Origin of the sequence: Mycolicibacterium tokaiense, assembly GCF_010725885.1 — a bacterium.
GTDB lineage: Bacteria > Actinomycetota > Actinomycetes > Mycobacteriales > Mycobacteriaceae > Mycobacterium > Mycobacterium tokaiense.
The window spans coordinates 4,263,600-4,489,294 of sequence record NZ_AP022600.1; the positions used below are offsets into that span (position 1 = coordinate 4,263,600).

Sequence of the window (225,695 nt, forward strand, 5' to 3'; positions counted from 1 at the left end):
GTAGGCGGTGGTGGACGGCACCACGATGTCGGCGTGCTTGGCCATCGCGGTCCAGTACGGGTCGTGCACCACCACGGTGTCCACCCGGGCCAGAGCGCGCCGCAGCCGGGGCAGGTTCTGATGGTGGTGGAACGGGTTGCCGCCGGCCCAGTACACGCAGCGAATGTCGGGGTAGGTCAGCGTCAACCCGTTGAACTCGAACCGCTCGCCGGGATGCAGCAGCATGTCGCTGACGGCGGCGACCGGAATGAACGTCTGCACCGGGTTGACGCCCTGGGGCAGCACCGGCAGGCGGCAGCGGATGGGCGGTAGGCCCGGTTCGTTCATGGAGCCGTAGCCGTGGCCGAAACCGGCTCCGGTGAGCCCGATCTGGCCGAGCATCGCGGCCAGCGTGAGCCCCATCCAGGGTGCCTGCTCGCCGTGCTCGGTGCGCTGCAGTGACCAGCTGACCGTCACGATGGTGCGCCCGGCGGCCATCTGCCGGGCCAGCGTGCGCAGCGTGTCCGCGGGCAGACCGCAGATCGGGGCCGCCCACTCCGGTGACTTGGGCACCCCGTCGTCGAGGCCCAGCAGGTAGCGCTCGAATCGGGGGTACCCGACGCAGTAGGTTGCCAGGAAATCCCGGTCGGCCAGGTTCTCCTGCGCCAGGACATGGCCCAGCGCGAGCATGATGGCCACGTCGGTGCCCGGTACCGAGGGCAGCCAGGTGCAATCGCCGTCGACGTCGTCACGCAGCGGGGAGAACGAGACGATGCGCCCGCCGCGCGCCCGCAGCCGGTTCAGGGCGTCCCGCGCCGGATGTGCAGTGGTACCACCGTGATTGACGGCGGTGTTCTTCATCGCGATGCCGCCGAAGCACACCATCAGGTCGGTGTGCTCGGCGATGACGTCCCAACTGGTGGACCGCTTGAACAGGTCGTCGTGCGTGCCGACCACCCGCGGCATGATCACCCCGGTGGCGCCCAGGCTGTAGGAGTGCCGCGACGACGTGTAGCCGCCGAGCAGTTTGAGGAACCGGTGCACCTGGCTCTGGGCGTGGTGGAACCGCCCGGCGCTGGCCCAGCCGTAGGAGCCGCCGTAGATGGCCTCGTTGCCGTGGGTGTCGACGACCCGGCGCAGTTCGTCGGCCAGCAGGTCGGTCAGTTCGGCCCAGGAGACCGCGACGAAGTCGTCGGCCCCCCGCCGGTCGGTGGGCCCGGGGCCGTCGTCGAGCCAGCCCCGGCGCACCGCGGGACCGGCGATCCGGGCACGGTGACGCAGTGACCCCGGCAGATTGCCGAGTAGCGGGGAGGGGTCCACGTCGCCCGCCGGGGCCTGTACGGCGGTGATGTCACCATCGGCGACCTGTGCGTGGAAAGCGCCCCAGTGGGTGAGGCCGGAGCCGGACATGCGGGGAGTTTACGAGGTGGGAGCCGACCGCATTTGCCGACCAACCACCCGGTTGGTATATCGTCAGTGGCAAGACGTATTGTCGAAATCCCCGGAGGTCTCATCATGGGTAGTGCCGTCAAGTACCAGCGCACGCTGTTCGAGCCGGAGCACGAACTGTTCCGCGAGTCCTACCGTTCCTTCCTGGAGCGCCACGTCGCCCCGCACCACGAGAAGTGGGAGAAGGACAAGATCGTCGACCGCAACGTGTGGCTGGAGGCCGGCAAGCAAGGCTTCCTGGGCATGGCCGTGCCCGAGGAGTACGGCGGCGGCGGCAACGACGACTTCCGCTACAACTGCATCCTGACCGAGGAGACCACGGCGGGGCGCTACAGCGGGATCGGTTTCGGGCTGCACAACGACGTGGTGGCGCCCTACCTGCTGCGCCTGGCCACCGAGGAGCAGCGTCAGCGCTGGCTGCCGGGTTTCTGCAGCGGCGAGCTGATCACCGCGATCGCCATGACCGAACCCGGCACGGGCAGCGACCTGCAGGGCATCAAGACCCGCGCGGTCAAGCAGGACGACGGCAGCTGGGTGCTCAACGGCTCGAAGACGTTCATCACCAACGGTATTCACTCCGACCTGGTGATCGTCGTCGCGCAGACCGACCCCGACAAGGGTGCGCAGGGCTTCTCGCTGCTGGTTGTCGAGCGGGGGATGGAAGGCTTCGAGCGCGGGCGTCACCTCGACAAGATCGGCCTGGATGCCCAGGACACCGCGGAACTGTCGTTCACCGATGTGAAAGTGCCCGCGGAGAATCTCCTCGGCGACGAGGGCATGGGTTTCATCTATTTGATGCAGAACCTGCCGCAGGAGCGGCTCAACATCGCCGTCATGGCAGCCGCAGCGATGGAGGCGGTGCTCGACGAGACCATTCAATACACCAAGGAGCGCAAGGCTTTCGGCAAACCGATCGGCAGCTTCCAGAACAGCCGGTTCACCCTGGCCGAGCTGGCCACCGAGGCCACCGCGGTGCGGATCATGGTCGACGAGTTCATCCGGCTCCACCTCGATGAGAAGTTGACCGCCGAACAGGCCGCCATGGCCAAGTGGTGGACCACCGAAGCGCAGGTGCGTCTGGTCGACCGGTGCCTGCAATTGCACGGCGGTTACGGCTACATGCGTGAATACACCGTCGCGCGCGCATTTCTCGATGCACGCGTGCAGACCATCTACGGCGGGACCACCGAGATCATGAAAGAGATCGTGGGTCGCAGTCTCGGGGTCTGAGCCCCCCAATAGCACAACATCATGCGCGCAAAACGCATCCGGCCTGCACGTGAATTCGGTATGAGGTGGGTATTGTCGTCGAAATGACGGCGATATGGCCATATTGTGCTCGGCTATTGTCCGTGAGTTGACGGAATTGGCTTTTCGGGCACCGGCCGGTAAACGCGGGGAGTGGGCATGAGAACGCAGCGGAACCCATTGCGATGGGCCTTCGGAGTTCTGGCGGTGATGTGTACCGCAGTTGCCTTCGTGGTGCCGTCGGCTCCGGTCGCGCACGCCGACCCTCAAGGAGATGCTGTCGCCGCCATCGATGCGGCCTGGGTGGCCGCCGGCGGCGACACCTCACCGCTGGGTCCCAAGGTGGGCGGGGTGTACCCGGCGGGTGCGGGCTTCGGACAGGACTTCGCCAGCGGCGCGATCTTCTTCTCGCCGGGCACCGGGGCCCGGTCCATGTTCGGCGCCATCCTGGACAAGTACCGCGCCGTCGGGGGGCCCGCCGACAGCGGCCTGGGCTTCCCCAACATCGACGAGGGTCCCGGCCGCGCGCCGGAGAGCCGCAACGTCACGTTCGACTCGCCCGAGGGTGCGGTGATCTTCTGGACCCCCGCGACGGGGGCATGGGTGGTGCGCGGGATCATCAACGCGGCCTGGGACCGCCTGGGCGGCTCGTCCGGGCCCCTCGGTGTCCCGACCGGCGATGAAACGTACAGCGGCGAAACGATTTCCCAGACCTTCGCCGGCGGACAGATCAGTTACGACACCGCCGCCAAGACGTTCACCACCACACCGCCCGAACTCGCCGGACAGCTCGCGGATCTGCCGCTGCCCGACGACGCCACCAGCGCGATCAACGTGGCCTGGCGGGTGGCCGGTGGCCCCACCGGGCAGTTGGGCGCCAAGACCGGCGACCAGTACGCAGTGGGCGACGGCGGGGCCGGCCAGGACTTCAACGGCGGCAAGATCTTCTACTCGCCCGACACCGGCGCGCACATCGTCAGCGGCACCATCCTGGAGAAGTACGAAGAGGCGGGCGGGCCCACCGGGGAGCTCGGTTTTCCCGTCACCAACGAAGCCGACGGTGACATCCCGGGCAGCCGCGTCAGCACGTTCGGCGCCGAGGGCGAACCGGCCATCGTATGGACACCTGAACACGGTGCGGTGATCGTCCGGGGCCCGATGAAAGCAGCGTGGGACGAACTCGGTGGCAGCGGCGGTGATCTGGGTGTACCGATCGCCGATCAGACCGGCGACGACACCATCACGCAGAACTTCAGCGGTGGCCAGGTCACCTACAACAGCTCGAACAACACGTTCAGCACCCAGCCCCCGGAGCTGGCCGAGCGGCTCTCGGGTCTCGAGTTGGCGCAGCAGCCCGCGCCCAGCGCCACCTCGGCGCAGCCGTCGGCGCAGGACGAATCCGACGCCGAGTCCGGCGGGCAGAACTGGTACCCGTGGGCGATTCTCGGGGTGGCGGTGGTGTTGGTGCTGGCGCTGGCCGGCTTCCTGGTGGCGCGACGCCGCGGCGCCGGTGGCCCCGCGGTTGATCAGACGGGTGGCTACGGTCCGATGCCCGGTGATGACCGGAGCGAGTTCGAGCCGACTGAGTTCGAGCGGAGCGAGTTCGAGCGGGGTGGCCTCGCCGATTCGGGGGACACGCGCGACGACGCGGACCGGGGCCTGTGGGCCACGGCACCATCGGCGCAGACCAGCGGTCCGTCGACTCCCGCGGACCACGATTCCGACGACACCGCGTATCTCGCCGCGCAGCCGCCCTGGGCCAAACGCGAGCCCGGTGCGACGCCCTGGTCCGGCGCTGACGTCCCGTCGGAATCCGGCGCTGAACCGGTGAGCGGGCCGGCGCTGTTCACCCATCACGGCGCCCACGAAGGTGACGACCTCGACGCCGAGGTGGACGAGCAGGATCCCGACGATGTGGATACCGCGCCCACCCGGGTGCAGTCCGATCCCGACGCACCCTCCGGCCGGCACGCCGCCGTGCCCGCCGAGGACTCCCGGCCGCCGTGGTTGACCGACGCGGATTACGAACCGCCGGCGTCGAACTCGTTGTTCGCACCGGTGTACGGCGCCCCGCCACCGCCTGCCGACGGGCCCCTGGCCGAGCACGATCCGCGGGCCTATGGCGGAGACCATGAGCAGAGCGAGCACCAGCAGTACGACCATGGGCAGACCGATTACCCGGATTACCCGGAGTCCGACTACACCGAGCCCGTCGAGGAGACCCCGCAGCCGGAGCACTACGGCCATCCGGGGTACGACCATTCGGAATCGGACCACGGCGCCGAATCCGCCTACGACCCTCAGGATTACGCGCAGCCCGAGGAACTGGGCGCAGGTGCGGCCTCCCCCACGGGCTTCTCGTCGGCACCCCCGGCCATCCATCTTCCGCTGGAGGATCCCGACGAGGCGCCCGAGGGCTATCCCGTCAAAGGCAGCATGCGCACCGGTACTTATCACCCACCAGGCTCGGACTCCTACGAGGTGACGGTGGCCGAGATATGGTTCGCCAGCGAGGAATTGGCCGAGGCCAACGGGTTCACCAAAGCGGAGTGATCGGCCGCAAGATCTGACCCGGCCGAGGCCGGGTCAGATCTTGCGGATGACCGTGACGACTTTGCCCAGGATCGCGGCATCGTTGCCCGGAATCGGGTCGAACGCGGGGTTGTGGGGCATCAGCCACACCTGACCGCTGGTGCGTTTGAAGGTCTTCACCGTGGCTTCACCGTCGATCATCGCTGCGACGATATCGCCGTTGTCGGCCACGTTCTGTTGTCGGACCACCACCCAGTCACCGTCGCAGATGGCAGCGTCCACCATCGACTCGCCGACGACCTTGAGCAAAAACAGCGAGCCCTCACCCACGAGTTCGCGGGGGAGCGGGAAGACGTCCTCCACGGCCTGTTCGGCCAGGATGGGACCACCTGCGGCGATGCGGCCGAGCACCGGGACGAACGTGGGCTCCGGCAGCGCATCCGAACCCGCCACATCGGTGACGACCGCCGCCGCCGCATCGTCGGCTCCCCGGACGTCGACGGCGCGGGGCCGGTTGGGGTCGCGCCGCAGGTAGCCCTTGCGCTCCAGGGTGCGCAGCTGATGCGCCACCGAGGAGGTGGACGTCAGACCGACCGCATCGCCGATCTCGCGGATGCTGGGGGGATAACCCCTGGTGGTCACCGAGGTGCGGATGACCTCGAGGATGGTGCGTTGCCGTTCGGTCAACGACGGGTCTGGAGAAGTGCCGCGCCAGCCGTCCTGCGCGTCTGAGCCTGTGTCCGTGCTGTCACCCATGGCACCGAATGTAATCGCCAGAGCCACCAGAATCAAACATGTGTTCGAGGCGTGTCGCCGATCGCTGCCGTGCATCCCGGCGTGACTGCTGAGGCGGATGAGGCGAACTTTTTTGTCGGTGGGCCGGTTTATCGTTCGGCAACAGATCGATCACATGTTCGGATTCAGGCTTTTCCTTCGAACGTGTGATCGAGTAAATTCGAACACAGGAGCGAACATGGACCAGCTCGACCGCCCTCGTCACACCCGTCCCGGCCGCTCACGTCATCACGTCCCACATTCGAAAGGATCCGCCATGACCATCACCTCGACCCTGCCCCCGCGTCTGCCCCAGCCCGCTCCCGTCGGTGATCCCACCACGCTGCGGTACCGCCCCGCCGGTGAGCAGGCCCGTCGGCGCCCTGCCGAGATCCGCCCGTCCGGTGCTGCGCTGCGGCAGCGCGGCACCGGGGTGCGCGTCTCGCGGGCGCCACACCGCCGCGCCCGCGCCATCACGCCGGTCACCACGGTCGGTCTGGCTCTGCTGGCCGCCATGATCACGGTGTGGCTAGGTGCGGTGGCGGAGTTCGGCCAGGCCATCCAGGGTGGCTCGGCACCGGCGCCGGCCAAGTTGGCCGTCGTGCAGGTGCAGTCCGGGGAGACATTGCAGACTGTGGCCGCCCGCATCGCGCCGGAGGCCCCCATCGGTGAGACGGTGCAGCAGATCCGTGAGCTCAACCGCCTCGAGGGCGCAGCGGTGAACGCCGGGCAGACGCTGATCGCCCCCGTCGGCTGAGACCATGGGTCTGATGGCTGCGGCCACTGCCATGGCGGTGGCTGGCGCGTGCGCGGCGCAGGTACTCTCTGAGGCGGGGGTAACACGTGTCGAATACGGCGAAGGAGCGGTAATGCACTGTCCTTTCTGCCGGCATCCGGATTCGCGTGTGGTGGATTCCCGCGAAACCGATGAGGGTCAAGCCATTCGGAGGCGCCGCTCGTGCCCGGAGTGCGGACGCCGGTTCACCACCGTCGAGACGGCGGTGCTGGCGGTGGTCAAGCGCAGCGGTGTCACCGAGCCCTTCTCCCGCGAGAAGGTGATGCGCGGAGTGCGCCGGGCGTGCCAGGGCCGTCAGGTCGACGACGACGCCCTGAATCTGTTGGCGCAGCAGGTCGAGGACACCATCAGGGCGGCGGGGTCGCCCGAGGTTCCCAGCAACGAGGTCGGTCTGGCCATCCTCGGCCCACTGCGGGACCTCGATGAGGTTGCTTACCTACGATTCGCGTCGGTGTACCGCTCGTTCTCGTCGGCGGATGATTTCGAGCAGGAGATCCGCGCTCTGCGCGAGCACCGCCGGGTGTCCGCGTCCGGCTGACCGGTCAGGGCAGGTGCACCGTGCGAGGGCCATCGTCGACCACGCGTCCTGCGACCTGCACCCAGCCGGTGGGGGACCAGCGGGTTCGGATCTGAGATCCCTTGCCCTGCGTGATGTCCAGGTCGCGGCTCAGATGTTCGGTGATCCGCACCGCGGCAGCGCCGGTGGCCTCGTCCTCGGCGATTCCCAAGTTGTTGGCGAACATTCGCGACCTCAACGCCCCGGCATCTTCGTCGATCCATGTCCACAGATAGTGCTCCACGTCATCGGAGTAGTCCGCGGGGTCGGCGTCGGCCAACGCCTCGACTGACGCGAGCTGGTGGATGAGGAACTCAGGTGCCCATTCGGCGCGAGCGCTGATTCCGGTCAGCCCGTCGTCAGTGTCGACACCGTAGGTCACCTGCACCACCCCGGCCGGCACCTGCAGGGTGTGCACCGCGGTGCCCTGCTCGCGCAGCCACCACGCCGCGCCCACGGTCGGGTGGCCGGCAAAGGGCAGTTCGGTGACCGGCGTGTAGATCCGGACGTGGGCGGAACTGCTGTCCGCCTTCGGCGGATCGACGAATATTGTTTCGCTGTAACCCAATTCGTTGGCCAGCTGCTGGCGTTGCCCCGGGGGTACGGCATCGGCGAGCGCTACTCCCAGGGGGTTTCCGTAATTGCCCGCAGCGTCGGTGAACACCCGCAGCACAGTCACGTCGATACCCATGTACCGACTCTACGTGGCGCAGGCGGGGGTGTTTTCAGCGAGTCCGCCGACGGTGTCAGGTGGCGCTGCGCTCGTCGTGCCCCATCGCGTCCAGTACGGCCACCCTGGTATCGACGGTGCCGGAGATGGAGCGCTCGCGCACCCCGTCGCGCAGCAGCTGGCGTAGCGCAGCCTGGTCGTATTCGGCGGGTTCGGTGGTGTCGATGAAGCGCTGCACCACCTCGACGAAACGATCGGGGTCGTCGTGGAACGGAAAGTGGCCTGACCCGGCAAAGATCTCCAACTCAGAGCCGGGCATCGCGGCGTGTGCCATCCGTGCGTGACTGACCGGGATCACCACATCGCGGTCGCCCCAGATCAGTTGCACCGGAACACTTTCGGTGAGGTAACACCGGTCCAGCATGGTCACCACCTGGCCACGCCAGTCGACCACGGCGCGCAAGGTCCGGGTGAACGCCGATGAGGCGGTCGGTTCGGGCAGGTCCCGCAGGATGCGCAGCACATGGGGCAGCTCACGGCCCAGGGAGGTGTTCCCGAGCAGGCTGCCGGCCACCTTGCCCGCCACCTGCACAGCGGGCAGCACCAGAGGCAACCGCAGCAGCGCCAGCGCTTCCCCGCCCAACGGCAGGGACGCCGCCCGCAGGGCAATGTTGACGTCGTGGGTGACACCGCCTGCCCCCACCAGAATCAGGCGTTCCACCAATTGCGGGAACTGGTAGGCGAACTGCATGGCCACGCCGCCACCGAGGGAGTGCCCCACGACGGTCACCCTCTCGATGTCCAGCACACCCAGCAGGTCGCGCATCCCGTTGGCGTAGGCGGCCACCGAATAGTCGGCGCGCGGTTTGTCTGACTGCCCGTGACCCAGCAGGTCCGGGGCGATCACGGTGAACCGCTGCGCCAGCTTGGCCTGCACGCTGGCCCAGGTGGTCGAGTTGTCGCCGATACCGTGGATCAGCAGCAGCGCCGGGCCGGAACCGGCGATGCGGAACGCCCGCCGGTAGCCGTGGATGGTGCGGAAGTCGAGCGTCGGGGTGACCTCGCGGACGGACCGCAGGTTGGGTTTGCGCTCGCTCATACGGTCACCGAATCACGGCCCGGGCACCGAACTGGAGAGTGGGTCATGTACGCCAACTTCGTCGTCGGGCCCCGTGGCGGCGGTACCGAGGCGGATACCGTCAGCTGACCCGCACCGGCGACTCAGCTGTTCTCGTCGTCTCCAAACGGGTCCGCAGACGGGTCACCGGCCTGTTGGGCCAGGAAACGCTCGAACTCCGCTCCGAGTTCATCGCCGCTGGGGAGGTCCTCGTCCCTGGCGAGCAGAGAGCGGTTCTCCTGTGCGTCGACGAATGCATCGTACTGTCGCTCGAGCGCGGTCACCACCTGGGCGACCTCGCTGCTGCCCTCGACCTGCTCGTCGATCTTGATGCGGATCTCCGCGGCGGCTTCGGTCAGGCGTTCGGTGGGAAGCTGCAGCGAGCTGGACTTCGCCACCTGCTCGACCAGCGCCTTCGCGGCTTCGGGGTAGGCGGTCTGCGCCAGGTAGTGCGGCACGTGCACGGTGAATCCCATGACCTCGTGGCCGTGCTGGGCCAGCCGGTACTCCAGCAGATTGGAGACGCTGCCCGGAACCTGCACCTCGCCCACCCACGGCGTGTGATCGGCGATGAGTTCCTTGTTGTTGGCGTGCGCGGTCATCGTGACCGGGCGGGTGTGGGGCACCGCCATGGGGATGGCGCCCAACCCGATGGTCCGGCGCACCCCGAGACGCTCGGCCAGCAACCGCACCGCGGTGATGAACCGCTCCCACTTCAGGTCGGGCTCCAGGCCGGCGAGCAGCAGGAACGGGGTGCCCACGCTGTCGTGCAGGGCGTAGAGGTTCAGCTCGGGGGTCTCGTAGTGGGTGAAGTGGTCGGTCTTGAACGTCATCAGAGGTCGCCGTGACCGGTAGTCCAGCAACTCGTCGATGGCGAAAGACGCCACCAGTTCGGTGTCCAGCGACTCACGCAGGTGGTCGGCGGCCAGTTTGATGGCGTGCCCGGCATCGGAGAAGCCTTCGAGGGCGTGCACCAGCACCGGTCCGCGGCCGTCGGCAGACGACAGTTGAGGAGCCGGGAATTCCAGCTCGTACATTCCGCTCTCCTCCGGCCGGTAGGCGCGGTCCGAGTCCTGTCCGGGATCGTCGGTGTGAGCCATCTGTTCTCGCCTCCTCGTGCTGCGCAGGACACGCGGTGTACGTCGTGTCCCGCCCATTTTCTCTCAGCCCCGCGTCTGCGTGGCGGCAGCCCCGCCGTCACATCGAACGTCGGGTGGGGCGGCCGGCATTCCTGCGCGTACACAGGAGTACCCAGGCCGGGCCGCAGCAGACAGGTGTCAGCGCCGGAATTCGTGCAGGGCCCGCAGCTTGTTCATCACATCCAGCGCCGCGACCTTGTAGGCCTCCGAGAACGTCGGATAGTTGAAGACCGCGTCGACGAGGTACTCGACGGTGCCGCCGCAGCCCATCACGGCCTGGCCGATGTGCACCATCTCGGTGGCGTTGGTGCCGAAGATGTGGACACCCAGCAGCGTGAGGTCCTCGGTGGAGACCAGCAGTTTCAGCATGCCGTAGGAGTCGCCGGCGATCTGGCCGCGGGCCAGTTCGCGATAACGGGAGACACCGACCTCGTACGGAATGGCGTCCTTGGTCAGGTCCACCTCGGTGGCGCCGACGTAGGAGACCTCGGGAATGGAGTAGATCCCGATGGGCTGGAGCTCGGTCATGGCGTGGGCGGGTTCGTCGAACGCGTGGTAGGCAGCCAGCCGGCCCTGGTCCATCGAGGTGGCCGCCAGAGCCGGGAAACCGATGACATCGCCGACGGCGTAGATGTGGTCGACCTTGGTCTGATAGTTGTCGTCGACGAAAATCCGGCCGCGGTTGTCGGCCTCCAGGCCGGCGTTGTCGAGGTCCAGATGGTCGGTCTGGCCCTGGCGGCCCGCGGAGTACATCACCGTCTCGGCGGGGATCTGCTTGCCGCTGGCCAGCGTGGTGACCGTGCCGGAGGCGCCGACGTCCACCGCTGTCACCTCCTCGCCGAATCGGAAGGTGACAGCCAGGTCGCGTAAGTGGAATTTCAGCGCTTCGATGATCTCGGGGTCGCAGAACTCCAGCATGTTGGCGCGCTTTTCGACCACGGTGACCTTGGTGCCCAGGGCCGCGAACATCGACGCGTACTCGATGCCGATGACACCGGCACCCACCACCACCATCGACGTCGGAATGAACTTCAGATCCAGGATGCCGTCGGAGTCGAGCACCCGTTGCTCGTCGAACTCCACACCGGCCGGCCGGGCCGGCTTCGTGCCCGTGGCGATGACGACGTGGTGGCCGCTGACCGTGACGCGTTCAGCTCGAGAGGGATCCTCGACGCTGATGGTGTGCGGGTCGACGAAGCGGGCGTGCCCGGTGTACAGCTCGATCCGGTTGCGCATCAACTGGTTGCGCACCACATCGATCTCCTTGCCGATCACGTGCTGGGTGCGGGCCAGCAGATCGGCGGGGGTGATCTTCTCCTTGACCCGGTAACTGGCGCCGTACAGTTCGCGCTGGCTCATGCCGGTGAGGTAGACGACGGCCTCGCGCAGCGTCTTCGACGGGATGGTGCCGGTGTTGACGCACACGCCGCCGAGCATGCGGCCCCGTTCGACCACCGCCACCGACTTGCCGAGTTTCGCCGCGGCGATCGCGGCCTTCTGCCCGCCGGGACCCGAACCGATGACCACCAGGTCGTACTCCTGCATCGAACCCATGGCTAGCTGTTTACGCCGGTCACCCATCGTGTGTATGCCGAGCGTGTCAATACCGCGTGAACAATGACTGCAGAGCAGTCATCCACAATCGGTACTTCATCCACAGGCGGGCCCGCGACGGTCGCTGCGACGCACACGGCTGACGGTGCCGCTTGCCAGCGTCGGGGCATGACATCAGCGCACCCGGAACCGCACCCACCGTTCGACCGCTCGCACCTCGACGGCGCTGGCGACCTCACCCTGAACCGGCCTGGAGCTCTGATCGCCGCGTTGCCCGCCCTGCTCGGGTTCGTCCCGGCCGATTCACTGATCCTGGTGTCACTGGACCGGGGGCAGATCGGCGCCGTGCTGCGAGTGGATCTGGAGCCGGAGCCGGCCGAGCGACTCGACGAACTGGTGTCCGTGGCTGCCGCCGCCCAGCCGGACGCCGTGATTGCCGTGATCGTCGACCGCTCCGGGGCGTTGTGTCCCTGCTGCGGCGACCGCCACCGCCGGCTGTGTGCAGCGCTGGCCGACGAACTCGACCACCACGACATCCCCCTGTGGGCCGCTCACGTGGTGGACGTCGTGGCGGTCGGCGGGCGCTGGCACTGTGCCGACGGTTGTGGTGCTCGCGGTCTGGTCGATGATCCGGACACCTCTCCGGTGACCGTGGCGGCGGTGCTGGACGGACGCAGGCTCTACAGCAGCCGGGCCGAGTTGGAGAACCTGATCGCCGCCGACGACAGCGACCGCAGCCGCAGCGTCGCAGCCGCTGTCAGCGCGCTGGAGGCCGGGCAGCGCCACCACGCAGATGACGCACAGAATCGTGACGAGCGGGCCCGCCGCGCCGTAGAGGACACCCTGGCCGCGGCCGGCCGCGTGGCCGCAGGCGAAACGTTGACCGACGCGGAGATCGCGGTGACCGCTCTGGGGTTGACGGAGGTGCGGGCACGGGACACTCTTTACGGCCTGGCGGTGGGGGAGTGTGCGGCGGCGGCCGAGACGTTGTGGTCCACCCTGGCGCGGCTGCTGCCGCGGCACCTGCGGGTGGAGGCCCTGGTGCAGTTGGCCTACTGCGCGTATGCCCGCAGTGACGGACCGCTGGCCGGCCTGTCGCTGGAGGCGGCGTTGCGGATCGACCCCGGCCACCGGATGGCGGCTCTGCTGGACGAAGCTCTGCGCAACGGCATGACGCCGCTGCAGATCCGGGCACTGGCAACCACGGCATACCGGTTGGCCGACAGTCTCGGCGTGGTCCTGCCGACCCGCCTCGAGCGCGGTCGGCAGGCCGGGTGAGCGCCCGTGTCCGGGTGGCTCAGACCTTCTCGACCTTCACGGCGTGGGCCATCTCGTGCGGCAACTCGACCTGCTCGTGGCCGGGAATCACGATGGTGACGCCACCGTGCGGGTTGGTCTCGACCGTCACGCGGGCATTCGGCACCACGCCGGCCTCCTTGAGGCGGCCGATCAGTCCGACATCGCCCTGGACGTGCTCGGTCAATTGCCGCACCACGACGGCCACCGGCGAGCCCGCAGGCAGTTCGGTCAGCCGCACCAGGTTCTGCTCCTCGGCTTCCAGCTCGCCGCCGATACCGAGCTCGGCCAGTCCGGGGATGGGGTTGCCGAACGGGGAGACGGTGGGGTTGTCCAGCACCGCCACCAGCCGGCGCTCGACGTCCTCGCTCATCACGTGTTCCCAGCGGCAGGCCTCGGCGTGCACTTCTTCCCAGGGCAGGCCGATCACGTCGACCAGCAGCCGCTCGGCCAGCCGGTGCTTGCGCATCACGGCGATGGCCAGGGCACGGCCGGTCTCGGTGAGCTCCAGGTGCCGGTCACCGGCGACGTGCAGCAAGCCGTCGCGTTCCATCCGGGACACGGTCTGGCTGACGGTGGGGCCGCTCTGCTCGAGGCGCTCGGCAATGCGTGCGCGCAGCGGGACCACACCCTCCTCCTCGAGGTCGTAGATGGTCCGCAAGTACATCTCAGTGGTGTCGACCAGGTCGTTCATGTGGTACCTCCGTCGGCGACGAGTCTACTTGGCCAGCTGCGGCGATGGGACGCTCTGGCGCGGCGCGGCGAGCAGGCGCAATGGTAGTCGGCAGCAGTGACCGGACAGCAGTGTGCCCGCCGGGCGGGGACGCGGCGGGCACACTCTCGCACCGGCGGACCGGGCCGCCGGAATCCAGGGTCAGCTGGCGTAGGAACGCAGCCGGTCGGCGCGCTCCCCGTGGCGCAGCTTGGCCATCACCTCACGCTCGATCTGACGCACGCGTTCGCGCGACAACCCGAACAACTTGCCGATCTGATCCAGGGTGCGCGGCTGACCGTCGTCGAGACCGAACCGCAACCGGATCACCTGATGCTCGCGCTCGTCGAGCGTGGAGAGCACGCTGCGGATGTCGGTGTGCAGCAGTTCGGCGATGACGGCGTTCTCCGCCGACAGCGCCTCGGAGTCCTCGATGAAATCGCCCAGCGGCGCTTCCTCGTCGGTGCCCACCGGCATGTCCAGCGACACTGGGTCACGGCTGTGCTCCAGCAGATCGTTGATCTTCTCGACGGGGATACCGCTCTCTTCGGCCAGTTCTTCGTCGGTGGCCTCGCGACCCAGGTTCTGGTGCATCTCACGCTTGATGCGGGCCAGCTTGTTCACCTGCTCGACGAGGTGGACGGGCAGCCGTATGGTGCGGCTCTGGTCCGCCATGCCGCGGGTGATGGCCTGCCGGATCCACCACGTGGCGTAGGTGGAGAACTTGAAACCCTTGGTGTAGTCGAACTTTTCCATCGCCCGAATCAGCCCGAGGTTGCCCTCCTGGATCAGGTCCAGCAGCGGCATCCCGCGGCCGGTGTACCGCTTGGCCAGCGACACGACCAGGCGCAGGTTGGCCTCCAGCAGATGGCTGCGGGCCGCTTGACCATCGCGGGCCACTGCCGCCAGATCGCGTCTGCGGTTCTCGCCGAGGCGCTTCCGGGTTTCCAGCAGATGCTGCGCGTAGAGGCCGGCCTCGATGCGCTTGGCCAGCTCCACCTCGTCGGCGGCGTTGAGCAAGGCCGTCTTCCCGATGCCGTTGAGGTACACCCGCACGAGGTCTGCGGCAGGGCTCTGGGCGTCGAGATCGCCGTCGATGCGGGTCGCGGTGGCATGTGCCATATCGGCCTCCTAGTGGCTCGAACTTCTTGATGGTTCAACGCCTGATTGGAGAGAAGAGTTCCCACGGGTGTACGGGTTCACACCGGCTGACGTGCGCAAATGCGCGCCCGACCTGAGAATGCTCTGAGAAACGAACTAGAAGTCCCTCATGTGGGCGTTCTCGGCGTCTCGTGGCGGGTTGGCGCCGGGATCCGCTGGGGCCGTTCCCGGTTCGAGGGCGGGCCGCTCGGCGGTGGGGAACAACGGAATCCGACGCTGATCGCGGTCGAAGCGGCGCGGTTCCTCCCGGCGTCGCGGCGGCCGGTCATTGGCGATCAGGACTGCGATCCACGGCAGCGGAATCGACACCGCGACGATAAGCAGTGAGAGCCAACCGTTTTCCCAGATTCCGTACGCGGCCGCGGCCAGCAGTAGGGCCGGAATGCGAAATGACATGATCGTCAAATATTTTCGGACGCGCTGGCGGTGTTCCTCCTCGTAGGGAGGAGCAGCGTGGGTGATGAGTACCGGGCGACCTTCGTCGTCGAAACCCAGCTGCTGGCTGTGCTTCATACCTCTACTGTGGCACAGCTGGGGCCGCCCGGCGCCATGGGTTTGTCGACCGTCATTTTCTCGGCAGAATGGTGCCCATGCAGACCGACACCCTCGAACGCACCGACGCCGACGAACGGACCGATGACGGTACCGACGACGATCGGCCCAAGTTCTTCCATTACGTCAAGAAAGAAAAGATCGCCGAGAGCGCAGTGATGGGCACCCACGTCGTCGCGCTGTGCGGCGAGGTGTTCCCGGTCACCCGGTCGGCCAAACCCGGCTCCCCGGTGTGCCCGGATTGCAAGCGCATCTACGAGCAACTCAAGAAGTGACGATCGACCCGCCGACGGGCGGGTCAGGCGGGTAGATCCATCGAACCCTCGGTGCTCGCGTTCGGCGCGCTCGCGGCGGGGGCGGGCTCGGCCCGCCGTTGCTTCCACCAGAACCGCACCCGGTTGGCGTGCGTGTCGGGGGCGGGCCACTCCTCCTGGATCGCGGCGTTGAGTTCGGCGCCGATCATGATCGCGAAGCCGAGAAAGAACGCGAACAGCAGGAATGCGATCGGGGTGGCCAGCGCCCCGTAGGTGTAACCGGTCTTGGTGATCGAGCTCAGGTAGATCCGCAGCCCACCGGTGGCGACCAGGAAGAAAGCTGTCGCCAGGGCAGCCCCGATCATCAGCCGATGGGTGGGCAGCGGTTCGGGCAGCGACAGCCGGTACAACACCGTGACCAGGATCAAGAGGCTGATGATCAACACGGGGTAGTAGCCGTACTGCAGGACGTTGTCCCAGCTGTCGGGGATGTACTCGGCCACCTTGCGCGGCCCCAGCGCCAGGAACGGCGCGGAAACGATCACCAGCACCAGACCCGCGACATACAGGCCCAGCGCGTAGAAGCGCTGGCGCACCGGATGGCGTAGCGGTGTCTGATCGTGCGCCTCGACCACCGAATCCACCCACGCCGAGATGGCCGACGACCCCGCCCACAGCGAGATCACGAAGCCCAGAGAGACCACCTCGCCGCGCGCACCCTGCACGATGTCGCGGATGGTGGGTTCGATGATCTCTTCGACGATGTTGGCCGAGAAGAAACTGTTGGCGGTCGAGATCAGCTGACCCTCGATGGTCGCCAAGGTGTCCGGCCCGAACAGTGGGGCGATGTAGGCCAGACTTCCCAGCATCCCCAGCAGCAGCGGTGGCAGAGACAGCACCGACCAGAACCCCGCCTGAGCGGACTCCGAGAAGATCGAGTCGTCCCACGCCTTGGAGAGCGTGCGCTTGGTGATGTGCCAGACGTGATGGCGGGAAGGCTTGGGGCGCTGGTCACTCATGTCGATGTCCAGCATCCCTGACCGCGGTGGGGAATGCCCAACCGCGGCCCGGCGCGCCGCGGGTTACAGCTCGGCGGAGCTGACCTCGATCACTGCGGCCAGCTCGACCAGCTTGGCCTCGTGCTCGTTCGCGTGGTGCTGGCAGAAGAGCAGCACGGCCCCCGACGGCAACTTCGCGCGGACCCGTGCGGCAGCGCCGCAGCGGTCGCAACGATCAGCCCGGGTCAACTCGGGACTGGTCAGAGTTGCGTTCATGGCTCCTCCGTTCTCGCGTGGTTTCTACTGTCTCAGACGTTTTCGGTTCCGGCCTTGTTCCCGAGGTGTTCACCGGTGTGTCGTGTCTCACCCGGGAATCGTTTCCTGCGGCAGGCTTGAGCAATGACGACCAGTTCTGGCGAACTCGTACATCTGCTCGGCGCCGACGATTGGGCGGCGGCCTCCTCAGGTGCCGAATACCGGCCCCCGTCACTGGCCGAGGTTGGTTTCGTTCATCTTTCGACCCCTGAGCAGGTATACCTGCCCGCCAATCGGCTGTTCGGCGGGCGGACCGATCTGGTACTGCTGTACCTGTCCGAAGATCGATTGGCGGCCCCGCTGCGGTGGGAGCCCGGCGTCGCCGACGATCCGGACGGCATGTTGTTCCCACATCTGTACGGACCCATACCCATCGCGGCTGTGAGAAGTATCACCGCTTACCGGCCAGGTCAGGACGGGTTGTTCAGGCCTGCGGGCCCGTCGTCGACGTAGGCGTCGGCCTCGATTTCGATCAGCAACTCCGGGGCGATCAGAGCGCTCACCTCCACCATGGTGGCCGCCGGCGCGACACCGGCGAAGAACTCCGCGTGCACCGGGGCCACCTCCGGCCAGCGGGAGATGTCGGTGACGTACATGCGGGTGCGCACCACGTCGGCGCGCTGGGCGCCGCACTGCTGCAGCGCCACCTCGATGCGGCGCAGCGCATCGAGGGCCTGAGCGGCGATGTCAGGGCCCGTTCCGGTGGTTCCTGACACCGCGACGAAGGGACCTGTGCGCACCGCGCGGGAATACCCCACCACGGCCTCCCACTCGGCGCCGGACGAGACGGTCTGACGCATGGCTCCTCCACGTGTATCGGGCGACAGCGGGGTTACACAGCGACAGCGGCGGCGATTCGTCGAATCACCGCCGCTGTCAATGGTTTCCGACGTCTAGTCCAGGTAGTCGCGCAGCACCTGCGAACGGCTGGGGTGGCGCAGCTTGCTCATGGTCTTGGACTCGATCTGGCGGATCCGCTCACGGGTCACCCCGTAGACCTGGCCGATCTCGTCGAGCGTGCGGGGCTGACCGTCGGTCAGGCCGAAGCGCAACCGAACCACCCCGGCCTCGCGCTCGGACAGCGTCTCGAGTACCGACTGCAACTGGTCCTGCAGCAAGGTGAAGCTCACCGCGTCCACGGCCACCACGGCCTCGGAGTCCTCGATGAAGTCACCGAGCTGGCTGTCGCCCTCGTCGCCGATGGTCTGGTCCAGCGAGATGGGCTCACGCGCATACTGCTGGATCTCCAGCACCTTCTCCGGCGTGATGTCCATTTCCTTGGCCAGCTCTTCGGGCGTGGGCTCACGGCCCAGATCCTGCAGCAGCTCACGCTGGATGCGGCCCAGCTTGTTGATCACCTCGACCATGTGCACCGGGATTCGGATGGTGCGGGCCTGATCGGCCATGGCGCGGGTGATGGCCTGGCGGATCCACCACGTGGCGTAGGTGGAGAACTTGTAGCCCTTGGTGTAGTCGAACTTCTCGACCGCGCGGATCAGGCCCAGGTTGCCCTCCTGGATGAGGTCCAGGAAGGCCATGCCGCGACCGGTGTAGCGCTTGGCCAGCGACACCACCAGACGCAGGTTGGCTTCGAGCAGGTGGTTCTTGGCCCGGTCGCCGTCGCGGCAGATCCACATCATGTCGCGGCGCTGTGCGGCGGGCAGCTTCTCGCCCTTGTCCGACAGCTCGGCCATGAGCTGGGTGGCGTACAGCCCAGCCTCGATGCGCTTGGCGAGTTCCACCTCTTCCTCGGCGTTGAGCAGCGCGACCTTGCCGATCTGCTTGAGGTAGGCGCGCACCGAGTCCGCCGATGCGGTGAGCTCGGCGTCCTTGCGGGCCTGGCGCAGCGCCTCGGACTCTTCTTCGTCCCAGACGAAGTCGCCGGAAGCCTTGTCCTTCTCCGACGGCTCGGCGATATCCTCGTCACCGGCGGCGGGCTTCTTGGTGTCGGTGGTTCCTTCGGCTTCGGCCTCTTCGGGGTCCGCCTCGTCTTCGGCCTCGTCCTCGATGTCGTCGATTTCGACGTCCTCGAGATCCTCGCCCGGCTCGGCTTCGAGGTCGTCGTCGAGTGCCTCGATGTCCTCGCCGTCCGTGGCCTCGGCGTCGGCCGCACCGGGGGCGGCTTTCTTGGGGCGACCCCGCGCCGGCGCGCCGTCAGCCTTCTTGGCTGCGCGCTTGGCCGGTGCTTTGGCCGCCTTGGTGACCCGCTTGGCAGGTGCCTTCTTGGCGGGAGCTTCGGTGGTGGCCACCGCTTCTTCGGTTGCCGGGCTTGCTTTGATCGCTGCCACGTACACCCTTTCGGTCTTGCTGACTTCCGGTGGCTCTGGGCAAGCGCCACCGAGAGCATGGGCTATCGGAGTCATTCGGCGTCAGTCTCGGGACGAGTTTCGCCGCTATCCGGGTGGCGGCCGCCTCCACCATTGTAACTACTGGAGTGGGCTGCTCCGCGCCGAGCAGCCAAAATTTGTTCTAGTGGGTGACGTCCCGATTGGCCGCCATCGCGGCGCCCACTATGCCGGCGGTGTTCTGCAGCGCCGCCGCAACCACCGGCGTGCGATTGGTCAGCAGCGGGATCCACTTGTCGGCCTTGCGGCTGATCCCGCCGCCGGCGATGAACAGATCCGGCCAGATGGCGTTCTCGATCGCGACGAGCACCTTGGTGACCTCTTTGGTCCAGCGCTCGTAGCTCCAGTCCTTGCGCTCCTTGACCGAGGACGCCGCCCGGTGCTCGGCTTCCTTGCCTCCGACCTCGAGGTGGCCGAACTCGGTGTTGGGCAGCAGGATCCCGTTGTGGATCACCGCCGAACCGATACCGGTGCCGAAGGTGAGCAACACGATGACACCGGTGTTGTCCTTGCCCGCGCCGAAGCGTTCCTCGGCGACTCCGGCGGCGTCGGCGTCGTTGAGGACGGTGACCTGCTGGCCGTCGAGGGCGCGGGTGAACACCTCGTTGACGTTCGTGCCGATCCAGGCCTTGTCCACGTTCGCCGCGGTGCGCACCACACCGCCCTGGACCACCCCCGGGTAGGTGACGCCGAGCGGGCCCTCCCAGCCGAACTCCCTGGTGACCGCGGCCACGGTTTCGGCGACGGCCTCCGGCGTGGCCGGCTGCGGCGTGGCCAGCTTGAAGCGTTCTCCGATCAGCGCGCCGGTGTCGAGGTCGACGATGCCGCCCTTGACCCCGCTACCGCCGACATCGATGCCGAAGCCGCGGCGCTGCCCTGAGGAATCCGATCCCGTCATGTGCTGTGCTCCCTAACTCGGCTGGCGGCGGGCGCTCCACACCTTAGTGTGTCGACACCCACTTGGTGGGAGTGTCACCGGCAGTGCATCGTGTGTTGCGATAGTCGGGTGACGTCTTCTCCCGCCCCCGAACCCGCGCCGGCGCTGCCGGCCGACGATGTGCGCCTGCACCTGCGTGACGTGGCGCGCCAGATCGCCACCGAGGCCGCGGAGTTCGTCCGGCGCCGCCGCGCAGAGGTGTTCGGCGACTTCACCGATGCGGCGCCGTCGGAGGCGATGGTGGCCGATTCCGTGCGCACCAAGAGCACCCCGACCGATCCGGTGACGGTCGTCGACACCGAGACCGAGCGGCTGCTGCGTGACCGGCTGGCTCAGTTGCGTCCCGGCGACCCCGTGCTGGGCGAGGAGGGGGGCGGACCGGCCGCCGGTGTGCCTGCGGGCGCAGTCACCTGGGTGCTGGATCCCATCGACGGCACCGTGAACTTCGTCTACGGCATCCCGGCCTACGGCGTGTCGGTGGCCGCGCAGGTCGACGGCGTCTCGGTCGCGGGCGCAGTGGCCGACGTGGTGTCCGGCGAGGTGTATTCGGCGGCGCTCGGCCACGGCGCACAGGTCCAGGGCCCGGCGGGCGCCAGGTCGCTGCGCTGCAATCCTGTCGCGGACCTGTCGATGGCCCTGCTGGGTACGGGCTTCGGCTACGCGCCCAGCCGCCGAGCGGCGCAGGGGGTGCTGCTGTCGAAGGTGATGCCCTCGGTGCGTGACATCCGCCGGATCGGTTCGGCGGCGCTGGACCTGTGCATGGTCGCGGCGGGCCGGCTGGATCTGTACTACGAACACCGGCTCAATCTGTGGGACTGGGCGGCCGGCGCCCTGGTGGCGCAGGAGGCCGGCGCGCACCTGCTGTTCCCCAGCGACCCGGCCCAGCTGCTGGTGGCTGCCGCGCCGGGCGTGGCAGCCGATTTCCACGCGGTGCTGGACCGCAACGGAGCACTGGGCCCCATCCCGGAGTAGCGGTCAGCAGCTGGCCGAATGGATCTTGCTCAGCAGGGCGGCGTCCGCCGGTTCGGTGGCCTCGGGCTGCAGCCCGGCCAGCACGGCGTCGATGTCGTCGCTGTGGGTGAGTTCGGTGAATTCGGTGCCGAGCACCAGGTCCACGGTGTCGGTCTCGCGCTCGTCGCGGAACAGTTCGGTGCAGGGCGCCACCAGCCATACCGCGGCGGCCGCGGCCTCGCCGGACGGCCCGAAGCGGATCTGGCCCTGACACGTCAGCCGGGTGTTGGCATAGATCGGGTCGTTCTCGGCCGTGGGCTGGGCGAACCCGAGATCGCGCAGTTCACCGGCCACTTCGCTTGCTTGGCCGCCCTGGCCGCTGGCGTTGAGCACGGTGATCTTGGTGTCGACCAGCCGGGCCGGTTCGGTGTCGGCGAAGTCGGCGGCGGCCACCTTGTCCCCGAGCTGGGGCGTGGCGGGGTCGGTGGGCGGTGGGGGCGGGTTGCAGGCGACGGCCTGCACCACCTCGGCCGGGCGGGTCAAGGCGATGGTCCACACCAACCCGGTGATGACGGCCAGCACCGCCGCCGCGATGATCCCGGGCCAGATGTTGCGGCGACGGAACGGCAATCCCCGCTTGTCGAAGGCTGTGCCCTCGGTGATGTGCGCGACCACGACTGCACTCTAGAGGGCCACTGCAAATCGGCAGCGGGCCCGGATGGCGCGACTGTGATGTAAATCACAGTTCATGGGAGGTGGTACCGGGCACGAATCGTTTGGCGCAAGCGTTCGGCACTGGTACAAAGCTCAGCTGGCAGAGGATGCGAGCGGGGAACCAAGAGGGGATCAAGATTCATGGCTACCGACTACGACGCTCCGCGTCGCAACGAGACCGACGAGGTTTCCGAAGACTCGCTGGAAGAGCTGAAGGCACGCCGAAACGAAGCGCAGTCGGCTGTGGTCGACGTGGACGAGGCCGAGGCCGGCGAGTCCTTCGAGTTGCCCGGCGCCGACCTGTCCGGCGAAGAGCTGTCCGTGCGCGTCGTCCCCAAGCAGGCCGACGAATTCACCTGCTCCAGCTGCTTTTTGGTGCATCACCGCAGCCGCTTGGCCAGCGAGAAGAACGGCATGATGCTCTGCAGCGATTGCGCCGCCTGAGTCCGAGGCTGCGTAGGGGGGTTCCCCCAGCGAAGCGAGGGGGCGCACGAGCAGGCGAAGGAGCTCGGGCGAATGTCAGCCGCCTGAGTCCTGCGCTCAGCTGCGCAGGGCCGAGAGCAGCCGGTCCGGGTGGCGGCAGCTGACCAGCCAGTACGGGGTGGGATCGTCGGGGTCGTCGAGCACCACCAAGGCCATCGGTCCCACCCACGCCTTGTGCAGGACGTACGCGGCGGGATCGAGCTGACGGCCCAGGGCGGCCGACTTCGCCGAACGGGGGATCTCGGCGGAGCGGGAGATCACCGACGCCGGCAGATGGGCCGGTCCGGCCCACAGCTCCACGGTGTCGCCGTGGCTGACCACCGACACCTCGGCGCGACTCATCCACAGCAGCGCCGCGGCGGCCACCGCGAACAGCACCGCGAACGGCACCCAGTCCGCCAGGCTCTGCACGCCCTGGTTGACCTCCAGTGCGATCAGCGCGGCCAGGCCGAAGCCGGGCAGGCTCCACCACCACGGCACCCACAACCGCTCGCGGTAGCGCACCGTCTGCGAGGTCTCGCGCGTTCCCACCACCTGGCCAAGAGTAGTCTCATCCCTCGTGTCGACCCGCCTGGCGGTGGTCCGCCTGGACCCCGGACTTCCCCTGCCCACCCGCGCCCACGCCGGTGACGCGGGCGTGGACCTCTACAGCGCCCAGGACGTCACCCTGGCGCCGGGGCAGCGCGCCCTGGTGGCCACCGGTCTGGCGGTGGCGATTCCGCACGGCATGGTCGGCCTGGTGCATCCGCGATCCGGTTTGGCTGCGCGCGTTGGCCTTTCGATCGTGAACAGCCCTGGCACCATCGATGCCGGCTATCGAGGCGAGATCAAGTTGTCCTTGATCAACCTGGATCCGTCGGTGCCCATCACCATCAACCGCGGCGACCGGATCGCCCAACTGCTGGTCCAGCGCGTCGAACTGCCCGATCTGGTCGAGGTCACTTCTTTCGACGAGGCGGGTCTGGGGGACACCACCCGTGGCGACGGCGGCCACGGCTCATCGGGAGGACATGCGAGCCTATGACTGACAACAACGCCCACGACGACGACCTCGACGGCCCCTTCGACATCGAGGATTTCGACGATCCCGAGGTGGCCAAGGTGGGTCGCCTGGACCTCGGCTCGGTGCTGATCCCGATGCCGGCGGCGGGCCAGGTGCAGGTGGAACTCACCCAGACCGGTGTGCCCAGCGCGGTCTGGGTGGTCACCCCCAACGGTCGCTTCACCGTCGCGGCCTACGCCGCGCCCAAGAGCGCCGGACTGTGGCGCGATGTCGCCGGTGAACTCGCGGAGTCGCTGCGCAAGGACAACGCCCAGGTCAGCATCGAGACCGGACCCTGGGGCCGGGAAGTGGTGGGCACGGCCTCCGGTGCGGTGCGCTTCATCGGCGTCGACGGCTACCGGTGGATGATCCGCTGCGTGGTCAACGCCGGTCACGAAACGATCGGCGCGCTGACGCTGGAAGCGCGGAAGGCGCTGGCGGACACCGTGGTTCGACGCGACAGCACCCCGCTGCCGGTGCGCACCCCGCTGCCCGTGCAGTTGCCGGAGCCGATGGCCGCGCAGCTGCGCGCCGCCGCCGAACAGCAGGCCGCTGCCCAGCAGCAACAGGCCGGTCAGCAGCAGCCCGGTCAACAACCGCCGGCGAACCCGGCCGCGCGGCGCGGGGCCCAGGGCTCGGCGATGCAGCAGCTGCGCAGCACCATCACCGGCGGCTAGAGGTCGGCCAGCGCGGCCAGGCAGGCCGTGCCCAGTACGGACGGATCGTGACCCAGCTCGGCGAGCGTCACGGTGTGCAGCGCCGCACGCGGAGCCGCGGCCACCCACTCCACACCGACCTCGAGGGGATGCACCGGGTCATCGGTGGCCGCCGCCACCGCCAGGGGAGCCGCGAGCGTCGCCAGCTGCGGGCCGGTGGGCGCCACATAACCCGAGGCGGCCTCCATGGCCGTCGGCAGGTCAGGCCACTGACCCACCCAGGAGCGGGTCAGCTCGTCGGCCAGCCAGGCCGGGCTCGACGCCTGCATCCGCGCCGTGGCCGCCACCAACCCGTCGCGGCGCAGCTCGGCAGCCGAGTGCAGCGCCGCCGCCGCAGCCGGCGCATGGTGCGGCGCGCCGGTCCAGGCGGGCAGCGCCGCGAGCACCGCGACGACGCGGTGCGGGTGTGTGATTGCCCACGCCGCCGCCACCGCGGCGCCCAGCGAGATGCCCGCCGCAATGATCGGGGTGTCGCGCGAAGCCTGCTCCAGCGCGTCCACATAGCCGTCCACCAGCCGGGCCGGTTGGGGCGCATGCGGCAGCGGCACCGCCCCTGCGCTGCGCAGAGCCGGACCGAAGGCGCGGTAGGCGTAGTCGTCGTCGGACCCGGTGCCCGGCAGCAGCACCGCCGACACGCCGTGGAGTTCAACAGCCATGGCGTTGATCGTGCCTGGTGCGCCCGCAAATAGGGAGTTTGGGAGACCGGCGACGTGGAAATAGGGAACCAACGGGTCTAGCGTGTCGTTGAGCTTTGTTAGGCACTGTGATTTGGCTGAATTTTGGGAGTGGTGGCCATGGCTGCGGCCGAAGGTTATCTGCGGCGGCTCACCCGTCGGTTGACGGAGGATCCTGCTCAGCGCGACGCCGAGGAGTTGACCGGCGAAGCCGACGTCACCGGCGCCCAGCGGGCCATCGACTGTCAACGCGGGCAGGAAGTCACCATGGTCGGCACCCTGCGTAGCGTCGAGGCCAACGCCAAGGGCTGCGCCGGTGGGGTGAAAGCCGAACTCTTCGACGGCACCGACACCGTCACCCTGGTCTGGCTGGGGCAGCGCCGCATCCCCGGTATCGACTCCGGGCGCACGCTGCGGGTACACGGCCGCGTCGGCAAGCTCGACAACGGGAGCAAGGCAATCTACAACCCGCACTACGAGATCCAGCGGTGAGCTCACCGGGCATCGGTCCCGAACCCGCCCCCGACGCCACCCCGGAACGCACCGGCGCCCAGGCGATCATGGACCAGGTGGGCGGCGTCAGCGGGCTCATCTACTCGTCGCTGCCGGTGGTTGCCTTCGTCCCGGTCTCTTCGGCGTTGGGCCTGATGCCTGCCGTCCTCTCCGCCCTCGGGGTGGCCGCACTGATCCTGGTGTGGCGGCTCTATCGCAAGGAGACCGTCCAGCCCGCCATCTCGGGCTTCATCGGGGTCGGGTTCTGCGCGCTGATCGCCTATCTGATGGGCGAGGCCAAGGGCTACTTCCTCTACGGCATCTGGATGTCGCTGCTGTGGGCGGCGGTGTTCGCCATCTCGGTGGTGATCCGGCGCCCGGTGGTCGGCTACATCTGGGGCTGGGTCGGCGGGCACGGCCAGGGCTGGCGTTCGGTCAAGCGTGCCGTGCGGATCTTCGATCTCGCCACGCTGGCGTGGGTGCTGGTGTTCGCGTCCCGCTTCGTGGTGCAGAACCACCTGTACGACGCCGACCAGACAGGCTGGTTGGGCGTGGCCAGGATCGCGATGGGCTGGCCCCTGACGGCGGTGGCCGCGCTGATCACCTATCTGGCGATCAAGGCCGCCCAGAAAGCCATCGCCGAGGCTGCGCCCGAGCCCGACACCGACGCGCCCCAGCCCGACCTCGAACCCGGCACCGCCCGCCAGAGCGACTGAGGGTGGCCGGGCCGCAACCCCAGCAGGACAGCTCGGGTCGCGTGCTGATCGCCGTCACCGTGCTGGCGTCGTTCGTGGCGTTCCTGGACGGTTCGGTGGTCAACCTCGCACTCCCGGCGATCTCGGCTGATCTCGGTGGCGGCCTGACCCTGCAGCAGTGGGTGGTCGACGGGTACCTGCTGACGCTGGGGGCGCTGATCCTGGTGGCGGGCGCCATCTCCGACGCGTTGGGCCGGCTGACCGTGCTGCGTGCCGGGCTGGTGATTTTCGCGGTGGCCTCGTTGTTGTGCGCGCTGGCCCCCGACGGGGCGCTGCTGGTCGTGGCGCGGTGCATCCAGGGCGTCGGCGCGGCGTTCCTGGTGCCCAGTTCGTTGGCGATGATCAACGAACGGTTCAGCGGCGCCGAGCAGTCCCGCGCCGTGGGCACCTGGACGGCGTGGACCGGCACCGCCTTCGTGGTCGGCCCGCTGTTCGGAGGCGTGCTGGTGGACACGCTGGACTGGCGGTGGATCTTCGCCATCAACCTGCCGCCGCTGCTGGTGACGCTGTACCTGACCACCCGGCTGCCGGCACCCGCAGGTCGCCCCGCCGGGCGCGGACTGCGCGACGTCGATGTGGTGGGCGCCGCGCTGACTGCTGTGGGGCTGACCGGGGTGGTGGTCGCCCTGATCGAACAGCAGCGGCTGGGGACCTGGCATCCGCTGGTGGTGGGGGCCTTCGTGGGCGGTGCCGCCGCGTTGGTTGCGTTCCCGTTCTGGGAGCGCCGGGCCGCCGCGCCGATGATGCCGCCGGCGATCTTCGCCTCCCGCAACTTCTCGGTGGCCAACGCCGCCACGGTGTTCCTGTACGCCGGGGTGTCACTCGGCATGCTGGCGGTGACGCTGTTCCTGATGGAGGGGGTGGGCCTGTCGGCCACCCAGGCCGGCCTGGCCACCCTGCCCATCCCGGTGCTGTCGTTCTTCCTCGCCGGGCGCTTCGGGGCGCTGGCCGGCCGGCACGGCCCCCGCTGGTACATGGCGGCCGGACCGCTGCTGGCCGCGGCGGGGTTCCTGCTGATCGCCGGGATCCGGGTGGAGTTCGATTTCTGGACTCAGATGCTGCCCGGCCTGGTGTTGTTCGGCGTGGGGCTGTCGATGACGGTGTCCCCATTGACGGCCACCGTGCTGGCCGCCGTCGACCCGGCCCGCAGCGGGATCTCCTCGGCGGTCAACAACGCGGTGTCCCGGGTGGCCGGACTGCTGGCCATCGCGAACCTGGGGGTGATCGTCGGCGGCACCATGGACGTGACCGGGTTCCGGCGTGTTGCGGTGATCACCGCGGCCCTGTTCGCCGCCGCCGGTGTCATCAGTGCCCTGGGCATCGTCAACAAGCGCGTCGCCACGCCGGCGTCGGTGGATGCCGCACGCTGCCTGGACCGGGGTCGGTGACCCTCAACGACCCGCCGGGGCCGGCGGCAGCAGCAGGGCGCGCAGCTCGCCCTCGACCTCGGGGGAGGCCACCAGGAGCAGTTCGTCGCCGCCCTCGAGCGGTTCATCGGACTGCGGCACGATCACCCGGTTGCCGCGCAGGATGGTCACCAGCGCCGCGTCGCGCGGCAGGTCCAGCTTGCGGACCGGTTTGCCGCCCCAGGGGGTGTCGTCGGGCAGGGTGATCTCCACCAGGTTCGCCTCACCCTTGCGGAACTCCATGATGTGCACCAGATCGCCCACGGCCACCGCTTCCTCGACCAGCGAGGCCAGCATGCGCGGAGTGGACACCGCCACGTCCACTCCCCACGCTTCGTCGAACAGCCATTCGTTGCGAGGATCGTTGACCCGGGCCACCACTCGCGACACCGCGAACTCGGTCTTGGCCAACAGGGAGAGCACCACATTGGCCTTGTCGTCGCCGGTGGCAGCGATCACCACGTCGAAATCCTCGGCGCGCACCGACTCCAGCAGGGAGAGCTCGCAGGCGTCGCCCAGCTGCCAGTGCGCTGCCGGGATGGCGTCTTCCTCGATGTGCTCGGGGTTGCGTTCGATCAGGGTGACGTCGTGCCCGTTCTCCAGCAGTTCACGGGCAATGGACCGGCCCACCGCGCCGGCGCCGGCGATCGCGACCCTCACTGGTCCGCATCCTCACCGGGAGGCAGCGCGGCGATGGCCATCGCCTCGGCGGAATGTCCGGAGACCGCGGCGATGTACACCTGGTCGCTGGCCTGGATCACGGTCTTGGGCTCCGGCAGGATTCCGGTGCCGAAGCGGATCAGGAACGCCACTCGCGCACCGGTGGCGTTCTCCAGGTCGGTGACCTTGCGACCCACCCACTGTTCGTGCAGCACCACCTCGGCCACCGCGACGGTGCCGGTGGGGTCACGCCAGCGCGCGGTCTCGGTGTCGCCGGTCAGGGCATTGAGCAGCCGGTCGGTGGTCCACGGCACGGTGGCCACCGTCGGGATGCCCAGGCGTTCGTAGACAGCGGCGCGCTTGGCGTCGTAGATGCGGGCCACCACCTTGCGCACCCCGAAGGTCTCGCGGGCCACCCGCGCCGAGATGATGTTCGAGTTGTCGCCGGAGGACACCGCCGCGAACGCGCCTGCCTCCTCGATCCCCGCGCGCAGCAGCACCTCGCGGTCGAAGCCCATGCCGGTGATGCGGTCGCCCGGAAAATCCGGTGAGAGCCGCTGGAAGGCCATGTTGTCCCGGTCGATGATGGCCACCTCGTGACCGATGCGGGCCAAGCCGTCGGCCAGGGCTGCCCCCACGCGGCCGCATCCCATCACCACTACCCGCACCTGGCGTCCTTTCGGATCAGCGACTCAGTAGCTCTGACCGTACGCGGAACGCTACCGCCATTTGTGCTTGGGCATACTCTTGGACCTCGTGTCCAAGCTTTCGACCGCCGCACGCCGGTTGGTTCTGGGTCGGCCGTTCCGCAGCGACAGCATGGGACACACCCTGCTGCCGAAGCGGATCGCGCTGCCGGTGTTCGCCTCCGATGCCATGTCGTCGGTGGCCTACGCACCCGAAGAGATCTTCCTGGTGCTGTCGGTGGCGGGCCTGACCGCGTATTCGATGACGCCGTGGATCGGTCTGGCCGTGGCCTTCGTGATGTTGGTGGTGGTGGCCAGCTACCGGCAGAACGTGCACGCCTACCCCTCCGGTGGCGGCGATTACGAGGTGGTGACCACCAACCTGGGGCCGACGGCGGGGTTGACAGTGGCCAGCGCCCTGCTGGTGGATTACGTGCTGACCGTGGCGGTCTCGATGGCCTCGGCGATGTCGAACATCGGCTCCGCGGTGCCGTTCATCGCCCAGCACAAGGTGCTGTTCGCGGTGACGGCGATCCTGCTGCTGATGGCGATGAACCTGCGCGGCATCCGGGAATCGGGTACCGCGTTCGCCATCCCCACCTACGCCTTCATCCTCGGGATGTTCGCGATGCTGGGCTGGGGAGTGTTCCGGATCTATGTGCTCGGCGATCCACTGCAGGCGGAGTCGGCGTCGTTCGAGATGCACGCCGAGACCGATGACGTGCTGGGGCTGGCGATGGTGTTCCTGGTGGCGCGGGCGTTCTCCTCGGGCTGCGCGGCCCTGACCGGCGTGGAGGCCATCAGCAACGGGGTGCCGGCCTTCCGGAAGCCCAAGTCCCGCAACGCCGCGACCACCTTGCTGCTGCTCGGCGGCATCGCGGTCACGTTGTTGATGGGGATCATCCTGCTGGCGGAGAAGATCGGCGTGCAGATCGTCGACGATCCCGCCACCCAGCTGGAAGGCGCGCCGGAAGGTTACCGGCAGAAGACACTGGTGGCGCAGCTGGCCGAGACCGTCTTCGGCAGCTTCCATCTGGGCTTCGTGCTGATCACCATCGTCACGGCGCTGATCCTGGTGCTGGCGGCCAACACCGCGTTCAACGGCTTCCCGGTGCTGGGGTCCATCCTGGCCCAGGACCGGTATCTGCCGCGGCAGTTGCACACCCGAGGTGACCGGCTGGCCTTCTCGAACGGAATCCTGTTCCTGGCGCTGGCGGCCATTGCCTTCATCGTGGCGTTCCGGGCCGAGGTGACCGCGCTGATCCAGCTCTACATCGTCGGGGTGTTCGTGTCGTTCACGCTGAGCCAGATCGGCATGGTGCGGCACTGGACCCGGCTGTTGCGCACCGAGACCGACGAGCAGGTACGCGCCCGGATGACCCGTTCGCGGGTGGTCAACACCGTCGGATTCGTGTGCACCGGTTCGGTTCTCATCGTTGTGTTGGTTACCAAGTTCGTGGCGGGGGCGTGGATCGCGATCGTGGCGATGACGGCGTTGTTCGTGATGATGAAGCTGATCCACCGGCACTACGACACGGTGGCGCGTGAGCTGGCCGAGCAGGAGGCCGAGAACGACGGCGGCGTGGTGCTGCCCAGCCGTAACCATGCGGTGGTCCTGGTCTCCAAGCTGCATCTGCCGACCATGCGCGCGCTGGCCTACGCACGCGCCACCCGGCCGGACATGCTCGAGGCCATCACCGTCAGCGTCGACGACGCCGAGACCCGTGAGCTGGTGCACAAGTGGGAGGAAAGCGACATCTCGGTCCCGCTGAAGGTGATCGCCTCGCCGTACCGCGAGATCACCCGGCCGGTGCTGGATTACGTCAAGCGCATCGGCAAGGAATCCCCGCGTACGGTGGTGACGGTGTTCATCCCCGAGTACGTGGTGGGGCACTGGTGGGAACAGGTGCTGCACAACCAGAGCGCGCTGCGACTCAAGGGGCGTCTGCTGTTCGAGCCCAATGTCATGGTGACTTCCGTTCCCTGGCAACTGAATTCGTCTGAGCGGCTGAAGAAGCTGGCGCCCCAGTCGGCGCCCGGCGACGCGCGGAGAGGCTTCCTGGAATGACCACGCCGGCCGGCGATGAACTGACACTGACCACGGGCGATGCCGCCAACGGCGGCAGCTGCGTGGCCCGCCACGACGGGCGGGTGGTGTTCGTACGCCATGCACTGCCCGGGGAAACGGTGCGGGTGCGGGTCACCGACCAACGCGGATCCTATTGGCACGCAGACACGATCGAGGTCATCGAAGCCTCCGCCGACCGGGTGGCGTCGCTGTGTCCGATCGCCGGCGTGGACGGCGCCGGGTGCTGCGATCAGGCCTTCGTCGAGCCCGCGGCGCTGCGCGCCATCAAGGGCGCGGTGGTGGCCAACCAGCTGCAGCGCCTGGGCGGGTTCGCGTGGTCCGGCGTGGCCCAACCGGTCGGTGACAGTGCGGCCACCGGCTGGCGCACCCGGGTGCGGCTGGCGGCCGGCGACGACGGGCGGCCCGGGCTGCACCGCTACCACAGCAGTGAGCTGGTGACCGACCTGCGCTGCGGGCAGTTGCCGCCGCACATGCTGGCAGACCTCCCCGAGGACGCCATCCGGCCCGGCGATCAGGTGCACGTGGTGATCGACGACGACGGCACCCGCCACGTGGTCTGCGGCGGCCCGCAGCGACGCACCCGGGCTGTCGAGGGCGACTACGAGACTGTCCAACGGGTGGGTGGGCGCCGCTGGCTGCTGCCGGCCACCGCGTTCTGGCAGGCCCACCGCCACGCCGCCACGCACTACAGCGCCCTGGTGGCGGAGTGGGCGGCCGCGGAGCCGGGCATGACGGCCTGGGACCTCTACGGCGGCGCAGGCGTCTTCGCCTCGGCGCTGGCCGACGCGGTGGGGGACACCGGCACGGTGCTCAGCGTCGACACCTCCCGATCGGGATCGCGGGCCGGTCGTACCGCGCTGTCCGACCTGCCGCAGGTGCACTTCGTCACCGACTCCGTACGCCGGGCGCTGGGCAAGCAGAAGTCGGCGGACGTGGCGGTGCTCGATCCGCCGCGCACCGGTGCCGGCCGCGAGATCGTCGACACCATCGCCGCGGCGGGAGTGCCGCGGGTGGTTCACATCGGCTGCGAGGCAGCCGCCTTCGCCCGCGACGTCGGTCTCTACCGCAAGCACGGGTACGAGGTGCGGGAGCTGACGGTGTTCGACGCCTTTCCGCTGACCCATCACGTCGAGTGCGTAGCGCTGTTGACCCGTTGACATGAGCCGGAGCTCCTTCGCCTGCTCGTGCCTCGCAGCCTCGGACTCCGGCTGTAGTGCATGAGCCGGAGCTCCTTCGCCTGCTCGTGCCTCGCAGCCTCGGACTCCGGCTGTAGTGCATGAGCCGGAGCTCCTTCGCCTGCTCGTGCCTCGCAGCCTCGGACTCCGGCTGTAGTGCATGAGCCGGAGCTCCTTCGCCTGCTCGTGCCTCGCAGCCTCGGACTCCGGCTGTAGTGCATGAGCCGGAGCTCCTTCGCCTGCTCGTCCCTCGCAGCCTCGGACTCCGGCTGTAGTGCATGAGCCGGAGCTCCTTCGCCTGCTCGTCCCTCGCAGCCTCGGACTCCGGCTGTAGTGCATGAGCCGGAGCTCCTTCGCCTGCTCGTCCCTCGCAGCCTCGGACTCCGGCTGTAGTGTTGCTCCCGGTGTGCCGGGAAGTCTGGTCGGCGAGTCATGTGTGGTGCCTGAACGAGGAGTGTTGTGGCCAGACTGTTCACCCGCGGCTCGTGGCCCGAGGCCAAGCGCGTCGCCTCGGTGCTGCGCCAGGAAACCGCCGGCGGCATGCTGCTGCTCATCGCGGCCGCCGCGGCACTGATCTGGGCCAACTCGCCGTGGTCGGGGCTCTACGACGACATCTCGGAGTTCCGGATCGGCCCGGCGGCGCTGCACCTGGACCTGTCCATCGCGGCCTGGGCTGCCGACGGACTGCTCGCCATCTTCTTCTTCGTCGTCGGTGTGGAACTGAAGCGGGAGTTCGTCGCCGGGGACCTGCGTGACCCGGCGCGCGCGGCGCTGCCGATCCTGGCTGCCGTCGGCGGCATGGTCGCCCCTGCCGTCATCTATGTCCTGGTGAACCTGCGGGCACCGGACGGCCTGGCCGGGTGGGCGGTGCCGACTGCCACCGACATCGCGTTCGCGCTGGCCATCCTCGCCGTCATCTCGACGCATCTGCCCAGTGCATTGCGGACGTTCCTGTTGACCCTGGCCGTGGTGGACGACCTGCTGGCCATCACCGTCATCGCCGTGTTCTACACCGACCACCTGGCGCCGGTGCCCCTGCTGCTGGCGCTGCTGTGCATCGCGGTGTTCGGTGTCGTGGTCCAGCGTGGTCTCGGCAAGTGGTGGGTGCTGATCCCGATCGGGGTGACGGCCTGGGCGCTGATGCACGCCAGCGGGGTGCACGCCACGGTGGCAGGGGTGCTGCTCGGGTTCACCGTCCCGGTGGTGGGCCGCTACGCCTCGGCCGTGCGGTTCGAACACCTGCTGCGGCCGCTGTCCGCCGGGTTCGCCGTCCCGGTGTTCGCCTTCTTCGCCGCCGGGGTCACCGTGGGCGGGCTGTCCGGTCTGGGGCATTCCCTGGGTGATGCGGTGACTCTGGGCGTGATCGCAGGTCTGGTTCTGGGCAAACCGATCGGCATTCTGGGCACCACCTATCTGCTGGCCCGGTTCACCCGGGCCAACCTCGATGACAACCTGGCCTGGCGGGACGTGCTGGGGGTCTCGCTGCTCGGTGGCATCGGGTTCACCGTGTCGCTGCTCATCGGGGAGTTGGCCTTCGAGGGCAACGCCACGGCGGGGGCCGACGTCAAGATCGGGGTGCTGATGGGTTCGGTTCTCGCAGGTCTGTTGGCTGCGGTGGTGCTGTCCAGCCGCAACCGCGTCTACCGCCGCATCCAGGCCGAGGAGACCCGCGACGCCGATAATGACGGCATTCCTGACGTCTACCAGCCTCGTCGCGACTAGTACCAGGATCGGTGGGTAGACTGCCCGAATGCTTGAACAGATCCGCGGTCCCGCTGATCTCCAGCACCTTTCGCAGTCTCAGCTCAGTGACCTGGCTCACGAGATCCGCGAGTTCCTGGTTCACAAGGTCGCTGCCACGGGCGGACATCTGGGCCCGAACCTGGGCGTCGTCGAGCTGACCCTGGCGCTGCACCGGGTGTTCGACTCCCCGCACGACCCGATCATCTTCGACACCGGTCACCAGGCCTACGTGCACAAGATGCTGACGGGCCGGTGCGCGGACTTCGACTCGCTGCGCAAGAAGGACGGGTTGTCGGGTTACCCCTGCCGCGACGAGAGCGAGCACGACTGGGTGGAATCCAGCCATGCCAGTTCTGCGCTGTCCTACGCCGACGGGCTGGCCAAGGCCTTCGAGCTCACCGGCCACCGCAACCGGCATGTCGTCGCCGTGGTGGGCGACGGCGCGCTGACCGGTGGCATGTGCTGGGAAGCGCTGAACAACATCGCCGCCTCCCAGCGTCCGGTGGTGATCGTCGTCAATGACAACGGCCGCAGCTACGCGCCGACCATCGGCGGTCTGGCCGACCACCTGGCCCACCTGCGTCTGCAGCCCGGCTACGAGAAGCTGTTGGAACGCAGCCGTGGCGCCGTGCGCGGGGTGCCGCTGATCGGTGAGTTCTGCTACCAGTGCATGCACAGCGTCAAGGCGGGTATCAAGGACGCCCTGTCGCCGCAGCCGATGTTCACCGACCTGGGCCTGAAGTACGTCGGACCCATCGACGGGCACGACGAGCACGCGGTCGAGGCCGCGCTGCGCAGCGCCCGGGGCTTCAATGCCCCGGTGATCGTGCACGTGGCCACCCGCAAGGGCATGGGTTACGGACCTGCGGAGAACGACGAGGCCGAGCAGATGCATGCCACCGGCATCATCGACCCGCTGACGGGGCTGGCCACCACGGTGTCGGCGCCGGGCTGGACGGCCGCGTTCTCCGACGAGCTGATCAAGATCGCCCGCAAGCGTCGTGATGTCGTGGCGATCACCGCCGCGATGCCCGGCCCCACCGGGCTCAGCGCGTTCGGTCAGCGTTTCCCCGACCGGCTCTTCGATGTCGGCATCGCCGAACAGCACGCCATGACCTCGGCCGCCGGGCTGGCCATGGGTGGGTTGCACCCGGTGGTGGCCATCTACTCGACGTTCCTGAACCGGGCGTTCGACCAGGTGATGATGGATGTCGCGCTGCACAAGCTGCCGGTCACCATGGTGCTGGACCGGGCCGGGATCACCGGGCCCGACGGTGCCAGCCACAACGGCACCTGGGACCTGTCCATCCTGGGCATCGTGCCCGGGATGAAGGTGGCCGCCCCCCGCGACGCGGCCACCCTGCGTGAGGAGTTGCGCGAAGCGCTGGCCGTCAAGGACGGGCCCACCGCGCTGCGGTTCCCCAAGGGCGATGTGGGCAAGAAGATCCCGGCGCTGCATCGCCGCGACGGGGTCGATGTGCTGGCGGAGCCGGCCGAGGGGTTGTCCGAGGACGTCCTGATCGTGGCCGTGGGACCGTTCGCCGCCATGGCGCTGGCGGTGGCCGAGCGGCTGCGCGATCAGGGCATCGGTGTCACGGTGGTGGATCCGCGCTGGGTGCTCCCGGTGCCCGAGGTGCTGGCGGAGTTCGCGGTCGCCCACAAGCTGGTGGTGACCCTCGAGGACAACGGTGTCAGCGGCGGCGTCGGCTCGGCGGTGTCGTCGGCGTTGCGCCGCAAGGAGATCGACGTGCCGTGCCGCGACGTCGGAGTGCCGCAGGAGTTCCAGGACCACGCCTCGCGCGGTGAGATCCTGGCCCGGGTGGGCCTGACCGATCAACATGTCGCCCGCCAGATCACCGGCTGGGTGGCCGCCCTCAACACCAGCTCCGACCCGCTCGCCGACACCGACGTCTCGGCGAAGAGGGCCGAATAGAAACCGGCGAGGTGTCGGTCTCGGCGGGCGATCATGGACGCTGAACTGCAGGACTGGCTCGACGGCGGCCAGTTCTTCGATTACCTGGGTTTCAAGGTGTTCCACCGGGTGCAGGGAACGGGTCCGCCGCTGCTGCTGATCCACGGTTATCCCTTCAACAGCTGGGACTGGGCGACGATCTGGGCGACGCTGACGCAGCGTTTCACGGTCATCGCGCCGGACATGATGGGGATGGGGTTCTCCGACAAGCCGGTGGCGTACGGCTACTCGGTGTCCGATCACGCCGACATGCACGAGGCGCTGCTGGCCCACCTGGGTGTGCACCGCGCGCACATCCTGGCGCACGACCTGGGTGACTCCGTGGGCCAGGAGTTGCTGGCGCGCAACGTGTTCGGCGAGCAGGCCTACGGCACCTTGGACATCGCCACCATCACCTGGCTCAACGGCGGGCTGTTCAACGAGGCATACACGCCGCGGCTGGTGCAGAAACTGATGTCACAGACGCCGCTGGGGGAGCTCGGCAGCCGGCTGACCGGCAGCCCGCTGTCGCGGCGCATCGTGGTGCGCACCATCAACGAGATGTTCGGACCGGACACCCAGCCCACCGCGCGGATGCACGACTTGTTCGGCCAGATCCTCGACCACAACGACGGCCGCCGGGTCAACCACCTCGTCGGCCGCTTCATCAACGACCGGTACGTGCACCGCAACCGCTGGGTCCGGGCCATGCGGGAGACGGCGGTGCCGATGCGCCTGATCGACGGTCCGGCGGACCCGAACTCGGGACGGCACATGGCGAACCGCTATCTGGAGGTGATCCCGAACCCGGATGTGGTGATGCTCGGCGAGCGCATCGGCCACTGGCCGCAGATCGAGGCGCCGCACGAGGTGCTCACCCATTTCCTGGCGCACGTCGACCGCCACGGGTAATCGCGCGTCAGTCGCCGGTGGCCTCGTCATCGGCGGTGACGTCGCGCCGCCGCTCCCGCAGCACGAACGCGGCCACGGCCAGTACCAGCACCAGTGCGCCCAACACACCCGTCTGCACGATGGTCCGCGCGAACTCCGGTCCCTGTCCCACCAGCTTCGCCGCCTCCACCGACTGCACCACGATTTCCTTGATACAGGCCAGGATTCCCACGATCAGGAACGGCTCGGCGACGATCTCGTGGGAGCGCAGGCTGGTCCGCACCGCATAGAGCAGCTCGACGAAGATGAAGATCAGCAACACCCCGTCGAGCAGCTCCAGCATGACGTTGCTGGTGGGGGTGTCCAGCAGGGTGAACATGGTGCGCACCTGCGCCACCAGCAGCGCCACCGAACCCGCCACCAGGATCACCGCGATGGCCCAATACACCGCGTCCTCGGCGACGCTCAACACCCGGTCGGCGAAGCGCTGCCGGTCCTTCTCGTCGTGGGTCTCTTCCTTCTCCGCCACCCTGTCGCCCTTCAGCTCGCAGGTTCGCTCGGCGAAGCATCGCTGCCCGCAAGGGCGGACGTCAACACCGGCACCGTCAGCTCGCGCTGCCACTGCCGGGCAGCACCGGCCTGCAGGAACTCCTCGATGGTGGCGGCCGGGTCGGGCGTCGGCGCCCAGTCCCAACACAGCCGGCGCACCAGCTCCGGCGACAGCAGGTTCTCGGTGGGCACGTTCACCTTCTCCGACAGTGCACCCAACCCCGCCCGGGCGGCTTCCAGCCGGGCCGCAGCCTCGGGCTTGCGTTTGCTCCACCGCACGGGCGGCGGCGGGCCGTTGGTGGGCTCGCTCGACGTCGGCGGTTCGGGGTTCTCGCGCGCGGCGCGCAGCGCGTCCAGCCACACCTTCGCGTGTCTGCGCTGCTTGGGGCCACCGAACACCGGAAGGGCGGTGAGCTCTGCGGCGGTCTTCGGATCCGCCTGCGCCGCAGCGACAATCGCCGCGTCGGGCAACACCCGCCCGGGGGCGATGTCGCGGCGCCGGGCGATGTCGTCGCGCACCGTCCACAGCTCGCGCACCGCCGCCAGTGCCCGCGGATTGCGGACCTTGTGGATGCCGGAGGTGCGCCGCCAGCGGTCGCGCCGGGTGGGCGATGCCTCGAAGGTGCGCAGGTGGTCGAATTCCTGTGCGGCCCAGTCGGTCTTGCCCTGTTCCTCCAGCACCGCGGCGACCGCCAGGCGCAGTTCGATCAGCACCTCGACATCCAGTGCGGCGTAGTTGAGCCAGTCGTCCGGCAGGGGTCGTTTGGACCAGTCGGCGGCACCGTGGCCCTTGGCCAGGCCCAGCCCGAGCAACCGGGCCACCATGGCAGCCAGGTTCACCCGGTCGAATCCCGCCAGGCGGCCGGCCAGTTCGGTGTCGTAGAGCGCGGGGGGACGCATCCCCACCTCGGCCAGGCACGGCAGGTCCTGATCGGCGGCGTGCAGTATCCATTCGTCGGTGTGCAGGACGTCGGCCACCGGCGCCAGCACCTGCAGCGAGTCGCCGCCGTGGCTCACCGGGTCGATGAGCACGGTTCCGGCGCCGGCGCGCCGGATCTGGATCAGGTAGGCGCGGTTGGAGTACTTGAAGCCCGACGCCCGTTCGGCGTCCACCGCGAACGGACCGGTGCCGCCGTCGAGTAGTTCGGCGGCCGCGGCGATGTCGTACTTGGTCACCGCGACCTCGGGCACGCCGTCGGCGGGCCGGGTCAGCGGTTCGGGTGCCGCGTCCTCGGGATCGGGGTGTTCGGGGGTGGGGTCCGGGTCCGTCATCTCAGGCGCGGGACCGGGTGCCCAGGTCGGTGACCCCCACCGGTGGCAGGCCCGCCGCATGCTCGAGCACCTCGCAGAACGCCTGCACATGGGTGCCGAGGTCGGGGGAGGTGGCCGTCCACGACGCCCGCAGTTCCAACTGGTGGGCCCTCGGCGGGCCGGAGATGTCGCCGTAGCGCACCGATGTCGTGGCGGTGACCGTGCCGCCGAGCGCGGTGACGTGCTCGGAGCGCGATTCCAGCGCGTCCACCAGCCAACTCCAGGCCACCTCGGGCAGCAGGGGGTCGATGGCCTCACTGGAATCCAGGTCGGCCTGGATGTAGGCCACCAACCGCATCGTGCCGTCCCAGGCCTCGGAGCCGTCCGGGTCGTGCAGCAGGATCAACCGGCCGAAGGCGTCGCCGTCGGAGGTCTCCGGCACCGCCGCGGCCTCGGGATGCTTCACCTCGGCGCCCACCGCGTAGCTGTACGGCGCCAGCCGCTGCGGCGGGCGGATGGGTCCGAGCTCGATCTCCGGCCGCACGGTCGCGACACTCATCGCCTCCACCGCCGCCCGGAATTCGGCAGGCTCACCCACAGTCACACGTCGACGCTAGACCGCCGGATCCGGCTGCGCGCGCAGGCGCGCCGTCTCGGCAAACCCACTTTGGGCAACAGCGGGAAGCAGTGGCAGCATGGAGCTCGATGAATACCCGCCGTGAGCTGCCCTCCTCGCCCTATCTGGCCGCCGCTGCCGGCCGCACGCCGAACCGGGTGCCGGTGTGGTTCATGCGCCAGGCGGGACGGTCGCTGCCGGAATACCGGCAGCTGCGCGCCACCCACAAGATGCTCGACGCCTGCTTCGACGCCGAGCTGGTCACCGAGATCACGCTGCAGCCGGTGCGCCGCCACCAGGTGGACGCCGCCATCTTGTTCTCCGACATCGTGGTGCCGCTGCGCGGTGCGGGCATCGATCTGGACATCGTGCCGGACGTCGGGCCGGTGATCGCCCACCCGATCCGCACCGACGCCGACGTGGCCGCCATCAAACCGCTTGACCCGCAACAGGTCGCGCCGGTCTCCGACGCAGTGTCCCTGCTGGTGGCGGCCCTGGGCGAGGTGCCGCTGATCGGGTTCGCCGGGGCGCCGTTCACGCTGGCCTCCTACCTGGTGGAGGGCGGCCCCAGCAAGAATCACGAGCGGACCAAGGCGATGATGTTCGGTGCCCCGCAGACCTGGCACGCGCTGATGACCGCGCTGACCGACATCACCATCGGCTTCCTGCAGGTGCAGCTGGCCGCCGGGGTCGACGCCATCCAGGTGTTCGACTCGTGGGCCGGCACCTTGTCGCTGCGCGACTACCGCACCCATGTGCTGCCCCATTCGTCGCGGGTGTTCGCCACCCTGGCCGACGCCGGGGTGCCGATGACGCACTTCGGGGTCGGAACCGCCGAACTGCTGGGCGCCATGAGCGAGGCGGGCGCGGGGGTCGTGGGCGTGGACTGGCGCACCGCGCTGGCCGACGCCGCCACCCGGGTCCGCCCGGGCACCGCCCTGCAGGGCAACCTCGACCCGGTGGTGCTCTTGGCCGGCTGGGAGGTCGCCCAGCAGCACACCCGTGCGGTGATCGAGGACGGCCGGCGCGCGGTGGCCGCCGGCGCGGCCGCCCACATCTTCAACCTCGGCTACGGCGTACTGCCGCCCACCGACCCCGGCATCATCACCGACCTGGTGGCTCTGGTGAAATCGTTGTGAGTGGTACCTATTGTGTTGTGGGCGGCGGTATTTCGGGTTTGACCGCCGCCTACCGGTTGCGCCGGGCGGTGGGGTCCGACGCCCGGATAACCCTCTTCGACCCGGCGGACCGCCTGGGCGGGATCCTGCGCACCGAACGGGTGGCCGGCCAGCCGGTGGACGTCGGCGCCGAGGCGTTCGTGGTGCGTCGGCCGGAGGTGCCGGCGCTGCTCGACGAGCTGGGGCTGGCCAACCGTCAGATCGGCACCACCGGTGCGCGCCCGTTGATCTACGCACAGCGCCGCCTGCACGCCATGCCGGCCGACACCGTCAACGGCGTGCCGAGTTCGGCGGCCTCGGTGACCGGTCTGGTCGACGACGCGACGGTCAGCCGGATGACCGTCGAACCCACCACACCGCTGGACTGGCGCCCCGGCGCCGACCCCACCGTCGCCGCGCTGGTCGGGGACCGTTTCGGCGCGCAGGTGGTGGCCCGCTCGGTGGATCCGATGCTGGCGGGGGTGTACGCGGGATCGGCGGCGACCATTGGGCTGCGCGCCGCCGTTCCCACGGTGGCTGCCGCGCTGGACCGCGGCGCCCGCAGCCTCACCGAGGCAGTGCGCTCGGCGCTGCCGCCCAGCACCGGGGCGCCGGTGTTCGGCGCGATCGACGGCGGCTACGAGGTGCTGCTGCGGGAACTGGCCACCCGCGGCGGGGCGCACTGGGTGGGTACCGCCGTCGTGGACCTGCACCGCGACGGCGGGCAGTGGGTACTGCGTGACGACGAGGGCGCACTGTGGCGTGCCGACGGTGTGGTCCTGGCGCTGCCTGTGCCCCGCTTCGCCCGGCTGACGGCGTCCATCGCACCCCGCTCGGCGGCCGCGGCGGCGCGCATCGAAGTGGCCTCCTCGGCGGTGGTGGCGTTGGCGGTGCCCGGTGGTACCCCGCTGCCGCAGCGCTCCGGGGTGCTGGTGGCCAGCGGAGAACGGTTGCACGCCAAGGCGATCACGTTGTCCACCCGGAAGTGGGGCAGGCGCGGGAATTGCGAGATGTTGCGGTTGTCGTTCGGGCGCTTCGGTGACACCATCGCCCGCGACACCAGCGACGAGGACCTGCTGGCGTGGTCGCTGGCCGACCTGGCCGACCTCTTCGAGGTCACCGTGCACCCGGAGGACGCCCTGGTGCACCGGTGGCTGGAGGCCATGCCGCAGTACGGACCCGGCCACGCCGCGGTGGTTGCCGAGATCCGGGCCGGGCTGCCGCCGGGAGTGGCGGTGGCGGGCAACTTCCTCGACGGCATCGGTGTTCCGGCCTGCGTGGCTGCCGCGGGCCGGGCGGTGGTGGAGCTCACGAGCTGAGGCCATCCTGATGGTGGCACCATAGGGGCATGTCACGCCTGGATTTCGATGCGCTCAACTCCACCATCCGCTACCTGATGTTCTCGGTGTTCGCGGTGAACCAGGGAGAGCTCGGTGAGGACAGGGCGTCGGTGGTCGACGAGACCGCCACGTTCCTCAAGCAGCAGGAAGACAAGGGCGTGGTGGTGCGCGGCGTGTACGACGTCGCGGGTCTGCGCGCGGACGCGGACTACATGTTCTGGACCCATGCCGAGCGCGTCGAGGACCTGCAGGCCACCTATTCCGATTTCCGGCGCACCACCGCCCTCGGTCGCGCCAGTACACCGGTCTGGAGCAGTGTTGCGCTGCACCGGCCGGCGGAGTTCAACAAGAGCCACATCCCGGCGTTCCTGGCGGGGGAGGAACCCGGCAACTACGTCTGCGTGTACCCGTTCGTCCGGTCGCTGGACTGGTACCTGCTGCCCGACGAGGAGCGCCGCAAGATGCTTGCCGACCATGGGATGGCGGCTCGCGGATACAAGGACGTCCGGGCCAACACCGTGCCGGCGTTCGCGCTCGGCGACTACGAGTGGATCCTGGCCTTCGAAGCACCCGAGCTCTACCGCATCGTCGACCTGATGCGGGACCTGCGGGCCACGGAGGCACGCAGGCACGTGCGGGAGGAGATCCCGTTCTTCACCGGCCCCCGGGTGGCTGTCGAGCAGTTGGTCGAGCGCCTGCCCTGACGCGATCGTCGTCTGCGTGAGTTTGCTCCCATGATCCGGTGCGATCGCAGCAACGGAGCTCGGTGGTTTGCTAGCCTGAACCGCACCGCGTGTGCTGAGGGGGGAACCGACTGAACGTGCCGACCACGCAGCGAGGCCCGTCGAACCTCACCCGCGCACCCCATATGGTCGCCCTGGCCGGGGTGACCATCGCGACGGCCGTGGCGGTGGTCTGCGCGGTGGTGGTCGGCGGGCACGGTGCGTTCTGGACCACCCTCAACCTCGGACTGGTGCTGGCCTCGGCCACCGCCGCCTGGTGCGCCGTTGCCGCCGCCCAGGCCTCCGACGACCGTCGGCGCTGGGTCTGGGCCGCAATCGCGGTGGGGCTGGTTGCCTGGTCGGTGGGCTCAGCGGTTTTTGCCGCGAGCTCCCCGGGTGAGTACGACGTTCCGGTCGCCGGGGACATCGCCCATGTCGTGTTCTGGGTGGCGGCCTACTCGGTGCTGGTGATGATCCCGGCGAGCACCTGGGACATCTCGTGGCTGCGCACCGTGCTGGATGCGGTGGTGGTCGCCACGGCGCTGTTCATCGTGGCCTGGTTGGTGGTCCGGGCCATCGGCGACCTCGACTACGGCCGCCAGGACCCTGCCGCCCTGGTGACCGTCACGTATCTGGCCTGCACGGTCGCCGTGCTCACCATGGCGGTGCTGGTGGTGACCCGCGCGCGAGGCCCACACCGCAGGATCCTGGTGCTGCTGGCGGGCGGGATCGCGATGATGGCGCTGGCGCGTGCTGCGTTCGTCTTCCTGGCCTCGCGCGGCGAGATCGAGGCGGCCATGCCTGCGGCGGTGGTGTGGGGCGCCGGCATCGTGGCGATCGGCGCCGCCGCGGCCGTACGCGCGACCGCGGGCAGCGAGACTCTGGCCTCGACACTGCCGCCCACCACGTCGTTGTGGCTGCCCTATCTGCCCATCGTCGTGGCGTGCGCGGCGTGCACCGTGGAGCTGTTCTCGGTGGCGGGCCTGCCGCCGGTGCTGTTCGCCTTGGTGGTGATGGTCAGCGGCATGGTCATCCGGCAGTACCTGGTGATGCGCGACAACCGGCGGATGGTGGCGGCAGCCACCGAAGAGGCGTTGCGGGACCCGCTCACCGGGGTGGGCAACCGGGCGCTGCTGCTGGACCGGCTGACGCACGCCCTGCACCTGCGCCAACGCGAACGCACTGACGTGACCGTCCTGGTCCTGGATCTGGACCACTTCAAGCTCGTGAACGTCTCCCTGGGGCATCCGGCCGGCGACACGTTGTTGACCGCGGTGTCCGAAAGGCTGATGGCGTGTCTGCGCACCGGCGACACGGTGGCCCGGCTGCGAGGTGACGAGTTCGCCGTGCTGATGGAGGGCAGCGTGGACAGCGCCCGGACGGTGGCGCACCGGGTGTTGTCGGCCTTCGACACCCCGTTCACCCTCGGCGGCCACGAGGTTCCCATCCGGCCGAGTATCGGTCTGGCGGTGGCGGCGGCCCAGGAGGCCGACATCTCGGCGCAGGTACTGCTGCAGCGCGCGGAGGCGGCCATGAACGCGGCCAAGGCGGGCGGTAGCGGCGGATTGCGGATGTACACCGCCGATCTCGATCTGCCAGCCCGCGCCGGCGACGACACCCCGCCGGCGGCGCAGCTGCTCGGTGAGCTGCGCCGGGCCATCGAGGGTGGGGCGCTCTCGGTGGTGTACCAGCCGCAGATCGATCTGCGCAGCGGTGCCCTCGCCGGGTTGGAGGCCCTGGTTCGCTGGCCGCACGCGCAGCGTGGCGTCATCGCCCCGGACCGGTTCCTGCCGCTGGTACGCCAGTACGGGTTGATGCCAGCGCTGACCGACCTGGTGACGGGCAGAGCGCTCGACGATCTGGCCGGCTGGTACCGAAGTGGCTGCGCGGTCCCGGTGGCCGTCAACATCTTCGCCCCGTCACTGGCCGATGCCCAGTTGCCGCTGTCGGTGGCCGCGGCGATGGCTGAGCGCGGGCTACCGGCGGAGTTGCTGACCATCGAGATCACCGAGGACCTGGTGCTCGAGGACTTCCGCCGCACGGCGGCGGTACTGGGCGACCTACGGGCGCGCGGGTTCCGGATCTCGGTCGACGACTTCGGCAGCGGCTACTCCGCACTGTCTTACATGCGTGAGCTCCCGGTCGACGAGATGAAGATCTGTCGGCAGATGATCGAGCCGGTGACCGTCGATCCCCGGGCCGAGGCCGTGGTGCGGGCAGTGATCGACCTGGCGCACATCCTCGGCGCCCGGGTGGTGGCCGAGGGCATCGAGGATGAGGCCACCCATCTGCGGCTGCGTGAGCTCGGGTGTGACATCGGGCAGGGCTATCATTACTTCCGGCCGCTGGACCTCGACGCCACCACCGCGCTGTTGTCCTCGCCCGCGAATCCGAGGTTCAAGAACGCGGTTTCTGGGTAAGCGGTCACGAGGTGCGATCGATGTGCACCTGGCAAGCGGGTCAAAGAGCGGCCGGCCACACCCTGCGCCGCTTTCGTCAAGAGGGTGGCGCGTTGGCTGAGAGGAGCCGCGCGTGCATGTGGCAATTGTTCTGGCGGAAGCCGATTCCGGTCGCGCGTCGACCATCGAGCTGAGCAATGCGCTGACGGCCGCGGGTCATGAGGTGGAGGTGTTCGGCGCCGACGCCGCCACGCGGGGCACAGCGCAGGATGATCTGGCGGCCTACACCGCAGGCCTGCGTGAGGCGTGGGGGTTGCGTACTCCCGATGTGGTGCATGCCCAGTCGTGGTTGTCGGGTATGGCGGCACTGTCCGCTGCGCACGGGCCTGGCATCCCCGTCGTCCAATCCTTCGGCGCGGGAACCGATCCGCGCAACGCCGAGGTGCGCAAGCTCGTTCCGGTACTGGCGCGGCGGGCGGGCTGGATGGCCGCCAGCAACACCGCACAACTCCTGGAACTGCTGAACATGGGCTGCGCCCGGTCCCGACTGTCGGTGATCCCGGCCGGGGTGGACCGGACGCTGTTCACCCCGCCGGGACCGGTGGCGCCAGGCGGTGCGGCCCGCCACCGCGTGGTGTCGATGTGGTCGCCGTCCACTCCGGTGGACCAGGCGATGATGGTCACCACCCTGACCGCGATTCCGGACACCGAGTGGGTGGTGGCTGTCGATCCTGTGGACGCCGAGGCCGCCGGGTCGACCGTGCGGACCATGGCCGAGGCCGCCGGTGTCGGTGACCGGCTGACGGTGCAGCAGGTCGATGACGGCCACCAGTTGGCGGCCCTGCTGCGGTCGGCCGACGCGTACGGCTGCCCGGTCACCGCCGATCCCACCGGGTTCGCCACCCTGCGGGCGATGAGCTGCGGGATCCCGGTTGTCGGCACCGCGGTGGGAGCGTTGGTGGACATCGTGGTCGACGACGTCACCGGGTGGCTGGTGCCGGCGGGCGAGACACTGAAGTTCGTCGACGCGATGCGCCGACTGCTGCACGAACCCTTTGCCGGCCGCGGGATGGGCGGTGCCGGACGGGACCGGGCCTGCTCCCGTTACTCGTGGGAACGGGTGGCCACCGACGCCCTGCGTGCCTACACCGGGGCGCTGGACCAGGTGCGTGCGGTGACCGCCTGAGCGCTCAGGCTGTCGGCACCAGCTTCAGCGAGATCGAGTTGATGCAGTAACGCTGGTCAGTCGGGGTGGGGTAGCCCTCACCGCTGAAGACGTGGCCGAGGTGGCTGTGGCAGTAGGCGCACAGCACCTCGACCCGCTGCATGCCGTGTGAGCCGTCAGGACGCAGGATCACCGCATCGGAGTGCGACGGGTCGAAGAACGACGGCCACCCGCAGTGGGAATCGAATTTCTCTGTGCTGCGGAACAATTCGGCGCCGCAGGCCCGACACTGGTAGACCCCTTCGGTCTTGGTGTCGGTGTACTCGCCGGTGAAGGCCGGTTCGGTGCCCGCCTGGCGGAGCACAGCGAACTCCTGCGGGTCGAGCTTGGCGCGCCATTCGTCGTCGGTCAGCGCAACCTTGGGACTGGGCAGCTCTGACAAATTGGAACTCATGCGTCCACGCTATCGCGCTGTCGGCGGGGCGTCACCCACGGCGGATCGATGCCCTCATCGAGGCGGCCGTCGGCCTTGGCGTCGAGGTACCGGAAGGACAGCACGGCGGCCACCACGATCAGCATCAGCGACCACCCGTAGGTGATCTTCATGTACTCCAGGAACCGGCCGGTCGTGGGCCAGTGCCACAACAGGAAGCGGTCCATGGTGAAGAAACCGTAGATCGCCAACCACGCGGGCCAGTTACGGATCACCGAGTTCTGCAGCACCACGGTCAGGACAAACGGGAACAGCATCATCGAGTAGTAGCCCTGGCCCAGCGACATCACCAGGTAGGACGCCGTGAGCAGCACCCCGGACGACGTCACCATCCAGAACAGCGGGTCGCGGGTGCGGTAGTAGCGGTACAGCAGCACCATGCTGAGCACCGCCAGCGCCAGGAACAGGATCCGCAGCAGCACGATCAACCACATGGGCAGGCCGTAGTAGACGCCGTTGCCCAGGATGGCGGAGTTGAAGTAGTCCCGCGTTGCCATCAGGTAGGGCACCGTGCGCTGGATCCAGCTCATCGGGTCGCTGGTCAGCGGCCACGCGGCCAGGTTGAACACCAGCGGCACCCCGAACGCGCCGACCAGCGCCCGCCACTGCCGGTTGAGCACCGGCAACAGCAGCAACGGTGCCAGGGACGGCTTGACCACCAGCGTCATCCCGATCGCGGCCCCGGCCAACCATTCGCGGCTGCGCCGGCCGTCGAGCAGCCACAGCAGGAACAGCACCTCGCCGAACAGGATCCAGCCGTTGATGTTGGTGTAGACCAGGGTGTTGGTGACCGACTCGGTGAGGAACATGCCCAGGATCAGCGCGGGCAGCGCAAACGACGTCAGCGAGAGCTTGAAGATCTTCAGCATCACCACCGCCGACAGCAGGATCGCCACGGTGCTCAGAGCGATGAACCAGTAGCGCGACGCATCGACCGGCAGGTAACCGAACGGGGCCAGCAGCAGGGTGCCGCCGGGCGGGTAGAGATAGTGCGGGTCGACGTGGTTGAAGTTCTCGTTGTAGATGTCCCAGCCCATTTTGAAGTTCACGACGGCGCGGTACACCGGCCCGAAATCGTCGGTGATGTAGCCGTTGGTGGCCAGCACGTAGCTGCGGTGGAACACCGACATGACAGCCAGGGGCCACAGGATCGACCGCAGCACCGTGGCCACGCCGGGAGGCGTGCGGTGGGGGCGGAATGCATTCAACAAGCGGGTGCGTGCCGCGTCTACTGCCGTCACGTGCGCACCGTACACCGGGCCCGGGTGGGCATGGGTCAGGCGGGGCAGTAGGTGTCTGTGGGCGCAGTCTTGCCGCTGGTGAGGTATTCCAGCAACGGTGCCATGGCGCACGCCGAGTACACCGACGCACCGTGGCCGATGCCCTGCCACATCACCCGCCTGTTGGCGGCGCCGGCATTGATGATGGTCGCGGCGGTGGCGGCCACCCCGTCGCCGCCGACGATCGGGTCGTTCTGCACACCCAGCAACAACACCTCGGTGCGCAGGTTCTGCGGGTCCTCCGGCGCCTTGCCGCTGGGCCAGTTCAGGCACTTCACCAGGTTGAGTGCGGCCACCTCACCGAACTGCGGGTAGGTCTTGCCCCAGGCCACCACCAGTTCCCGTACCCGGTCGGGGGTGGGCCGGTTCAGCGCGTCGCTGCACCGGTTGATGAACTGCCCGTCGGATTCGCGCAGCGACTCGGCCTGGTTCATCAGGCTGGTCAGCTGATTGTCGTCGCCGGTGCGGGCTGCGGCCAGCGCGTCGGCCAGTTTGGTGGTGCTGGTCACCCGGTCACCGTCGGGGAAGGCCAGCGCCGTGGTGATGGCGGTGACCAGCTGCGACACCGCGGCTCCGCCGGGACCACGGCCCTGGGCGGCGTCGGCCAGCAGGGCGTCCACCGCCGCCTTCGGGTCGGGGCCCAGCGCGCAGTTGACGGCCACGCACTGGGTGGCGAACGCGTCGAGAGCGGCCTGCTGGCCGCGGACCTGCTGTTCGGCGGCTGCTTCGGCCGACACGGCCAACGGCAGCGGCGAGTCGAGCACCAGTCGCGACACCTTGTCCGGATGTGCGCCTGCGTAGGCCAGCGCCACCTGGGCACCGTTACCGATGCCCATCAGCGCCAGCGACGGCACGTCCCACATGCTGCGCAGCCGCTCCAGGTCCTCGGCGGCGTGGGCGTTGTCGTAGGCACTGTCACCGGGGGCGATGGTGTCGGTGCAGCTGGTGGTGGCGGTCATGGTGATGGCGCCCAGGTTGGCCACCGGGTCGTCCCCGGGTTCGAACTGCGCCTGGTCACGCATCTCCTGGCGGTCGAACAGATCGCGGCAGTCCACCGGGCTGGACATCCCCATGCCGCGCCGATCGACGGCGACGATCGGGTGACTGTCCAGGATGTCGGCGCCGGCCCGCGACAGCCACACCGGAAGTTGTTGCGAGGTGGGCAGATCCGAGCCAGTGGTGAACACCAGCGGACCCGCGTCGGCGGGGGTGCGCACCGAGCGTGCGCGGACCACCCCGATGGTCACCGTGCCGGTGGCCCCGGCGATGGGATCGAGATCGGCCTCGTAGCTGGCGCATTCCAGGGTGACGGCGGGCGGCACGGGCAGGGCGGCGTCGGCGAACACCTCGGAGGTGCACTGCCGCCACGGCAGGTCGCTGGCCGGTGCCGCGATGGGCGGCGGACCGTCCGGTGCCTGCGAGGTGGGTGCCGTGCTGCCCCCGTCGCCGGGGGAGACGTCGGTGGCGTAGCGCGGGTTGGCGGCCAGGCCCGGTGCACATCCGGCCAGCAGTGCGGACGCCACGATGAGCCCCGTGAGGTGAACAGGCCGTCTCATGCCGCCCACAGTAGCGATTCGGCGGCGGTGTTCACGCGTGCCGGACGTAGCGGCTGTACAGGTAACCCGCGTCGTCGGCCAGCACGTGCACACGTTGCATCGACGTCTGCCGTCCGGCGCCGTGGGCGATGCGCCCCGCGTCGCCACCGACGACGGCGGGGGCGAGGGTGAGGCAGAGCTCGTCGAGCAGGTCCTCGGCGATGAACGTGCCCAGCAGGCTGGGGCCGCCCTCGGTGAGCACCCGGGTCAGCCCGCGGGCGGCCAGCGCGGCAAGCAGCACCACCGCATCCACCGCATCACGGTCGGCGCCGGAGCAGTCAATCACCTCGGCGGCGTCCCCCAACAGGGCGCGGGTGCCGGAGGCGGCCGCCTGTGACGTCAGCACCAGCGGGGGCACCTCGCTGTGGGTGAAGACTTTCATGTCACGCTCCAGCCGACCGCTGTTGCTGACGATCGCGATGGGCGGCACCTCGGCCTGGCCGCGCGTCTGGCGCTGTTGGCGCTGCGCCACCGTCAGCGTCGCACCGCCGTAGTTCTCGGTGCGGACGGTGCCCGCGCCCACCACGATCACGTCGGCCAGCTCCCGCATCACCGCGAACAGGGCGCGGTCACCGGGCCCACCCAGACTGCCCGAGTTGCCGTCGACCGCCGAGGCGCCGTCGAGGCTACTGATGAAATTGGCGCGCACCCAGCACTTTCGAAGGTCACCGGGGTAGGCATAGAGCTCCGGCAGTGCGACATCGTCGACCATGCCGGTACTCGTCATCAATGTGAGCTGGGTCCCAGCGTCGGGTTGCGCCATGAGGTCGATTGCAGCACGTCGCTACAGTGCCTGCATGAACGCCCCCACCCCTGCGGTTTCGGAGGCCCCGGACGTGGCGCACCTCGTCGACCGCCATCCCACGGTGTCGCCGGAGCGACTGGTGGCCCAGCTGGTGCCCCCGCCGACGTTCACCGACGTCAGCTTCGCGACCTACCGTCCTGATCCGGCCGAGCCGTCGCAGGCCGCGGCGGTGGACAAGTGCCGGGAGTTCGCCGAGCAGGCCGTGGCGCGGCGGGCAGGCAAGAAGAAGATGTTCGGCAAGCGTGAGGTGCTGCCCGGTGTCGGGGTGTACCTCGACGGCGGGTTCGGCGTCGGCAAGACCCACCTGCTGGCCTCGACGTACTTCACGGTGTCGCAGGAATCGCCGGCACCGACGGCGTTCGCGACGTTCGGTGAGCTCACCCAGCTGGCCGGGGTGTTCGGCTTCGTGGAGTGCATCGAGCTGCTCGGCGAGTACGCCGTGGTGTGCATCGACGAATTCGAACTCGACGACCCGGGCAACACCACGCTGGTGTCGCGGATGCTCAGCCAGCTGGTGGAGCGCGGGGTGTCCATCGCCGCGACGTCGAACACACTGCCCGAGCAGCTGGGGGAGGGGCGGTTCGCCGCGCAGGACTTCCTGCGTGAGATCGCGGCGCTGTCGCAGATCTTCACCACGGTGCGCATCGAGGGCCCGGACTACCGCCACCGCGGTCTGCCGCCGGCCCCCGAGCCGCTGTCCGATGCCGAGGTGGCCCAGCGCGCGGGCCGGGTTTCCGGTGCGACGCTGGACGACTTCGACGGGCTGTGCAAGCACCTGGCGACCATGCATCCGTCGCGGTACCTGACCCTGATCGAGGACGTGCAGGCGGTGTTCCTGACCGGGGTGCACGCACTGGACGACCAGAACGTGGCGCTGCGGCTGGTGTCGCTGACCGACCGGCTCTACGACGCCGGGGTGCCGGTGGTGGCCTCCGGGGAGAAGCTGGACACGGTGTTCAGCGAGGAGATGCTGGCCGGCGGTTACCGCAAGAAGTACCTGCGTGCGACGTCGCGCCTGCTGGCGTTGACCGCGGCCGGGATGGATCTTTAGCTCGGTCGCCGAAGGGGGCGGGTCAGCACGTAGTCGTGCTCGACGCCCGCGCCCAGGTGAAAGCTCTTGGTGCCGGTGACGGTGAATCCCTGCTTGCTGTAAAAGCGTTGCGCGCGTTGGTTTTCCTGATTGACGCCCAGCCACACGCTCGCGGCGCCTGCCGCGCAGGCGTAGTCCAGCACCGCGGCCATCAACGCCGCGGACGCCGCACCGCCGTGGCTGTTGGGCAGCACGTAGATCTTGGACAGCTCCACGGTGGGCAGCACGGGCACCGCGCGACGGACATCCGGGTCGTCGGGCAGTCCGCGGATCGCCATGGCGTACCCCACCGCATCACCGCCGTCGCGGGCCAGGAACACCGCGCGGTCGGCGTCGGACAGGTAGGCGGTGAACTTCGGCGCGGAGAGGTTCTCGGCGATGAAGGCTGCGATGTTGTCGGGCGTGGCCGACGGCGGGCAGGCCAGCGGGAAGGTGCGGGCGGCGACGTCGGCGAGGTCGGTGATGTCGGTGTCGGTGGCTCGGGAAACGTGCAGAGTGCTCACATGTTCCATTGAGCCAGACGCACTCCGGTCTTCTTGTCGATCAGCACCACGTTGGTCACCAGGTCGCGGTAGCAGTCCCAGTACACCCAGCCGGTCACCGTCGATCCGGCCGGGGCGTTGAGCAGTCCATGCTGCAGGGCGTCGGGGGCGTCGCTGTTGCGTGGCTCGTAGGCATCGCCGGTGGGGGTGACGCCCCGGAACCAGAACGACACACCCATGGCATACGGAACCGGCATCTGCTTGGCCTGCACCACCACCTGTGACTTCCACACCTGCTGGCGCGGTGAGCGCGGCGGATAGCCGAAACCGGGCGGGATCTCCGAGGGCACCGGCGGCAGCACGGTCACGTCGGCGACGATGCCCAGGAACTCTACCCGCAGGGTGTCGCCCATGCGGCCGATGACCGTGTCGGCGGCTCCCGCCGCGGGCGCGGTGACGGTGCCGAAACCCAGGACGGCTGCCGCGAGGAGCAGGATCGAAAACCATCGGCGCATGCGTCGCATGATGACACACCTGGACAGGTGTCCACAGCAGGTTGGTGACCTCTACTGGGCCCAGGGGCCCAGACCGCCGACCTTGTCCACGGTGATGCGGGTCAGGAAGCCGTCGGGGGCGTCGTCGGGCGGGAAGCCCGATCCGGGGGTCAGTGCGTCGGACAACTGGCGCAAGAGCGCGGGGGCGCCGCCCTCGACAATCCGTGCGTTTCCGCTCACCCAGAGGTACTGCCGCAGCGTCGGTCCGTGCGGGTCGGCCACCACCGTCAGTGCCACCCGGGGGTCGCGGCGGACGTTGCGCACCTTGCGGTAACTGTCGCTCAGGTGTGCGACCACCAGCTCGTCGTCGTGCTCGCCGGGCTGCAGCGCCACCCACACGACGCTGACCTGGGGGCTGCCGTCGGCATTGAGGGTGACCAGGGTGGCGTTGGCGCCCCGGCCGATCAGCGCGCGGGCGGACTCATCGAGTTTCATGACCTGTCCTACGGCGCAGCCGGGGGTTTCATTCCCCGGCCTTCGAACTCCAACAGCAGAAGCTTGGCGGCCGCGCCACCGGCGTAGCGACCGGCGGATCCGTCGGAACGCACCACGCGGTGACACGGGATCACCACGGGCAGCGGATTGCGCGCACAGGCGGTGCCGACCGCCCGGACGGCACCGGGGCTGCCCACGGCGCTGGCCACCTCGGCGTAGCTGCGGCGTTCGCCGTAGCCGATGCCGCGCAGCTGCTGCACGACAGTGCGCCGGAACCCCTGTGCCAGGCGCAGATCGACGGGGACATCGACGTCGCGGCGGGAGCCGTCGAAATATTCGTCGAGCTGTCCCGCGATAGCGTCCAGCCGGGCGGGGCAGTGCGCGAGACGCGGACCGACCCGTTGGGCCAGCGTGGCCAGCACGGCGTCGTGGTCTTCGGCCGCGAAGGCCACCCGCACCAGGCCCGCTTCGGTGGCGGCCAGCAGCAGGGCACCCACCGGGCTGTCGACGGTGCGGTGGGCGACGTCGATGTTCATGACCCGTCAGCTCTTGGACAGCGATTCCAGCACGGTGACGAGGTCGGTCTCCACCCGGCCCTTGTCGATGCCGGCGCGGTGCAGGGGACCGGCGGCGTCCTCGGATTCCAGCAGGGCCAACAGCAGGTGTTCGGTGCCGATGTAGTTGTGCCCCAGTCGCAGTGCTTCGCGGAAGGTCAACTCCAGGGCCTTGCGGGCGGCGGCATCGAAGGGGACCAGTTCCAGCGTCTCACCGGTGCCGTCCGGCAGGGTGACCTGTGCGCGTACTGCGTCGGGGTGGACGTGCTGGGCCAGCAGCAGCCGGGTGGCCAGCGCGTCGGTGTCGGTCAGCAGGCCGAGAATCAGGTGCTCGGGTGTGATGTGCGGGTTGCCGGCTGCGCGGGCGAGATCCTGGGCGGCCTCCACCACGGCCTTGGCGCGCGGGGTGAACCTGGTGAATCCCTCGTTCGGATCGATGGTGTCGCCGCGGGGGACGAACCGTTTCTGCGCGGCCTGCTTGGTGACGCCCATGCTGGCGCCGATCTCGGTCCAGGAGGCCCCGGAGCGGCGGGCCTGATCGACGAAGTGCCCGATCAGATGATCGGCCACGTCGCCCAGGTGCTCGGCGGCCAGCACTGCGTCGGTGAGTTGGTCGAGGGCGTCGGTGTGCACGGTCGTGATGGTTCGGATCAGCGTGTCGAGGCTGACGACGTTCTGCGCGGGCGAAGTAGCCATGCGTCAACTGTAAGTTGACGGCATGGTTTGGTCAACCTCGAGTTGACGTCGGCGTGTCACACAAGTCACACGAGTAACTTCTGTCACACTCAAAGGCATCCAGCAGGGTTTACGCAGAGCGGAGACACATCCATGCGTCCCATCGTCCTCGGACTCGCAGCACTCGGATTGTTCCTGGGCAGCCTCGTGATGGCGCCCCTTTCCTCAGAAGTGGCCGGGTCGCAGTGGCCGGCCGGCCACGCCGTCGCGGCAGATCTGACGACGTAGGGCTGCTGAGCCGCCCGGCGTTGCTGAGCGGCCTGCCGCCATCTACTGCGCAACCGGCCCCCGGCGCCGTCGCCGCGCTGCCACCACCGATTCTGCCGCGCCTGCGGCGCTGGGGCGACCATCGGTGGGGCGAGCGCAGGTGTGCTCGACGGGCGGGGTGTGTGCCGTTTGCCGGGTCGGGACGTGCATTTTCGGTGGTGGCGTCAGCACCCGCAGTTCGCCGAAGGTCGTCGACGGTCCTGGTGATGCCTTAAGCTAAGTGCGGCTAACAGCACGCAGACAGACTTTGGGAGTGGTAATGGCACGTCGCAGGCGACGGAGTGCAACCGTTTTGCTGATGGGTGCGGCGTTGTCTGCTGCCCCGCTGGGCCTGGCGACCATCGTCACCCCGGCGATCAGCCATGCCGAATGCGGCGTCGACGGAGGTGGCGGCTACGCCCACCCGACCGGCGGCGGTATCGGCGGTGGCACGGTGTCGTGCGAGGCCGAGCCTGCGCCCGCGCCCGCTGACAACGAGCCCAAGAACGAGTGGGGCTTCAACCCGAATCTCACCCCGGCCGAGAACCTGGCCCGGATGCCAGCGCCCGCGCTGCAGGAACCGCTGGTCCAGACCTCACTGATCGATGACGTCCCGGTCCAGATCTCGCCGGAGCTGGGGCTGCCCGGCATCGGCGTCGGGGTCAACCTGTGGCCGGATCTCACCCCCATCGTCAACGGAGTGGTGGGTGCCGGCACCGGCGCGGCCGTCGCCGGATTGCCCGCGCCCAACCTCGATGGAGTCGGCGCTGCCCTGCAGCAGCTGCCGCCGCCTCAGCTGCCGGACCTGACCAAGATCCCGCCGCCCAAGCGCATCATCCCGTTGCAGTGCGGACCGCAGATCACCCCGTTCTTCAAGCCCTGCATCTGAGTCAGCCGCGGGGGTAACCCCGTCGCACCGTGCGGTCCAGGATGCCGAGCGTCGCGCGCAGCGCAAGTTCGGAGATCACCGGGAAGATGCCTGCGTCGCGCCAGGATTGCTCGATCGTGGACCAGTCGTAGAACGACGTGACCACAGTGGCGTTGTCCGGTTCCACGTCGTCGGGTTCCAGCCGGTAGCCGTAGACGTGTCCGATCTGCGGCCGGACCCTGCCCAGGATGGTCCAGGCGATCAGGGCATCCTGCTCGAACTCGGTGATCTGTACGGTCACGTCATAGCGGCCCAATTCTGGGAAGTCGTTGAGCGACTCTCGATCCATGTGGACCACGAACTCATCGCCCACCTGCTGGGCCCGCTCACCCGAGGCGCCCTGCAGCATGCCGGATGAGTCGATGGCGACATGGCCCTGCGGATCACACAGCAGGGCGAAGATCTCGGCGGCCGGAGCGGCTATCCGCCGCTGCACCTCGATCCGATCGGTCATCGGGCCAGCGCGTAGTGCTCGGCGGTGTCGAAAGGCTCACGGATGGTCCTGGTCAGCAGGGCGATTGCGCCCATCTGGACCGCTCCCACCAGCACCACCGGCCACAGCACACCCGCAGCCAGGCTCGCGCATGCGGGATGGGCAGCAGGCTGGCGCGAATCACGCCACCGTGCGGCCAACGCAAAAGTGATGGCCGCGGTGATCAGCGCGCCGACGAGGTACAACAGGCCCAAAGTCTGCGTCACTGCAAAGCCTCCCGAGTAGAACGACGGAGTTCGAATTTCCCTGAATCGCCCGCCTTCAAACCCGCATTGGCATCACGGTGCTTTCATCCCTGGCCACCCAGCAGCTCGGTAGCCAGACTGAAGACCGCCGGAATGCGCCGCGCCCATGCCGGTGTTGCCCGGAAGACGCGAACGAAGGGGAGAACCCACCGTGCTCAACCTCGCTGTGGCCTTGGACGGTGCGGGCTGGCACCCGGCCGCCTGGCGTCGACCCGAAGCGCGCCCGGCGGAACTGTTCACCGCCCGCTACTGGGCAGACCTGGTGGCCGAAGCAGAACGCGGACTGCTGGACTTCGCCACCATCGAGGACGGTCTGACGCTGCAGACCGAAGGCCCGGTGCCCACCGACCGGGTGCGCGGTCGCCTCGATGCCGTACTGATCGCCGCCCGGGTGGCGCCGCTGACCCGCCACATCGGCCTGGTCCCCACCGTGATCGCCACCCACACCGAGCCATTCCACGCCTCCAAGGCCATCGGCACCCTGGACTACGTGAGCACCGGGCGGGCCGGAGTGCGGGTGCAGGTGGCGCCCAGCGCGGCCGCCGCCGCGCACTTCGGCCGCAGGGAGGTTCAACGCGAGTTGCTGCTGGAGGAGGCCGGCGACTACATCGAGGTGCTGCGCCGGCTCTGGGACAGCTGGGAGGACGACGCCGAGATCCGCGACGTCAGCACCGGGCGGTTCATCGATCGGGACAAGCTGCACTACATCGATTTCGACGGCCGGTGGTTCTCGGTCAAGGGACCGTCCATCACCCCGCGGCCACTTCAGGGCCAGCCGATCGTGGCGGCCCTGGCGCACGCCGAACCGGCCTTCCGGCTGGCGGCAACCGGGGCCGACGTCGCCTTCATCACTCCCCACGATGCCGGCGAGCTGGCCGCCACGGCCGCCCGCCTGGCCCAGCTGCGGCCCCCGGATCTCGACCCGGTCCGGGTGTTCGCCGATCTGGTGGTGTTCCTGGGCGACACCGCCGAAGCCGCAATTGCACGCCGCCGTGCCCTCGAGGATGTGGTGGGCGCCGAGTATGTCAGCGACGCCGAGGTTTTCGTGGGCACGCCGGGGGAGCTTGCCGACCTGGTGGCGGCCTGGCACGCCGCGGGCGCGCACGGTTTCCGGCTGCGCCCGGCGACGCTGCCGCACGACCTGGTGCAGATCACCGGCGAGCTGGTGCCGCAGCTGCAGCGGCGCGGGTTGTTCCGCGACAGCTATCCCGGTGCGACTCTGCGGGATTCGCTGGGATTGGGCCGGCCCGCCAACCGATACGCCGCGTCGCAGGAGCCCCGATGAGCAAGCCGCTCAAGCAGATTCACCTGGCCGCCCACTTCCCGGGGGTGAACAACACCACGGTGTGGAGTGATCCGTCCTCCGGCAGTCACATCGACTTCCGGTCCTTCGTGCAGTTCGCCCGCAGCGCCGAGCGCGGCAAGTTCGACTTCATGTTCCTGGCCGAGGGGTTGCGGCTGCGCGAGCAGGGCGGCCAGATCTACGATCTGGACGTGGTGGGCCGGCCCGACACCTTCACGGTGCTGGCTGCCCTGGCCGCGGTGACCGAACACCTCGGGCTGACCGGCACCATCAACTCGACGTTCAACGAACCGTATGAAGTGGCACGGCAATTCGCGTCGCTGGATCACCTGTCCGGGGGGCGGGCAGCGTGGAACGTGGTGACCTCCTGGGACGCGTTCACCGGCGAGAACTTCCGCCGCGGCGGCTACCTGCCGGAGAACCAGCGCTACGAGCGGGCCGAGAGCTTTCTGGCGGCCGCGCACACCCTGTTCGACTCCTGGCGCGGGGACGAGGTGGTGGCCGACAAGGAGCGGGGAGTGTTCCTGGCCGACGCCGATGCGGGGTCGTTTGCCTACGCCGACGCGCACTTCGACATCAGCGGTCGTTTCAACGTGCCGCGCAGCCCGCAGGGTCGCCCGGTGATCTTCCAGGCCGGTGATTCCGACCGCGGTCGCGAATTCGCCGCGGCCGCAGCCGATGCCATCTTCTCCCGGTACGGCACCTTGCAGGAGGGCCAGCAGTTCTATGCCGACGTCAAGGGTCGCCTGGCCGCGTACGGTCGCCGCCACGACCAGCTGTTGATCCTGCCGGCAGCGACGTTCGTGTTGGGTGACACCGACGCCGAGGCCGCCGAGCTGGCCCAGCAGGTCCGGCTGGCGCAGGTCTCGCCGGCCACGGCCATCAAGTTCCTCGAGCAGCTGTGGAACCGTGATCTGTCCGACCATGATCCGGACGGCCCGCTGCCCACGGTCGATCCCATCCCCGGGGAGAACACCATCTCCCGGGGCCGGGCCAGTGTGCGGATGTACCGCGATCCCGTCGCCACGGCCCACGAGTGGCGCGCCAAGGCGCAGGCCCAGAACCTGACCACCCGTGAGTTGATCGTCGAGGTGACCGGGCGGCAGAACTTCATCGGGTCGCCGGCGACGGTGGCCGAGTCCATCAACGAGTTGGTGCAGGCCGACGCCAGTGACGGGTTCATCCTGGTGCCGCACGTGACGCCCGGCGGGTTGGATCCGTTTGTCGACTCCGTGGTGCCGCTGCTGCAGGAGCGTGGCGTCTTCCGGACCGAGTACACCGGGACGACACTGCGTGATCACCTGGGGCTGGGGTACCCGGGCGGTCATGACCAACTCGCCGGAGTCGCATTCTGATCAGGACCGGACTCCGCTGCTGGACGCCGTGGCCGACTACCACCGACGCCGGCGCTACGGGTTCACCCCGCCCGGGCATCGACAGGGCCGGGGAGTCGACCCGCGGGTGATCGACGTGCTGGGCCGCGACGCGTTCCGCAATGACCTGCTGGCCGGCAGCGGTGTGGACGACCGCCGGTCCAGCAACGGATTCCTCGCACGCGCAGAACACTTGATGGCCGCCGCGGTGGGCGCCGACGCGGCGTTCTTCTCCACCTGCGGCAGCTCGCTGTCGGTGAAGGCGGCGATGATGGCGGTGGCCGGCCACGACGGCGGCCTGCTGCTGAGCCGCGACAGCCACAAGTCCGTGGTGGCGGGACTCATCTTCTCCGGTCTGCAGCCGCACTGGGTGAATCCGCAGTGGGATGCCCGCCACCACATCTCCCATCCGCCGTCCCCGGAACAGGTGGACGAGGCCTGGCAGCGGCACCCGGACGCGGCGGGGGCACTGATCGTCAGCCCCAGCCCCTACGGCACCTGCGCGGACATCGCCGGCATCGCCGAGGTGTGTCACCGGCGCGGCAAGCCGCTGATCATCGACGAGGCCTGGGGCGCTCACCTGCCGTTCCACGAGGACCTGCCGACCTGGGCGATGGATGCCGGGGCCGACGTCTGCGTGGTGAGCGTGCACAAGATGGGCGCAGGCTTCGAGCAGGGTTCGGTGTTCCACGTCCAGGGTGACCTGGTGCACCGCGACCGGCTCTCTGCCTGCGCCGACCTGCTGATGACCACCAGTCCCAACGTGCTGGTGTACTCCGCCCTCGACGGTTGGCGCCGTCAGATGGTGCAGCACGGCCACGATCTGCTGGGCTCTGCGCTCGGGTTGGCCAGGCAGGTGCGCGGCGCGATCGACGAGATCGAGGGCGCCACCGTGCTTGAGGAGCAGCTGCTGGGGGCGCAGGCGTCCCATGACCTCGACCGGCTGCAGGTGTTGATCGACGTGTCGGAGACCGGCACCTCGGGCTATCAGGCCGGCGATTGGCTGCGCGCCCAGCGTGGACTGGATGTCGGGATGTCCGATCACGGCCGCATCCTGGCCACCGTGTCGTTCGCCGACGACGAGGAGACCGCCGAGCGGCTGGTGACGGCGCTGCACGATTGGGCCACCGTGTCGCAGAGTTTCGAGAAACCGCCGCAGATCCGGCTGTTGGCACCGCAGGAGATCGAACTGGAGTCGGTAGCGCTGCCGCGGGATGCGTTCTTCGGCGCCACCGAGAATGTCGCGGCGGACTCGGCGGCCGGGCGGATCGCCGCCGAGCAGATCACGCCCTACCCGCCCGGAATCCCGGTGGTGGTGCCGGGGGAGCGGCTCACCCAGCCGGTGATCGACTATCTGCGGTCGGGGCTGGCGGCGGGCATGGTGGTGCCGGATCCGGCGGACACGACGCTGGAGACGTTCCGCGTGGTGGCCTGATCAGCCCGTGACGGCCCTCCCGGCCATGTAGTCGGCCGCCCAGCCGGGGTGGATGTACTCCAGTGCCTCCAGCAACACCAGTCGCGGACGGTGGGAGTAGGCGGGGTGGCGCTCCATGGCGGCCAGGTGTCGGATCTGGGCGTCGGTCAGACGGTTGGACAGGGAACGCCAGCTGTCGGGCACATTGCCGGTCTCCGCGAGTGAACTGAGAGGCATGTCGGGGTCCTTCCGTAGTTACCTTCTGTCACTCTGGCACCAGGCACCGACAAAAGGCTGAGGGGAGGCTGGGCAAGCGCTTTGACCTTGCCGTCGGTTTGCGTGAGCCGTCGCTACAGGGACGCCGGGGCGGCGAGGTCGGCCCGCAGAGAGCCCTGCGACATCGGTCACCATTTGATAGTGGCGGCTGACGGCCGAGATGGTGGGATGTCTCACGTGATGTACATCACCGCGGTGGTACCGAGACACGTGGGCAGAAAGAAACGAAACGTGGTGCGCGATACTGGGATTGAACCAGTTTCAGCGTAGGGCCTGCCGTGTGGTGTCTGAACCGCAGAGAAAGCCTCTGAACAGGCGACACGGACGACAGTAACCGGACCCAAGTTGAATCAAGTAGGCGCTGCGGTACCTTCCTATTGCGCGTTTATTGCGCGGACGGGAGATGACACTGACTCAAGCCGGGCGTGGCCAAGAAGTGGGACCGTCGCAAGTTTGGCCGGATCCGGCGGTTCAAGTCGGGGCGGTGGCAGGCCAGCTACACCGGGCCAGACGCCAATGTCTACATCGAGCCAAAGACGTTTGACGCGAAGGTCGGCGCCGAGGCGTGGCTGACCGATCGCCGCCGCGAGATCGATCGCGAGTTCTGGTCGCCGGACAGCGGGCAGGAGGATCGACCAGGCGCGCCGTTCGGTGAGTACGCCGAGGGATGGCTGAAACAGCGCGGGATCAAGGACCGCACGCGCGAGCACTACCGCAAGCTGCTCGACAACCACATCCTCGCTACCTTCGCTGACAGCGAACTCCGCGACATCACCCCTGCCGCGGTACGGCGCTGGTACTCGACGACGGCAGTCGGCCCGCCCACGATGCGTGCGCATGCGTACTCGCTGCTGCGCGCGATCATGCAGATCGCACTCGCCGACGACCTGATTGACTCGATCCTTGTCGGATCACAGGTGCGTCGACGGCGCGGCGCGTCCACAAGATCAGACCGGCGACACTCGACGAGCTCCAGGTGATCACCACCGCGATGCCCGGGCCGTATCAGGCGTTCATCTTGATGGCAGCATGGCTCGCTCTGCGGTTCGGCGAGCTGACCGAGCTGCGCCGCAAGGATGTCGACCTTGCCGATGAGGTCGTGCGGGTTCGGCGGGCCGTGGTACGCGCTGGCAGGCCGAGTACGCGCATAGCGGTGATCCGCGCTGGCGCTATGCCCACGACGACGGCGAGGGCGAGACTTGCCGCGGCGGTCCCGACTGCACACACGGTGACCCGCCGCCTGACCCCAAGCGCCGACAGACGCTGACCGCGCTGGAGGCCGGTGAGCCCGTCGTGGTGTCGGCTTGGGTCGCTCGTGGCCACAGATGGGTTGGCGGCGGCTGGTCGGATGAGCAGTTCGAGCTGCCCTGGGATTCGAAGACCGTGACGCACGTCAGGATCTCCGTCGACGATCGCGTGGTACCCGGATGAGTGGCGTCGCCGAACTCCTGGACCCTGCGGCCGGGACATTTCGGCGTCGTGATCAATCTGCGTCGGAACGGCAATCATGACCAACCGCGCCCATTTGCATCCGTCGCAGATCGACGCCAGTACGGTGTGCAAGATGCGGGACAGGGATGTGCGATCGGCGCTCCATGCGCAGTTGCTTGAGGAGCACGCCGACGAGCTCGATTCCACTCGGTTCGTCGACGAGCTGAGCTTATGCGGTGAGGTTCGCGTCGATGTCGCTGTCGTCAACGCCGCGCTGTCAGGGTTCGAATTGAAAAGCGCGTCGGATACCTTGCGGCGCCTCCCCGCTCAGATCGACGTGTATTCACGGGTGCTCGACTACTGCACCTTGGTCGTCGCCGAGAACCACCACGATCACGCGGCGCGGGCTATTCCCTCGTGGTGGGGGTGCACGGTCGCGGCATGGGACGGCACGAAGGCGACCTTGAGCGAGGTGACGCCCGCTCGACTCAACCCGACGATCGACGGCTACTCACTGGCGCAACTGCTGTGGCGTGATGAGACGTTGGCCGCTCTCGAGCGTGTCGGCGCCGCGCGCGGCGTCCGCAGCAAGCCTCGAACGGTGCTGTGGCAGCGTCTCGCCGACGCGGTAGAAATCGATGAGCTACGAGTGCTGGTGCGCGAGGTCCTGAAGTATCGGCAGGCGTGGCGTCCGGAAGCTACATCGATCCGATCTGGACGAGCACTCGCAGAAGGTGGTGGGCAGTGCCTACCTTGACCCAGGTTTGAGGGTTGCCGGTAGGGCCGGTGCCGGCGGCGGCAAGAAGCCAGTCTTCGCCGGTGCAGTGGGGCATCGCGAAATCCGGGTGCGCGGAGATGGCGGAGGCCACCGGCCGGATGGAATCACCGCCGCCGCCGCGGCCGCCCGTTCCCTTGAACAAGCCGCCTCTGCCGAGCAACCATTTGTCGTCGCAGGTGTACTTGAATTTCGCGCTGATCTGCATGAACCGCGGGTCGACGTCGTCGAATGGATCCGGGTACGCGATCGCGTAATCGCCGAAGGTCGGCTGACGCTCGCCGAAACTGCCGCCGGCCACGATCGCGCGGTAGTTGAGCCACTCTTGACGGGGAATCTCGTGGATGCCGTGGCCGGCCGGCGGGGTTTGCGGCATTGCGGTCGCCGCGATGGTCAGCGTCTTCCATTCGGTGGGTGACTGGAGCGTCTGCAAGGTGCTGCTGAGCGCGATCCGGGATGACGGGCCGGCGTCGCCGCGCAGGTCGAGCACCAGATGGGTGTCAGCCCTCGCAGCGCCAAGATCTGTGAGAAGGTCGTCGATCTGTTCGAATGCGCCCCAGTGCTCAATGCCTAGGCGGAGACACACGTCAGTAGAGGTGCCAGACACGAGCAGATTACGTGCGGCACCCCGGGCTTCGACGGAACGATCGGGGGCTATGACCGGGACGAGCTGGAGACCACGCTCTGTCGCTGCGGTGACCATCCACTCAAGGGGGTGGCGCCCATCGGCCATCGTCTCGTCTTCGACGTGCAAAGTGTCGACGAAAGCTGGCTGCTCCCAGACTTTCACGAGGTTGTCGGGGATTTTGGCGAGGTGGTCGTCGATGGTCTTCTTTGGCTGATTGAGGTCGAAGTCCCAGTCGATGGGGTGCACGACCCATAGCGGCGTGAACGCGTCCTTCTGGTGCTCGTCTATGACGCCGAGCGCGTCGCGTTCCCCGGCCTTCGTGAACATCACTGGAATGTAGTGATCGGAACCGAACGACTCCATGTTTCCCCCTGGTAGATGAATCCCCGCACAACGTTCTACAGCAGATCAGGCACCGGGCTGAGGGGTTTCGGCGCAAATCCGACCGCACAGCAACGTTGGCCGTCCGTTCCGTGCCACGTCCGCGTGGTTGTCGGTGGCATGTGCAAGTCTGGTTCCAGTTCGTGCTGTCCACGGTCAACCGTCAGGAGTTACCGCGATGAGTCGAGATCCTCAAGAAGGTGCAGAAGCGCCACCCCTCCTCCTCCTCCTCCTCCTCCTCCTCCCGAGAAGCCGCCTTGGGTACCGACCCTCGAAACCGAGGGCATCCGGGGAAGCGGCGCGCCCCACGATCCACGCGGCCGCGAACGGCGGTGACTGGTCCGGCGGCCGGACCCGCCGATGATCATGGCGTGCCGCCCGGCGCCCTGGTGTATCAGGCTCTGGTCAGGGACGCACTGGCTGCGGAGTATGAGCGGCGCAAGGGGCTTGAGAACCGCGGCGCCGTGCTCCTCACGTCCAGCGGGACCATGGTCACCATCATCTTCGGGCTGACCGTGTTCATCACGGGCAAGGACTTCGTGTTCGTGAATCGCTCCGCTGTGGAACTGGTGTGTCAGAGCTTGATTCCCTTCGTGCTTTCCGCGGTGCTCGCAATCTTCGTGCAGGCGTTCCTCCCCAAATACGAGGTGATCAAGAGCGAAGACCTCGTCAAGCTCGTGAGAGACGACAAGTACTGGACCAGCTCTGCAGAAGACGCGACGCGGGAAAGCGTCGATCTGCAGGTGAAAACGACATGCTCGCTGCGCAAGGGCAACGGCTTCAAGGCGTTTTGTGTGCTCACCAGCTTCGGGTTGCAACTGGTCGCAATCGCCATGGTGTCGGGCGCGGTCGCTATGGAGTTAATGTGTCGCCTGCAGGTTCAATGAGTTTCGGTCCTGCTACATGACGGCTTGGATGATCGGCGTCCTGTCAGTCGTCGGCGGCGGCATCGCCGGCAGCATGCTGTCTTTCGCGTTGACCTTGCGGCGCGAACAACGCCGGACTCGCGACGCCTACAGGTCACCGCAGCGAGCTGCGATCGCGAGCATCGTTGCAGCTGTCAACGACTTGGTATTGAGGGCCAACGACTTCCAGACCTTCATTGACAATTCGGCGAACCAGGCGGAGGCAAGGAGGGGAAGCCGGAAGACCGAAGTTCGCAGCCCATATACCGATGCCGAAGCCGATCTGATCAGCGGGCAAGTGAACCGAGCAATTATCGGCATCGACGAAGCGTTCGCGATCGGAAAGCTGACCGTCGTCGACGGGCTGTGCTACGAGGCCATGGTAGTGGCGTACAAAGAGTTCGCGAAGGTGCAAGAGGCATTCATCGACATTGACACTGTCCCGCGAACACCGGACAGCCTACGCACGGTGATCAAGCCGTTCGTCGACAAGGCTGTTCAGCTCAGGACGAATGTTCGGCGGCTCATCGACGTCGGCCATAGGCAACTTGCACCGACGCAATCTCTCACGCAAGAAAGAGAACTCGCGGCAGTCAAGGCCAGACTGAAATCGAAGTATCCCGACCTCAAGTAGTGCCGTACTGGGCGGCACCTCCGCGGCGCGCGTCTCCCGCTGCGCGGCTTCGGCGAGATCAGGCGTTCGACTGGTTCGAGGCGCGATCCGACGACTCAGTCGCTCCAGTGGGCTGATTCTTTGCGGCGGTGCTCGGATTCTTGCCTGACACAACCATTTTCGATCGTTTCGAGAACAAACCTCGCGTTGGGCGTAGTCGATCTTCTGCGAGGTCGACGAGTTCGGCGATCAGGTCGTCCATCTGATTCGACGTCGTGGTCAACAACCGAAGGAACTCGCCGAAGCCTTGCCGATTCGCTGTGAGGACCTTGTTCGCGTAGGTCCTCAGGTTCGAGAACACAAGGTATGTCTCGAGCATCTTCTCCCGGCATGGCGTGTCGACGATGGTCAGGCGGCCGATCGAGAATTTCTCGTCCATGCTCAGCAACGCCGCGACGAAATTGTTAATGCTCTGAGCAGCGGCGTCGTCGGATGTCTGGCGCCCGGTTAGGCCCAGGTGTTCCATTGCGTCTGTGAGGCAAACCTTGAGCGTGTTCGACGCCGCGATGATCTCTCCGATCGCCGCCCGCTGTGGCGTCCGATAGCCGTCGCGGTTCCGCCGGTACTCGCGAGCGAACGTGAACAGCTGTGTTACGCCAGCACCAACGAGGCCGCCGATGATGACCGGCCACAATGATGTGTCGCTGCCTTGAGTGGTCGTCTCTGCAGCCTGCGCCGCGAGCTCGAAGATCACTTACGAGGCCAGTCCGGAGATGGCTCCTGCTCAGGTCCCCACCACGGCGGACGGATGAGCCCGACCTCGACGTCGTCGTCGAAATTCAACACCCTTTCGGCATCGACGCCATGAAACGCGACAGTCATGACCTCGAACGAGACGACTCGTGATGGACCGTCTTCCGTTTCGGCCGGCAGCTCTTCCTGCCAAAACTTCTCAGACCTGGTGGCAACGTTGCGCCATGGGCTCGACGGAGCCTGTGACTCGCGAAGCATGTAGGTCTGGCCCTGGATGCTGTCGAGGTCCCTGACCTTGCACCATCGGATCCAGTCAGGCTCGGTGGGTGCTGACTCCTCCTCAGTCATGGCTGTCGGACCTCCATCCAGTCGTTCGGGTTGAACGGCGCTGGGACCAGTCGGCATACGTGACGGTCGTGATCTCGGGCATGAACCTTCCGCCAACATCCGTGTTGTTGGGCTGCAGTGTCGTTTTCGGGGCCGCGGTGACAAGACGCCAATCGTCTTCGGCGTTGTCAACGCTTCGGAGCAGGTTGCCACCCGAAGTTTCCAACTGGTACAGCTCGCCAGCGTGCACGCGGATCACGTCAGATGCCACCGAACGTTCCTCTCGGGTCGCCGTTGGCGACTTGCGCGTTCTGGACGTCGGCCCGGGCCCGCGTCTCGTCGATGCGTCGCCGCTCCGCGATCACGCCGTCGACCGTCGCTCGCCAACCGTCACGAGCGAACCACGTCACGCCGACCAACGCGTCAGACGTTGAGTCGTCATATTTGCCCCTCTCCCCGCAGACATTGTGGCGTGCACTGGGTCGCTGCGGGGCAGATTCCCCCGCAGCGACCCAGTACGACGTCGGTTCCTAGAGCAGCCCGAGCCGCCGGCGGCTGGTGGGCGTCATCGACGATGTCGAGGGCACTCGCGGGACACCGGCGCTCGGAGGCCGCAGAAGTTCGATGGCCTTCTCGACGTCGTCCTCGGTTGCCCGCCATTGACGGCCCGCCTTGTTCCCGGGCAGGTGGGGTTTCGCCTCACCGCGGAGCCGCTTGGTAAGCCACTGGATTTTGTGGTCCTTGACAGAGTCCGCAGTGCCGTCGGGCCCGGGTCCGAGTAGCGCAGCGGCGTACTCCTTGAGGCTGATCGTTTGAACTGTCATGACTGGCCATCCTGACGGTCGACCCCTCTTCCTGCTGCATACCGCATCACTCGACCAGCCCGTAGTCGCGATGTTCGGCGTAATCGCGATGTCGCGGGTCGGCGGAGTCGCGAAGGATTGCGTGGACGGTGGCGCATCCGCACAGGGAGCAGTCGAGCGTGCCTGTCATTCTCCAGTACCGACCGGGCTGTCGGTCGTCCGTCTCCGAGTGGCCGCAGGGTCGTCGTAGCGGAAGGTGCGCTTGTAGGAGATAGTTCTGAGGTGGCCGCAAATGCAGCACAGGGCCCGATTCTCGGTCTTGTAGCGCGGGTTGTACGCCTTCATGCGGGCTTCGTGGTATCGCTCGCTCCTACGGCGGCTCCGGACTGCTCTGCATGGTTCGCCGGCTGTCGCGGTGCAGGTAGGGCAGGGTACGGCCACTTGAACTCTGGTGTTGCGCTGGTTTTGCGCATAAAAGTACGCTCCTCGTGATTTGAGAGGGTCCCCGCTGGTTACGGGGGCGAGAGTTCTTCCAGAGGGCGGTTCCCCGGCAAGGGAGCCGCCTTCGTCATTCGAGGGCTAGCGGCAACCGCCCTCGAACGCGCAGACGAGAGAAGCCATCGGAGACATCCCGGTGGCTTCGTTTGTGCGCTGTTGGTCCGCGTGGGTGGCTCGAATCCGCCTTCTGCGTCATTTGGTGGTGTCACTCCCTTTGGTGAGCACCCGCAGCCCTATTGCGCGTTTATTGCGCGGAGACAAGAAAGGCCCGGTAAAAACCGGGCCTGACCTGCGTCGAAAGGTGGTGCGCGATACTGGGATTGAACCAGTGACCTCTTCCGTGTCAGGGAAGCGCTCTCCCGCTGAGCTAATCGCGCCGGGTGACTCTGGTGGAGGTGGAGACGGGAATCGAACCCGTGTGCACGGCTTTGCAGGCCGTTGCCTCACCACTCGGCCACTCCACCATGGGGTTGATGCCTCTACACCCTCGAGCGGATGACGGGATTCGAACCCGCGACCCTCACCTTGGCAAGGTGATGCGCTACCAACTGCGCTACATCCGCGTGCTACGAGCGAGATCGTCGCTCGTTGCGAGGCATGACACTAATGCACCTACCTCAGCAGACACAAATCCCTTGCTCGATAGGGGTGTCGGGCCGACGAACAGCCTCAGAACAGCTCGTATGCCTGCCGCGAAATCGTGAACCCGCCGCCGGTCCGGGTGTCGCGACAGGTGACGCCGGTCTCCTGGCTGGTGCACTGCATCGGGCCGGCCGCGACGCTCCGGCCGAAGGCCAGCGGCGCACCGGCGTGCAGCGCGGTGTCACCGGCGCACACGAACGCCGGCGGATCGCCGTCACCGAAGGCGATGCCCTGGCCGTAGTCGAACTCGCAGCCGGCCGGCCGCGGTGGCGGTGCCCAGTCGCGTTCGGCGATATCGCAACGCACATAGTCCTCGGCGACGTAGCAGCCGATATTGCCGCTCGGTGAGCTGAACCCGATCAGAGGTTCGGCCTGGGCGGGGGCGGCCAGCACCGCAGCCGCCACCGCACCCACGCACAGGTACGGGATCATCAGCTCAGACCGTCAGCACCATGCGGTAGCGCGCCCGGCCCTCATCCATGGCCGCATACGCCTCGGCAGCCTGCGCCAGGGGCAGCTCCTGCACCCGGGCCCGGACCCCGGACTGGACCGCGAACTGCATTGTCTCCTCGACGTCGCGGGCGGTGCCCGACGGGTGCCCGGTGACGCTGAGGCCGGGGGTGATGAGCTGCATCGGGCTGATCGGCAGGGGGTCAGGGGTCACTCCCACCACGATCAGCTCACCGCGGGGCAGCAGGCCACCCACGGTATCGGCCATGGCCTGGGAGTTGGCTGCCGTGGCCAGCACCACCGACACTCCGCCGAGGGCCTGCAGCGCCTCGGCGACATCGCCCGCGGTGGAGTCGACGTAGTGGTGGGCGCCGAGGTCCCGCGCGTCGGCGGCCTTGTCGGCGCCGCGTGCCACGGCGACGGTCTCGAAGCCCATGGCGCGGGCGAACTGCACACCCAGATGCCCGAGCCCACCGACGCCGAGCACCGCCACCCGGTCACCCGGGTGGGCCCTGGTCTCGCGCAGCCCGTGGAACACCGTCACGCCGGCACAGCTCATCGGGGCGGCTTCGACGAACGACAGTCCGTCGGGGATCCGCGCCAGCGCATTGGCCGGGGCGGTGACGGATTCGGCGTAGCCGCCGGGGTAGTGCCAACTGGGCACCTGACCGTTGGCGCAGTGGATGAAATCGCCTTTGTGGCACGACACGCAGCGCCCGCAGTGCCCGCCGAACCACCCGACGGCCACCCGGTCGCCCACCGCGAAATCCTGCACCCCGTCGCCGACCTCGGCGACGGTGCCGGCAATCTCATGGCCGGGAGTCAGCGGCCAGGTCAGGCCGGGAAAGGCGCCGTTGACGAAAGCGTGGTCGGTGCCGCAGACACCGCAGGCCGACACCGCGATGCGCACGTGGTCACGCGGTGGCGGGCTGGTGTCGACCTCGGCCAGCTCCAGCGCTGCGCCGGCTGATGCGACGTGTACCGCCTTGTGACGTGCCATTCTGTGCCTCCCTGTCGAACCCGGTGCTGATATGCACTTCCATGTCTACTCGTGCATATGGGTCTCGCGCGGTGAGTAGCGTGGCATTCGACAGGGCATTGTCAGCGGGAGGTGCGTGATGACCACAGCTATCGTCATCGGACTGGTCGCCTTCGTGGGCGTGGCCCTGGTGGTCAGTCAGCTGGTCCGGATGAAGGACTGGCTGAAGAAGTCGCCGCCGCTGCCCCCGCCCATCGAGTTCCCGGACGACGAGAAGTGACGCCAAAAAGCCTGTGACTCAGCGTTGTTGGCGCCGCTTGCGATGGCGTCGGCGCAACCAGGTGACCACGACGAAAATGCCGGTGAAGAGCCAGATCATGGTCGGTCCACCCGCTTCGGTGGAGTAATCGTCGTCTGCGACGACCTCCGCGGACGACCCGTCGGGGCCGGGCTGGGTACTGGTGTCGGGCTCGTCGGTGGTCACAGAAGTGTCGATGCTCATGGTCCTGTCGAAACGTTCAGGGCCATCCGGGTGACGGCCGCAACGGCCGCCGGTGAACAGTGTCGGGCAGACCGCGTGTTACCGCCGAGTATAGAGGCCCGTCGAACCGGCTGACCGGGCCGCGGACACGAGCGCTGAGCTGCGGATTCAGGGACGACGCGGGGCGCATGCTAATGTTCCTGCTCGTCTCACGGTCTCGTAGCTCAGTGGGAGAGCGTCCGCCTCACACGCGGAAGGTCGCTGGTTCGAACCCAGCCGGGACCACCACGATCTCCACCATCTGGTCCGGCGATCACGTTTCGTGTTCGCGCGCAAGGTCTCAGCAGAGTGACGTTCGGCCGAATCCGTCTGAAGTACGTATCGACTGGGTAGATGAGTTGCATGACGCCGCCGCCGCATTCCACCGACGAATTGGTGCGCGCTGGTCCCGCCGATGCGCGTACCGCGTCGGTTCTGCGAGATGATCTGCAGACTTGGCTCAGCCAGGCGGTCCGCGTCACCCCCATCCTGCTGAGCGATATCGTCACCAGCGTGTACGAGGCGTTGGCCAACTGCGTGGACCACGCCTACGCCCGTCGGGTCGAGGACGGAACGATGTCCATGCACGCGGTCTACGATCCTGGCGGCCAACGGATCTGCGTCTCGATCAGCGACGGTGGCACGTGGCGTGAGCCGCCGCCGTCCGATCCCCTGGACACCCGTGGCCGCGGCCTGGCCCTGATGCGGGCGTTGGCCAACCGGTGCACGATCGTGGGGCGGCCCACCGGTACCACGGTGGAACTGCTTTTCGAGATGGCTATGTCCCGGGTGTGAGTCAGGTGTTGGTCACCGTATTGTCACCACGTCGCGCTGGCGCGACTGGGAAGATCTTTCCGTCAGGCTGCGCCCACCGGGCCTGTGTCGACTGATTCGAGGGTGCGTGATGTCGGAGGAGCCCACGTCGAGCGGTATCGCCGACGACGCGCGGCAGCGCGCCGTTGACCGCTACCGCGTCCTCGACGTTCCACCGGAGCGGGTCTTCGACCGGATCGCCGCACTGGCGGCCCGGGCCTATGACGCGCCGATGGCCAAGGTTTCGATGGTGGACCGCGATCGCATCTGGTTCATGGGCATGCACGGTTTGGACCCGCAGGCCAGGCAGGTGCCGCTGCGGGACGGCCTGTGCGCCGCGGTCATCACCGACACGATTCCGCACGTCATGGGCGACGCGCGCACCGACCCGGCGACAGCGGACAATTCGTTCGTCGTTGCACACGACGTGCGCTTCTACGCGTGTGTGCCCATCACCACGACAGACGGACACCGCCTCGGCACGGTCACGGTGCTGGATTCGCGCCCTCGTGACGCCGATGGCCTGGACCTCGCGGTGCTCCACGACCTGTCCGCGATCGTGATGGAGCAGCTGGAGTGGCGGCTGCTCTCACTGGACGCGGTACTCGACGAACGCAAGCTGCGCGACACGGCCCAGTCCGACCGCGACGAAGCGGTCCGCGACCGCAATATCGCCGAGCGCGAACGCGACATCATCCAGGAGTTCGCCACCGCTCTCCAGCAGACTCTGCTGCCGCCGATGCTGCCCGAGATCGCCGGACTGGAATTGGCCTGCCACTATCACCCGGCCTCCGCGCGTCAGGTGGGCGGCGATTTTTACGACGTCTTCGCGCTCGGAGGAAACCGCTGGGCATTCTTCATCGGTGACGTCGAAGGTCACGGTGTCGGTGCCGCGGTGGCCACGTCGTTGATCCGGTACACGCTGCGCGCATCTGCCCTGCACAATGACGACCCCACCACAACGCTGGCCGAACTGAACCGGGTTCTGCTGCGGGAGAACCAGCCGCGACGGTTCTGTACGGTGCTGTTCGGCACCCTGCAGCCACACCCTGACGGCGACGGGTTCCTGGTCACCATCGCCACGGGTGGACACCCCCCGGCGCTGTTGGTCGACGCGCGCCATGGGGGAGTGCAGCCGGTGCGGTCGCGCGGCGGGATGCTGGTGGGTGCCCTGGCGTCGGCGACGTTCGACGTGTGCACCGCGCACTTACGGCCCGGTCAGACGCTGCTGTTCTACACCGACGGCATCATCGAAGCCCGGCGCGGCGAGAACCCGTTCGACGAGAGCAGTCTGGCGACCTATCTGGGCGAACGCGCAGACCTCGGCGCCGGCGGGCTGGTGGCCGACCTGGCCACGCTGATCCCCAAGCTGGAGCCGGAAGACGATGTGGCGCTGCTGGCCTTCGGCATCCGAAAGTCGCCCGTGTAGGTTTCGAACAGGTGTGCGACGGGCATCCCGGTGCCATGGCTACCGAAGAGAACCAGGCACCCAACGAGACCGCAGAGAAGGACCCGCAGAACTGGGTCACCGGTGACGAGCCCATGACCGGCCCGCAACGTAGTTATCTGAACACCCTGGCCCAGGAAGCCGGGCGCGAGGTCCCTGACGACATGACCAAGGCCCAGGCCTCCGAATTGATCGACACCCTCCAGAACGAGACCGGTAGGGGCGCGTCGTGATCCGCCGCTGCGCGTGACCCATCCGTGAACCCCAGCCGGTCGGACGGTTGACCCGACCGGTTGTGGGTAGCCGAGGTGGAGTCTCGTCCGTGACGGGGCGACCAATCTGGCGATCGGGTGGAGGATCGAGCGTGACGACACGACAGGGGCGGACGACCGACCAGTGCTGTGCGGGGTTGACGGACCGGTTCTGGCCCCCGACGGCTGTGAGCAGGTTTGTGGCCGTGGGCCCCGGAATGTAGGCGTGCGGGCGCCGCTAGACGTTCTGGAGGACTCCCATCAACAGTCGCGATGTCGAGAAGCGTTGGCATGATCCGGAGGCATTCCGGCATGCCGTGATCTACGTCGCGGTGGTGATCGTTCTGGCCACTGTGGCGTTCGCCGTCTACACCATCGGCGATCGGAATTCGTTGCCGAAAGCCGTTGCCACCCCGGCGGTTCTGTTCGTCGGAGCCGTGGTGGCGCTGATCAAGACCTACCGCGACTGGCGGGCTGAACGCACATGGCCCATCTGGCAGGGCGCCGGCTGGTTCCTGCTGGCGCTGAGCCTCCTGACTCTCGGCGTCCCCGCCATGGGGATGCTGGGTTGATGTACGACACCACCGTGAAGGAGATGCGATATGGCCAACTATCGGGTGCTTGATCCCACCGGGGACATCGTCGCCACCAAGGAGATCAGCGGCGCCGAGGACGCGCATGCCTGGTTCGTCGACCAGAAGGCCGACAATTCGGAGTTGGGTTGGCGGATGGAGGTCGAGCACGACGGGCAGTGGTCGTTCTTCGATGACACCGAGGGCAGCTCGAGCTGAGCCCCCTCGCACGAGAGCGCCGACATCGCGAGGATGTCGGCGCTCTCGTGTCTGTACTGGGTCAGCTGCGCGACAGTGCGTCGCGGGCCCGGTCGATCAGCGACGCGAACGGCCCCGCGGCGAAGTTGGCGACCGCCGATTCCACCCCCGGGTGTGGATGAGTGGGTGCGATCCGTTCGGCGGCCTGCACGGCAAGCGTCATCTGGGCACGCTCGTCGGCATCGAGTTCGTCCTGGAGCCGGATGAATTCCTCGGTCTCCTCCTTTTCAGCGTGTGCCAGCACGTCCTGCTGCAGACGGATCAGCGCTTTGCTGAACTCGGCGGTTCCGAATTCGAGTTTCTCGATTTCCGCGAGCGCGATTTTCGAGTCATGTTCTTCATGCAGACGCTCGTCGACAATGGCCGAACCGCCGTCGACCTTCCGGCGGACCCGCGGGTGCACCATCATCTCCTCGGCCGTCTCGTGCACTGCCAGCAGCGCGCGCAGCTGGTTGAACGCTTTCTCCTGGGAGTCGGCGTCGGGGGCGTCAAGGGTGTCGGTGAACAACTGCCTGAGGGTCTGATGCTGGGCCTTCAGGTAGTCGACGACGTCACTGCTGTTCGAGATCGTCGGCGTAGACGGGGTAGACGCTGCGGACACGGAGTACCTCCACACATTGCACGGGTATGCCGATCGACGCGAGGGCTGTGCGCCGTCGCGAACGGCCTACCCGGGAGGTGGAGGGGCGAAACTCGATGGAAGGCAGGCGTCAGCTGAGAGGTTCGATGCCGTCGTCGTCGAGGAAGGCCATGGTGCCGTCATCAAGGGCCACCGCCCAGCGCCGCGATTTGGCTGTCTGCTGCGCATCCACGACCACCTCGACGCCGGCGAGGTCACCGAAGTCCTCGACAATGCGACCGGTGAGGTGCGCGTCATCAGTGGTGCGCACTGCGGTGCCGACTTCGAACTTGCCCGGACTCATGGATGTAATTAAATACCCCATTTGCCTCCAACGGGTAATTACGCGATTTGTGGTTGCCGACGGCGGGGCGCCGCCTCCCGCATCTCTCGGCACAGCGACCACAGCGAAGAGAACAGGCCGCGTCACGAGACCCCGGTGCCGGCCGGTGGTGACGGAGCGTCGGTACCGGTGCAGACATCGATACGGCGAAGGGGCCCGGTGAGCGTCACCGAGATGGTGTTCCCTCCGGGGCTGGCGCTCGACGACATGCAGCGGTCGACGACGTGCAGCACCAGATGTACCAGGCGGGGGAGGCCATATACACCGACGACGTTTTTGCGGTGGTGGGTCGTTCGGCGAGGAGTCCGCACTCGATCACGGCCCACGCACGTTGTGTGCGGTGACGCCTACCCAGGCGAAGGTCATCGACATTCCACGGCAGGTGTTGCGGTCCTGGCCGGCCGCGGATCCGGGAAACCTGCTCGGCCTGGCCCGTATTCAGACCGACGGCTCGTCGATGAGCTCATTGCCGGGGTTTGGGGCAGACCCTGCTGCTTGTGGACCGGGGCGGACGCACCCGGTTGTCAGTCAGTGCGATCGAGTAGCGGTGACAGTGGTTGTCGCACTGCAGAGTCCATCACCCGTCGCACGCAACGACTGGGTGTCACCGACAGCGCGACCTCCGCGGCGACGCAGCGCTCGGCGAGGATGCACAATGCGGAATAGCCGGCACTGGAGAAGAATTCAACATCTGAAAGGTCCAGCTCCAGGCTGTGGCACAGCAGCACCTTCATCAACACGCCGTCGAGGAAGGCATCGGCATTGGCGGCGTCGATGTCACCCAGAACGGTCATCACGGCGTGAGTCGGCGTCACCCATTCCGTGGTGCAACGCAACTGGTGGACGGTGGCTGGCTGACCCGGATGTGCTGCGCGTTTCATGGTCAGCGTCCGCGCTCGGGCGCTTCCTGATGTATTACTCACCACGTCCTCATTCATGTATTCAATCCGTTGTGCGCCAACACATGTCAACGGTCACGACTGCGTCCCGGATACTGACGACTCTACCGGCCGTCAGCGCCTGCCGCACCCTGCAGTGCCGCTTGTAGTCCATCGAGATTCAGCCCGGTCGGTGTCCACCGCGGCTCGCTTGCTGGTCCACGAGTGGCCGGGGGTTCCCTCGATGTTGCTGTGCTCAGGGCAGTTTCGACGTCAGTGGTTGGCTGGCAACGGGATTGGCCGGTATATCGCCGTGCACGCCCGTGGAAGCGGCTGTGCGCGCCCGAGGGCGCAGCGCTGGCTCGTGGTTTCGTGTCGATGTGGCTGATGGGGTGGGGGTGCACGCAGAGCCCCCGGGACACGCCGTCACGTTGCCTCCGGCCGCGTCTCGCCCGAGCGGGCGATCCGCTCGTGGATGGTCAACAGCACGTGGTCGGCTTTCTCCCGCCGGCCGGAGTCGACCCCCAGCAGCGAACTGAAGTCGAGCACCACCCGCTCGGCCAGGTCCCGCAGTTTGGTGTTGGTCTCCTGCGACCGCCAGGACAAGATGTCGAAAGCATGTGCGGCAGAAATCTGATGGCCGTTCGGTGCGCGGCGAAATCCGTCACCGCCTCCCGGAGGCTGCCGCCGTCGTCGGCGTCGGTGATGTCCACGTAGAAGCCGCAGGCGCCGATCTCCGCGCCGTCGCTGCCGGCGAGGCGGTCTCCGACCACCAGCACCAGGTGTTCGCAGCCTGCGGCGCGGCGATGATGCGGTGCCTGCTGCTGAACGGGCCACTGGCGCCTGCCATCCGCGCCACGAGTTCGGCCACGGTCGGGGCGTCCTCGGGATGCAGATGTGCGAGCACCAGCTCGGTGGTGGGCTGCACCTGCCCAGGCAGGTAACCGTGCATGGCCGCCACCGCCTCCGACCATTCCCAGCGCTGATCCGCGGTGAGGTAGCGGAACGCTCCCACGCGCGGCGTCACCGGGGTGTCCGCAGCGGTCGACGGTTGCTCCGCAGCTTTAACCACGCCGCCCCCTCGGCTGCTGAGTTCGCCCCCGGGGATGGCCCACAACGGACAAAGGCCTTGGCGGTACCCCGTGTGCGCGCCAACCCTCTGACGATCCGTGCACGTCGGCGTCTTGGCTCGACACACGACGTGGCGTGGGACACACGCTCCATCCAGGATCGGCCGCAGCGCAATACGTAGGCATGTGCGTTTCGCTGCGCAGTCCCGAACTCTGACGCACGCGTTGATTTATCCGATTCCCAACGGGTAATCCCGTCGGGACGTCAACGCCGACGTCTGGTGCCCCAACGCGCCACAGCTGAGCCTTGCGGGGCCTGGACACAGAGCAGGACATCGTGGCGAAACCGACTGCAGACGAGCGCGACCTGGAACCCCACTTCGAGGACGTCCAGGCGCATTACGATCTGTCCGACGACTTCTTCGAACTCTTTCTCGATCCCACCCGTACCTACAGCTGCGCGTACTTCGCCCGTGACGACATGTCGCTGCAGGAAGCGCAGCTGGCCAAGATCGACCTCTCGCTGTCCAAACTCAACCTGCGCCCGGGTATGACGCTGCTCGATGTCGGCTGCGGATGGGGTGCCACCATGCTGCGGGCGGTGGAGAAATACGACGTCAACGTGGTGGGGCTGACCCTGAGCCGCAACCAGGCAGCCACCGTGGAGCGTCGCTTCGCTGAAGTGGACAGCTCCCGGTCGCGGCGGGTGATCCTCGGGGGCTGGGAACAGTTCGACGAGCCGGTGGACCGGATCGTGTCGATCGGGGCTTTCGAGCACTTCGGCCGCGACCGCTACGACGACTTCTTCCGGTTCGCCTACGACGCCCTGCCCGACGACGGGGTGATGATGCTGCACACCATCTGTGTGTGCTCCGAAGAAGAGATGAAGAACATCACGGTCACCATGACCCTGCTGAAGTTCATCAAGTTCATCATGGACGAAATCTTTCCCGGCGGTCGCCTGCCGTCGGTGGTGGACGTCGAAAACTATTCGGCCGCAGCCGGTTTCCGTTGCGACAGGGTACATTCACTGCGGCCGCACTACGCCAAGACCCTCGACATCTGGGCCCGCGAGCTGCAAGCGCACCGCGACCGGGCGGTGCAGATCCAGTCCCAGGAGGTCTACGACCGCTACATGCGGTATTTGACCGGCTGCGCGGACCTGTTCCGCAACGGCAACACCGACGTCTGCCAGTTCACCCTCGTGAAAGGCGCGGGACTACAAGGCGTGTAGATAACGCTGCGTCACCAGCTTCTGCACTGCGGTCAATGCGGGGCTGCCCAGGCGCGCCCACCAGGTTCGCGGGCGCGAGAATGCCGCCACCTCCGCATACACCGATTCGCTGGCAGGGTCGAAGCGCACCGAGAACCGTTCCTCACCGGCCACCGGATGCCCGGGCAGGGTCCCGTAGGCGAAACCGCGCCGGTTCGGCTCGTCGAGCACGTAGACCACCCGGCACGGCGCGGCAAACGGTCCGAGCCGGCCCAGCACCACAGTGCCCACCTCGGCGGAGTCCGTGCTGGCCGCCACCCGAACCCCGGCCCCGCGCAGCATGCCGTACCGCAGCACGGCGTCGGCGACTGCCTCGAAACGCTCACGTCCGCTGCCGACGCGACGGGCTGCGGCGACGTGGTGGAAGCCGGCCGGCATGCGGTCGGCGTGGACGGTGGCGCCCACCTCGGTGTAGGTCAGGGGCGCGTCGGTGAGATCGGTCAGCTTCACAGCACTCACCATCGCATTGTCGGGCGTACGTTTGCGGCGTGACAACCTTCACCCTCGGCGGGGACCTCACCGTGAATCGACTGGGCTTCGGCGCCATGCGCCTGACCGGCAAGGGCGTCTGGGGTCCGCCCGCCGACCGCGACGAATGCATCCGGGTGCTGCGCCGGGCGGTGGAGTTGGGCGTCACCTTCATCGACACCGCAGACTCCTACGGTCCGTACATCTCCGAAGAGCTGATCCACGAGGCCCTGCACCCGTACCCCGACGATCTGGTGATCGCCACCAAGGCCGGCCTGCTGCGCACCGGACCGGACGTGTGGGTGCCGCTGGCCAAACCGGCCTATCTGCGGCAGGAGGTGGAGATGAGCCTGCGCCGCCTGGAGGTCGAGACCATCGACCTGTTCCAGTTGCACCGCGTCGATCCCGACTACGCGATCGCTGAGCAGGTGGGGGAGTTGGCCGCCCTGCAGCGCGAAGGCAAGATCCGCCACATCGGGCTCTCCGAGGTCGACATCGACACTCTGCGTGCCGCACAGCAGGAGGCCACGATCGTCTCCGTGCAGAACATGTACAACCTGACGGTGCGGCAGTCCGAGCCGCTGCTGGACGTGGCCACCGACGAGGGCATCGGCTTCATCCCGTGGTTCCCGCTGGCCGCGGGCCCGCTCGCGGCGCAGGACGGGCCGTTGCAGACCATCGCTGCCGAGCACGGCGCCACGGCGTCCCAGCTGGCGTTGGCGTGGCTGCTCAAGCGCTCGCCGGCCATGCTGCCGATCCCCGGCACCTCCCGGGTCGCCCACCTCGAAGAAAACGTGGCGGCGGCGGACATCACCTTGACCGACGCCGAGTTCGAGACCCTCTCCGCTGCCGGTGCCGCAGAGAACTGAGACCGACGGATAAGTTGTGTCCGTGGCCAACATGCACGCCGGGGGCGGGTTCAACCCGCCGAAGCCGACCACCAAGGGGGGACCGGACTACGGCCGGTTCGTCGCGGCGGTGCGCACGATGCAAGACCATGCCCGCGCGGCCGACGCGCCCGATCACGTGATCGCCGAAGCGGCGGACCTACTGGAGAAGGCGTCCGCGCTGCTGGCTCCCTACGACGCCGACGAATGGTCCTCACCATCGGGGCGCCGGCTGGATCTGCCCAACCGCGGCAACATTCTCTCGGTGCCCATGGAACTGGCCAAGGGCGAGGACGGCGCCGTGCACGGGTGGCTGCGGTTCTCCCGGTACCACCTGGGGCGCAACGGGGCGGCCCACGGCGGCGCGCTGGGGCTGGCCTTCGACTCGATACTCGGCTACACCGCGGCAGTCCTCACCGGCGGCCTGCACCAGCGCACCGCGTTCCTGCATGTCGACTACCGCAGGATCGTGCCCGTCGAGACCACCCTGCAGGTCGACGCGCAGCTCACCGAGGATGCCGGCCGCAAGATCCACGTGGCGGCCACCCTGCGCGACGGCGATGATGTGCTGACCGAGGCGCACGCCCTGTTCGTCCGTCTCAAACCCGGGCAGCCCTAGGTGAAAGAGGCACTCAAGGAGTTTCCGCGTAAGTGGGCCCGGTGGCGTGACGGGTTCCGCCACCGCCGCACCGTCGACCTGACCTACCGGATCGTCGTCGGCGTGGTCGGGACCCTGGTCCTGGCCGTCGGCATCGTCGCCATCCCGTACCCGGGGCCGGGCTGGGCCATCGTGTTCCTCGGCCTGGGCATCCTGGCCACCGAATTCGAGTTCGCCCAGCGCGCACTGAAGTGGGCGCGGCGTCGCTATGACGCCGTGATGGACTGGTTCGGCCGCCAGGGCCTGTGGGTCAAGGCGCTGGGCGTCATCTTCACCTGTGCCGTGGTGGTGGCGACGCTCTGGCTGTTCGGCGCGCTCAGCCTGGTCGGGGGATGGGTGGGTCTCGACTGGCCCTGGCTGAAGAGCCCGCTGGGCATGGGGTCCTGAGGGTCCGGCCCATCTTCGTCCCCCGATAGCATGATCGCGACCCGAACACCGCCGCCACTTTGGAGAACAGCCGATGAGCGCCCCCGCACAGCCCGCACCCGCCGCCGTGATCCGGGTTCCGGCCGGGACCACCGCCGCCGCGGCCGTGCGTGCCGCGGAACTACCGTCCCGGGGTGAGCCCGACGCCATCGTGGTGGTGGCCGACGCCGACGGCACGCTGCGTGACCTGTCCTGGGTGCCCGACACCGACGCCGACGTGACCCCCGTGGCCGCCAACACCGAGGCCGGCCGCAGCGTCATCCGCCATTCCTGCGCGCACGTGCTGGCCCAGGCCGTCCAGGAGCTGTTCCCGGAGGCCAAGCTGGGCATCGGGCCGCCGATCACCGACGGCTTCTACTACGACTTCGACGTCGCGCAGCCGTTCACCCCGGAGGATCTGGCGGCGTTGGAGAAGCGCATGCAGAAGATCATCAAGGACGGTCAGCTGTTCGCGCGGCGGGTGTACGCGTCCAAAGACGAGGCCCGCGAGGAACTGGCCAACGAGCCCTTCAAGCTCGAGCTCGTCGACGACAAGTCCGGCGATCCCGACGTGATGGAGGTGGGTGGGGACGAGCTGACCGCGTACGACAACCTCAATCCCCGGACCAAGGAACGGGTCTGGGGTGACCTGTGCCGCGGCCCGCACATCCCCACCACCCGCTTCATCCCGGCGTTCAAACTCACCCGCAGCTCGGCGGCCTACTGGCGCGGTGATCAGCGCAATGCCAGCCTGCAGCGCATCTACGGCACCGCATGGGAGTCCCAGGAAGCGCTGGACCGCCACCTCGAGCTCATCGAGGAGGCCCTCAAGCGGGATCACCGCAAGCTCGGCACCGAGCTGGATCTGTTCAGCTTCCCCGACGAGATCGGTTCGGGGCTGGTGGTTTTCCACCCCAAGGGCGGCATCGTGCGCAACGAGATGGAGGAGTACTCGCGCAAACAGCACATCGCCGCGGACTACGAATTCGTCAACACCCCGCACTTGACCAAGGGGCAGCTGTTCCACACCTCGGGCCACCTGGACTGGTACGCCGACGGCATGTTCCCCCCGATGCAGATCGATGCCGAACTCAACCCCGACGGCACCGTGCGCAAACCCGGCCAGGACTACTACCTGAAGCCGATGAACTGCCCCATGCACTGCCTGATCTTCCGGGCCCGCGGCCGGTCTTACCGCGAACTGCCGCTGCGGCTCTTCGAATTCGGCACCGTGTACCGCTACGAGAAGTCCGGCGTGGTGCACGGACTGACCCGCGCCCGCGGCTTCACCCAGGACGATGCGCACATCTACGTCACCCGTGAACAGATGCGTGACGAACTGGCCTCGCTGCTGCAGTTCGTGCTCGACCTGCTCAAGGATTACGGGCTCGACGACTTCTTCCTCGAGCTGTCCACCAAGGACGAGGAGAAGTTCGTCGGCTCCGACGAGATCTGGGAGGAGAGCACCCGGGTGCTGGCCGAGGTGGCGCAGGCCTCCGGGCTGGAACTGGTGCCCGACCCGGGCGGCGCGGCGTTCTACGGCCCCAAGATCTCCGTGCAGGTCCGCGATGCGCTGGGCCGCAGCTGGCAGATGTCGACCATCCAGCTGGACTTCAACTTCCCGGAGCGCTTCGAGCTCGAGTACACCGCCGCCGACGGCAGCAGGCAGCGCCCGGTGATGATCCACCGCGCCCTCTTCGGGTCCATCGAACGGTTCTTCGCCGTGCTGCTCGAGCACTACGCCGGGGCGTTCCCGGCGTGGCTGGCGCCGGTGCAGGTGGTGGGCATCCCGGTCGCCGACGCCCATGTCGACTATCTGAAAGATGTTGCTGCTGAACTGAAGTCGCGCGGGGTGCGGGTGGATGTGGACGCCAGCGACGACCGGATGGCGAAGAAGATCGTCAACCAGACCAACCAGAAGGTGCCGTTCCTGCTGCTGGCGGGGGACAAAGACATCGAAGCCGGCGCGGTGTCCTTCCGGTTCCCGGACCGCACCCAGGTCAACGGTGTCCCCAAAGACCAAGCCGTTGCCGCGATCCTGCGCTGGATCGGAGAGCGGCGCAACGACGCACCCACGGCGGAAAACCTGGGCGCGCTCCTGGAAGCAGGCGCCGGCACGTGAGCGAGGAGCGCAGGCTCGTCGACGTCGGCACCGGGGAGCCCGACCACCTGCAGCGGCTGTGGACGCCGCACCGGATGAGCTACATCGCCGAAGCTCCCATGAAAAAGGGGCCGGGTTCGGCGGGCTCGGAGCAGCCGTTCACCGACATCCCGCAGATGAGCGACGAGGACGGGCTGATCGTGGCCCGCGGCGACCTGGTCTACGCGGTGCTCAACCTCTACCCGTACAACCCCGGACACCTCATGGTGGTGCCCTACCGCAGGGTCTCCGAATTGGAGGAGCTGACACCGCAGGAGAGCGCCGAGCTGATGGCGTTCGCGCAGAAGGCCATCCGGGTGATGAAGCGTGTGTCACGGCCGCACGGCTTCAACGTGGGGCTCAACCTCGGATCGTCGGCGGGGGGATCGCTGGCCGAGCACCTGCACATGCATGTGGTGCCGCGGTGGGGTGGCGACGCCAACTTCATCACCATCATCGGCGACACCAAGGTGATCCCCCAGCTGCTGCGCGACACCCGGGCGTTGCTCGCCGGGGCCTGGGACGCCGATGGCTGACTTCTACCTGACCTCCCGCGCGGCCTACGCCAAGCTGTCCAAGCCGGTGGCGAAGGTGGCGCTGCGGGCCGGGTTCACCCCCGACAGCATCACCATCATCGGCACCGCCGGCAGTGTCATCGCCGCGCTCACGCTCTTCCCGATCGGGCAGCTGTGGTGGGGCGCGTTCGCCGTGTTCGTCTTCGTGTTGGCGGACATGCTCGACGGAGCGATGGCCCGGGAGCGGGGCTACGGGTCCCGCTTCGGTGCGGTGCTCGACGCCGCCTGCGACCGGATTGCCGACGGGGCGGTGTTCTGCGGGCTGGTGTGGTGGGCCGCGTTCGGAATGGGCAGCACCTCGCTGGTGGTGGCCACCCTGATCTGTCTGGTCACCTCGCAGGTGATCTCGTACATCAAGGCCAGGGCCGAGGCCAGCGGACTCGACGGCGGCGGCGGGTTGATCGAGCGGCCGGAACGGTTGATCATCGTGCTCAACGGCGCGGGGCTCTCCGGCCTGTTCGGGTTGCCGATCCTTCTGCACGTGGCCATGTGGATGCTGGCGGTGGCCAGCCTGGTCACCGTCGCGCAGCGCATCCATCGGGTGCGCTGCTCACCGGGGGCGATGGACCCGCTGCCACCGGCGGCGCCCCAGCCGCCCGAAGCAGGGGAGTCGTGATGGTGGGTCTGCCTGGTAGCGAACAGCTTTCCGACTGGGGGTACGCGGCGGGCTGGCGGGTGGTGCGCGCCCTGCCCGAGCCCGTGGCCCGCGGCACTTTCGACGCCGGGGCCCGGTACGCCGCGCGCGGCGGCGGACCCGAGCAGCTGCGCAAGAACCTGGCCAGAGTGCTCGGGGTGGCGCCCGAGCGGGTGCCCGCGTCCCTGATGCGGGCGTCGCTGTCGTCGTACGCACGGTACTGGCGCGAGGCGTTCCGGCTGCCGTCGATGGACCTGCCCGAAGTGGCCGCGCAGGTGGACCGGCGGTTCATCGGCGCCGACAAGCTGGAGGCCGCGCACGCAGCCGGCCGGGGCGGGGTGCTGGCCCTGCCGCACAGCGGTAACTGGGACATGGCCGGGGTGTGGCTGGCGCAGAAGTTCGGCACCTTCGCCACGGTGGCCGAGCGGCTGAAACCCGAGACCCTGTTCAACCGGTTCGTCGCATACCGCGAGAGTCTGGGCTTCGAGGTGTTCCCGCTCTCCGGCGGGCAGCGGCCGCCGTTCGAGCTGCTCTCGGAACGGTTGCACCAGAACATCTTCGTGTGTCTGATGGCCGAGCGTGACCTGACCCGCAGCGGCGTCGAGGTGAAGTTCTTCGGCGAGCTCACCCGGATGCCCGCCGGCTCGGCCAAACTGGCCATCGCCACCGGGGCGCCGCTGTTCCCGGCCCACGTGTACTACGACGGTGACGACTGCGTGGTCGAGATCCACGATGCCCTCGACACCAGCTCCGGGGACGTCGGCGTCGTCACCCAAGCTCTTGCGGACCGCTTCGCGGCCAACATCGCCGAGCACCCGCAGGACTGGCACATGCTGCAGCCACAGTGGCTGGCGGATCTGTCCGAGGCGCGGCGAGCACGATTGGAATCGTGAGATGCGCATCGGGATGGTGTGTCCGTACTCGTTCGACGTGCCCGGCGGGGTGCAGGCGCACGTGCTCCAACTCGCGGAGGTGATGCGCGCACTCGGGCATGTGGTCAGTGTGCTGGCCCCCTCGTCGGCGGACGTCGAGCTGCCGGACTACGTGGTCTCCGGAGGCAAGGCGACCCCCATCCCGTACAACGGGTCGGTGGCCCGGTTGCGGTTCGGGCCGGCCGCCCACCGCACGGTCAAGAAGTGGCTCGCCCAGGGTGACTTCGACGTCCTGCATCTGCACGAACCCAACGCCCCCAGCCTGTCGATGCTGGCATTGCAGGCCGCCGAAGGCCCGATCGTCGCGACCTTTCACACGTCGACCACCAAGTCGTTGTGGCTCAGCGCATTCCAGGGCGTGCTTCGGCCGTACCACGAAAAGATCGTCGGCCGGATCGCGGTGTCGGACCTGGCGCGCCGGTGGCAGATGGAGGCGTTGGGCTCCGATGCGGTGGAGATTCCCAACGGCGTGGACGTCGATTCCTTCGCCACTGCCATTCCGCTGGACGGGTATCCGCGCCCCGGCAAGTCGGTGCTGTTCCTGGGCCGCTACGACGAACCCCGCAAGGGCATGGCGGTGCTGCTGGGCGCGTTGCCCACGCTGGCGGCACGGTTCCCTGACATCGAGATCCTGATCGTCGGCCGCGGTGACGAGGACGAGCTGCGCCGCGAGGCCGGGGCCTGCGCACGGCATCTGCGCTTCCTGGGCCAGACCAGCGACGCCGAGAAGGCCTCGGCGCTGCGCAGCGCCGACGTGTACTGCGCCCCGCACACCGGCGGCGAGAGTTTCGGGATCGTGCTCGTGGAGGCCATGGCTGCCCACACCGCGGTGGTGGCCAGCGACCTCGATGCCTTCCGCCGGGTGCTTGACGACGGGGCGTCGGGAAGGCTGGTGCCGGTGGGGGATTCGGCGGCGCTGGGTGATGCGCTGATCGACATGCTGTCCGACGACGCGGCGCGGCAGCGCTATGTGGACACCGCCTCGACCGCGGTACGACGCTATGACTGGTCGGTGGTGGCCGAGCAGATCATGCGGGTCTACGAGACGGTGGCCGGAGCCGGCATCAAGGTGCAAGTGGCGGGTACGGCGGGCAGGAGCGATGGGGGTACCGCCCGGCCGGAGGCCAGGGGGACGACTCGGGGAGATCTTTGATGCAACTGCTGATCGCCCTCGGCGTGCTGCTGCTGGTGGTGCTGGTGCTGGCAGCCCTGTGGGCGTATCAGACCGCCAACCGGTTGGACCGGCTGCACGTCCGCTACGACCTGTCCTGGCAGGCACTCGACGGGGCCTTGGCCCGGCGGGCGGTGGTGGCGCGCGCGGTGGCCGCCGACGTGGCAGCGGGCCGGCATCTGAGCGCGTTGGCCGACCTCGCTGAGCGGGCCGACCGGGCCGAACGGGAGACCGCCGAGAACGAACTGTCCGCGGCGCTGTCCCGGGTCGACATCGCCGCGCTGCCCGCCGCCCTGGTGGCCGAGCTGGCCGACGCCGAGGCCCGGGTGCTGCTGGCGCGGCGCTTCCACAACGACGCGGTCCGCGACACCCTGGCGTTGCGGGAGCGGCCGCTGGTGCGCTGGCTGCATCTGGGTGGGCGTGCGCCATTGCCGACGTACTTCGAGATCACCGAGCGCACCATGGCCGACACCCCGGGGGCGCCGCGCACGTCGGCGCGGGTGGTGCTGCTCGACGAGGACGGCCGGGTGCTGCTGTTCTGCGGGTCCGACCCCGCGATCACCGACGGGTCGGCGCGCATCTGGTGGTTCACCGTCGGGGGCGAAGCAATGCAGGGTGAGCGGCTGCCCGACGCCGCGGCCCGCGAGCTGGCCGAGGAGACCGGCCTGGAGGTCGACGCCGGTGCGCTGATCGGCCCGCTGTGGCGCCGCGACGCGGTGATCGACTTCAACGGCTCGGTGATGCGCAGCCAGGAGTTCTTCTTCGTGCACCGCACCGGCTGCTTCGAGCCGTCCGCCCACGGTCGCACCGAGTTGGAGAACCGCTACATCCACGGCCACCGCTGGTGTGATGCCGCCGACATCGCGGCGCTGGTCGCCGCTGGTCAGACCGTGTATCCGGTACAGCTCGCCGAGCTGCTGGCCACCGCGAACCAGGTGGCCGACGCCGCCGGAGTGCAGTCCAGTTCGGCGGTACTGGCCATTCACTGACCGCTGCGGTAAAACCCGCTCCGCGGCAGCACTAGACTGGGCGTTTACCCGAACAAGGAGAGATAGCAGTGTCCGCTGAAGCTAATGGGGCCGCACACACCAATGGCTCAGCCGGCGGCGGCCAGACCGGGACTGCCCGGGTCAAGCGCGGCATGGCAGAAATGCTCAAGGGTGGCGTCATCATGGATGTCGTCACCCCCGAACAGGCCCGCATCGCCGAGGGTGCCGGAGCTGTCGCGGTGATGGCGCTGGAGCGCGTCCCCGCTGACATCCGCGCCCAGGGTGGGGTGTCGCGGATGAGCGATCCGGACATGATCGAGGGCATCATCTCCGCGGTCACCATCCCGGTGATGGCCAAGGCCCGCATCGGCCACTTCGTCGAGGCGCAGATCCTGCAGAGCCTGGGTGTGGATTACGTCGACGAGTCCGAGGTGTTGACCCCGGCCGACTACGCCAACCACATCGACAAGTGGGCGTTCACCGTGCCCTTCGTCTGTGGTGCCACCAATCTGGGGGAGGCGCTGCGGCGGATCACCGAGGGTGCGGCGATGATCCGGTCCAAGGGTGAGGCCGGCACGGGCGATGTCTCCAATGCCACCACCCACATGCGCAAGATCGGCGGGGAGATCCGCCGGCTGACGTCGCTGTCGACCGATGAGCTGTACGTGGCGGCCAAGGAATTGCAGGCGCCCTATGACCTGGTGGTCGAGGTGGCCCGCGCCGGCAAGCTGCCGGTGACGTTGTTCACCGCCGGCGGGATCGCCACCCCGGCGGATGCGGCGATGATGATGCAGCTCGGCGCCGAGGGTGTGTTCGTGGGGTCGGGCATCTTCAAGTCCGGCAATCCGGCCGAGCGTGCGGCGGCGATCGTGAAGGCCACCACGTTCTACGACGATCCGGATGTGTTGGCCAAGGTGTCGCGCGGGCTGGGGGAGGCGATGGTCGGCATCAACGTCGACGACATCCCGGTGCCGCACCGTTTGGCCGAACGCGGCTGGTAAACCTTGGCGATCGAGGAGATCCTCGACCTCGAGCAGATCGAGGTCAACATCTACCGCGGTGGTGTCTTCAGCCCCGAATCCGGTTTCCTGCAGCGCACTTTCGGCGGCCACGTCGCCGGCCAGTCGCTGGTTTCGGCGGTGCGTACCGTGGACCCGAAGTTCCAGGTGCATTCGCTGCACGGGTACTTCCTGCGGGCCGGGGACGCGCGGTCGCCGTCGGTGTACGCGGTGGAGCGCATTCGCGATGGCGGGTCCTTCTGCACGCGGCGGGTCAGCGCCATCCAGCACGGTGAGACCATCTTCACCATGTCGGCGTCGTTCCAGACCGACCAGAGCGGAATCGAGCACCAGGACGCGCCCCCGGTCACCCTGCCGCCGGACGACATCCCCGACTTCAAGTCGGCCAGCAAGGTGTTCGACGACGCCAGCTTCCGCCAGTTCGACGAATGGGATGTCCGGATCATTCCGCGGGACTCGCTGAACCTGGTGCCGGGCAAGGCTTCTCAGCAGCAGGTCTGGTTCCGGCATCGCGATCCGCTGCCTGATGATCCCGTGCTGCACATCTGCGCGCTGGCCTACATGAGCGATCTGACCTTGCTGGGCTCGGCGCAGGTGACCCACCCCGAGGAGCGTGAGCACCTGATGGTGGCCTCGCTGGATCACGCCATGTGGTTCATGCGGCCGTTCCGGGCCGATGAGTGGTTGCTGTATGACCAGTCGTCGCCGTCGGCCTGCGGGGGCCGGTCACTGACCCAGGGCAAGATCTTCAACCGCTACGGCGAGATGGTGGCCGCGGTGATGCAGGAGGGTCTGACCCGATACCAGCGCGGCTACCGAGAGTGAACGCGCCGCGGATCGGGGTGCTCGCCCTGCAGGGTGACACCCGTGAGCACCTGGCTGCGCTGCGTGAGGCGGGCGCGGAGGCGTACACGGTGCGCCGCCGCTCGGAGTTGGACAGCGCCGACGGGCTGGTGATCCCGGGCGGCGAATCCACCGCGATGACCCATCTGCTGCGCTCGTTCGAGCTGCTGGAGCCGCTGCGGTCGCGGTTGGCCGAGGGTATGCCGGCCTACGGTTCGTGTGCCGGGATGATCCTGCTGGCCTCGGAGATCCTCGACGCGGGGGTGGCCGGCCGTGAGGCGCTGCCGCTGGCGGGTATCGACATGACCGTGCGCCGCAACGCCTTCGGCCGTCAGGTGGATTCGTTCGAAGAGCAGGTGGAGTTCACCGGCGTCGACTCTCCGGTGCACGCGGTGTTCATCCGCGCGCCGTGGGTCGAGCGGGTGGGCGACGACGTCGAGGTGCTCGCCCGCGCCGGGGAACACATCGTCGCCGTGCGCCAGGGCAAGTCGTTGGCCACGTCCTTCCACCCGGAGATGACCGGCGATCGCCGCGTGCACAAACTGTTCGTCGAGGGGATTTCGGCGCGCCGGTAACCGCTGAGCGGTTACGAGCGCGCCGAAATCACTGGCAGGAGAAGGCGCGAGGACGAGAACACGGTGTTGATGCTGCTGGTGCCGACGCTGGCGTGCCGGAAATTCATGATGGCCGGCACGGCCGGGTCCTGGTCGTCACTGGCCAGGGTGATCCGGATGCGGTGCCCCGGCTGGAAGCGACGGGCGTTGGCCACCAACGGGATTCGGTAGCGCACGGGCTCGCCGACGGGCACGGCGACGGCCTGGGTGCACGGCAGCGCCGGTGCTCCGGGCGCGCTGGCCTGCTCGTCGACCGTGCGCAGGCTCGCCCGCAGCCATCCGGCCGTCACCTCGGTCACCGACCCGTCCGGGTCGACGTCGGCCAGTGTCACCATCCAGGCGGTGTCCAGGGCGGTCGCCGAGGCCACCAACGCCAGCTCGATGGGTCCCACCACATTCAGGTTGTCCGCCAGCGGGGCCGAGGTCCATGTCAGCGTCGACGGCGGGTCGGTGGGACCGGCCTTGGCGCGGTTGAGTCCGGCACCCAGCGTGAGGTACTCCCGCGTACCGGGCTCACCCTTGTCGACGGCCAGCGAGCCGTCCGCCCGCAACGCGAACGCGCGGTGATCCGCCGGAGGCGGCCAGGTCCCGGATTCACGCCAGCCTTCGGCGCCGGGCAGCATGTACCGCACGGGCGGCCCGTCCATGATGCCGGTGTCGATTCCCTTGAGCCAATGGTCATACCAGGCCAGCGCCTCGTGGTGCAGGCTCTCCCACGGCCAGGTCAAGCCGAACTTCCCGAGCATCGCCATCCGTACATTCGGGTTGTGCGCCAATGCCTTCCAGGCCGTGAACGTCGACGGCAGATGCAGGGGCACGTTCTCCCAGTCGCAACCCAGGTACACCGGGATGTCCACGTTCGCCAGGAGTGGCAGCAGATTGCGGTCCTCCCACCACGGGTCGCGCAGCGGATGCCGGACCATGGCGTCGAGCCACAGGTCGTCCCACGGGTGCGGGCTGTGGGGAAGCTTGAGCAGCCCGCGCATCATGGTGACAGCGGCTTCGCCGTTCATGGTGGCGAACTTCTGGTGGATCCGGGGAATGTTGAGGATCGTGCGGGCGGCGGTGATCGCCGGATTGCGGCGCCAGAACGCGTCGCTGCGGTCGGACGTCAACCCCATCATCGAGAGGAACGGGGTGATGAACGCCGAACTGGCCAACCCGTGATGGGAGGCGGCCTCGTACAGGTCGGCCGTCACCGCGACCGGGAAGATCGCCTTCAGATGCGGGGGCCGCTGCACGGCGGCCTCCAATTGGGTCATGGCGAAGTAGCTGATGCCGATCATGCCGACGTTGCCGTCGCACCACGGCTGCGCGGCGGCCCACTCCACCAGGTCGTACATGTCGCGGCGTTCCTGGGAGTCGAAGAACCCGAACTCGCCGCCCGATCCGCCCGTTCCGCGCAGGTTGGCGATCACGTGCACGTAGCCGCGGGACACCCAGAAGTCCGTCGCGCCGGCCTCGATGAAACCCGCGGGCGCGCCGAGATCCTGCATCTGCCGGGGGTAGGGCGAGGCGGCGATCAGCGCGGGGTACCTGCCCGCCGCATCCGGGTGGTGCACATCGGCCAGCAGGTCGACCCCGTCCCGCATCGGCACCGGTTGGTTGATGGTGTGGCTGATTCCGAACCGGGGCCGGCTGAGGTTGCGGTAGTCCCGCCCCGAGGTCTGGGGGCCGTTGAGCCGGCGCTGTCCGTGCGACATGAAATTCACGGTAGGTTGAAACTAGTCTCAACGCAAGATGAAACTCTGGGCTGCGCTGCCAGGTGAATGGTTGCGACCAAGTAGACTGGCTGGTCGAACTTCGCAGTCATGCAGAGAGGTAGTTCGCCGATGAGCGGCCATTCCAAGTGGGCGACCACGAAGCACAAGAAGGCGATCATCGATGCCCGCCGCGGCAAGAACTTCGCCAAGCTGATCAAGAACATCGAGGTGGCAGCCCGAACCGGCGGCGGTGACCCCGGCGGCAACCCCACCCTGTACGACGCCATCCAGAAGGCGAAGAAGAGTTCGGTGCCCAACGACAACATCGAGCGCGCGCGCAAGCGCGGCGCCGGTGAAGAGGCCGGCGGCGCCGACTGGCAGACCATCACCTACGAGGGGTACGGCCCCAACGGCGTTGCCATCCTGGTCGAGTGCCTGACCGACAACAAGAACCGCGCCGCGGGCGAGGTCAGGGTCGCGATGACCCGCAACGGCGGCAACATGGCCGATCCGGGTTCGGTGTCCTACCTGTTCTCCCGCAAGGGCGTGGTGACGCTGGAGAAGAACGGGCTGACCGAGGACGACGTGCTGGCCGCGGTTCTGGAGGCCGGCGCCGAGGAGATCAACGATCAGGGCGAGATGTTCGAGATCATCTCCGAGCCCACCGATCTGGTGGCGGTGCGCACGGCGTTGCAGGACGCGGGTATCGACTACGACTCCGCCGAGGCCAGCTTCCAGCCGTCGGTCTCCGTGCCGGTGGATCTCGAGGGCGCCCGCAAGGTGTTCAAGCTGGTCGACGCGCTCGAGGACAGCGACGACGTGCAGGACGTCTGGACCAACGTCGACATCCCGGACGACGTGGCGGCTCAGCTCGACGAAGACTGATCGAGGAAGCTCGTGATCGCCGCGGCGGTCTGCTGCGGCTGATCCAGCATCACCAGCACGCCTGCGTCGTCGATCCACTCCAGCCGGGCCCCGGTGAGCTGCGCCAGCCGGTGGGCGTGACGCTCGGGCATCACCGGGTTGCGTGTCCACAACACCAGTACGTCGCCGGCGAAAGCGGCCAGCGACTCGGTGGCGCGCACCAGGTCGGCCTTGTCGAAGCGGGTGCGGCAGTACTTCACCAGATCGCGGCGGATCCGCACGTCGGCGATCCCCGCTGTCAACCAGGCGTCGGCAACAGGTTGCGGCACAGGCTTTCTCGACATCAGCCCGAGCATGAACCACCGCCGGCGCAGCCAGCCGATGCGCATCTGCGTCATGGCCAACCGCACCGTGCCCGGTGTCCGGCTGGCCAGCCAGGCCAGCTTTCCGGGCAGCCCGGGCGGGAAGTTCTCGAACGCTTCTGACGGGCAGATCACCAGCTTGCCGACCCGCTTGTCGCGGCCGATGTCGGTCAGGAACAGCGCGCCGCCCCAGTCGCTGACCACCAGCGTCACGTCCCGCAACTCCAGCGCGTCGAGGAAGTCGGCGACGACGGCCACCATGGCCGGCATGGTCAGATCTGCGTCCGGGCGCATGGGCACGCGGTGTCCACCCAGCGGCAATGTCGGCAGCAGGTAGCGAAAGCCGTTGGGTAGCAGAGGCAGTGCGAGGTCCCACTGGGCGTCGTTCATCAGCAGCCCGTGCAGGAGCACCACCGGCGGCCCGGCCGGATCGCCCGCCTCGCGGAACTGCACCGGACCCGCGGCGGCATCCACCGTGTCCATCGGGACTCCTTGGCTAGAACGACTATTCTAGAACGTATGCTCTAGTGTGTACCCAGGAGGAGTCCATGGCAAGGTCCACCCGCGAGGCGATCCTGACCGCCGCGGCCGAACTGATGCGTCGCAAGGGCTACGGCGCTGTCGGCATGAAGGACATCGTGACCGCCAGCGGTGCGCCCGTCGGCTCCCTGTATCACCACTTCCCGGGCGGGAAGCTGCAGATCGCGCGGGAGGCGCTGATCAATGCCGGGCGGGCCTACGGGCTGTTGATCCCCACTCTGATGGGTCCGCACACCGATCTCGGCGCGGCCATCGAGGATGCCTTCGCCCAAGCCGCGGCCGACATGGCCGGCACCGGCTTCGCCAACATGTGCCCGGTGGCCGGCGTCGCCGCCGAGACTGCCGACACCGAGGAGGAACTGCGCGAGGCCGCTGCGGCGGTGTTCACCGGCTGGCTGGACGGCGGAAGTGCGTATTTTGTTGCGCGGGGTCTGGATTCGGACACCGCCCGCGAGGTCACCGTCGCCCTGGTGGCGGCGCTGGAGGGTGCGTTCATCCTGGCGCGCACGATGCGCAGCACCGAACCGCTGATCCTGGCCGGCCACGCGTTGGCGCCGCGGTACCGCGGGGTGGCGATGTCGGCGTTTGCCCCGGCGTCGACGGGCGGTTGACCCTATCCTGATCCGGTGCCTGAATTCCGTGACGCCGACGGCGTGAAGTGGCGCGTGCGTCGCCGCTGGTGGTCGCTGTGGTCGCTGCTGGACACCATCGACATCTCCGGCAACGGCACCTTCGGCGCCATCGTCTTCGTGCTGGCACTGCCGGTGCTGGCCATGTGGCCGCTATGGTTGCTGGCGAAGTTCTGCGGCATCCCGTGGCAGGTGGTGACCGAACGCGACGGCGACGAGGTGAGCTCGGAAAAGGTCAGGGGCTGGCGGGCTTCCGGGCGGCGGATCGCCGAGATCACCGCCGGACTGCGCGAGCTCAAGGACGACCAGATGCCGGCGCCGACGGCGACCGAACTCAATGAGAGCGCCGGCACCGAGGCCCGCTGACGCAGCGCAGGTGTGTCCCTACAGTCAGTTGTCCCCTCTACCCGCTACGCTCTCGAACAGCTGTTCGTACCGGAAGGGGTAATCGTTGTTGCGCGTCATGGGCGTCGACCCGGGGCTGACCCGCTGCGGTCTCTCGATGATCGAGGGCGGAACCGGGCGTCAGGTCACTGCCCTGGACGTCGACGTGGTGCGCACGCCCTCCGATGCGCCGCTGCACCGCCGGCTGCTCACCATCAGCGACACGGTCGAATACTGGATGGACACCCACAAGCCTGACGTGGTGGCCGTCGAGCGGGTGTTCTCCCAGCAGAACGTCTCCACGGTGATGGGCACCGCCCAGGCCGGCGGGGTGGTGGCCCTGGCTGCTGCCAAGCGGGACATCGACGTGCACTTCCACACTCCCAGTGAGGTCAAGGCCGCCGTCACCGGGAACGGCCGGGCGGACAAGGCCCAGGTCACCGAGATGGTCACCCGAATTCTGGCTCTACAGCAGAAGCCGACCCCGGCGGACGCCGCCGACGCTCTGGCGCTGGCGATCTGTCACTGCTGGCGCGCGCCGATGATCGCTCGGATGGCCCAGGCCGAGGCCATGGCGGCCGAGCAGAAGAAGCGTTACCAGGCCAAGCTGAAGGCGGCCCGGTGATCGCCTCGGTGCGGGGTGAGGTGGTCGACATCGCCCTGGACCACGCCGTCGTCGACTGTGCCGGGGTCGGCTACAAGGTGATGTGCACGCCGTCGACGTTGGCCGGGCTGCGCCGCGGTGCCGAGACGCGGCTGATCGTGGCGATGATCGTCCGCGAGGACTCCATGACGCTCTACGGGTTCGCCGACGCTGACGCGCGCGACCTGTTCACCACCCTGCTCGGGGTTTCCGGTGTGGGGCCCAAGATCGCGCTGGCCACCCTGGCCGTTTATGACGCCCAGGCGTTGCGGCAGGCGCTGGCCGACGGCGATGTCACCGCCCTGACCCGGGTGCCGGGCATCGGCAAGCGCAGCGCCGAGCGGCTGGTGCTGGAACTGCGCGACAAGATCGGTGCGGTGGCCGGATCTGCGGGTCCGACGGCGGCAAGTGGGCACGCGGTGCGCACGCCCGTGGTGGAAGCGCTTGTCGGCCTGGGCTTTCCGCAGAAGCAGTCCGAAGAAGCCACCGAAAAGGTGCTGGCGGCAGAACCTGATGCCAGCACGTCGGCGGTGTTGCGGTCGGCGTTGAACCTGTTGGGCAAGAAGACATGAGCCGCTTCGAGGACGACCCGGACGTCGAACGGGAGGTGTCGGGTGCGCTGACCGTCGGCGAGGGCGACATCGATGCCAGCCTGCGGCCCAAGTCGCTGGAGGAGTTCATCGGCCAACCCCGGGTCCGCGAGCAGCTGCAGCTGGTGATCGAAGGCGCCAAGAACCGCGGGGGCACACCGGATCACATCCTGCTCTCCGGCCCGCCGGGGCTGGGCAAGACCTCGCTGGCGATGATCATCGCGGCCGAACTGGGTTCCTCACTGCGCCTCACCTCCGGTCCCGCCCTGGAGCGGGCCGGGGACCTGGCCGCCATGCTCAGCAACCTCGTCGAAGGCGACGTGCTGTTCATCGACGAGATCCACCGCATCGCCCGGCCCGCCGAGGAGATGCTCTACCTCGCCATGGAGGACTTCCGGGTCGACGTGGTGGTCGGCAAAGGCCCCGGCGCGACGTCGATTCCGCTGGAGGTGGCGCCGTTCACCCTGGTGGGGGCCACCACCCGCTCCGGCGCACTGACCGGTCCGCTGCGCGACCGGTTCGGGTTCACCGCCCATATGGACTTCTACGAACCCGCTGAACTCGAACGGGTGCTGGCGCGCTCTGCGCGCATCTTGGGCATCGAGCTCGGCGCCGATGCCGGCACCGAGGTGGCCCGCCGCTCCCGCGGCACCCCCCGCATCGCCAACCGGCTGTTGCGCCGGGTCCGCGACTTCGCCGAGGTGCGGGCCGACGGTGTGCTAACCCGTGACGTGGCCAAGGCCGCGCTGGCGGTCTACGACGTCGACGAACTGGGGCTCGACCGCCTGGACCGCGCCGTGCTGACGGCACTGACCAAGAGCTTCGGCGGCGGCCCCGTCGGGGTGTCCACCTTGGCCGTTGCGGTCGGGGAGGAGTCGACCACCGTCGAGGAGGTCTGCGAACCGTTCCTGGTGCGCGCGGGCATGCTCGCCCGAACCCCGCGGGGCCGGGTGGCCACCGCCCTGGCCTGGACGCACCTGGGGATGAAGCCCCCCGCCGGTGCCGCCGGTTCCGGGCAGGCCGTGCTGTTCGACTGACCGCTGGTTTAGGGTCGAGCGATCATGACTACCGCAGCTTTGATCTTCGCGGCGCTGGCCGCGCTCCTGCATGTCTACATCTGGGTGATGGAAGCGTTCACCTGGACCACCCCGCGCACCCGGGCCGCTTTCGGTACCACCGCCGAGGAAGCCGAGACCACGCGGCTGATGGCATTGAACCAGGGCTTCTACAACCTGTTCCTGGCGGTGGTCACCGCGGTGGGCATCGTGGCAATCGCCTTGGGACACAGCGCCGTCGGGGCAGCGCTGGTGTACGCGGGTGCGGGGTCCATGCTGGCCGCGGCCGTGGTGCTGGTGGCCTCGGCGCCCGACAAGGTGCGCGCTGCGGTCATGCAGGGCACCTTGCCGGCGATCGCCGTGGTGTTACTGGCCGTGTCTTAGAGCAGCCCGAGCAACTGCAGGTCCGTCACGTACTTGACGATGACGGGCGCCGACAGGTGCGGGATGTCCTTGTCATGGCCGATCTTGGCGTCCTGCACCGCCGCCCGGAACCGGTCGACCGGTGCCATGGACCCGTGCATGGGGTACTCCGGCGTGGCGTAGTTGTGCAGCAACGGCAGCAGTGACGCCTGCCGCTGCTTGTCCGGCAGGCCACGCAGCGCGGTCTCGAACCGGGCCAGCCACGTGTTGTAGTCCGACACCCGGTGCAGCGGGTAACCGGCCTCGATGAGCCAGTCGACGAAGGTGTCCATGCTGATGCCGTCGTCGTAGGGGTTCATCACGTGGTAGGTCTCGAACCCGTCGGTCACGGCGACACCGAGGGTGGAGATGGCTTCGGCGATGAACTCCACCGGCAACCCGTCGTAGTGCGCCCGGGCCCGGCCGCCGTCATCGGCGGGTTGGTAGAACGACTCCGGTGCGATGCCGGAAGCCATCAGGCTCAACATCATCCGGGTGAACATGTCGGGCAGGTTCAGCTGACCGGCATAGGTCACGTCGGCCAGGATCATGTCGCAGCGGAACACCGAGACGGGCAACCCGCACAGATCGTGTGCTTCCCGCAGCAGGACCTCGCCGGCCCACTTGCTGTTGCCGTATCCGTTGGCGTAGCTGTCGTCGACCGACCGGGTGGGGCTGATCTCCCGGATGTCGGCGTCCTCGACAAACAGTCCGGGCTCGATGCCCGCACCCACACCGATGGTGGAGACGTAGACGAAGGGCTTGATCTTCGTGGTCAGCGCGATCCGGATCAGCTCGGCGGTGCCCAGTGCGTTCGGCGCGAACAGCTGGCTGTAGGGCAGCACATGGTTGACCAGGGCGGCCGGGTCCACGATCAGGTCCACGGTGTCGGCCAGGCGCTGCCAGGTGGCACCGTCCAGACCGAGGTCCGCCTCGCCCTTGTCGCCGGCGAGCACTTCCAGGTGATCGGCGGCCAAATCGCGGTAATGGCGCAGCAGCTCGGGATCACCGCTGTCGAAGGTGGCGTCCAGACGGGCGCGGGCCTCCCCGTCGGACTTGGCGCGCACCAGACAGATCAGCGTTCCGCCCACCAGGCTCAGTCGTTCCAGCCATTCCAGGGCCAGGTAGCGGCCCAGGAATCCGGTGGCGCCGGTGAGCAATACGGTGCGCACCTGTCCACCGGGTGCCGGGAGCTCGGGTGCCGCGGCCAGGGTGGCGGCGTCGATGAACTTGTCCAGCGTCAGATCGCGGGCGTGCACCTGCGTCGCTGCCTGTCCGTGCACCCCGGCATAGGTGGGCCGCTTGCTGCCGCCGCTGCGCTCGGTCTCGATGAAGGCCGCGATGGCCGCCAGATCCGTTGCTGGGCTGACGATCACGCCCACCGGTACGTCGATGTCGAAGATCTCCTGCAGCAGGTTGGCAAAGGTCAACGCCGACAACGAATCTCCACCCAGATCGGTGAAGTGGGCGTCGGGCTGCAGGTCGGCTGCGCCCGCACCGAGCAGCGCACCGGCGGCGCGGCTGACGGTCTCGAGCACCGGTGCCTGGGCGCCGCGCTGGCGCAGCTCGCGCAGCTCGGAGGCCTGACCGTCGGCCAGTTCGGCGTAGAGCTCCTCGAGGCGAGGGCCGTAGTGCGTCTTGAGGTTCGGCCGGGCGAGCTTGCGGATTCCGGTGAGCAGACCGTTCTCGAGCGTGAACGGCGTGGTCTCGATCAGGAAGTCCCGCGGGATCTCATAGGACTGCAGACCGGCGGTACGAGCGGTGCGTTGCAGTGATTCCGCGACGGCAGCCTTGACGTCGCCCTGGGCCAGCGCCTCTTCGGTGGGCACCACGACGGCCAGCAGGTAAGACCGTGCGCTGTTGCCGTAGAGGTAGATCTGGCGCACCAGCGGTGCGCTGTCGAACACCGCCTCCAGCTTGGACACGGTGACGAACTCACCCTGGGCCAGTTTCAGGACGTTGTTACGACGGTCGAGGTATTCCAGATGGTCCGGGCCCAACTCGGCCACGATGTCGCCGGTGCGGTAGAAGCCGTCCTCGTCGAACATCGCGGCGGTGACGTCGGGCCGCTTGTAGTAGCCGGGGAACAGCTGCTCGCTCTTGACCAGCAGTTCGCCGCGGGGATGCGGACGGTCGGTGTGGAAGTAGCCCAGCTCGGGCACGTCCACCAGCTTGTAGTCGATCACCGGCGGGCGGCGGACCTGGCCGTCGACGAACACCGCACCGGCCTCGGTGGAGCCGTAGCCCTCCACCAGGTGCATGTCCAGCAGTTCCTCCACCCAGCCGTGCAGCTCGGGGGAGATCGGCGCGGAACCGCTCATCGCGGTCACGAACCGTCCGCCGAGCACGGTCTCACGCAGTTCGGTGAGCGCGTCGGAGCGCTCGCCCGACGCCCGGTCGAGCCGGCTCTGATACTCGTTGTACAGCATCTCCCAGATGCGGGGGACGAAGGTGAGCTGGGTGGGGCGGGTCAGTGCCAGGTCGTCGAGGAAGGTCGAAAGATCGCTGCGCGCAGCGAAATACACGGTGCCACCGGTCGCGAGCGCGCCGTAGAGGCTGCCGCGACCCATCACATGGCTCATCGGCATGAAGCTGAGCGCGATCGCGGGCAGCACTTCCTGGTCGGAGTGCCAGGCGGCGCGCGTGGAGGCCCGCCACATGCTGGCGACCTTGCTCTCCGGATACATCGCGCCCTTGGGGGCGCCCGTGCTGCCGGAGGTGTAGATCAGCAGTGCAAGCGGGTCGGCCTCGTCGCGGACCGGACGCGGCGCACCGGGCAGGCCGCGGCCGCGGTCCAGGACATCGGTCAGGGCCTCGAGGGTGACATCGGTACCCGAGAGCTGTTCGCGCGCGGCGTCGAACGCCTCGCGCTGGTCGTCGACGGCGGGCAGGTAGTCGAACACCACCAGCCGCCGGGGGCGGTGCGCGGTCAGCGCCAGTTCGACAGCGTCGGAAAGGAAGTCGACGCTGGAGGCAATGACCACGGGTTCGGTCTCCTCGACGATGGGCCGCAGCTGGGTCAGTGGAGCGCTGGTCTGTAGCGGCACCGACACCGCGCCCAGGCCGATCAGGGCCATGTCGACCCGCGTGTAGTCCACGCTGGTGAAGCCCAGGATGGCGACGCGATCGCCGGGGCTGACGCCATCCTGGTGCCAGGCGTTCGTGAGCGCATGCACACCGTCGGCGAGTTCGGCGTAGGTGATGGTGTCGAACCGGGGGAGCAGAGTGGCTGTGGTGCGCCCGGTCTCGGGGTCGGGGCCGACGTCGACGGCTCGTGAGGCCAGCGCGGGCCGGTCGCTGTAGCCGGTCAGCACGGTGTCGACGATGTGTGCGAGATCCACGCTCGGGTCATCGACGGCCTTGCTGATGGCCTCGCTGGGACGAGCATCGGCGAACTGGGGGTCGGTGGCGTACAGGTGGGCGATGCGGTGGACCAGGCGGGTGTCGCGGGTTTCGGTGGTGTCATCAGCGGTCATCGCGGACTCCCTCGGTAATAGCGGATTGGTGATCAGATCGGTGCGGAGCAATACGCGCCACATGATGAAACTACGTTAGTAAAACTAACTTTAATCCCGATCGGGCTGACAGTTCGCTGTGAAGTTGGAACGGTGTGGTCAGGGTCACACGAAAGTAGCTGCATGCAGGTGATCCGTGTCACACATCCCCGGCGTGACCATCTCGCCTCAGTTTGCTGAACCATGCTGGACGCCCGCTGGTCGGCACATGTGAAAACCCTCAGAGAGATGTGTCCTGCGGCGTCGTTAGTGCGGCGAACTCCGTGGGTACCCAGCCCGCACCACTAGGAGGCCCCTATGAAGACAGCTCGCGCGGTACATCCGACGGATCCCACGACAGGCGCCGTCGACGTGTCCCACCTCAAAGGCGGCCGGATGACGATCGCCCGCAGCCGCGGAGCGGCCAGCGGATTCCTGCTGATCCTGCTCGGCATCTGGGGAGCGCTGATCCCTTTCGTCGGTCCCTATTTCGATTTCGCGTACTCACCCGATCAGCCCTGGGTGTGGACCGACGCCCGCGGCTGGCTCGAAGTCCTGCCCGGCGCGGTGACGGTGCTGGGCGGCTTCCTGCTGCTGAGTTCACGCAACCGGGCCAGCGCCACCCTGGGTGGCTGGCTGGCCGTGGTGGCCGGGGCCTGGTTCGTGGCCGGACGGGCTTTCGCGTCGATGCTGGCCATCGGTGAAGCCGGGGTGCCCGCCGCGACCACCCCGGCGAAAACCGTCGCCTTGGAACTGGCCTACTTCTCCGGGCTGGGTGCCCTGATCGTGTTCCTCGGCGCGCTGGCGGTGGGTCGGCTCTCGGTCCGCAGCGTGCGCGACGTCGCACACGCCCAGCGGCTGGCCGAGCCGGCGGCCCGGGATACTGTCGTCGAGCCCGCGTCCGCCACCGGACCGGTGCCGGTGGCAGATCAGCGCACCGAGGTCATCGGGCCCACCGCCCAGTCGCGGCCACGGCGCAGCTGGCGGGACCGGCTGCGCGGCAACCGCGGTGACCGCGACCTCGTGCACCACTGATTTCGTTTTGACCGGACTCGGCTCCCGACTGCCCCGCGCAGCCGGGAGCCGAGTGCGTCAGAGGTCTGCCAGCAGCAGGGCCAGCACGTCGAGTCCCTCGATCAGCAGCTCGTCGCTGATGCTCAGCGGCGGCAGGAACCGCAGGATGTTGCCGTACGTCCCGCAGGTCAGCACGATCACCCCGGCTGCGTGCGCGGCCGCGGTCAACTTCTTGGTCAACTCCGGATCCGGCTCGGCGGTGCCGGATTTCACCAGCTCCACCGCGATCATGGCACCGCGGCCGCGAACGTCGCCGATGCGGTCGTCCTCGGCCTGCAGGCGGTGCAGACGATCCTTCATCAGCGTCTCGATCGCCGCCGCCCGCGACACCAGACCGTCGAGTTCGATGGTCTCGATGGTGGCCAGCGCCGCGGCGCACGAGATGGGATTGCCGCCATAGGTGCCGCCGAGGCCGGACACGTGCGGGGCATCCATGATCTCGGCCCGACCCGTCACCGCGGACAACGGCAGACCGTCGGCGATGCCCTTGGCGGTGACGATCAGATCGGGTTCGATGCCTTCGTGCTCGCAGGCGAACATCGCTCCGGTCCGTGCGAAGCCGGTCTGCACCTCGTCGGCGATGAAGACCACGCCGTTGTCGGCGCACCAGGTCCGCAGGGCGGGCAGAAACCCGGGCGCGGGCACGATGAAGCCGCCTTCACCCTGGATGGGCTCGATGATCACCGCGGCCAGGTTGGCCGCGCCGATCTGTTTGTCGATGACAGAGATGGCGCGCTCGGCGGCCAGCGCTCCGTCGTTGCCCAGATCCTTGTTCAGCAGGCCGTCGCGGTACGGGTACGACATCGGGGCCCGGTAGATCTCCGGCGCAAACGGCCCGAAGCCGCTCTTGTACGGCATCGACTTGGCAGTCAGCGCCATGGTCAGGTTGGTCCGTCCGTGGTACGCGTGATCGAACGCCACCACGGACTGCCTCTTGGTGTACGAGCGCGCGATCTTGATGGCGTTCTCGACTGCCTCGGAGCCGGAGTTGAACAGAGCTGTGCGCTTCTCGTAGGACCCTGGTGTCAGGCGGTTGAGGTGCTCGCAGACCGATACGTAACCGTCGTAGGGCGTGACCATGAAGCAGGTGTGGGTGAAATCGGCGACCTGCGCAGCCACTGCCTCCACCACGCGGGGCGACGCATTGCCCACGGTGGTGACGGCGATACCGGAACCGAGATCGATCAGCCGGTTGCCGTCGACGTCTTCGACGATGCCCCCGGAGGCACGCCGGGCGTAGACCGGCATCGTGGTTCCGACGGCGCGGGACACCGCGGCGTTCTTGCGGCCGGCGAGTTCCACGGATTTCGGCCCGGGGATCTCGGTGGCGAGCAGGCGGCTCTGTTCGAGGGTGGACACGGCAACGCTCCTGTCGACAACGGGGTTCCTCGTCTGAGGAGCCTAGCCGTGCAGTGCGGATGCGCCTAGCGGATAACGTGGCCATCTCAGGTGCAGACAAGGGAATACGCACCTGCCGCGCCGAGATGCGAACGTAATCGGTTGCAGTTACCGTCGATGCAGTCCCCCGGTGGCGTTCCCACCGGGGGGCGGTCCATCTTCTTTCCGCAGCGGCCGCATGTGACTGCAGGTCATCATCCGTGCGATCATCGTCGCGGCCGGTCGGGCGTCATCAGCGCCAATGGCACACTGGTCACTCACAGGCACCGGCGACCTGCCGTCCCCCGCGCCGTGCCACTGCACAGACCGCAACTGAAGAAGCCACGAAAGAGTAGATGTCATGGACTTGGTCGTATTCCTGCCCCTGTTGATCATTCTGGGCGCATTCATGTTCTTTGCCTCGCGCAAGCAGAAAAAGGCCATGCAGGCCACGATCGACCTGCACAACTCGCTGAGCATCGGTGATCGCATCCACACCACGTCGGGCCTGCAGGGCACCATCAAGGGCGTCGACGACGACTACATCCAGCTGGAGATCGCTCCCGGGGTGGTCACCACGTGGATGAAGCTGGCCGTGCGCGACAAGATCGAGGACACCGTCGAGACCGACGATGAACTGGACTCGGGTAGCGAGATCACAGACACGCCCTCGGACCCCGACCGCCTGACCAAGGACTGATCGCCAGGGTCACCACGTACCCTTTCCGGGTGCGGGCGAACGATCGCCCACGAAGCCGCGGCCCGGAACCGGGCCTGAGCATGGATTTCTGCATGCATGACCTCCGAGGAGACACAAGAACGTGGCATCGTCTACGGCGCCGGTGCATCCGTACCGCTACCTGACGCTGTTCCTGGTACTGCTGATCGGCGCCTTCGCGGCGGTGTTCTTCACCGGTGACAAGCATCCCGAGCCGAAACTCGGCATCGACCTGCAGGGCGGGACCAGGGTGACGCTGACCGCGCGCACCCCCGACGGCACCGCCCCCACCCGGGAAGCCCTCAACCAGGCGCAGCAGATCATCACCAGCCGTGTCGACGGCCTCGGTGTCTCCGGGTCGGAGGTGGTGATCGACGGCGACAACCTGGTGATCACCGTTCCCGGCAACGACGGCAACGAAGCACGCAACCTGGGCCAGACGGCCCGGCTCTACATCCGCCCGGTGAAATATGCCGTTCCGGTCGACCAGCTGGCCGCCGCCACCGGCCAAGGCCAGGGCCAGCCGGCCCCCGCCGGTGCGCCGCCGGTGCCCGCCGCCCCCATTCCCGGCGCCCCGGTTCCCGGCGAACCCATTCCCGGCGCCCCGGCTCCCGGCGAACCCGTTCCCGGCGCCCCGGTGGAGCCGCCCGCTGCCGGTGTGCCCGCGCCCGCCACCGACGCGCCGGCGGCCCAGCCCCGCCCGTACCCGCTCGAACCCGCACCGACACCGCCGCCCACCCCGGCTCCGGCCACCCCGGCTCCGGCCACCCCGGCTCCGGGCGCCCCGGCGGCCCCGGCCACCGGCGCCCCGGCGGCCCCGGCCACCGGCGCCCCCGCAGCACCGGGAGCGCAGCCCGCGCCCGACGACCGAGCGGCGCTGGCCGAGCGGATCGCATTCGAGAAGCAGCTGCGCCAGAGCGACAACGAGAGCGTGCAGGTGCTGGCCCTGCAGTACCAGGCCGGCCGCTGCGGTGAGGAAGACGTGCTCGCCGGCAACGACGACCCGAACCTCCCGCTGGTCACCTGCTCGCAGGACAAGGCCACGGTGTATCTGCTGGATCCGTCGATCCTCAGCGGCGAGCAGATCGCCAACGCTTCGTCCGGCTTCGATCAGCAGCAGGCCCGCTACATCGTCGATCTCGAGTTCAAGCCCGAAGGCTCTGACATCTGGGCCGACTTCACCGCCCAGAACATCGGCACCCAGACCGCGTTCACCCTGGACTCCCAGGTGGTCAGCGCCCCCGAGATCCAGGAGGCGATCCCGGGTGGGCGCACCCAGATCACCGGCCAGTTCACCCAGCAGTCCGCGGCCGAGTTGGCCAACGTGCTCAAGTACGGCTCGCTGCCGCTGTCCTTCGAATCCTCGGAGGCCGAGACCGTCTCGGCCACGCTGGGTCTGCAGTCGCTGCGGGCCGGCCTGATCGCCGGGGCCGTCGGCCTGGCCGCCGTGCTGCTGTACTCGCTGCTCTACTACCGGGTGCTCGGATTGCTCATCACGGTGTCGCTGGTGGCCGCAGGCGCCATGGTCTACGCGCTGCTGGTGCTCCTGGGCCGCTACATCGGCTACACGCTGGATCTCGCCGGCATCGCCGGTCTGATCATCGGCATCGGTACCACCGCCGACTCCTTCGTGGTGTTCTTCGAACGCATCAAGGACGAGATCCGCGAAGGCCGGTCGTTCCGGTCGGCGGTGCCACGAGGCTGGGCGCGTGCCCGCAAGACCATCGTCTCCGGCAACGCCGTCACCTTCCTGGCGGCACTGGTGCTCTATGTCCTCGCGGTCGGCCAGGTGAAGGGCTTCGCCTTCACCCTGGGCCTGACCACCATCCTCGACGTCCTGGTGGTGTTCCTGGTGACCTGGCCGGTGATCTTCCTGGCTTCCAAGTCGACGATGTTGGCGAAACCGGCCTTCAACGGGCTGGGAGCGGTGCAACAGATCGCCCGGGAACGCCGGGCCGCGGCTTCGGCGGGACGGGGATAGCGTCATGGCAGACAACAACGACGTCGACACCCTCGGCACGACCGAGACCGGCCAACCGCCGAAACACGGCTTCTTCGTCCGGCTCTACACCGGCACCGGTGCCTTCGAGGTCATCGGCAAGCGCAAGATGTGGTACCTGATCAGCGGTGCCATCATGCTGATAGCCATCGGCGCAATCGTGTTGCGCGGCTTCACCTTCGGCATCGACTTCGAGGGCGGCACCAAGGTCTCGATGCCGCGCGGCGATGCGGACACCACGGCGGTGGAGACGGTCTTCAGCGACACCCTCGGCGAAGCTCCGGAATCGGTGGTGATCGTCGGCAACGGGCCGTCGGCGACTGTGCAGATCCGCTCGGAGACCCTGGACAACGATCAGACCAACGCGCTGCGCCAGGCGTTGTTCGACCGGTTCCAGCCCGTCGGCGAGGACGGCCAGCCCAGCCCGCAGGCCATCAGCGACTCCGCGGTGTCCGAGACCTGGGGCGGCCAGATCACCGAGAAGGCAATCATCGCGCTGGTCGTATTCCTGGCGCTTGTCGCGGTGTACATCACCGTGCGCTACGAGCGCTACATGGCGATGGCGGCACTGGCCACCCTGGTGTTCGACCTCGTGGTCACCGCAGGTGTCTACGCCCTGGTGGGCTTCGAGGTGACGCCGGCGACGGTGATCGGCTGGCTGACCATCCTGGGCTTCTCCCTCTACGACACGGTGATCGTGTTCGACAAGGTCGAGGAGAACACCCACGGCTTCGAGCACACCACCCGACGCACCTTCGCCGAGCAGGCCAACCTGGCCATCAACCAGACCTTCATGCGGTCGCTGAACACCGCGTTGATCTCGGTGCTGCCGATCATCGCGCTGATGGTGATCGCCGTGTGGCTGCTGGGTGTGGGCACGCTGCAGGACCTGGCGCTGGTGCAGCTGGTCGGCGTGGTGGTCGGTACGTACTCCTCGATCTACTTCGCCACCCCGCTGCTGGTCACCCTGCGCGAGCGCACGGAGAAGGTGCGCGTCCACACCCGCCGGGTGATGAACCGGCGCGCCCGCTCGTCGGCGTCGTCGGACGCCGCTGATGTGAGCGACGCCGAGGTCACCGACACCGAGGTGGGCGACGCCGGAGTTTCCGACGCCGAGCCCGCGGCCGTGGCGGCACCGTCGCGGCCCGCGCGGCCTGCCCGCTCGACGGGTCGCCCGACGGGCAAGCGCAGCCCTCGACGGAACTGACCCGATGGGGCTGAAACGCCGGCGCCTCGCAGCAGTGGTGGTGTCGACCGTCGCCGCACTGGGATTGGTGGGCTGCGGTGGCGGCACCGCCGACGAGATCGACTATGCCGTGGACGGTGCGCTGGTCACCTACAACACCAACAGCGTGGCCGGTGCGGCGTCCGGCGGCGCCCAGGCGTTCGCCCGGGTGCTGTCCGGCTTCGGCTATCACGGTCCGGACGGCCAGGTGGTCGCCGACCACGATTTCGGTTCCATCGCCGTGGTGGGCCGTGCCCCGCTGGTGCTGGACTACACCATCGCCGACAACGCGGTGTACTCCGACGGCAAACCCATCACGTGCGACGACATGGTGCTGACCTGGGCGGCGCAGTCGGGGCGGTTCCCACAGTTCGACGCCGCCAGCCGCGCCGGGTACATCGACATCGCGACCATCGACTGCCAGCCCGGCCAGAAGAAGGCAAGGGTGTCGTTCGCGATCGACCGCCCGTTTGCCGATTACGGCCAGCTGTTCACGGCCACAGCGCTGATGCCGTCGCACGTGATCGCCGACGAGCTCGGTCTGGGCGAAGGCGGGGTCACCCGGGCGCTGCAGGCCTCCGATCTACCTGCGATCGACCGCATCGCGGCAGTGTGGAACACCGGCTGGAACCTCGAACCCGGTGTCGACGTCGCCCGCTTCCCGTCCTCGGGGCCCTACAAGATCGACTCGGTGCGCGACGACGGCGCGGTGGTGCTGGTGGCCAACGACCGGTGGTGGGGAACGCCGGCGATCACCCCCCGGATCACGGTGTTCCAGCGCGGTCTCTACGTCCAGGATCGGGTCAACGACGGCACGTTCGACGTGGTGGACGTCGCGACTGGCTCCTCGGGCACCCTGACCACCCCGGACAACTACGAGCGCACCGACTCGCCGTCGACGGGGATCGAGCAGATGATCTTCGCGCCGCAGGGGGCGTTGTCGCAGACGCCCGAGCGCCGCGCCCTGGCGCTGTGCACCCCGCGTGACGTCATCGCCCGCAACGCCGAGGTGCCGGTGTCCAACGCGCGGCTGAATCCGGTGAACGAGGACACGCTGGCGCTGACCGAGAACGTCCCCGCTGCGGGGGAGTTCATGACCTCGAACCCCGTTGCGGCCCGGGAGGCGCTCGCCGGCCGACCGCTGACCGTGCGGATCGGCTACCAGACCCCCAACGCGCGGCTGGCCGCGACCGTCGGTGCCGTCGCCAAGGCCTGTGAGCCGGCCGGCATCACCGTCACCGACGCCTCCTCGGATGTGGCGGGCCCGCAGGCATTGCGCGACGGCCAGATCGATGTGCTGATCGCCAGCACCGGCGGCGCCACCGGCAGCGGCTCGTCCGGCTCGTCGGTGGTGGACGCGTACACGTTGTTCGCCGGCAACGGCGACAACCTGTCCCGGTATGCCAACGGTCAGATCGACGGCATCATCAGCGCGCTGGCGGTCACCTCGGATCCCAAGGAGCAGGCGCGGCTCTACGGCGAGGGCGCCCCGATCCTGTGGGCTGATATGCCGACCCTGCCGCTGTACCGTCAGCAGCGCACGCTGATGGTCTCGACGAACGTCGAGGCGGTCAGCAGCAACCCGACCCGCTGGGGCGCGGGCTGGAACATGGACCGCTGGCAGAAGAATTCGTGAAGGTGGCGTGAGCGTGAGCGACGTATCCAAGGTCATCGCGTCGTTGACGCGCGAGGTACCCGACTTCCCCGAGCCGGGGATCCAGTTCAAGGACCTGACGCCGGTGCTGGCCGACGGTGACGGGCTGGCCGCGGTGACCGACGCGCTGGCCGAGATCGCCGAGGGTGCTGACCTGGTGGCCGGCATCGACGCGCGGGGGTTCCTGCTCGGGGCCGCGGTGGCGACCAAACTGCGCACCGGCGTCCTGGCGATCCGCAAGGGTGGCAAGCTGCCGCCGCCGGTACACCGCGAGGAGTACACGCTGGAGTACGGCAGCGCGGTGCTGGAGATCCCCGCCGACGGCATCGACCTGGCCGGCCGCACGGTGGTGCTGCTCGACGACGTGCTCGCGACCGGCGGCACCATGGTGGCGGCGCACCGTCTGCTGGTGCAGAGCGGGGCGGTGGTGCCGAGGGCGGCGGTGGTGCTGGAGCTCGAGGCACTGGGCGGTCGCGACAAGGTGTCGCCGCTGCCGGTGACCAGCCTGCACGTGGTCTGACGTGACCGTCCACCGGGGGCGTCCGCGGGGGGATATTCTCGGTGGCGGACACTTGTTCACCGCAGCGACAGGAGGTGGCGTGCGTGGCCGATGATCCGGCAACGGTGGCAACACCGGCCGCCACGGTGCCTGACACCGAGCCCAGGGCGGAAACCCCCAAGACCACCAGCAGCGCGTCGCGCCGGGTGCGGGCCCGGCTGGCCCGCCGGATGACCGCGCAGCGCAGTGCCGTCAACCCGGTGCTCGAACCGCTGGTGGCGGTGCACCGCGAGATCTACCCCAAAGCGGACCTGACGCTCCTGCAGCGGGCCTACGCCGTGGCCGAGGAACGTCACGCCACCCAACTGCGCCGCTCCGGTGACCCATACATCACCCACCCGTTGGCCGTGGCCAACATCCTGGCCGAGCTGGGCATGGACACCACCACCCTGGTGGCGGCCCTGCTACACGACACGGTGGAGGACACCGGCTACACCCTGGAGGCGCTCACCGCCGAATTCGGGGACGAGGTGGGGCACCTGGTCGACGGCGTCACCAAGCTGGACCGCGTGGTGCTCGGCACCGCGGCCGAGGGCGAGACCATCCGCAAGATGATCATCGCGATGGCCCGCGATCCCCGGGTGCTGGTGATCAAGGTCGCCGACCGGCTGCACAACATGCGGACCATGCGCTTCCTGCCGCCGGAGAAGCAGGCCCGCAAGGCCCGCGAAACACTGGAAGTGATTGCGCCGCTGGCACATCGACTCGGCATGGCCACTGTGAAGTGGGAGCTCGAAGACCTGTCGTTTGCGATCCTGCACCCCAAGAAGTACGAGGAGATCGTCCGCCTGGTGGCCGACCGGGCCCCGTCCCGGGACACCTACCTGGCCAAGGTGCGTGCGGAAATCGTTGCGACGCTGAATGCTTCGCGCATCAACGCCACCGTCGAAGGGCGGCCCAAACACTACTGGTCGATCTATCAGAAGATGATCGTCAAGGGCCGCGACTTCGACGACATCCACGACCTGGTGGGCGTACGCATCCTGTGCGACGAGATCCGGGACTGTTATGCCGCCGTCGGTACGGTGCACTCGCTGTGGCAACCGATGGCCGGCCGGTTCAAGGACTACATCGCCCAGCCCCGGTTCGGGGTCTACCAGTCGCTGCACACCACGGTGATCGGCCCGGAGGGCAAGCCGCTGGAGGTGCAGATCCGCACGCGGGACATGCACCGCACCGCCGAGTACGGGATCGCCGCGCATTGGCGATACAAGGAGAGCAAGGGCCGGGTGCCGGCCAACCTGGCGGCCACCGAGATCGACGACATGGCCTGGATGCGGCAGCTGCTGGACTGGCAGCGGGAGGCCGCGGACCCGGGTGAGTTCCTGGAGTCGCTGCGCTACGACCTCGCGGTGCAGGAGATCTTCGTGTTCACCCCCAAGGGCGATGTGATCACGTTGCCGGCCGGCTCCACCCCCGTCGATTTCGCCTACGCCGTGCACACCGAGGTGGGACACCGCTGCATCGGGGCGCGCGTCAACGGCCGGCTGGTGGCGCTGGAACGCAAGCTGGAGAACGGCGAGGTGGTGGAGGTCTTCACCTCCAAGGCGCCCACCGCAGGCCCGTCCCGCGACTGGCAGACGTTCGTGGTGTCGCCGCGGGCCAAGGCCAAGATCCGGCAGTGGTTCGCCAAGGAACGCCGGGAGGAGGCACTGGAGTCCGGCAAGGACGCCATTGCCCGCGAGGTGCGCCGCGGCGGACTTCCTCTGCAGCGCTTGATGAATGCCGACTCCATGGGGTCGCTGGCCAGGGAGCTGCGGTACACCGACGTCTCGGCGCTGTACACCGCGGTGGGGGAGGGCCACACGTCGGCCCACCACGTGGTGCAGCGCCTGATCGCCACCCTGGGCGGTGCAGAGGATGCCGAGGACGAGATCGCCGAGCGGTCCACGCCCTCGAATGTGCCGATGCGCCAGCGCAGCAGCGACGACGTCGGCATTGCGGTACCCGGTGCCCCGGGGATCCTGAGCAAGCTCGCCAAGTGCTGCACCCCGGTGCCGGGCGACGCCATCATGGGCTTCGTCACCCGCGGCGGTGGAGTCAGTGTGCACCGCACGGACTGCACCAATGCCGAGTCGCTGCAGGCGCAGTCCGAGCGCATCATCGATGTCGAATGGGCACCGGGTCCCAGTTCGGTGTTCCTGGTGGCCATCCAGGTGGAAGCGCTGGACCGGCACCGGTTGCTGTCCGACGTCACGCGGGTGCTGGCCGACGAGAAGGTCAACATCCTGTCGGCATCGGTCACCACCTCCGATGACCGGGTGGCCATCAGCCGTTTCACCTTCGAGATGGGCGACCCCAAACACCTCGGGCACGTGCTCAACGTGGTGCGCAATGTGGAGGGTGTGTACGACGTCTACCGGGTGACGTCAGCCGCGTAACGGGCGATGCCCTGGTGTCCCACCGGCGTCAGCGCATACGTCCCACGGGCGACGCGTTCGAACCAGCCGTAGTAGTCCTTCTGCACGATCGCCGCGGCGTGGGGAACATCGGCGGCTGCGCGCATCTGGGCCAGCGTCATCGGACCCGGCGCCAGCAGCTCGGCGCACCGCAGCGCCTCCTGGCGGTAGGACGTCATCATCGGGACCCGGGTCGAGGATCCGCCGAGGTTGGGATCACCCACACGCCGGGCATGTTCGCCGAGCAGCCGGCCCACCTTGCGTGTGTTCTTGCGGGGGGCGTAGGGCGCCGGATCCAGCAGCACCTCGGCGCGTTGGCCGGTCACCACGATCAGGCCCAGGCCCAGCCGTCGGCACAGCGTGCGGATCTCCTTGCTCTGCTTGGGAATCCGGCCGATCGCCAGGTACACCGAATCGGTGAGGGCCAGCCGGTCCACCCCCTGCAGTAGCAGCCCGAGGTTGAAGGCGCGTTTGAGTTCGACGATCACCGGCGGCCCGTCGTCCCGCACCCCGACGACATCGCAGTGCGCCACTTCACCTTTGACCACGTAACCCTGGCTCTCCAGCAGAGCCTTGACCGGCGGATAGAGGTCGCTCTCGAGCGGCATGCCGTGCAGGCTAACGCACCGCCGGGCCCGGATGTGGGAGGCAGGCGCGCGGTCAGGACCCCAGGATGGCGATGGTGACCTGCGCCAGCACCCGCCTGCCGTGGGTGTCGATGGCGTCGACATCCACCACGTCCCGGTCGTGGCGCCGATAGCTGGCACCCAGCAGGCCGGCGGCGCGGCGCGCAGCGGTCGCGGGGGTGTAGGTGATGGAGCCGTCGCGGCTGACCCGGGCGCGGCCCTTGTCGGTGTGGACGAACTGCGGGGGAAACAGCAGGGGCCGGGAGCCGGTCAGGATCCCGGAGACGGTGCCGCTGTGGCGGTCGAGCGCCAGTCGGGTGACGGTGATTGGAACCCGCTCAATGGACACCCGCGTCGGTGTCATCATTAGCTGCGGATCGCCTGGCGGGCACGGCAGCGCAGCATTGTCATCGCCGGCGGCGGAACCGGCGGTCGGGGATCGGTGCACGTGGTGTGGGCGCAGCACGGTGTCCGACCCCGCCACAGCGGTGTGATCAGCCATCCGTCCCCCCCTCGTGGGTCGCGATGCGGCATCCCCCGTCAAACACCAGTGTGTTGAGGGTAAGGGGTCAAGGGTTAATCAGCAAGGATGGTTTGGGTCACCACCGGTTTGCTGGAACGTGAATATCCCGCTGCGGCCGAATGTGGCGCCTCAATCCAGACGGATCGATTCGACTGTGACCGGGCGCGCCGGCCTGCCGTCGAGGTTGCCGCCCGCGACGCCGCGTTCGGCGATCTCGTCCACCGTCGCGAGCCCGGTCTCGTCGACGGAGCCGAACACCGTGTAGCTGGGCGGCAGTCGGGAGTCCTGGTAGACGATGAAGAACTGGCTGCCGTTGGTGTCGGGTCCGGCGTTGGCCATCGCAAGTGTTCCGCGCGGGTACAACACCGCCCTGGACAGGTCGGGGTCATCCGGCGGGTACTGACTGGTGGGGTACTCGTTGGCGAATTCGTAACCCGGACCGCCTGTTCCGGTGCCGCTGGGGTCACCGCACTGCAGTACCGAGAGGGAGTTGTTGGCCGTCAACCGGTGGCACGGGGTGTCGTCGAAGTAGCCCTGCTGGGCCAGGCTGACGAAGCTGTTCACCGTGCACGGTGCGCGGCCGTTGTCCAGCTCCAGGCCGACCGCGCCGTCCGAGGTGGTCATGGTGGCCGTCACCGTGGCCGGCGCGGTGGGCACCGCTCCGCTGCGCGGGGGCTCGGCCGGTTTCGCGGCGGGCGCCGCGGTGGCGGGATAACTGCACGCGTTGCCCAGATCGGCGGGCGGGTCGAAGGCGGGCAGCGCTGCGGGCGGCGGGAGCGGGGTCAGCGGCGGGGGCGCGGCGCGGTCGTAGCGGTCCAGCTCGCTGTTGACCCACGTGAAGAACGACGACACCGCGACCACGGCCACCACCATGGTGACGATCAGCGAGTAGCCGATGATCAGCCCCGCGATCGCCAGGTTGCGCCCTTCCTGCGGGTTGGTGGCCGCGGAGCGTTTGATCTGCCACAGCGACAGGTGCCCGAACACCACCCCCAGCGGCGCGAACAGCACGGCGGAGATGATCGACGCGACGGCCAGCCCGTTGGTGGGACGGGCCGGCTCCGGCGCGGGTTGCGGTGGCCACGGCTGCGCCGGCCACTGCGGGGTGGGCGGCCCGTAGGGCGGCGGGACCGTCATGTGGTGATCAGTCCAGCGCGAGCGTCTTGATCATGACCTCCTGCGCAGGCGCGCCGTCCTGGCCGCCGCCCTGCACGCCTGCCTCGGCGATCTTGTCCAGCGTGGCCAGCCCGGTCTCGTCGATGGTGCCGAACACCGTGTACTGCGGCGGCAGCTGAGAGTCGGCGTAGACCAGGAAGAACTGGCTGCCGTTGGTACCCGGGCCGGCATTGGCCATGGCCAGCGTGCCGCGCGGATACAGGACCGGCTGCTGCAGCCCGGGGTCATTCTGCGGGTACTGGTCGGTGGGGTACTCGTTGGCGAACTCGTATCCCGGACCACCCATGCCGGTACCGGCGGGGTCGCCGCACTGCAGCACAGACAGCGACTCGGCGGTGGTGAGCCGGTGGCAGGTGGTGTCGTTGAAGTAGCCCTGCTGGGCCAGGCTGGCGAAGCTGTTGACGGTGCACGGCGACTTCGCGTTGTCGAGCTGCAGCCCGATGTTGCCCTGCGACGTGGTCATGCTGGCGCTGATCTGCGCCGGGTCGGTGGGCACCCGGCCCGCGCGCGGCGGGGTGTTCTGCTTGCTGGCAGCCTGCGCCGCCGGGTACTGGCAGTTGGCCCCGGTGCTGGCCAGCGGGGTGAACGGCGGCAGCTGGCCGTTGGCGGGCGGACTGACGGTGGGGCCCTCGTCGGACGCGGGCGCGCCCGGTTCGGTGGTGGCGGCCGACGCGGTGGTGCTGGAGCCGCCGGAATCCCGCTGCACGATCATGACGGTGGCCACCACCGCGGCGATGACGGCCACCGCGGCCACGGACCCGCCGATGATGCTCATGGTCCGGCGCTTCTTCGCCTGTTCTGCTTGCTGGCGCAGTTGTTCCTCCAGCTTGCGCTTGGCAACTTCTCGTCGTTGTTCGTTCGTCGGCACCGCCGATGTCCTCCGCTGAGTCGATGACACGTTGGCACCGAGTGTGCCAGCCCGCGCTGGGACAGGGGGCTGCGACCCGCATGAGAAACTGGTCGGCGTGCTGATCACGGGCTTCGCCACCGGTCCGGACTCCGTCAACTGCTACCTGGTGGCCGCGGCCCCGGGAGCGGCCGCGCTGGTGATCGACCCGGGCGACGAGGCAGTGCCGACGCTGGAGTACTACTTCGCGGTCAACGGCCTCACCCCGGCGGCGGTGCTGCTGACCCACGGCCACCCGGGCCATGCCGCGTCCGCCTTCGATCTGGGCGCCGCGTGGGGCATCCCCACCTATCTGCACCCGGGGGACCGGGCGCTGCTCGCCGAACTGGGCGCCGAAGCGCCGGAGCCCCTGCTGGAGGTCCACGGCGGCGACGAGCTGACGGTGGCCGATATCCTGGTCGGCGTCGAGCACACACCGGGACACACCCCCGGATCGGTGTCGTACCGGGTGACTGCGGACACCGACGACGGTCTGGTCCCCGTGGTGTTCACCGGAGACGCCCCGATCACCGGCAAGCTGCTGGCCCTGGACGACCACGCCGTGGTGTTCCCTGGCCACGGCTCGTCCACCACCATCGGCGCGGCGCGCCGCTACACCATGATGGAGAACTGACGGTCACGTGAGCGAGTTCAAGGCGCCCAAGGGCATTCCCGACTACCTGCCACCGGATTCGGCGCAGTTCGTCGCCGTGCGCGACGGCCTGCTCACGGCCGCGCGCCGCGCCGGGTACGGCGACATCGAGCTGCCGATCTTCGAGGAGACCGCGCTGTTCGCGCGAGGGGTGGGCGAGTCCACCGACGTGGTGTCCAAGGAGATGTACACCTTCGCCGACCGCGGTGAGCGGTCGGTGACGCTGCGGCCCGAGGGCACCGCCGGGGTGATGCGGGCGGTGATCGAACACGGCCTGGACCGAGGGGCATTGCCGGTGAAGGTCTGTTACGCGGGCCCCTTCTTCCGCTACGAACGCCCTCAGGCCGGGCGTTACCGTCAGCTGCAGCAGGTCGGGGTGGAGGCCATCGGCATCGACGACCCGGCGCTGGACGCCGAGGTGATCGCCGTGGCCGACGCCGGCTTCCGAGCGCTGGGGCTGACCGGTTTCCGCCTGGAGATCACCTCCCTCGGCGACGACACCTGCCGCCCGGCGTACCGGGAGCTGCTGCAGCAGTTCCTGTTCGCCCTGGATCTCGACGAGGCCACCCGGGCCCGCGCGCAGCTCAACCCGCTGCGGGTGCTCGACGACAAACGTCCCGAGGTGCGGGCCATGACCGCCGACGCCCCGGTGATGCTCGACCACCTCTCCGATGCGGCCAAGGCGCACTTCGAGACGGTGCTGGCGCACCTCGACCGGCTGGGGGTGCCGTACGTGGTGAATCCGCGGATGGTGCGCGGGCTGGACTACTACACCAAGACGACGTTCGAATTCGTGCACGACGGCCTGGGGGCCCAGTCCGGGATCGGCGGCGGCGGCCGCTACGACGGCCTGATGAGTCAGCTGGGCGGCCAGGATCTGTCCGGCATCGGCTTCGGCCTCGGTGTGGACCGGACCCTGCTGGCGCTGCGGGCCGAGGGCAAGACGGTGGGTGCGGCCAACCGCGTCGACGTGTTCTGCGTGCCGGTGGGCGAGCAGGCCAAGTTGGAGCTCGCTGTGCTGGCGGCGACGTTGCGCGGCGCCGGTGTCCGGGTGGACATGGCCTACGGCGACCGCAGCCTGAAAGCGGCGATGAAGGGCGCCGACCGCTCCGGTGCCACGCTGGCCCTGGTGGCCGGCGACCGCGACATCGAGGCGGGCACCGTCGGCGTCAAGAACCTGGGCACCGGTGAACAGGTGGATGTCGCGGCGGATGCCGTTGTCGCCGAGGTGCTGTCGCGCCTGTCCCGTTAGCCGCCGACGACGGCGTTGAGCACCTCGTCGGCATTGCTGATGCTGCCGATGAAGGGGTTGCCGCGCTTGAGCACATGCACGCCGCCGGGAGTGACGGCGACCAGCTTGGGCGAACTCGAGCCGAACTGCAGGCGCTTCTCGAAACGGATGCGGTCCAGCGGCAACAACGCACCGCCGGCGACGGTGAACAGGTTGAGCTTGCGGTCGAGCACGGCCACCGAGCGGCAGTTGCTCAGCGGCGCGGTGCGCCGGTTTCTGATCTTGCGGACCACGTAGTACGCCGGCCCGGCAACCGCCAGACCGACGATCAGGAAGAGCCCACCGAGCAGTCGCGACGGGGAGCCGGTGACCAGTGCCACGACTCCGAAACCGGCCACACACACCGCGATGACGCCGAGCACGAACGCGGCCGTGGCCAACCCCCCGGTGGCGCGGTCGATCACGTTGACCCGGCGGCCGTCGTCGGTCACCACCAGGCCGCCGGCGTCGAGCAGGACGCGTGGGGTGGCAGGCGCGGTCATGAGGTGCAGCCTGCCACCGCCGAGGACCGGCGCGGGTCGGATCGCCCACATGCCCGTGGCGGCGCGATGGGCTCCGGCCAGGTGTGACGTGTATGGCGCGTCGGTGATGTCGCCTGCGGGAACACCGTGGGCGTGGATGTCGAGGTCGTACTGGTGGTGGTGGGTGCTCTCGGGTGCGTGGTGGCGGTGCTGTCGGACAAGATGCGTAGTCTGCCCATTTCCGAGCCGTTGTTGGGGTTGGTGGCAGGAATCGTGGTCGGGCCCCATGTCCTGGGCGTGTTGTCGATGTCGACGATCGTCGACGGGCAGCCCACGTTGCACGAAGCAAGCAGAATCCTGCTCGCGATCTCGGTCATGGCGGTGGCTTTGCGGTACCCCTTCGACCAGGTCCGGCGCCACGGGCGGGCGCTGCTGATTCTTCTCGGAGGCGTGTTGCCGTTGATGGCGTTGGTGTCTGGCGGTCTGGGGTGGGCGGTGGTCGGCATGCCGCTGGCGGCCGCCGCACTGTTCGGCGCCGCGATCAGTCCCACCGACCCGGTGCTCGCGTCCAGCGTGGTGACCGGAAAGGCCGCCGAGCGCGACCTCCCGGCCCGCAGCCGCCAGCTGTTGTCTCTGGAATCAGGTTCCAACGACGGGTTGGCCTTGCCTCTGGTCTTGCTGGCGATGGTGTTGGCGGGTTCGCTGGGTGTGGGGGAGGCGCTGCTGGAGTCGGCGTGGCAGGTCGGTGGCGCCATCACGGTGGGAATCGTGGCCGGTTACCTGGGCGGCAGGGCGTTACGCCTGGGCGCCAGGCACGGGTCGACTTCGGGCGCGCCGGCGCTGTTCTTCACGGTGGTGCTCGCACTGGGGATTCTCGGCGCCGGTGGTCTGCTGGACGTGGACGGCATCCTGGCGGTGTTCGTCGGCGGCCTGGTGTTCAACATCGTCGGGACCGGGCGGGAACGCACCTCCGAGTTGTCGATCGACGAGGCAGTCAATCGCTTTGCGGTGCTACCGCTGTTCGTGCTTTTGGGGGCGGCGCTGCCGTGGGAGCAGTGGGCCGAATTGGGCTGGCGGGGAGCAGTATTGCTGGTCGCAGTGCTGCTCCTGCGGCGGCTCCCGATCGTCGTCGCGGCAAAGGGATTGCTGCAGTTGCGAACCCGGGACGCCATGTATTTGGGGTGGTTCGGCCCGGTGGGTGTCTCCGCGCTGTTCTATCTGACCCTGGAGGCCCAACGGCTGGGGGCCGACGCGCAGGTGCTCGCCGCCGGGTCCCTGGTACTCGCCGGCAGCACGGTTGCTTTCGGGATCACCGGTGTCTACGGCCGAGCGCTGTACCGACGGGCGGCAGAAGCCCAGTGACTGGCCACGCCGGCCACCGCTAGATGGCCATGGCGGCGCGGACGTCGTCCTCGGAGGCGGAGCCGCCGGTGCCGCTGGAGGTGACGCGGCCCGCCTCCAGGATGTAGTACGTCTGTGCGGATTCCAGCGCGAAGCCGATGTGCTGCTCCACCAGCAGCACGCCCAGGTTGCCCCGCTGCGTCAGCGCGGTGATGGTCTCCTCGATCTCGTGCACCACCGACGGTTGGATGCCCTCGGTGGGCTCGTCGAGGATGAGCGTCTTCGGTTCGGTGATCAGCGCCCGCGCGATGGCCAGCTGCTGGCGCTGACCGCCGGAGAGCAGTCCGGCCCGGCGGGTCAGCAGCTCCTTGAGGGCGGGGAACAGGTCCAGTTGCTCGTCGATCAGTTGCTTGCCGCGCGGGCGACCGTCGGCGACCACCTGCAGGTTCTCCATGGTCGTCAACTGCCCGAAGGATTGCTGGCCCTGCGGGACGTACGCCAGGCCGCGGGCCACCCGCGCCGAGGGCCGCAGTTTGGTGATGTCTTCGCCGTCGAACATGACCTTGCCGGCAGTGCACCTGAGCAGTCCTACCGCCGCGCGCAGCAGGGTGGTCTTGCCGGCCCCGTTGTGGCCCATCACTGCGGCCACGCCGTCCGAGGGCACCTCGACACTGGCGCCGTGGATGACTTCGGACCGGCCGTACCCGGTGCGCACATCGACCAGTTGCAGCGTCACGACGCCTCCGTCTCTTCGAGGCCGTCCGCGCCGGCGGCGGCCGTACCCAGGTAGACCTCCTGTAGACCTCCTGGACCTTGGGGTTGGCCTGGACCTCGGCCACCGTGCCTTCGGCGATCACCTGACCTCGGGCCAGCACCGTCACCGAGGTGGCGAACGCCCGCATGAAGTCCATGTCGTGTTCCACCACCACCACAGTGCGTTCGGCGCCGATGCGCCGCAACAGGTTTCCGGTTTCCTCACGTTCCTCGGCGCTCATGCCTGCCACCGGTTCGTCGAGCAGGAGCACGTCGGCGTTCTGCACCAACAGCATGCCGATCTCCAGCCATTGCTTCTGGCCGTGGGCCAGCACGCCTGCCGGCTTGTCCGCCAGATCGGCCAGCCCGGTGATCTCGAGGGCCTCCTCGATGGACGGCAACACCCCGGGCCGGCGCCTCAGCAGTGTCCACCACGAGCGGTCGGCGCCGGCGGCGATGTCGAGATTCTGCAGCACCGTGAGCTTTTCGAAGACGCTCGCGGTCTGGAACGTGCGTCCCACACCGCGCTTGGCGATCTGGTGCACCTTCTTGCCCAGCAGTTCGGTGCCGGACTTGCTCACCGACCCGGTGGCCGACACCAGGCCGGTGATGGCATCGATGACGGTGGTCTTGCCGGCACCGTTGGGGCCGATCAGGAATCGCAGATCGCCCTGCAGCAGCGTCAGGTCCACGTTCTGCACCGCTTTGAAGCCGTCGAAATCCACGGTCAGGCCGCGTACCTCGAGGTATTGGGTGCCCATGCCGACGTTGCCGCCGGCCTTCGGTTCGGGCAGTGCGGTGGTCATGACGGCGCTCCCACCTTCTCGTTCTCGGGCAGGGGATCCGGGTCGGGGTTCTGCTCGGCGGCCTTCTTGCGCCGCTTGAGAAACACCGCCAGTCCGGCGAAGCCGGCCGGGAAGAAGCCGACCACCAGGATGAACAGCGCGCCCTGTCCATAGGTCCACGCCGACGGGAACTGTTCGGAGAACAGGGTTTGTGCCCAGGCCACCCCGATGGCACCCAGCACCGGGCCCAGCAGGGTGGTCCGCCCGCCGATCGCCACGCCGATCAGGAACGCAATGGACGGCAGGATGCCCACCTGCGACGGGGCGATGAACCCGACGATCGGCGCGAACAGCGCACCGGCGATGCTGGCGAACAGGGCCGCGACCGTGTAGGCCACCACCTTGATATTGGCCGGGTCGTAGCCCAGGAAGCGGACCCGCTCCTCACCGTCACGCACGGCCACCAGCAGTTCGCCGTAGCGGCTCTGCATCAGTTGGCGGGCCACGGCGACCACCACCAGCAGCACGCCGGCGGCGATGAAGTAGAGCATCTGCCGGTTCAGCGGATCGTTGAGGTTGAATCCGAAGAACGTGCGGAACCGGTTGAGCCCGTTGGAGCCGCCGAGCCCGGTCTGCCCGATCAGCAGGATGGCCAGTGCTGCCGCCAGCGCCTGCGACAGGATGGCGAAGTACGCGCCCTTCACCCGGCGCTTGAACACACCGAAGCCGAGCGCCGCCGCGATACCCGCGGGGACGATGAGAATGGCCAACAATGTCACCAGGGGAGAGGCGAACGGCGCCCAGTAGCCGGGCAATTCCCGGGTGCCCTGGATCTGCATGAAGTCGGGCACGTCGTCGCCGAGCAGTTGGGCGTCGGCGATCTTGAGGTGCATGGCCATCATGTAGCCGCCGAGGCCGAAGAACACCCCCTGGCCCAGCACCAGCATGCCGCCGCGGCCCCACGCCAGCCCGATGCCCACGGCGACGATGGCGAAGCACAGGAACCGTCCCAGCAGACTGAGCCGGAAATCGGACAGGACCGCGGGCATCACTCCGAACAGCAGTACCGCCGCCACGCCGAAACCGGCCCAGGTCTGCCACCTACCGAGGACGCGCGTCATACGAGACTCCTTGTCCGAACGGTGAACAGGCCCTGCGGACGGACCTGCAGGAAGATCACGATGACCACGAACAGGATCACCTTGGCCAGCGAGGCAGTGGTGTTGTACTCGATGAACGAGTTCAGGAAACCGATGCCGAAGGCGGCGATGACGGTGCCCTTGATCTGGCCCAGCCCACCCACCACGACCACCAGGAAGGCGTCGATCAGGTAGCTCTGCCCGATGGTGGGGCTGGTGGATCCGATCATCGTCAGCGCCACCCCGGCCACCCCGGCCAGGCCGGAGCCGATGAAGAACGTGGTGATGTCGGTTTTGCGCGAGGAGATGCCGCTGGTCTCCGCCAGGTCGCGGTTCTGTACCACCGCCCGGATGCGTCGACCCATCGGGCTGACCTTCAAGACGACGGCCAGCACGGTCACGCACACCACGGCCAGCACCAGGATGAACAGGCGGGTCTTGGGCACCACCGCGCCCATGATGTCGAAGCCACCCGAAAGCCACTGCGGTGCAATGACGTTGACCGCCGGTGCGCCGAAGATGTCCCGCGCCACCTGCTGCAGGATCAGGCCGACGCCGAAGGTCACCAACAGGGTGTCCAACGGCCGGTCGTACATCCGCTGTATCAGTGTCACCTCCAGCAGCACGCCGAGTGCCCCGCCGATGACAAAGCCCACGATCAACGAGATGAACAGGGAGACACCGGCGTTGGAGACGATCTGCTGCACCACGAACGCGGTGTAGCAGCCTGCCATGATGAACTCACCGTGCGCCATGTTGATGACGCCCATCTGGCCGAAGGTCAACGACAATCCGAGAGCAGCCAGCAACAGGATCGAGCCGAGGCTCAATCCTGTTGCCAGCTGTCCGATCAGGACATCCATACTCTGTTGATTCCCCGTCGCTTCGCTGCCCGCGTACCTAGCCGGACAGCCCGGCGGCCCACGGGTAGGACTTCAGGAACGGATCCGGCTCGATGGGGCCGGGTGACTCCCAGACGGTGTAGATCAGGCCGTCGGGCCGGATCTCGCCGATGCGGGCGGTCTTGGTGATGTGGTGGTTCTCGCCGTCGATGGTGACCAGACCCTCGGGGGCGTCGAAAGTCACTCCGTCGGCGTTGTCCTGGATGGACTTGGTGTCGAAGGCGCCGGCCTTCTCGACGGTGTTCTTCCAGAGGTAGACCGAGGTGTAGGCCGCCTCCATGGGATCGGAGGTGGGCTTGTTGGCACCGTAGGCCGCCTTGTACGCGTCGACGAACGCCTTGTTCACCGGGGTGTCGATGGTCTGGTAGTAGTTCCAGGCGGTCAGCTGACCGGTGATGTTCTCCACCCCGATGCCGCCGACCTCTTCCTCGGCGATGGACACCGAGACCACCGGCATCTCCTGCGGGGTCAGGCCCACGTTCTTGTACTCGCGGAAGAACGCCACGTTCGAGTCGCCGTTGAGGGTGTTGAAGACCGCGTCGGCGTCGGCGGTACGGACCTTGTTGACGATGGTCGAGAAGTCCGTCGAGCCCAGCGGGGTGTAGTCCTCGCCCTTGATCTCGATGCCGTTGGCCTCGGCGTACGCCTTGATGATGCGGTTGGCGGTCTGCGGGAACACGTAGTCACTGCCCACCAGGTACAGGGACGTCACGCCCTGCTCCTTCAGGTAGTCCAACGCGGGCACGATCTGCTGGTTGGTGGTGGCACCGGTGTAGAAGATGTTGGGTGAGGACTCCAGGCCCTCGTACTGCACGGGGTAGTACAGCAGCGAGTTGGCGCTCTCGAACACCGGCAGCATGGCCTTGCGGCTGGAGGAGGTCCATCCGCCGAAGACCGCGGCCACACAGTCGCTGCTGATCAGCTTCTCGGCCTTCTCGGCGAACACCGTGGGCTCGGAGGCGCCGTCTTCCCCGATGAGTTCGATCTGCTTGTCCAGCACACCGCCGTCGGCGTTGATCTCGTCGACGGCGAGCTTGATCGCGTCACGCACGGTGACCTCGGAGATGGCCATGGTGCCCGACAGCGAGTTCAGCGATCCGACCTTGATGGTCGGGCTCTCGGTGTCGACGCACGAGGCCGCCTCGGCGGCAGTTCCGGTGTCACTGGCTTTGCTGCCGCAGCCGACCAGTACCAGGCTGGTGGCGAACAGGACGCCGCCGGCTGCCACAGCCGACCGTTTCAGCGATGAGCGCTGGGGACGCACAGATCTGCGCATCGAGAGCCTTTCATGAAGAGTGAACACGGCTCGCAACCAGAAAAATCCTCGTGAAAAGGCCTGTCGCGGTCCGCCTGACACCCCCCGCGGGTGCCGAAAAGGAAACTAGGGCCGTTATGTTTCTGGGAAATATCTGTGTGTCACGAACGCATTAACCTGGTGGCCACGTGGTGTTGACCTGATGTTCGACAGCATGGCTATCGGCTTAGCTGGTTGCTGGGTCGGCGCCGCACCGAGGCGGTGTAACGATCGGGTAGCGTCGGCAGATATGACCAACATGCGAAAAGGGACAGTCACAGTTGGTGCGGCAGTGGTTCTCGCTGCCGCGGGTATCGCCGGTGCCGGGTTTGCGGGCGCCGAGCCTGAGTCGGCCGGACAGCAGGTGCGCTACACGCTGGTCTCGGCCGCCCCCTACGAGTTCGACCTGTTCTATCTGACCTCGCAGCCGCCCAGCATGGCGGCCTTCAATGCCGACGCCTATGCCTATGCCAAGCGCGAGACGGTGAACCTGGCCCCGGGCGTGCCGTGGGTGTTCGAGACCACGATGGCGGATCCGCAGTGGGCCATCCTCCAGGTCGGCAGCACCACCCACGGTGGCCGCGCGGCTCCGAATGTGCACTGCGACATCGCCGTTGACGGCGTGGTCCAGACCGCCCACGACGATCCCTACAACGTGCGGTGCCAGCTCTCGCAGTGGTGATCAGCCGCAGGCGTTGACACCTGGGTCGAACGTATGTTCGCATTGGCCGATGCGATGGTCGGCCCAGGGTGTCAACGTCGATGACGGTGCGTTGCCCGGTCTGCAGCGCATCGGCTTCGTCCGCAGCGTGCGGACACCGCAGTTCGACGGCATCACCTTCCACGAGGTGCTCTGCAAGTCGGCGCTGAACAAGGTCCCCGCCGAATCTCAGCTGCCCTTCACCTACACCGTCAACGGCTACCGCGGCTGCTCGCATGCCTGCCGCTACTGCTTCGCCCGGCCCACCCACGAGTATCTGGATCTGGACTGCGGCGACGATTTCGATTCGCAGGTGGTCGTCAAGACCAACGTCGTCGACGTGCTACGTCGCGAACTCAGTCGGCCGAGCTGGCGCCGCGAGGCGGTGGCCCTGGGTACCAACACCGATCCCTATCAGCGGGCCGAGGGGCGCTACGCGCTGATGCCCGGCATCATCGGCGCACTCACCGACTTCGGCACGCCGTTTTCCATCCTGACCAAGGGCACCCTGCTGCGCCGCGATCTGCCGCTGATCACCGAGGCTGCCACCCGGGTGCCGGTGTCGGTGTCGGTGTCCCTGGCAATCGGCGACCCCGAACTGCACCGGCAGGTGGAGCCGGGCACGCCCACGCCGCAGGCGCGTCTGCAGCTGATCTCTGCGATCCGCGAGGCGGGGCTGGACTGCCACGTGATGGTGGCCCCGGTGCTCCCGCATCTCACGGATTCCGTCGACCATCTCGACATCCTGCTCGGTCAGATCGCCGAGGCGGGTGCCACCGGGGTGACGGTGTTCGGGCTGCATCTGCGCGGCTCGACGCGGGGCTGGTTCATGTCGTGGCTGGCCGACCACCACCCCGAACTGGTGGCGCCGTACCGCAGGCTCTACCGCCAGGGGGCCTACCTGCCCGAGGAGTACCGCGACAGGCTGCGCCGACGGGCGGCACCGCTGGTGGCCAAGTACGGACTCACCGGCCGGGGCAACCAGTTTTCGCGGGTGCCGCGGCCACCGGCGGCGCCGGTGGCCGAACCGGTGCAGGCCACCCTGTTCTGAGGTGGGTTGTCAGCGGCGCGGGTGGTGCACAATCGCTCCGGAGAACTCCGCGATGGAACCGCCCGCGGCGATCTTCTCGCGCGCGGGGACCTCGGCCTGCTCCTTGCCCCGCAGCAGCGCGCCCAAACCCACGGCCTCCTCGGGCAGCAGGAACGCCACACCGTCGGAGTCGCCGAACACCAGGTCGCCCGGTCGCACCACGGCGCCGCCGATGCTGACCGGAACGTTGATGGCGCCTTCGATCGCCCCGATCCGCGTGGTCAGCGGGCTGTACCCACGGGAGAACACCGGGAAGTCGTAGGCCTGGGTCTCGTCGTGATCGTTGATGGAGCCGTCGATCACCGCACCGGCCGCCCCGCGGGCCTTGGCGGTGAACGACACCAGTCCGCCGAAGCAGGAACGGCTGTGATCGCCGGACTGGTCGACCACCAACACATCTCCGGGCCGCAGGTGATCGACCGCCAGATGCACCGCGGTGGAGTCCAGGTGCGGAATCCGCACGGTGACAGCGGTTCCCAACACCTTGACGGGGCGGCGGTTGGGGGACAGGCCGATGGCGAACCCGTGGTCGCGCAGATGCCCGAGGGTGGAGACGCATACGTCGCGCAGTTCGTCGAGCAGTGCGGGATCGACCTGCTCGGGCATGTCATTCATGGTGAACACGGGTGTTGTGCCTTTCTGGTTACTGTGCGCCCGACATCGAGGGCAGGAACGTGACGATGGAGGGGAAAGCGATGAGCAGCGCGACGACCACCAGGTCGGCGACGATGAACGGAGCGATGCCGCGGAACACCCGCCCCAAACCGGCTTCGCGGACGGCGCCGGAGTAGACGAACGCGTTCATGCCGACGGGCGGGGTGACCAGGGCCATCTCGGCGACCTTCACGATGAGCACACCGAGCCAGATCCCGTCGAAGCCGTAACCGATCAGAATCGGATGCAACAGCGGCGCGGCGATCAGGATCATTGAGATGCCGTCGAGGAACATCCCGAGTGGTAGCAGGGCTGCCAGGCACAGCACCAACACCAGGTACGGCGGCAGGTCCGCCCCCGTCACCGCGCTCACCAGGGACGTGCTCGCCCCGCTGAGCGCCAGCACGTAGGTGAACACCCCGGCACCCACCATCAACAGGAAGGTCATGGCGGTCAGCCCGACTGCCTCCTGCAGTGACCCGCCGATCTCCCGCAGCCACGCCGGAGGCCGGTTGCGCAGCAGCAGCGCCAGCAGCGCCGCCAGTGCCCCGAAGGAGGCGGCTTCTGTCGGGGTGGCGATACCGAAGTAGATGGTGCCGATGGACACCGCGAAAATCACTACGAGATAGAGAAACCCGATGATGTCGAGGCGTGGCGGGTGCTCCGGGGTCGCCGGTTGATCGACGGCCGCGGAGATGTCGGCCGACGGCGTGCGACGACGCTGCCAGATCACCAACAACACGATGGTGAGTGCGTAGAGGGCGATGGTGAGCAGTCCCGGCCCGATCCCTGCGATCAGCAGTTGCCCGATGCTCTCCTCGGTGACCACGCCGTAGAGCACGAGCACGATCGACGGAGGGATCAGCACTCCTAGCGTGCCGCCCGCGCACACCACACCGGCAGCCAGTCGGATGCCGTACCCGGCACGCACGATCGCGTCGGTGGACACCCGGGCCATGGTGGCAACGGTGGCCACACTCGAACCGGTCACCGCAGCGAACAAGCCGGACCCGGCCAGGGAGGCCAGCGCCGGACCGCCGGGCATGCGTCGCATCGCCGCCGAGGCGAGGTCGAAGCCGGCCTGGGCCAGCCCGGCGCGCACGGCGAACACGCCCATCACGATGAACAGCGGAATGATCGTCAGCGAGTAGTCGGCAGCCGTCGAAAACGGTTGATTGGCAACGGTACTGAGGCCGGCACCGGTGCCACGCAGCATCAGCACGCCGACGAAGGCGGCAGCCATCAGCGACAACGCGACGTGCAGGCGGATGGCCAGTAGCGCGAAGAACAGCAGCAGCACGATGATGAGCACAACGGCGGTGGTGGCGGTCATCGCTGAGCTCCGTTCGCCTCGGACCGCAGTGCCCTGAACGTCAGCAACTCTTTCCACACCGCGACCACGAAGAACGCGACGAAGGACAGGAAGAGCACCACCTTGGCGGGCCAGGTGGGCAACCGCAGGATGTCGTTGGTGGTCTCGCCGCGCTCCAGGGCGCTCACCAGGACTTCGCCGAGCCCCCAGATGATCAGCACTCCGAGTGCGACCAGCAACGCCGCGCGCAGCACGGACAGGACGAGCCTCGCCGTGGGCCCGAAGCGGGTCTCGACGAGCTCGACGGTGACATGGTTGCCGTTGACCTCGGCCGCCGCCAGTCCCAGAAAGGCGATGGCCACCAGCAGCATGGTGGAGATGTCCACCGTGCCGACGATCGAGCGTCCGCCGGCGTTGCGGCCCACCACGTCGGCGATGGTCAACGCGATGAGGGCGAGCAGCAGCAGGCCGGCCACCACGCTGAGGGCGTGCACCGCCAGCGTCAGCGGTCTCGGCAGCTCGACCTCGGAGGCGGGGGAATCCGGAAGCGCCATCAGATCTTTCCTTCTAGACAGGCGATGAACGGATCGGCGTAGTCGGAGGTCGACGACTCCTCGGCGATGATGCGCCGGTAGTCGTCGAGCACACCCTGCGCGTCGTAGCCGCGTTCGGCGTAGCGGTCCACCCAACCCTGGGCGATGTCGGCGCGTTCCTTCCACGCCTCGACATCCGGCGCGGGCATGGTGGACAGCTGCGCGTTGGTCTCCCTGAGCTCGGTGCAGGCCGTCTGCGCTGCCGCGCCCATCTCCTCCAGTCCGTAGCCGATGCCGTTGGCCGATGCCTCGGCGATGGCGTCCTGGTACTCCTGGGGCATGGACGCCAACAGCTCGGCGTTGATCACCACGATCGACGACGAGTACGTGCCGATGCCGGGATCGATCAGGTACGGCGTGGTGGTCGACAACCCGAAGGTGGGCAGGTTCGCGATCGCCAGGGCGGTATAACCGTCGACGACTCCGCGCTCCATGGACTCGTAGATGTCGGTGGCGGTCATCGCCACCGGGTTGGCGCCCACGGCCAGCAGAGCCTCGGAGGTGAGTCCACCCGAACGGATGCTGAGCCCGGCCAGATCCTGCGGCCGCGCAGCCGGCTGCTTCAACCCGACGAGATTGATCCCGAGCGGCAGCGGGAACAGCAGGCGCACCCCCTGGCGATCGAAATCGTCACGGTAGGTGTCGTTCTCGTTGTACAGCCGCTCGATGGCCGTCATCTGCACTTCGGGGTTGTTGGTCTCGAAGGGCAGCTCGATGACGGTGAACATCGACAGATCGGAGGCGGCGTAGATGGAGCCGACCTGCGCCAGGTCTGCGCGTCCGTCCAAGGTGGCCTGCACCGACTCGTCGGCTCCCACCAGGCTCTGGGAGTAGTGGAACTGCACCCGGACCCCACCGTCGGTGAGTTCTTCGACCTCCTGCGCCCACCGCTGCGCGGTCAGGGACTGATCCGAGGTCTGTGAGGAATAGGTGGTGTAGTGCAGCACGTACTCGCCGTCCTGGGCCACCGCGCAGGCGGTCAAGGCGCTTGCGGACAGGGCCACCATCGCGGCGGCGGCTCCTCGGTGAAGGCGCCCGGCCATGTCAGGCCCCGGGCGTGACGCGGTAACGGCGCAGCGTCAGCGCCGGGTTGACAGCGCGGACCGCCGCGAGTCGTTCACGCTCGAGGCGGGCGATGCCGATGCCCTGGGCCTCTCCCAGCGCTGCCAGCGGAATGCCCATCGGGTCGAGAATGACGCTGTTGCCCGAACCGGCCGGGGCGATCTGGTCGGCGGCCAGCACATAGACGGTGTTCTCGATGGCACGGGCCCGCAACAGCGTGTTCCAGTGGTATTCCTTCAGCGGGCCGGGCACCCACTCCGCCGGCAGGGCGATGACGTCCGCGCCCGCATCGACCAGGGTGCGCGACGTCTCGGGGAAGCGGAGGTCGTAGCAGGTCTGCATGCCGATGGTGAAACCGTTGAGCTGCAACAGTTCCGGTGTGGACGGGTCTGCGGCGATCACCCGGTCCGACTCTTTGTACCCGAAGGCGTCGTAGAGGTGGACCTTGCGGTAGACGGCGGCGATCGTGCCGTCCTGGATACCGACCAGCGTGTTGTGGATCCGGCCGTCGGCGGCGGACTCGTTGACGCCCGCGATGACCGTCACCTTCGACTCGGTGGCCGCGTCGACGAGGCGGGTGACCGACGGGCCGTTCAGGGGTTCGGCGGTCTCGACGAAGCGGTCATCCATGCTGGGCACGGTGAAGACCGAGTATTCGGGAAGGACCACGAGTTCGGCACCGCGTTCTGCGGCATCCCGTATGAGACCGACCATGACATCGAGGTTGGCGGCCTTGTCCTCGGTGGGGGCGAACTGTGCGATCGCGGCAGTCAGGGTCATCGGGTGCTCCTCACATCGTTCTGGATTTCGCGAAGGTTCTGCATGGTCGAGGTGAAGCCCGCCAGCATCGCGCCGTACTGCATGGACGCGACGATGGTGTGCGCGCCCTCTTCGAGGGCCAGGCGCTGCTCGGCCGCGCTCCAGGCGGGTAGCACCCACGGCTTGCCGGCGGCGTTGGCGACCCGGGCGAGCGCACGGATGTCGGCCAGGTCCGCCTCGGTGACGGCGTAGGCGCCACGGTCGCGCCGCAGCGAAAGGTCGCTGGGGCCGATGAAGATGCCGTCCACCACCGGGAGGTCCACGATGGCGGAGATCTCGTCGTAGGCGGAGGCGTCTTCGATCATGGCGTAGCAGTGGGTGTTCCGGTCCTGGGCGGCCACCCAGTCGTCGGTGAAGCCGCGGTAGTCCGAGGTGCGGCCGCCGGCGAAGGAGCGGTCACCCAGCGGGGGGAACTTGGCGAACCCGCAGATCTCGCGGGCGTGCGCGGCCGAGGTGATGTGCGGGATCGCCACGGCATCGGCACCGAAATCGAGGGCCTGCTGAATGGGCCCGCGCTCGGGTCCCAGCACCTTGGCGATCACCCGCATGCCCTTGGCGCGGATGAACGGGATCAGCCAGTCCAGCGTGCGCAGGTCGAAGAGCCCGTGCTCGATGTCGAGGACCACGGCGTCGTAACCGGCCAACTTCCCCATTTCGACGGCGGCGATCGACGGTTCGGTGAGCCAGATCGACAGGGCGGGCTCGCGTACATCAGGTGTCTGTGGTGCTGCCAACGGGGGACCTTTCGTCGTGGCCGAAAACACACTGTGCGGACTTCATGTATACACGGAGTGTCCGTTGAGTGTAAATGGTTGAATGAGAGTGTGCCGAGTTTGGAATCCACCTCCGACGCCACCTTGCGGGGCTCCGCGGGCAAGCGGGCCTACGAATGGATCCGCGATGCCATCCTCGCGGGGGAGTTCGCCGAGGGCGAGTTCGTCGACGAGGTGGTGCTCGCGGCCCGGGTCGGCACCTCCCGCACGCCGGTGCGCGAGGCGCTGCAGCGCCTGCAGGTCGAGCGGTATGTGGACCTCGTCCCGCGACGCGGAGCCCAAGTGCGTGTGGTCACGGCCGTGGAGATGCGTGAGATCTACCAGGCGCGGTTTGTGCTGGAGTCCGACGCGTTGCGGACCATCTGCACCCGCCGCGCGGGAGTTCCCGACGCGGCCCGGGAGTTGGTCTTACAGATGGAGCAGGCCGGCAGCGCGCGCGACTGGAACCGATTCGCCCAACTCGACCAGCTGTTCCACTCCGAGATCGTCCGGCATCAGCGCAACGCGGTGATCGCTGATCTGTACGACTCGCTGCAACCGCGGCAGGTTCGGCTGGGCACCCGTACCCTCACCGAGGCGCCGGCCCGGCTGCTCACCATCGAGTCCGAGCATCGAGACCTGTTGGCGGCCATCGACAACCACGATGCCGAGGGCAGTGTCGACGTGCTCCGGCGGCACCTGCGCGAAATCCCGGAGCTGGTGAACGCGTTCTCGCGCTAATCCTGCTGCGCGGTCTCGAATTTCATGACATCCATGTTCCAGTACCCGCGCATGTTGGCGATCTTTCCTGCGCCGTCGACGCGGTAGGTGAACACTCCGCGCACCTCGCTGGTCAAACCGCCCTCGAACTCACTGCGCAGCACCAGGATGTGGGCGATCTCGTCGGGCGAACTCGACGGAAACGTCTCCTCGCAGGTGATCCGCAGGTTGTTCTGGGCGATGTTGGTGTCGTAGAAGGCCGAGACGGCCTCCTTGCCCCGTACGCCGGTGCCGTCGGGGTTGGTGATGGCCTGCCCGATCGGGTCCTCGATCACCACGTCCTCGGCCATCAACGCCAGCCAGGCATGCTTGTCGTGGGCCTGAACGGCCTTCCACGAACTCTGCGATGCGGCCAGGGCGGGTGCGACGTCGGTGGTGGGCTGGCTCATCGGTTCACATTAACGCCTGCCCGTACTCCGCGGACGGACTATCGAGATCGCATACCGACGGCACCAAGTCCGAACATTCCTCTCCGCGGAGCATCCGTGTGAGCAGGCGACTGTCCCAATAATCCCGCCAGCTCACGATCAGGCCACCGCGGACCTGGAACACGCCCATCACCGGCAGATGGTGTTCCCCGCCGTCGGCGGCGGTCAGGATGTCCACCCGTTCGGTCAGCACGGTGTCTCCTGCCTCGAAACAGTGCACCAGTCGGTATTGGTACCGGCCGGGGAAGCTGTCGAACTGTGCGGCGAGGGCGGATCTGATGGCCGCATGACCCACCGATGCCCGGGTCCCGACGTTGTGATAACTGGCGTCCGGACTGAAATGTCGCAGCAGCGTGTCGAGGTCGCGGGTGGCGGTGTCGGTGCAGAACACACGAACCCTGTCCCCCGGAGTCATCGAGCTCCGATTAGTGACTTGGCGATAGTGTTCTTCAGTATTTCGCTCGACCCGCCGGCGATCTCGTAGGTTTTGGCGTCTCTGAGATACCTCCCGAACGGCGAGGACGTGCGGGTGCCGTGGGCACCGCACACCTGCACGGCCATCTCTGCCACCTCCGTTGCCACCGAAGAGGCAAAAAGCTTTGCTTCCGAACTGCTGCGGGCGATGTCGCGTCCTGCGTCCAGGTCACACGCGGCCTGGTGGGTCAGCAGTCTGGCTGCGTCGATCCGTGCTGCTGCCTCGGCGAAGTACCACTGGATGCCTTGAAAATCTATGACCCTGGACGAGAAGGCCGAACGACCGATCGCGTACTGAAGTGCGGCGTCGAATGCAGCACGCGCGATACCGAGAGAAATACCCGCTGCCAGCACCCGCGAGTTCGCCAGGGTGACCATTGCCTGCTTGAGGCCGCGCCCTTCCTCGCCGATCAGGGCGTCCGGCGGCAGCAGACAGTCCAGGTGCAGATCGACGTGTGGTCCGTTACGCAGGCCGAAGGTCTGGGCTTCGGCCGTCTCCTCGGTATGCAGGCCGGTGGTCTCTCGCGGCACCGCAAAAACCGACACCCCTGCATCGGTCTCCGCGAGCACCACGAACAGGTCAGCGGCCGATCCAGAGGTGATGAATGCCTTCTGGCCCCGGACGTGCCAGCTCCCGTTCGCCTGTCGAGCGGCTTTGGTATCCAGGGAACGAATGTCACTGCCGTGGGCACGCTCGGTCAGCGCATAGGCCGCACGCATGCCGTCCCGGTAGCGCGGGAGCAACCTCTGGCGCAGTGACGCCGAACCGAAAGCATCAATCAGTTTCTGGCTCTGAAAAATGGTGATCAGGGAGATGCCCACGATCGCGCTGCCCACCGACAGCTCCTCGAAGACGGTCAGCAGACGGGACATCGAGCTCGCACCCCCGCCCACGTCGTGTGGCAGGGTGAGGGAATTCCACCCGCGGGCGGCCGTCATCGCGATGATCTCGTCGGGGTAGCGGTCGTCGCGGTCCAGTTCCTCGGCGCGCGGGTCCACCTCCGCTGCCACGAACTGCCGCAGCTGGTCGGTCAGGTTGGCGTCCTCGAGACTGCGCCAGCGTCGTGTATCGATGTGCATCGAAGCTCCTGTCATTGCTGTCATTCCGCACTTCTCAGATCGACGTCGCGGGTCTCCGGACCCCAGGCGGCACCGACCAGTGTCAGCAGCCCGGCGAGAATGAGAAAGACCACCGGGTGAACTCGTAGGGCATCACATTGTCGAGGTAGAGCATGTGAAAGGCGTACAACGACGGAATGACTCCGGCCAACGCATAACCGGTGCCGTAACCGGCGGCACGAACCCCGACGGCAAACCGTTCGATGATGTAGGTGCTGGCAATACCAAAGGGCGACATCGCAATGACCAGTGCGACCGTGTAGTAGGTCATGATGAGCCACAGCGACTCGCCGCTCTGAACGGCGCGGACCATCAGGTAGAAGGCCGGTACCGCGATCACAAGGTCCAGCACGCCTGCAATCATCAGCGCGCGTCTGCGCCCGATCCGTTGCCCGGTGATGCCGTAGACCATGTAACCGGCGGCCAGGGCGATGTTTGCCACGAGTAGCCCGTAAATGACCTGCTGACTCGGCAATTCGAAGAAAGTCTGCAGAAGCGGGGGTGTGGCCGAGACCAGGGCGGCCGAACCCCACCACATGCCCATCGTCACCACGATGACCTGGGCGAGTTTGCGTCCGTTCACGCCCCGGAACAGGGTCCGCAGGCTGCCCTCCCGGGTGGACTGCGCGTTCTCGCGCTTGGCTTTGAGCCATGCTTCCGACTCGGGGACCCTGGCGAATTGGAAGAACAGGATTATCCCCAGCACACCGCCCAGGATGAACGGTACTCGCCAACCCCACTGCAGATACGCCTCGTCACCGACAGAAGTGAGCATCAGCAGGGTGGCCACCGAAATGGCGATGAACCCCCACGGGTAGGCGGAGCCGATCAGGGCGCCCACGAAGCCACGGCGTGCCGGCGGTGCCTGTTCCATGGCAAGCGGATTCGCGCCGGCGTACTCGCCGCCCATGAACACCCCTCCGATGAACCGCAGGAGGATCAGCAGTCCGATCGCCCAGTATCCGAGGACGTCGTAGCCAGGTAATGCCGCCATCGCCAGCGTGCATACGGTGAACCCCGCGACGGCAATCAACGTGCTCTTTCGCCTGCCCATGGAGTCCGCCAGTCCGCCGAACATGATGGAGCCCAGCGGTCTACCCAGCAGGGTGGCGATCAGGGTCAGGTAGAACAGCGTGGTCTTGGTGGCCGGGGGCAGGTCGGCTGGCTGGAAGTAGAGGATGGCCGGAGCCAGTGCCACTACGGGTAGGTAGATGTCGTAGTAATCGACAAAAAACCCGAAAAATGCTGCTCGGGTTGTCTTTCGAGAAGTTGCCTTGTCGACTGTCCCGGGTGCTTTGTCATCCCCGGGCTGGCCGGCGTCAACGGTGGCGCCTTGGGTCATGTCCTGGATCCTTCCTTGCTGCCGACGGTCGGGGCTGTGGTGTACAGGGAGCGGAGCTCGATCCCGGCGGTGCGCCGGTCCCAGGCGCCGGCGGTACCGGATTCTCGCAGGGCGGCTTTGATCACCTTCTTGGTAATCGTGCGGGGAAGCTGCTCGAGCAACTCGATGTAGCGCGGAACCATGTGATGGGGAAGCGAATCGGCGCAGTGTCGGATGACGTCCACCGGATCGACCTGGGCTCCCGGTGCCGCAACGATGCAGACCTTGATGTCGTCATCGCCGTCGAAGTCCGACGCGACGGCCACAGCCGCACATTCGGCGACCGCCTCTATCTCGTAGATGGCGCTCTCGATGTCGTAGGTCGAGATGTTCTCGGCGCGTCGCCGGATACGGTCTCCGACCCGGTCGGTGAAGTAGACATAACCGTCGCAGTCCATCCAGCCAAGATCTCCGGTGTGGAAGAAGAAGTTCCGCCACGCGGTCAAGGTTTTCTCGGGTTGTCCCTCATACCCCTGCATCATGGTGAACGGCAGCAGTGGTCGGACCTGGAGTTCACCCACCTCACCCGCAGGGACGGGTTCATCGGTGTCGGGATCGGCAATACGCAGGTCGAAGTACTCTGTCAGTACCTTGCCACAAGAACCTGGACGAAGTGGCTCATCCAAAGGGCGCCAGGTCGGCAGGCACACCTCGGTCATGCCCCACAATTCCACGGCTTTGAGATCAAAACGCCGTTCGAAGTCCAGGGCGATCTTCTTCGGCATCGGGGCAGCCATGATTCGGCTGACGGGATTGTCCGCGTCATCGGATCGTTCCGGAGTGTTGTGGATCATCTCCAACATCGGGCCGTGCCCGAACCCGATGGTGGCGTTGTGCCTGCGGATGTTGTCCAGCCACTGGACCGGGTCGAACTGCCGCTCGAGCACAACATGTGCGCCGACTGTCATGGCCGCAAACACGACCATGAACTTGCCTGCCGTGTGGTGCATCGGGTGGATGCAGTAAAAGATGTCGGCATCTGTCATCCGCACTCCGTGCGCGGACGTGTCGGCGATCAACCGGAGCTGGCGGTGTGGCATCAGCACGCCCTTGGCTGGACCGGTTGTGCCGGAGGTGAATACGATCGAGCCAGTGGATCGATGGTCGTAGGAGTCCGGCAACACTACGGTGTCGGCACCGCTGCGGTCATCGAATCTGGCGATCCGGTGGACGGCCTCGACGTCGCCGGGTGGCTGCTGGCCGATCAGGAGGACAGTGATGACCTCGGTACCGTGGATGCCTTGAGCAATTACCTCGTTCCACTGATCGGTGACCAGCACGCGGGCCTTACTGACCGCGACGGCATGCTGCAGTGGCCTGCCGCGCAATGCCGGGTTGATCCACACCTCGGTCGCACCCAGTAGATTGGCCCCGAACCAGGCGTGAATTGCCTCCAGCGAGTTCGCGGCCATGATCAGAACGCGGTCCCCGGCTTTCACGCCTTGGTGCGCCATATCTGCTGCTGCGCAACAGGAATGGTGATAAACCTCGGCGAACGTCTCGACGCCGCCGTCGGACATCGACAGGTAGGGCTTGTCCCCGTGAGTGACGCTACGCAGGCGGAGGGTTTCGGGGAGGGTCAGACCGTGCATGGCTGCTCCTGTCGGTCGGAGAGTGGCGAACCGAGGAATGAACGCTCACAACATGTCTCAGTAAACATAGAAACCCTGCCCGCTCTTGCGCCCCAGATGGCCGGACGCCACCATGTCGTCCAACAGAGCGGGTGGCCTGGGTGTACCGACCGGGTCGGCCCGGTGCAGCACGCCGGCGATGTTGCGTAGAGTGTCGATCCCCATGAAGTCGGCGAGCTGCAGAGGTCCGAGCGGATTTCCGACAGCGCCCCGGATCAAAATGTCGATCTCCGATGCCGAGGCGCCGGTCTCCTGGTGCAGGCGCACCGCGGCCACTACATACGGTATTACCAACGCGTTGACGATGAACCCCGGCCGATCCGGGGCCGCCACGGTGGTCTTGCCCAACGGACCCTCGATCAGTGCCGCAACGCTGCGTACCACCGCGTCGGCGGTGTCTGCGGAGGGGATCAGCTCCACAACGGGCATTGCTGGGACGGGATAGAAAACGTGCATCCCGAGGAAACGGTCCGGTCGATCCGTAGCGGCGGCAAGATCCGCGATGGGCAGGGCCGACGTGGTAGTGGCGATGATGGTGGCGTCGTCGCATCCGGCAATGCCGCCCAGCACCGCGATCTTGGTGTCGCGGTCCTCGGGGGTGGCCTCGACGATCAGGTCGGCTGCCCCCGCTTGGGCGAGGGTGGCCACGCAGCTGACCTCCCGGTCAATGGCTTTGGAGTGAAGCCAGCCCTGAATTCGTTCGCGAGCGCGGGCACGGGCGTAGCCGTCCGGGTCGACCACGACCACCTCGACACCGCCTCGTGCGCAGGCTTGAGCCAGGCCGGAGCCGATCTGGCCGGCTCCGATGACGATGACCCGGCGAATTTCGGCTTCGGTGCCGGGATTGAGTGCGCTCATCGAGCTGCAGTGCCTTCTGCCGCCGGATCGGCGACGAAGGACAGATCGAGTCGTTGTAATCCGCGGACACCATAGAGCGGAACATGGTCGTTGCGGAAGCGATCAGCCAGTCGCAGGTTCGGCAAGCGGCGAAGCAGGGTCTCGAAGGCGAGTTGGGACTCCAAACGCGCCAACGATTGTCCTACGCAGGCGTGAATACCGCGGCCGAAAGCCAGATGAGGGTTCTCGGTGAGATTGCGGTCGAGGTCGAAGCTGTTGTCGTAGCGTGATTCATCGCGGTTGGCAGATCCGAACATGACCATCAGCCGGGCACCCTCTGGAATGATCTGCCCTTCCAACTCGATTTCGCGGGTGGCGGTCCGGTAGAGCCCCTGCAGCGGGCTTTCCAAACGGATGGCCTCTTCGATAAAAGCGGCAATGCGTGTGGTGTCCGTCGCCAGCGTGGTATGCAGTCCGGGCTCGGTAAGGATCAGGTGCAGGGCACTGCCCAGGAAGTTCCTGGTGCTCTCGTTTCCGCCCACTAATGTCTGAGTCAGCAGACTGAGTAGTTCGCCGTTGGACAGTCCCACCCCGTCGTCGTCGGTCCAGGACACCAGACGCCCGAGGAAGTCGGTCTGGCCGAGGCTTCGGCGGTCGTGGATTTTGGCCAGGAAGTAAGCCTCGAACTCCAGCACACTGTGCGACGCCTCAACCAGTGCGTCGTCGTCCACATTGGCGGCCTGGGCGGCAAGGAAACTGTCAGACCAGCGTTTCAACATGCGTAGTTCGGTGTGCGGGACGTCCAGGAACAACGCGATGACCCGCATCGGCAACGGGTAGGCGAATTGCTCGACGAATTCGACTTCGCCGACCCCGATGAAATCGTCGATGAGTTCATCGACGATTTCCTGAATTTGTGGGCGCAGCGTGGGTAGCGCCGACCGCAGAGCCAAGCTGGACACCAGCGCCTTGCGGTGGCGGCGGTGCTCCGGGGGGTCGGTCACCACCAACGTTCGCGTGCGGGGGTAGATCTTGGAGGTGCGCAGCACTGCCAGCGCCGCAGGGCAGCCTCGGTAGGGGTTGGTGCGGGAGACCGAGTCGCGCGAACTGAAGTCCGCGGGATTCATCAAGACCTGTTCGCAGGTGTCATAACGGCTCACCAACCACAGTCCGAGATCTTCGGCATAGCTCACGGGTTGGTCGCGCCGAAGGCGCTCATATGCCGGGAACGGGTTGTCGAGCGCGTCGGGCGCGAGCAGATCCACCGCGGTCGAATGGTGCGGGCACCTACTGGTCTCGGTGCTGTCGCTGACGTGGTGGTCTAGGTGCTGTGGCATGAAGTCCTTTCCAAAACCGACCGGCTAGCCGGTCACAAATATGATCTGAACCACAGGCAAATGTCAACCATACGGGTATCAGTGCAGTAAGAAGGTTGATATAGTTCTCGCCGTTAGTTCGATCAGACCGGCCAGTCGGTCGGTTTTAGGGAGGTAGCAAATCGTGCGAATCGAGATCGACGACGAGCTGTGTGAGTTGCACGGTCAATGCGCAGCCGTAGCGCCTCAGGTGTTCGAACTGACCGACGACACGGTCGAGTACCCGCGCGAAGTCCCCCCCGACCACGAGGGGCCGGTACGAACAGCGGTGAAGGTCTGTCCGCAGTTGGCCATCAGCCTGGCGGAGGGCTGAGTCGTGGAGCATGTCGTTATTGCCGGGGCCTCCGTTGCGGGTTTGCGAGCCGCCGAGGCGCTGCGGACCTCGGGGTGGGCCGGCCGGTTGATCATCGTCGGCGCCGAACCGTATCCGCCCTACAGCCGGCCGCAGGTGTCCAAGCAGCTCCTCACGGGGCAGCGCACGGTCGCCGAGACACGCTTACCGGCTGGCGCACTCGACGCCGAGTGGATCCTGGGCGTGCAGGTAACCACGTGCGACCTCGGGGCCGGCACGGTCACTTTGTCCGACCATCGCAGGCTGGCGTTCGACGGGTTGGTCGCCGCCACCGGGGTTCGGCCGCGGCGCCTGCCGCTGCCGGGTCATGAGCTAAGCGGTGTCGAATACCTGCGCAGCGCAGACGATGCGGCAAGATTGCGGGCCCGACTGCAGGCGGGAGGTCGCCTGGCGGTGATCGGAGCAGGGTTCATCGGGGCGGAGGTGGCGTCTGCGGCGCGCAAGCTGGGCTGTGCGGTGACGGTGATTGACCCCGCGCCTGCACCGATGTCCGCAGTGCTGGGGGACGTTGCCGCCGGGGAACTGGCGGCGCTGCACGGCGCACACGACGTCGACCTACGGATGGGGCGCTGCGCCGTTGCCGTGCACGGGACGGCGGCCGCCGAGGCAGTCGAACTCGACGACGGTGCTGTCATACCCGTCGACGCGGTACTGATCGCGGTCGGCAGCGTACCCAACATCGAGTGGCTGGACGCGTCCGATCTGGATTTATCCGATGGAATTCTGTGTGACAGCAGGTGTTTTGTAGTGGGTTCCGATGATCGAATCGTTGCGGCTGGTGACGTCGCGCGGTGGCCTGTCGTGGGCAGCGGGGGGGCGGCGGCGCGCGTGGAGCACTGGTCTATCGCCGGCGAACAGGGCGCCGCGGCAGGAACAGCGCTGGCGGTGGGCCGGGCCCTGAGCGTGCCCTTCGAGTCGCTGCTGCGTGTTACCTCACGTCAGCACGGTGCCTCTTTGGCGATCCTAGGTCGCCCCGCGGCCGCACATCAGGTGGACACCACGATCAGTTCAAGGCCGGGTAAGCCGCGGTTCGTGGCTCGCTACCTCGACAGCTCGGGCCGGCTCGTGGGTGCCGCCACACTGAACGCGAATGCTGAACTGGCGGCCCTGGCTTGTGAGCTACGCGGTGCCGGGGACTCGATGGCGGGTGCCGCATGAGTGAGCGCACAGTGCCGGACATCGCCTGGGAAGTGGATGATTTCGGGGTTGGTGTGCTCACACTGGGCCGTCCCGAGCGTCGAGGTGCCTTCACCTTGGAACTCATCGACCGGTGGGCCGAGTTGCTGCGCTCGGCGGCCACCGATCCGCAGGTGCGGGTGGTGGTCCTCACCGGAGCGCCCGGTTCGTTCTGCAGTGGAATCGATCTGTCGGCGTTGCGCTCTATCGGCCATGACCCGCAGGCGTACAAGCAGATGCTCGTCGGTCGCATTCACCAGGTGGCGCACGCGTGTGAATGGCTCGACAAGCCCTACCTCGCGGCAATCAGCGGTGACGCATTGGGTGCGGGGCTGGACATGGCGCTGATGTGCGATCTGCGGTTCGCTGCGGTCTCCGCCAGGTTCAGCGAGGCATACATCAAGCTCGGCCTGGTACCCGGGGATGGCGGTGCGCACTTGTTGCCGCCCATCGTCGGTCGTTCCCGCGCTCTGCACCTGCTCTGGACCGGTGAACTGCTCACGGCTTCGCAGGCTGCAGAGATCGGTCTGGTCGACCAGGTTTTCACCGACTCAGCCCTGATGCCGGGGACCCTCGACTACGCCCGCGCGCTGGCGGCGAAACCGCCCATGGCAGTTGCGATGATCAAGCGCGCGGTGTATCAGGCGGCACGGCTGGATCTACGCACCAGCCTCGACCTGATCTCCTCGCACATGGCAGTGTTGTCCACCAGCCCGGAACACGTCAGCAGCCTCGGCGGCGCTCGGCGGGGCAGCGGTACCACAAGTGGCAGCGATCGGAGTTGAGCCATGTCGATGATGATTGGACGCGATGAGGCACGCCGCCCAACTGCGGATGACCTGACCGACCTGCGCCCAGCGCATCGCAAGATACTGTTGGCTGCGGCCAGTCTCTTCCGGGAACGTGGCGTCGCTGCAGTCACCATGCAGGACATCGGGGAGGCTGTCGGACTCTCTAAAGCTGGTGTTTACCATCACGCGCCCAGCAAGGAAAAGCTGCTCGAGGAAATTGTCTATTACGGCCATGTGGTGCTGCTGCGGTCTTTCGAACGGGCTCGGTGGTCCAGCGAATCCCCGGCGGAATGCCTGCGGGTGTTCATCGAAGAGCGGATGGAGGTCATCCGGGAGCATCAGGATCTGACCTCGGTGATCTGGCAGGAAAGGCCGTTGATCGCCGGAGCCGCATTTGAGACCAGTCGCAGGATGGCCGAAGAGTACCGAGCCGGTATGCGTTTGCTCATCAAAAAGGCCCAGGACATCGGAGAGATACGGCCGGATTTAGATCCGCACCTGCTCACGCTGGCGATCGACGGTATGACCGGCTTCGCCTGCTTCTGGTTCCAGCAAGGCGGCAGTTACACCGCGCGGGAAATCGGCGAGAAGTTCTGGAAATTTCTCGCGGAAAGCTGGTTCGTGGAGCGCAGCTGAAGTCAGAGCTGGTCCGTTAACGCTGATTCCAGTACCTGCAGCGGCAACCCGCCCAGATCCAGCGCCCGGCGGTGGAACTCACGCAGTGGCAGCCCCGCCGCGGTGCTCTGCGCCCGCAGACGCTGCCAGATGCGCTGGCCCACCGCATACGACGGGGCCTGTCCGGGCCAGCCCAGATAGCGGTCCAACTCGAAACGCAGGTTGTCCTCGGCCATCGCACTGTGGGTGGTCAGAAAATCCCAGGCCCGGGCGGCGTCCCAGGTGCCGCCGTCGGGTGCGGTCAGGCCGCAGTGCACGCCGATGTCGATCACCACCCGGGCCGCCCGGAAGCGTTGTGCGTCCAGCATTCCCATTCGCACCCCGGGATCGTCGAGCCATCCCAGCTCGGCCATCAGCCGCTCGGCGTACAGCGCCCAGCCCTCGCCGTGCCCGGACACCCAGCACCCCAGCCGCCGCCACCGGTTCAACTGGTCGGCGAGCACCACCGCGCGGCCGATCTGCAGGTGATGGCCCGGCACCCCTTCGTGGAACACCGTGGTGGTTTCCTGCCAGGTGTGGAACTGCTCCACCGCAGGCGGTACCGACCACCACATCCTTCCCGGCCGCGTCAGGTCCTCCGACGGGCCGGTGTAGTAGATGCCGCCGTTCTGGGTGGGCGCGATGCGGCACTCCAGCGTGCGCAGCGGGTCCGCGATGTCGAAGTGGGTGTCGGCCAGCGCGTCCACCGCGCGGTCCGACAGGTCCTGCATCCAGCGCTGTAGCGCATCGGTGCCGGTGATGAGATAACGCGGGTCGGCGTCCAGGCGGGCCAGGGCGCCGGCCACCGATTCTCCGGGGTAGAGCTGCCCGGCGATCGTGTTCTGTTCGGCGACAATGCTGTTCAGCTGCTCCAGGCCCCAGGCGTAGGTCTCCTCGAGGTCGATTTCCGCGCCCAGGAACGACCGCGAGTGCAGCCGGTAGGCGTCGCGACCGCAGGCGTCGACCTCCCCGGCCCGCGGTGCGATGTCGGTGCGCAGGCCTTCGGCAAGCTCCCCGAAAGCCTGCGCGGCAGCGCCGGCGTGACGTTCGAGGTCGGCGCCCAGGAGCGGGCTCTTGACCGGCGCCCCGGCAACCATGGCGACCAGCAGCCCCTGGGTGCGCTGCGCCTGGGTGATGCCGCGCTGTACCTGGCGGGCGGCGGGGGCGGCCGAGCGTGCGCGCAGGGATTCCAGGTATCCGGACACCCGCTCGGGCATCAGCGCCAGGCGCCGGTCGATCACCGCCCAATCGCTGTCGGTGTCGGTGGCCATCAGGTCGAACACGTTGCGCAGCGTCTGGAGCGGGGACGCGATGACGTTCAGTTCACCGAGATCGAGTCCCGCATCGTGCAGCTCGACGGTGATGCCCAGGCGTTCCCGCATGGCCGCGACGGTCACCCGGTCGACGTCGTCCACCGGGACCAGGGCGTCCAGTTCGGCCAGGGTGGACCGGGCGGCCTCCGCGCGGGCGGCAACGCCGTCGGGGGAGTAGTCGGTCAGTTCGTCATCGTGGCCCAGAATGCCGACTTCGGTTGCAGCGCAGGGGTCCAGGGCGGCAAGAGTATCGAGGTGGCGTTCGGCGACCGCATCGACGGCGGTGGTGCCCCTAGCCAAGGTCGCCGGCCGAGAAGGTGTCGCAGGCACCCGGCTGCCCGGTGCGGTAACCCTCGGTGAACCATTTCTGCCGCTGCTCGGCGGAGCCGTGGGTCCACGCTTCGGGATTCACCCGGCCGGTCGACGCTTGCTGGATGCGGTCGTCACCCACCGACGCCGCCGCCGACAGCGCGTCGTTGATGTCGGTGCCGGTCAGCGGTTGCAGGAAGGTCACATCGGTGCCGGGCTGCTTGGTGATGGCGGCGTAGTGCGCCCACACCCCGGCGTAGCAGTCGGCCTGCAACTCGGTGCGCACACCGTTGCCTTCCGCACCCTGGGCGCCCTGCTGGGCGCGACCCAGGTCGCCGGTCAGGTTCTGCACGTGGTGGCCGTACTCGTGGGCCACCACATATTCCTGCGCCAAAGGGCCACCACTGGAACCGAATTGGGTCTTCAAGACGTCGAAGAAGTCGGTGTCGAAGTACGCCGTCTGGTCGCCGGGGCAGTAGAACGGCCCGACATCGCTGGTGGCGGGGCCGCAGGCGGTGTCCACCGAGCCGGTGAACAGGCGCATCTGCGGGCGGGTGTAGTCAGGCATCAGTTGCGCCCACACCGCGTCCACCGAATTGCCCGTCGCGATCACCCGGCAGTCGACGTTCGTGTTGGCGTCCACGCCGGTGCGGCACGCGCTGATGTCGACGCCGGGCGCCTCGACACCCTGGGTGTCCAAGGGCTGCTGGCTCATGATCTCGCCGGGGTCGACACCGAGGAACACCGCCAACACCACGATCAGCAGGCCGCCGACGCCGCCGCCGATGGCCATCCCGCGGCCGGGGCCCCGGCCCCCACTCGACGACGTGGTGCTGGTGTCGATGCGCATTCCCTCGTTGAAGGTCATCCGGGAAACCCTTCTCGCAGAAATGGTCACAACGTGCGCACATAGCTTTGCACACTACGATTCTGGCGTGACCCACCTCGTGGAACTGAACACCGTCGCGCACACCCGCGACGGTGTGCTGCGCGGCACCACCGAGGGCGGGGTGGCGGTGTGGCGGGGTGTTCCGTACGCCGAGCAGCCGGTGGAGCAGCGGCGTTTCCGGGCGCCTGAGCCTGTGGCACCCTGGGCCGGCGTGCGCGAGGCCGTCGAGCACGGGCCGCTGCCACCGCAGGGCCGCTCGTTCGTCGGCGGCGGCCGCGACGACCCGAAGATCCGCGACGAGGCGTGCCTGACGGTGACGGTCTGGTCGCCCGACACCGCGGGATCGCTGCCGGTGATGGTGTGGATTCCGGGCGGGGCGTTCGTCTACGGGGCCGGCCAGCTGCAGCTCTACAACGGCTCCCGGCTGGCGGCCAACGGCGTCGTCGTCGTCAACGTCACCTACCGGATCGGAGTTTTCGGCGGCTTCGAACTCGGATCCCTCGGCGACGGTTTCGACGACAACCTGTGTCTGCGAGATCAGCTGGCCGCGCTGCGCTGGGTGCGGGAGAACATCGCGGCCTTCGGCGGTGATCCGGAACGGGTGACGGTGTTCGGCGAATCCGCCGGCGCCACCTCGGTGCTGGCGCTGCTGGCCTGCCCGGCCGCCGAGGACCTGTTTGCGCGGGCCATCGCCCAGAGTCCGGCTCTTCCGCTGATCGCCCCCCGCGACATGCGCGCGGAGCAGGCGGACCGCTTCCTGGCCGAGGTGGATGCCCCGCCGGAACAACTGTGGCAGCTGCCGCAGCGGCGGTTGCGCCGCGCCGCCGGGGTGGTGCAGCTGCACAGCGCGTCGACCTCGCCCACGCTGGCCTACGGACTGACCCACGGCACCGAACTGTTGCCCGAGCACCCCATCGAGGCCGCCCGCGCGGATGCGGTGAACCGGGTACCGCTGATCATCGGTACCAACTCACATGAGGCGTCGATGTTCGCCTGGACCAAACCGCCGATGCTGCCGACGACGGCGGCGGGCATCGACGCCTACTTCGCCCGGGTTGCTCCGGGCGCCCGCGAGCAGGTGCTGGCCGGCTACCCCGATTTCCCGCGTCGCCGGGCGCTGATCTCGTTCGGCTCCGATGCGATGTTCGGTGCTCCGGTGTGGAGCTTCACCGATGCCTACAGCGCGCACGCAGCCACCTACGTCTACCGCTTCGAGCACACCACCTGGACCTTGCGGGCACTCGGTCTGGGCGCCACTCACGGCAGCGAGATCGTGCACATCCAGCACAGCTACGGCTCGTACCTGGGCCGCAAACTGCACCCGCTGGGCCGGCGGGTGCAACCGGCGGTGGGTCGGCGGATGCAGCGGACCTGGCTGAACTTCGCCACGCACGGGTGGGAGCCGGATCGGGTGTGGGACCCGCAGTGGCCCCGCTACGACGCGCAGGCTCGGAACACGCGCGTCATCCAGACCGCTCGCGACATCACCGTCGCCGATCCGGACAAGGAGCGCCGGCAGGCCTGGTCAGGTCTGCACTGAGGTCAGGTCATACCGATGCTGACCCGACGGTGGTGTACCGGCGCAGGTTGTGCAGGTAGCGCTGGAACAGCCAGCTCATCACGGGCCGCCCGATCGTCATCCCGACACCGGCGGCCAGGCCCCGGGGCTTCATCGCCATCACCCAGGTGAGGTGGCAGCCCTGCGCGGTCTCGCGCACGCGGTAGTCCTCGGCGAACGCCGCGATGGCGTCGGTGCTTGCCGTGTTGAAGCGAAAGGCCATGTGCGTGAAGGGTTCCCACGCCAGGAACTCTTCGTGGCCGGTGATGAAGCCGCGCATGCGCACGGTGCGGGTGGTCCCGACGCCGAACGGCGGGGGGCTCGTCCATTCCACCTTGGTGATCACGCCGGCCCACTGTGGCCACGACTGCGCGTCGGAGAGCACGTCGAACAGCTGCTCAGGGGTGATGGTCAGGTCGATGGTGCTGACGAAGCGGTAGGGCGCGGTGTCGATGAAGTCGAGGTCGACGCGGTCGCACTCGTGGAGCTTGGGCATGACTTCCTCCCGGGGTAGACAGCTCACGATAACTGTCTACTGCGCAGACGCGGGAGGCCGTGGTGGCGACCTCTAGACTGTTCACCGTTCTCTCGACCCCCTGAGGAGTATTTGTGCTGCGCAGTCATACCGCCGGTTCGTTGCGGGCCTCCGACGCAGGCCAGACGGTGACCCTGGCCGGGTGGGTGGCGCGGCGGCGCGACCACGGCGGCGTCATCTTCATCGACCTGCGGGACGCCTCCGGGGTGTCGCAGGTGGTGTTCCGGGACACCGGAGTGCTCGAGGCGGCGCACCGGCTGCGTGCGGAGTTCTGTGTGCTGGTCGAAGGTGTGGTCGAAGTGCGGCCCGAGGGCAACACCAACACCGAGATCGCCACCGGCGAGATCGAGGTCAACGCCACCACGCTGACCGTGCTCGGCGAAAGCGCGCCGCTGCCCTTCCAGCTCGACGAGACCCCCGGCGAAGAGGCGCGGCTGAAGTACCGCTACCTCGACCTGCGCCGTGAGGGCCCGGGGCACGCGCTGCGACTGCGTTCGAAGGTCAACGCCGCAGCCCGCGCGGTGCTCGCCGACCACGAGTTCGTGGAGATCGAGACGCCGACGCTGACCCGCTCCACGCCGGAGGGGGCGCGCGACTTCCTGGTGCCGGCGCGGCTGCAGCCCGGCTCCTTCTATGCGTTGCCGCAGAGCCCGCAGCTGTTCAAGCAGCTGCTGATGGTGGCGGGCATGGAGCGCTACTACCAGATCGCGCGCTGTTACCGCGACGAGGATTTCCGCGCCGACCGCCAGCCGGAGTTCACCCAGCTGGACATGGAGATGAGCTTCGTCGACGCCGACGATGTGATGGCGGTCTCCGAACAGATCCTCAAGGCGTTGTGGGCGCTGGTCGGCTACGACCTGCCGCTGCCGCTGCCGCGGATCAGCTACGCCGAGGCGATGAGCCGCTACGGCTCCGACAAGCCGGACCTGCGCTTCGACGTCGAGCTCGTGGAGTGCACCGAGTACTTCGCCGAAACCCCGTTCCGGGTGTTCCAGGCGCCCTACGTCGGCGCCGTCGTCATGCCCGGCGGGGCGTCGCAGCCGCGGCGCACCCTGGACGGCTGGCAGGAGTTCGCCAAGCAGCGCGGGCACAAGGGCCTGGCCTACGTGCTGATCGGCGAGGACGGCACCCTGGGCGGCCCCGTCGCCAAGAACCTCTCCGACGCCGAGCGCGACGGCCTGGCCGCGCACGTCGGCGCCGCGCCGGGGGACTGCGTGTTCTTCGCCGCCGGCACCGCGAAGTCCGCGCGGGCGCTGCTGGGTGCCACCCGCATCGAGATCGCCAAGCGCCTCGACCTGATCGATCCCAACGCCTGGGCCTTCACCTGGGTGGTCGACTTCCCGATGTTCGAGTCCGCCGACGAGGCCACCGCGTCCGGCGATGTCGCAGTGGGTTCGGGAGCCTGGACAGCCATGCACCACGCCTTCACCTCACCCACGCCTGAGTCCGAGGCCACGTTCGACACCGACCCCGGTGCGGCGCTGTCGAATGCCTACGACATCGTGTGCAACGGCAACGAGATCGGCGGCGGATCCATCCGTATCCACCGCCGCGAGGTGCAGGAGCGGGTGTTCGCGATGATGGGCATCGACCACGACGAGGCCCAGGACAAGTTCGGATTCCTGTTGGACGCCTTCGCTTTCGGCGCGCCCCCGCACGGCGGGATCGCCTTCGGCTGGGACCGCATCGTGGCCCTGCTGGCCGGTGTGGACTCCATCCGCGAGGTGATCGCCTTCCCCAAGTCCGGCGGCGGGGTGGATCCGCTGACCGATGCCCCCGCCCCGATCACCGCGCTGCAGCGCAAGGAGTCCGGGATCGACGCCAAACCGAAAGCCGCGGATGGATAAAGACAAGCTGGTGACCGACACCGCCGCGTTGGACGAATTCAACCGCGCGATCGTCGACGAATTCCGCTCCAACGGCGGAGTGGTCGGCGGCGCGTTCGCCGGCAGCACGCTGTTGTTGCTGCACACCCAGGGGGCCAAGTCCGGCCAGTCGCGGCTTTCGCCCTTGGCGTACCTGACGGTCGACGGCCGGATGCTGATCGTGGGCTCCTACGCCGGCGCACCCAAACACCCGGCCTGGGTGCACAACCTGCGGGCCCGCCCCAAGGCCTACATCGAAGTCGGCACCGACGCCTACGACGTCGACGTCCGCGAACTGCCCGACGACGAGCGCACGGTGACCTACGCCAAGATCGTCGAACTGGCGCCCGTGTTCGCCGAGTACCAGGCCAAGACCTCGCGCCCGATCCCGCTTTTCGAGCTCACCCGCGCCTGAGGGATTTGTGGAGTGCAGGCGGTGCGCAGCGCCGCTCAGACTCCACGAATCACGAAGCGAAGACCTGGCCGTCGTCGGCGAAAGCCTTGAACTCCAGGGCATTTCCGGCCGGGTCGTAGAGGAACATGGTCCACTGCTCGCCGGGCCGGCCCTCGAAGCGCACGTAGGGTTCGATGACGAACTGCTGGCCGGCGCCGCGCAGCCGGTTCGCGAGCTCGTGGAATCGCTCGATGGTCAGGATCAGCCCGAAGTGGGGGACCGGAACGTCGTGGCCGTCGACGGGATTGTGCGCCCGGCGCGGTGGTTGGGCCACTTTGTGCGTCACCATCTGGTGGCCGTAGAAGTTCCAGTCCACCCAGCTCTCGTCGCTGCGGCCCTGGGCGAACCCGAGAATCTCGCCGTAGAACGTCCGGGCGGCGTCCAGGTCGTCGACCGGGATCGCCAGATGGAAACGGGGGATGGGGGAGTCCAGTACTGCGCTCATGCCTTTCGATGGTAGCCAGCCGAGGTGATCAGAGCCGTTCGATGATGGTGGCGTTGGCCATGCCGCCGCCCTCACACATCGTCTGCAGGCCGTAGCGGCCGCCCTGGTGGTGCAGCGCGTTGACCAGCGTGGTCATGATGCGTGCGCCGCTGGCGCCCAGCGGGTGACCGATGGCGATGGCGCCGCCGTTGACGTTGGTCTTGGTCAGATCAGCGCCGGTCGAGGCGGCCCACGCCAGCACCACGGGGGCGAAGGCCTCATTGACTTCGAACAGGTCGATGTCCGCGAGGCGCAGCCCCGCCCGCGCCAGCACCTTCTCGGTGGCCGGGATGACACCGGTGAGCATGTACAGCGGATCCGAGCCCACCACCGTGGTGGTGTGGATGCGCGCGAGCGGAGTCAGCCCGAGCCGGCGCGCGGTGGCCCCGCTGGTGATCATCACCGCGGCGCTGCCGTCTGACAGTGGGGAGGAGTTGCCGGGCGTGATGTGCCAACCGATCTGGGGAAAGCGCCTGCTGTATTCCTCGTTGTAGAACGCGGGCCGCAGGCCGGCCAGCGTCTCGACCGTGGTGCCGGGACGGATGATCTCATCGGTGCTCAGCCCGGCGATGGGCACGAGCTCGTTGTCGAAGCGGCCCTCCTTGGTGGCGCGGGCGGCCTTCTCGTGGCTGGCTGCGGAGAACTCGTCGAGTTCGGTGCGCGACAGGTTCCACTTGGCGGCGATGAGCTCGGCGCTGATGCCCTGAGGGACAAGCCCTTCGGGGTAGCGCGCAGCCATATCGGCTCCGAAGGGGGAGCTGCCGGGCAGCACTGACGTGCCCATGGGGACACGGCTCATCGACTCCACTCCGGCGGCGATCACGATGTCGTAGGCCCCGGCCAGCACGCCCTGGGCGGCGAAGCTGATGGCCTGCTGGCTGCTGCCGCACTGGCGATCGACCGTGGTGCCCGGGACGGTGTCCGGGAAGCCAGCGCCCAGCAGCGCGTTGCGAGCGATGTTGAGGGCCTGGTCGCCCACCTGCGTGACCGCGCCGGCGATCACGTCATCCACCTCCGCGGGATCCACGCCGGTGCGGCTGACCAGTTCGCGCAGGCTGTGTGCCAGCAGATCAGCGGGGAGCACGTCGTGCAGCGCTCCGTTGGCCTTGCCCTTAGCGATCGGGGTGCGCACCGCGCCCACGATCACCGCATCCCGATCTGAGAATCCGGACATTGCTCCTCCTGACCTGCTGAGTACTGTTGTGTATATCCAGATCTATTACCTGGGTATAGTCATAACAACTCAGAGGGGGAAAGGATTCCGATGCTGCAAGGCGTGCTGGCAGATCGCGACGCGTGGTCGCCGGTCGGGGAGTGTCCCATCGAGAAGACCATGAGTGCCGTCGGCGCCAAGTCGTCGATGCTGATCATGCGGGAGGCCTACTACGGCACCACCCGCTTCGACGATTTCGCCAAGCGGGTGGGGATCACCAAGGCGGCAACCTCGGCCCGGTTGTCCGAACTCGTCAACGTGGGACTGCTGACCAAGCGGCGGTACCAGGAGCCTGGACAGCGGGCTCGCGACGAGTATGTGCTCACCGACGTCGGCGTGGATTTCATGCCGGTGGTGTTCGCGATGTTCCAGTGGGGCCGCGAGCACCTGCCCAACAATCGCAAGCTCGAGCTCACACATCTGGACTGCGGCGCCGACGCGCGCGTCGAGGTGCTGTGTGACAACGGCCATCGGGTGCCGTTGGACGAGCTGGGCATGAAGCTGGTGCGCCGGTCGCGCGCTCGTTGAGACTGCACTCAGCGCGAGAAAATGCGAGTGGGGCTCGCGCTGGGTGCAGTCTCGATGACGTGTGAAACCCCATGTGCCACACAGTCATCTGACGTCTCACCGCGCTGATTCTTGTCGGTGGGTAGCACTAGTGTTCGAGTCATGGGAACGTCAGCTGTCGCCGATCGCGAGGCGATGCTGGCTGCCCTGACCCAGATCGAAGAACTGACCGCCCGGATGAATCGGCTGTCGATCGACGCCTTCTCCGATGCCGAGTTGTTGGCGCTGCAGCAGCGCCGTGAAGCCATCACCCGCGCGCAGCCGGTGTTCGATCATCGGGTGTATCAACGGATCACGTCTCAGAGTTCACCGGTGGCCTTGGGCGCGAAGAGTTACGCGGCAGTGCTGTCGCAGCGGTTGCGGATCTCCAGCTCGGAGGCGCGCCGCCGGTTGGATGAGGCGGCGGTGTTGGGGCCGCGGACCTCGCTGACCGGTGAACCGCTGTCACCCTCGATGCCGGGGTTTGCGCGCGGTCAGGCGCAGGGGTTGATCGGCGCCGAGCACATCAAGCATGTGCGGTGGTTTTTCCGTGAGCTGCCCGGCTTCGTGGACTTTCAGACCCGGGAGAACGCCGAGGCCCAGTTGGCCCAGCATGCCTGCGAACTCGGCCCCGAAGCGTTCCGGACAGCCGCCGCGCACATGCTGTACCTGCTGAACCAGGACGGGGAGCTCCGATGAAGACCGTCAAGCCCTGGCCTATATCCGGGTGGGTAAGCAGCGCCCCGACGGGATGCGCCCGTTCGAAGGGTTGTTGACGCCGGAGGCGTGGGCGACTCTGGAGCCATTGCTGGAGCGCAACGCCGCCCCGGGGATGTGCAACCCGGCTGACGAGCACCCCTGCCTCGACGGCGAACCCACCGAAGAGCAGATACGCAACGACACCCGCACCACCGGCAAACGGAACCACGATGCGCTGCTGGCCCTGTGCCAACGCTTGCTCACCACGCAGCCGACCGGCACCATCAACGGCCTGCCCGCGAACGTGGTCATCACCGTGAGCCTGACCGATCTGGAGAAGGGCACCGGCCACGGGCTGACTGCCGGCGGCACGCTGCTGCCGATCGCCGATGTGCTGAAGTTCGCCGCCCACTCCCGGCCGTGGCTGGCGCTGTTCGACGGCAAAGGGCTACCGCTGCATCTGGGCCGGGCCCGCCGCACCGCCACCCTGGCCCAGCGGTTGATGCTGTTGGCCAAACACCGCGGCTGCACCATGCCCGGCTGCACCGCCAGCGCCTACCGCTGCCAGGTGCATCACGCCAACCAAGACTGGAAAGACGGCGGGCGCACCGACATCGATGACCTGACGTTGGCGTGCGGGCCGAACAATCGGATGGTGGAGACCACCGGCTGGACCACAAGAAATCGCCCAGACGACGGTGTGACGGAGTGGATCCCGCCGCCACACCTCGACTGCGGGCAATCCCGCACCAACAACCTGCACCACCCGGAACGGATCATCGACCCCGGCGACGACCCGTAGCTCGACCGGGCGCTACTGCCCCTGAGTCACCTGCCCGTTACGGCGCGGAAAACGGTTCGGTGACGCGCCTTTGGGCTCGTCGAGGCAGATCACGTCCACGCCTTCGCTGCGGGCGCACACCAGGGCGGGGTGGTCGACGGCACCGTCGGTGACGATGGTGTCCACCTGCGCCAGCGCAGCGATGCCGACGAAGTTCACCCGGCCCAGCTTGCTGCGGTCGGCGGCGACGATCACCCGGTCGGCGCGGCTCAGGGCCACCCGCTTCATCCGCGCCTCCGCCAGCAGGTAGTCGGAGAAGCCGCGCTCGGCGTCGATGCCCGCCACGCCCATGACGTAGGTATCGCAGTTGTAGCGCGTGAGCATCTCCTCCGCACCGGAGCCCACCAAACTCAGCTCACCAGTGCGCAATTCGCCACCGGTCATCACCACGTTGGTGTCAGGCTCGTCGACCAGCGCCACGGCGATCGGCACACTCGGCGTCACCACGGTGAGCCCGAGAGCTCTGCCGCGCAGGGAACGGGCCACCGCCAGCGACGTGCTGCCCGCGTCCAGGATCAGAGTCTCCTTCGGGCCGATCAGCTCGGCCACGGCATCGGCGATGTGATGTTTCTCCGACGCCGCATCAGCGACCCGGGTGGAGAACGCCGGTTCGATGTCCTTTCCGAGTACCGCGACTGCGCCGCCGACCACCCGCCGGACCGCGCCGCGCGCCTCCAACGCCTCGATATCGCGACGAATTGTCATCTCGGACACATCGAACTGCGCTGCCAGCGCCGCGTAGCTGACCTCACGGTCCGCCCGGGCGCGCTGGAGGATCAGGTCTCGCCGGGTCTTCGCGTCGATCGTCATCGGCGAAACCGCCGAGTACCCATCACTGCCACACCTCGTTCGCCGTTGCGATATAGGTGACCCACCCGACGGGAAAAACCTATATCACTCGTGGTTGAGTGCCCAACCAGTTCCCCAAGAGTCGATCCTCCAAACTGTCAGGCGGTTACCGTGCGGATGTGATGCATCTTCGAGTCGTCGCGCCCGAGCACCTGCGCGAGCCGGTGCTGCAGGTGCTGCGCCGCCAGGTGGGCGTCGCCAACCTCTCGGTTTTCCCAGGCGTCGCCCTCGAACCGGCCGGGGATGAGATCACCGCCGACCTCGCCCGCGAGTGCGCGAACGAGGTCATCAAGGAACTCAAGCTCCTCGACGTCCAGCACCTGGGCGCCATCACACTGCACCACCTCGACACCGTGCTCTCCACCCGGGCCCACCAGGCCGAGGACGCCGCCGAGGGCGATCCGGCCGATGCTCTCGTGTGGGACGAGCTGATCGGCCGGACCCGGGAAGAGTCCTCACTGAGTGTCACCTTTCTGCTCTTCCTGACGCTGGCCTGCCTGCTGACGGCCATCGGGGTGGTGACCGACTCCACCGTCACCGTGGTGGGTGCCATGGTGCTCGGCCCGGAGTTCGGTCCGCTGGCGGCGCTGTCGGTGGCGCTGGTGCGTCGGCGCGGCGACCTCACCCGCCGCGCCGCGCTGGCGCTGCTGATCGGATTTCCGATCGCCGTGGGCATCACCGCGCTGGCCACCATGGCAAGCCGGGCGCTGGGCTGGCTGAGCGTCGACAGCGTGCACAACCTGCAGGAAGTCGACTTCATCTTCCAGGTCGGGCCGGTGTCGTTCGTGGTGGCGCTGCTGGCGGGTGCGGCAGGCATGCTCTCCCTGGTCTCGGCCAAGGCCACCGGCCTGGTCGGGGTGTTCATCTCCGTCTACACCGTCACCGCGGCGGGATTCGCGGCCGTGGCCGCCACCTTGGGCGACTGGGAACTGGCAGCCAAGTCCGCACTGCAGTTGCTGGTCAACCTGGTGGGCATCGTGCTGGCCGGCGTGCTGGTGCTGGTGCTGCGGCCGCGCGGTGTGCCGCTGCCGCACTCGGCGCACAGCTGAACGTGCGCGATGCGCCGGATCACCCGGTGTGATGGGATTCTGCGCTATGGGAATCAAAGTGGCGCTGGAGCATCGCACCACCTACACCTTCGATCGGCTGGTCGAGGTCCACCCGCACGTCGTGCGGCTGCGCCCCGCCCCGCATTCGCGCACTCCCATCGAGGCGTATTCGCTGGAGGTGACGCCCGCCGACCACTTCATCAACTGGCAGCAGGACGCGTTCGGCAATTTCCTGGCCCGCCTGGTCTTTCCCAACCGCACCCGGCAGTTGAGCATCAACGTCGGACTGATCGCCGACCTCAAGGTGATCAACCCGTTCGACTTCTTCATCGAGGACTGGGCCGAAACCGTCCCGTTCGCCTATCCCGCGGCGCTGCTGGAAGACCTCAAGCCTTACCTGCGTCCGGTGGACGACACCGATGAGCTCTCGGGAAGCGACGCAGCGCCCGGCGGTCTGGTGGCCGAGTGGGTACGCAACTTCGACATCAAGCCCGGGATCCGCACCATCGACTTCCTCGTCGCGCTCAACCGCGCAGTGAACGCCGACGTCGGCTACAGCGTCCGGATGGAACCCGGCGTCCAGACCCCGGAACACACGCTGCGCACCGGCATCGGCTCCTGCCGCGACTCGGCCTGGCTGCTGGTGTCCATCCTGCGCCGGCTCGGCCTGGCCGCCCGCTTCGTCTCCGGCTACCTGGTGCAGCTGACGTCGGACATCGAAGCACTCGACGGGCCGTCGGGCCCGGCGGCGGACTTCACCGACCTGCACGCCTGGACCGAGGTGTACATTCCCGGCGCGGGCTGGATCGGTCTGGACCCGACGTCGGGCCTGTTCGCCGGGGAAGGCCACATCCCGCTCTCGGCCACCCCGCACCCGTCGTCGTCGGCGCCCATCACCGGAGCCACCGGAATCGCCGAGACGGTCCTGGACTTCTCCAACACCGTCACCCGCGTGCACGAAGACCCCCGCGTGACACTGCCGTACACCGATGCGGCCTGGGCCTCCATCGTTGATCTCGGGGCACGGCTGGATCAGCGATTGGCCGACGGAGACGTGCGGCTGACCGTCGGCGGCGAACCGACGTTCGTGTCCATCGACAACCAGACCGACCCCGAGTGGACCACCGAGGCCGACGGCCCGCACAAGCGCGAACGGGCGTCGGCGCTGGCGGCGCGGTGCAAGAGCGTCTGGGCCCCACACGGTCTGGTGCAACGCAGCCAGGGCAAGTGGTACCCCGGGGAACCGTTGCCGCGCTGGCAGATCGGATTGTTCTGGCGCACCGACGGTGAGCCGCTGTGGAACGACGACACGCTGCTGGCGGATCCGTGGGCCACCACCGCGCCCGCGCCGTCGCCGGACCCGGACGCTGGCGCGCAGCTGCTGGGCGCCGTGGCGGCGGGGCTGGGGCTGCCGGCCGGCCAGGTGCGACCCGCCTACGAGGATGCATTGAGCAGGCTGGCCGCCGAGGTCCGGTTGCCGGTGGGGCAGCCGGTGGCCGGCGAGGACGACCTGGCCGACGACAGCGCCGAGCGGCGCGCACAGCTGATCAGCCGGCTGGAGCAGACGGTCACCGAGCCTGCGGCCCACGTGCTGCCGTTGCACCGTCGGGAGGACGAGCAGGGCTGGGCCAGCGCGGACTGGCGGTTGCGGCGCGGCCGCATCGTGCTGCTCGACGGCGACTCCCCGGCCGGGCTGCGGCTGCCGCTCGACTCGATCAACTGGAAGCCCCCGCGCCCCAGCCACGCCGAGGACCCGTTGCTCCCGCGCGGCCCGCTGGCTTCAGATGCCGGGAGCGGGCCGGCGGAGGTGGACGACAGCGACGACGCCCCCACCACCGCGATGGTGACGCAGATCCGCGACGACCTGCTCCACGTCTTCCTGCCGCCCACAGAGGCCTTGGAAGACTTTGTCGACCTGGTGACGCGCGTCGAGGCCGCGGCCGCCGCCATCAACACCCCGGTGGTGGTGGAGGGTTACGGCCCGCCGTCGGACCCCCGGCTGCAGTCGATGACGATCACACCCGACCCCGGCGTGATCGAGGTCAACGTCGCGCCCACGCGCAGCTTTGCCGAACAGCGCGCCCAGCTGGAGACGCTGTACGAGCAGGCGCGGCTGGCGCGGCTGTCCACCGAGGCCTTCGACGTCGACGGCACCCACGGCGGGACCGGCGGCGGCAACCACATCACTCTCGGTGGCATCACCCCGGCCGATTCACCGATGCTGCGCCGCCCGGATCTCCTGGTGTCGATGCTGACCTACTGGCAGCGGCACCCGTCGCTGTCGTACCTGTTCGCCGGCCGCTTCGTCGGCACCACCTCGCAGGCGCCGCGGGTGGACGAGGGGCGCTCCGAGGCGCTCTACGAGCTGGAGATCGCCTTCGCCGAGATCGCCCGGCTGACCTCGGATTCCGGCCGCTCACAACCGGAACATGGTCGCTCGGCAAGCTCCGCCCCGGAACGTGGTCGCTCCGCAAGCTCCGCTCCGTGGGTCGTCGACCGGGCGCTGCGCCATCTTCTGACCGATATCACCGGCAACACCCACCGCGCCGAATTCTGCATCGACAAGCTCTACAGTCCCGACAGTGCCCGTGGCCGGCTCGGCCTGCTGGAGCTGCGCGGATTCGAGATGCCGCCGCACCACCAGATGGCCATGGTGCAGTCACTGCTGGTGCGCGCCCTGGTGTCCTGGTTCTGGGAGCAACCACTGCGCGCCCCGCTGATCCGGCACGGTGAGAACCTGCACGGGCGATACCTGTTGCCGCACTTCCTGATCCACGACATCGCCAACGTGGCGGCGGACCTGCGGGCCCAGGGCATCAACTTCGACACCAGCTGGCTGGACCCGTTCACCGAGTTCCGCTTCCCGCGCATCGGCACCGCGGTGTTCGACGGAGTGGAGATCGAGCTGCGCGGGGCCATCGAGCCGTGGAACACCCTGGGCGAGGAGGCCACCGCGGGCGGCACCGCGCGTTACGTCGACTCATCGGTGGAACGGCTGCAGGTCCGGCTGATCGGCGCCGACCGGCACCGCTACATCGTCACCTGCAACGGCCACCCGATCCCGATGCTGGCCACCGACAACCCCGACGTCCAGGTCGGTGGCGTGCGCTACCGCGCCTGGCAGCCGCCCAGTGCACTGCATCCCACCATCACCGTCGACGGGCCGTTGCGCCTCGAGTTGGTGGAGGTGGCCTCGGGCATGTCGCGCGGCGGCTGCACCTACCACGTGGCGCACCCGGGTGGCCGGTCCTACGACACCCCACCGGTGAATGCCGTCGAGGCGGAATCGCGGCGCGGCCGGCGCTTTGAAGCGTCCGGCTTCACCCCCGGTAAGGTCGACGTCTCCGACCTCCGGGAGAAGCAGGCTCGCCAGTCCACCGACGTGGGCGCGCCGGGCATTCTCGACCTGCGTCGGGTGCGTACCGTGCTGCAGTAGACGATCGGGACCGGCAGAGAGAGAAGAGTTGGCTACACCGCTGTCCGCCCCCGGGTCGTTCGGCGGCCGGGAGGCCGGTGGGCTGGACCCGGACGGTCTGCTCGCCAGTTACCGCGACGCGCGGGCCCAGCAGCTGCTGTTCCCCCTCAACCAGACTCCCGCCACTGGGTACGACGAATTCGTGGACCCGGTGGGCAACGTCCGCCAGACGTGGCGTGAGCTGGCGCGGGTGCTCGGGGACCGGGGCCGGGCCGGGCTGGACCGGCTGCGCACCGACGTCCGCAGCCTGGTGGACAACGACGGCATCACCTACATCCAGCTCGACAGCGACGGCGAGGCGGTGACGCTGGATCCCGACGGCACCGCCGAGCCCGGTCCGTGGTACCTGGATGCCATCCCGCTGCTGGTGTCCCCGGCGGACTGGGAGGTGCTGCAGGCCGGCCTGGTGCAGCGCTCGCGCCTGCTCGACGCGGTCCTGGTGGACCTCTACGGCGACCGGAAGTCCATCACCAGCGGCGTGCTGCCGCCGCAGCTGCTGTTCTCCCACCCCGGGTATCTGCGGGCGGCCCGCGGTATCGCAGCGCCGGGCCGGCACCAGCTGTTCCTGCACGGCTGCGACGTCAGCCGCGCCGGATCCGACGGGTACCTGGTGAACGCCGACTGGACCCAGGCACCGTCGGGCGCCGGGTACGCCCTGGCCGACCGGCGGGTGGTCGCCCACGCCATCCCGGATCTCTACGAACGCATCGCGCCGCGGCCCACCTCACCGTTCGCCCAGGCGCTGCGGCTCTCACTCATCGAGGCCGCGCCCGAGGCGGCCGAAGACCCGGTGGTGGTGGTGCTGAGCCCCGGCATCCACTCCGAGACCGCCTTCGACCAGGCCTACCTGGCCTCGGTGCTGGGTTTCCCGCTGGTGGAGAGTGCCGATCTGGTGGTTCGTGACGGGGCCCTGTGGATGCGCTCACTGGGCACCCTGAAGCGGGTGGACGTGGTGTTGCGCCGCGTCGACGCCGAGTACGCCGATCCGCTTGACCTGCGGGCGGATTCGCGCCTGGGCGTGGTGGGCCTGGTGGAGGCGCAACGGCGCGGCTCCGTCACCGTGGTCAACAGCCTGGGCAGCGGCATCCTGGAGAGCCCGGCGATCCTGCGGTTCCTGCCGGAGCTGGCCGAGCTGCTGGTGGGGGAGACGCCGCTGCTGCCCACCGCGCCGATGTACTGGGCCGGGATCGACGCCGAACGCTCCCACCTGCTGACCCACCTGGACAGCCTGCTGATCAAGAGCGCCACCGGCGAGGCGCCCATCGTGGGGCCGGCGCTGTCGGCGGCGCAGCGGGCGGCGCTGGCCGAGCGCATCAACGCCACCCCGTGGCAATGGCTCGGCCAGGACCTGCCGCAGTTCTCCTCGGCCCCCACCGACCACTACCCGGGCGGACTGTCCGCGGCAGGGGTGGGGATGCGGCTGTTCGCAGTGTCGCAGCGCGGCGGTTACGCCCCGATGATCGGCGGCCTGGGATATGTACTGGCTCCCGGCGCCAGCGCCTACAAACTGAACAGCGTTGCCGCCAAGGACATCTGGGTGCTGCCATCCACCAGGGCTGCCGCCGAGCGCACCGCCGGCCTGCCCACGGTGTCGGCGTCGGGCACCCGGGCGGTCAGCTCGCCGCGCGTGCTGTCGGACCTGTTCTGGACCGGGCGCTACGCCGAGCGCGCCGAACTCATGGCGCGGCTGCTCAACGTCACCCGCGAACGGTTCCACGAATACCGGCACCGCCAGGACCTCGATGCCAGCGAGTGCGTCCCGGTGCTGCTCTCGGCGCTGGGCGACATCACCGGCACCGACACCGGCACCGACGGGGACAAGGCGGAGATGATCGCCGTCGCGCCCACCACGATGTGGCTGCTGACCGCCGACCGCAGGCGCCCCGGCTCCCTGGCCCAGTCGATCGAACGGCTGGGGCTGGCGGCCCGGGCGGTGCGCGACCAGATGTCCAACGACACCTGGATGGTGCTGGCCACCGTCGACCGGGCGGTGCTGCACTCCTCGGACTCACCACCGGACTCGCACCTGCGCGGGGACGCCGAGATGGCCTCGGCGCACGCCAGGACGCTGCAGGGGATGCTGGCACTCTCGGGGGTCGCCGCCGAGTCCATGGTGCACGACGTGGGTTGGCTGATGATGGACATCGGCAAACGGATCGAGCGCGGCTTGATGCTGGCCGCATTGCTGCGCAGCACCATGACGACCGTGCGGGCCCCCGACGCCGAGCAGACCATCACCGAGGCCACCCTGGTGGCCTGTGAATCCGCGGTGATCTACCGCCGCCGCAACCTCGGCAAGGTCAGCGTGGCTGCGGTGGCCGAGCTGCTGCTGTTCGACGCCGAGAACCCGCGGTCGCTGGTGTTCCAACTGGAGCGGCTGCGCACCAACTTGCGAGCCCTGCCCGGGGCGTCGACGTCGTCGCGCGCGGAACGGCTGGTCGACGAGATCAGTACCCGGCTGCGCCGGCTGGACCCCGACGACCTCGAGGACGTCGGTCCCCAGGGACAACGCAGTGAACTCGCCGGCCTGCTGGACGCGGTGGTGGCCGGGCTGCGCGAACTGTCCGGCGTGATCACCGCCACCCAGTTGTCGCTGCCCGGCGGCATGCAACCCCTGTGGGGTCCCGACGAGCGCCGGGTGATGCCGTGAGCGTGTTCCCTCCCGCCCGCTGCTACCGGGTGACGCACCAGACCACGTACCGGTACTCCGATGTGGTGACCAGTTCCTACGGGCGCGGCTTCCTGACACCCCGCGACACGGTGCGCCAGCGCTGCCTGTCCTACGGGCTCGACATAGATCCGGCGCCGGCCGACAGCTCGATCAGCCGGGACGTCTACGGCAACATCAGCTCCTACTTCCACGTGACGACGCGGCACGACGTGCTCACGGTGACGGCCGGGTCCGTGGTCGAGGTGGATGCGCCACCACCGTCGCTGTACCGCGCGGGCGCCGCGGCGCAGCCCTGGGAAGAGTCCCGGCCGGTGGGGGTGGACGGGGCGCTGGCCGCGGAGTTCACCCTGGACCTGCGTCCGCCGGAGATCACCGCAGCGGTGCGGGAATACGCCGCACCCAGCTTCGCCCCGGGCCGGCCGTTGATCGACGTGCTCGATGATCTCAACGCCCGCATCTTCACCGACTTCACCTACCGCTCGGGGTCCACCACGGTGTCCACGCAGGTCGCCGAGGTGCTCGAGGCCCGGGAAGGGGTGTGCCAGGACTTCGCGCGGCTGGCCATCGCATGCCTGCGCGCCAACGGGCTGGCCGCCACGTACGTCTCCGGATACCTGGCCACCGACCCGCCGCCGGGCAAGGAGCGGATGGTCGGCATCGACGCCACCCACGCCTGGGCGGCGGTGTGGACACCGCAGGGCGACTGGCTGGGGCTCGATCCCACCAACGACCAGATGGTCGATGAGCGTTACATAATCGTGGGTTGGGGTAGAGACTACGCGGATGTCCCGCCGCTGCGGGGCATCATCTACACCGATTCAGAGAGCAGTGTGATCGACGTGGCCGTGGATGTGGCACCGATGCAGGGGGAAGTCCTCGATGCGTGACTTCTTGTGTCCCAACTGCGGACAGCATCTGACCTTCGAGAACTCCGTCTGCCTGTCGTGCGGCAAGCCGGTGGGCTTCTCCCTCGACGACATGGCGATGCTGGTGATCGCCTCGGGCGAGGAGGCCGAGCAGAGCGGTGCCGTGGATGCCCGCCAATTCCGGCTGTGCGCCAATCTGCACGTCGCGCAGTGCAACTGGTTGGTGCGGCTGAACCCCGCCAGCACCGTCCAAGGGGAGTTGTGTGCGTCGTGCCGATTGACCCGCACCCGGCCCAACGACAGTGACACCACCGCGCTGGCCCAGTTCGCGGTGGCCGAAGGCGCCAAACGCCGGCTGATCGCCGAACTGCACGAACTCAAACTCCCGATCGTGGGCCGCGACGCGGACCCCGACTTCGGGCTGGCGTTCGACCTGCTGTCCAGCGCGATGGAGAAGGTGTTCACCGGGCACGAGAACGGGGTCATCACACTCGATCTCGCCGAAGGTGACGACGTGCACCGTGAGCAACTGCGGATCTCGATGGACGAGCCGTACCGCACCCTGCTCGGCCATTTCCGCCACGAGATCGGGCACTACTACTTCTACCGCCTGATCGGCACCTCTGCGGCCTACCAGCAGCGGGCCCAGGAGCTGTTCGGCGATGCCGAGGCCGATTACCAGGCGGCGTTGGACCGGCACTACAGCGAGGGCGCCCCGGCCGGCTGGGAGGACAGTTTCGTGTCGTCCTACGCCACCATGCATCCGGCAGAGGACTGGGCCGAGACCTTTGCCCACTATCTGCACATCCGCGACACCCTGGACACCTCGGCGGCGTTCGGCTTCGCGCCCGCGGGGGCGACGTTCGAGCGACGGGCCTTGGGGCCCAGCGGTTTCGACACCATGATCGACATGTGGCTGCCGCTGGCGTGGGGGCTGAACATGGTGAACCGGTCGATGGGCCGCGATGACCTGTACCCGTTCGTGCTGCCCGCCGCGGTGCTGGAGAAGATGCGCTTTGTGCATCAGGTGATCGACGAGGTCACCTCCGACCCGGCCAAGCTGGCGGCGGCGAGCGCGGCCGGCTAGCCGGGTCGACGAGGCGGCGACGAAGGAGCCGGGGAGAGAGGGCCCGGCTACGACGTCCTAGCCGGGTCGACGAGGCGGCGACGAAGGAGCCGGGGAGAGAGGGCCCGGCTACGACGTCCCAGCCGGGTCGACGAGGCGGCGCCGTCAGGGCTTGAGCATCATCTTGATGGCGCCGTCCTGCTTCTTCTGGAAGATGTCGTAGGCGTGCGGGGCCTCCTCCAGCGGCAGCACGTGGGAGGCGAAGGTGTCGACCCCCAGCGGATCGGCATCGGTGAGCAGCGGCATGATGTCGTCCACCCACTTCTTGACGTTGGCCTGGCCCATCCGCAGCTGGATCTGCTTGTCGAACAGCGTCAGCATCGGCAACGGGTCGGCCATGCCGCCGTACACCCCGATCAGGGAGATGGTGCCGCCCCGGCGCACGGCGTCGATGGCGGTGTAGAGAGCATCGAGTCGGTCCACGCCGGCATTCTCCATCAGGGGTTTGGCCAGCGCGTCGGGCAGCAGACCGCTGATCTGCTGAACGGCCTTGGTCACCGGCGAGCCATGTGCCTCCATGCCCACCGCGTCGATCACCGCATCGGTACCACGGCCCTCGGTGAGATCGCGGATCGCGTCACCGACCGGACTGTCCAGGGAGCCGGCGTTGATGGTCTGGATGCCTCGCGCGGCCAGTCGTTCCAGCCGCTCCGGCACCAGATCCACGCCGATCACCTGATACCCCAGGTGCGCGGCGATCCGCGCCGCCATGTCGCCGATGGGGCCCAGGCCCAACACCGTCACCGAACCGCCGTCCGGGATGCCGGCGTAGGCCACCGACTGCCACGCGGTGGGCAACACGTCGGACAGATACACAAAACGCGAATCCGGCGGGCCATCCGGCACTTTGATGTGGGTGAACTGGGCCTGCGGCACGCGCAGGTATTCGGCCTGACCGCCCGGCACCTGGCCGTAGAGCTCGGAGTAGCCGAAGAGCGCGGCGCCCATGCCCTGATCGCGGACCTGGGTGGTCTCGCACTGGGTGTAGAGCTGCTGATCACACATGAAACAGCTGCCGCAGGAGATCTGAAAGGGGATGACCACCCGGTCACCGACCTTGAGATTGGTCACCGACGAACCGACCTCGGTGACGATCCCCATCGGTTCGTGTCCCAGGATGTCACCCGGCTTCATGAATGCGCCGAGCACTTCGTAGAGATGCAGATCCGACCCGCAGATGTTGGTGGCGGTCACCTCGATGATGGCGTCGGTGCTCTCCACGAGGATGGGGTCCGGCACCGTCTCGACGCGGACATCTCGCTTGCCTTGCCATGTCACTGCTTTCATGGCGGATGCCTACCCCGGCATCGGCCAGGCAAACACGGTACCGGCTGTGACGGCCATGCGGTGCAGCTGCTCCCGCGCCACCACCGTGTCCTGGTGGTCACCCAGAACGCTCTGAATCTGCTTGAACCGCTTGATGGTTCGCTTGTCTGCGGTCACCTCGGCGCCGTAGCGGGCGCGCCTGGCCGCCTTGCGGGCGCGGTGCAGCAGCGCGTCGTGTCCGCTGCCGGTCACGGCGTCGGCCAGTCGGCGCGCCGCGATGCGTTCGGCCTTGCATGCCCGCCTGGCCAGAGCCTTGCCGGTGACCGTGGACCGGAGCGGAGCCGTCCGCCGCCACCGGGTCAGCTCCACCGGGCGCACCTTGTCGGCGCTGACACCGAGATCGGCGATCACATCGCTCTCGACGGGGCGGGGCTGGGCTGGAGGCTGCAGACCAGGGCCAGGGCGTGGAGATGGGGTTCGGCTATGTACTGCGGCTACCCGGGACCTCGGGGGCCAAACAGCCGCAGCGGAGGTCTCACGGCGGTCACGATCGGGCGACCGGCGGTGTGGCGCTGCGTCGGGCGGGCGGCCCGGTTCGTAGCATCGCCGCCGTGACAGATCGCTATGGAACCGACGTGCTGGCCGACAATCCGCACCAACGCCGCAAGGTCCGTGCCGTCGAGACGGCCGTCGAGATGGGCATGGTGCTCGAGGACGTCACGTCGGGGTTCGTCGGCGCCGTCGTCCGGGTGGAGTACGGCCGGATGGACCTCGAGGATCGGCACGGCCGCCGTCGCGGCTTCCCGGTGGGGCCGGGCTACCTGCTCGACGGCAAGCCGGTGATCCTCACCCCGCCGCGCAAGGCCGCACCCGTCGCGCCCACCCGCACCGCCTCCGGTTCGGTTGCCGTGCAAGGGGTTCGGGCCCGCACCGCGATAGGCGGCCGGATCTACGTCGAGGGCCGACACGACGCCGAGCTGGTCGAGCAGGTCTGGGGTGACGACCTGCGCATCGAAGGTGTGGTGGTGGAGTACCTCGGCGGGGTGGACGACCTGCCCGCGCTGGTGGCAGAGTTCGCACCCGGGCCCGGTCGGCGCCTCGGCGTGCTGGTGGACCACCTGGTGACCGGATCCAAGGAGTCGCGCATCGCCGACGCGGTGCGCTCGGGCCCGCACGGCGAGGACGCGCTGGTGGTGGGCCACCCCTTCGTCGACATCTGGCAGGCAGTCAAACCGGCGCGGGTGGGGTTGACGGCGTGGCCGACGATTCCGCGCAGCATCGAATGGAAACACGGCATCTGCCAGGCGCTGGGCTGGCCGCATGCCGACCAGGCCGACATCGCCCGGGCCTGGCAGCGGATCCGGTCCCGGGTGCGTGACTGGAACGACCTGGAGTCGGCGCTGATCGGGCGGGTGGAGGAACTGATCGACTTCGTGACCGCACCCGGGCAGTGAGCGGCCGCCCGGGATCGCGGTGCGTCCGCCCAGCGTGGTAATCCTGAACCCGTGTCCGACAGTTTGTTCGATCTGACGGGCCCGGAGCCCGCACGCGGGTTGGGGCCGGTGGAGCCTGCGCCGAACGCGCCGCTGGCGGTCCGGATGCGGCCCCGTTCGCTCGATGAGGTGGTGGGTCAGCAGCATCTGCTGGGCCAGGGCTCGCCGCTGCGCCGGTTGGTCGACGGCTCCGGAGCCGCCTCGCTGATCCTCTACGGACCGCCCGGCACCGGCAAGACCACGCTGGCGTCGTTGATCTCGAACGCCACCGGCCGTCGTTTCGAGGCGTTGTCGGCGCTGTCGGCCGGGGTCAAAGAGGTGCGGGCGGTGATCGATGTGGCCCGGCGCTCGGCGATCCACGGCGAGCAGACCGTGCTGTTCATCGACGAGGTGCACCGGTTCTCCAAGACTCAGCAGGACGCGCTGCTGGCGGCGGTGGAGAACCGGGTGGTGCTGCTGGTGGCGGCGACGACGGAGAATCCGTCCTTCTCGGTGGTGGCGCCGCTGCTGTCGCGGTCACTGATCTTGGCGTTGCAGCCGTTGACGGCGCAGGACATTGCGACCGTGCTGCGCCGTGCCATCTCCGATCCCCGCGGCCTGGGCGGTGCCGTTGCGGTCGACGACGACGCGGTGGACCTGATCGTGGCGCTGTCGGCCGGCGACGCCCGCCGCGCCCTGACGGCGCTGGAGGTGGCCGCCGAGACGGGGGAGCGGGTGACCGTGGAGGTCATCGAGCAGTCCCTGGACAAGGCCGCGGTGCGCTACGACCGTGACGGCGACCAGCACTACGACGTGGTGAGCGCGTTCATCAAGTCGGTGCGCGGCTCCGACGTCGACGCCGCACTGCACTACCTGGCCCGCATGCTGACCGCGGGCGAGGACCCACGCTTCGTGGCGCGGCGGCTGATGATCCTGGCCAGCGAGGACATCGGCATGGCCGATCCGACCGCTCTGCCCACCGCGGTGGCCGCCGCCCAGACGGTGCAATTGATCGGCATGCCGGAGGCGCAGCTGACGCTGGCGCACGCCACCGTGCACCTGGCCACCGCTCCGAAGTCGAACGCCGTGACCACGGCTTTGGGGGCGGCGATGGCCGATATCCGGGCCGGTAAGGCGGGCCCGGTGCCGGCGCATCTGCGTGACGGGCATTACTCCGGAGCTGCGGCGCTGGGCCATGCGCAGGGCTACAAGTACTCCCATGACCACCCCGATGGTGTTGTCCCGCAACAGTATCCGCCAGACGAGCTGGTGGGGACGGACTATTATCAGCCGGTCCCGCGGGGTGCCGAGCGGGAGATCTCCACCCGCGTCGAGCGGCTGCGCGCCATCATCCGCCGCCCGCGCTGAGTCGTGGCGAACCTGCCCGCGGCACACATGTGTGCTCAGCTCGGGCGCGGCGGCGTGTTGCGCGGTAAACCGCACAGTTGTGGGGTGTGGCGGCTTCACGCCGGGCACACATGTGTGCTGAGCTCGGCTGCGGCGGCGTGTCGCGGAGTAAACCGCACAGATGTGGGCTGGCGCGTCAGGCAACGGTGAAGAATCAAGGGTTGACACAAGAAGATCCCGGCCGACGCACCGGGGAGGGGACGTCGGCCGGGATCGAATCAGGGGCTTTAGCGGCGGACCACGCCACCACGGCGTTTTGAGGTCAGAGCGCTGACCAGCGCGACACCGACGACCGCGAGGACGACCTGGACCAGGAGCTCCATCCAGTCGACGCCCGCCGTGGCGGTGGCGATGCCCATCGACCGCGCCAGGAAGGTACCCAGGAGTGCGGCCACGATGCCGACGACGATGGTGAGCAGCACGCCGATCGGCTGCTTACCTGGCAGCAGCAGGCGGCCCAGGAGGCCGATCACTGCGCCGATGATGATTGCGGTGATGATGCCGGTGACTGTCATGATTCCTCCAGGGCAAGACGAGTCGAATAGGTGCAGGTGAAATACCCGACGCAAACGTCAAATAAACGGTCGCCGCGGTCGAATATGAATTCACAGCAGTTCGTAGGGTGGAGGGGTGTTCACCGACGTACTCGACATCGACACCCGCACCCGCCGCCTGGTCGACCTCACCGATGACGTTGCCGCGTTCTGCTCCGCCCGCGGAGACGGGTTGTGCAATGTGTTCGTTCCGCACGCCACCGCGGGCGTGGCGATCATCGAAACCGGCGCTGGCTCCGACGACGACCTGCTCGACGCGCTCGAACGGCTGCTGCCGCGCGACGACCGCTACCGGCACTCCCACGGCTCGCCCGGCCACGGCGCCGACCACGTGCTGCCCGGCATTGTCTCGCCATCGGTGACCGTCCCGGTTCAGGCCGGCCGGCTGCTGCTGGGAACTTGGCAGAGCGTGGTGCTCGTTGACCTCAATCGGGACAACCCGCGGCGGTCGGTGCGGCTGAGCTTTCTCGGCGGCTGATGACGCGGTGCTGCCTTGTCCGCCGCAGTCGGCCACCCCGGTACTGTTAGGCGGTTGACGCCAGGCGAGAAGGAAGAAGTGACCACGTGCAGACACACGAGATCAGGAAGCGGTTCCTCGATCATTTCGTGAAGGCGGGCCACACCGAGGTGCCCAGCGCCTCGGTGATTCTCGACGACCCCAACCTGTTGTTCGTCAACGCCGGCATGGTGCAGTTCGTGCCGTTCTTCCTCGGACAGCGCACCCCGCCCTACGAGCGGGCCACGAGCGTCCAGAAGTGCATCCGCACGCCGGACATCGAAGAGGTGGGCATCACCACCCGGCACAACACCTTCTTCCAGATGGCCGGCAACTTCAGCTTCGGCGACTACTTCAAGAAGGGCGCCATCGAGCTGGCCTGGAGCCTGCTGACCAATTCGGTGGACGACGGCGGATACGGCTTTGATCCCGAAAAGCTCTGGGCGACGGTGTATCTCGATGACGACGAGGCCATCGAAATCTGGCAGGAGGTGGCCGGCCTGCCGCTGGAGCGCATCCAGCGCCGCGGCATGGCCGACAACTACTGGTCCATGGGCATCCCCGGGCCGTGTGGACCGTGCTCGGAGATCTACTACGACCGTGGCCCTGAATACGGCGTCGGTGGCGGCCCCGAAGCCAACGAAGACCGCTACATCGAGATCTGGAATCTCGTGTTCATGCAGAACGAGCGCGGCGAGGGCACCTCGAAGGACAACTTCGAGATCCTGGGCCCGCTGCCGCGCAAGAACATCGACACCGGCATGGGTGTCGAGCGCATCGCCTGCCTGCTGCAGGGTGTGGACAACGTCTACGAAACCGACCTGGTGCGCCCGGTCATCGACCTGGTGGCCTCGATCGCGCCGCGCGGCTACGGGGCGGGCAACCACGACGACGACGTCCGCTACCGCATCATCGGCGACCACAGCCGGACCGCGGCGATCATCATCGGCGACGGCGTCACCCCCGGCAACGAAGGCCGCGGTTACGTGCTGCGCCGCCTGCTGCGCCGGATCATCCGGGCCGCCAAGCTGTTGGGCGTCGAGCAGCCGATCATGAGCCAGTTGATGACGACCGTGCGCGACGAGATGGGGCCGTCGTACCCCGAGCTGGTCACCGACTTCGACCGGATCAACCGCATCGCCGTCGCCGAGGAGACGGCCTTCAATCGCACCCTGGCCGCCGGGTCCAAACTGTTCGACGACGCCGCGCAGTCCACCAAGGCCGCCGGTGTCACGGTGCTCTCCGGCGCCAACGCCTTCACGCTGCACGACACCTACGGCTTCCCGATCGATCTCACCCTGGAGATGGCCGCCGAAGCGGGACTCTCGGTCGACGAGGCCGGTTTCCGCGAGCTGATGAACGAGCAGCGCCAGCGCGCCAAGGCCGACGCCGCCGCCCGCAAGCACGCGCACGCCGACTTGTCCGCCTACCGCGAGCTGGTGGACGCCGGACCCACCGAATTCACCGGCTTTGATGAATTGTCCTCGCAGGCAACGATTCTCGGCATCTTCGTGGACGGTAAGCGGGTGCCGGTCATCACCCACGGGGGAGAAGGCGCGACCCCGGACCGGGTGGAGATCGTCTTGGACCGCACCCCGCTGTACGCCGAATCCGGCGGTCAGATCGCCGATATCGGTGCCATCTCCGGCGCCGGCGGTGCGGCGCGCGCCCAGGTGACCGACGTGCAGAAGATCGCCAAGACGCTGTTCGTGCACCGGGTCAACGTGGAATCCGGTGAGTTCGTCGAGGGCGACACCGTGACCGCCGACGTCGACCCGAAGTGGCGCCACGGCGCCACCCAGGGCCACTCCGGCACCCACATGGTGCACGCCGCGCTGCGCCAGATCCTCGGCCCCAACGCCGTGCAGGCCGGCTCCTTGAACCGGCCCGGTTATCTGCGCTTCGACTTCAACTGGCAGGGCCCGCTGTCGGAAGAGCAGCGCACCGAGATCGAGATGGTGGCCAACGAGGCCGTCGAGGCCGACTACCCCGTCAACACCATGTACACCAAGCTGGAGAAGGCCAAGGCGATGGGCGCGATGGCGCTGTTCGGCGAGGCCTACCCCGAGGACGTCCGCCTGGTGGAGATCGGTGGGCCGTTCTCGCTGGAACTGTGCGGCGGAACGCATGTCCACAACTCGGCGCAGATCGGCCCGGTGACGCTGCTGGGTGAATCCTCGGTGGGTTCCGGCGTGCGCCGCGTTGAGGCCTACGTCGGGCTGGACTCGTTCAAGCACCTGGCCAAGGAACGCGCCCTGATGGCGGGGCTGGCGTCGTCGCTCAAGGTGCCGTCGGAGGAGGTGCCCGCCCGGGTGGCCACACTGGTGGAGAAACTGCGCACCGCGGAGAAGGAACTCGAGAAGGTGCGGCTGGCCACGGCGCGCTCGGCGGCGGTCGATGCGGCCGCCGGTGCCGAGACCGTCGGTAAGGTCCGGCTGGTGGCCCAGCGGATGTCCGGCGAGATGTCGGCAGGCGATCTGCGTTCGCTGATCGGCGACATCCGCGGCAAGCTCGGCAACGACCCGGCCGTTGTCGCCCTGATCGCCGAAGGTGAAGGCGGCTCGGTGCCATACGTGGTGGCCGCCAACGCCGCGGCTCAGGACCTCGGACTCAAGAGCGGCGACCTGGTGAAGGTGCTCGCCACGGCCGTGGACGGCCGCGGCGGCGGCAAGCCGGATCTGGCGCAGGGCTCGGGCCGCAACGCCGCAGGCATCGATGCGGCGCTTCAGGCGCTGCGCGCGGAAGTCGCCCGGAGCTAGCCTGCTGTGCCATCCCACGAGGCGACCTCCGGCCAGACTCGGCTGCCCGATCGGCCCGGCGGTGATGACCCCGGTCGTGGGCGCCGCCTCGGCGTGGATGTGGGCACGGTGCGCATCGGGGTCGCGACCTGCGACCCCGACGGCATCCTGGCCACCCCCGTGGAAACCGTCCGGCGCGAGAAGTCCGGGCGGCACCTGCGCCGGCTGCGCCAGCTCGTGTCGGAGTACGAGGCGGTGGAGGTGATCGTCGGACTGCCGCGCACCCTGGCCGACCGGGCCGGGTCCTCGGCGCTGGACGCCATCGACATCGCCGACCGGCTGGCTGAGCGGATCGCGCCGGTGCCGGTGCGGCTGGCCGATGAGCGGCTCACCACCGTCACTGCGCAACGGTCGCTGCGGGAGGCCGGGATCACCGCGCGCGGCCAGCGGGCCGTCGTCGACCAGGCGGCGGCCGTGGCGATCCTGCAGGGGTGGCTGGATCAACGTCGCACTGTCTTGACCGAATCGGCGGGGGCCGTCACACCGGAGGAGCAGCATGGCTGACGACTGGGACGACCGCGCACAGCCGGTGGCGGTGGGCCCGCCCCGGCGCGGCATGACGCGGGCGGCGCGGATCAGGGCCGAACGGGCCCGCCGCCGGCGCCGCACCGTGGCCGCACTGTCCGTGGCCATGCTGATCGCCGTCGTCATCGGCACCGTGTTCCTGGGCTCCCGGTTGTGGCATTCGATGTTCGGAGCTCCCTCGGACTACACCGGCGACGGCGTCTCCGACGTGGTGATCCAGGTGCATCCGGGGGATTCGGCCACTGCGATCGGGCAGACCCTGCTCGACGCCGGCGTGGTCGCCACGCTGGACGGGTTCGTCACTGCAGCGAGCAACAACTCGGCCATGGCCGCCATCCAGCCCGGCTTCTACAAGGTGCGCACCGAGATCCCGGCCGGCTCCGCGGTGGACCGCCTGATCGATCCGGCCAACCGCGTCGGCAATTTCACCATCCCCGAAGGCCGTCAACTCGACGACATGACCGACGTGCGCACCGGGGCCGTCACTCCGGGGGTGCTGTCGCTGATCGCTCAGGCCACCTGCACCGACCTGGACGGGCAGCAGTCCTGCGTGTCGGTGGACGACCTGCGCAACGCGGCGTCGGGGGACAACCTCGAGGCTCTGCAGGTGCCGCAGTGGGCCATCGAACCGGCCACCGCTATGGGCGGGGATCACCGACGGCTGGAAGGGCTGATCGCGGCGGGCACCTGGGACGTCGATCCATCGGCGCCGCCGGAGCAGATCCTGGCCTCGCTGATCTCGGCCAGCTCCGCCCGCTACGAGGCATCCGGGCTGCTGGACACCGCCGCGGCGATGAACATCTCGCCCTACGACGTGCTGGTGGTGGGGTCGCTGGTGCAGCGGGAGTCGCTGCCGCAGGACTTCCCAAAAGTGGCCCGGGTGATCTACAACCGGCTCGCCGAGAACCGGAAGCTGGAGTTCGACTCCACGGTGAACTACTCGCTGGACCGCCAGGAGATCGCCACCACCGACGCGGACCGGGCCCGCGTGACACCGTGGAACACCTACGCGTCCTTCGGCTTGCCCGCCACCCCCATCTCCTCGCCCAGTGAGGCCGCCCTGGCCGCGGCCGAACGTCCCGAGCCGGGGGACTGGCTGTTCTTCGTGACCATCGACATGCAGGGCACCACTCTGTTCACCCGTGAGTACGAGCAGCACCTGGCCAACATCCAGGTGGCGCAGCGCAACGGCGTCCTCGACAGTGCCCGGTGACCGCAAGGCCGCGGTGCTGGGCAAGCCGATCGCGCACTCCCGCTCGCCTCAGCTGCACCTGGCGGCCTACCGCGCGTTGGGCCTGACCGGCTGGACCTACGACCGCATCGAGTGCACCGCCGAGCAGCTACCGGCCCTGGTGGATTCACTGGGCCCGGAATGGGTGGGGCTGTCGGTGACGATGCCGGGCAAGTTCGCGGCCCTGGCCTACGCCTCGGAACGCACCGAACGGGCGGAGTTGGTGGGCTCGGCGAACACCCTGCTGCGCACGGAGTCCGGTTGGCGTGCCGACAACACCGATGTCGACGGGGTGGCCGGGGCGTTGGGCGGACCGCTCACCGGATCGGCCCTGGTGCTCGGTGCCGGCGGCACCGCGCCCGCGGCGCTGGTGGGGCTGGCGACGCTGGGGATCGACCACGTGGTGGTGGCGGCGCGCAACCAGGACAAGGCCGCCCGGCTGCTGGCGCTGGCCGGGGCCCTGGGTGTGGGCGCGGAGTGCACGACGCTGGAGCCCGAGACGCTGGCGCGGCGCGCCGCGGCAGCCGCGGTGCTGGTCAGCACGGTGCCCGCCGACGCGGCGGCGCCGTTGGCCGGTGTGCTCGCGGGCGCGCCCGTGCTGCTGGACGCCATCTACGACCCGTGGCCGACCCCGCTGGCCGTGGCGGTGGGCGCCGCGGGCGGGCGAGTGGTCAGCGGGCTGCAGATGTTGCTGCACCAGGCCTATGCCCAGGTCGAACAATTCACAGGCCGCCCCGCTCCGCGCACACAGATGGCGGCCGCCCTAACTTAACGTGCCGCCATGGTGGTGCTTGCGGTCTGGCTCGGGGTGCTGAGCGTCTGCGATCTGCGTTGGCGGCGGCTGCCGAACCTGTTGACGCTGCCGGGGTTCGCGGTGATCCTGGTGATCGCCGGGCTCGATGGTCGTGGTGCAGCCGCCGCGTTGGGGGCGGCGGTGCTGGCCGCGGTGTACCTCGCCGGGTTTCTGCTCGGCGGGTTCGGCGCCGGCGACGTGAAGCTGGCGCTGGGACTGGGTGCGGCCACCGGAGCGGCGGGTATCGAGGCGTGGGTGCCGGCGGCGCTCCTGGCTCCGGTGTTGACCTTGCTGCTGGCGCTGCTGATGCGCTCGCGGGTGGTGCCGCACGGGCCGTCGATGTGCCTGGCGACGGCCGTGGTGCTGGCGATCCCGGCGTGACTACCTCTGGGTGTCACGCCGGACCCGCAGGACGACGACCACGATGGCGAGCACCCAGACCGCGGCGTTGACGGCCATGGCCGCGGTGAAGCCGTGCTCGTCCGGCACCGGGCCGCTGACCAGCGTCAGCACCGTCACCCCGACCGCGCTGCCGGTGGAGAAGCCGATGTAGCGCAGCACCTGGTTGAACGCCAGCGCGCTGGACGTCTGTTCGGCCGGCACCGCGCGCACCAACAGCACCGGCAGGGTCGCGAACGTCGCGCCGCTGCCCAGGCCGGCCACCGCCATCGACAGCAGCGCCTGCCACACCTGGTCGTGCGCCACCGCCAACTGCACCGTCGACAGCAGGTACAGCGCGCAGCCGACGGGCAGTACTTTGCCGGGATCCATCCGGGTGCCCGCCCACAGCGACACCCGTGAGCCCAGCACGCTCATCACCGAGTACGGCACCAGCATCAACCCGGCCACCGCCACCGGCTGATCCAGTCCCCAGCCGCTCGGGGTGTCGGCCTGGACCAACACCATCAGCAGCGTCAGACCCATGTACATCCCGGTGCCGGCCAGCAGACCGGTGATGTTGGGCGCAGCGGCGCCCCCGCTGAACGCCAGCCGCAGATCCACCAGCGGGTCGCGGTGGCGCAACGTGGTCGCCACCCAGCCGGCGAGTGTCACCGCACCGACGATGAACAGGCTCAGCGTCCGCAGGTCGGTCCAGCCCCACGTAGTGGTCTGGCTGACTCCCAGCAGCAGCGCCACGGTGGCCGCCGAGAGCAGCACCGCCTCCGACAGTCGCACCCCCGGCACCGGCACCGGCGCCGCGGCGGGTAGCTGCCGCCACGTCAGTAGCAGCGTCGCCGCCGTCAGCGCTGTGCCGAACCAGAACGCCGCCGACAGTCCGCCGGCCTGGGCCACCAGTGCGGTCAGGGGATAGCCCAGGCCGGCGCCGGCCACCGTGCCCACCGACAGCATGGCCACCACCGGCGCCACCCGCGCGGCCGGCAGGATGTCCCGGGCGACGGCCATGGCCAGCGGTGCCAGGCCCAGCGCGATGCCCTGGCCGGCCCGGCCGGCGATCAGCAGCGCCAGGGCCAGGTCGCCGTCGTACCGCGAGGCGGCCGCCGACAGCACCGTGCCCGCGACCACGAGCAGCAGCCCGCCGAGCACCACGGGCCGGCGGCGGGCGCCGACGGCCACCCGCCCCATCAGCGGGGTGGCGACCGCACCGGCCAGCATCGAGACAGTCAGGGTCCACTGCGCGGCACCGAGGGAGACGCCGAGTTCGGCGGCGATGGTGGGCACCAGCGGAGCGCCCAGACTGCTGACCACACCGGTGACGGTGGTGAGCAGAACCAGGGTCGGGATCAGCAGCCGCGAAGGGGAGTCATCGTCGGCCGTCATCGGATAGAGATCCTATGTGAGCAGTATTTGCCGATTAACTGTTGGGGAATGGGCCATGGGAGGATGGGACACGTGTTGCGTTGGACCACTGCTGGTGAATCTCATGGCCGCGCATTGGTGGCTGTGATCGAGGGCATGGTCGCCGGTGTGCGGGTGACGTCGGGGGACATCGCCGACCAGTTGGCCCGGCGCCGGCTCGGCTACGGCCGCGGCGCCCGGATGAAATTCGAGAAGGACCAGGTGACGGTGCTGGCTGGGGTGCGCCATGGCAGCACCCTGGGCGGACCGATCGCCGTCGAGATCGGCAACACCGAGTGGCCCAAGTGGGAAACCGTGATGGCCTCGGACCCGGTTGCGGCCGAGGATCTCGATGTGGCCCGAAACGCCCCGTTGACCCGGCCCCGGCCCGGCCACGCCGACTACGCCGGCATGCTCAAGTACGGCTTCGACGACGCCCGCCCGGTACTCGAGCGCGCCAGCGCCCGGGAGACCGCCGCCCGCGTGGCGGCCGGCACCGTGGCCCGGGAGTTCCTGCGCCAGGCGCTCGGTGTCGAGGTGGTCTCGCACGTCATCGCCATCGGCGCCTCCGAGCCGTACGCGGGCCCGCCACCCGAGGCCGCTGACCTGGCCGCCATCGACGACAGCCCGGTCCGCGCCTTCGACAAGGCCGCCGAAGCGGCGATGATCGCCGAGATCGAAGCCGCCAAGAAGGACGGTGACACCCTCGGCGGTGTGGTCGAGGTGGTGGTGCGCGGCCTGCCGATCGGACTGGGTTCCTTCACCAGCGGGGAGAACCGGCTCGACGGCCAACTGGCCGCCGCGGTGATGGGCATCCAGGCCATCAAGGGTGTGGAGATCGGCGACGGCTTCGAGACCGCCCGCCGCCGCGGCAGCCAGGCCCACGACGAGATGTACCCCGGCCCTGACGGTGTGATCCGCTCCACCAACCGGGCCGGCGGGCTGGAGGGCGGCATGACCAACGGCCAGCCGCTGCGGGTTCGCGCTGCGATGAAACCCATCTCCACCGTGCCGCGTGCGCTGGCCACCGTCGACATGGCCACCGGAGATGAGGCCGTGGCGATCCACCAGCGCTCCGACGTGTGCGCCGTGCCCGCTGCGGGCGTGGTGGTCGAGACCATGGTGGCGCTGGTGGTGGCCCGCGCCGTCCTCGACAAGTTCGGCGGCGACTCGCTGGCCGAGACCCGCCGCAACATCGAGTCCTACCTCGACGCCATCGCCGCCCACGAGCCCGCGAGGGCCTCGGGTTAGGACGATGGGATAACACCATGGCTCCCAAAGCTGTTCTGGTGGGTATGCCCGGCTCGGGCAAGTCGACCATCGGTCGGCGTCTCGCCAAGGCGATGGGAGTGCCGCTGCTGGACACCGACGCCAAGATTGTCGAGACGGCAGGCCGGTCCATCGCCGAGATCTTCGAGACCGAGGGAGAGCAGGGCTTCCGTCGCATCGAGGAGGACGTCATCCGGGCGGCGCTGGCCGAGCATGACGGCATCCTGTCCCTGGGCGGCGGTGCGGTGACCAGTCCCGGTGTCCGTGAAGCGCTGGCCGGGCACACCGTGGTGTTCCTGGAAATCGGTGCCGCAGAAGGGATCCGGCGGACCACCGGTGGTTCGGTGCGTCCGCTGTTGGCCGGCGGTGACGCGGCCGAGAAGTACCGCGCGCTGATGTCGGAGCGGGTTCCGCTCTATCGGCGGGTGGCCACCATGCGCATCAACACCAACCGTCGTAACCCCGGCGCGGTGGTCCGTTATCTGGCCAACCGGTTGGAGAACCCGGCCGCGGCCCGACCTGCGCGCCGGCGCCGCCGGTCCCCGTGGCGGTTGACGCCCTCGCCGCCCCGCTGCGACCGCCCCGAGGCCGGCGACGCCGGCGGCCAGGCCAAGCCCAGCGTTCCACCGACCCCAGCAACCCCAGCCGCTCTGGCGGCGCGACGTGCGGAGGCCCGCAATGACTGACGTCCCGGTGACCGTCGAGGTGGCGGTGAACCCGCCCTATCCGGTGGTGATCGGCACGGGATTGCTCGGTGAGCTGGGCGAGCAGGTCAGCGGCGCCCACAGAGTGGCGATCCTGCATCAGCCCACCCTGACCCAGACCGCCGAATCCATTCGTAACTACCTGGTGGAGAAGGGGATCGATGCGCACCGCATCGAGATCCCGGACGCCGAGGCGGGCAAGGACCTACCCGTCGTCGGCTTCATCTGGGACGTGCTGGGCCGCATCGGGGTGGGACGTCAAGATGTGGTGATCAGCCTGGGCGGCGGTGCGGCCACCGACTTGGCAGGCTTCGCCGCGGCCACCTGGCTGCGCGGGGTCTCGATCGTGCACGTGCCCACCACGCTGCTGGCGATGGTGGACGCCGCCGTCGGCGGCAAGACCGGCATCAACACCGAGGCGGGCAAGAACCTGGTGGGCTCGTTCCACCAGCCCCGGGCGGTGCTCGTCGACCTGGCCACCTTGGAGACCCTGCCCCGCAACGAGCTGGTGGCCGGCATGGCCGAGATCGTCAAGGCGGGGTTCATCGCCGACCCGGTGATCCTCGACCTCATCGAAGCCGACCCCGAGGCTGCCGTCGACCCGTCCAAAGACGTTCTACCTGAACTGATCCGACGCTCCATCGCAGTGAAGGCCGAGGTGGTGGCCGCCGATGAGAAGGAGTCGGCGCTGCGCGAGATCCTCAACTACGGCCACACCCTGGCCCATGCCATCGAACGTCGCGAACGCTACCGCTGGCGCCACGGCGCGGCAGTGTCGGTGGGACTGGTGTTCGCCGCGGAGCTGGGCCGCCTGGCCGGGCGCCTCGACGATGCGACGGCCGCGCGGCACCGCAGCGTGCTGCAGCTGCTCGGGCTGCCCGTGAGCTACGACGCCGACGCGCTGCCCCAGCTTGTCGAATACATGGCCGGGGACAAGAAGTCCCGCGCCGGTGTGCTGCGGTTCGTGGTGCTCGACGGCCTCGCCAAGCCGGGCCGACTGGAAGGGCCGGATCCGGCCCTGCTGGCGGCGGCCTACTCGGAAGTCGCCAGCTAGTCCTTGCGCTCGGTGTCCTCGCGCTCGGCGGTCGCCACCGCGGACTGCTGCTCGGTCGCTTCGGTGCCCTCCGCCGTTTCCGGCCGGTCGTCGCGCACGGCGGCGAACACATCGGTGTCGGCGCGGTCATCGTCGTCGCGACGACGCTGGAACGGCGGCGCCTTGCGGTCCACCAGCCAGCGGCCCACCGCCACGGCCACGATGGCAGGCAGGAACACCAGCAGGGCAGTGAACGCGGCGAAGGTGGTCAGCTCATTGACCAGACCGCCCGCGTACAGGTCGGGGTAGATCATCGAGATGAACCAGGACACCGCACCGGAGACCACGCCGGCCACCAGGCCCGCGACCAGCCAGATCATCGCCAGATCGCCGCGCCGGTCCGGATCGGGGTTGGTGCGCGCGTCGCCGCGGCCGTCGACGAGCCCCCAGAGCAGCACCACCACGACGTAGACCGCCAGCAGCACCGCGCTGATCAACAGCGCCCGGGTCTCGAACTGGTTGATCAACGCGCCCTGGAACAGCCGGACCACGACCATCAACGCCGCGAACACCAGCCCGCGCAGTAGCCACTTCGCCATGGGGTAGCAGCGTAGCGAGTAGCGTCACAGCACGTGACACATTCCCAGCGACGCGACAACCTGAGTGCTCGGATCACCGCCTTCGCCGAGGACCGCGCGGTGGACGCGATGCTGGTCACCGACCTCGACAATGTGCGCTACCTGTCCGGTTTCACCGGTTCCAACGCCGCGCTGCTGGTCTTCGGCGACGGCCGCCCCGCCGTGTTGAGCACCGACGGCCGCTATCGAATGCAGGCCGCGCAGCAGGCCCCGGATCTCGAAGTGGTGATCGAACGGGCCTGCGGGCGGTACCTGGCCGAACGCGCAGCGAGCGACGGCGTGCGCAGGCTCGGGTTCGAAAGCCACGTCGTCACCGTCGACGGATTCAGCGTGCTGGAGCGCGCGACGACAGCCACGCTGGTGCGGTCCTCCGGCGCCGTCGAGGCGCTGCGTGAGGTCAAGGACGACGGCGAGGTAGCGCTGCTGCGGCTGGCGTGTTCGGCCGCTGACGCCGCCCTGACCGACCTGATCACCCAGGGTGGGCTGCGCCCCGGACGCACCGAGAAGGAGGTGCGCCGCGACCTGGAGGCGCTGATGCTCGACCACGGTGCCGACGCCGCGTCGTTCGAGACCATCGTGGCCACCGGCGCCAACTCGGCGATCCCGCACCACCGGCCCACCGACGCGGTGCTGGCCAGCGGCGATTTCGTCAAGATCGACTTCGGAGCGCTGGTCTGCGGGTACCACTCGGACATGACCCGGACCTTCGTGCTGGACACGGCGGCCGACTGGCAGCGCGAGATCTACGAACTGGTGGCCACATCGCAGCGCGCGGGCCGCGAAGCGCTGGCCCCCGGCGTCGACCTCAAGGCCGTCGACGCCGCATCGCGGCAGGTCATCGTGGATGCGGGCTATGGCGACACGTTCACTCACGGGCTGGGACACGGGGTCGGGCTGCAGATCCACGAAGCGCCGGGAATCAACGCCTCCGCCGCCGGTACACTTCTTGCTGGTTCTGCGGTGACCGTGGAGCCTGGTGTCTACTTGCCCGATCGCGGCGGTGTCCGCATCGAGGACACGCTGGTTGTCGGCGCGCAGACGCCCGACCTGCTTACCCGGTTCCCGAAGGAACTCCAGATCGTCTGACGGTCTGTTCAACACAAGGAGAAGTACCCACCGTGGCATCGACTGCCGATTTCAAGAACGGGCTCGTCCTCAACATCGAGGGCCAGCTGTGGCAGATCACCGAATTCCAGCACGTCAAGCCCGGTAAGGGCCCGGCGTTCGTCCGGACCAAGCTGAAGAACGTGCTCTCGGGCAAGGTGGTCGACAAGACCTACAACGCCGGTGTGAAGGTCGAGACCGCCACCGTGGACCGTCGCGACGCCACTTACCTGTACCGCGACGGCAGTGACTTCGTGTTCATGGATTCCGAGGACTACGAACAGCATCCGCTCTCCGAGCAGCTGGTCGGCCGGTTGTCGGACTTCCTGCTCGAAGGGATGGCCGTGCAGATCGCTTTCAACGAAGGCTCGCCGCTGTACCTCGAGCTGCCGGTGTCGGTGGAGCTCGTCGTCACCTTCACCGAGCCGGGCCTGCAGGGCGACCGCTCCAGCGCGGGCACCAAGCCGGCCACGCTGGAGACCGGTGCCGAGATCCAGGTGCCGCTGTTCATCAACCAGGGCGACAAGCTCAAGGTCGATACCCGCGACGGAAGCTACCTGGGTCGCGTGAATGGCTGACAAGGTCGGCAAATCGCGCGGCAGGCACGCCGCCCGCAAGCGCGCGGTGGACCTGCTGTTCGAGGCGGAGGCCCGCGGCATCACGCCGTCCGAGGTCGCCGATTCGCGGACGCTGCTGGCCAACTCGAAGGCCGACATCGAACCGCTGAACCCCTACACCGTGACGGTGGCGCGCGGGGTCACCGAGCACCGCGCCCATCTCGACGACTTGATCAGCACCCATCTCCAGGGCTGGACGCTGGAACGGTTGCCCGCCGTGGATCGCGCCATCCTGCGGGTGGCGGTCTGGGAACTGCTGCACGCCGAGGACGTCCCCGAGCCGGTGGCCGTGGACGAGGCGGTGGAACTGGCCAAGGAGCTGTCCACCGATGACTCACCGGGCTTCGTCAACGGGATCCTGGGACAGGTCATGCTGGTGACGCCGCAGATCCGGGCGGCCGCGCAGGCTGTTCGGGGCGACTCCTAACCGTCGGCGATGACGGCGGCCAGCGAGCGGCCCGGCCGGGGCCGGACAGTCCTGACCCTGACCACGGCCCCCGTCGCCGCCCCCGCTGCCCGCCGCCCGGATGCCCTGCTGCTGGCCATCGCCGCCACCCTGATCAGCCTGATCGGCAGCGGGCGTCCGTCACTGTGGGTGGACGAGTCGGCCACCGTCTCGGCGACCGCTCGGCCGCTGCCCGAGCTGTGGGCGCTGGTGCAGCACACCGATGCCGTGCACGGCCTGTACTACCTGCTGATGCACGTGTGGTCGGCGTGGGTGCCGGCCACCGAGTTCTGGTTGCGCGTGCCCAGCGCGCTGCTGGTGGGTGCCGCGGCCGCCGGGGTGGTGGTGTTGGCCCGCGAGTTCGTCGGCCGGCCCGAGGCGATCGCCGCGGGGGTGGTGTTCGCGGTCCTGCCCCGAACCACCTGGGCCGGCATCGAGGCCCGGCCCTACGCCCTGACCATGGCCTGCGCGGTGTGGCTGACGGTGCTGCTGATCGTGGCCGCGCGGCGCAGCAGCCCCGGCTGGTGGATGGCGTACGCGGCGGCGCTGTGGATCTCGGTGTGCACCAACCTGTTCCTGGTGCTGCTGCTCGCCGCACACGCTGTCCTGCTGTGCGGGCTGGCTCCCGGCCGGCGGTCGCTGGCCGCGTGGGCAGCGGCAAGTGGCGCGGCGACGGTGGCCGCGGTGCCGCTGCTGTCGATGGCGATCGGGCAGCAGGCCCAGGTCAGTTGGATCTGGCCACTGGGCCCGGCCACGGCGGGACAGATCTTCGCCGAGCAGTACTTCCCGTCGGTGTACTCCGACGGCCTGCGGGCGGTGGGGCCCGACCAGCAGCAGTTCACCGCCGAGCAGTTCGCGGTGGCGCTCGGTGCCTGGGCCAGGGTGGCACCACTGATCTGTGTGCTGGTGACCCTGGCCGTGGTGCTGATCTGGCGGCGCGTGCGTACCCCGGTGCCGCCGGCGCACCCCGATCGGCGGCTGCTGGTCACGGTGTGCGCGACCTGGGTGCTGCTACCGACGGCGGCGGTGATCGCGTATTCGGCACTGATCCGCCCGCTGTACCAGCCCCACTATCTGACCTTCACCACTCCGGCCGCGGCGCTGCTGATCGGTGTGGGCGTGGTTTCGATAGGACGCAGCCCCCGGGCGGTGGCCGTGATCCTCGCGGTGATCGCGGCGGCAGCGCTGCCCAACTACCTGGCGCAGCGCTCGCCGTTCGCCAAGTACGGCTCGGACTACAGCCAGGTCGCCGACCTGCTCGCAGCGCAGGCGGCGCCTGGTGACTGCCTGGTACTGGACGCCACCCTGAGTGAATCGGCCGTCCGTGGCATCGAGGGTGCGCGCCGGTGGCGCGTCGACGGACTCGTCGACGTCGGGGTCGACGAAACTGCGCTGCAACGGAAATCGCTGTTCGCCTCCCGCGACCCGGCGGCCCGGGCCGTGCCGCTGTGTCCCGCGGTGTGGACGGTCAGCGACGCGCACGCCGAGCCGTCGCCCGACACCGTCGTGGCAGAGGAGTGGACCTTCAACCAGACTCGCGTGGTCAAGGCCGCGGAGCCCGGGTGAGCCTGCAGACGCTGACGCGGTGGGCGCTGCAGCAGCCCAAACGGGTGCTGGTGCTGGCGGCGCTGGCCGCCGTCGCGGCCGCGATCCTGGGTGTGCCGGTGGCCTCGCATCTGACCGCCGGCGGGTTCCTGGATCCCGGCGCCGGATCCGCGCGGGCCAACCAGACCCTGACCGAGGTGTTCGGCAAGGGCGACGTGCAGCTGATCCTGGTGCTCGGCCATCCCGACGGGGCGCGCGCCGATGACGTCACGGCAGCCGGCCGGCGGATCGTGGACGTGGCGCAGGACAATCCGAATGTCCTTGCAGTGGTGTCGCCCTGGAACACCCCGCAGCAGGCCGGCGCGGCGTTGTACTCCGACGACGGCGAGCACGCCCTGGTGGTCCTGGAGTTGCGCGGCGGTGAGAGCCAGGGGCCGGGGTATGCCACCGACCTCGTCGACGCCGTGAACCGAGAGGTGCTCACCGACTTCGGTGCGGTGACCCTGCAGGCCGGCGGTTCGGCGATGGTGTTCGCCCAGATCACCGGCCAGACGCTGCGTGACGTGTTGATCATGGAGTCCATCGCGGTGCCGCTGAGTCTGCTGGTGCTGATCTGGGTGTTCGGCGGGCTGCTGGCGGCGTCGCTGCCGGTGGTGGTGGCCGCGGTGGCGATTGCGGGGTGTCTGGCGGTGCTGCGCTTGATAGCAGTGTGGGCCGATGTCTCGATCTTCGCGCTGAACCTCACCACCGCACTGGGTTTCGCGTTGGCGGTCGACTACACCCTGCTGCTGGTGAGCCGCTACCGCGACGAGATCGCCGACGGTGCGGACCCCGACCGGGCGGTGCGCACCACCATGAGCACCGCCGGGCGCACCATCGTGTTCTCGGCGCTGACGGTGGCGCTGTCGATGGCGACGCTGGTGCTGTTTCCCATTCCGTTCCTGCGGTCTTTCGCCTACGCCGGGGTGGCCACGGTGGTGTTGTGCGCGGTGGCGGCGTTGGTGCTGACCCCCGCCCTGATCGTCGTGCTGGGGGACCGGGTGGTTCCCCGGCAGGGCAGGCACCGCCGCAGTGCGCCGGAGAGCCGGTTCTGGCACCGCAGCACCGCCTTCGTCATCCGGCACGCGCTGCTGCTGGGCGTGGCCGGCGCGGCCCTGCTGGTGGCACTCGGTGTTCCGTTCCTGAATGCCGAGTGGGGCAACCCCGACGATCGGGCGCTGCCGCGGTCGGCCTCGGCGCATCAGGTGGGTGATGTTCTGCGCGAAGAGTTTCCGAGTCTGTCTGGTACCGAGAGCATCGTTGTGGTGGACGACGCCAATGGGTTGACCGACGGTGACTGGCAGGACTATGCCCTCGCGGTGTCGCAGATCGCGGACGTGACCGCCGTGTCCGCCCCCACCGGCACCTATGCGCAGGGACGTCAGGTCGGGCCGGTGACCACAGGCGCCGAGATCCGCGACGGCAGTGCGTATCTCACGGTCTCGGGCACGGCGCCGCTGTTCTCGGAAGCAGCAGAGAACCAGTTGACGAGTCTGCGGGAGCTCGGCGGTCCCGGCGGCCGGTCGGTGTTGATCACCGGAGCCTCGGCGGCCAACAGCGACAGCGTGGCTGCGATCGCCGGATCGCTGGGCCCGGTGCTGGGCCTGATGGCGGTGGTGATCTTCGTGCTGCTGTTCGTGCTGACGGGCAGTGTGGTGCTTCCACTGAAAGCGTTGCTGCTCAACACGTTGTCGCTCACCGCTGCCTTCGGTGCGCTGGTGTGGATCTTCCAGGACGGCCATCTGGGTGCACTGGGGACCACCCCCATCGGCACCCTGGTGGCCACCATCCCGGTGCTGTTGTTCTGCATCGCCTTCGGCCTGTCGATGGACTACGAGGTGTTTCTGCTGGCCCGGATCCGCGAGTTCTGGCTGCGCAGTTCCGGCAGCGCCGAGGACCAGGACCGCAGCGTGATCCTCGGCGTTGCACACACCGGCAAGGTGGTCACCGCCGCCGCGCTCATCATGTCCATCTCGTTTGCCGGATTGATCGCCGCCCAGGTGTCGTTCATGCGGATGTTCGGCGTCGGCCTGGTGCTGGCAGTACTGGTGGACGCCACCCTGGTCCGGATGGTGCTGCTGCCGGCGTTGATGCACCTGTTGGGGCGGTGGAATTGGTGGTCGCCGGGGCCGCTGCGCCGGCTGGCGAGCACGCTGCCCCGCCAGGACGGCTGACCTGGTACACACTTTCTGGCAAACTGACGTGTTCGTAAACTGACTTTGCTATCTTGACCCGAGCCGGTGTTGGCGGCGCTACGGGGAGGGGTTCACGATGGGCGTAGGTGACGCCGGGCAAGTTCGAGCTGTCCACGTCGGTCGGGTCGGGGCGCTCGCGGTCGCCCTCGGGGTGGGGTTGGCCATCGCCAGCTGCCCGGCGATGCCGCGTGCCGGTGCGGACTCCGGCGCATCGAGCACATCGAGCAGTTCGAGCAGCGCCGAGTCGGCGGGTGACACGGATTCCGGGGAGTCCGGGGTCGCGGGTCCCGGCGTTGATGATGACACGACGTCGGAACCCGAAGCCGACCCCGACGAGCCCGATGCCGAGGTTGTAGACACCGAGATCGAGGTCGAGGTCGAGGACACCGAGGACGCCGAGGACCCCGAGGTTGGGGACGTCGAGGAGGAGCGCGCCGGTAGGGACCGCTCCGACGATGCAACGCCTGACGTCGACGACGAGCCCGAGCAGTTGGGCGAGGCGCCGGAGATTGCCGAGCCTGCGGCGGAGGACACTGCCGACGCGCCGCCTACGGATCAGCCTGACGACAATGCCGATGTCACAACCGAACCCGCTGTCACCGAGGTGGTGCCGGCTGCAGCCGAGCCGGAACCCGAGGAGTCCGTCCCCGCGCCCGCGGCATCGCGCGCAACCGCGATGAACGTTGCCACCGTGTCGGCCTCGACGGTCACCACGGGTGCGCCCTGGACACCGGGTCACCTGCCGAACCTGTTGACCATCCTGGCCGGCGTCTTCCGCGACTTCCAGCGCACGTTCTTTAATTTCGCCCCCGACGCGCGTAACCAACGACTGGCCCTGACCCTCGCAACGACCGGCAGCGTCAGCGAGCCGATGCGCTTCGCCGCCAAGGACTTCGACGGCGACACCCTGACCTTCAGCGTGCTTGCGGGCCGGGGACCCCAGCACGGCACCATCGTCATCGACCAGGCGACCGGGACCTTCACCTACGACCCCGACGATGCGTTCGCCAGGACGGGCGGCACCGATACCTTCACCTACAAGGTCAGCGACCACGCCAGTGGACCACACCTGCCGAACCTGTTCGACATGCTGACCAAACCGGACTTCGGGCACGCCGACATCGCCACCGTCACCATCATCGTGGCACCGGTGGTGGACCCGGTGAACTCGGGAATCGATCTCAGCGGGGTTGATCCGAGCATCCGGCCGCAGGACGATCTCTACGGCTACCTGACAGGAAAGTGGTTGCGCGAGCATGAAATTCCTGGGGACAGGTCGTCGGACAATACTTTTCGGGAGATCAGCGACCGCACGAATCAGCAGATCCGCGACCTGATCGCCGAACTCGGGCAGACCGGTGCGGCACACGGCACCGATGCCCAGCGCATCGTCGACCTGTACGCCAGCTTCATGGACACCGACACCCTCCGAGACGTGGGTCTGGCGCCGCTGCTCGCCGAACTCGCGGCCATCGACGGTGCCGTCGACGGTGACGCGCTGGCGGCGGTCCTGGGCTCACTGGCGCGGGCAGGGTTGATCGGTGGATTCGAGGTCGGCGTCGGCGCCGATCCGAAGAACTCCACTCGAAACTTGTTGGGAATCGACCAGGCCGGACTCGGGCTGCCGGACGAGGCGTACTACCGGGATCCTCAGTACGCCGCTGTCCTGGCGGCGTACCCCGGTCACATCGCCAGGATGTTCGCCTTGACCTACGGCGGGTCCGCAGACGATTACGCCGAGACAGCCGCCGCGATCGTGGCACTGGAAACCCGGCTGGCGGCCTCACACTGGGACGTCACCAGATCCCGTGACGCCGAACTGACCTACAACCCGATGACGATTGCGCAGTTGAAGCAATCCGCGCCCGGATTCGACTGGACCGGGTGGCTCAACGCATACGGGCTCAGTGAAGCGCAGGCCGGCACGGTTGTGGTCAGTCAGCCCGACTACCTGACGGCCTTCGCCGCGGCGTGGACGGATGTGCCGCAGGAAGACTGGCGGGCATGGGCGGCCTGGAGGCTCATCCACGAGAGACAGTTCCTGGTCACCGACGAACTCAACAAGGAGAATTTCGCGTTCTACGACACGCTGCTGTGGGGCACCGAACAGCAGCCCGCCCGATGGGAACGCGGGCTGTCACTCCTGGACAGTCTCCTCGGCAACGCCGTCGGCAAGCTCTACGTCGAGCGGCATTTCCCGGCTGAGGCCAAGCAGCGGATGGAGACCATGGTGTCCAACCTGATGGCTGCCTATCGGGTGAGCATCACCGAACTGGACTGGATGTCGCCGGAGACCAAGGCCAAGGCGCTGGAGAAGCTGGACAAGATCGGCGTCAAGATCGGTTATCCCGAGACGTGGACGGATTATTCGGGGTTGGAGATCGACGGCGCCGATCTCTACGGTAACTATCTGCGCGCCTCAGAGGCCGGCACCGTCCGCATGTTGGACAGGCTCGCCAAGCCGGTGGATCCGACGCGGTGGACAACAAATCCGCACGTCGTCAACGCCTTCTACAGTCCGGTTCGCAACGACATCACGTTCCCCGCCGGGATTCTGCAGTCGCCGCTGTTCGACCTCACCGCCGACGATGCGGCGAGCTACGGTGCCATCGGAGCCGTCATCGGCCACGAGATCGGCCATGCCTTCGACGATCAGGGCTCCAAGTACGACGGTGACGGCAACCTGTCGAACTGGTGGACCGCGGCAGACCGTGCGGAGTTCGAGGCCCGCGCCGCCGGACTGGTCGCCCAGTACAACGGGTTCACACCGCGGCAGTTGCCGGACTCCTACCATGTCAACGGAGCGCTGACCCTCGGCGAGAACATCGCGGATCAGGCTGGGCTGACCATCGCGCTCAAGGCGTACGAACTCTCCCTCGGCGGCGCAGACGCGCCGACGCTGGACGGGTTCACGGGAGTCCAGCGGGTGTTTCTCGGCTGGGCCCAGGGGTGGAAGAACAAGTCGCGCGACGCCGAGGTCATCCAGTTCCTGGCCACCGACCCGCACTCCCCGATGGAGTTCCGGGTCAACGGTGTGGTGCGCAACATCGACGCGTTCTACGAGGCGTTCGGTGTCACCGAGGGGGATGCGCTGTACCTCGCGCCGCAGGACCGCGTTCAGATCTGGTTCTGAGTTCTAGGCGTAGGCCACCCACCCGCGAAACGTGAAGGCGCTGTAGAACTCCGTCACATCGGTGAAGCCGGCGTCCACCAGTGCGGCGCGGTCCTGCTCCGGGCTCAGGGTGTGCACGTCGCGCGCGATGGCGGTCCTGGCGGTGGTGATCAGCTGCTGGTCGACGCCGGAGGTGACGGCAAACGCGGCGTACCGGTCCAGCCAGAGGTCCCGGTCGCCGTCGGGGATGCTCAGGTGCGCCACCACCAGCGGGGCGCCCGGTCGCAGCCGGCGGTGCAATTGCTCGAGCGTGCGACGACGTTCGTCGGCGTCCATGAAGTGCAGCGTCAGGTGGCAGACTGCGGCGTCAAAAGGACCCGCGGGGGCGTCGTCGATGACACCGCGATGTAGACGGACGCGGTCCAGGTGCTCACTCAGCGTGCGCTCGGCCAGACCCAGCATCTCGGCGGACGGATCCACCCCGTCGAACGTCCACGCCGCGTGAGTTTCGGCCAGCGCGGCAGTCTCCAGTCCGCCCCCAGCGCCGAGTACCAACACCCTGGCGTCGACCGGCGCACGTTCAGCCAGCAGAATCCCCGTCATCGCGTGCAGTGCGTGATAGCCGGGCACGATGCGGCGGGGACCGTCGGCGTAGCGCGCGACGGCCGCGGGATCGGAGAACGCATGGTGAGGAAGGGACGTCATGCACCCAGCGTCAAACCGCCTCGCTGATTACGCAAGTGCTCTTGCCGAAGCGGCAAATCAGAGTTCGAGGGCCTGATAGGTCCGCCGGACGAAGCGCGGCTGGGCGGTCTGCAGCTTGGCCTGGGAGGTGTTGCCGCCGATGGCCGCGGCGTCGAAGTTCAGGTTCGGCAGGTTCTGGATCAGGTACATCAGCACCAGGTCGTTCTCCGGGTCGGCCTGCCACCAGGTGCCGAACGCGCCGGGCCAGCTGAAGGTGCCCCGTCCGCCCGGCCCGTAGAACTGGGTGGACTTCGACGGATCGGTGACCACCGACAGGTTCAGCCCGAAGCCACGGCCCACCCAGAACGGCATCCCCAGGAACGGCTGCTCCTTCTGCTCGTCGGTCAGCTGGTCGGTGCGCATCTGCCGCACCGCCTGCTCCGAAAGCACCCGCACCCCGTCCACCTCGCCGAAGCCGAGCAGCATCCGGATGAAGGTGAGGTAGTCGTCGGCGGTGGACCACAGCCCCGCCCCGCCCTGGCAGAACGGGGGAGGCGCGATGGGCGGCGGGCCCATCACATCGTGGGTCAAGGTGTTGCTGTCGTCGAGTTTGTACATGGTGGCCGCGCGGCGCCGCCCGGCCGGCGTGACGAAGAACCCGGTATCGGTCATCTGCAGCGGGCCCAGGATGCGCTCGTCGAGCACCTGGTGCAGCGGCTTGCCCTCGACGCGCGAGATCAGGATGCCCAGCACGTCGGTGGCCACGCTGTAGGTGAGCCGGTCGCCGGGCTGATGGGCCAGCGGCAACGCCACCAACTCGCTGAGCCAGCGGTCCTGCTCCTGGCGGTGCGGCAGCTTGCTGTAGGCCTTGGCCAGCGGGCCCGGCACCGAGAACGGATACGCCAGCCCGCTGCGATGCGTCATCAGGTCGCCCACGGTGATGGGCCGGACCGCCGGCACCGTGGCCTCCAGGGAGCCCTGCGGCTGGGCCAGCACCCACATGGCGCTGAACTCCGGCAACCACGCCGTCACCGGGTCGCGCAGTGTGAGCTTGCCCTCGTCCACCAGCGCCATCGCCGCCGCCACGGTCACCGGTTTGGACATCGAGGCGATGCGGAAGATGGTGTCGCGCTGCATCGGCAGCCGGGCCTCCACGTCACGGAAACCGATCTCGTTGACCTGCAAGACTTTTCCGCCCTGCCACACCAACGTCACCGCGCCGGAGAGCAGCCCGGTGTCGCAGGCGTCACGAATGGAGGTCTGATTTCCGTCCAGCTTCACACTCAGCGAGGGTACGCGGCCGTCGTGCTAAGCTGCCCGGCAGTTCGGCATCCTTTAAACGACCGTCCAGTGAGGCGGAGAAGGAGGTCAGGTAGGACCATGGGCGCACCTGAGCCCGACCGGGAGTTGCTGTCGGCGGCTGACGTCAGCCGCACCATCTCCCGGATGGCGCACCAGATCATCGAGAAGACTGCCCTCGACGGCGAGGACAGCCCGCGGGTTGTTCTTCTCGGAATCCCCACCCGTGGCGCGGATCTCGCCGCCCGGCTGGCTGGGCAGATCACCGAGTTCTCCGGCATCGCGGTCGAATACGGCTGCCTGGACATCACGCTCTACCGCGACGACCTGATGTCGAAGCCGCCCCGCCCGCTGGCCGAGACCTCCATTCCCGACGGCGGCGTCGACGGCGCGCTGGTGGTCCTGGTCGACGACGTGCTGTACTCCGGCCGCTCGGTGCGGGCGGCCCTCGATGCGCTGCGCGACATCGGCCGCCCCCGGGTGGTGCAACTGGCCGTCCTGGTGGATCGCGGCCACCGCGAACTGCCCATCCGTGCCGATTACGTCGGCAAGAACGTGCCCACCTCGCGCAGTGAGAACGTCAAGGTCCAGCTGGTCGAACACGACGGGCTCGACGGAGTGCGCATCGCCCCCTACGGAGGTCCCACGCGGTGAAACACCTGCTGACCGCAGCCGATCTGACGCGCGATGACGCGCTGGCCATTCTCGACAACGCCGACCGGTTCCGGCAGGCACTGCTGGGCCGCGAGGTCAAGAAGCTGCCCACCCTGCGCGGGCGCACCATCATCACCATGTTCTACGAGAACTCCACCCGAACCCGGGTGTCGTTCGAGGTGGCGGGCAAGTGGATGAGCGCCGACGTCATCAATGTCAGCGCATCGGGATCGTCTGTCTCCAAGGGGGAGTCGCTGCGCGACACCGCCCTGACGCTGCGCGCTGCGGGCGCCGACGCGCTCATCATCCGGCACCCCGCCTCCGGCGCGCCGCAGCAACTGGCGGCCTGGACCCGCGACGAGCACGGTGGCCCGTCCATCATCAACGCCGGCGACGGCACCCACGAGCACCCGACGCAGGCACTGCTGGACGCCCTGACCATCCGCCAGCGGCTGGGCTCGGTGGAGGGCAAGCGCGTGGTGATCGTCGGTGACGTGCTGCACAGCCGGGTGGCCCGCTCCAATGTCCATCTGCTGGCCACCCTGGGCGCCGAGGTGGTGCTGGTGGCCCCGCCGACCCTGCTGCCGGTCGGGGTGTCGGGCTGGCCGGTGACGGTCTCCCACGACCTGGATGCCGAACTGCCCGCCGCCGACGCCGTGCTGATGCTGCGGGTGCAGGCCGAGCGGATGAACGGCGGCTTCTTCCCGACCACGCGCGAGTACTCGGTGCTCTACGGGCTGTCGGACAAACGTCAGGCACTGCTGCCCGAGCATGCGGTGGTGCTGCACCCGGGGCCGATGCTGCGCGGTATGGAGATCGGGTTCTCGGTGGCCGACTCGCCGCAATCGGCAGTGTTGCAACAGGTTTCCAACGGTGTGCATGTGCGGATGGCGGTGCTGTTCCATCTGCTGGTCGGGACTGAACAGGAGGCGATCAGCGCGTGAGTCTGGTCATTCGTGGAGTGCGGTTGTATGGCGAGGGCGATCCGGTCGACGTGCTGGTGGCCGACGGTGTGATCACCGAGATCGGCCAGGACCTCGATGCGGACACCGTGATCGACGCCGCGGGCCAGATCCTGCTGCCCGGCTTCGTCGACCTGCACACCCACCTGCGCGAGCCCGGCCGCGAGGACACCGAGACCATCGAAACCGGTTCGGCGGCAGCAGCTCTGGGCGGCTACACCGCGGTCTTCGCGATGGCCAACACCAACCCGGTGGCCGACACCTCGGTGGTCACCGACCACGTGTGGCACCGCGGCCAGCAGGTCGGCCTGGTGGACGTCCACCCGGTGGGCGCCGTCACCGTCGGTCTGGCCGGCAAGCAGCTCACCGAGATGGCCCTGATGAACGCCGGCACCGGCCAGGTCCGGATGTTCTCCGACGACGGCGTGTGTGTGCAGGACCCGCTGGTCATGCGCCGGGCGCTGGAGTACGCCACCGGCCTGGGTGTGCTGATCGCCCAGCACGCCGAGGAGCCGAGGCTGACCGTCGGTGCGGTCGCCCACGAAGGCCCCAACGCCGCCCGGCTGGGACTCGCCGGCTGGCCGCGGGTGGCCGAGGAGTCGATCGTGGCTCGCGATGCGCTGCTGGCCCGCGATGCCGGTGCCCGCGTGCACATCTGCCACGCCTCCACCGCCGGTACCGTCGAACTGCTGAAATGGGCCAAGGCGCAGGGCATATCGATCACCGCCGAGGTGACCCCGCACCACCTGCTGCTCGACGACAGCCGGCTGGACACCTACGACGGGGTGAACAAGGTGAACCCGCCGCTGCGCGAGTCCTCCGATGCGGCGGCCATGCGCCAAGCCCTGGCCGACGGCATCATCGACTGCGTGGCCACCGACCACGCCCCCCACGCCGAGCAGGACAAGTGTGTCGAGTTCGCCAACGCCCGACCGGGCATGCTGGGCCTGCAGACCGCGCTGTCGGTGGTCGTCGAGACCATGGTCACACCCGGGCTGCTCACCTGGCGCGGTGTCGCGAAGGTGATGAGCGAGAACCCCGCCCGCATCGTCGGGCTGCCCGATCAGGGCCGTCCACTCGAGGTGGGCGAACCGGCCAACCTGGTGGTCGTCGACCCCGATGCCAGCTGGACCGTGCAGGGATCTGCGCTGGCCAGCAAGTCGGCCAACACGCCGTTCGAGGCCATGAGCCTGCCCGCCGCCGTCACCGCCACGCTGTTGCGCGGCAGGGTCACCGCCCTCGGCGGGACCGTGCAGTCATGAACACCGGAACGCTGATCGGATCGCTGATCTTCGCCGCGGTGATCGCGGTGCTGATCGCGGTCCTGATCCGCCAGATGCTGCGGGGCTGGCGCCACCGCGCATTGCGGCAACTGGAGCTCATCGGCCGACTGCCCGCGCTGCCCGATTCCGTGGGCCCGGCGCTGATCGCGCCCACCCCGGGGCTCTACGTCGGCAGCACCATCGCTCCCAGCTGGCAGGACCGCATCGCCGTCGGCGACCTCGGCTACCGCGCCAAGGCGGTGCTGACCCGGTACCCCGAGGGCATCATGATGCAGCGCAGCGGCGCCACCCCGATCTGGATCCCCGACGAGTCGATCACCGCCGTGCGCGCCGAGCGTGGCATCGCGGGCAAGGCGATGACCCACGACGGGATCCTGGCGATCCGGTGGACGCTGCCGTCGGGCACCGAGATCGACACCGGATTCCGCGGCGACAACCGCGCCGACTACAGCAACTGGATCACGCCCGGATCGTCGGAAGAAAGCAAGAGCGCATGAGTAAAGCAGTACTGGTCCTCGAAGACGGCCGGACGTTCACCGGCGTCGCCTTCGGAGCCGTCGGGCAGACCCTCGGAGAGGCCGTCTTCTCCACCGGGATGTCCGGCTACCAGGAGACCCTGACCGACCCGAGCTACCACCGGCAGATCGTGGTGGCCACCGCGCCGCAGATCGGCAACACCGGCTGGAACGGCGACGACGGCGAGAGCCGCGGCGACAAGATCTGGGTGGCCGGCTACGCCGTTCGCGACCCCTCGCCCCGCCCGTCGAACTGGCGGGCCACCGGCACGCTGGAAGACGAGCTGATCCGCCAACGCATTGTCGGCATCGCCGGTATCGACACCCGCGCGGTGGTGCGCCACCTGCGCACCCGCGGCTCCATGAAGGCCGGGGTGTTCTCCGGCGACGCGCTGGCCGATGCCGATGTGCTGCTGGAGCGGGTGCGCGGCCAGGAGTCGATGCTCGGCGCCGACCTGGCCGGTGAGGTGACCACCGCTGAGAGTTATGTGGTGGATCCCGTTGAGCCGCACCGCTTCACCGTGGCCGCCCTGGATCTGGGCATCAAGACCAACACCCCGCGCAACTTCGCCGCCCGCGGCATCCTCAGCCACGTGTTGCCGTCGTCGGTGAGCTTCGCCGACATCACGGAGCTGAAACCCGACGGGGTGTTCCTGTCCAACGGCCCCGGTGACCCCGCCACCGCCGACCACATCGTGGGCGTCACCCGCGAGGTGCTCGACGCCGGGATCCCGTTGTTCGGTATCTGCTTCGGCAACCAGATCCTGGGCCGGGCGCTGGGCCGCTCGACCTACAAGATGACCTTCGGTCACCGCGGCATCAACATCCCGGTGCTCGACCACGCCACCGGCCGGGTGGCGATCACCGCGCAGAACCACGGATTCGCCCTCGAAGGGGAGGCCGGCGAGGAGTTCGACACCCCGTTCGGTCGCGCCATCGTGAGCCACACCTGCGCCAATGACGGTGTGGTGGAGGGGATCACCCTGGTCAACGGTCGCGCGTTCTCGGTGCAGTACCACCCCGAGGCCGCCGCCGGGCCGCACGATGCCAACTATCTGTTCGACCAGTTCATCGACCTCATGGCGGGGGACAAGTGACACCAACTCCCGCGAGCGTGCGCCTTTGCACGCGACACGCCGCAGAAATCTGTACAGACACGCACGCTCGGCCCGAGGGGAAGTAAACAACCATGCCGCGTCGCACCGACCTCAACCATGTGCTGGTGATCGGCTCCGGCCCGATCGTGATCGGCCAGGCCTGCGAGTTCGACTATTCGGGGACCCAGGCCTGCCGTGTGCTGCGCGCCGAGGGGCTGCAGGTCACGCTGATCAACTCCAACCCGGCCACGATCATGACCGACCCGGAGTACGCCGACAACACCTATGTCGAGCCCATCACCGCGGCGTTCGTGGAGAAGGTGCTGGCCCAGCAGGCCGAGCGGGGCAACAAGATCGACGCCGTGCTGGCCACCCTGGGTGGGCAGACGGCGCTCAACACCGCGGTGGCCCTGCACGACAACGGCGCCCTCGAGCGCTGGGGTGTGGAGCTGATCGGCGCCGACTTCGACGCCATCCAGCGCGGTGAGGACCGCCAGAAGTTCAAGGACATCGTGGCAAAGGTGGGTGGCGAATCCGCCCGCAGCCGTGTGTGTTTCACCATGGACGAGGTGCGTGAGACCGTCGCCGAACTGGGGCTGCCGGTGGTGGTGCGCCCGTCGTTCACCATGGGCGGGCTGGGCTCGGGTATGGCGGCCACCGTCGAAGACGTCGAGCGGATGGCCGGGGACGGCCTCGCGGCTTCACCCAGTGCCAACGTGCTGATCGAGGAGTCGATCTACGGCTGGAAGGAATACGAGCTCGAGCTGATGCGTGACGGCCGCGACAACGTGGTGGTGGTGTGCTCGATCGAGAACCTCGACCCGATGGGCGTGCACACCGGCGACTCGGTGACGGTGGCGCCGGCGATGACGCTGACCGACCGGGAGTACCAGGTGATGCGCGACCTGGGCATCGACATCCTGCGCGAGGTGGGTGTCGACACCGGCGGCTGCAACATCCAGTTCGCCATCAACCCCACCGACGGCCGCCTGATCGTCATCGAGATGAACCCCCGGGTGTCGCGCTCCAGTGCGCTGGCGTCCAAGGCCACCGGCTTCCCGATCGCCAAGATCGCCGCCAAGCTGGCCATCGGCTACACCCTCGACGAGATCGTCAACGACATCACCAAGGAGACGCCGGCCTGCTTCGAACCCACGCTGGACTACGTGGTGGTCAAGGCTCCGCGGTTCGCGTTCGAGAAATTCCCCGGCGCCGACGCCACCCTCACCACCACCATGAAGTCGGTTGGTGAGGCGATGTCGCTGGGCCGCAACTTCATCGAAGCTCTGGGCAAGGTGATGCGGTCGCTGGAGACCAAGCGGACCGGGTTCTGGACCGGCGCCGCGGTGCAGGGTTCCCTCGACGAGGTGCTGACCCGGCTGCAGACGCCCACCGACGGTCGGCTCTACGACATCGAATACGCCCTGCGCCTGGGTGGCACGGTCGAACAGGTGGCCGCCGCCTCGGGTGTGGACCCGTGGTTCGTCGACCAGATCGCCGCCCTGCTGGACCTGCGCACCGAATTGCTGGAGGCCCCGGTGCTGGACCAGGACCTGCTGCGGCGCAGCAAGCACAAAGGGCTGTCCGACGGCCAGATCGCCGCGCTGCGACCGGAACTGGCCGGCGAGGACGGCGTGCGCTCGCTGCGGCAGCGCCTCGGCATCCGGCCGGTGTACAAGACCGTCGACACCTGCGCCGCCGAGTTCGAGGCCAAGACGCCGTACCACTACAGCAGCTACGAGCTGGATCCCAGCGCCGAGACCGAGGTCGCGCCGCAGACCGAGAAGCCCAAGGTGCTGATCCTGGGCTCCGGGCCCAACCGCATCGGGCAGGGCATCGAGTTCGACTACAGCTGTGTGCACGCCGCCACCACGCTGAGCGCCGCCGGGTTCGAGACCGTCATGGTGAACTGCAACCCGGAGACGGTGTCCACCGACTACGACACCGCCGACCGGCTGTACTTCGAGCCGCTGACCTTCGAAGACGTGCTCGAGGTGTACCACGCCGAACAGGCCTCCGGCGCAGGTGGTCCCGGCGTGGTGGGCGTGATCGTGCAGCTGGGCGGGCAGACCCCGCTGGGGCTGGCCCAGCGGCTGGAGGAGGCGGGGGTGCCGATCGTCGGCACCAGCCCCAAGGCCATCGACCTGGCCGAGGACCGCGGCGCCTTCGGTGAGGTGCTCACCAACGCCGGCCTGCCCGCGCCGCGGTTCGGCACGGCCACCAGCTTCGAGCAGGCCCGCAAGATCGCCGCCGACATCGGGTACCCGGTGCTGGTGCGGCCGTCCTATGTGCTCGGCGGGCGCGGCATGGAGATCGTCTACGACGAAGAGACGCTGCAGGGCTACATCACCCGCGCCACCGAGCTCTCACCCGAACATCCGGTGCTGGTGGACCGGTTCCTCGAGGACGCCATCGAGATCGACGTCGACGCCCTGTGCGACGGCGCCGAGGTCTACATCGGCGGCGTGATGGAGCACATCGAAGAAGCGGGCATCCATTCCGGGGACTCCGCGTGTGCGCTGCCGCCGGTGACGCTGGGCCGCCAGGACATCGAGTCGGTGCGGCGTGCCACCGAGGCCATCGCTTTCGGGATCGGCGTCAAGGGACTGCTCAACGTGCAGTACGCGCTCAAAGACGATGTGCTCTACGTGCTGGAGGCCAACCCGCGCGCCAGCCGCACCGTGCCGTTCGTGTCCAAGGCCACCGCGGTGCCGCTGGCCAAGGCGTGCGCGCGGGTCATGTTGGGCGCCACCATTGCCGAGCTGCGCAGCGAGGGCATCCTGGCGCCCGAGGGGGACGGTGCCAGCCCGGCTCCCAACGCGCCGATCGCCGTCAAGGAAGCCGTCTTGCCGTTCCACCGGTTCCGCAAGTCCGACGGCTCGAACGTCGATTCGCTGCTGGGGCCGGAGATGAAGTCCACCGGCGAGGTAATGGGCATCGACTCCGATTTCGGGACCGCGTTCGCCAAGAGCCAGACCGCGGCCTACGGTTCGCTGCCGCAGGGCGGCACCGTGTTCGTGTCGGTGGCCAACCGGGACAAGCGCTCGCTGGTGTTCCCGGTGAAACGCCTGGCCGATCTCGGTTTTCGGGTGCTCGCCACCGAGGGCACCGCGGAGATGTTGCGCCGCAACGGGATTCCCTGCGACGTGGTGCGCAAGATCTTCGAGACACCGGAGGGCTCTGACCCGCTGCCGTCCGCGGTCGACGTGATCCGCGCCGGTGAGGTGAACATGGTGATCAACACCCCGTACGGCAACTCCGGCCCACGCGTCGACGGCTATGAGATCCGCGCCGCCGCGGTGCAGATGAACATCCCGTGCGTGACGACGGTGCAGGGCGCCTCGGCTGCGGTGCAGGGCATCGAGGCCGGCCTGCGCGGCGACATCGGGGTGCGCTCCCTGCAGGAACTGCACGCCGCGCTCGACGCCCACTGACATGGCGGCGTTCGGAGTTCGGCTGCAGCAGGCGATGCGGGCGCGCGGGCCGCTGTGTCTGGGGATCGACCCGCACCCGGAGTTGCTGGCGGCCTGGGGACTGAGCGTCGACGCCTCGGGGCTGGCCGCCTTCAGTGAGATCTGCGTGACGGCCTTCGAGGGGTTCGCCGTGGTCAAGCCGCAGGTGGCGTTCTTCGAGGCGTACGGATCGGCCGGCTTCGCCGTGCTGGAGCGCACCATTGCCGCTCTGCGGGAGCGGGGTGTGCTGGTGCTGGCCGACGCCAAGCGCGGCGATATCGGCTCCACCATGGCCGCCTACGCCGCGGCGTGGGCCGGCGAGTCGCCGTTGGCGTGTGACGCGGTGACCGCCTCGCCGTACCTGGGTTTCGGCTCGTTGCAGCCGCTGCTGGACGTCGCGGCCGCCCACGATCGCGGCGTGTTCGTGCTGGCCGCGACCTCGAATCCGGAAGGCGCCTCGGTGCAGCACGCGACGGTGGGCGACGGGACCTCGCTGGCGCAGTCCATGGTGGACGCCGCTGCCGCGGTCAACCGGGTTGCCGCGCCCGCCTTCGGCTCGGTGGGCGTCGTGGTGGGCGCCACCCTGGCCGATCCGCCGGACGTCAGTGCGCTGGCCGGCCCGGTACTGGTACCCGGTGTGGGCGCCCAGGGTGGGCGCCCTGAGGCCTTGGCCGGGCTGGGCGGAGCGAGGGCGGGTCAGTTGTTGCCTGCAGTATCGCGCGAGGTGTTACGCGCCGGTCCGGACCCGGTTGCGGTGCGGGCGGCGGCCGAACGGATGCGCGAGGCTGTGTCGTATCTGGCGTGACCTCTCCGGCGTGACCTTGTAGTCCACTGTTCCGCCGGTGTTGGACCGGGCGTCGCCTGACGGCAAGGCGCACCGGACAGGATCGCAGCCATGGCTGTGGATACCGCGGTTTCCAGCGTCGCGATCCCTAAAAGCACGGCACACCAGACGATCACCTGCCTGGGGGCACTGATCCAGGCTCACCGGCAGGCCGCCGGACCCGGAGTCGCACAGGCGCTGGGGGAGATGGCCGAGGACAGCCGCGCCCTGGCCGGCTCTCTGCAGTCCTCCGGTCACACCACCGTCCGCGTTCCGGTGGCCACCCTGACCCGGATTGCCGCACACCTGACCCATGGCGCCCAGGACGAGGTCGGCTCCGAGGCGCTGCAGGCGGCACTGTGGCGCACCGCAGGCCGGCTGCAGCGCTGGATCGCCGATGCGGCCGTCCAGGAGGCGGCCCGGGCCAAGACGACTGACAAGCGCCCGGCACGCACCCGGGGCTGACCGCCGCTGCCTGCTACAGGGCGATCCAGCGGCCCAGGAACCAGAACCCCCAGCCGTGGCCGTTGCCTGCCGGCATCGGGGTCACCTGCTGGCCCTGGAACATGAACGGCTGATGGTCTTGGCGACCCTGGTCGATCCCGCGCTGCTGGGCCGGGACCGGCCCGGGTGCAGGCTGCTGGCCCGGGTTCGCGGCCGCGCTGCCCAGGCCCACTCCGGCCAGGCCCGCCGCGGCCACTCCGGCGGTCAGGGTGGCGGTGGCGAGGATGCGGGTGAGGGTCATGTGGGGTCTCCTTGGTTTCTGTGTGCACGCGCCGGTGGATTCACCGACGGCACTGACGTTAGGAAGCGGACATGGGGGGCCCGTGGGTCTGCGATGGGGCTCGGCTGTGCACCCGGTAACGGATGGGTCGCGATGGCTCTCGTGAGCCGGGTGTGATCGATGAGACTTCTGGGGTGCCCGGGTGAGCTTTCCGTGGTCAACGCCCCTTTGCCCGACACGCGCGACACGCCGCACACAGTTCTGGGAGCCCACTGGATGCTCCAGCTGTCGAGCCGGAGGTGCTGCTCTGACAGCTCCTTCGCCGTCAGACAACGGTCTACACGGGCCAAAAGTACTGCTGGGCAGCACTTTTGCTGCCATCCCAGGGGGTCGGGCAACGGCGTTGGCGCTTGGCCGCGGTGACGGCGGCGTACCGTCGGGAGACGGCGTGTCGGGCCCTACACGCTGGGTCTTTGTCAGCTCGGCGCGGGGGTGGGGTTAGATTTCGTCAGGCGGCGTGGGTACGGTCGTCGACGCTGGCTGATGTACCCGGCCCAGACAAGAAAATGATCGCTTCTACCCAGGTGGCGATCGACAAGATGGTTATGAGACGGAGGAACCGTGGCCCTTCCCCAGTTGACCGACGAACAGCGCGCGGCAGCGTTGGAGAAGGCTGCTGCCGCACGTCGAGCGCGAGCTGAGCTCAAAGATCGGCTCAAGCGTGGCGGCACCAACCTGTCCCAGGTGCTCAAGGATGCCGAGACCGATGAGGTCTTGGGCAAGATGAAGGTTTCCGCACTGCTGGAAGCCCTGCCGAAGGTCGGCAAGGTCAAGGCGCAGGAGATCATGACCGAACTCGAGATCGCCCCCACCCGCCGTCTGCGCGGGCTGGGTGACCGGCAGCGCAAGGCGCTGCTGGACAAGTTCGATCCCTCGTAACGGTCGGTGATCGCTGTCGGGGGATCGGACGGCGACGCGCACCCCGGTCCCGGCGCACCCGTGCGCCGGGGCAGGGTGGTGGTGCTGTCCGGTCCCTCCGCGGTCGGCAAGTCCACCGTCGTGCGCTGCCTGCGCGAACGCCTTCCTGATCTGCATTTCAGTGTTTCGGCCACCACCAGGGACCCGCGTCCCGGGGAGGTCGATGGCGTCGACTACCACTTCGTGACGCCCCAGCGGTTCCAGGAGCTGATCGACGGCGGTGCGCTGCTGGAGTGGGCCGAGATCCATCGTGGCCTGCACCGATCCGGAACCCCGGCGCAGCCGGTGCGCGACGCCGTGGCCGCCGGGCGACCGGTGCTCATCGAGGTCGATCTGGCCGGAGCGCGGTCGGTGAAGTCCGTCATGCCGGAGGCCACCTCGGTGTTCCTGGCCCCGCCCAGCTGGGCGGATCTCGAGCAGCGTCTCGTCGGGCGCGGTACCGAGTCGCCCGAGGTGATGCAGCGCCGACTCGACACCGCGCGCGCCGAACTGGCGGCTCAGAATGACTTCGATGTCATTGTCGTGAACAGGCAATTGGAGACTGCCTGCGCGGAATTGGTATCGTTGCTGGCAGGAAACGCGCCGGCCGATGCCTGACCAAGCACGATCCGCCCCAGTGCGCTTTTGATTTTCACTCGTTTCAACTGCCAGGAGATCTCCACGTGACTAACCCCGACACGCTGTCCGGTGTTGACCAGTTCGACTCGGGCGCCGCGCTGCAGGGTGCCTACGACACACCGCTGGGCATCACCAACCCGCCCATCGACGATCTTCTGGACCGCGCCTCCAGCAAGTACGCGCTGGTGATCTACGCCGCCAAGCGCGCCCGCCAGATCAACGACTACTACAACCAGCTCGGCGACGGCATCCTCGAGTACGTCGGCCCGCTCGTGGAGCCGGGTCTGCAGGAGAAGCCGCTGTCCATCGCCATGCGCGAGATCCACGGCGACCTGCTCGAGCACACCGAAGGCGAGTAGAACCGGGCGCGGGGGCCACATGAACGGGTGTCAGTCCAGGTGAGCCGAAAACGGGTCGTCGTCGGAGTCGCCGGCGGTATTGCCGCCTACAAGGCCTGTTCGGTGGTCCGTCAGCTGGCCGAGGCCGGCCACGACGTCCGGGTGATCCCCACCGAATCCGCACTCAAGTTCGTCGGCGCCGCGACGTTCGAGGCGCTGTCCGGCCACAAGGTCCACACCGGGGTGTTCGACGAGGTCCCCGAGGTGCCGCACGTGCGGCTCGGCCAGGAGGCCGACCTGGTGGTGATCGCTCCCACCACGGCTGATCTGCTGGCCCGTGCCGTTGCCGGCCGCGCCGACGACCTGCTGACCGCCACCCTGCTGACCGCCCGGTGCCCGGTGTTGTTCGCCCCGGCGATGCACACCGAGATGTGGCTGCACCCGGCCACCGCCGACAATGTGGCGACGCTGCGCAAGCGCGGCGCCGTCGTCCTCGAGCCCGCCTCCGGGCGGCTCACCGGCGCCGACACCGGACCGGGGCGCCTACCCGAGCCCGAAGAGATCACCACGTTCGCCCAGCTGCTGCTGGAGCGCTCCGATGCGCTGCCGTTTGACCTGTCCGGAGTCAAGATGCTGGTGACTGCGGGCGGCACCCGCGAACCCCTGGACCCGGTGCGCTTCCTGGGCAACCGCAGCTCCGGCAAGCAGGGCTACGCGGTGGCGCGGGTGGCCGCCCAACGCGGAGCCGAGGTCACGCTGGTCGCCGGCAACACCGCCGGTCTGGCGGACCCGGCCGGTGTGCACGTCGAGCACATCGGCTCGGCCGCGCAGTTGCGCGATGCGGTCTCCAAACACGCCCCGGATGCCAACGTCCTGGTGATGGCGGCGGCGGTCGCCGACTTCCGCCCCGCCCAGGTGGCCACCACCAAATTGAAGAAGGGCGGCGCGTCCGAGCCGTCGGCCATCGATCTGGTGCGCAACGATGACGTCCTCGCCGGTGCGGTGCGGGCCCGCGCCGACGGTCAGCTACCCAACATGGCGGCCATCGTGGGATTCGCTGCCGAAACCGGCGATGCCACCGGTGACGTGCTGTTCCACGCTCGCGCCAAGCTGGCCCGCAAGGGGTGTGATCTGCTGGTGGTCAATGCCGTGGGGGAGGGCCGCGCCTTCGAGGTGGACAGCAACGACGGCTGGCTGCTGGGCGCCGACGGCACCGAGGCGGCGCTGGAGCACGGCTCCAAAACACTCATGGCGAGCCGTATCGTGGACGCGATCGGGGCGCTCCTGCACTCTGGGATGCACTAAGCGGACAATTTCTGTCTCGATTTGCGCACACCCGTGCAGGACAGGCACTGTGCGGGGTTGAACGACGCTGGCGATAAGCTTCGCCCGGCTGACATGTGATGAGGGCTTAGCGCCGGAAGGGATGGGGACGTGAGCGAAGCACGGCTGTTCACGAGCGAGTCGGTGACCGAGGGGCACCCCGACAAGATCTGTGACGCCATCAGTGACTCGGTGCTCGACGCGCTCCTGGAGCAGGACCCCCGGTCGCGCGTGGCTGTCGAGACCCTGGTGACCACCGGTCAGGTGCACGTCGCCGGCGAGGTGACCACCAGCGCCTACGCCGACATCCCGAAGATCGTCCGCGACCGGATCCTCGAGATCGGCTACGACTCGTCGACCAAGGGCTTCGACGGAGCCTCCTGCGGCGTCAACGTCGCCATCGGTGCGCAGTCGCCCGACATCGCCCAGGGCGTGGACACCGCGCACGAGGCGCGCGTCGAGGGTGCCGCGGATCCGCTGGACTCCCAGGGCGCCGGCGACCAGGGCCTGATGTTCGGCTACGCCATCAAGGACACCCCGGAACTGATGCCGCTGCCGATCGCGTTGGCGCACCGCCTGTCCCGCCGGCTGACCGAGGTCCGCAAGAACGGCGTGCTGCCCTACCTGCGCCCCGACGGCAAGACCCAGGTCACCATCCAGTACGACGGGACCACGCCGGTGCGCCTGGACACCGTGGTGCTCTCGACCCAGCACGCCGCCGACATCGACCTGGACACGCTGCTGTCGCCCGACATCCGCGAGAAGGTGGTCAACACCGTCCTCGACGACCTGGCCCACGAGACCCTGGACACCTCGGACTTCCGCCTGCTGGTCAACCCCACCGGCAAGTTCGTCCTGGGCGGGCCGATGGGTGACGCCGGCCTGACCGGCCGCAAGATCATCGTCGACACCTACGGCGGCTGGGCTCGCCACGGCGGCGGCGCCTTCTCCGGCAAGGATCCGTCGAAGGTGGACCGTTCGGCTGCCTACGCGATGCGCTGGGTCGCCAAGAACGTCGTCGCCGCCGACCTGGCCGAGCGCGTCGAGGTCCAGGTGGCCTACGCCATCGGCAAGGCCGCCCCGGTGGGTCTGTTCGTCGAGACCTTCGGCACCGAGACCGTGGACCCGGCCCGCATCGAGAAGGCCATCACCGCGGTCTTCGATCTGCGCCCCGGCGCCATTGTCCGTGACCTGGACCTGCTGCGGCCCATCTACGCCCAGACCGCCGCGTACGGCCACTTCGGCCGGACCGACATCGAGCTGCCGTGGGAGCAGCTCAACAAGGTCGAGGACCTCAAGGCCTCCGTCTAGTACTGCCGAGCAGACGCGAACTCGGGTTCCGGAGCCAGTTTCCGGCCGAGTTCGCGTCTGTTCGTTTTTCCGCACCACCACCGGAAGCAGGCTCATGATCATCACCTTCGATCTGTTCAGCGCGTTGACCGACTCCCGCCGCGGCGGGTCGGCCGGCTTCGCGGTGTTGGCCCGCGAACGCGGCTGGGACCTCAGCGGGGAGCAGCTCTACGACGAGTGGGACCGCCACAACAAAGAGGCGCAGCGGCTGGTGGACACCAGCGGTCAGTGGGTGAGCTTCGCGGCCATTTCGCGCAACGCGCTGGCTGCGGCGTACGCCGCGCTGGGCCTGACCGCCGACGCGGAAGCCGACATCGCGACGATCCAGGCCGGTGTCGGCGACTGGCCGCTGTGGCCCGACGTGGCCGAGGGACTGCCCGCGGTGGCCCAGCACGCCCGCATCGGGATCTTGTCCAACGTCGACGACGCGCTGGCGCGGTCCACGCAGGCCTACCGTCTGGTGGACCCGGAGCTGGTGTTGTCCTCCGAGCGACTGGGTGCCTACAAGCCGGACCCGGCGATCTATCAGCGGGCCAGGGAGCTGGCCGGAGACGGCATGGTCCACGTCGCGGCATCCGCACGCGATGTGCGGGGGGCGTTGGAGGCGGGCATCCCGACCGTGCGGATCGCCCGGCCGGGTCACACCGTGGACCCGGCCGGCCCTACTCCCACCGCCGTGGTGCAGACCGTGGCCGAGGTTCCGGCCGCGATCGGGCGGCTCTGAGTCACCGCCGGTGCGTCAACTGGCGACCGCGTAGAGCACCCACGCCAGTCCGAACGCCATGAACCCGATGGCGGTCGCAATGACCGTCCAGGTCTTCAAGGTGGTCACGGTGTCGAATCCGCAGAAGCGGCCGATCAGCCAGAAGCCGGAGTCGTTCACGTGGGAGAACGTGATGGATCCGGCGGTGATGCCCACCACGACGGCGGCCAGCGCGATCGGGTTCAGGTCCATCCCCATCACCGCGGGCGCCATGATCGACCCCGCTGTGGTCGCGGCGACGGTGGCCGAACCCTGCGCGACCCGGAAGACCACCGCGACCAGGAAGCCGGCCAGCATGACCGGCAGCCCGATGGCATCCAGGCCGTCGGCCAGGGTCTGGCCGATCCCGGTTTCGGTGAGCACCCGGCCGAAAGCGCCACCGGCACCGGTGATCAGGATGATCGAGCAGACCGGCGCCAGCGCGTCGTCGACCAGCTTCTCGAGCACCGATCCAACGGGCTCGCGCTTGCGACGTGGCAGGACGTAGAGCACGAGCATGGCCAGGAGCACCGTGATGAGCAGGGCCATCGAGGTGGTGCCGATCAGCCGGGACAGCTGATAGGCGATGTTGTCGTCGGTGACCACGCCGTCGGCCTCCAGCGTGGAGAACACGGTGTTGAAGAAGATGAGCATCAGCGGCAGCAACAGGACGGCGATGATGGTCCAGAAGCCGGGACGCTCGTCCTCGGGGTACTCCTTCGGCTCACCGAGCAGCGTCGGTACCGGCATGTTCGGGTAGCGCTTGGCGATCAGCAGGCCCAGTCGGTACCCGGCCAGATACCAGGTCGGTAGGCCGATGAGCAGTGAGACGATGACCACCATCCCGATGTCGGCGCCCATCACCGTGGCAGCGGCGGTGGGCCCCGGATGCGGGGGTGTCAGGGCGTGCATCATCAGGAAGGCGCCGATCGACGGCAGCACGTACAGCATGAACGAACCGCCCAGTCGCCGTGCCACCGTGTAGATGATGGGCAGCATGACGATGAAGCCGGCGTCGAGGAAGATGGGGAAGGCATAGAAGAGCGAGGCGACAGCCAGCGCCAGCGGAGCTCGTTTCTCGCCGAACGTGGCCAGCATGCGATCAGCCAATACCTGTGCGCCACCGGTCATTTCGACAAGGCGACCGAGAACCGCGCCGAAACCGACCAGCAGCGCCACCGTACCGACAGTGTTGCTGAAGCCCGCGATGACCACGCTGACGACATCGCCGATGCCGATACCGGCGGCGATGCCGGTCAGTACGCTGACCACGATCAGCGAGAAGAACGCGTGCAGCCTGACCTTGATGATCAGGACCAACAGCACCGCAATGGCGACCAGCGCGATGACCACCAGTAGTGCGGCCGGCCGCTCCGCGAGGACGATCTCATCCATGGGTCGCCGATCCCTTCGGTGCCGGGCCGAGCTCACGGAGCAGATCTCCCATGCGCGAGTACGCTTTGTTGCGGTAGGCGATCACGTCGGCCTTCGTCTTGTCGTCGAAGTCGCCCGTCCAGCCCTTGCCGTTCTTGGTGCCGTGGCGGCCGGCGTCGACCGCCTCCGCGAGCATCCGGGGAGTGGCCATCCGCTCACCGAATTCGTTCTCCAGCGTCGTGTAGCCCTTGGCATACACATCGAGACCGGCCTGATCGGCGATCGCGAACGGACCGAAGAACCCCAACCGGAACCCGAACGTGGTGCGCACGATGGTGTCGACATCCTCCACGGTCGCGACACCCTGCTCGACGATGAGGGTCGCCTCCTTCAACAGCGCATACTGCAAGCGATTCAAGGCCATTCCGGGCGTATCGGCGACCTGGGCGCCCTCGCGTCCTGCGCGCACCAGGAGGTCTTTGACCGCGTCGATGACCTCCTGCGTGGTGGCCTCCCCGGCCACCAACTCGACACCGGGGATGAACGGCGCCGGATTGGAGAAGTGCACCGTGAGGAACCGCTCGGGATGGGTGACCGCGTCCACCAGCACCTTGACCGGGATGGTGGAGGTGTTGGTGCCGATGATGGTGTCGGGACGTGCGGCCCGGGACACCCGGCCCAGGACGTCCTTCTTGACGTCGACGTCCTCGAAGACCGCCTCCAACACGAAATCCACGTCGGAGACCGCATCTTCGATGGTGGCGCCGGCGGTGAGGTTGCCCATGATGGTCTCGGCGCTACCGACGTCGAACAGGCCCTGCTCTTCGAACTCCCGCGCCTCCTTGTCGAGGCGGGCCAGTGATTCCTGCGTGGCGTCGGCGCTGACGTCGGCGATCTGGACCTGAAAGCCGTTGAGCGCCAGTACCTGTGCGATTCCACCGCCCATGTAGCCCGCGCCGACGACGGTGACTGAATTGATCGTGCTCATGCGATGTCCTTCCGGAGATGAGATCAAGCGAGGGCCGACGTCAGAACCTGGTGGATGTACTCCCGGTTCTCGGCGCAGACGCCCAGAGAGTCGGAGCCGTAGTGCTCACAGCAGAACGGGCCGGTGTAACCGAGTTCGAGTGCCAGCCTGATGATCTGCCGATAGTTGATGTAGCCGTACTTCAGTGGCAACGGTGCCGAGCTGTACGCACCGGTGGCCGGATCGAAATCCCGCGAGTAGTTCTTGATGTGCCAGAAGTTCGAGTAGGGAAGCACTTTCGCGAACATCTCGCTGAAATGCGGCATCGGCCGGTGCAACCGGATGAGGTTGCCGAGATCGGGGTTGAGGCCCACGGCGTCGTGGTCGACGTCGCGGATGAACTCGACCGCGTCCTCGGGGGTGCCGATGTAGGTGTCTTCATACATTTCGAGGCTGAGCGCAATGCCGTTGGCGCGCGCGTGATCGCCGAGTTCCCGGATGCGAGTGATCGCCACATCGCGCAAGGCGGGGTCGTCGACGTGGCCCTGGACCAGCCAGAACCAGATCTGCTCACTCTGCTCGGGCGTGATCGCCTGCATGAAGCCGGTGTTGACGATGGTCGCACCGAATGACGGGGCGAGGTCGATGAGGCGATGGGCGTCGTCGAGGTTCTTCTGACCGTTGCGCACGTCGACCACCGAGTTGCGGGTCATGGAGATCGACGAGATGGCCAGACCCTCGTCACCGAGTACCGTCCGGAACTCCTCGACGCGCGCATCCGAGAGCGCCGCCAGCGGCACCCAGGCGTCGGTCGGGTCGATGAAATCGAACCCGAGCTCGCGGACCTGACGCAGCTGCGACGCCCACACCGCGGCCGGGGCGTCCTTGATGTGGCCGCCGCCGGGCGCTTGATTGCCGAAACCGAGCATGTTGGCCGCTATCGGCCAGGTGTGAGCTGAATGCATCGCAATCTCCATAGTGGTCCAGGTCATACAGCAGCTGATCCTATAGGATTTCGGAGTCCTGGTGTCAATGCGGGCTAGAATTCACTGCCGAATCAGCGTGGTGCTGAATGTCGGCGACGTCTGCGGCGTTGACCCGCCGTGGGAGTGCCGAGGTGGCGGAAAGGCCGGACGCGTGGGACCCGACGAGCATCACCGGTCGCCGGTGCGCAACACCCTGGTCGATCAGGTCTACGAACGCCTCATGGAATTGCTGCTCGACGGCACGCTGCGCTCCGGTGATGCGGTCAGCATCGACGGCACCGCCCGTCACCTGGGCGTATCGCCCACACCGGTGCGTGAGGCGCTGGCCCGGCTGGAGTCCACCGGAAACGTCGTGCGCACGGCGATGCGTGGTTACCGGGTGCCGGACATGCCGGACGCCAAGGAGATCTCCGACATCATGGACGCCCGACTGCTGATCGAGCCCCGACTGGCTGAATTGGCCTGCGCGCGAGGTGATTCAGGGCTGATGAACGCACTGCTGGAGGCGATCGACGAGCAGGACCGGGCGCCGCACACCTCCGACGCCGCCGCGATCCGCCGCTACCACCGCGCCGACGAGGAGTTCCACCGCCTCATCGCCGAGTACGCCGACAACGCAGCACTGCTGCGGGCGTACGACGCGCTGGGCGGCCACGGGCAACGCTTCCGGCTGTTCATCGGCGTGGGCGTGCAGGACTCCGCCTGCGCGATCGCCGAACACCGGGAGATCCTGGCGGCGCTGCGCCGAGGTTACGGCCCCGAGGTCTACCGGCTGATGTTCAGCCACATCAGCGGGGTCAAGCAGCGGGCGCTGGCCGAACACGAGCAGGCCCAGCGCATGAAGGCGCCTGACTAGGTGGCTGAAATCCTATAGGATGTGACCAGCCCCCACCCCCGTTGGTTCGGTACTCGGGGTGACAAAACTCACCAGCGCATCGCCAAGGATGGAACAGTGACGTACCTCCTCAACACCCCAGACGATTTCGCCGACGAGGCCATCCGCGGCCTGGTGGCCGCCCACCCCGACCTGCTCGTCGAGGTCCCCGGCGGCGTGGCACGCGCCACACAGACCCCGTCGGGTCAGCCCGCACTCGTCATCGGTGGGGGCTCGGGGCACTACCCGGCCTTCGCCGGATGGGTCGGTCCGGGCATGGGCCACGGCGCACCGTGCGGGAACATCTTCTCCTCGCCGTCGGCGTCGCAGGTGTACTCCGTGGTTCGCAACTGTGAGAACGGCGGCGGAGTCATCCTGGGCTTCGGCAACTACGCCGGCGACGTCCTGCACTTCGGCCTGGCCGCCGAGAAACTGCGCCACGAGGGCATCGACGTCCGCATCATCACCGTCAGCGACGACATCGCGTCGAACAGCCCGGAGAACCACCGGGACCGTCGCGGCGTCGCCGGTGACCTACCGGTGTTCAAGATCGCAGGTGCCGCAATCGAAGCCGGTGCCGACCTCGACGAGGCCGAGCGGCTGGCCTGGAAAGCCAACGACGCAACCCGGTCATTCGGGCTCGCCTTCGACGGCTGCACCCTGCCCGGGGCGGGCGAGCCGCTGTTTCATGTCGACAAGGGCCGAATGGGCATCGGGCTCGGCATCCACGGCGAACCCGGCATCAGCGAAGCACGTATCGGTACCGCCGCCGAGGTCGCGGACCTGTTGTTCGACAAGGTGATCGCCGAGGAGCCGCCTCGCAACGACGACGCCGGCTACACCGGCCGGGTCGCCGTCATTCTCAACGGGCTGGGCACGGTGAAGTACGAGGAACTGTTCGTCGTCTACGCGCGCATCGCCGAACGGCTGGCCGACCACGGTCTGACGGCTGTGCGGCCCGAGGTGGGTGAGTTCGTCACGAGTCTGGACATGGCCGGCGTGTCGCTGACGCTGGTGTTCCTCGACGAGGAACTCGAAAAGCACTGGCTCGCACCGGTGGTGACATCGGCCTACTCCCGCGGTGTGCTGCCGACGGAGGAGCGGCCGGCCCGCGAGGGCATCTGGGACGCAGCGAAGGCCGAGATCCCCGATTCCGGCGCCGAGTCCCGAGCCTGCGCGCAGAAGATCGCTGCCGTCCTCGACATGTTCCGGCAGGTGTGCGCCGACAACGAGGCCGAACTCGGGCGCCTGGACGCGGTCGCCGGGGACGGCGATCACGGCCAGGGAATGGCGTTCGGCTCCCGCGGTGCCGCCGACGCCGCCCGAGCCGCCGTCGACGACGGTGCCGGCGCCAGGACGACGCTGCTGATCGCGGGCGAAGCGTGGGCGCAGGCAGCGGGGGGAACGTCAGGAGCCCTCTGGGGTGCGGCGCTCACCAGCGCCGGCGGTGTGTTCACCGACGCCGAGGGCGCCGGTGAACACACCGTGGTCGACGCGATCGCCGCGGGAATCGACTCCATCCTGCGCCTCGGTGGCGCGGAGCCGGGCGACAAGACCATGGTCGACGCCGCCGTGCCGTTTCGTGCGTCCCTGATGGACGCCTTCGACGGTGATGCGGGCGCGGCCATCACCCAGGCTGCGCAGGTGGCCCGCCGGGCGGCCGACGACACCGCCGACATCGCGGCGCGACTGGGTCGCGCGCGGGTGCTGGGTGACAAGAGCGTGGGCACCCCAGACCCGGGGGCCCTCTCGTTCTCGATACTGATGGCCGCCCTCGGCGACCATCTGTCCCGATGACACAACCCCGAAGGAGCTGACCATGGCATTGAGAATCGTGATGGGCGCAGACAACGCCGGTTTCACCTACAAGGAAGCACTGCGTAAGGACCTCGAGTCCGACGATCGGGTGGCGTCGGTCACCGATGTCGGAGTCGGGACCGCCGAGGACGACACCGCCTATCCGAACGTCGCCGTGGCGGCCGCGGAGAAGGTCGCGCGCGGCGAAGCCGACCGCGCACTGCTGATCTGCGGTACGGGGCTGGGAGTGGCCATCGCGGCGAACAAGGTCAAGGGCGTCCGCGCCGTCACCGCGCACGACATCTACTCGGTGCAGCGCTCGGTGTTGTCGAACAACGCCCAGGTGCTGTGCATGGGGCAGCGGGTCGTGGGACTGGAGTTGGCGCGCGTGCTCGTCAAGGAGTGGCTGGGACTGGAATTCGATCCCGCGTCGTCGTCGGCGACCAAGGTCGACGCCATCTGCGCCTACGAAGGTGACTGACTCCCGGGCGCCCGGACCGGGCGTGGAACGCGCGTTGTGGATCGGCACCAGCTGGAAGATGACCAAGACGCTCGACGCCGCCCGCCGCTACATCCGCGGCTTGGCCGACTACCTGGCCCGGACGCCGCTGCCGGGTGTCGCGCCCTTCGTCATCCCGTCGTTCACGGCGGTGGCCGCGGTTGGTGATGAATTGCCCTCCGGCACACAGGTATTGCTCGGAGTCCAGAATGCCCACTGGGAGGACGAGGGAGCCTGGACCGGGGAGGTGTCCGTCCCGCAGGCCGCCGACGCCGGAGCGAGGATCGTCGAGATCGGCCACTCCGAGCGTCGCGAGCACTTCGGCGAGACCGTCGAGACCACCCGGTTGAAGGTGGCCGCGGTGCTGCGCCACGGCCTCATCCCGCTGCTGTGCATCGGTGAGAGCGACGAGGTCAAGCGCGCCGGCGACACCTCACGCTTCATCCTGGACCAGGCCGGCGGCGCTCTCGACGGCTTGAGCGACGACCAACTGGGACGGGTCCTGATCGCCTACGAACCCATCTGGGCGATCGGCGACAAGGGGCGTGCGGCCACGGTCGAGGAGCTCCGGGCGCCGTTCGCGGACCTGGGCCGGGAGTACGGCGATCGCACCGCGGGACTGCTCTACGGAGGCTCGGTGAACCCCGACAACGCCCTCGATCTCCTGGGCATCGACCAGGTCACCGGGCTGTTCGTCGGCCGTGCCGCGTGGGAACTGCCCGGCTTCCAACAACTTCTGGAGATCGCTGCGGCTCATCCGAAGGCGGCCCGCTGAAGCGGTAGTCGTCGAGGTCGAAGCGTCTGCTGCGCCAATCCGCAGCCAGGGTGGTGGCCGGGCGCAGCGGTACGTCGCCGTGTTTGTCGAAGTAGTAGCTGTTGGCGTTGGCGCAGCTGTCCTGCCAGAAGATCTGGCGGCGGCGCTTGCGCATCATCTCGGCGAAGTAGCGGGCATTGGCCTCGGGCCTGATCTCCACGCGGGCGGCGCCGCGCCGGCGGGCCTCGCGCAGGCAGCGCACGATGTGGCGGGTCTGGGTCTCGATCAACGCGAAGAACGACGAGCCGACGTATCCGTAGGGCCCGCAGACCGAGAAGAAGTTCGGGAACCCGGGCACGCTGACGCCCTCGTAGGCCTGCATGCGGTGGGTGTCCCAGAACTGCGCCAGGGACTGCCCGCCGGCGCCGATCACGGGGAATCCACCCGTGTCGACGTCCATGACGGAAAACCCGGTGGCCAGGATCAGGACGTCGAGGCCGTGCAGTTCCCCGTCGGCGGTCTCGACCCCACCGGGGCGGATCGCGGCGATGGGATCGGTGACCAGGTGCACGTCGTCGCGGTTGTAGGTGCTCAGATACGTGTTGTGGAAACCGGGCCGCTTGCAGCCCACGGCGTACCGCGGCGTGAGTTGGTCCCGGATCTGCGGGTCGCGCACCTGGCTACGTAAGTAACTGCGGCCCAATGCTTCTGCACGCTTGCCGAGCGGCAATACGGTGGCGTAGTGTGCGGACAGCGGAAACGTCACCTCGACGTAGGCCTGGCTGAGCAGTCGCCAGAAGGTCTTGCCGCCCGGTATCCGCATGGCCCAGCGCACCGGCAGCGGCAGCGGCAGATCGGCTTTCGGGAAACACCAGATGGGGGTGCGCTGGAAGACGGTCAGATGCGCTGCCACCGGCGCGATCTCGGGAATGGCCTGCACCGCTGAGGCGCCCGTCCCGATGACCCCGACGCGCAGGCCGGTGAGGTCGCGCCCGTGGTCCCAGCGCGCGGTGTGCATGGTGACCCCGGCGAAGGAGTCCACCCCCGGGATGTCGGGCAGCTTCGGCACCGTCAGCACGCCGGCGGCGTTGATGACGAACCGCGCGATGATCTCGCCGCTGTCGGTCTGCAGCCGCCACACCGCGGCGTCCGCATCGAACTGCGCGCCGGTGACCGTGGTGGCCAACCGCATCCGGGTGCGCAGGCCGTACTTCTTGACACAGTGGTCGGCGTAGGCCTTGAGTTCACGGCCCGGCGCGTAGGTGCGGGACCAGTCGGGGCTCTGCTCGAAGGAGAACTGGTAGGAGAACGACGGGATGTCCACCCCGATGCCGGGATAAGTGTTCCAGAACCAGGTGCCGCCGGCCTCGGGCGCCGCATCGACGATGAGGTAGTCGTGGATGCCGGCCCGGTCCAGGGCGATGGCGGCCCCGATCCCGGAGAACCCGGCGCCGACGATCACGCAGTGGGGGTGACCCATCACCTCACTCTAGGAGTGCAGTGCCGATCGCAGGGCCGATAAGCCGCGATCCATCGCCTCGGTGCAGGCGGGGATCAGCCCGGCGAAACCCAGATAGCCGTGAACCAGCGTCTCGGCGTGGTCCACCGTCACCGGAACCCCTGCTGCAGAGAGCAATTCGGCATAGGCCAGACCGTCGTCGCGCAACGGGTCGTGACCGGCCACCGCCACGTACGCCGGGGCCAGCCCGGCGAAGTCCGTCGCCCGTCCCGGAGCCAGCGTCGCCGGGACGTCCGCAGCGTCGATCTCACCGGCGTACCACGCCGAGAACGCTTCGACGGAGCGCAGATCCAGGATGGGGGCCGCGGCGTTCTCGGTGAACGACGGCAGCGTGTTGTCCCACATCACCGTCGGGTACCACAGCAGCTGGAACGCCGGCTGCGGGCCGCCCTCGGCGCGGGCCAGTTGCGCCACCACCGCCGCCAGGTTGCCGCCCGCGGAATCGCCGGCGACGGCCAGTCGGGTGGCGTCGGCGCCGATGTCGGCGGCGTGGGTGCCCACCCAGCGGGTGGCCGCCCAGACATCGTCGACAGCAGCCGGGTGCGGGTGCTCCGGTGCCAGCCGGTAATCCACCGACACCACCACGGCCTCCGCGCCCACCGCGTGCTGGCGTGCGGTGCCGTCATAGGTGTCCAGGTCGCCGACGGCGAACCCGCCGCCGTGGAAGAACATCACCACCGGCAGCGCCCCGCCCGCGCTGGGCGGGGTGTAGATCCGCACCGGCACCGGGCCGGCCGGCCCGTCGATCACCCGGTCAACGGCCTCGACCTCCGGAAGGATGGGCTGGCGCGGCAGGTCGCGGAAACGGGCCCGGGCAGCCTCGGCGCCGCCGTCGGTGGTCAGCTGGAACGGCATGGCGTCCAGCACCTGTTGGAGTATCGGATCGATCGCGGCCATCCCGACAACCTACGTGGCCACACCGGGCCGCCGCCGGGGGTGCCCATCCGGACTTTCTGCGTCGTTGCCAAGCGGCGAGAACATCCTCGGCAGCGACCAATTGCGCTTTGCTGCAGCGAGGATCGGGAAAAGGTAGCACCCCACCGCGCCTGCGCAATCCCGAGAATCACCGCCATGGATGACGCCCAGCGCGGCGACGGCGGGCGAGCGCTGTCGCTGGCACCCCTGACCGTGCTCGAACTCGGACCCGACGAGCTCGTGGACGTGGCGGCGGCGGCGGGTTTCGACGCGGTGGGGCTGCGGCTGATCCGGGCTACGCCCGAAGAACCGCTGCGACCGGCGGTGGGCCGTACGCCGTTGGTCCGCGACATCAAGCGCCGCCTCGACGACACCGGGCTGCGGCTGGTCGACATCGAGGTGCTGCGGTTGCGCCCGGACACCCACGTGCGTGACGACTACGGTGTCTTCCTCGAGACCGGCGCCTTTCTGGGAGCCGAGCAGGTGCTGGTCACGGGCAACGATCCCGACCACCACCGCACCGCCGACCGGTTCGCCGAACTGGCGCAGCTGTGCGCCGAGCACGGGCTGACCCCCAACCTCGAACCGATGCCGTGGACCGAGGTGGCCGACCTGCAGCAGGCGGTCTCGATCCTCGCGCGCGCCGGCCACGACAACGCGGGCCTGCTGGTCGACGCCATCCACTGGGACCGGGCCCGCAACACCCCGGCGCAGCTGGCCGCGCTGCCCCGCAACTGGATTCGGTATGCGCAGATCTGCGATGCGGTGGCGCCGCGCCCGACGACGGTGGACGAGATGATGTACCAGGGTCGGTCTGCGCGACTGTTCCCCGGCCAGGGCAGCATCGACCTGGTCTCCATGCTGCACGCCCTGCCCGCCGGTATCCCGATCAGTGTGGAGGCGCCGGTGCGGTGGGATGCCCCGGCGCAGGTGCGGGCGCGGGCCGCGCAGCGCGCCGCCCGCGCTGTGCTGGACCTGGTGGACCGCGACGAGGGCAGGCAGACCGCACGGTACGCCTGAGTGCTGCTCGGCGGCGTCGGCGCGCGCCGCGGTCGAGTACCTTCTCTGACGTGGCGTCGCTAGCGGAACGCCGGAGCCGAACTCCGGTGTGGACCACCCGGCTGTGGGTGGTGGGCGCGCTGATCGGCGCCGGCTACGGCGTGTTCCTGCTGGTGGCCGCCGCGGGGTTGCCTGCGGGTGCCGACCTGACCGGCCAGTTCCCGGGTCAGCCGCTGGTCAAGGCGCTGATGGCGGTGCTGCTGGCTGTCGCGGCGGCATGGCTGCCCCGACCGCGCGAACGTCGCTGGCTGGTGGCGGCACTGCTGTTCTCCGCAGCGGGGGACTTCCTGCTGGCGATGCCGTGGTGGCCGCCGTCCTTCGTGGGCGGCCTGGGCGCTTTTCTGGTGGCGCACCTGTGTTTTCTGGCCGCGCTGGTGCCGCTGGCGGTGCTGACCGCCCCGCGGGTGGCAGCTTCGGTGCTGGTGCTGGCCGCCTGCTCGGCGCTGCTGGTCTGGTTCTGGCCCGCACTGGCCGAGCAGGGGCTGACGGTGCCCGTGGTGCTCTACATCGGAGTGCTGGGGGCGATGGTGTGCGCCGCCCTGCTGGCCGGGTTGCCGACACCGTGGACCGCAGTGGGCGCGCTGTGCTTCGCGGCGTCCGATGCGATGATCGGGATCAGCCAGTTCATCCGCGCCGATCAACTTCTGGGCGTGCCGATCTGGTGGGGGTACGCCGCCGCCCAGGTGCTGATCACCGCGGGCTTCTTCTTCGGGCGTAGGTCGGCGCCGGACCTCCAGTGACAACGCAGCGCCGGGCTGCCGAGTCGGCGCCCATCGCGAGGGTGCTCCCGATGCTGACGGTGCCCCACCTGGACCGCGAATTCGACTACCTGGTCTCCGAGGAGCAGTCCGACGAGGCGGTTCCCGGTGCGCGGGTGCGGATCCGGTTCAGCGGGCGGCTGGTCGACGGCTACCTGCTGGAGCGGCGTTTCGACACCGACCATGACGGCAAGCTGGGTTGGCTGGACCGGGTGGTCTCACCGGAGCCGGTGCTGACGCCCGACATTCGCCGGCTCGCCGACGCGGTGGCGGCGCGCTACGCCGGCACCCGCCCCGACGTGCTGCGGCTGGCCATCCCGCCGCGGCACGCCCGGGTGGAGAACGAAACACCCTCGCCGGCAGCGAAATTCGAGGTGCAGCCGCCGGATCCGGCGGCCTGGTCCCGGTATGAGCGCGGTGAGGGCTTCCTCGAGGCGCTGCAGCACGCCCGGGCCGCCCGCGCCGTCTGGCAGGCGCTGCCGGGCGAGCACTGGACCGAGCGCTTCGCCGAGGCCGCCGCGGCGACCGTGCGCGGCGGCCGCGGGGTGCTGGCGGTGGTGCCGGATCAGCGTGACGTCGACGCCCTGCACGGCGCGGTCGCGGCCCGCTGCGGACCGGACACCACGGTGGCGTTGGCCGCCGGACTGGGCCCGGCTGCCCGCTACCGGCGCTGGCTGGCTGCGCTGCGCGGCACGGCGCGGGTGGTGATCGGCACCCGCAGCGCGGTGTTCGCACCCGTGGCCGACCTGGGTCTGGTGCTCATGTGGGACGACGGTGACGACAACCTGGCCGAGCCCCGCTCGCCGTACCCGCACGCCAGGGAGGTGGCGATGCTGCGGGCACATCAGAGCGGGTGCGCGGCGATGATCGGCGGTTTCGCGCGCACCGCAGAAGCGCAGGCCCTGGTGCGCAGCGGATGGGCCCACGACCTGGTGCCCACCCGGACCGTGGTGCGGGCGCACGCCCCCAGGGTGGTGGCCCTGGACGACAGCGGTTTTGCCGAGGAACGCGACCCGGCCGCCCGCAGCGCCCGGCTGCCGTCGTTGGCCCTGCAGGCGGCCCGATCCGCTCTTGCCGCGGACCGTCCGGTGCTGATCCAGGTGCCGCGCCGCGGCTACATCCCGTCCCTGGCGTGCGGGCGGTGCCGGACCATCGCCCGCTGCAGGCACTGCACCGGGCCGCTGTCGCTCACCGGCCCCGCCGACCGGGGGACGGCGGTGTGCCGGTGGTGCGGCCGCGCCGAGACCGCCCTGCGGTGCGCACGGTGCGGCTCGGATGCCGTGCGCGCCACGGTGTTCGGAGCCCGGCGTACCGCCGAGGAACTGGGCCGGGCGTTCCCAGGTGTGCCGGTGCACACGTCATCGGGGGAGTCGATGCTCATCGCCGTCGAAGACTCCCCGGCGCTGGTGGTCGCCACGCCGGGCGCCGAACCCGCTGCGGCGCAGGGATTCGGCGCTGCCCTGCTGCTGGACAGCTGGGCGTTGCTCGGCCGTCAGGACCTCCGCGCCGCCGAGGACACGCTGCGCCGGTGGATGGGCGCCGCCGCGCTGGTACGCCCCCACGCCGACGGCGGCACCGTGGTGGTGGTCGCCGAATCGGCCATCCCCACCGTGCAGGCGCTGATCCGCTGGGATGCGGTGGGGCACGCCGAGGCCGAACTGGACGCGCGCGCCGAGGTGGGCCTGCCGCCGAGTGCGCACATGGCGGCTCTGGACGGCACCGCCGTCGCGGCCGATGCCCTGCTGGCCGAGGCGCAGCTGCCCGCCGGGGCCGAGGTGCTGGGGCCGGTGGAGCTACCGCCGGGGGTGCGCCGCCCGGCCGGGGCCGCCGACGACGCCGAGGTGATCCGGATGCTGGTCCGGGTGTCCCGCGGTGACGGGCTGGCGCTGGCCACCGCGCTGCGCCGCGCCATCGGGGTGCGCAGCGCCCAACGGGATCAGGAGCCGGTGCGGGTCCAGGTGGATCCGCTGCACATCGGCTGAGCCGACGGCCGCTCGCGGGCGGCCGCCACGACGTCGGCGACGGCCCCGACGTGGGGTTCGCGCACGATCGAATGGTGGTCGCAGTCCACCACGTCCAGGCTCAGGTCGCCGGGCAGGATCCGGCGCCACAGCCGGTGGTCGTCGCGGTTGAGGTGGCTCAGCAGCAGATGCGCCCGGCCGTGCCACGGCGTGGGCCGGTGGGCGTACCCGGTCATCATCCCGACCTCCTCGACGGCCAGGGTGCGGCGGGCGTACCGACCGACCAGCAGGCCGGCCAGTGGCACCCGCTTCTGCCGATCCCACCACAACGCGAAACCTCCTGCAGCATCAGCGTTTCCGAGTGTGACCGTGGCGTCCGGGAGCTCCGCGCGGGCATCCTTGGCCACCTTCGGCGACAGCCACGGGTCCAGCATGACCACCAGTTCCACATCGGCGCCTTCTGCCTCCAGCAGGTGGGCGACCTCCAGGGCGATGTGCGCGCCCAGCGAGTGTCCGATCAGCGTGTACGGCCCGTCGGGTTGGACCCGGCGTACATCGCGTAGATGCCGCCGGGCTGCGCGCCGCACCGACAGGTCGGGGATCTCGTGACGTTGCAAGCCTTTCGGTTCGAAGGCGTAGACGGCCTGCCCGGGTCCGACCCGCTGCGCCAGCGGTGCGAAGCACAGTGCCGAGGCGCCGGCGCCGGTGAAGCAGAACAGCGGCGCGGGGGAGGTGTCCGCCGACAGCGGGCGCAGCGCGACCGTGGTGGGCTGCAGCCCGGACACCGGGCGCCCGGTGGCGGTGATTCTGGCCGCGAATTCGGCGACGGTGGGCGCGGCCGCCAGATCGGTGGGCGCCACCACGATGGCGTGCGCCTCGCGCAGCGCCACGATCATCTGGACCACGGACATGGAGTCGCCGCCCAGGGCGTAGAAACTGTCGGTGCGGCCCACCCGGTCGACGTGCAGCACCTCGGCCCACACCCGGCTCACCAGCGACTCGTGGTGGGTGCGCGGCGCGGCGTAGGCCGGTCGGGTCGGCTGCGGCAAGGCGGCACGGTCGATCTTGCCGCGGTCGCCGCGGGGCAGGGCGGGCAGCACGACGAGGTGCGCCGGCACCATCCAGGGCGGCAGGTCGCGGTGCAACCGGGTGCGCAGTTCGGCCACCGACGGGGTCCGGGTGGTGGTACTCGGCGCCAGATACGCGATGAGGCCGGCCTGTTCGGGATCAGGCTTCACGACAGCCTCCCGGACGTCGGGGTAGGACAGCAGCGTGGTCTCGATCTCGGCCGGCTCCACCAGGTACCCGCGGATCTTGACGGTGCTGTCCGCCCGCCCGGACAGCACCAGGTTGCCGTCGGCATCCCACCGTCCGACGTCGCCGCCGGCGTAGGTGGTGGTGGCGTCGGGGTTCCTCACGAACGCCGCCGTCGCGGCGCGCGGGTCCAGGTACCCGCCGCCGAGGTGGCGGGAGGTGATGGTCACCGCCCCGTCCTCGTCGACGGCGATCGACTTGTGTGGCGCCGGGACACCGACGGGAACGACGCCGGCCGGCAGCGGCGCGGTGGGTGCGATGTCGTGGCTGGCGATGGCCAGGGTCTCGGTGGAGCCCGCCCAGTTGGTGAAGACCGCCTGCGGTGCCAGCTCCCGAGCCAGCTTGATGTGCCTGACGTGCGCGGCTTCCCCGGTCACCACGATGCGGCGCACCCGGGGCAAGGTGGTGCCGCGCGCGGCGGTGTGCAGCACGTCGATGAATGCCGGTGTGCAGGTGATGATCTCGGCGCCGGAGCTGCTGATGCGGCGCAGCGCCTCCGGGCCGGTGTGCTCCCGCGGATCGATGCCGATGACCTCCGCGCCGCCCAGCAGCGACCCGATCAGGACGTTGAGCCCGCCGGCGAAGCTGATCGGCATACACAACGCCACCCTGGCGCCGTCGGCCAGCCCGAACCGGTCGCCGAGCAGCTGGGCGTCGGCCAGCCAGAGGCCATGGGTGTGGCGCACCGCCTTGGGGGTCCCGGTGGAGCCGGAGGTGAACTGGATGCTGGTCACGTCGTCGGGCCCGAGCGCCGGCGCGGCTGTGGTCACGGGTGCCGGGTCGTCGCGGCAGGGGTCGATGCGCACCACATGGTGATCGTGGTCGGCGAGGATGGCGGCGATCGTGTCGACCCGGTTCGGCGGGGTGGCCGGATCCACCGTCACCACCGTGGTCCCGGCGGTGAACAGACCGAAGATGGCCGCCACCGTCGGTGCCACCATGGGCGCGTCCACCAGTGCGGCGGTGCGGGCGGGCAGCGGTCGCGCCCACTGGCGCACCGCGGCCAGCAACTGCCCATAGGTGACGTCACCGGTCGGCGTGCGTAGCGCGACCCGGTCCGGGCAGGTCAGTGCGGTGGTCTCGAAGTGGGCGGGCACCGAAGGGAACTCGATCGGGCGCGCGGGCGGTACCGGTGCCGGGCAGGTCATGAAAAGGGGACATCCCATCGCGATCGTGCGGTGCGTCACGCCCGAGAGGTTCCTCTCGAGGTTTGGGTAGGTTAACCTAACCTACTGGTGCGGGCAACTGGGACCCCGCCGCGCCGCCGCGAGTATGGCAACGCATCGTAGGCAGATCGGCCCGCTGCCCCTAGGGTGAGAGCCAGGACTGCAGACGGAGGCAGGCATGGGGTGGTTCTGGCGGGTACTACGATGGTCGATCCTGTTGGGGCTCATCGCATTCGCCGTTTTGTGGCCACTGGGTTTCGCGCCGTTCTCCGGCGGCGGCGGCGACGTGGTCGAGGACCTGGTGACGATCACCGACTACCAGGTGGACTACGTCGTCGACCGCGACGGCAACCTGGAGGCCGTCGAGACGATCACCGCGGACTTCCCCAGCGACCGGCACGGCCTGTTCCGGTACTGGGACGTCGCCAACCAGAACAGTCCCCATGTGCGGCAGCCGCCGGACGTCACGTCGATCACCCTCGATGGTCAACCCGCCGAGTATCAGATGCTTTGGGAGACGGGAAAACGGTTCCGGGTGGCCAAGATCGGCGATCCCGACCGGTACCTGACCCTCGGCCCGCACATCGTCGAGATCCGCTACCGCATCGCCGGCGTGCTGGACCCCGGTGGCACCGGAGCCGGAGCGCGATTCGCCAGCACCGACGGAGACCCCGACGCCGCGGCCTCGGTGTTCTACTGGAACGTCATCCCACCGGGCTGGAACAACCGGATCGAGCGGGCCCGCATCACCGTCAGCCTGCCCGGCCCCGTGCCCGGCGCCCAGTGCGCCGTCGGGATGGGGGCGGGCACCGACTGCGCCGGGCTCGACATCCGCGGGAACACCGTGACGATCGAGGCGACCGACCTGGCGCCGCGCACCCCGGTCACGGTGCGCGCCGGCGTCGACATCCCCACTCCGCCGCGCGCCGAGGTGCCGTGGCCGTTCCCGTGGGACCGGGTGCTCGGGCAGTCCGAGACCACGCTGGTGTGGGTGGGCGCCCTGACCGTGGCCGCAGCCGTGGCGGCCGTCGCCGTGTTCCGGACGACCGTTGAGAAAGAGCCGGGCTTCCCGCTGCAGTACGCCCCACCGGAGGGGGTGGGGCCGGTGCAGTTCGAGTACATCCGCACCGAGGCGGTGCCCAAGAACGGCCTGTCCGCCACGCTGTTCCACCTCGCCGAGCGCGGCCTGGTCGAACTGCACCAGGTGGGGGAGAGGAAGTGGGAGGTGCACGGCCGCGGTGAGGCGGGTGCCTGGGGGTCGGTGGACCCGGTGAGCGTCGCGGTGGGCTCGGCGCTGAAGGTGATGCGCCCGGGCCGGGAGTTCCGCGCGGACGGCACCGAGACCGCGGGCAAGAAGCTGTCCACCGCCAAGAAGGACATGACCGAGGCGGTGCAGACGTGGGCACGGGACTCCGGCCTGCTGGTCGCCCGGCGCGGTGAGCTATGGGTGCGGGCGGCCAACGCCGTGGCACTGGTGCTGACGATCTGTGCGGCGTTGCGCCTGGGCTTCCCCGGCACCGTCTGGGTGATCCCGTTCGCGGTGTTCTTCGTGCTCACCGCACGCTCCTGGCGCGCCGGGGTGGGCACCCGACGCACGCCGGCAGGCCGCGAACTGTGGTCGCGGGCAGGAGGTTTCCACCGCATGCTGGCCACCGACTCCGCCCAGGCGCGCTTCGACTTCGGTGCCAGGGCCGACCTCTACAGCGCCTACGTGCCCTACGCGGTGGCCGCGGGGGTGGCGGCGCTGTGGGCGCAGAAGTACCAGGCCGTGATGGGCGTGCCCGCGCCACTGCCACAGTGGTACCCCGTCAGCGATGGACACCAGAGCGTGATGAGCAGCTCCGGAGCAGGTTTCGACAGTTTCGAATCCGCCTTGTCGTCGTCGATCAGCGCCTACACCGCGTCGCAGTCCTCCAGCAGCAGCGGGGGCAGCAGCAGCGGCGGCGGTGGGGGCGGTGGTGGTGGTGGTGGAGGAGGAGGGGGTTCATGGTGACCTGGGTGCTGGTCGTGGTGCTGGCCATCGCGGTGGCGGTGCTGGTGGTGTTCGTCGCGGGCTACAACAAGCTGCGGGCCGCCGACGTCCGCGCCGACGAGGCGCTCGGCGGCATCGACGTCGAGCTGACCCGACGGGCCTCGCTGATTCCGGCTCTGGTGCACACCGTCACCACTTTCGCCGCCCATGAACAGGCGGTGCTGGACCGCGTCAGCGCCGCCCGGGCTGCGCTGGATTCCGCCACCGGCGGGACGTCGGTGGCGGCCCGCAGCGCCGCCGAGGCGCAACTGGACACCGCTGTGGGCCAGGTGCTGGCGCTGGGGCAGAGCTACCCGCAGCTGTCGTCGTCGGCCAATTTTCTGGATCTGCAACGCACCCTCACCGACACCGAGAACACCCTGGCCTTCGCCCGCCAGTACTACAACGACGCCGCGGCCACGGTGAACAGGCTGATCGGCACCATCCCCTGGATGTACGTCGCCAGCCGGGCCGGGGTGTCGCAGCGGGAGTACTACCAGACTCCGCGCTGAGCCGGTCTATAAACTGGCGCGAATGCGTCTCGTCTTCGCCGGTACCCCGGAACCCGCGCTCCCGGCGTTGCAACGGCTGATCGACTCACCGCGGCACGAGGTGGCCGCGGTGCTGACCCGTCCCGACGCGGTGTCCGGACGCCGCGGCACACCCACCCCGTCCCCGGTGGCGCAGCTGGCCGCCGACCACGGCATCACGGTGCTCAAGCCCACCCGCCCCAACTCGCCCGAGTTCGTCGCCGAACTGGCCGGCTATGAGCCGGACTGCTGCCCCGTGGTGGCTTACGGCGCCCTGCTGGGGGCCGGGCTGCTCGCGGTGCCGGCCCGGGGCTGGGTCAACCTGCATTTCTCGCTGCTGCCCGCCTGGCGCGGTGCCGCGCCGGTGCAGGCCGCCATCGCCGCCGGTGACGAGGTGACCGGTGCCACCACCTTCCAGATCGAACCCGACCTGGACTCCGGACCCGTCTACGGCGTGGTCACCGAGACCATCAAGGACACCGACACCGCCGGTGACCTCCTGGCCCGACTCGCCGAATCCGGCGCGGTGTTGCTGGCGTCCACCCTGGACGGCATCGCCGAGGACGCGCTGGTGCCGGTGCCGCAGCCGGCCGAGGGCATCAGCGTGGCGCCCAAGATCACCGTCGAGGCCGCCCGGGTGCGCTGGGAGCTGCCCGCACATGTGGTGGATCGCCAGATCCGCGCGGTGACGCCCAACCCCGGCGCGTGGACCATGCTGGGCGACATGCGGATCGGCATCGGACCGGTCACCCCGGTGGTCGACGATCTGGGTCTGGCGCCCGGGCAGCTGGCCGTGCAGAAGCGCCGGGTGCTGCTGGGCACCGGGTCCGCGCCGGTGGAACTCGGCACCGTGCGGGCGCCGGGGAAGAAGCCGATGAACGCCGCCGACTGGGCCCGCGGGGCGCGGCTCGACGAGCAGGTGCGCGCGTCATGAGCAACCATGACCGCTCGAATCGGGACCGTCCGAACCAGCAGCGCCGCCAACCTCCGCGGCGGCCGCAGAGCCGCCCGGCGCGCACTCCGCTGGACCCCGCGCGCCGCGCCGCCTTCGACGTGCTGCGTGCGGTCTCCGAGCGCGACGCCTACGCCAACCTGGCCCTGCCCGCGCTGCTGCGCGACCGCGGAATCACCGGCCGCGACGCCGCTTTCGCCACCGAACTGACCTACGGCGCCTGCCGCAGCCGCGGCCTGCTGGACGACGTGATCAGCGCCGCGGCCGGGCGGCCGGTGAGCGACATCGACCCGGTGCTGCTGGACCTCCTGCGCCTCGGCGCCTATCAGCTGCTGCGCACCCGGGTGGAACCGCACGCCGCGCTGTCCACCACCGTCGACCAGGCGGGTATCGAATTCGACAGTGCGCGTGCCGGTTTCGTCAACGGAGTGTTGCGCACCATCTCCCGTCGCGACGAGGCGAGTTGGGTGGCGGAGCTGGCGCCGCCGCAAAGCACCGACCCGGTGGGGCATCTGGCGTTCACCCATGCCCACCCGCGCTGGATCGCCCAGGCGTTCACCGATGCCCTCGGCGCCCGCGCCGGCGAGCTCGATGCCCTGCTGCGCAGCGACGACGAACGCCCCACGGTGCACCTGGCGGCGCGCCCGGGGCTCCTGACGGCCGACGAGCTGGCCGCCGCCGTCGACGGCGAGGTGGGGCGGTACTCGCCGTATGCCGTCTACCTGCCCGGCGGTGACCCCGGCGCGCTGGAGCCGGTGCGCCGCGGCCAGGCCCTGGTCCAGGACGAAGGCAGCCAGTTGGTCGCCCGCGCCCTCACCCTGGCCCCGCTGGAGGGCCCCGACACCGGCCGGTGGCTGGACCTGTGCGCGGGCCCCGGTGGCAAGACCGCGATGCTGGGCGCCCTGGCGGGGCAGAACGCGACGGTGACGGCCGTGGAACCGGCACCGCGGCGTGCAGAGCTGGTGGAGCAGAACGCCGCCGGGTTGCCGGTGACGGTGCTGCGGGTCGACGGCCGCGAATCCGGCCTGGAGCCCGGCTTCGACCGGGTGCTGGTCGACGCCCCCTGTACCGGGCTCGGCGCGTTGCGCCGCCGCCCCGAAGCACGCTGGCGGCGCACCCAGTCCGACGTGCCCGAGCTGGTCAAACTCCAGCGTCAGCTGCTGGCCGCGGCGATCGCGCTGACCCGGCCGGGTGGAGTGGTGCTGTACGCGACGTGCTCGCCGCACCTGGCCGAGACCGCGGGTGTGGTGGCTGATGCGCTGCGCAGGCAGCCGGTGACCGCGCTGGACACCCGGCCGCTGTTCGCCCCCGCCGACGACCTGGGCGACGGGCCGTACGTGCAGTTGTGGCCGCACCGACACGGGACCGACGCCATGTTCGCCGCCGCCCTGCGCAAAGATGTCTGAGGTGACCAGCTTGCCGAATCTCCGGAATCCCCTGATTGCACCGTCGATCCTGGCCGCCGATTTCGCCCGGCTGGCCGACGAGATGGCGGCCATCGAGGGCGCGGACTGGGTGCACGTGGACGTGATGGACGCGCACTTCGTGCCCAACCTCACCCTGGGGTTGCCCGTGGTGCAGAGCCTGCTGGCCGCCACCGACATCCCGATGGACTGCCATCTGATGATCGAGGACCCCGCCCGGTGGGCGCCGCCGTACGCCGAGGCCGGCGCCTACAACGTGACATTCCATGCCGAGGCCACCGATGATCCCATCTCGGTGGCCCGTGACATCCGCGCGGCCGGCGCCAGGGCGGGCCTGTCGATCAAGCCGGGCACGCCGATCGAGCCCTACCTGGAGATCCTGCGGGACTTCGACACCCTGCTGGTGATGTCGGTGGAGCCCGGCTTCGGCGGGCAGAGCTTCATCCCCGAGGTGCTGGCCAAGGTGGGCACCGCCCGCAGGCTGGTGGACTCCGGGGAGCTGACCGTCGTCGTCGAGATCGACGGCGGCATCAGTGCCGACACCATCGAGATGGCGGCCGAAGCCGGCGTGGACTGCTTCGTCGCGGGTTCTGCCGTCTACGGCGCCGACGACCCCGCCGCAGCGGTCGCAGCCCTGCGCCGCGCCGCTGCGGCCGCCTCGCCGCACCTCGGGTGAGTACGGACGCCGTCGGGCAGGCGATGACGCTGGCGGTCGACGCCGCCCGGCACGTCAAAGGTGCCACCTACCCGAACCCGCCGGTGGGTGCGGTGATCCTGGACCGCGACGGCGTGGTGGCCGGGGTGGGCGGCACCGAACCCGCAGGCGGCGCCCACGCCGAGGTGGTGGCGTTGCGGGCCGCCGGCAGCCGCGCCGAGGGCGGCACGGCGGTGGTCACCCTGGAGCCGTGCAACCACCATGGCCGTACCCCGCCGTGCGTGGATGCCCTGCTGGCCGCCGGGGTCTCGGCGGTGGTGTTCGCCGTTGCGGACCCCAATCCGGTGGCCGCGGGCGGCGCCGACCGGTTGCGGGCCGCCGGGGTACAGGTGCACGCCGGTGTCGAGGCGCTCGCAGTCGAAACCGGGCCGCTGCGGGAATGGCTGCACCGTCAGCGCACCGGCCGCCCGCACATCACCTGGAAGTACGCCGCCAGCCTGGACGGCAGGAGCGCGGCCGCGGACCGGTCCAGCAAGTGGATCACCGGTGAGCAGGCGCGCGCCGACGTGCACCGCCGCCGGGCCGCCGCGGACGCCATCGTGGTGGGCACCGGAACGGTGTTCGCCGACGACCCCACCCTGACGGCCCGGCTGCCCGACGGTGCGCCGGCCGACCACCAGCCGCTGCGGGTGGTGGTCGGCGTCCGCGAGATCTCCCCGGACGCCAACGTCCTCAACGACGACTCGCACACCATGGTGATCCGCACCCACGATGTGCACGAGGTGATCCGCGCGCTGGGCGACCGGACCGACGTCATGGTCGAGGGCGGGCCCACCCTGGCGTCGGCGTTCCTGCGGGCCGGGGTGGTGGACCGGATCCTGGCCTACGTCGCGCCGGTGCTCCTCGGCGGGCCGATGACCGCGCTCGGCGACATCGGGGTGCCCACCATCGCCCGGGCGCAGCGGTGGCGGTTCGAGGGCGTGACCGCGCTGGGGCCGGATCTGCTGCTGTCGCTGGTGCCCGAGGGCTGAGCACCCCCGCCACAACCCGTGTCACCATGGAGGGGTGAGGTGGTCACGGTGGGCGTCCGGCGTGCTGGGTGGCACCCTGCTGGCCGCGGGCATCGCCGGTGTCACAGCACATTTCATCGATCCCGTCAGTGACACCGCGACCATCGTCGCGGCCTTCACCCCCGTGCT

At 68.5% G+C, this 225,695-nt stretch carries 226 protein-coding genes, 4 tRNA genes and 4 pseudogenes (2 of these 234 cut by a window edge); 135 read left to right on the forward strand and 99 right to left on the reverse strand.

Annotated features, from left to right (window positions below; genetic code table 11):
• On the reverse strand, positions 1–1,389 hold the 5' portion of the coding sequence (locus G6N58_RS20810) for a molybdopterin guanine dinucleotide-containing S/N-oxide reductase (protein ID WP_115277445.1). It extends 909 nt beyond the left edge of the window; the window shows 1,389 of its 2,298 coding nt (coding positions 1–1,389); it begins with the start codon at positions 1,387–1,389; the stop codon falls past the left edge of the window.
• A 105-nt stretch (positions 1,390–1,494) separates the two neighbouring features.
• On the opposite strand from G6N58_RS20810, the gene G6N58_RS20815 reads away from it, so the two are divergent.
• Together G6N58_RS20815 and G6N58_RS20820 are read left to right on the forward strand one after the other, a co-directional pair.
• A complete protein-coding gene (locus tag G6N58_RS20815) occupies positions 1,495–2,658 on the forward strand; it encodes an acyl-CoA dehydrogenase family protein (protein ID WP_068916501.1) in 1,164 nt (387 codons plus the stop codon).
• Between the two features lie 177 nt (positions 2,659–2,835).
• Entirely contained in the window at positions 2,836–5,229 is a 2,394-nt protein-coding gene (locus tag G6N58_RS20820; RefSeq protein WP_147289290.1) for a sunset domain-containing protein, read from the forward strand.
• Between the two features lie 33 nt (positions 5,230–5,262).
• Here the strand turns inward: G6N58_RS20820 and lexA are convergent, their stop codons facing one another.
• On the reverse strand, positions 5,263–5,964 hold the full coding sequence (lexA, locus tag G6N58_RS20825) for a transcriptional repressor LexA (RefSeq protein ID WP_068916502.1): 702 nt from the start codon (positions 5,962–5,964) through the stop codon (positions 5,263–5,265).
• A gap of 295 nt (positions 5,965–6,259) precedes the next feature.
• Here lexA and G6N58_RS20830 point away from each other — a divergent pair, with 295 nt between their 5' ends.
• Both G6N58_RS20830 and nrdR read left to right on the forward strand, forming a co-directional pair.
• Positions 6,260–6,739 carry a LysM peptidoglycan-binding domain-containing protein gene (locus G6N58_RS20830; RefSeq protein ID WP_115277443.1) on the forward strand — a complete coding sequence of 160 codons (480 nt, stop codon included), beginning with the start codon at positions 6,260–6,262 and terminating at the stop codon, positions 6,737–6,739.
• A gap of 112 nt (positions 6,740–6,851) precedes the next feature.
• Entirely contained in the window at positions 6,852–7,316 is a 465-nt protein-coding gene (gene nrdR, locus G6N58_RS20835) for a transcriptional regulator NrdR (protein WP_068916504.1), read from the forward strand.
• A 4-nt stretch (positions 7,317–7,320) separates the two neighbouring features.
• On the opposite strand, the gene G6N58_RS20840 is transcribed toward nrdR, so the two are convergent.
• The 4 genes from G6N58_RS20840 to sthA all read right to left on the reverse strand — a co-directional run bounded on the left by G6N58_RS20840 (position 7,321) and on the right by sthA (position 11,805).
• Positions 7,321–8,025 (reverse strand): PhzF family protein, encoded by a 705-nt coding sequence (locus G6N58_RS20840; protein ID WP_115277442.1) that lies wholly within the window; start codon positions 8,023–8,025, stop codon positions 7,321–7,323.
• Positions 8,026–8,080: 55 nt separating this feature from the next.
• The gene (locus G6N58_RS20845) at positions 8,081–9,103 is read right to left on the reverse strand and encodes an alpha/beta fold hydrolase (RefSeq protein ID WP_068916506.1); all 1,023 of its coding nucleotides are present in this window, start codon (positions 9,101–9,103) and stop codon (positions 8,081–8,083) included.
• Between the two features lie 122 nt (positions 9,104–9,225).
• Complete coding sequence (locus G6N58_RS20850) at positions 9,226–10,221, reverse strand: proteasome assembly chaperone family protein (protein WP_115277441.1); 996 nt, start codon at positions 10,219–10,221, stop codon at positions 9,226–9,228.
• A 177-nt stretch (positions 10,222–10,398) separates the two neighbouring features.
• The gene (sthA, locus tag G6N58_RS20855) at positions 10,399–11,805 is read right to left on the reverse strand and encodes a Si-specific NAD(P)(+) transhydrogenase (RefSeq protein ID WP_178057585.1); all 1,407 of its coding nucleotides are present in this window, start codon (positions 11,803–11,805) and stop codon (positions 10,399–10,401) included.
• A gap of 177 nt (positions 11,806–11,982) precedes the next feature.
• On the opposite strand from sthA, the gene G6N58_RS20860 reads away from it, so the two are divergent.
• The gene (locus tag G6N58_RS20860) at positions 11,983–13,092 is read left to right on the forward strand and encodes a DUF4192 domain-containing protein (RefSeq protein WP_115277439.1); all 1,110 of its coding nucleotides are present in this window, start codon (positions 11,983–11,985) and stop codon (positions 13,090–13,092) included.
• A gap of 19 nt (positions 13,093–13,111) precedes the next feature.
• Here the strand turns inward: G6N58_RS20860 and G6N58_RS20865 are convergent, their stop codons facing one another.
• The 3 genes from G6N58_RS20865 to G6N58_RS20875 form a co-directional block, all read right to left on the reverse strand.
• Positions 13,112–13,804 carry an iron-dependent transcriptional repressor DtxR gene (locus G6N58_RS20865; RefSeq protein WP_068916509.1) on the reverse strand — a complete coding sequence of 231 codons (693 nt, stop codon included), beginning with the start codon at positions 13,802–13,804 and terminating at the stop codon, positions 13,112–13,114.
• A gap of 180 nt (positions 13,805–13,984) precedes the next feature.
• Complete coding sequence (locus G6N58_RS20870) at positions 13,985–14,944, reverse strand: sigma-70 family RNA polymerase sigma factor (protein WP_068916510.1); 960 nt, start codon at positions 14,942–14,944, stop codon at positions 13,985–13,987.
• Between the two features lie 135 nt (positions 14,945–15,079).
• The gene (locus tag G6N58_RS20875; protein ID WP_068916511.1) at positions 15,080–15,514 is read right to left on the reverse strand and encodes a DUF3099 domain-containing protein; all 435 of its coding nucleotides are present in this window, start codon (positions 15,512–15,514) and stop codon (positions 15,080–15,082) included.
• A gap of 59 nt (positions 15,515–15,573) precedes the next feature.
• Between G6N58_RS20875 and G6N58_RS20880 the strand changes: the two genes are divergently transcribed.
• Positions 15,574–15,810 (forward strand): DUF3039 domain-containing protein, encoded by a 237-nt coding sequence (locus G6N58_RS20880; protein ID WP_068919773.1) that lies wholly within the window; start codon positions 15,574–15,576, stop codon positions 15,808–15,810.
• A 23-nt stretch (positions 15,811–15,833) separates the two neighbouring features.
• Here the strand turns inward: G6N58_RS20880 and G6N58_RS20885 are convergent, their stop codons facing one another.
• Together G6N58_RS20885 and G6N58_RS20890 are read right to left on the reverse strand one after the other, a co-directional pair.
• Positions 15,834–16,808 carry a YihY/virulence factor BrkB family protein gene (locus G6N58_RS20885; protein WP_083231077.1) on the reverse strand — a complete coding sequence of 325 codons (975 nt, stop codon included), beginning with the start codon at positions 16,806–16,808 and terminating at the stop codon, positions 15,834–15,836.
• Positions 16,809–16,871: 63 nt separating this feature from the next.
• Positions 16,872–17,063, reverse strand: a complete 192-nt coding sequence (locus G6N58_RS20890; protein WP_068916512.1) for a DUF7455 domain-containing protein — start codon at positions 17,061–17,063, stop codon at positions 16,872–16,874.
• Between the two features lie 123 nt (positions 17,064–17,186).
• Between G6N58_RS20890 and G6N58_RS20895 the strand changes: the two genes are divergently transcribed.
• Positions 17,187–17,555 carry a DUF952 domain-containing protein gene (locus tag G6N58_RS20895; protein ID WP_115277437.1) on the forward strand — a complete coding sequence of 123 codons (369 nt, stop codon included), beginning with the start codon at positions 17,187–17,189 and terminating at the stop codon, positions 17,553–17,555.
• Here the strand turns inward: G6N58_RS20895 and G6N58_RS20900 are convergent.
• The 3 genes from G6N58_RS20900 to ppgK all read right to left on the reverse strand — a co-directional run bounded on the left by G6N58_RS20900 (position 17,513) and on the right by ppgK (position 20,345).
• Positions 17,513–17,902: a RidA family protein gene (locus tag G6N58_RS20900; RefSeq protein ID WP_115277436.1), complete on the reverse strand. Its 390-nt coding sequence runs from the start codon at positions 17,900–17,902 to the stop codon at positions 17,513–17,515. The genes G6N58_RS20895 and G6N58_RS20900 overlap by 43 nt on opposite strands.
• A gap of 93 nt (positions 17,903–17,995) precedes the next feature.
• A complete protein-coding gene (locus tag G6N58_RS20905; protein WP_068919774.1) occupies positions 17,996–19,390 on the reverse strand; it encodes an RNA polymerase sigma factor in 1,395 nt (464 codons plus the stop codon).
• Between the two features lie 181 nt (positions 19,391–19,571).
• Positions 19,572–20,345: a polyphosphate--glucose phosphotransferase gene (gene ppgK, locus G6N58_RS20910; protein ID WP_068916515.1), complete on the reverse strand. Its 774-nt coding sequence runs from the start codon at positions 20,343–20,345 to the stop codon at positions 19,572–19,574.
• Between the two features lie 144 nt (positions 20,346–20,489).
• Here ppgK and G6N58_RS20915 point away from each other — a divergent pair, with 144 nt between their 5' ends.
• A complete protein-coding gene (locus G6N58_RS20915) occupies positions 20,490–21,356 on the forward strand; it encodes an inositol monophosphatase family protein (protein WP_068919775.1) in 867 nt (288 codons plus the stop codon).
• A 3-nt stretch (positions 21,357–21,359) separates the two neighbouring features.
• Here the strand turns inward: G6N58_RS20915 and cei are convergent, their stop codons facing one another.
• Positions 21,360–22,010 (reverse strand): envelope integrity protein Cei, encoded by a 651-nt coding sequence (gene cei / locus G6N58_RS20920; RefSeq protein WP_068916516.1) that lies wholly within the window; start codon positions 22,008–22,010, stop codon positions 21,360–21,362.
• 180 nt (positions 22,011–22,190) lie between these two features.
• Here cei and G6N58_RS20925 point away from each other — a divergent pair, with 180 nt between their 5' ends.
• Positions 22,191–22,493, forward strand: coding sequence for a DUF4193 domain-containing protein (locus G6N58_RS20925; protein WP_068916517.1), 303 nt, complete (start codon positions 22,191–22,193; stop codon positions 22,491–22,493).
• 96 nt (positions 22,494–22,589) lie between these two features.
• Here G6N58_RS20925 and G6N58_RS20930 read toward each other — a convergent pair whose 3' ends face one another.
• Positions 22,590–23,066 (reverse strand): DUF3093 domain-containing protein, encoded by a 477-nt coding sequence (locus G6N58_RS20930; protein WP_115277435.1) that lies wholly within the window; start codon positions 23,064–23,066, stop codon positions 22,590–22,592.
• 25 nt (positions 23,067–23,091) lie between these two features.
• On the opposite strand from G6N58_RS20930, the gene dut reads away from it, so the two are divergent.
• Positions 23,092–23,556, forward strand: a complete 465-nt coding sequence (gene dut / locus G6N58_RS20935) for a dUTP diphosphatase (RefSeq protein WP_068916519.1) — start codon at positions 23,092–23,094, stop codon at positions 23,554–23,556.
• Positions 23,553–24,251, forward strand: coding sequence for a DUF3710 domain-containing protein (locus tag G6N58_RS20940; RefSeq protein ID WP_083230685.1), 699 nt, complete (start codon positions 23,553–23,555; stop codon positions 24,249–24,251). The genes dut and G6N58_RS20940 overlap by 4 nt, the downstream gene beginning before the upstream one ends.
• Here the strand turns inward: G6N58_RS20940 and G6N58_RS20945 are convergent.
• Positions 24,248–24,946 carry a serine aminopeptidase domain-containing protein gene (locus G6N58_RS20945; protein WP_115277434.1) on the reverse strand — a complete coding sequence of 233 codons (699 nt, stop codon included), beginning with the start codon at positions 24,944–24,946 and terminating at the stop codon, positions 24,248–24,250. The two genes, G6N58_RS20940 and G6N58_RS20945, sit on opposite strands and share 4 nt — an antisense overlap.
• A gap of 138 nt (positions 24,947–25,084) precedes the next feature.
• Here G6N58_RS20945 and G6N58_RS20950 point away from each other — a divergent pair, with 138 nt between their 5' ends.
• Genes G6N58_RS20950 through G6N58_RS20960 form a run of 3 tightly spaced genes read left to right on the forward strand, consistent with a single transcriptional unit; the run spans position 25,085 to position 27,599 of the window.
• Positions 25,085–25,456: an OB-fold nucleic acid binding domain-containing protein gene (locus G6N58_RS20950; protein ID WP_068919776.1), complete on the forward strand. Its 372-nt coding sequence runs from the start codon at positions 25,085–25,087 to the stop codon at positions 25,454–25,456.
• Positions 25,453–26,172 carry a DUF3159 domain-containing protein gene (locus G6N58_RS20955; RefSeq protein WP_435406126.1) on the forward strand — a complete coding sequence of 240 codons (720 nt, stop codon included), beginning with the start codon at positions 25,453–25,455 and terminating at the stop codon, positions 26,170–26,172. Before G6N58_RS20950 ends, G6N58_RS20955 begins: the two co-directional genes overlap by 4 nt.
• A gap of 2 nt (positions 26,173–26,174) precedes the next feature.
• A complete protein-coding gene (locus G6N58_RS20960) occupies positions 26,175–27,599 on the forward strand; it encodes an MFS transporter (RefSeq protein ID WP_232067945.1) in 1,425 nt (474 codons plus the stop codon).
• 3 nt (positions 27,600–27,602) lie between these two features.
• Here G6N58_RS20960 and G6N58_RS20965 read toward each other — a convergent pair whose 3' ends face one another.
• Both G6N58_RS20965 and G6N58_RS20970 read right to left on the reverse strand, forming a co-directional pair.
• A complete protein-coding gene (locus G6N58_RS20965) occupies positions 27,603–28,277 on the reverse strand; it encodes a potassium channel family protein (RefSeq protein WP_115277433.1) in 675 nt (224 codons plus the stop codon).
• Positions 28,274–28,945, reverse strand: coding sequence for a potassium channel family protein (locus G6N58_RS20970; protein WP_115277432.1), 672 nt, complete (start codon positions 28,943–28,945; stop codon positions 28,274–28,276). Before G6N58_RS20970 ends, G6N58_RS20965 begins: the two co-directional genes overlap by 4 nt.
• Positions 28,946–29,033: 88 nt before the next feature.
• Between G6N58_RS20970 and G6N58_RS20975 the strand changes: the two genes are divergently transcribed.
• The 5 genes from G6N58_RS20975 to G6N58_RS20995 all read left to right on the forward strand — a co-directional run bounded on the left by G6N58_RS20975 (position 29,034) and on the right by G6N58_RS20995 (position 36,833).
• A complete protein-coding gene (locus tag G6N58_RS20975; RefSeq protein ID WP_115281371.1) occupies positions 29,034–31,031 on the forward strand; it encodes an APC family permease in 1,998 nt (665 codons plus the stop codon).
• Positions 31,028–32,209, forward strand: coding sequence for a class I SAM-dependent RNA methyltransferase (locus tag G6N58_RS20980; RefSeq protein WP_115277431.1), 1,182 nt, complete (start codon positions 31,028–31,030; stop codon positions 32,207–32,209). The genes G6N58_RS20975 and G6N58_RS20980 overlap by 4 nt, the downstream gene beginning before the upstream one ends.
• A gap of 477 nt (positions 32,210–32,686) precedes the next feature.
• Positions 32,687–33,949 (forward strand): Na+/H+ antiporter NhaA, encoded by a 1,263-nt coding sequence (nhaA, locus tag G6N58_RS20985; protein ID WP_115277430.1) that lies wholly within the window; start codon positions 32,687–32,689, stop codon positions 33,947–33,949.
• A 28-nt stretch (positions 33,950–33,977) separates the two neighbouring features.
• Entirely contained in the window at positions 33,978–35,903 is a 1,926-nt protein-coding gene (dxs, locus tag G6N58_RS20990; RefSeq protein ID WP_115277429.1) for a 1-deoxy-D-xylulose-5-phosphate synthase, read from the forward strand.
• A 33-nt stretch (positions 35,904–35,936) separates the two neighbouring features.
• Entirely contained in the window at positions 35,937–36,833 is an 897-nt protein-coding gene (locus G6N58_RS20995; protein WP_115277428.1) for an alpha/beta fold hydrolase, read from the forward strand.
• A 7-nt stretch (positions 36,834–36,840) separates the two neighbouring features.
• Here the strand turns inward: G6N58_RS20995 and G6N58_RS21000 are convergent, their stop codons facing one another.
• The 3 genes from G6N58_RS21000 to G6N58_RS21010 are packed head-to-tail and all read right to left on the reverse strand — an operon-like array spanning position 36,841 to position 39,171.
• A complete protein-coding gene (locus G6N58_RS21000) occupies positions 36,841–37,341 on the reverse strand; it encodes a phosphate-starvation-inducible PsiE family protein (protein WP_115277427.1) in 501 nt (166 codons plus the stop codon).
• Positions 37,342–37,352: 11 nt separating this feature from the next.
• Positions 37,353–38,633, reverse strand: coding sequence for a ribonuclease D (locus G6N58_RS21005; protein WP_115277426.1), 1,281 nt, complete (start codon positions 38,631–38,633; stop codon positions 37,353–37,355).
• A gap of 1 nt (position 38,634) precedes the next feature.
• Positions 38,635–39,171, reverse strand: a complete 537-nt coding sequence (locus G6N58_RS21010; RefSeq protein WP_232068129.1) for a DUF3000 domain-containing protein — start codon at positions 39,169–39,171, stop codon at positions 38,635–38,637.
• A 146-nt stretch (positions 39,172–39,317) separates the two neighbouring features.
• Here G6N58_RS21010 and hemE point away from each other — a divergent pair, with 146 nt between their 5' ends.
• The 5 genes from hemE (at position 39,318) to G6N58_RS21035 (ending at position 46,032) form a co-directional block, all read left to right on the forward strand.
• Positions 39,318–40,367 (forward strand): uroporphyrinogen decarboxylase, encoded by a 1,050-nt coding sequence (gene hemE / locus G6N58_RS21015; RefSeq protein WP_163908309.1) that lies wholly within the window; start codon positions 39,318–39,320, stop codon positions 40,365–40,367.
• Complete coding sequence (locus tag G6N58_RS21020) at positions 40,364–41,704, forward strand: protoporphyrinogen oxidase (RefSeq protein WP_115277423.1); 1,341 nt, start codon at positions 40,364–40,366, stop codon at positions 41,702–41,704. Before hemE ends, G6N58_RS21020 begins: the two co-directional genes overlap by 4 nt.
• Before the next feature lie 29 nt (positions 41,705–41,733).
• Positions 41,734–42,429, forward strand: coding sequence for a hydrogen peroxide-dependent heme synthase (hemQ, locus tag G6N58_RS21025; RefSeq protein ID WP_115277422.1), 696 nt, complete (start codon positions 41,734–41,736; stop codon positions 42,427–42,429).
• A gap of 116 nt (positions 42,430–42,545) precedes the next feature.
• The gene (locus G6N58_RS21030) at positions 42,546–44,867 is read left to right on the forward strand and encodes a putative bifunctional diguanylate cyclase/phosphodiesterase (protein WP_147289289.1); all 2,322 of its coding nucleotides are present in this window, start codon (positions 42,546–42,548) and stop codon (positions 44,865–44,867) included.
• Between the two features lie 112 nt (positions 44,868–44,979).
• On the forward strand, positions 44,980–46,032 hold the full coding sequence (locus G6N58_RS21035) for a glycosyltransferase (protein ID WP_115277420.1): 1,053 nt from the start codon (positions 44,980–44,982) through the stop codon (positions 46,030–46,032).
• A 4-nt stretch (positions 46,033–46,036) separates the two neighbouring features.
• Here G6N58_RS21035 and msrB read toward each other — a convergent pair whose 3' ends face one another.
• Genes msrB through G6N58_RS21055 form a run of 4 tightly spaced genes read right to left on the reverse strand, consistent with a single transcriptional unit; the run spans position 46,037 to position 50,142 of the window.
• A complete protein-coding gene (gene msrB / locus G6N58_RS21040; RefSeq protein WP_115277419.1) occupies positions 46,037–46,465 on the reverse strand; it encodes a peptide-methionine (R)-S-oxide reductase MsrB in 429 nt (142 codons plus the stop codon).
• Positions 46,462–47,760 (reverse strand): arabinofuranan 3-O-arabinosyltransferase, encoded by a 1,299-nt coding sequence (gene aftC / locus G6N58_RS21045; protein WP_115277418.1) that lies wholly within the window; start codon positions 47,758–47,760, stop codon positions 46,462–46,464. The genes msrB and aftC overlap by 4 nt, the downstream gene beginning before the upstream one ends.
• Positions 47,761–47,780: 20 nt before the next feature.
• Complete coding sequence (locus tag G6N58_RS21050; RefSeq protein ID WP_115277417.1) at positions 47,781–49,340, reverse strand: alpha/beta hydrolase; 1,560 nt, start codon at positions 49,338–49,340, stop codon at positions 47,781–47,783.
• Positions 49,341–49,371: 31 nt separating this feature from the next.
• Entirely contained in the window at positions 49,372–50,142 is a 771-nt protein-coding gene (locus tag G6N58_RS21055) for a pyrimidine reductase family protein (protein ID WP_115277416.1), read from the reverse strand.
• Here G6N58_RS21055 and zapE point away from each other — a divergent pair.
• Positions 50,141–51,235, forward strand: a complete 1,095-nt coding sequence (gene zapE, locus G6N58_RS21060) for a cell division protein ZapE (protein ID WP_083230686.1) — start codon at positions 50,141–50,143, stop codon at positions 51,233–51,235. The two genes, G6N58_RS21055 and zapE, sit on opposite strands and share 2 nt — an antisense overlap.
• Here zapE and G6N58_RS21065 read toward each other — a convergent pair.
• From G6N58_RS21065 to G6N58_RS30575, 5 genes are read right to left on the reverse strand one after another with little or no spacing between them, the layout of a single operon-like run.
• Complete coding sequence (locus G6N58_RS21065) at positions 51,232–51,786, reverse strand: GNAT family N-acetyltransferase (protein ID WP_115277415.1); 555 nt, start codon at positions 51,784–51,786, stop codon at positions 51,232–51,234. The two genes, zapE and G6N58_RS21065, sit on opposite strands and share 4 nt — an antisense overlap.
• Positions 51,774–52,280, reverse strand: a complete 507-nt coding sequence (locus G6N58_RS21070; RefSeq protein ID WP_115277414.1) for a hypothetical protein — start codon at positions 52,278–52,280, stop codon at positions 51,774–51,776. The genes G6N58_RS21065 and G6N58_RS21070 overlap by 13 nt, the downstream gene beginning before the upstream one ends.
• 42 nt (positions 52,281–52,322) lie before the next feature.
• The gene (locus G6N58_RS21075; RefSeq protein WP_115277413.1) at positions 52,323–52,745 is read right to left on the reverse strand and encodes a TIGR03618 family F420-dependent PPOX class oxidoreductase; all 423 of its coding nucleotides are present in this window, start codon (positions 52,743–52,745) and stop codon (positions 52,323–52,325) included.
• An 8-nt stretch (positions 52,746–52,753) separates the two neighbouring features.
• A complete protein-coding gene (locus G6N58_RS30570) occupies positions 52,754–53,281 on the reverse strand; it encodes a methylated-DNA--[protein]-cysteine S-methyltransferase (protein ID WP_115277412.1) in 528 nt (175 codons plus the stop codon).
• A 6-nt stretch (positions 53,282–53,287) separates the two neighbouring features.
• Positions 53,288–53,995: a Clp protease N-terminal domain-containing protein gene (locus G6N58_RS30575; protein WP_115277411.1), complete on the reverse strand. Its 708-nt coding sequence runs from the start codon at positions 53,993–53,995 to the stop codon at positions 53,288–53,290.
• 132 nt (positions 53,996–54,127) lie between these two features.
• Between G6N58_RS30575 and G6N58_RS31075 the strand changes: the two genes are divergently transcribed.
• Together G6N58_RS31075 and G6N58_RS21085 are read left to right on the forward strand one after the other, a co-directional pair.
• Positions 54,128–54,262, forward strand: coding sequence for a hypothetical protein (locus G6N58_RS31075; RefSeq protein WP_264037820.1), 135 nt, complete (start codon positions 54,128–54,130; stop codon positions 54,260–54,262).
• A gap of 337 nt (positions 54,263–54,599) precedes the next feature.
• A complete protein-coding gene (locus tag G6N58_RS21085; protein WP_068916544.1) occupies positions 54,600–55,169 on the forward strand; it encodes a hypothetical protein in 570 nt (189 codons plus the stop codon).
• A gap of 1 nt (position 55,170) precedes the next feature.
• Here G6N58_RS21085 and G6N58_RS21090 read toward each other — a convergent pair whose 3' ends face one another.
• Together G6N58_RS21090 and G6N58_RS21095 are read right to left on the reverse strand one after the other, a co-directional pair.
• On the reverse strand, positions 55,171–55,662 hold the full coding sequence (locus G6N58_RS21090; protein ID WP_115277410.1) for an SRPBCC family protein: 492 nt from the start codon (positions 55,660–55,662) through the stop codon (positions 55,171–55,173).
• Positions 55,659–55,907 carry a hypothetical protein gene (locus G6N58_RS21095; protein WP_115277409.1) on the reverse strand — a complete coding sequence of 83 codons (249 nt, stop codon included), beginning with the start codon at positions 55,905–55,907 and terminating at the stop codon, positions 55,659–55,661. The genes G6N58_RS21090 and G6N58_RS21095 overlap by 4 nt, the downstream gene beginning before the upstream one ends.
• 145 nt (positions 55,908–56,052) lie before the next feature.
• On the opposite strand from G6N58_RS21095, the gene G6N58_RS21100 reads away from it, so the two are divergent.
• The 3 genes from G6N58_RS21100 to G6N58_RS21110 are packed head-to-tail and all read left to right on the forward strand — an operon-like array spanning position 56,053 to position 60,057.
• Positions 56,053–57,231 (forward strand): LLM class flavin-dependent oxidoreductase, encoded by a 1,179-nt coding sequence (locus tag G6N58_RS21100; RefSeq protein ID WP_115277408.1) that lies wholly within the window; start codon positions 56,053–56,055, stop codon positions 57,229–57,231.
• Positions 57,228–58,604: an NtaA/DmoA family FMN-dependent monooxygenase gene (locus G6N58_RS21105; RefSeq protein WP_115277407.1), complete on the forward strand. Its 1,377-nt coding sequence runs from the start codon at positions 57,228–57,230 to the stop codon at positions 58,602–58,604. Before G6N58_RS21100 ends, G6N58_RS21105 begins: the two co-directional genes overlap by 4 nt.
• The gene (locus tag G6N58_RS21110; protein WP_115281369.1) at positions 58,576–60,057 is read left to right on the forward strand and encodes an aminotransferase class I/II-fold pyridoxal phosphate-dependent enzyme; all 1,482 of its coding nucleotides are present in this window, start codon (positions 58,576–58,578) and stop codon (positions 60,055–60,057) included. Before G6N58_RS21105 ends, G6N58_RS21110 begins: the two co-directional genes overlap by 29 nt.
• Here the strand turns inward: G6N58_RS21110 and G6N58_RS21115 are convergent, their stop codons facing one another.
• Positions 60,058–60,273 carry a hypothetical protein gene (locus tag G6N58_RS21115; RefSeq protein ID WP_068916549.1) on the reverse strand — a complete coding sequence of 72 codons (216 nt, stop codon included), beginning with the start codon at positions 60,271–60,273 and terminating at the stop codon, positions 60,058–60,060.
• Between the two features lie 464 nt (positions 60,274–60,737).
• Here G6N58_RS21115 and G6N58_RS21120 point away from each other — a divergent pair.
• A pseudogene (locus tag G6N58_RS21120) lies at positions 60,738–61,444 on the forward strand (site-specific integrase); the annotation flags it as partial.
• A 375-nt stretch (positions 61,445–61,819) separates the two neighbouring features.
• The gene (locus G6N58_RS21125; protein WP_232067946.1) at positions 61,820–62,500 is read left to right on the forward strand and encodes a sce7726 family protein; all 681 of its coding nucleotides are present in this window, start codon (positions 61,820–61,822) and stop codon (positions 62,498–62,500) included.
• Here G6N58_RS21125 and G6N58_RS21130 read toward each other — a convergent pair.
• Positions 62,442–63,509 (reverse strand): beta family protein, encoded by a 1,068-nt coding sequence (locus G6N58_RS21130; protein WP_115277406.1) that lies wholly within the window; start codon positions 63,507–63,509, stop codon positions 62,442–62,444. The genes G6N58_RS21125 and G6N58_RS21130 overlap by 59 nt on opposite strands.
• 389 nt (positions 63,510–63,898) lie before the next feature.
• Between G6N58_RS21130 and G6N58_RS21135 the strand changes: the two genes are divergently transcribed.
• Positions 63,899–64,414, forward strand: coding sequence for a hypothetical protein (locus G6N58_RS21135; RefSeq protein WP_115277405.1), 516 nt, complete (start codon positions 63,899–63,901; stop codon positions 64,412–64,414).
• Between the two features lie 16 nt (positions 64,415–64,430).
• Positions 64,431–65,066 (forward strand): hypothetical protein, encoded by a 636-nt coding sequence (locus G6N58_RS21140; protein ID WP_115277404.1) that lies wholly within the window; start codon positions 64,431–64,433, stop codon positions 65,064–65,066.
• Positions 65,067–65,124: 58 nt separating this feature from the next.
• Here the strand turns inward: G6N58_RS21140 and G6N58_RS21145 are convergent, their stop codons facing one another.
• The 10 genes from G6N58_RS21145 to G6N58_RS21185 form a co-directional block, all read right to left on the reverse strand.
• Positions 65,125–65,799 (reverse strand): hypothetical protein, encoded by a 675-nt coding sequence (locus G6N58_RS21145; protein WP_115277403.1) that lies wholly within the window; start codon positions 65,797–65,799, stop codon positions 65,125–65,127.
• The gene (locus G6N58_RS21150; RefSeq protein WP_115277402.1) at positions 65,796–66,146 is read right to left on the reverse strand and encodes a hypothetical protein; all 351 of its coding nucleotides are present in this window, start codon (positions 66,144–66,146) and stop codon (positions 65,796–65,798) included. Before G6N58_RS21150 ends, G6N58_RS21145 begins: the two co-directional genes overlap by 4 nt.
• A 239-nt stretch (positions 66,147–66,385) precedes the next feature.
• Entirely contained in the window at positions 66,386–66,535 is a 150-nt protein-coding gene (locus tag G6N58_RS21155; protein WP_163908311.1) for a hypothetical protein, read from the reverse strand.
• 120 nt (positions 66,536–66,655) lie between these two features.
• Positions 66,656–66,949 (reverse strand): hypothetical protein, encoded by a 294-nt coding sequence (locus G6N58_RS21160; RefSeq protein WP_115277401.1) that lies wholly within the window; start codon positions 66,947–66,949, stop codon positions 66,656–66,658.
• A gap of 165 nt (positions 66,950–67,114) precedes the next feature.
• Positions 67,115–67,369 (reverse strand): zinc finger domain-containing protein, encoded by a 255-nt coding sequence (locus G6N58_RS31355; RefSeq protein WP_435406125.1) that lies wholly within the window; start codon positions 67,367–67,369, stop codon positions 67,115–67,117.
• A 359-nt stretch (positions 67,370–67,728) separates the two neighbouring features.
• Positions 67,729–67,803: transfer RNA gene (locus tag G6N58_RS21165), tRNA-Val, on the reverse strand.
• A 13-nt stretch (positions 67,804–67,816) separates the two neighbouring features.
• Positions 67,817–67,890: transfer RNA gene (locus tag G6N58_RS21170), tRNA-Cys, on the reverse strand.
• Between the two features lie 26 nt (positions 67,891–67,916).
• Positions 67,917–67,989 (reverse strand) — tRNA-Gly (locus G6N58_RS21175).
• A 106-nt stretch (positions 67,990–68,095) separates the two neighbouring features.
• Positions 68,096–68,500, reverse strand: coding sequence for a DUF6636 domain-containing protein (locus tag G6N58_RS21180; RefSeq protein ID WP_232067947.1), 405 nt, complete (start codon positions 68,498–68,500; stop codon positions 68,096–68,098).
• 4 nt (positions 68,501–68,504) lie between these two features.
• Positions 68,505–69,518 (reverse strand): alcohol dehydrogenase catalytic domain-containing protein, encoded by a 1,014-nt coding sequence (locus G6N58_RS21185; protein ID WP_115277400.1) that lies wholly within the window; start codon positions 69,516–69,518, stop codon positions 68,505–68,507.
• Positions 69,519–69,636: 118 nt separating this feature from the next.
• Here G6N58_RS21185 and G6N58_RS30495 point away from each other — a divergent pair, with 118 nt between their 5' ends.
• A complete protein-coding gene (locus tag G6N58_RS30495; protein ID WP_170314355.1) occupies positions 69,637–69,777 on the forward strand; it encodes a hypothetical protein in 141 nt (46 codons plus the stop codon).
• A gap of 18 nt (positions 69,778–69,795) precedes the next feature.
• Here G6N58_RS30495 and G6N58_RS21190 read toward each other — a convergent pair whose 3' ends face one another.
• Positions 69,796–69,999 carry a hypothetical protein gene (locus tag G6N58_RS21190; RefSeq protein ID WP_115277399.1) on the reverse strand — a complete coding sequence of 68 codons (204 nt, stop codon included), beginning with the start codon at positions 69,997–69,999 and terminating at the stop codon, positions 69,796–69,798.
• Between the two features lie 192 nt (positions 70,000–70,191).
• Between G6N58_RS21190 and G6N58_RS21195 the strand changes: the two genes are divergently transcribed.
• The 6 genes from G6N58_RS21195 to G6N58_RS21220 all read left to right on the forward strand — a co-directional run bounded on the left by G6N58_RS21195 (position 70,192) and on the right by G6N58_RS21220 (position 73,319).
• Positions 70,192–70,266 (forward strand) — tRNA-Val (locus tag G6N58_RS21195).
• Between the two features lie 114 nt (positions 70,267–70,380).
• Positions 70,381–70,812: an ATP-binding protein gene (locus tag G6N58_RS21200; protein ID WP_115277398.1), complete on the forward strand. Its 432-nt coding sequence runs from the start codon at positions 70,381–70,383 to the stop codon at positions 70,810–70,812.
• A 109-nt stretch (positions 70,813–70,921) separates the two neighbouring features.
• Positions 70,922–72,259, forward strand: a complete 1,338-nt coding sequence (locus tag G6N58_RS21205; RefSeq protein WP_115277397.1) for a PP2C family protein-serine/threonine phosphatase — start codon at positions 70,922–70,924, stop codon at positions 72,257–72,259.
• A 35-nt stretch (positions 72,260–72,294) separates the two neighbouring features.
• Complete coding sequence (locus tag G6N58_RS21210; RefSeq protein WP_068919783.1) at positions 72,295–72,510, forward strand: DUF3072 domain-containing protein; 216 nt, start codon at positions 72,295–72,297, stop codon at positions 72,508–72,510.
• A gap of 335 nt (positions 72,511–72,845) precedes the next feature.
• A complete protein-coding gene (locus G6N58_RS21215; protein WP_308213280.1) occupies positions 72,846–73,100 on the forward strand; it encodes a hypothetical protein in 255 nt (84 codons plus the stop codon).
• A 30-nt stretch (positions 73,101–73,130) separates the two neighbouring features.
• Complete coding sequence (locus G6N58_RS21220; protein WP_115277395.1) at positions 73,131–73,319, forward strand: hypothetical protein; 189 nt, start codon at positions 73,131–73,133, stop codon at positions 73,317–73,319.
• Positions 73,320–73,380: 61 nt separating this feature from the next.
• Here the strand turns inward: G6N58_RS21220 and G6N58_RS21225 are convergent, their stop codons facing one another.
• From G6N58_RS21225 to G6N58_RS31195, 5 genes are all read right to left on the reverse strand, one after another.
• Complete coding sequence (locus G6N58_RS21225; RefSeq protein WP_232067948.1) at positions 73,381–73,959, reverse strand: hemerythrin domain-containing protein; 579 nt, start codon at positions 73,957–73,959, stop codon at positions 73,381–73,383.
• A 109-nt stretch (positions 73,960–74,068) separates the two neighbouring features.
• Positions 74,069–74,281: a hypothetical protein gene (locus G6N58_RS21230; protein ID WP_068916559.1), complete on the reverse strand. Its 213-nt coding sequence runs from the start codon at positions 74,279–74,281 to the stop codon at positions 74,069–74,071.
• 563 nt (positions 74,282–74,844) lie between these two features.
• On the reverse strand, positions 74,845–75,258 hold the full coding sequence (locus G6N58_RS21235; protein WP_115277394.1) for an STAS domain-containing protein: 414 nt from the start codon (positions 75,256–75,258) through the stop codon (positions 74,845–74,847).
• Positions 75,259–75,624: 366 nt separating this feature from the next.
• Positions 75,625–75,804: a hypothetical protein gene (locus tag G6N58_RS31190; protein WP_308213281.1), complete on the reverse strand. Its 180-nt coding sequence runs from the start codon at positions 75,802–75,804 to the stop codon at positions 75,625–75,627.
• A gap of 58 nt (positions 75,805–75,862) precedes the next feature.
• Positions 75,863–76,270, reverse strand: coding sequence for a PAS domain-containing protein (locus G6N58_RS31195; protein WP_308213282.1), 408 nt, complete (start codon positions 76,268–76,270; stop codon positions 75,863–75,865).
• Positions 76,271–76,605: 335 nt separating this feature from the next.
• On the opposite strand from G6N58_RS31195, the gene G6N58_RS21245 reads away from it, so the two are divergent.
• Positions 76,606–77,502: a cyclopropane mycolic acid synthase family methyltransferase gene (locus tag G6N58_RS21245; protein ID WP_115281365.1), complete on the forward strand. Its 897-nt coding sequence runs from the start codon at positions 76,606–76,608 to the stop codon at positions 77,500–77,502.
• On the opposite strand, the gene G6N58_RS21250 is transcribed toward G6N58_RS21245, so the two are convergent.
• Complete coding sequence (locus tag G6N58_RS21250; RefSeq protein WP_115281364.1) at positions 77,488–77,991, reverse strand: DUF1990 domain-containing protein; 504 nt, start codon at positions 77,989–77,991, stop codon at positions 77,488–77,490. The genes G6N58_RS21245 and G6N58_RS21250 overlap by 15 nt on opposite strands.
• 38 nt (positions 77,992–78,029) lie before the next feature.
• On the opposite strand from G6N58_RS21250, the gene G6N58_RS21255 reads away from it, so the two are divergent.
• From G6N58_RS21255 to pdxT, 12 genes are all read left to right on the forward strand, one after another.
• On the forward strand, positions 78,030–78,878 hold the full coding sequence (locus tag G6N58_RS21255; RefSeq protein WP_115277393.1) for an aldo/keto reductase: 849 nt from the start codon (positions 78,030–78,032) through the stop codon (positions 78,876–78,878).
• Positions 78,879–78,909: 31 nt separating this feature from the next.
• The gene (locus tag G6N58_RS21260; RefSeq protein WP_068919785.1) at positions 78,910–79,515 is read left to right on the forward strand and encodes a PaaI family thioesterase; all 606 of its coding nucleotides are present in this window, start codon (positions 78,910–78,912) and stop codon (positions 79,513–79,515) included.
• On the forward strand, positions 79,516–79,941 hold the full coding sequence (locus tag G6N58_RS21265) for a TIGR02611 family protein (RefSeq protein WP_115277392.1): 426 nt from the start codon (positions 79,516–79,518) through the stop codon (positions 79,939–79,941).
• Positions 79,942–80,014: 73 nt separating this feature from the next.
• Positions 80,015–82,081, forward strand: coding sequence for a threonine--tRNA ligase (gene thrS, locus G6N58_RS21270; protein WP_068916568.1), 2,067 nt, complete (start codon positions 80,015–80,017; stop codon positions 82,079–82,081).
• Positions 82,078–82,635 carry an ATP adenylyltransferase gene (locus G6N58_RS21275; protein WP_068916569.1) on the forward strand — a complete coding sequence of 186 codons (558 nt, stop codon included), beginning with the start codon at positions 82,078–82,080 and terminating at the stop codon, positions 82,633–82,635. Before thrS ends, G6N58_RS21275 begins: the two co-directional genes overlap by 4 nt.
• Positions 82,628–83,290, forward strand: coding sequence for a phosphatidylinositol phosphate synthase (gene pgsA, locus G6N58_RS21280; protein WP_115277391.1), 663 nt, complete (start codon positions 82,628–82,630; stop codon positions 83,288–83,290). The genes G6N58_RS21275 and pgsA overlap by 8 nt, the downstream gene beginning before the upstream one ends.
• Positions 83,290–84,201, forward strand: coding sequence for a phosphatidylinositol mannoside acyltransferase (locus tag G6N58_RS21285; RefSeq protein WP_115277390.1), 912 nt, complete (start codon positions 83,290–83,292; stop codon positions 84,199–84,201). The genes pgsA and G6N58_RS21285 overlap by 1 nt, the downstream gene beginning before the upstream one ends.
• A gap of 1 nt (position 84,202) precedes the next feature.
• Positions 84,203–85,393: a glycosyltransferase family 4 protein gene (locus G6N58_RS21290; protein WP_115277389.1), complete on the forward strand. Its 1,191-nt coding sequence runs from the start codon at positions 84,203–84,205 to the stop codon at positions 85,391–85,393.
• Positions 85,393–86,400, forward strand: a complete 1,008-nt coding sequence (locus G6N58_RS21295) for an NUDIX hydrolase (protein WP_115277388.1) — start codon at positions 85,393–85,395, stop codon at positions 86,398–86,400. The genes G6N58_RS21290 and G6N58_RS21295 overlap by 1 nt, the downstream gene beginning before the upstream one ends.
• Positions 86,401–86,468: 68 nt before the next feature.
• Positions 86,469–87,401 (forward strand): pyridoxal 5'-phosphate synthase lyase subunit PdxS, encoded by a 933-nt coding sequence (gene pdxS, locus G6N58_RS21300; protein ID WP_068916574.1) that lies wholly within the window; start codon positions 86,469–86,471, stop codon positions 87,399–87,401.
• Between the two features lie 3 nt (positions 87,402–87,404).
• A complete protein-coding gene (tesB, locus tag G6N58_RS21305; RefSeq protein WP_068916575.1) occupies positions 87,405–88,244 on the forward strand; it encodes an acyl-CoA thioesterase II in 840 nt (279 codons plus the stop codon).
• A complete protein-coding gene (gene pdxT / locus G6N58_RS21310; protein ID WP_115277387.1) occupies positions 88,241–88,837 on the forward strand; it encodes a pyridoxal 5'-phosphate synthase glutaminase subunit PdxT in 597 nt (198 codons plus the stop codon). The genes tesB and pdxT overlap by 4 nt, the downstream gene beginning before the upstream one ends.
• 11 nt (positions 88,838–88,848) lie before the next feature.
• Here the strand turns inward: pdxT and G6N58_RS21315 are convergent, their stop codons facing one another.
• Complete coding sequence (locus G6N58_RS21315; RefSeq protein WP_163908312.1) at positions 88,849–90,579, reverse strand: CocE/NonD family hydrolase; 1,731 nt, start codon at positions 90,577–90,579, stop codon at positions 88,849–88,851.
• A 129-nt stretch (positions 90,580–90,708) separates the two neighbouring features.
• Between G6N58_RS21315 and G6N58_RS21320 the strand changes: the two genes are divergently transcribed.
• Positions 90,709–91,464, forward strand: coding sequence for a YebC/PmpR family DNA-binding transcriptional regulator (locus tag G6N58_RS21320; RefSeq protein WP_068916578.1), 756 nt, complete (start codon positions 90,709–90,711; stop codon positions 91,462–91,464).
• Here G6N58_RS21320 and G6N58_RS21325 read toward each other — a convergent pair.
• Positions 91,446–92,288, reverse strand: coding sequence for an alpha/beta fold hydrolase (locus tag G6N58_RS21325; protein ID WP_115277386.1), 843 nt, complete (start codon positions 92,286–92,288; stop codon positions 91,446–91,448). The genes G6N58_RS21320 and G6N58_RS21325 overlap by 19 nt on opposite strands.
• Positions 92,289–92,353: 65 nt before the next feature.
• On the opposite strand from G6N58_RS21325, the gene G6N58_RS21330 reads away from it, so the two are divergent.
• From G6N58_RS21330 to G6N58_RS21355, 6 genes are all read left to right on the forward strand, one after another.
• Positions 92,354–92,956 carry a TetR/AcrR family transcriptional regulator gene (locus G6N58_RS21330; RefSeq protein ID WP_115281363.1) on the forward strand — a complete coding sequence of 201 codons (603 nt, stop codon included), beginning with the start codon at positions 92,354–92,356 and terminating at the stop codon, positions 92,954–92,956.
• Between the two features lie 15 nt (positions 92,957–92,971).
• Positions 92,972–93,340, forward strand: coding sequence for a hypothetical protein (locus G6N58_RS21335; RefSeq protein ID WP_174904640.1), 369 nt, complete (start codon positions 92,972–92,974; stop codon positions 93,338–93,340).
• An 88-nt stretch (positions 93,341–93,428) separates the two neighbouring features.
• Positions 93,429–93,983, forward strand: coding sequence for a crossover junction endodeoxyribonuclease RuvC (gene ruvC, locus G6N58_RS21340; RefSeq protein ID WP_068919786.1), 555 nt, complete (start codon positions 93,429–93,431; stop codon positions 93,981–93,983).
• A complete protein-coding gene (ruvA, locus tag G6N58_RS21345; protein ID WP_115277385.1) occupies positions 93,980–94,573 on the forward strand; it encodes a Holliday junction branch migration protein RuvA in 594 nt (197 codons plus the stop codon). Before ruvC ends, ruvA begins: the two co-directional genes overlap by 4 nt.
• Positions 94,570–95,628, forward strand: coding sequence for a Holliday junction branch migration DNA helicase RuvB (gene ruvB / locus G6N58_RS21350; RefSeq protein WP_115277384.1), 1,059 nt, complete (start codon positions 94,570–94,572; stop codon positions 95,626–95,628). The genes ruvA and ruvB overlap by 4 nt, the downstream gene beginning before the upstream one ends.
• A gap of 24 nt (positions 95,629–95,652) precedes the next feature.
• Entirely contained in the window at positions 95,653–96,030 is a 378-nt protein-coding gene (locus G6N58_RS21355) for a DUF1304 domain-containing protein (RefSeq protein ID WP_068916584.1), read from the forward strand.
• On the opposite strand, the gene car is transcribed toward G6N58_RS21355, so the two are convergent.
• A complete protein-coding gene (gene car, locus G6N58_RS21360) occupies positions 96,027–99,524 on the reverse strand; it encodes a carboxylic acid reductase (protein WP_115277383.1) in 3,498 nt (1,165 codons plus the stop codon). The two genes, G6N58_RS21355 and car, sit on opposite strands and share 4 nt — an antisense overlap.
• A 414-nt stretch (positions 99,525–99,938) precedes the next feature.
• Here car and G6N58_RS21365 point away from each other — a divergent pair, with 414 nt between their 5' ends.
• Positions 99,939–100,577, forward strand: a complete 639-nt coding sequence (locus G6N58_RS21365; RefSeq protein ID WP_115277382.1) for a hypothetical protein — start codon at positions 99,939–99,941, stop codon at positions 100,575–100,577.
• A 57-nt stretch (positions 100,578–100,634) separates the two neighbouring features.
• Here G6N58_RS21365 and gabT read toward each other — a convergent pair whose 3' ends face one another.
• Complete coding sequence (gabT, locus tag G6N58_RS21370; RefSeq protein WP_068916587.1) at positions 100,635–101,975, reverse strand: 4-aminobutyrate--2-oxoglutarate transaminase; 1,341 nt, start codon at positions 101,973–101,975, stop codon at positions 100,635–100,637.
• 379 nt (positions 101,976–102,354) lie between these two features.
• On the opposite strand from gabT, the gene yajC reads away from it, so the two are divergent.
• The 6 genes from yajC to G6N58_RS21400 all read left to right on the forward strand — a co-directional run bounded on the left by yajC (position 102,355) and on the right by G6N58_RS21400 (position 110,529).
• Entirely contained in the window at positions 102,355–102,693 is a 339-nt protein-coding gene (gene yajC / locus G6N58_RS21375; protein ID WP_068916588.1) for a preprotein translocase subunit YajC, read from the forward strand.
• A 121-nt stretch (positions 102,694–102,814) separates the two neighbouring features.
• A complete protein-coding gene (gene secD / locus G6N58_RS21380) occupies positions 102,815–104,692 on the forward strand; it encodes a protein translocase subunit SecD (protein ID WP_115277381.1) in 1,878 nt (625 codons plus the stop codon).
• Between the two features lie 4 nt (positions 104,693–104,696).
• Entirely contained in the window at positions 104,697–105,917 is a 1,221-nt protein-coding gene (gene secF / locus G6N58_RS21385) for a protein translocase subunit SecF (RefSeq protein WP_115277380.1), read from the forward strand.
• A gap of 4 nt (positions 105,918–105,921) precedes the next feature.
• A complete protein-coding gene (locus G6N58_RS21390) occupies positions 105,922–107,571 on the forward strand; it encodes an ABC transporter substrate-binding protein (RefSeq protein WP_115277379.1) in 1,650 nt (549 codons plus the stop codon).
• Between the two features lie 13 nt (positions 107,572–107,584).
• Positions 107,585–108,109, forward strand: a complete 525-nt coding sequence (locus G6N58_RS21395; protein WP_115277378.1) for an adenine phosphoribosyltransferase — start codon at positions 107,585–107,587, stop codon at positions 108,107–108,109.
• A gap of 83 nt (positions 108,110–108,192) precedes the next feature.
• Positions 108,193–110,529 (forward strand): RelA/SpoT family protein, encoded by a 2,337-nt coding sequence (locus G6N58_RS21400; protein WP_115277377.1) that lies wholly within the window; start codon positions 108,193–108,195, stop codon positions 110,527–110,529.
• Here G6N58_RS21400 and G6N58_RS21405 read toward each other — a convergent pair.
• From G6N58_RS21405 to G6N58_RS21420, 4 genes are all read right to left on the reverse strand, one after another.
• Positions 110,505–111,155, reverse strand: a complete 651-nt coding sequence (locus G6N58_RS21405; protein ID WP_068916593.1) for a DUF2161 domain-containing phosphodiesterase — start codon at positions 111,153–111,155, stop codon at positions 110,505–110,507. The two genes, G6N58_RS21400 and G6N58_RS21405, sit on opposite strands and share 25 nt — an antisense overlap.
• Before the next feature lie 52 nt (positions 111,156–111,207).
• Complete coding sequence (locus G6N58_RS21410; protein WP_147289288.1) at positions 111,208–111,675, reverse strand: hypothetical protein; 468 nt, start codon at positions 111,673–111,675, stop codon at positions 111,208–111,210.
• Positions 111,676–111,825: 150 nt separating this feature from the next.
• The gene (locus G6N58_RS21415) at positions 111,826–112,833 is read right to left on the reverse strand and encodes a peptidylprolyl isomerase (RefSeq protein WP_115277375.1); all 1,008 of its coding nucleotides are present in this window, start codon (positions 112,831–112,833) and stop codon (positions 111,826–111,828) included.
• Between the two features lie 7 nt (positions 112,834–112,840).
• The gene (locus tag G6N58_RS21420) at positions 112,841–113,740 is read right to left on the reverse strand and encodes a peptidylprolyl isomerase (RefSeq protein ID WP_115277374.1); all 900 of its coding nucleotides are present in this window, start codon (positions 113,738–113,740) and stop codon (positions 112,841–112,843) included.
• A 97-nt stretch (positions 113,741–113,837) separates the two neighbouring features.
• On the opposite strand from G6N58_RS21420, the gene G6N58_RS21425 reads away from it, so the two are divergent.
• Both G6N58_RS21425 and hisS read left to right on the forward strand, forming a co-directional pair.
• Positions 113,838–114,392, forward strand: a complete 555-nt coding sequence (locus G6N58_RS21425) for an MBL fold metallo-hydrolase (RefSeq protein WP_115277373.1) — start codon at positions 113,838–113,840, stop codon at positions 114,390–114,392.
• Positions 114,393–114,399: 7 nt separating this feature from the next.
• Positions 114,400–115,662, forward strand: coding sequence for a histidine--tRNA ligase (hisS, locus tag G6N58_RS21430; protein WP_115277372.1), 1,263 nt, complete (start codon positions 114,400–114,402; stop codon positions 115,660–115,662).
• On the opposite strand, the gene G6N58_RS30580 is transcribed toward hisS, so the two are convergent.
• A complete protein-coding gene (locus G6N58_RS30580; protein ID WP_172544953.1) occupies positions 115,659–116,183 on the reverse strand; it encodes a hypothetical protein in 525 nt (174 codons plus the stop codon). The genes hisS and G6N58_RS30580 overlap by 4 nt on opposite strands.
• A 132-nt stretch (positions 116,184–116,315) precedes the next feature.
• Here G6N58_RS30580 and G6N58_RS21440 point away from each other — a divergent pair, with 132 nt between their 5' ends.
• Entirely contained in the window at positions 116,316–117,524 is a 1,209-nt protein-coding gene (locus G6N58_RS21440; RefSeq protein WP_115281361.1) for a cation:proton antiporter domain-containing protein, read from the forward strand.
• 19 nt (positions 117,525–117,543) lie between these two features.
• Here the strand turns inward: G6N58_RS21440 and urtE are convergent, their stop codons facing one another.
• The 5 genes and pseudogenes from urtE to urtA form a co-directional block, all read right to left on the reverse strand.
• A complete protein-coding gene (gene urtE, locus G6N58_RS21445; protein WP_115281360.1) occupies positions 117,544–118,233 on the reverse strand; it encodes an urea ABC transporter ATP-binding subunit UrtE in 690 nt (229 codons plus the stop codon).
• Positions 118,234–118,235: 2 nt separating this feature from the next.
• Positions 118,236–119,062: pseudogene (gene urtD, locus G6N58_RS21450) on the reverse strand (urea ABC transporter ATP-binding protein UrtD).
• Positions 119,059–120,162 (reverse strand): urea ABC transporter permease subunit UrtC, encoded by a 1,104-nt coding sequence (gene urtC, locus G6N58_RS21455; protein ID WP_115277370.1) that lies wholly within the window; start codon positions 120,160–120,162, stop codon positions 119,059–119,061. The pseudogene urtD and the gene urtC overlap by 4 nt, the downstream one beginning before the upstream one ends.
• Complete coding sequence (gene urtB, locus G6N58_RS21460; protein WP_068916602.1) at positions 120,159–121,043, reverse strand: urea ABC transporter permease subunit UrtB; 885 nt, start codon at positions 121,041–121,043, stop codon at positions 120,159–120,161. The genes urtC and urtB overlap by 4 nt, the downstream gene beginning before the upstream one ends.
• Before the next feature lie 37 nt (positions 121,044–121,080).
• Positions 121,081–122,358 carry an urea ABC transporter substrate-binding protein gene (gene urtA / locus G6N58_RS21465; RefSeq protein WP_115277369.1) on the reverse strand — a complete coding sequence of 426 codons (1,278 nt, stop codon included), beginning with the start codon at positions 122,356–122,358 and terminating at the stop codon, positions 121,081–121,083.
• A gap of 268 nt (positions 122,359–122,626) precedes the next feature.
• Between urtA and G6N58_RS21470 the strand changes: the two genes are divergently transcribed.
• Entirely contained in the window at positions 122,627–123,058 is a 432-nt protein-coding gene (locus G6N58_RS21470; protein ID WP_115277368.1) for an Rv2576c family protein, read from the forward strand.
• 49 nt (positions 123,059–123,107) lie between these two features.
• A complete protein-coding gene (locus tag G6N58_RS21475; protein WP_115277367.1) occupies positions 123,108–124,127 on the forward strand; it encodes an Rv2578c family radical SAM protein in 1,020 nt (339 codons plus the stop codon).
• A gap of 9 nt (positions 124,128–124,136) precedes the next feature.
• On the opposite strand, the gene G6N58_RS21480 is transcribed toward G6N58_RS21475, so the two are convergent.
• The 6 genes from G6N58_RS21480 to G6N58_RS21505 are packed head-to-tail and all read right to left on the reverse strand — an operon-like array spanning position 124,137 to position 129,340.
• Positions 124,137–124,772, reverse strand: a complete 636-nt coding sequence (locus G6N58_RS21480; protein ID WP_197746435.1) for an RraA family protein — start codon at positions 124,770–124,772, stop codon at positions 124,137–124,139.
• A 37-nt stretch (positions 124,773–124,809) separates the two neighbouring features.
• A complete protein-coding gene (locus G6N58_RS21485) occupies positions 124,810–126,153 on the reverse strand; it encodes a TRAP transporter large permease (RefSeq protein WP_115277365.1) in 1,344 nt (447 codons plus the stop codon).
• On the reverse strand, positions 126,150–126,686 hold the full coding sequence (locus tag G6N58_RS21490) for a TRAP transporter small permease subunit (RefSeq protein WP_115277364.1): 537 nt from the start codon (positions 126,684–126,686) through the stop codon (positions 126,150–126,152). Before G6N58_RS21490 ends, G6N58_RS21485 begins: the two co-directional genes overlap by 4 nt.
• Positions 126,686–127,732 (reverse strand): C4-dicarboxylate TRAP transporter substrate-binding protein, encoded by a 1,047-nt coding sequence (locus G6N58_RS21495; protein ID WP_232067949.1) that lies wholly within the window; start codon positions 127,730–127,732, stop codon positions 126,686–126,688. Before G6N58_RS21495 ends, G6N58_RS21490 begins: the two co-directional genes overlap by 1 nt.
• 37 nt (positions 127,733–127,769) lie before the next feature.
• Entirely contained in the window at positions 127,770–128,567 is a 798-nt protein-coding gene (locus G6N58_RS21500) for a carbon-nitrogen hydrolase family protein (protein WP_115277362.1), read from the reverse strand.
• Positions 128,564–129,340: an HpcH/HpaI aldolase family protein gene (locus G6N58_RS21505; protein ID WP_115277361.1), complete on the reverse strand. Its 777-nt coding sequence runs from the start codon at positions 129,338–129,340 to the stop codon at positions 128,564–128,566. Before G6N58_RS21505 ends, G6N58_RS21500 begins: the two co-directional genes overlap by 4 nt.
• A 90-nt stretch (positions 129,341–129,430) precedes the next feature.
• Here G6N58_RS21505 and G6N58_RS21510 point away from each other — a divergent pair, with 90 nt between their 5' ends.
• Positions 129,431–130,099 carry a GntR family transcriptional regulator gene (locus G6N58_RS21510; RefSeq protein ID WP_115277360.1) on the forward strand — a complete coding sequence of 223 codons (669 nt, stop codon included), beginning with the start codon at positions 129,431–129,433 and terminating at the stop codon, positions 130,097–130,099.
• Here the strand turns inward: G6N58_RS21510 and G6N58_RS21515 are convergent.
• From G6N58_RS21515 to G6N58_RS21545, 7 genes are all read right to left on the reverse strand, one after another.
• Positions 130,096–130,527 carry a nuclear transport factor 2 family protein gene (locus G6N58_RS21515; protein ID WP_115277359.1) on the reverse strand — a complete coding sequence of 144 codons (432 nt, stop codon included), beginning with the start codon at positions 130,525–130,527 and terminating at the stop codon, positions 130,096–130,098. The two genes, G6N58_RS21510 and G6N58_RS21515, sit on opposite strands and share 4 nt — an antisense overlap.
• Positions 130,528–130,531: 4 nt before the next feature.
• The gene (locus G6N58_RS21520) at positions 130,532–130,981 is read right to left on the reverse strand and encodes a nuclear transport factor 2 family protein (RefSeq protein WP_115277358.1); all 450 of its coding nucleotides are present in this window, start codon (positions 130,979–130,981) and stop codon (positions 130,532–130,534) included.
• Positions 130,978–132,120 carry an acyl-CoA dehydrogenase family protein gene (locus tag G6N58_RS21525; protein WP_197746436.1) on the reverse strand — a complete coding sequence of 381 codons (1,143 nt, stop codon included), beginning with the start codon at positions 132,118–132,120 and terminating at the stop codon, positions 130,978–130,980. The genes G6N58_RS21520 and G6N58_RS21525 overlap by 4 nt, the downstream gene beginning before the upstream one ends.
• An 82-nt stretch (positions 132,121–132,202) precedes the next feature.
• Entirely contained in the window at positions 132,203–133,501 is a 1,299-nt protein-coding gene (locus G6N58_RS21530) for an MFS transporter (protein WP_115277356.1), read from the reverse strand.
• Positions 133,498–135,132, reverse strand: coding sequence for an AMP-binding protein (locus G6N58_RS21535; protein WP_115277355.1), 1,635 nt, complete (start codon positions 135,130–135,132; stop codon positions 133,498–133,500). The genes G6N58_RS21530 and G6N58_RS21535 overlap by 4 nt, the downstream gene beginning before the upstream one ends.
• Before the next feature lie 57 nt (positions 135,133–135,189).
• Complete coding sequence (locus tag G6N58_RS21540; protein WP_115277354.1) at positions 135,190–136,029, reverse strand: 3-hydroxyacyl-CoA dehydrogenase family protein; 840 nt, start codon at positions 136,027–136,029, stop codon at positions 135,190–135,192.
• Positions 136,026–137,273, reverse strand: coding sequence for a cytochrome P450 (locus G6N58_RS21545; RefSeq protein ID WP_163908313.1), 1,248 nt, complete (start codon positions 137,271–137,273; stop codon positions 136,026–136,028). The genes G6N58_RS21540 and G6N58_RS21545 overlap by 4 nt, the downstream gene beginning before the upstream one ends.
• A 235-nt stretch (positions 137,274–137,508) precedes the next feature.
• Between G6N58_RS21545 and G6N58_RS21550 the strand changes: the two genes are divergently transcribed.
• Genes G6N58_RS21550 through G6N58_RS21565 form a run of 4 tightly spaced genes read left to right on the forward strand, consistent with a single transcriptional unit; the run spans position 137,509 to position 140,339 of the window.
• A complete protein-coding gene (locus tag G6N58_RS21550; RefSeq protein ID WP_115277352.1) occupies positions 137,509–137,697 on the forward strand; it encodes a ferredoxin in 189 nt (62 codons plus the stop codon).
• Between the two features lie 3 nt (positions 137,698–137,700).
• Entirely contained in the window at positions 137,701–138,894 is a 1,194-nt protein-coding gene (locus G6N58_RS21555) for an NAD(P)/FAD-dependent oxidoreductase (RefSeq protein WP_115277351.1), read from the forward strand.
• On the forward strand, positions 138,891–139,697 hold the full coding sequence (locus G6N58_RS21560; protein ID WP_115277350.1) for an enoyl-CoA hydratase/isomerase family protein: 807 nt from the start codon (positions 138,891–138,893) through the stop codon (positions 139,695–139,697). The genes G6N58_RS21555 and G6N58_RS21560 overlap by 4 nt, the downstream gene beginning before the upstream one ends.
• Before the next feature lie 3 nt (positions 139,698–139,700).
• Positions 139,701–140,339 carry a TetR/AcrR family transcriptional regulator gene (locus tag G6N58_RS21565; protein WP_115277349.1) on the forward strand — a complete coding sequence of 213 codons (639 nt, stop codon included), beginning with the start codon at positions 139,701–139,703 and terminating at the stop codon, positions 140,337–140,339.
• Between the two features lie 2 nt (positions 140,340–140,341).
• On the opposite strand, the gene G6N58_RS21570 is transcribed toward G6N58_RS21565, so the two are convergent.
• Positions 140,342–141,970: a DUF885 domain-containing protein gene (locus G6N58_RS21570; protein WP_115277348.1), complete on the reverse strand. Its 1,629-nt coding sequence runs from the start codon at positions 141,968–141,970 to the stop codon at positions 140,342–140,344.
• Positions 141,963–142,847 (reverse strand): KPN_02809 family neutral zinc metallopeptidase, encoded by an 885-nt coding sequence (gene ypfJ, locus G6N58_RS21575; RefSeq protein WP_115277347.1) that lies wholly within the window; start codon positions 142,845–142,847, stop codon positions 141,963–141,965. The genes G6N58_RS21570 and ypfJ overlap by 8 nt, the downstream gene beginning before the upstream one ends.
• Positions 142,848–142,914: 67 nt before the next feature.
• Between ypfJ and G6N58_RS21580 the strand changes: the two genes are divergently transcribed.
• The gene (locus G6N58_RS21580; protein ID WP_115277346.1) at positions 142,915–144,408 is read left to right on the forward strand and encodes a carboxylesterase/lipase family protein; all 1,494 of its coding nucleotides are present in this window, start codon (positions 142,915–142,917) and stop codon (positions 144,406–144,408) included.
• A 7-nt stretch (positions 144,409–144,415) separates the two neighbouring features.
• On the opposite strand, the gene G6N58_RS21585 is transcribed toward G6N58_RS21580, so the two are convergent.
• The gene (locus G6N58_RS21585; RefSeq protein WP_115277345.1) at positions 144,416–144,922 is read right to left on the reverse strand and encodes an SRPBCC family protein; all 507 of its coding nucleotides are present in this window, start codon (positions 144,920–144,922) and stop codon (positions 144,416–144,418) included.
• Between the two features lie 113 nt (positions 144,923–145,035).
• On the opposite strand from G6N58_RS21585, the gene aspS reads away from it, so the two are divergent.
• Entirely contained in the window at positions 145,036–146,808 is a 1,773-nt protein-coding gene (gene aspS / locus G6N58_RS21590) for an aspartate--tRNA ligase (RefSeq protein WP_115277344.1), read from the forward strand.
• Complete coding sequence (locus G6N58_RS21595) at positions 146,801–147,241, forward strand: nitroreductase family deazaflavin-dependent oxidoreductase (protein ID WP_115277343.1); 441 nt, start codon at positions 146,801–146,803, stop codon at positions 147,239–147,241. Before aspS ends, G6N58_RS21595 begins: the two co-directional genes overlap by 8 nt.
• A gap of 49 nt (positions 147,242–147,290) precedes the next feature.
• On the opposite strand, the gene G6N58_RS21600 is transcribed toward G6N58_RS21595, so the two are convergent.
• Positions 147,291–147,725: a VOC family protein gene (locus G6N58_RS21600; protein ID WP_068916618.1), complete on the reverse strand. Its 435-nt coding sequence runs from the start codon at positions 147,723–147,725 to the stop codon at positions 147,291–147,293.
• A 28-nt stretch (positions 147,726–147,753) separates the two neighbouring features.
• Entirely contained in the window at positions 147,754–148,938 is a 1,185-nt protein-coding gene (locus G6N58_RS21605) for a thiolase family protein (protein WP_115277342.1), read from the reverse strand.
• An 84-nt stretch (positions 148,939–149,022) separates the two neighbouring features.
• Here G6N58_RS21605 and G6N58_RS21610 point away from each other — a divergent pair, with 84 nt between their 5' ends.
• The 3 genes from G6N58_RS21610 (at position 149,023) to G6N58_RS31085 (ending at position 151,024) form a co-directional block, all read left to right on the forward strand.
• Positions 149,023–149,505 (forward strand): winged helix-turn-helix transcriptional regulator, encoded by a 483-nt coding sequence (locus G6N58_RS21610; RefSeq protein ID WP_115277341.1) that lies wholly within the window; start codon positions 149,023–149,025, stop codon positions 149,503–149,505.
• A 141-nt stretch (positions 149,506–149,646) separates the two neighbouring features.
• On the forward strand, positions 149,647–150,222 hold the full coding sequence (locus tag G6N58_RS31080; RefSeq protein WP_115277340.1) for a DUF222 domain-containing protein: 576 nt from the start codon (positions 149,647–149,649) through the stop codon (positions 150,220–150,222).
• Positions 150,223–150,250: 28 nt separating this feature from the next.
• Entirely contained in the window at positions 150,251–151,024 is a 774-nt protein-coding gene (locus tag G6N58_RS31085; protein ID WP_163908314.1) for an HNH endonuclease signature motif containing protein, read from the forward strand.
• 12 nt (positions 151,025–151,036) lie between these two features.
• Here G6N58_RS31085 and G6N58_RS21625 read toward each other — a convergent pair whose 3' ends face one another.
• Complete coding sequence (locus G6N58_RS21625; RefSeq protein ID WP_115277338.1) at positions 151,037–151,873, reverse strand: DeoR/GlpR family DNA-binding transcription regulator; 837 nt, start codon at positions 151,871–151,873, stop codon at positions 151,037–151,039.
• Between the two features lie 158 nt (positions 151,874–152,031).
• Between G6N58_RS21625 and G6N58_RS21630 the strand changes: the two genes are divergently transcribed.
• Genes G6N58_RS21630 through G6N58_RS21650 form a run of 5 tightly spaced genes read left to right on the forward strand, consistent with a single transcriptional unit; the run spans position 152,032 to position 161,060 of the window.
• Positions 152,032–152,961, forward strand: a complete 930-nt coding sequence (locus G6N58_RS21630) for a DUF389 domain-containing protein (protein WP_115277337.1) — start codon at positions 152,032–152,034, stop codon at positions 152,959–152,961.
• 46 nt (positions 152,962–153,007) lie between these two features.
• Positions 153,008–156,397 carry a transglutaminase family protein gene (locus G6N58_RS30585; RefSeq protein WP_163908315.1) on the forward strand — a complete coding sequence of 1,130 codons (3,390 nt, stop codon included), beginning with the start codon at positions 153,008–153,010 and terminating at the stop codon, positions 156,395–156,397.
• 28 nt (positions 156,398–156,425) lie between these two features.
• Positions 156,426–159,086, forward strand: a complete 2,661-nt coding sequence (locus tag G6N58_RS21640; RefSeq protein ID WP_172544939.1) for a circularly permuted type 2 ATP-grasp protein — start codon at positions 156,426–156,428, stop codon at positions 159,084–159,086.
• Positions 159,083–159,994 (forward strand): transglutaminase family protein, encoded by a 912-nt coding sequence (locus tag G6N58_RS21645; protein ID WP_115277334.1) that lies wholly within the window; start codon positions 159,083–159,085, stop codon positions 159,992–159,994. Before G6N58_RS21640 ends, G6N58_RS21645 begins: the two co-directional genes overlap by 4 nt.
• Positions 159,987–161,060 (forward strand): zinc-binding metallopeptidase family protein, encoded by a 1,074-nt coding sequence (locus tag G6N58_RS21650; RefSeq protein WP_115277333.1) that lies wholly within the window; start codon positions 159,987–159,989, stop codon positions 161,058–161,060. The genes G6N58_RS21645 and G6N58_RS21650 overlap by 8 nt, the downstream gene beginning before the upstream one ends.
• A gap of 144 nt (positions 161,061–161,204) precedes the next feature.
• On the opposite strand, the gene G6N58_RS21655 is transcribed toward G6N58_RS21650, so the two are convergent.
• Positions 161,205–162,386 carry a zinc-dependent alcohol dehydrogenase gene (locus G6N58_RS21655; protein WP_115277332.1) on the reverse strand — a complete coding sequence of 394 codons (1,182 nt, stop codon included), beginning with the start codon at positions 162,384–162,386 and terminating at the stop codon, positions 161,205–161,207.
• Between the two features lie 9 nt (positions 162,387–162,395).
• Complete coding sequence (locus tag G6N58_RS30855; protein WP_232067950.1) at positions 162,396–162,776, reverse strand: CHAD domain-containing protein; 381 nt, start codon at positions 162,774–162,776, stop codon at positions 162,396–162,398.
• A 200-nt stretch (positions 162,777–162,976) separates the two neighbouring features.
• On the opposite strand from G6N58_RS30855, the gene G6N58_RS21665 reads away from it, so the two are divergent.
• The gene (locus G6N58_RS21665) at positions 162,977–163,819 is read left to right on the forward strand and encodes a DUF3097 domain-containing protein (RefSeq protein ID WP_115281359.1); all 843 of its coding nucleotides are present in this window, start codon (positions 162,977–162,979) and stop codon (positions 163,817–163,819) included.
• 51 nt (positions 163,820–163,870) lie between these two features.
• Positions 163,871–165,205 carry a replication-associated recombination protein A gene (locus tag G6N58_RS21670; protein WP_163908316.1) on the forward strand — a complete coding sequence of 445 codons (1,335 nt, stop codon included), beginning with the start codon at positions 163,871–163,873 and terminating at the stop codon, positions 165,203–165,205.
• A gap of 266 nt (positions 165,206–165,471) precedes the next feature.
• Here G6N58_RS21670 and G6N58_RS21675 read toward each other — a convergent pair whose 3' ends face one another.
• Positions 165,472–165,759, reverse strand: a complete 288-nt coding sequence (locus G6N58_RS21675) for a GlsB/YeaQ/YmgE family stress response membrane protein (protein WP_115277330.1) — start codon at positions 165,757–165,759, stop codon at positions 165,472–165,474.
• Between the two features lie 115 nt (positions 165,760–165,874).
• On the opposite strand from G6N58_RS21675, the gene G6N58_RS21680 reads away from it, so the two are divergent.
• The 6 genes from G6N58_RS21680 to G6N58_RS21705 all read left to right on the forward strand — a co-directional run bounded on the left by G6N58_RS21680 (position 165,875) and on the right by G6N58_RS21705 (position 172,022).
• A complete protein-coding gene (locus G6N58_RS21680) occupies positions 165,875–166,276 on the forward strand; it encodes a secondary thiamine-phosphate synthase enzyme YjbQ (protein WP_115277329.1) in 402 nt (133 codons plus the stop codon).
• 86 nt (positions 166,277–166,362) lie between these two features.
• Positions 166,363–169,053 carry an alanine--tRNA ligase gene (gene alaS / locus G6N58_RS21685; RefSeq protein ID WP_115277328.1) on the forward strand — a complete coding sequence of 897 codons (2,691 nt, stop codon included), beginning with the start codon at positions 166,363–166,365 and terminating at the stop codon, positions 169,051–169,053.
• A 6-nt stretch (positions 169,054–169,059) separates the two neighbouring features.
• A complete protein-coding gene (gene ruvX, locus G6N58_RS21690) occupies positions 169,060–169,596 on the forward strand; it encodes a Holliday junction resolvase RuvX (protein ID WP_115277327.1) in 537 nt (178 codons plus the stop codon).
• On the forward strand, positions 169,589–170,830 hold the full coding sequence (locus G6N58_RS21695) for an endolytic transglycosylase MltG (RefSeq protein WP_115277326.1): 1,242 nt from the start codon (positions 169,589–169,591) through the stop codon (positions 170,828–170,830). Before ruvX ends, G6N58_RS21695 begins: the two co-directional genes overlap by 8 nt.
• Positions 170,820–171,620: a shikimate dehydrogenase gene (locus tag G6N58_RS21700; protein ID WP_115277325.1), complete on the forward strand. Its 801-nt coding sequence runs from the start codon at positions 170,820–170,822 to the stop codon at positions 171,618–171,620. Before G6N58_RS21695 ends, G6N58_RS21700 begins: the two co-directional genes overlap by 11 nt.
• A gap of 9 nt (positions 171,621–171,629) precedes the next feature.
• A complete protein-coding gene (locus G6N58_RS21705) occupies positions 171,630–172,022 on the forward strand; it encodes a prepilin peptidase (RefSeq protein ID WP_115277324.1) in 393 nt (130 codons plus the stop codon).
• Here the strand turns inward: G6N58_RS21705 and G6N58_RS21710 are convergent, their stop codons facing one another.
• Positions 172,023–173,420, reverse strand: coding sequence for an MFS transporter (locus G6N58_RS21710; protein ID WP_115277323.1), 1,398 nt, complete (start codon positions 173,418–173,420; stop codon positions 172,023–172,025).
• 72 nt (positions 173,421–173,492) lie between these two features.
• Between G6N58_RS21710 and aroC the strand changes: the two genes are divergently transcribed.
• From aroC to aroB, 3 genes are read left to right on the forward strand one after another with little or no spacing between them, the layout of a single operon-like run.
• Positions 173,493–174,689: a chorismate synthase gene (aroC, locus tag G6N58_RS21715; protein ID WP_068919795.1), complete on the forward strand. Its 1,197-nt coding sequence runs from the start codon at positions 173,493–173,495 to the stop codon at positions 174,687–174,689.
• 17 nt (positions 174,690–174,706) lie between these two features.
• On the forward strand, positions 174,707–175,393 hold the full coding sequence (locus tag G6N58_RS21720) for a shikimate kinase (RefSeq protein WP_115277322.1): 687 nt from the start codon (positions 174,707–174,709) through the stop codon (positions 175,391–175,393).
• Positions 175,386–176,465: a 3-dehydroquinate synthase gene (gene aroB / locus G6N58_RS21725; RefSeq protein WP_115277321.1), complete on the forward strand. Its 1,080-nt coding sequence runs from the start codon at positions 175,386–175,388 to the stop codon at positions 176,463–176,465. Before G6N58_RS21720 ends, aroB begins: the two co-directional genes overlap by 8 nt.
• Here the strand turns inward: aroB and G6N58_RS21730 are convergent.
• On the reverse strand, positions 176,462–177,043 hold the full coding sequence (locus tag G6N58_RS21730) for a B-4DMT family transporter (protein WP_115277320.1): 582 nt from the start codon (positions 177,041–177,043) through the stop codon (positions 176,462–176,464). The two genes, aroB and G6N58_RS21730, sit on opposite strands and share 4 nt — an antisense overlap.
• Positions 177,044–177,076: 33 nt before the next feature.
• Here G6N58_RS21730 and G6N58_RS21735 point away from each other — a divergent pair, with 33 nt between their 5' ends.
• From G6N58_RS21735 to G6N58_RS30865, 7 genes and pseudogenes are all read left to right on the forward strand, one after another.
• Positions 177,077–178,168, forward strand: a complete 1,092-nt coding sequence (locus G6N58_RS21735; RefSeq protein ID WP_115277319.1) for a M24 family metallopeptidase — start codon at positions 177,077–177,079, stop codon at positions 178,166–178,168.
• Between the two features lie 32 nt (positions 178,169–178,200).
• Positions 178,201–178,764, forward strand: a complete 564-nt coding sequence (gene efp, locus G6N58_RS21740) for an elongation factor P (RefSeq protein WP_068916641.1) — start codon at positions 178,201–178,203, stop codon at positions 178,762–178,764.
• Positions 178,757–179,230, forward strand: coding sequence for a transcription antitermination factor NusB (gene nusB, locus G6N58_RS21745; protein ID WP_115277318.1), 474 nt, complete (start codon positions 178,757–178,759; stop codon positions 179,228–179,230). Before efp ends, nusB begins: the two co-directional genes overlap by 8 nt.
• Positions 179,231–179,239: 9 nt before the next feature.
• Entirely contained in the window at positions 179,240–180,814 is a 1,575-nt protein-coding gene (locus G6N58_RS21750; RefSeq protein WP_115277317.1) for a glycosyltransferase family 39 protein, read from the forward strand.
• On the forward strand, positions 180,811–183,006 hold the full coding sequence (locus G6N58_RS21755; RefSeq protein WP_232067951.1) for an MMPL family transporter: 2,196 nt from the start codon (positions 180,811–180,813) through the stop codon (positions 183,004–183,006). The genes G6N58_RS21750 and G6N58_RS21755 overlap by 4 nt, the downstream gene beginning before the upstream one ends.
• 697 nt (positions 183,007–183,703) lie before the next feature.
• Positions 183,704–184,075: pseudogene (locus G6N58_RS30860) on the forward strand (cadherin-like domain-containing protein); the annotation flags it as partial.
• Positions 184,076–184,114: 39 nt separating this feature from the next.
• On the forward strand, positions 184,115–186,160 hold the full coding sequence (locus tag G6N58_RS30865; RefSeq protein WP_115281356.1) for a M13 family metallopeptidase: 2,046 nt from the start codon (positions 184,115–184,117) through the stop codon (positions 186,158–186,160).
• A gap of 3 nt (positions 186,161–186,163) precedes the next feature.
• Here the strand turns inward: G6N58_RS30865 and G6N58_RS21765 are convergent, their stop codons facing one another.
• Together G6N58_RS21765 and G6N58_RS21770 are read right to left on the reverse strand one after the other, a co-directional pair.
• Positions 186,164–186,844: a class I SAM-dependent methyltransferase gene (locus tag G6N58_RS21765; protein WP_115277316.1), complete on the reverse strand. Its 681-nt coding sequence runs from the start codon at positions 186,842–186,844 to the stop codon at positions 186,164–186,166.
• Between the two features lie 57 nt (positions 186,845–186,901).
• Positions 186,902–188,104 (reverse strand): serine hydrolase domain-containing protein, encoded by a 1,203-nt coding sequence (locus G6N58_RS21770; RefSeq protein WP_115277315.1) that lies wholly within the window; start codon positions 188,102–188,104, stop codon positions 186,902–186,904.
• 99 nt (positions 188,105–188,203) lie between these two features.
• On the opposite strand from G6N58_RS21770, the gene pyrR reads away from it, so the two are divergent.
• The 8 genes from pyrR to G6N58_RS21810 all read left to right on the forward strand — a co-directional run bounded on the left by pyrR (position 188,204) and on the right by G6N58_RS21810 (position 197,373).
• Complete coding sequence (gene pyrR, locus G6N58_RS21775) at positions 188,204–188,776, forward strand: bifunctional pyr operon transcriptional regulator/uracil phosphoribosyltransferase PyrR (protein ID WP_115277314.1); 573 nt, start codon at positions 188,204–188,206, stop codon at positions 188,774–188,776.
• Positions 188,773–189,720 (forward strand): aspartate carbamoyltransferase catalytic subunit, encoded by a 948-nt coding sequence (locus G6N58_RS21780; protein WP_115277313.1) that lies wholly within the window; start codon positions 188,773–188,775, stop codon positions 189,718–189,720. Before pyrR ends, G6N58_RS21780 begins: the two co-directional genes overlap by 4 nt.
• A complete protein-coding gene (locus G6N58_RS21785) occupies positions 189,717–191,000 on the forward strand; it encodes a dihydroorotase (protein WP_115277312.1) in 1,284 nt (427 codons plus the stop codon). Before G6N58_RS21780 ends, G6N58_RS21785 begins: the two co-directional genes overlap by 4 nt.
• On the forward strand, positions 190,997–191,518 hold the full coding sequence (locus G6N58_RS21790) for a PH-like domain-containing protein (RefSeq protein WP_068916648.1): 522 nt from the start codon (positions 190,997–190,999) through the stop codon (positions 191,516–191,518). Before G6N58_RS21785 ends, G6N58_RS21790 begins: the two co-directional genes overlap by 4 nt.
• Complete coding sequence (gene carA, locus G6N58_RS21795; protein WP_115277311.1) at positions 191,515–192,633, forward strand: glutamine-hydrolyzing carbamoyl-phosphate synthase small subunit; 1,119 nt, start codon at positions 191,515–191,517, stop codon at positions 192,631–192,633. Before G6N58_RS21790 ends, carA begins: the two co-directional genes overlap by 4 nt.
• A 92-nt stretch (positions 192,634–192,725) precedes the next feature.
• A complete protein-coding gene (gene carB, locus G6N58_RS21800; RefSeq protein ID WP_115277310.1) occupies positions 192,726–196,067 on the forward strand; it encodes a carbamoyl-phosphate synthase large subunit in 3,342 nt (1,113 codons plus the stop codon).
• Position 196,068: 1 nt separating this feature from the next.
• Complete coding sequence (gene pyrF, locus G6N58_RS21805) at positions 196,069–196,890, forward strand: orotidine-5'-phosphate decarboxylase (protein ID WP_115277309.1); 822 nt, start codon at positions 196,069–196,071, stop codon at positions 196,888–196,890.
• Between the two features lie 90 nt (positions 196,891–196,980).
• Entirely contained in the window at positions 196,981–197,373 is a 393-nt protein-coding gene (locus G6N58_RS21810; RefSeq protein WP_115277308.1) for a hypothetical protein, read from the forward strand.
• A 13-nt stretch (positions 197,374–197,386) separates the two neighbouring features.
• On the opposite strand, the gene G6N58_RS21815 is transcribed toward G6N58_RS21810, so the two are convergent.
• On the reverse strand, positions 197,387–197,653 hold the full coding sequence (locus G6N58_RS21815; RefSeq protein WP_068916653.1) for a hypothetical protein: 267 nt from the start codon (positions 197,651–197,653) through the stop codon (positions 197,387–197,389).
• Between the two features lie 600 nt (positions 197,654–198,253).
• On the opposite strand from G6N58_RS21815, the gene mihF reads away from it, so the two are divergent.
• The 6 genes from mihF to G6N58_RS21845 all read left to right on the forward strand — a co-directional run bounded on the left by mihF (position 198,254) and on the right by G6N58_RS21845 (position 202,963).
• Positions 198,254–198,571, forward strand: coding sequence for an integration host factor, actinobacterial type (gene mihF, locus G6N58_RS21820; protein ID WP_068916654.1), 318 nt, complete (start codon positions 198,254–198,256; stop codon positions 198,569–198,571).
• Positions 198,572–198,580: 9 nt separating this feature from the next.
• Positions 198,581–199,207 carry a guanylate kinase gene (gene gmk / locus G6N58_RS21825; protein WP_172545048.1) on the forward strand — a complete coding sequence of 209 codons (627 nt, stop codon included), beginning with the start codon at positions 198,581–198,583 and terminating at the stop codon, positions 199,205–199,207.
• A gap of 65 nt (positions 199,208–199,272) precedes the next feature.
• A complete protein-coding gene (gene rpoZ / locus G6N58_RS21830; RefSeq protein WP_068916655.1) occupies positions 199,273–199,587 on the forward strand; it encodes a DNA-directed RNA polymerase subunit omega in 315 nt (104 codons plus the stop codon).
• Positions 199,588–199,626: 39 nt separating this feature from the next.
• Positions 199,627–200,871, forward strand: a complete 1,245-nt coding sequence (gene coaBC, locus G6N58_RS21835; RefSeq protein WP_115277306.1) for a bifunctional phosphopantothenoylcysteine decarboxylase/phosphopantothenate--cysteine ligase CoaBC — start codon at positions 199,627–199,629, stop codon at positions 200,869–200,871.
• 129 nt (positions 200,872–201,000) lie between these two features.
• Entirely contained in the window at positions 201,001–202,200 is a 1,200-nt protein-coding gene (gene metK, locus G6N58_RS21840) for a methionine adenosyltransferase (protein WP_068916657.1), read from the forward strand.
• A 94-nt stretch (positions 202,201–202,294) separates the two neighbouring features.
• Positions 202,295–202,963 (forward strand): HAD-IA family hydrolase, encoded by a 669-nt coding sequence (locus G6N58_RS21845; RefSeq protein ID WP_115277305.1) that lies wholly within the window; start codon positions 202,295–202,297, stop codon positions 202,961–202,963.
• Positions 202,964–202,978: 15 nt separating this feature from the next.
• Here the strand turns inward: G6N58_RS21845 and G6N58_RS21850 are convergent, their stop codons facing one another.
• From G6N58_RS21850 to G6N58_RS21860, 3 genes are read right to left on the reverse strand one after another with little or no spacing between them, the layout of a single operon-like run.
• Positions 202,979–204,376: a GntP family permease gene (locus G6N58_RS21850; RefSeq protein WP_115277304.1), complete on the reverse strand. Its 1,398-nt coding sequence runs from the start codon at positions 204,374–204,376 to the stop codon at positions 202,979–202,981.
• Complete coding sequence (locus G6N58_RS21855; protein ID WP_115277303.1) at positions 204,369–205,343, reverse strand: 3-hydroxyacyl-CoA dehydrogenase family protein; 975 nt, start codon at positions 205,341–205,343, stop codon at positions 204,369–204,371. The genes G6N58_RS21850 and G6N58_RS21855 overlap by 8 nt, the downstream gene beginning before the upstream one ends.
• 23 nt (positions 205,344–205,366) lie before the next feature.
• Entirely contained in the window at positions 205,367–206,287 is a 921-nt protein-coding gene (locus G6N58_RS21860; protein ID WP_068919800.1) for a sugar phosphate isomerase/epimerase family protein, read from the reverse strand.
• Between the two features lie 97 nt (positions 206,288–206,384).
• Here G6N58_RS21860 and G6N58_RS21865 point away from each other — a divergent pair, with 97 nt between their 5' ends.
• From G6N58_RS21865 to G6N58_RS21880, 4 genes are all read left to right on the forward strand, one after another.
• A complete protein-coding gene (locus tag G6N58_RS21865; RefSeq protein WP_232067952.1) occupies positions 206,385–207,164 on the forward strand; it encodes a GntR family transcriptional regulator in 780 nt (259 codons plus the stop codon).
• Between the two features lie 96 nt (positions 207,165–207,260).
• Entirely contained in the window at positions 207,261–208,979 is a 1,719-nt protein-coding gene (gene lerK / locus G6N58_RS21870) for an L-erythrulose 1-kinase (protein ID WP_115277301.1), read from the forward strand.
• Between the two features lie 22 nt (positions 208,980–209,001).
• Positions 209,002–209,460, forward strand: a complete 459-nt coding sequence (locus G6N58_RS21875; protein WP_068916662.1) for a ribose-5-phosphate isomerase — start codon at positions 209,002–209,004, stop codon at positions 209,458–209,460.
• Complete coding sequence (locus G6N58_RS21880) at positions 209,453–210,253, forward strand: triose-phosphate isomerase (RefSeq protein ID WP_272866072.1); 801 nt, start codon at positions 209,453–209,455, stop codon at positions 210,251–210,253. Before G6N58_RS21875 ends, G6N58_RS21880 begins: the two co-directional genes overlap by 8 nt.
• Here the strand turns inward: G6N58_RS21880 and G6N58_RS21885 are convergent.
• Positions 210,249–211,712: pseudogene (locus G6N58_RS21885) on the reverse strand (flavin-containing monooxygenase); the annotation flags it as partial. The gene G6N58_RS21880 and the pseudogene G6N58_RS21885 sit on opposite strands and share 5 nt — an antisense overlap.
• Before the next feature lie 9 nt (positions 211,713–211,721).
• The gene (locus G6N58_RS21890; protein ID WP_115277299.1) at positions 211,722–212,648 is read right to left on the reverse strand and encodes an alpha/beta hydrolase; all 927 of its coding nucleotides are present in this window, start codon (positions 212,646–212,648) and stop codon (positions 211,722–211,724) included.
• A gap of 174 nt (positions 212,649–212,822) precedes the next feature.
• Between G6N58_RS21890 and G6N58_RS21895 the strand changes: the two genes are divergently transcribed.
• From G6N58_RS21895 to G6N58_RS21905, 3 genes are all read left to right on the forward strand, one after another.
• Positions 212,823–213,686 (forward strand): sugar phosphate isomerase/epimerase family protein, encoded by an 864-nt coding sequence (locus G6N58_RS21895; RefSeq protein WP_115277298.1) that lies wholly within the window; start codon positions 212,823–212,825, stop codon positions 213,684–213,686.
• An 86-nt stretch (positions 213,687–213,772) separates the two neighbouring features.
• Entirely contained in the window at positions 213,773–214,465 is a 693-nt protein-coding gene (locus G6N58_RS21900; RefSeq protein ID WP_435406190.1) for a lysoplasmalogenase, read from the forward strand.
• A gap of 50 nt (positions 214,466–214,515) precedes the next feature.
• Positions 214,516–216,465, forward strand: coding sequence for a primosomal protein N' (locus tag G6N58_RS21905; RefSeq protein WP_115277297.1), 1,950 nt, complete (start codon positions 214,516–214,518; stop codon positions 216,463–216,465).
• Here the strand turns inward: G6N58_RS21905 and G6N58_RS21910 are convergent.
• Positions 216,420–218,945 (reverse strand): alpha/beta fold hydrolase, encoded by a 2,526-nt coding sequence (locus G6N58_RS21910; protein WP_147289287.1) that lies wholly within the window; start codon positions 218,943–218,945, stop codon positions 216,420–216,422. The genes G6N58_RS21905 and G6N58_RS21910 overlap by 46 nt on opposite strands.
• Before the next feature lie 157 nt (positions 218,946–219,102).
• Here G6N58_RS21910 and G6N58_RS21915 point away from each other — a divergent pair, with 157 nt between their 5' ends.
• The 7 genes in view from G6N58_RS21915 to G6N58_RS21945 are tightly spaced (at most 34 nt apart) and all read left to right on the forward strand, a layout consistent with a single transcriptional unit that may run on beyond the window.
• Positions 219,103–220,917, forward strand: a complete 1,815-nt coding sequence (locus tag G6N58_RS21915; protein ID WP_115277295.1) for a DUF2207 domain-containing protein — start codon at positions 219,103–219,105, stop codon at positions 220,915–220,917.
• Complete coding sequence (locus G6N58_RS21920; protein WP_115277294.1) at positions 220,911–221,447, forward strand: LemA family protein; 537 nt, start codon at positions 220,911–220,913, stop codon at positions 221,445–221,447. Before G6N58_RS21915 ends, G6N58_RS21920 begins: the two co-directional genes overlap by 7 nt.
• Before the next feature lie 22 nt (positions 221,448–221,469).
• Positions 221,470–222,399 (forward strand): methionyl-tRNA formyltransferase, encoded by a 930-nt coding sequence (locus tag G6N58_RS21925; RefSeq protein WP_115277293.1) that lies wholly within the window; start codon positions 221,470–221,472, stop codon positions 222,397–222,399.
• Positions 222,396–223,823 (forward strand): RsmB/NOP family class I SAM-dependent RNA methyltransferase, encoded by a 1,428-nt coding sequence (locus tag G6N58_RS21930; RefSeq protein ID WP_068916670.1) that lies wholly within the window; start codon positions 222,396–222,398, stop codon positions 223,821–223,823. Before G6N58_RS21925 ends, G6N58_RS21930 begins: the two co-directional genes overlap by 4 nt.
• A 1-nt stretch (position 223,824) precedes the next feature.
• Positions 223,825–224,517: a ribulose-phosphate 3-epimerase gene (gene rpe, locus G6N58_RS21935; RefSeq protein WP_435406124.1), complete on the forward strand. Its 693-nt coding sequence runs from the start codon at positions 223,825–223,827 to the stop codon at positions 224,515–224,517.
• Positions 224,518–224,540: 23 nt separating this feature from the next.
• On the forward strand, positions 224,541–225,527 hold the full coding sequence (gene ribD, locus G6N58_RS21940) for a bifunctional diaminohydroxyphosphoribosylaminopyrimidine deaminase/5-amino-6-(5-phosphoribosylamino)uracil reductase RibD (RefSeq protein ID WP_115277291.1): 987 nt from the start codon (positions 224,541–224,543) through the stop codon (positions 225,525–225,527).
• 34 nt (positions 225,528–225,561) lie between these two features.
• Positions 225,562–225,695, forward strand: partial view of an endonuclease/exonuclease/phosphatase family protein gene (locus G6N58_RS21945; protein ID WP_115277290.1) — the 5' end (the start) only. Its footprint extends 844 nt past the window's final position; the window shows 134 of its 978 coding nt (coding positions 1–134); the start codon lies at positions 225,562–225,564; the stop codon falls past the right edge of the window.

Coding starts and splice junctions, on each gene's coding strand:
- G6N58_RS20815 (WP_068916501.1), top strand. CDS start 1,495: ATGGGTAGTGCCGTCAAGTACCAGCGCACGCTGTTCGAGCCGGAGCAC.
- G6N58_RS20820 (WP_147289290.1), top strand. CDS start 2,836: ATGAGAACGCAGCGGAACCCATTGCGATGGGCCTTCGGAGTTCTGGCG.
- lexA (WP_068916502.1), bottom strand. CDS start 5,964: ATGGGTGACAGCACGGACACAGGCTCAGACGCGCAGGACGGCTGGCGC.
- G6N58_RS20830 (WP_115277443.1), top strand. CDS start 6,260: ATGACCATCACCTCGACCCTGCCCCCGCGTCTGCCCCAGCCCGCTCCC.
- nrdR (WP_068916504.1), top strand. CDS start 6,852: ATGCACTGTCCTTTCTGCCGGCATCCGGATTCGCGTGTGGTGGATTCC.
- G6N58_RS20840 (WP_115277442.1), bottom strand. CDS start 8,025: ATGGGTATCGACGTGACTGTGCTGCGGGTGTTCACCGACGCTGCGGGC.
- G6N58_RS20845 (WP_068916506.1), bottom strand. CDS start 9,103: ATGAGCGAGCGCAAACCCAACCTGCGGTCCGTCCGCGAGGTCACCCCG.
- G6N58_RS20850 (WP_115277441.1), bottom strand. CDS start 10,221: ATGGCTCACACCGACGATCCCGGACAGGACTCGGACCGCGCCTACCGG.
- sthA (WP_178057585.1), bottom strand. CDS start 11,805: ATGCAGGAGTACGACCTGGTGGTCATCGGTTCGGGTCCCGGCGGGCAG.
- G6N58_RS20860 (WP_115277439.1), top strand. CDS start 11,983: ATGACATCAGCGCACCCGGAACCGCACCCACCGTTCGACCGCTCGCAC.
- G6N58_RS20865 (WP_068916509.1), bottom strand. CDS start 13,804: ATGAACGACCTGGTCGACACCACTGAGATGTACTTGCGGACCATCTAC.
- G6N58_RS20870 (WP_068916510.1), bottom strand. CDS start 14,944: ATGGCACATGCCACCGCGACCCGCATCGACGGCGATCTCGACGCCCAG.
- G6N58_RS20880 (WP_068919773.1), top strand. CDS start 15,574: ATGCAGACCGACACCCTCGAACGCACCGACGCCGACGAACGGACCGAT.
- G6N58_RS20885 (WP_083231077.1), bottom strand. CDS start 16,808: ATGAGTGACCAGCGCCCCAAGCCTTCCCGCCATCACGTCTGGCACATC.
- G6N58_RS20890 (WP_068916512.1), bottom strand. CDS start 17,063: ATGAACGCAACTCTGACCAGTCCCGAGTTGACCCGGGCTGATCGTTGC.
- G6N58_RS20895 (WP_115277437.1), top strand. CDS start 17,187: ATGACGACCAGTTCTGGCGAACTCGTACATCTGCTCGGCGCCGACGAT.
- G6N58_RS20900 (WP_115277436.1), bottom strand. CDS start 17,902: ATGCGTCAGACCGTCTCGTCCGGCGCCGAGTGGGAGGCCGTGGTGGGG.
- ppgK (WP_068916515.1), bottom strand. CDS start 20,345: ATGACGGGATCGGATTCCTCAGGGCAGCGCCGCGGCTTCGGCATCGAT.
- G6N58_RS20925 (WP_068916517.1), top strand. CDS start 22,191: ATGGCTACCGACTACGACGCTCCGCGTCGCAACGAGACCGACGAGGTT.
- G6N58_RS20940 (WP_083230685.1), top strand. CDS start 23,553: ATGACTGACAACAACGCCCACGACGACGACCTCGACGGCCCCTTCGAC.
- G6N58_RS20945 (WP_115277434.1), bottom strand. CDS start 24,946: ATGGCTGTTGAACTCCACGGCGTGTCGGCGGTGCTGCTGCCGGGCACC.
- G6N58_RS20950 (WP_068919776.1), top strand. CDS start 25,085: ATGGCTGCGGCCGAAGGTTATCTGCGGCGGCTCACCCGTCGGTTGACG.
- G6N58_RS20980 (WP_115277431.1), top strand. CDS start 31,028: ATGACCACGCCGGCCGGCGATGAACTGACACTGACCACGGGCGATGCC.
- dxs (WP_115277429.1), top strand. CDS start 33,978: ATGCTTGAACAGATCCGCGGTCCCGCTGATCTCCAGCACCTTTCGCAG.
- G6N58_RS20995 (WP_115277428.1), top strand. CDS start 35,937: ATGGACGCTGAACTGCAGGACTGGCTCGACGGCGGCCAGTTCTTCGAT.
- G6N58_RS21005 (WP_115277426.1), bottom strand. CDS start 38,633: ATGACGGACCCGGACCCCACCCCCGAACACCCCGATCCCGAGGACGCG.
- G6N58_RS21010 (WP_232068129.1), bottom strand. CDS start 39,171: ATGAGTGTCGCGACCGTGCGGCCGGAGATCGAGCTCGGACCCATCCGC.
- hemE (WP_163908309.1), top strand. CDS start 39,318: ATGAATACCCGCCGTGAGCTGCCCTCCTCGCCCTATCTGGCCGCCGCT.
- hemQ (WP_115277422.1), top strand. CDS start 41,734: ATGTCACGCCTGGATTTCGATGCGCTCAACTCCACCATCCGCTACCTG.
- msrB (WP_115277419.1), bottom strand. CDS start 46,465: ATGAGTTCCAATTTGTCAGAGCTGCCCAGTCCCAAGGTTGCGCTGACC.
- G6N58_RS21050 (WP_115277417.1), bottom strand. CDS start 49,340: ATGAGACGGCCTGTTCACCTCACGGGGCTCATCGTGGCGTCCGCACTG.
- zapE (WP_083230686.1), top strand. CDS start 50,141: ATGAGGTCGATTGCAGCACGTCGCTACAGTGCCTGCATGAACGCCCCC.
- G6N58_RS21055 (WP_115277416.1), bottom strand. CDS start 50,142: ATGGCGCAACCCGACGCTGGGACCCAGCTCACATTGATGACGAGTACC.
- G6N58_RS21065 (WP_115277415.1), bottom strand. CDS start 51,786: ATGGAACATGTGAGCACTCTGCACGTTTCCCGAGCCACCGACACCGAC.
- G6N58_RS21070 (WP_115277414.1), bottom strand. CDS start 52,280: ATGCGACGCATGCGCCGATGGTTTTCGATCCTGCTCCTCGCGGCAGCC.
- G6N58_RS21075 (WP_115277413.1), bottom strand. CDS start 52,745: ATGAAACTCGATGAGTCCGCCCGCGCGCTGATCGGCCGGGGCGCCAAC.
- G6N58_RS30570 (WP_115277412.1), bottom strand. CDS start 53,281: ATGAACATCGACGTCGCCCACCGCACCGTCGACAGCCCGGTGGGTGCC.
- G6N58_RS30575 (WP_115277411.1), bottom strand. CDS start 53,995: ATGGCTACTTCGCCCGCGCAGAACGTCGTCAGCCTCGACACGCTGATC.
- G6N58_RS31075 (WP_264037820.1), top strand. CDS start 54,128: ATGCGTCCCATCGTCCTCGGACTCGCAGCACTCGGATTGTTCCTGGGC.
- G6N58_RS21085 (WP_068916544.1), top strand. CDS start 54,600: ATGGGTGCGGCGTTGTCTGCTGCCCCGCTGGGCCTGGCGACCATCGTC.
- G6N58_RS21090 (WP_115277410.1), bottom strand. CDS start 55,662: ATGACCGATCGGATCGAGGTGCAGCGGCGGATAGCCGCTCCGGCCGCC.
- G6N58_RS21100 (WP_115277408.1), top strand. CDS start 56,053: ATGCCGGTGTTGCCCGGAAGACGCGAACGAAGGGGAGAACCCACCGTG.
- G6N58_RS21105 (WP_115277407.1), top strand. CDS start 57,228: ATGAGCAAGCCGCTCAAGCAGATTCACCTGGCCGCCCACTTCCCGGGG.
- G6N58_RS21110 (WP_115281369.1), top strand. CDS start 58,576: ATGACCAACTCGCCGGAGTCGCATTCTGATCAGGACCGGACTCCGCTG.
- G6N58_RS21115 (WP_068916549.1), bottom strand. CDS start 60,273: ATGCCTCTCAGTTCACTCGCGGAGACCGGCAATGTGCCCGACAGCTGG.
- G6N58_RS21125 (WP_232067946.1), top strand. CDS start 61,820: ATGACCAACCGCGCCCATTTGCATCCGTCGCAGATCGACGCCAGTACG.
- G6N58_RS21130 (WP_115277406.1), bottom strand. CDS start 63,509: ATGGAGTCGTTCGGTTCCGATCACTACATTCCAGTGATGTTCACGAAG.
- G6N58_RS21140 (WP_115277404.1), top strand. CDS start 64,431: ATGACGGCTTGGATGATCGGCGTCCTGTCAGTCGTCGGCGGCGGCATC.
- G6N58_RS21150 (WP_115277402.1), bottom strand. CDS start 66,146: ATGACTGAGGAGGAGTCAGCACCCACCGAGCCTGACTGGATCCGATGG.
- G6N58_RS21160 (WP_115277401.1), bottom strand. CDS start 66,949: ATGACAGTTCAAACGATCAGCCTCAAGGAGTACGCCGCTGCGCTACTC.
- G6N58_RS21180 (WP_232067947.1), bottom strand. CDS start 68,500: ATGATCCCGTACCTGTGCGTGGGTGCGGTGGCGGCTGCGGTGCTGGCC.
- G6N58_RS21185 (WP_115277400.1), bottom strand. CDS start 69,518: ATGGCACGTCACAAGGCGGTACACGTCGCATCAGCCGGCGCAGCGCTG.
- G6N58_RS30495 (WP_170314355.1), top strand. CDS start 69,637: ATGACCACAGCTATCGTCATCGGACTGGTCGCCTTCGTGGGCGTGGCC.
- G6N58_RS21190 (WP_115277399.1), bottom strand. CDS start 69,999: ATGAGCATCGACACTTCTGTGACCACCGACGAGCCCGACACCAGTACC.
- G6N58_RS21200 (WP_115277398.1), top strand. CDS start 70,381: ATGACGCCGCCGCCGCATTCCACCGACGAATTGGTGCGCGCTGGTCCC.
- G6N58_RS21205 (WP_115277397.1), top strand. CDS start 70,922: ATGTCGGAGGAGCCCACGTCGAGCGGTATCGCCGACGACGCGCGGCAG.
- G6N58_RS21210 (WP_068919783.1), top strand. CDS start 72,295: ATGGCTACCGAAGAGAACCAGGCACCCAACGAGACCGCAGAGAAGGAC.
- G6N58_RS21220 (WP_115277395.1), top strand. CDS start 73,131: ATGGCCAACTATCGGGTGCTTGATCCCACCGGGGACATCGTCGCCACC.
- G6N58_RS21230 (WP_068916559.1), bottom strand. CDS start 74,281: ATGAGTCCGGGCAAGTTCGAAGTCGGCACCGCAGTGCGCACCACTGAT.
- G6N58_RS21235 (WP_115277394.1), bottom strand. CDS start 75,258: ATGAATGAGGACGTGGTGAGTAATACATCAGGAAGCGCCCGAGCGCGG.
- G6N58_RS21260 (WP_068919785.1), top strand. CDS start 78,910: ATGCACGCCGGGGGCGGGTTCAACCCGCCGAAGCCGACCACCAAGGGG.
- thrS (WP_068916568.1), top strand. CDS start 80,015: ATGAGCGCCCCCGCACAGCCCGCACCCGCCGCCGTGATCCGGGTTCCG.
- pgsA (WP_115277391.1), top strand. CDS start 82,628: ATGGCTGACTTCTACCTGACCTCCCGCGCGGCCTACGCCAAGCTGTCC.
- G6N58_RS21285 (WP_115277390.1), top strand. CDS start 83,290: ATGGTGGGTCTGCCTGGTAGCGAACAGCTTTCCGACTGGGGGTACGCG.
- G6N58_RS21290 (WP_115277389.1), top strand. CDS start 84,203: ATGCGCATCGGGATGGTGTGTCCGTACTCGTTCGACGTGCCCGGCGGG.
- G6N58_RS21295 (WP_115277388.1), top strand. CDS start 85,393: ATGCAACTGCTGATCGCCCTCGGCGTGCTGCTGCTGGTGGTGCTGGTG.
- G6N58_RS21315 (WP_163908312.1), bottom strand. CDS start 90,579: ATGTCGCACGGACAGCGCCGGCTCAACGGCCCCCAGACCTCGGGGCGG.
- G6N58_RS21320 (WP_068916578.1), top strand. CDS start 90,709: ATGAGCGGCCATTCCAAGTGGGCGACCACGAAGCACAAGAAGGCGATC.
- G6N58_RS21325 (WP_115277386.1), bottom strand. CDS start 92,288: ATGGACACGGTGGATGCCGCCGCGGGTCCGGTGCAGTTCCGCGAGGCG.
- G6N58_RS21330 (WP_115281363.1), top strand. CDS start 92,354: ATGGCAAGGTCCACCCGCGAGGCGATCCTGACCGCCGCGGCCGAACTG.
- ruvB (WP_115277384.1), top strand. CDS start 94,570: ATGAGCCGCTTCGAGGACGACCCGGACGTCGAACGGGAGGTGTCGGGT.
- G6N58_RS21355 (WP_068916584.1), top strand. CDS start 95,653: ATGACTACCGCAGCTTTGATCTTCGCGGCGCTGGCCGCGCTCCTGCAT.
- car (WP_115277383.1), bottom strand. CDS start 99,524: ATGACCGCTGATGACACCACCGAAACCCGCGACACCCGCCTGGTCCAC.
- G6N58_RS21365 (WP_115277382.1), top strand. CDS start 99,939: ATGACGATCGCCCGCAGCCGCGGAGCGGCCAGCGGATTCCTGCTGATC.
- yajC (WP_068916588.1), top strand. CDS start 102,355: ATGGACTTGGTCGTATTCCTGCCCCTGTTGATCATTCTGGGCGCATTC.
- secF (WP_115277380.1), top strand. CDS start 104,697: ATGGCAGACAACAACGACGTCGACACCCTCGGCACGACCGAGACCGGC.
- G6N58_RS21390 (WP_115277379.1), top strand. CDS start 105,922: ATGGGGCTGAAACGCCGGCGCCTCGCAGCAGTGGTGGTGTCGACCGTC.
- G6N58_RS21405 (WP_068916593.1), bottom strand. CDS start 111,155: ATGCCGCTCGAGAGCGACCTCTATCCGCCGGTCAAGGCTCTGCTGGAG.
- G6N58_RS21410 (WP_147289288.1), bottom strand. CDS start 111,675: ATGGCTGATCACACCGCTGTGGCGGGGTCGGACACCGTGCTGCGCCCA.
- G6N58_RS21415 (WP_115277375.1), bottom strand. CDS start 112,833: ATGACGGTCCCGCCGCCCTACGGGCCGCCCACCCCGCAGTGGCCGGCG.
- G6N58_RS30580 (WP_172544953.1), bottom strand. CDS start 116,183: ATGACCGCGCCTGCCACCCCACGCGTCCTGCTCGACGCCGGCGGCCTG.
- urtC (WP_115277370.1), bottom strand. CDS start 120,162: ATGACGCGCGTCCTCGGTAGGTGGCAGACCTGGGCCGGTTTCGGCGTG.
- urtB (WP_068916602.1), bottom strand. CDS start 121,043: ATGGATGTCCTGATCGGACAGCTGGCAACAGGATTGAGCCTCGGCTCG.
- urtA (WP_115277369.1), bottom strand. CDS start 122,358: ATGCGCAGATCTGTGCGTCCCCAGCGCTCATCGCTGAAACGGTCGGCT.
- G6N58_RS21470 (WP_115277368.1), top strand. CDS start 122,627: ATGACCAACATGCGAAAAGGGACAGTCACAGTTGGTGCGGCAGTGGTT.
- G6N58_RS21475 (WP_115277367.1), top strand. CDS start 123,108: ATGCGATGGTCGGCCCAGGGTGTCAACGTCGATGACGGTGCGTTGCCC.
- G6N58_RS21480 (WP_197746435.1), bottom strand. CDS start 124,772: ATGCCCGAGCAGGTCGATCCCGCACTGCTCGACGAACTGCGCGACGTA.
- G6N58_RS21485 (WP_115277365.1), bottom strand. CDS start 126,153: ATGACCGCCACCACCGCCGTTGTGCTCATCATCGTGCTGCTGCTGTTC.
- G6N58_RS21490 (WP_115277364.1), bottom strand. CDS start 126,686: ATGGCGCTTCCGGATTCCCCCGCCTCCGAGGTCGAGCTGCCGAGACCG.
- G6N58_RS21495 (WP_232067949.1), bottom strand. CDS start 127,732: ATGGTGGCCCTGTCCGCAAGCGCCTTGACCGCCTGCGCGGTGGCCCAG.
- G6N58_RS21500 (WP_115277362.1), bottom strand. CDS start 128,567: ATGACCCTGACTGCCGCGATCGCACAGTTCGCCCCCACCGAGGACAAG.
- G6N58_RS21515 (WP_115277359.1), bottom strand. CDS start 130,527: ATGAGCCAGCCCACCACCGACGTCGCACCCGCCCTGGCCGCATCGCAG.
- G6N58_RS21520 (WP_115277358.1), bottom strand. CDS start 130,981: ATGACTCCGGGGGACAGGGTTCGTGTGTTCTGCACCGACACCGCCACC.
- G6N58_RS21525 (WP_197746436.1), bottom strand. CDS start 132,120: ATGCACATCGATACACGACGCTGGCGCAGTCTCGAGGACGCCAACCTG.
- G6N58_RS21530 (WP_115277356.1), bottom strand. CDS start 133,501: ATGACCCAAGGCGCCACCGTTGACGCCGGCCAGCCCGGGGATGACAAA.
- G6N58_RS21535 (WP_115277355.1), bottom strand. CDS start 135,132: ATGCACGGTCTGACCCTCCCCGAAACCCTCCGCCTGCGTAGCGTCACT.
- G6N58_RS21540 (WP_115277354.1), bottom strand. CDS start 136,029: ATGAGCGCACTCAATCCCGGCACCGAAGCCGAAATTCGCCGGGTCATC.
- G6N58_RS21560 (WP_115277350.1), top strand. CDS start 138,891: ATGAGTGAGCGCACAGTGCCGGACATCGCCTGGGAAGTGGATGATTTC.
- G6N58_RS21565 (WP_115277349.1), top strand. CDS start 139,701: ATGTCGATGATGATTGGACGCGATGAGGCACGCCGCCCAACTGCGGAT.
- ypfJ (WP_115277347.1), bottom strand. CDS start 142,847: ATGACCTTCAACGAGGGAATGCGCATCGACACCAGCACCACGTCGTCG.
- G6N58_RS21585 (WP_115277345.1), bottom strand. CDS start 144,922: ATGCCCAAGCTCCACGAGTGCGACCGCGTCGACCTCGACTTCATCGAC.
- G6N58_RS21595 (WP_115277343.1), top strand. CDS start 146,801: ATGGATAAAGACAAGCTGGTGACCGACACCGCCGCGTTGGACGAATTC.
- G6N58_RS21600 (WP_068916618.1), bottom strand. CDS start 147,725: ATGAGCGCAGTACTGGACTCCCCCATCCCCCGTTTCCATCTGGCGATC.
- G6N58_RS21605 (WP_115277342.1), bottom strand. CDS start 148,938: ATGTCCGGATTCTCAGATCGGGATGCGGTGATCGTGGGCGCGGTGCGC.
- G6N58_RS31080 (WP_115277340.1), top strand. CDS start 149,647: ATGGGAACGTCAGCTGTCGCCGATCGCGAGGCGATGCTGGCTGCCCTG.
- G6N58_RS21625 (WP_115277338.1), bottom strand. CDS start 151,873: ATGACGATCGACGCGAAGACCCGGCGAGACCTGATCCTCCAGCGCGCC.
- G6N58_RS30585 (WP_163908315.1), top strand. CDS start 153,008: ATGGGAATCAAAGTGGCGCTGGAGCATCGCACCACCTACACCTTCGAT.
- G6N58_RS21650 (WP_115277333.1), top strand. CDS start 159,987: ATGCGTGACTTCTTGTGTCCCAACTGCGGACAGCATCTGACCTTCGAG.
- G6N58_RS21655 (WP_115277332.1), bottom strand. CDS start 162,386: ATGAAAGCAGTGACATGGCAAGGCAAGCGAGATGTCCGCGTCGAGACG.
- G6N58_RS21675 (WP_115277330.1), bottom strand. CDS start 165,759: ATGACAGTCACCGGCATCATCACCGCAATCATCATCGGCGCAGTGATC.
- G6N58_RS21695 (WP_115277326.1), top strand. CDS start 169,589: ATGGCTGACGACTGGGACGACCGCGCACAGCCGGTGGCGGTGGGCCCG.
- G6N58_RS21705 (WP_115277324.1), top strand. CDS start 171,630: ATGGTGGTGCTTGCGGTCTGGCTCGGGGTGCTGAGCGTCTGCGATCTG.
- G6N58_RS21710 (WP_115277323.1), bottom strand. CDS start 173,420: ATGACGGCCGACGATGACTCCCCTTCGCGGCTGCTGATCCCGACCCTG.
- G6N58_RS21720 (WP_115277322.1), top strand. CDS start 174,707: ATGGCTCCCAAAGCTGTTCTGGTGGGTATGCCCGGCTCGGGCAAGTCG.
- aroB (WP_115277321.1), top strand. CDS start 175,386: ATGACTGACGTCCCGGTGACCGTCGAGGTGGCGGTGAACCCGCCCTAT.
- G6N58_RS21730 (WP_115277320.1), bottom strand. CDS start 177,043: ATGGCGAAGTGGCTACTGCGCGGGCTGGTGTTCGCGGCGTTGATGGTC.
- nusB (WP_115277318.1), top strand. CDS start 178,757: ATGGCTGACAAGGTCGGCAAATCGCGCGGCAGGCACGCCGCCCGCAAG.
- G6N58_RS21750 (WP_115277317.1), top strand. CDS start 179,240: ATGACGGCGGCCAGCGAGCGGCCCGGCCGGGGCCGGACAGTCCTGACC.
- G6N58_RS30865 (WP_115281356.1), top strand. CDS start 184,115: ATGCTGACCAAACCGGACTTCGGGCACGCCGACATCGCCACCGTCACC.
- G6N58_RS21765 (WP_115277316.1), bottom strand. CDS start 186,844: ATGACGTCCCTTCCTCACCATGCGTTCTCCGATCCCGCGGCCGTCGCG.
- pyrR (WP_115277314.1), top strand. CDS start 188,204: ATGGGCGCACCTGAGCCCGACCGGGAGTTGCTGTCGGCGGCTGACGTC.
- G6N58_RS21790 (WP_068916648.1), top strand. CDS start 190,997: ATGAACACCGGAACGCTGATCGGATCGCTGATCTTCGCCGCGGTGATC.
- carA (WP_115277311.1), top strand. CDS start 191,515: ATGAGTAAAGCAGTACTGGTCCTCGAAGACGGCCGGACGTTCACCGGC.
- carB (WP_115277310.1), top strand. CDS start 192,726: ATGCCGCGTCGCACCGACCTCAACCATGTGCTGGTGATCGGCTCCGGC.
- pyrF (WP_115277309.1), top strand. CDS start 196,069: ATGGCGGCGTTCGGAGTTCGGCTGCAGCAGGCGATGCGGGCGCGCGGG.
- G6N58_RS21810 (WP_115277308.1), top strand. CDS start 196,981: ATGGCTGTGGATACCGCGGTTTCCAGCGTCGCGATCCCTAAAAGCACG.
- G6N58_RS21815 (WP_068916653.1), bottom strand. CDS start 197,653: ATGACCCTCACCCGCATCCTCGCCACCGCCACCCTGACCGCCGGAGTG.
- G6N58_RS21845 (WP_115277305.1), top strand. CDS start 202,295: ATGATCATCACCTTCGATCTGTTCAGCGCGTTGACCGACTCCCGCCGC.
- G6N58_RS21850 (WP_115277304.1), bottom strand. CDS start 204,376: ATGGATGAGATCGTCCTCGCGGAGCGGCCGGCCGCACTACTGGTGGTC.
- G6N58_RS21855 (WP_115277303.1), bottom strand. CDS start 205,343: ATGAGCACGATCAATTCAGTCACCGTCGTCGGCGCGGGCTACATGGGC.
- G6N58_RS21860 (WP_068919800.1), bottom strand. CDS start 206,287: ATGCATTCAGCTCACACCTGGCCGATAGCGGCCAACATGCTCGGTTTC.
- G6N58_RS21875 (WP_068916662.1), top strand. CDS start 209,002: ATGGCATTGAGAATCGTGATGGGCGCAGACAACGCCGGTTTCACCTAC.
- G6N58_RS21890 (WP_115277299.1), bottom strand. CDS start 212,648: ATGGCCGCGATCGATCCGATACTCCAACAGGTGCTGGACGCCATGCCG.
- G6N58_RS21895 (WP_115277298.1), top strand. CDS start 212,823: ATGGATGACGCCCAGCGCGGCGACGGCGGGCGAGCGCTGTCGCTGGCA.
- G6N58_RS21905 (WP_115277297.1), top strand. CDS start 214,516: ATGCTGACGGTGCCCCACCTGGACCGCGAATTCGACTACCTGGTCTCC.
- G6N58_RS21915 (WP_115277295.1), top strand. CDS start 219,103: ATGGGGTGGTTCTGGCGGGTACTACGATGGTCGATCCTGTTGGGGCTC.
- G6N58_RS21920 (WP_115277294.1), top strand. CDS start 220,911: ATGGTGACCTGGGTGCTGGTCGTGGTGCTGGCCATCGCGGTGGCGGTG.
- G6N58_RS21925 (WP_115277293.1), top strand. CDS start 221,470: ATGCGTCTCGTCTTCGCCGGTACCCCGGAACCCGCGCTCCCGGCGTTG.
- G6N58_RS21930 (WP_068916670.1), top strand. CDS start 222,396: ATGAGCAACCATGACCGCTCGAATCGGGACCGTCCGAACCAGCAGCGC.
- ribD (WP_115277291.1), top strand. CDS start 224,541: ATGACGCTGGCGGTCGACGCCGCCCGGCACGTCAAAGGTGCCACCTAC.